Source organism: Leclercia sp. LSNIH3 (assembly GCF_002935105.1).
GTDB classification, from domain to species: Bacteria; Pseudomonadota; Gammaproteobacteria; order Enterobacterales; family Enterobacteriaceae; genus Enterobacter; species Enterobacter adecarboxylatus.
The window spans coordinates 2234926-2465611 of record NZ_CP026387.1 but is presented as its reverse complement, the minus strand read 5'-3'; the positions used below and the strand labels follow the sequence as shown (position 1 = coordinate 2465611).

205 protein-coding genes, 2 tRNA genes, 3 rRNA genes and 2 pseudogenes (2 of these 212 running past the window's edge) are annotated in these 230686 nt (G+C 54.9%); 112 read left to right on the top strand and 100 right to left on the bottom strand.

The window, feature by feature from the left end:
• Positions 1 to 2774 carry the 5' portion of a DNA polymerase I gene (gene polA / locus C3F35_RS11925; RefSeq protein WP_059306925.1) on the bottom strand. Its footprint begins 19 nt before the window's first position, so 2774 of the gene's 2793 nt are visible here — the first part of the coding sequence; it begins with the start codon at positions 2772 to 2774; its stop codon lies beyond the left edge, outside the window.
• Positions 2775 to 3209: 435 nt separating this feature from the next.
• On the opposite strand from polA, the gene C3F35_RS11920 reads away from it, so the two are divergent.
• Positions 3210 to 4118: an acyltransferase gene (locus C3F35_RS11920; protein ID WP_103793391.1), complete on the top strand. Its 909-nt coding sequence runs from the start codon at positions 3210 to 3212 to the stop codon at positions 4116 to 4118.
• A 15-nt stretch (positions 4119 to 4133) separates the two neighbouring features.
• On the opposite strand, the gene dsbA is transcribed toward C3F35_RS11920, so the two are convergent.
• The 3 genes from dsbA to C3F35_RS11905 all read right to left on the bottom strand — a co-directional run bounded on the left by dsbA (position 4134) and on the right by C3F35_RS11905 (position 6116).
• On the bottom strand, positions 4134 to 4757 hold the full coding sequence (gene dsbA, locus C3F35_RS11915) for a thiol:disulfide interchange protein DsbA (protein ID WP_032615438.1): 624 nt from the start codon (positions 4755 to 4757) through the stop codon (positions 4134 to 4136).
• A 27-nt stretch (positions 4758 to 4784) separates the two neighbouring features.
• Complete coding sequence (locus C3F35_RS11910) at positions 4785 to 5771, bottom strand: serine/threonine protein kinase (RefSeq protein ID WP_103793390.1); 987 nt, start codon at positions 5769 to 5771, stop codon at positions 4785 to 4787.
• 75 nt (positions 5772 to 5846) lie between these two features.
• Positions 5847 to 6116: a YihD family protein gene (locus C3F35_RS11905; protein ID WP_032615442.1), complete on the bottom strand. Its 270-nt coding sequence runs from the start codon at positions 6114 to 6116 to the stop codon at positions 5847 to 5849.
• A 68-nt stretch (positions 6117 to 6184) separates the two neighbouring features.
• Between C3F35_RS11905 and mobA the strand changes: the two genes are divergently transcribed.
• Positions 6185 to 6769, top strand: coding sequence for a molybdenum cofactor guanylyltransferase MobA (gene mobA / locus C3F35_RS11900; protein ID WP_103793389.1), 585 nt, complete (start codon positions 6185 to 6187; stop codon positions 6767 to 6769).
• A complete protein-coding gene (gene mobB / locus C3F35_RS11895) occupies positions 6766 to 7269 on the top strand; it encodes a molybdopterin-guanine dinucleotide biosynthesis protein MobB (protein ID WP_103793388.1) in 504 nt (167 codons plus the stop codon). Before mobA ends, mobB begins: the two co-directional genes overlap by 4 nt.
• Positions 7270 to 7402: 133 nt before the next feature.
• On the opposite strand, the gene rrf is transcribed toward mobB, so the two are convergent.
• From rrf to C3F35_RS11875, 4 genes are all read right to left on the bottom strand, one after another.
• A 5S ribosomal RNA gene (rrf, locus tag C3F35_RS11890) occupies positions 7403 to 7518 on the bottom strand.
• 93 nt (positions 7519 to 7611) lie between these two features.
• A 23S ribosomal RNA gene (locus tag C3F35_RS11885) occupies positions 7612 to 10517 on the bottom strand.
• Between the two features lie 218 nt (positions 10518 to 10735).
• Positions 10736 to 10810, bottom strand: a tRNA-Glu gene (locus C3F35_RS11880).
• Positions 10811 to 10897: 87 nt separating this feature from the next.
• Positions 10898 to 12437, bottom strand: a 16S ribosomal RNA gene (locus C3F35_RS11875).
• The 16S, 23S and 5S rRNA genes sit together here with 1 tRNA gene alongside, the layout of an rRNA operon.
• Positions 12438 to 12916: 479 nt before the next feature.
• On the opposite strand from C3F35_RS11875, the gene C3F35_RS11865 reads away from it, so the two are divergent.
• Both C3F35_RS11865 and mdtD read left to right on the top strand, forming a co-directional pair.
• A complete protein-coding gene (locus tag C3F35_RS11865) occupies positions 12917 to 13609 on the top strand; it encodes a FadR/GntR family transcriptional regulator (protein ID WP_059306920.1) in 693 nt (230 codons plus the stop codon).
• Between the two features lie 21 nt (positions 13610 to 13630).
• Entirely contained in the window at positions 13631 to 15058 is a 1428-nt protein-coding gene (gene mdtD / locus C3F35_RS11860; protein WP_103793416.1) for a multidrug transporter subunit MdtD, read from the top strand.
• On the opposite strand, the gene rbsR is transcribed toward mdtD, so the two are convergent.
• From rbsR to kup, 7 genes are all read right to left on the bottom strand, one after another.
• Positions 15024 to 16016, bottom strand: a complete 993-nt coding sequence (rbsR, locus tag C3F35_RS11855) for a ribose operon transcriptional repressor RbsR (protein WP_072250849.1) — start codon at positions 16014 to 16016, stop codon at positions 15024 to 15026. The genes mdtD and rbsR overlap by 35 nt on opposite strands.
• A 3-nt stretch (positions 16017 to 16019) precedes the next feature.
• A complete protein-coding gene (rbsK, locus tag C3F35_RS11850) occupies positions 16020 to 16949 on the bottom strand; it encodes a ribokinase (RefSeq protein ID WP_103793441.1) in 930 nt (309 codons plus the stop codon).
• A 107-nt stretch (positions 16950 to 17056) separates the two neighbouring features.
• Positions 17057 to 17947, bottom strand: coding sequence for a ribose ABC transporter substrate-binding protein RbsB (gene rbsB / locus C3F35_RS11845; RefSeq protein WP_032615470.1), 891 nt, complete (start codon positions 17945 to 17947; stop codon positions 17057 to 17059).
• A gap of 27 nt (positions 17948 to 17974) precedes the next feature.
• A complete protein-coding gene (gene rbsC / locus C3F35_RS11840) occupies positions 17975 to 18940 on the bottom strand; it encodes a ribose ABC transporter permease (protein WP_032615473.1) in 966 nt (321 codons plus the stop codon).
• A 4-nt stretch (positions 18941 to 18944) separates the two neighbouring features.
• Positions 18945 to 20450, bottom strand: a complete 1506-nt coding sequence (gene rbsA, locus C3F35_RS11835) for a ribose ABC transporter ATP-binding protein RbsA (protein ID WP_032615476.1) — start codon at positions 20448 to 20450, stop codon at positions 18945 to 18947.
• A 7-nt stretch (positions 20451 to 20457) separates the two neighbouring features.
• The gene (rbsD, locus tag C3F35_RS11830) at positions 20458 to 20877 is read right to left on the bottom strand and encodes a D-ribose pyranase (RefSeq protein WP_032615478.1); all 420 of its coding nucleotides are present in this window, start codon (positions 20875 to 20877) and stop codon (positions 20458 to 20460) included.
• A 226-nt stretch (positions 20878 to 21103) separates the two neighbouring features.
• Complete coding sequence (kup, locus tag C3F35_RS11825; protein ID WP_032615480.1) at positions 21104 to 22972, bottom strand: low affinity potassium transporter Kup; 1869 nt, start codon at positions 22970 to 22972, stop codon at positions 21104 to 21106.
• Between the two features lie 221 nt (positions 22973 to 23193).
• Between kup and ravA the strand changes: the two genes are divergently transcribed.
• Positions 23194 to 24690, top strand: coding sequence for an ATPase RavA (gene ravA / locus C3F35_RS11820; RefSeq protein WP_032615482.1), 1497 nt, complete (start codon positions 23194 to 23196; stop codon positions 24688 to 24690).
• Positions 24684 to 26135, top strand: a complete 1452-nt coding sequence (gene viaA, locus C3F35_RS11815) for an ATPase RavA stimulator ViaA (protein WP_032615484.1) — start codon at positions 24684 to 24686, stop codon at positions 26133 to 26135. The genes ravA and viaA overlap by 7 nt, the downstream gene beginning before the upstream one ends.
• Here the strand turns inward: viaA and asnA are convergent, their stop codons facing one another.
• A complete protein-coding gene (asnA, locus tag C3F35_RS11810; RefSeq protein WP_032615486.1) occupies positions 26136 to 27128 on the bottom strand; it encodes an aspartate--ammonia ligase in 993 nt (330 codons plus the stop codon).
• A gap of 150 nt (positions 27129 to 27278) precedes the next feature.
• On the opposite strand from asnA, the gene asnC reads away from it, so the two are divergent.
• The 13 genes from asnC (at position 27279) to C3F35_RS11745 (ending at position 38734) form a co-directional block, all read left to right on the top strand.
• Complete coding sequence (asnC, locus tag C3F35_RS11805) at positions 27279 to 27737, top strand: transcriptional regulator AsnC (protein WP_032615488.1); 459 nt, start codon at positions 27279 to 27281, stop codon at positions 27735 to 27737.
• Between the two features lie 89 nt (positions 27738 to 27826).
• The gene (gene mioC, locus C3F35_RS11800; protein ID WP_103793417.1) at positions 27827 to 28276 is read left to right on the top strand and encodes an FMN-binding protein MioC; all 450 of its coding nucleotides are present in this window, start codon (positions 27827 to 27829) and stop codon (positions 28274 to 28276) included.
• 373 nt (positions 28277 to 28649) lie between these two features.
• Complete coding sequence (gene mnmG / locus C3F35_RS11795; RefSeq protein ID WP_032615490.1) at positions 28650 to 30539, top strand: tRNA uridine-5-carboxymethylaminomethyl(34) synthesis enzyme MnmG; 1890 nt, start codon at positions 28650 to 28652, stop codon at positions 30537 to 30539.
• Between the two features lie 73 nt (positions 30540 to 30612).
• Positions 30613 to 31236, top strand: coding sequence for a 16S rRNA (guanine(527)-N(7))-methyltransferase RsmG (gene rsmG / locus C3F35_RS11790; protein WP_032615492.1), 624 nt, complete (start codon positions 30613 to 30615; stop codon positions 31234 to 31236).
• 615 nt (positions 31237 to 31851) lie between these two features.
• Positions 31852 to 32232 (top strand): F0F1 ATP synthase subunit I, encoded by a 381-nt coding sequence (gene atpI, locus C3F35_RS11785; protein WP_059306914.1) that lies wholly within the window; start codon positions 31852 to 31854, stop codon positions 32230 to 32232.
• 8 nt (positions 32233 to 32240) lie between these two features.
• Positions 32241 to 33056, top strand: coding sequence for a F0F1 ATP synthase subunit A (gene atpB, locus C3F35_RS11780; protein WP_032615496.1), 816 nt, complete (start codon positions 32241 to 32243; stop codon positions 33054 to 33056).
• A gap of 49 nt (positions 33057 to 33105) precedes the next feature.
• Entirely contained in the window at positions 33106 to 33345 is a 240-nt protein-coding gene (atpE, locus tag C3F35_RS11775; RefSeq protein WP_000429386.1) for a F0F1 ATP synthase subunit C, read from the top strand.
• Between the two features lie 53 nt (positions 33346 to 33398).
• Positions 33399 to 33869, top strand: a complete 471-nt coding sequence (gene atpF, locus C3F35_RS11770) for a F0F1 ATP synthase subunit B (RefSeq protein ID WP_032615498.1) — start codon at positions 33399 to 33401, stop codon at positions 33867 to 33869.
• Between the two features lie 14 nt (positions 33870 to 33883).
• Positions 33884 to 34417 carry a F0F1 ATP synthase subunit delta gene (gene atpH, locus C3F35_RS11765; RefSeq protein ID WP_032615500.1) on the top strand — a complete coding sequence of 178 codons (534 nt, stop codon included), beginning with the start codon at positions 33884 to 33886 and terminating at the stop codon, positions 34415 to 34417.
• A gap of 12 nt (positions 34418 to 34429) precedes the next feature.
• Positions 34430 to 35971 (top strand): F0F1 ATP synthase subunit alpha, encoded by a 1542-nt coding sequence (atpA, locus tag C3F35_RS11760; protein ID WP_032615502.1) that lies wholly within the window; start codon positions 34430 to 34432, stop codon positions 35969 to 35971.
• Between the two features lie 50 nt (positions 35972 to 36021).
• A complete protein-coding gene (atpG, locus tag C3F35_RS11755; RefSeq protein ID WP_032615504.1) occupies positions 36022 to 36885 on the top strand; it encodes a F0F1 ATP synthase subunit gamma in 864 nt (287 codons plus the stop codon).
• Positions 36886 to 36911: 26 nt separating this feature from the next.
• Positions 36912 to 38294 (top strand): F0F1 ATP synthase subunit beta, encoded by a 1383-nt coding sequence (gene atpD / locus C3F35_RS11750; protein WP_032615506.1) that lies wholly within the window; start codon positions 36912 to 36914, stop codon positions 38292 to 38294.
• A gap of 20 nt (positions 38295 to 38314) precedes the next feature.
• Positions 38315 to 38734, top strand: coding sequence for a F0F1 ATP synthase subunit epsilon (locus C3F35_RS11745; protein WP_032615508.1), 420 nt, complete (start codon positions 38315 to 38317; stop codon positions 38732 to 38734).
• Positions 38735 to 39071: 337 nt separating this feature from the next.
• On the opposite strand, the gene C3F35_RS11740 is transcribed toward C3F35_RS11745, so the two are convergent.
• Positions 39072 to 41165 carry a right-handed parallel beta-helix repeat-containing protein gene (locus C3F35_RS11740; RefSeq protein WP_103793418.1) on the bottom strand — a complete coding sequence of 698 codons (2094 nt, stop codon included), beginning with the start codon at positions 41163 to 41165 and terminating at the stop codon, positions 39072 to 39074.
• 343 nt (positions 41166 to 41508) lie between these two features.
• Here C3F35_RS11740 and glmU point away from each other — a divergent pair, with 343 nt between their 5' ends.
• The 9 genes from glmU to C3F35_RS11695 all read left to right on the top strand — a co-directional run bounded on the left by glmU (position 41509) and on the right by C3F35_RS11695 (position 52877).
• Positions 41509 to 42879 (top strand): bifunctional UDP-N-acetylglucosamine diphosphorylase/glucosamine-1-phosphate N-acetyltransferase GlmU, encoded by a 1371-nt coding sequence (gene glmU / locus C3F35_RS11735; protein ID WP_032615512.1) that lies wholly within the window; start codon positions 41509 to 41511, stop codon positions 42877 to 42879.
• Positions 42880 to 43083: 204 nt separating this feature from the next.
• Positions 43084 to 44913: a glutamine--fructose-6-phosphate transaminase (isomerizing) gene (glmS, locus tag C3F35_RS11730; RefSeq protein WP_032615513.1), complete on the top strand. Its 1830-nt coding sequence runs from the start codon at positions 43084 to 43086 to the stop codon at positions 44911 to 44913.
• A 323-nt stretch (positions 44914 to 45236) separates the two neighbouring features.
• Positions 45237 to 46277, top strand: a complete 1041-nt coding sequence (pstS, locus tag C3F35_RS11725; RefSeq protein WP_032615514.1) for a phosphate ABC transporter substrate-binding protein PstS — start codon at positions 45237 to 45239, stop codon at positions 46275 to 46277.
• A 128-nt stretch (positions 46278 to 46405) separates the two neighbouring features.
• A complete protein-coding gene (gene pstC / locus C3F35_RS11720; RefSeq protein WP_032615515.1) occupies positions 46406 to 47365 on the top strand; it encodes a phosphate ABC transporter permease PstC in 960 nt (319 codons plus the stop codon).
• Positions 47365 to 48255: a phosphate ABC transporter permease PstA gene (gene pstA, locus C3F35_RS11715; protein ID WP_032615516.1), complete on the top strand. Its 891-nt coding sequence runs from the start codon at positions 47365 to 47367 to the stop codon at positions 48253 to 48255. Before pstC ends, pstA begins: the two co-directional genes overlap by 1 nt.
• A gap of 47 nt (positions 48256 to 48302) precedes the next feature.
• The gene (gene pstB / locus C3F35_RS11710) at positions 48303 to 49076 is read left to right on the top strand and encodes a phosphate ABC transporter ATP-binding protein PstB (protein ID WP_103793419.1); all 774 of its coding nucleotides are present in this window, start codon (positions 48303 to 48305) and stop codon (positions 49074 to 49076) included.
• 14 nt (positions 49077 to 49090) lie between these two features.
• Positions 49091 to 49816: a phosphate signaling complex protein PhoU gene (phoU, locus tag C3F35_RS11705; RefSeq protein WP_032615518.1), complete on the top strand. Its 726-nt coding sequence runs from the start codon at positions 49091 to 49093 to the stop codon at positions 49814 to 49816.
• 327 nt (positions 49817 to 50143) lie between these two features.
• Positions 50144 to 51682, top strand: a complete 1539-nt coding sequence (locus C3F35_RS11700; RefSeq protein ID WP_103793420.1) for a carbohydrate porin — start codon at positions 50144 to 50146, stop codon at positions 51680 to 51682.
• A gap of 25 nt (positions 51683 to 51707) precedes the next feature.
• The gene (locus tag C3F35_RS11695; protein ID WP_371320505.1) at positions 51708 to 52877 is read left to right on the top strand and encodes an alpha/beta hydrolase-fold protein; all 1170 of its coding nucleotides are present in this window, start codon (positions 51708 to 51710) and stop codon (positions 52875 to 52877) included.
• Between the two features lie 40 nt (positions 52878 to 52917).
• Here the strand turns inward: C3F35_RS11695 and yieH are convergent, their stop codons facing one another.
• Complete coding sequence (yieH, locus tag C3F35_RS11690; RefSeq protein WP_103793421.1) at positions 52918 to 53583, bottom strand: 6-phosphogluconate phosphatase; 666 nt, start codon at positions 53581 to 53583, stop codon at positions 52918 to 52920.
• Between the two features lie 168 nt (positions 53584 to 53751).
• Between yieH and C3F35_RS11685 the strand changes: the two genes are divergently transcribed.
• The gene (locus C3F35_RS11685) at positions 53752 to 55086 is read left to right on the top strand and encodes an NCS2 family permease (RefSeq protein ID WP_141242333.1); all 1335 of its coding nucleotides are present in this window, start codon (positions 53752 to 53754) and stop codon (positions 55084 to 55086) included.
• Positions 55087 to 55196: 110 nt separating this feature from the next.
• On the opposite strand, the gene C3F35_RS11680 is transcribed toward C3F35_RS11685, so the two are convergent.
• The 12 genes from C3F35_RS11680 to rpmH all read right to left on the bottom strand — a co-directional run bounded on the left by C3F35_RS11680 (position 55197) and on the right by rpmH (position 66017).
• Positions 55197 to 55763: an NADPH-dependent FMN reductase gene (locus C3F35_RS11680; RefSeq protein WP_103793422.1), complete on the bottom strand. Its 567-nt coding sequence runs from the start codon at positions 55761 to 55763 to the stop codon at positions 55197 to 55199.
• A gap of 20 nt (positions 55764 to 55783) precedes the next feature.
• Positions 55784 to 56530 (bottom strand): 4'-phosphopantetheinyl transferase family protein, encoded by a 747-nt coding sequence (locus C3F35_RS11675; RefSeq protein WP_059309050.1) that lies wholly within the window; start codon positions 56528 to 56530, stop codon positions 55784 to 55786.
• 124 nt (positions 56531 to 56654) lie between these two features.
• On the bottom strand, positions 56655 to 57635 hold the full coding sequence (yidZ, locus tag C3F35_RS11670) for an HTH-type transcriptional regulator YidZ (protein WP_032615525.1): 981 nt from the start codon (positions 57633 to 57635) through the stop codon (positions 56655 to 56657).
• Positions 57604 to 58779 carry an MFS transporter gene (locus tag C3F35_RS11665; protein WP_032615526.1) on the bottom strand — a complete coding sequence of 392 codons (1176 nt, stop codon included), beginning with the start codon at positions 58777 to 58779 and terminating at the stop codon, positions 57604 to 57606. The genes yidZ and C3F35_RS11665 overlap by 32 nt, the downstream gene beginning before the upstream one ends.
• 129 nt (positions 58780 to 58908) lie before the next feature.
• Complete coding sequence (gene tnaB, locus C3F35_RS11660; protein WP_103793423.1) at positions 58909 to 60165, bottom strand: low affinity tryptophan permease TnaB; 1257 nt, start codon at positions 60163 to 60165, stop codon at positions 58909 to 58911.
• Positions 60166 to 60253: 88 nt separating this feature from the next.
• Positions 60254 to 61669, bottom strand: a complete 1416-nt coding sequence (gene tnaA / locus C3F35_RS11655) for a tryptophanase (RefSeq protein WP_032615529.1) — start codon at positions 61667 to 61669, stop codon at positions 60254 to 60256.
• A gap of 229 nt (positions 61670 to 61898) precedes the next feature.
• Positions 61899 to 61973 (bottom strand): tryptophanase leader peptide, encoded by a 75-nt coding sequence (tnaC, locus tag C3F35_RS27360; protein WP_103181005.1) that lies wholly within the window; start codon positions 61971 to 61973, stop codon positions 61899 to 61901.
• A 195-nt stretch (positions 61974 to 62168) separates the two neighbouring features.
• Positions 62169 to 63533, bottom strand: a complete 1365-nt coding sequence (gene mnmE / locus C3F35_RS11645) for a tRNA uridine-5-carboxymethylaminomethyl(34) synthesis GTPase MnmE (RefSeq protein ID WP_103793424.1) — start codon at positions 63531 to 63533, stop codon at positions 62169 to 62171.
• 103 nt (positions 63534 to 63636) lie between these two features.
• Positions 63637 to 65277 carry a membrane protein insertase YidC gene (yidC, locus tag C3F35_RS11640; RefSeq protein ID WP_032615531.1) on the bottom strand — a complete coding sequence of 547 codons (1641 nt, stop codon included), beginning with the start codon at positions 65275 to 65277 and terminating at the stop codon, positions 63637 to 63639.
• Positions 65278 to 65279: 2 nt separating this feature from the next.
• A complete protein-coding gene (gene yidD, locus C3F35_RS11635; protein WP_015585463.1) occupies positions 65280 to 65537 on the bottom strand; it encodes a membrane protein insertion efficiency factor YidD in 258 nt (85 codons plus the stop codon).
• On the bottom strand, positions 65501 to 65860 hold the full coding sequence (rnpA, locus tag C3F35_RS11630) for a ribonuclease P protein component (RefSeq protein ID WP_014072458.1): 360 nt from the start codon (positions 65858 to 65860) through the stop codon (positions 65501 to 65503). The genes yidD and rnpA overlap by 37 nt, the downstream gene beginning before the upstream one ends.
• A gap of 16 nt (positions 65861 to 65876) precedes the next feature.
• A complete protein-coding gene (gene rpmH / locus C3F35_RS11625; protein ID WP_003849659.1) occupies positions 65877 to 66017 on the bottom strand; it encodes a 50S ribosomal protein L34 in 141 nt (46 codons plus the stop codon).
• 600 nt (positions 66018 to 66617) lie between these two features.
• Between rpmH and dnaA the strand changes: the two genes are divergently transcribed.
• The 5 genes from dnaA (at position 66618) to C3F35_RS11595 (ending at position 73632) form a co-directional block, all read left to right on the top strand.
• Positions 66618 to 68018: a chromosomal replication initiator protein DnaA gene (gene dnaA, locus C3F35_RS11615; protein ID WP_032615537.1), complete on the top strand. Its 1401-nt coding sequence runs from the start codon at positions 66618 to 66620 to the stop codon at positions 68016 to 68018.
• A 4-nt stretch (positions 68019 to 68022) separates the two neighbouring features.
• Positions 68023 to 69126, top strand: coding sequence for a DNA polymerase III subunit beta (gene dnaN, locus C3F35_RS11610; protein WP_032615539.1), 1104 nt, complete (start codon positions 68023 to 68025; stop codon positions 69124 to 69126).
• 147 nt (positions 69127 to 69273) lie between these two features.
• Complete coding sequence (gene recF / locus C3F35_RS11605; RefSeq protein WP_032615541.1) at positions 69274 to 70347, top strand: DNA replication/repair protein RecF; 1074 nt, start codon at positions 69274 to 69276, stop codon at positions 70345 to 70347.
• Positions 70348 to 70375: 28 nt separating this feature from the next.
• Complete coding sequence (gene gyrB / locus C3F35_RS11600) at positions 70376 to 72790, top strand: DNA topoisomerase (ATP-hydrolyzing) subunit B (protein ID WP_032615543.1); 2415 nt, start codon at positions 70376 to 70378, stop codon at positions 72788 to 72790.
• Positions 72791 to 72882: 92 nt separating this feature from the next.
• Positions 72883 to 73632, top strand: a complete 750-nt coding sequence (locus C3F35_RS11595) for a FadR/GntR family transcriptional regulator (protein ID WP_032615545.1) — start codon at positions 72883 to 72885, stop codon at positions 73630 to 73632.
• A 39-nt stretch (positions 73633 to 73671) separates the two neighbouring features.
• On the opposite strand, the gene C3F35_RS11590 is transcribed toward C3F35_RS11595, so the two are convergent.
• Positions 73672 to 74760 carry a mandelate racemase/muconate lactonizing enzyme family protein gene (locus C3F35_RS11590; RefSeq protein ID WP_103793425.1) on the bottom strand — a complete coding sequence of 363 codons (1089 nt, stop codon included), beginning with the start codon at positions 74758 to 74760 and terminating at the stop codon, positions 73672 to 73674.
• Between the two features lie 394 nt (positions 74761 to 75154).
• Between C3F35_RS11590 and C3F35_RS11585 the strand changes: the two genes are divergently transcribed.
• The 11 genes from C3F35_RS11585 (at position 75155) to C3F35_RS11530 (ending at position 87420) form a co-directional block, all read left to right on the top strand.
• Positions 75155 to 76594: a mannitol dehydrogenase family protein gene (locus tag C3F35_RS11585; RefSeq protein WP_077226432.1), complete on the top strand. Its 1440-nt coding sequence runs from the start codon at positions 75155 to 75157 to the stop codon at positions 76592 to 76594.
• Positions 76591 to 77607 (top strand): zinc-binding alcohol dehydrogenase family protein, encoded by a 1017-nt coding sequence (locus C3F35_RS11580; RefSeq protein ID WP_032615551.1) that lies wholly within the window; start codon positions 76591 to 76593, stop codon positions 77605 to 77607. The genes C3F35_RS11585 and C3F35_RS11580 overlap by 4 nt, the downstream gene beginning before the upstream one ends.
• A gap of 11 nt (positions 77608 to 77618) precedes the next feature.
• Positions 77619 to 78632, top strand: a complete 1014-nt coding sequence (locus C3F35_RS11575) for an Ldh family oxidoreductase (protein ID WP_103793426.1) — start codon at positions 77619 to 77621, stop codon at positions 78630 to 78632.
• A 100-nt stretch (positions 78633 to 78732) separates the two neighbouring features.
• Positions 78733 to 79968 (top strand): MFS transporter, encoded by a 1236-nt coding sequence (locus tag C3F35_RS11570; protein ID WP_103793427.1) that lies wholly within the window; start codon positions 78733 to 78735, stop codon positions 79966 to 79968.
• A gap of 160 nt (positions 79969 to 80128) precedes the next feature.
• Positions 80129 to 80941 carry a sugar-phosphatase gene (gene yidA / locus C3F35_RS11565; RefSeq protein ID WP_032615557.1) on the top strand — a complete coding sequence of 271 codons (813 nt, stop codon included), beginning with the start codon at positions 80129 to 80131 and terminating at the stop codon, positions 80939 to 80941.
• 250 nt (positions 80942 to 81191) lie between these two features.
• Positions 81192 to 81881 carry a D-galactonate utilization transcriptional regulator DgoR gene (gene dgoR, locus C3F35_RS11560; protein WP_064324218.1) on the top strand — a complete coding sequence of 230 codons (690 nt, stop codon included), beginning with the start codon at positions 81192 to 81194 and terminating at the stop codon, positions 81879 to 81881.
• On the top strand, positions 81878 to 82792 hold the full coding sequence (locus C3F35_RS11555; RefSeq protein WP_103793428.1) for a 2-dehydro-3-deoxygalactonokinase: 915 nt from the start codon (positions 81878 to 81880) through the stop codon (positions 82790 to 82792). Before dgoR ends, C3F35_RS11555 begins: the two co-directional genes overlap by 4 nt.
• 72 nt (positions 82793 to 82864) lie before the next feature.
• Positions 82865 to 83482: a 2-dehydro-3-deoxy-6-phosphogalactonate aldolase gene (locus C3F35_RS11545; protein WP_103793430.1), complete on the top strand. Its 618-nt coding sequence runs from the start codon at positions 82865 to 82867 to the stop codon at positions 83480 to 83482.
• Complete coding sequence (gene dgoD, locus C3F35_RS11540) at positions 83479 to 84627, top strand: galactonate dehydratase (protein WP_103793431.1); 1149 nt, start codon at positions 83479 to 83481, stop codon at positions 84625 to 84627. The genes C3F35_RS11545 and dgoD overlap by 4 nt, the downstream gene beginning before the upstream one ends.
• Positions 84628 to 84804: 177 nt before the next feature.
• Positions 84805 to 86142, top strand: coding sequence for an MFS transporter (locus C3F35_RS11535; protein WP_164529549.1), 1338 nt, complete (start codon positions 84805 to 84807; stop codon positions 86140 to 86142).
• A gap of 51 nt (positions 86143 to 86193) precedes the next feature.
• Entirely contained in the window at positions 86194 to 87420 is a 1227-nt protein-coding gene (locus tag C3F35_RS11530) for a DUF3748 domain-containing protein (protein WP_196221591.1), read from the top strand.
• Here C3F35_RS11530 and C3F35_RS11525 read toward each other — a convergent pair whose 3' ends face one another.
• A complete protein-coding gene (locus C3F35_RS11525; protein ID WP_032615561.1) occupies positions 87421 to 87753 on the bottom strand; it encodes a YceK/YidQ family lipoprotein in 333 nt (110 codons plus the stop codon). It abuts the gene before it with no gap.
• A gap of 311 nt (positions 87754 to 88064) precedes the next feature.
• Between C3F35_RS11525 and ibpA the strand changes: the two genes are divergently transcribed.
• From ibpA to C3F35_RS11495, 6 genes are all read left to right on the top strand, one after another.
• Positions 88065 to 88475: a small heat shock chaperone IbpA gene (ibpA, locus tag C3F35_RS11520; protein ID WP_032615564.1), complete on the top strand. Its 411-nt coding sequence runs from the start codon at positions 88065 to 88067 to the stop codon at positions 88473 to 88475.
• A gap of 137 nt (positions 88476 to 88612) precedes the next feature.
• Complete coding sequence (ibpB, locus tag C3F35_RS11515; RefSeq protein ID WP_059309044.1) at positions 88613 to 89041, top strand: small heat shock chaperone IbpB; 429 nt, start codon at positions 88613 to 88615, stop codon at positions 89039 to 89041.
• Between the two features lie 197 nt (positions 89042 to 89238).
• On the top strand, positions 89239 to 90900 hold the full coding sequence (locus C3F35_RS11510) for a putative transporter (RefSeq protein WP_103793433.1): 1662 nt from the start codon (positions 89239 to 89241) through the stop codon (positions 90898 to 90900).
• 73 nt (positions 90901 to 90973) lie between these two features.
• Positions 90974 to 91321 (top strand): YidH family protein, encoded by a 348-nt coding sequence (locus tag C3F35_RS11505; protein ID WP_032615571.1) that lies wholly within the window; start codon positions 90974 to 90976, stop codon positions 91319 to 91321.
• On the top strand, positions 91311 to 91673 hold the full coding sequence (locus C3F35_RS11500) for a DUF202 domain-containing protein (RefSeq protein ID WP_103793434.1): 363 nt from the start codon (positions 91311 to 91313) through the stop codon (positions 91671 to 91673). Before C3F35_RS11505 ends, C3F35_RS11500 begins: the two co-directional genes overlap by 11 nt.
• Complete coding sequence (locus C3F35_RS11495) at positions 91670 to 92176, top strand: radical SAM protein (protein WP_032615575.1); 507 nt, start codon at positions 91670 to 91672, stop codon at positions 92174 to 92176. The genes C3F35_RS11500 and C3F35_RS11495 overlap by 4 nt, the downstream gene beginning before the upstream one ends.
• Here the strand turns inward: C3F35_RS11495 and dsdA are convergent.
• From dsdA to tisB, 4 genes are all read right to left on the bottom strand, one after another.
• Positions 92173 to 93471 (bottom strand): D-serine ammonia-lyase, encoded by a 1299-nt coding sequence (gene dsdA / locus C3F35_RS11490; protein WP_103793435.1) that lies wholly within the window; start codon positions 93469 to 93471, stop codon positions 92173 to 92175. The genes C3F35_RS11495 and dsdA overlap by 4 nt on opposite strands.
• Before the next feature lie 61 nt (positions 93472 to 93532).
• Positions 93533 to 94717, bottom strand: coding sequence for a multidrug efflux MFS transporter EmrD (emrD, locus tag C3F35_RS11485; protein WP_103793436.1), 1185 nt, complete (start codon positions 94715 to 94717; stop codon positions 93533 to 93535).
• 228 nt (positions 94718 to 94945) lie between these two features.
• Positions 94946 to 95392, bottom strand: coding sequence for a GNAT family N-acetyltransferase (locus C3F35_RS11480; protein ID WP_059309040.1), 447 nt, complete (start codon positions 95390 to 95392; stop codon positions 94946 to 94948).
• Positions 95393 to 95456: 64 nt separating this feature from the next.
• Positions 95457 to 95546: a type I toxin-antitoxin system toxin TisB gene (gene tisB / locus C3F35_RS11475; protein ID WP_039032257.1), complete on the bottom strand. Its 90-nt coding sequence runs from the start codon at positions 95544 to 95546 to the stop codon at positions 95457 to 95459.
• Positions 95547 to 96130: 584 nt separating this feature from the next.
• On the opposite strand from tisB, the gene ltrA reads away from it, so the two are divergent.
• The 6 genes from ltrA to ilvN all read left to right on the top strand — a co-directional run bounded on the left by ltrA (position 96131) and on the right by ilvN (position 102486).
• Complete coding sequence (gene ltrA / locus C3F35_RS11465) at positions 96131 to 97618, top strand: group II intron reverse transcriptase/maturase (RefSeq protein WP_004178082.1); 1488 nt, start codon at positions 96131 to 96133, stop codon at positions 97616 to 97618.
• A gap of 659 nt (positions 97619 to 98277) precedes the next feature.
• A complete protein-coding gene (locus C3F35_RS11460; protein ID WP_032615588.1) occupies positions 98278 to 98991 on the top strand; it encodes a hypothetical protein in 714 nt (237 codons plus the stop codon).
• Positions 98992 to 99187: 196 nt separating this feature from the next.
• Positions 99188 to 99667 (top strand): Hcp family type VI secretion system effector, encoded by a 480-nt coding sequence (locus tag C3F35_RS11450; RefSeq protein ID WP_103793437.1) that lies wholly within the window; start codon positions 99188 to 99190, stop codon positions 99665 to 99667.
• Positions 99668 to 100305: 638 nt separating this feature from the next.
• On the top strand, positions 100306 to 100404 hold the full coding sequence (gene ivbL, locus C3F35_RS11445; protein WP_071886509.1) for an ilvB operon leader peptide IvbL: 99 nt from the start codon (positions 100306 to 100308) through the stop codon (positions 100402 to 100404).
• Positions 100405 to 100506: 102 nt separating this feature from the next.
• Positions 100507 to 102195 (top strand): acetolactate synthase large subunit, encoded by a 1689-nt coding sequence (ilvB, locus tag C3F35_RS11440; protein ID WP_103793438.1) that lies wholly within the window; start codon positions 100507 to 100509, stop codon positions 102193 to 102195.
• A 3-nt stretch (positions 102196 to 102198) separates the two neighbouring features.
• On the top strand, positions 102199 to 102486 hold the full coding sequence (gene ilvN, locus C3F35_RS11435; protein WP_032615597.1) for an acetolactate synthase small subunit: 288 nt from the start codon (positions 102199 to 102201) through the stop codon (positions 102484 to 102486).
• Position 102487: 1 nt separating this feature from the next.
• On the opposite strand, the gene C3F35_RS11430 is transcribed toward ilvN, so the two are convergent.
• Positions 102488 to 103279 carry a DeoR family transcriptional regulator gene (locus C3F35_RS11430; RefSeq protein WP_077226447.1) on the bottom strand — a complete coding sequence of 264 codons (792 nt, stop codon included), beginning with the start codon at positions 103277 to 103279 and terminating at the stop codon, positions 102488 to 102490.
• Positions 103280 to 103601: 322 nt separating this feature from the next.
• Here C3F35_RS11430 and rbsK (C3F35_RS11425) point away from each other — a divergent pair, with 322 nt between their 5' ends.
• The 6 genes from rbsK (C3F35_RS11425) to nepI all read left to right on the top strand — a co-directional run bounded on the left by rbsK (C3F35_RS11425) (position 103602) and on the right by nepI (position 110027).
• Positions 103602 to 104522: a ribokinase gene (rbsK, locus tag C3F35_RS11425; RefSeq protein ID WP_059309036.1), complete on the top strand. Its 921-nt coding sequence runs from the start codon at positions 103602 to 103604 to the stop codon at positions 104520 to 104522.
• A 29-nt stretch (positions 104523 to 104551) separates the two neighbouring features.
• Positions 104552 to 105868 carry an L-fucose:H+ symporter permease gene (fucP, locus tag C3F35_RS11420; RefSeq protein WP_059309035.1) on the top strand — a complete coding sequence of 439 codons (1317 nt, stop codon included), beginning with the start codon at positions 104552 to 104554 and terminating at the stop codon, positions 105866 to 105868.
• An 8-nt stretch (positions 105869 to 105876) separates the two neighbouring features.
• Positions 105877 to 106890, top strand: a complete 1014-nt coding sequence (locus C3F35_RS11415) for an aldose 1-epimerase family protein (RefSeq protein ID WP_103793439.1) — start codon at positions 105877 to 105879, stop codon at positions 106888 to 106890.
• 156 nt (positions 106891 to 107046) lie between these two features.
• Entirely contained in the window at positions 107047 to 108051 is a 1005-nt protein-coding gene (locus tag C3F35_RS11410) for an alpha/beta fold hydrolase (RefSeq protein ID WP_103793440.1), read from the top strand.
• 163 nt (positions 108052 to 108214) lie between these two features.
• Positions 108215 to 108667, top strand: coding sequence for a DUF1198 domain-containing protein (locus C3F35_RS11405; protein ID WP_059309032.1), 453 nt, complete (start codon positions 108215 to 108217; stop codon positions 108665 to 108667).
• A gap of 166 nt (positions 108668 to 108833) precedes the next feature.
• On the top strand, positions 108834 to 110027 hold the full coding sequence (nepI, locus tag C3F35_RS11400; protein ID WP_032615611.1) for a purine ribonucleoside efflux pump NepI: 1194 nt from the start codon (positions 108834 to 108836) through the stop codon (positions 110025 to 110027).
• Positions 110028 to 110220: 193 nt separating this feature from the next.
• Here the strand turns inward: nepI and C3F35_RS11395 are convergent, their stop codons facing one another.
• The 6 genes from C3F35_RS11395 to C3F35_RS11370 form a co-directional block, all read right to left on the bottom strand.
• On the bottom strand, positions 110221 to 111126 hold the full coding sequence (locus C3F35_RS11395) for a DMT family transporter (protein WP_032615626.1): 906 nt from the start codon (positions 111124 to 111126) through the stop codon (positions 110221 to 110223).
• Positions 111127 to 111274: 148 nt separating this feature from the next.
• Complete coding sequence (locus C3F35_RS11390; RefSeq protein WP_059308333.1) at positions 111275 to 112654, bottom strand: carbohydrate porin; 1380 nt, start codon at positions 112652 to 112654, stop codon at positions 111275 to 111277.
• A 159-nt stretch (positions 112655 to 112813) separates the two neighbouring features.
• Positions 112814 to 113116: a PTS lactose/cellobiose transporter subunit IIA gene (locus tag C3F35_RS11385; RefSeq protein WP_072250852.1), complete on the bottom strand. Its 303-nt coding sequence runs from the start codon at positions 113114 to 113116 to the stop codon at positions 112814 to 112816.
• Between the two features lie 11 nt (positions 113117 to 113127).
• Complete coding sequence (locus tag C3F35_RS11380) at positions 113128 to 114513, bottom strand: glycoside hydrolase family 1 protein (protein ID WP_103793384.1); 1386 nt, start codon at positions 114511 to 114513, stop codon at positions 113128 to 113130.
• A gap of 17 nt (positions 114514 to 114530) precedes the next feature.
• Positions 114531 to 115856 carry a PTS sugar transporter subunit IIC gene (locus C3F35_RS11375; RefSeq protein ID WP_032615636.1) on the bottom strand — a complete coding sequence of 442 codons (1326 nt, stop codon included), beginning with the start codon at positions 115854 to 115856 and terminating at the stop codon, positions 114531 to 114533.
• 12 nt (positions 115857 to 115868) lie between these two features.
• The gene (locus C3F35_RS11370) at positions 115869 to 116183 is read right to left on the bottom strand and encodes a PTS sugar transporter subunit IIB (protein ID WP_032615638.1); all 315 of its coding nucleotides are present in this window, start codon (positions 116181 to 116183) and stop codon (positions 115869 to 115871) included.
• Between the two features lie 294 nt (positions 116184 to 116477).
• Between C3F35_RS11370 and C3F35_RS11365 the strand changes: the two genes are divergently transcribed.
• Positions 116478 to 117425, top strand: a complete 948-nt coding sequence (locus C3F35_RS11365; protein WP_032615640.1) for a LacI family DNA-binding transcriptional regulator — start codon at positions 116478 to 116480, stop codon at positions 117423 to 117425.
• A 36-nt stretch (positions 117426 to 117461) separates the two neighbouring features.
• Here C3F35_RS11365 and C3F35_RS11360 read toward each other — a convergent pair whose 3' ends face one another.
• Positions 117462 to 117758, bottom strand: coding sequence for a YicS family protein (locus tag C3F35_RS11360; protein WP_032615642.1), 297 nt, complete (start codon positions 117756 to 117758; stop codon positions 117462 to 117464).
• A 321-nt stretch (positions 117759 to 118079) separates the two neighbouring features.
• On the opposite strand from C3F35_RS11360, the gene C3F35_RS11355 reads away from it, so the two are divergent.
• Positions 118080 to 118499 carry a GNAT family N-acetyltransferase gene (locus C3F35_RS11355; protein ID WP_032615644.1) on the top strand — a complete coding sequence of 140 codons (420 nt, stop codon included), beginning with the start codon at positions 118080 to 118082 and terminating at the stop codon, positions 118497 to 118499.
• On the opposite strand, the gene C3F35_RS11350 is transcribed toward C3F35_RS11355, so the two are convergent.
• A complete protein-coding gene (locus tag C3F35_RS11350; protein WP_032615646.1) occupies positions 118496 to 119155 on the bottom strand; it encodes a TetR/AcrR family transcriptional regulator in 660 nt (219 codons plus the stop codon). The two genes, C3F35_RS11355 and C3F35_RS11350, sit on opposite strands and share 4 nt — an antisense overlap.
• 78 nt (positions 119156 to 119233) lie before the next feature.
• Between C3F35_RS11350 and C3F35_RS11345 the strand changes: the two genes are divergently transcribed.
• Positions 119234 to 120733, top strand: coding sequence for an MDR family MFS transporter (locus C3F35_RS11345; protein WP_032615648.1), 1500 nt, complete (start codon positions 119234 to 119236; stop codon positions 120731 to 120733).
• A gap of 139 nt (positions 120734 to 120872) precedes the next feature.
• Positions 120873 to 121676 (top strand): lipoprotein NlpA, encoded by an 804-nt coding sequence (gene nlpA, locus C3F35_RS11340; protein ID WP_103793383.1) that lies wholly within the window; start codon positions 120873 to 120875, stop codon positions 121674 to 121676.
• Between the two features lie 34 nt (positions 121677 to 121710).
• On the opposite strand, the gene C3F35_RS11335 is transcribed toward nlpA, so the two are convergent.
• The 4 genes from C3F35_RS11335 to C3F35_RS11320 all read right to left on the bottom strand — a co-directional run bounded on the left by C3F35_RS11335 (position 121711) and on the right by C3F35_RS11320 (position 125240).
• The gene (locus tag C3F35_RS11335; protein WP_059309027.1) at positions 121711 to 122799 is read right to left on the bottom strand and encodes an AAA family ATPase; all 1089 of its coding nucleotides are present in this window, start codon (positions 122797 to 122799) and stop codon (positions 121711 to 121713) included.
• Positions 122800 to 122942: 143 nt separating this feature from the next.
• A complete protein-coding gene (locus C3F35_RS11330; RefSeq protein WP_103793382.1) occupies positions 122943 to 123902 on the bottom strand; it encodes a YbgA family protein in 960 nt (319 codons plus the stop codon).
• 102 nt (positions 123903 to 124004) lie between these two features.
• The gene (uraH, locus tag C3F35_RS11325; protein ID WP_032615656.1) at positions 124005 to 124415 is read right to left on the bottom strand and encodes a hydroxyisourate hydrolase; all 411 of its coding nucleotides are present in this window, start codon (positions 124413 to 124415) and stop codon (positions 124005 to 124007) included.
• A gap of 99 nt (positions 124416 to 124514) precedes the next feature.
• Entirely contained in the window at positions 124515 to 125240 is a 726-nt protein-coding gene (locus C3F35_RS11320) for a MerR family transcriptional regulator (protein ID WP_103793381.1), read from the bottom strand.
• Positions 125241 to 125355: 115 nt separating this feature from the next.
• On the opposite strand from C3F35_RS11320, the gene C3F35_RS11315 reads away from it, so the two are divergent.
• The 3 genes from C3F35_RS11315 to C3F35_RS11305 all read left to right on the top strand — a co-directional run bounded on the left by C3F35_RS11315 (position 125356) and on the right by C3F35_RS11305 (position 127679).
• Positions 125356 to 125880 (top strand): lipocalin family protein, encoded by a 525-nt coding sequence (locus C3F35_RS11315; RefSeq protein ID WP_077226454.1) that lies wholly within the window; start codon positions 125356 to 125358, stop codon positions 125878 to 125880.
• A gap of 75 nt (positions 125881 to 125955) precedes the next feature.
• The gene (locus tag C3F35_RS11310) at positions 125956 to 126954 is read left to right on the top strand and encodes an SAM-dependent methyltransferase (RefSeq protein WP_103793380.1); all 999 of its coding nucleotides are present in this window, start codon (positions 125956 to 125958) and stop codon (positions 126952 to 126954) included.
• Positions 126955 to 127241: 287 nt separating this feature from the next.
• The gene (locus C3F35_RS11305; RefSeq protein ID WP_103793379.1) at positions 127242 to 127679 is read left to right on the top strand and encodes an acetyltransferase; all 438 of its coding nucleotides are present in this window, start codon (positions 127242 to 127244) and stop codon (positions 127677 to 127679) included.
• 136 nt (positions 127680 to 127815) lie between these two features.
• On the opposite strand, the gene C3F35_RS11300 is transcribed toward C3F35_RS11305, so the two are convergent.
• The gene (locus tag C3F35_RS11300; RefSeq protein ID WP_103793378.1) at positions 127816 to 128106 is read right to left on the bottom strand and encodes a SymE family type I addiction module toxin; all 291 of its coding nucleotides are present in this window, start codon (positions 128104 to 128106) and stop codon (positions 127816 to 127818) included.
• A gap of 128 nt (positions 128107 to 128234) precedes the next feature.
• Here C3F35_RS11300 and C3F35_RS11295 point away from each other — a divergent pair, with 128 nt between their 5' ends.
• Genes C3F35_RS11295 through C3F35_RS11285 form a run of 3 tightly spaced genes read left to right on the top strand, consistent with a single transcriptional unit; the run spans position 128235 to position 131188 of the window.
• Positions 128235 to 128396 (top strand): YlcI/YnfO family protein, encoded by a 162-nt coding sequence (locus C3F35_RS11295; RefSeq protein WP_103793377.1) that lies wholly within the window; start codon positions 128235 to 128237, stop codon positions 128394 to 128396.
• A 50-nt stretch (positions 128397 to 128446) separates the two neighbouring features.
• A complete protein-coding gene (locus tag C3F35_RS11290) occupies positions 128447 to 129460 on the top strand; it encodes an SIR2 family protein (protein WP_103793376.1) in 1014 nt (337 codons plus the stop codon).
• A gap of 9 nt (positions 129461 to 129469) precedes the next feature.
• On the top strand, positions 129470 to 131188 hold the full coding sequence (locus C3F35_RS11285) for an ATP-binding protein (protein WP_103793375.1): 1719 nt from the start codon (positions 129470 to 129472) through the stop codon (positions 131186 to 131188).
• A 40-nt stretch (positions 131189 to 131228) separates the two neighbouring features.
• Here C3F35_RS11285 and C3F35_RS11280 read toward each other — a convergent pair.
• Positions 131229 to 131323 (bottom strand) — tRNA-Sec (locus C3F35_RS11280).
• A 280-nt stretch (positions 131324 to 131603) separates the two neighbouring features.
• On the opposite strand from C3F35_RS11280, the pseudogene C3F35_RS11275 reads away from it, so the two are divergent.
• Positions 131604 to 132998: pseudogene (locus tag C3F35_RS11275) on the top strand (glycoside-pentoside-hexuronide family transporter).
• A 12-nt stretch (positions 132999 to 133010) separates the two neighbouring features.
• Complete coding sequence (yicI, locus tag C3F35_RS11270; protein WP_103793374.1) at positions 133011 to 135329, top strand: alpha-xylosidase; 2319 nt, start codon at positions 133011 to 133013, stop codon at positions 135327 to 135329.
• Between the two features lie 91 nt (positions 135330 to 135420).
• On the opposite strand, the gene C3F35_RS11265 is transcribed toward yicI, so the two are convergent.
• Both C3F35_RS11265 and C3F35_RS11260 read right to left on the bottom strand, forming a co-directional pair.
• Positions 135421 to 137133 carry an AsmA family protein gene (locus C3F35_RS11265; protein ID WP_103793373.1) on the bottom strand — a complete coding sequence of 571 codons (1713 nt, stop codon included), beginning with the start codon at positions 137131 to 137133 and terminating at the stop codon, positions 135421 to 135423.
• 118 nt (positions 137134 to 137251) lie between these two features.
• Complete coding sequence (locus tag C3F35_RS11260; protein ID WP_103793372.1) at positions 137252 to 138643, bottom strand: nucleobase:cation symporter-2 family protein; 1392 nt, start codon at positions 138641 to 138643, stop codon at positions 137252 to 137254.
• 224 nt (positions 138644 to 138867) lie between these two features.
• On the opposite strand from C3F35_RS11260, the gene gltS reads away from it, so the two are divergent.
• A complete protein-coding gene (gltS, locus tag C3F35_RS11255) occupies positions 138868 to 140070 on the top strand; it encodes a sodium/glutamate symporter (RefSeq protein WP_032615679.1) in 1203 nt (400 codons plus the stop codon).
• Here the strand turns inward: gltS and recG are convergent, their stop codons facing one another.
• Genes recG through gmk form a run of 5 tightly spaced genes read right to left on the bottom strand, consistent with a single transcriptional unit; the run spans position 140071 to position 145930 of the window.
• Positions 140071 to 142149: an ATP-dependent DNA helicase RecG gene (recG, locus tag C3F35_RS11250; protein WP_103793371.1), complete on the bottom strand. Its 2079-nt coding sequence runs from the start codon at positions 142147 to 142149 to the stop codon at positions 140071 to 140073.
• A 2-nt stretch (positions 142150 to 142151) separates the two neighbouring features.
• A complete protein-coding gene (gene trmH / locus C3F35_RS11245; RefSeq protein ID WP_103793370.1) occupies positions 142152 to 142841 on the bottom strand; it encodes a tRNA (guanosine(18)-2'-O)-methyltransferase TrmH in 690 nt (229 codons plus the stop codon).
• Positions 142842 to 142845: 4 nt separating this feature from the next.
• Positions 142846 to 144957 (bottom strand): bifunctional GTP diphosphokinase/guanosine-3',5'-bis pyrophosphate 3'-pyrophosphohydrolase, encoded by a 2112-nt coding sequence (gene spoT, locus C3F35_RS11240; protein WP_032615686.1) that lies wholly within the window; start codon positions 144955 to 144957, stop codon positions 142846 to 142848.
• A 19-nt stretch (positions 144958 to 144976) separates the two neighbouring features.
• Positions 144977 to 145252, bottom strand: coding sequence for a DNA-directed RNA polymerase subunit omega (gene rpoZ / locus C3F35_RS11235; RefSeq protein ID WP_032615688.1), 276 nt, complete (start codon positions 145250 to 145252; stop codon positions 144977 to 144979).
• Between the two features lie 54 nt (positions 145253 to 145306).
• On the bottom strand, positions 145307 to 145930 hold the full coding sequence (gmk, locus tag C3F35_RS11230; RefSeq protein WP_032615690.1) for a guanylate kinase: 624 nt from the start codon (positions 145928 to 145930) through the stop codon (positions 145307 to 145309).
• 251 nt (positions 145931 to 146181) lie between these two features.
• Here gmk and ligB point away from each other — a divergent pair, with 251 nt between their 5' ends.
• Positions 146182 to 147852, top strand: a complete 1671-nt coding sequence (ligB, locus tag C3F35_RS11225; protein WP_103793369.1) for an NAD-dependent DNA ligase LigB — start codon at positions 146182 to 146184, stop codon at positions 147850 to 147852.
• Here ligB and C3F35_RS11220 read toward each other — a convergent pair.
• From C3F35_RS11220 to C3F35_RS11210, 3 genes are all read right to left on the bottom strand, one after another.
• Entirely contained in the window at positions 147849 to 149501 is a 1653-nt protein-coding gene (locus C3F35_RS11220; RefSeq protein WP_059309011.1) for a phosphoethanolamine transferase, read from the bottom strand. The two genes, ligB and C3F35_RS11220, sit on opposite strands and share 4 nt — an antisense overlap.
• Positions 149502 to 149623: 122 nt before the next feature.
• On the bottom strand, positions 149624 to 150241 hold the full coding sequence (locus tag C3F35_RS11215) for a trimeric intracellular cation channel family protein (RefSeq protein WP_032615696.1): 618 nt from the start codon (positions 150239 to 150241) through the stop codon (positions 149624 to 149626).
• Between the two features lie 203 nt (positions 150242 to 150444).
• Positions 150445 to 151308 carry a YicC/YloC family endoribonuclease gene (locus C3F35_RS11210; protein ID WP_032615698.1) on the bottom strand — a complete coding sequence of 288 codons (864 nt, stop codon included), beginning with the start codon at positions 151306 to 151308 and terminating at the stop codon, positions 150445 to 150447.
• A 125-nt stretch (positions 151309 to 151433) separates the two neighbouring features.
• Here C3F35_RS11210 and rph point away from each other — a divergent pair, with 125 nt between their 5' ends.
• Positions 151434 to 152150 carry a ribonuclease PH gene (gene rph, locus C3F35_RS11205; protein WP_032615700.1) on the top strand — a complete coding sequence of 239 codons (717 nt, stop codon included), beginning with the start codon at positions 151434 to 151436 and terminating at the stop codon, positions 152148 to 152150.
• Positions 152151 to 152210: 60 nt separating this feature from the next.
• Positions 152211 to 152852 carry an orotate phosphoribosyltransferase gene (gene pyrE / locus C3F35_RS11200; protein WP_032615701.1) on the top strand — a complete coding sequence of 214 codons (642 nt, stop codon included), beginning with the start codon at positions 152211 to 152213 and terminating at the stop codon, positions 152850 to 152852.
• A 50-nt stretch (positions 152853 to 152902) separates the two neighbouring features.
• Here pyrE and slmA read toward each other — a convergent pair whose 3' ends face one another.
• The 3 genes from slmA to coaBC all read right to left on the bottom strand — a co-directional run bounded on the left by slmA (position 152903) and on the right by coaBC (position 155264).
• Entirely contained in the window at positions 152903 to 153499 is a 597-nt protein-coding gene (gene slmA / locus C3F35_RS11195) for a nucleoid occlusion factor SlmA (RefSeq protein ID WP_032615703.1), read from the bottom strand.
• A 117-nt stretch (positions 153500 to 153616) separates the two neighbouring features.
• Positions 153617 to 154075 (bottom strand): dUTP diphosphatase, encoded by a 459-nt coding sequence (dut, locus tag C3F35_RS11190; protein WP_164529553.1) that lies wholly within the window; start codon positions 154073 to 154075, stop codon positions 153617 to 153619.
• The gene (gene coaBC / locus C3F35_RS11185; RefSeq protein WP_103793386.1) at positions 154053 to 155264 is read right to left on the bottom strand and encodes a bifunctional phosphopantothenoylcysteine decarboxylase/phosphopantothenate--cysteine ligase CoaBC; all 1212 of its coding nucleotides are present in this window, start codon (positions 155262 to 155264) and stop codon (positions 154053 to 154055) included. Before coaBC ends, dut begins: the two co-directional genes overlap by 23 nt.
• Before the next feature lie 174 nt (positions 155265 to 155438).
• Here coaBC and radC point away from each other — a divergent pair, with 174 nt between their 5' ends.
• The 4 genes from radC to mutM all read left to right on the top strand — a co-directional run bounded on the left by radC (position 155439) and on the right by mutM (position 157629).
• The gene (radC, locus tag C3F35_RS11180) at positions 155439 to 156104 is read left to right on the top strand and encodes a RadC family protein (RefSeq protein WP_103793368.1); all 666 of its coding nucleotides are present in this window, start codon (positions 155439 to 155441) and stop codon (positions 156102 to 156104) included.
• Between the two features lie 216 nt (positions 156105 to 156320).
• Entirely contained in the window at positions 156321 to 156557 is a 237-nt protein-coding gene (gene rpmB / locus C3F35_RS11175) for a 50S ribosomal protein L28 (protein ID WP_002436699.1), read from the top strand.
• 22 nt (positions 156558 to 156579) lie between these two features.
• Complete coding sequence (gene rpmG, locus C3F35_RS11170; protein WP_013094893.1) at positions 156580 to 156747, top strand: 50S ribosomal protein L33; 168 nt, start codon at positions 156580 to 156582, stop codon at positions 156745 to 156747.
• Positions 156748 to 156819: 72 nt separating this feature from the next.
• On the top strand, positions 156820 to 157629 hold the full coding sequence (gene mutM / locus C3F35_RS11165; RefSeq protein ID WP_032615712.1) for a bifunctional DNA-formamidopyrimidine glycosylase/DNA-(apurinic or apyrimidinic site) lyase: 810 nt from the start codon (positions 156820 to 156822) through the stop codon (positions 157627 to 157629).
• Between the two features lie 49 nt (positions 157630 to 157678).
• On the opposite strand, the gene coaD is transcribed toward mutM, so the two are convergent.
• The 7 genes from coaD to C3F35_RS11130 form a co-directional block, all read right to left on the bottom strand.
• Positions 157679 to 158158, bottom strand: a complete 480-nt coding sequence (gene coaD / locus C3F35_RS11160; protein ID WP_103793367.1) for a pantetheine-phosphate adenylyltransferase — start codon at positions 158156 to 158158, stop codon at positions 157679 to 157681.
• 3 nt (positions 158159 to 158161) lie between these two features.
• A complete protein-coding gene (locus C3F35_RS11155) occupies positions 158162 to 158932 on the bottom strand; it encodes a glycosyltransferase family 2 protein (protein WP_032615714.1) in 771 nt (256 codons plus the stop codon).
• The gene (gene waaA / locus C3F35_RS11150; RefSeq protein WP_032615836.1) at positions 158932 to 160206 is read right to left on the bottom strand and encodes a lipid IV(A) 3-deoxy-D-manno-octulosonic acid transferase; all 1275 of its coding nucleotides are present in this window, start codon (positions 160204 to 160206) and stop codon (positions 158932 to 158934) included. Before waaA ends, C3F35_RS11155 begins: the two co-directional genes overlap by 1 nt.
• A gap of 154 nt (positions 160207 to 160360) precedes the next feature.
• A complete protein-coding gene (locus C3F35_RS11145) occupies positions 160361 to 161995 on the bottom strand; it encodes a sulfatase-like hydrolase/transferase (RefSeq protein ID WP_059309008.1) in 1635 nt (544 codons plus the stop codon).
• 18 nt (positions 161996 to 162013) lie between these two features.
• Positions 162014 to 162985: a glycosyltransferase gene (locus C3F35_RS11140; RefSeq protein WP_032615716.1), complete on the bottom strand. Its 972-nt coding sequence runs from the start codon at positions 162983 to 162985 to the stop codon at positions 162014 to 162016.
• An 8-nt stretch (positions 162986 to 162993) separates the two neighbouring features.
• Positions 162994 to 163977 carry a glycosyltransferase gene (locus C3F35_RS11135; RefSeq protein WP_032615718.1) on the bottom strand — a complete coding sequence of 328 codons (984 nt, stop codon included), beginning with the start codon at positions 163975 to 163977 and terminating at the stop codon, positions 162994 to 162996.
• A gap of 124 nt (positions 163978 to 164101) precedes the next feature.
• On the bottom strand, positions 164102 to 165475 hold the full coding sequence (locus tag C3F35_RS11130) for an O-antigen ligase family protein (RefSeq protein ID WP_103793366.1): 1374 nt from the start codon (positions 165473 to 165475) through the stop codon (positions 164102 to 164104).
• A gap of 256 nt (positions 165476 to 165731) precedes the next feature.
• On the opposite strand from C3F35_RS11130, the gene C3F35_RS11125 reads away from it, so the two are divergent.
• A complete protein-coding gene (locus C3F35_RS11125; protein ID WP_103793365.1) occupies positions 165732 to 166835 on the top strand; it encodes a glycosyltransferase family 4 protein in 1104 nt (367 codons plus the stop codon).
• Here C3F35_RS11125 and C3F35_RS11120 read toward each other — a convergent pair.
• Genes C3F35_RS11120 through rfaD form a run of 5 tightly spaced genes read right to left on the bottom strand, consistent with a single transcriptional unit; the run spans position 166814 to position 171997 of the window.
• On the bottom strand, positions 166814 to 167923 hold the full coding sequence (locus tag C3F35_RS11120; RefSeq protein WP_103793364.1) for a glycosyltransferase family 4 protein: 1110 nt from the start codon (positions 167921 to 167923) through the stop codon (positions 166814 to 166816). The two genes, C3F35_RS11125 and C3F35_RS11120, sit on opposite strands and share 22 nt — an antisense overlap.
• Complete coding sequence (gene rfaQ, locus C3F35_RS11115; RefSeq protein WP_032615721.1) at positions 167920 to 169023, bottom strand: putative lipopolysaccharide heptosyltransferase III; 1104 nt, start codon at positions 169021 to 169023, stop codon at positions 167920 to 167922. Before rfaQ ends, C3F35_RS11120 begins: the two co-directional genes overlap by 4 nt.
• Positions 169016 to 170002, bottom strand: a complete 987-nt coding sequence (rfaC, locus tag C3F35_RS11110; RefSeq protein ID WP_059309004.1) for a lipopolysaccharide heptosyltransferase RfaC — start codon at positions 170000 to 170002, stop codon at positions 169016 to 169018. The genes rfaQ and rfaC overlap by 8 nt, the downstream gene beginning before the upstream one ends.
• A 3-nt stretch (positions 170003 to 170005) precedes the next feature.
• Positions 170006 to 171052 carry an ADP-heptose--LPS heptosyltransferase RfaF gene (rfaF, locus tag C3F35_RS11105; protein ID WP_103793363.1) on the bottom strand — a complete coding sequence of 349 codons (1047 nt, stop codon included), beginning with the start codon at positions 171050 to 171052 and terminating at the stop codon, positions 170006 to 170008.
• A 12-nt stretch (positions 171053 to 171064) separates the two neighbouring features.
• Positions 171065 to 171997 carry an ADP-glyceromanno-heptose 6-epimerase gene (gene rfaD, locus C3F35_RS11100; protein ID WP_103793362.1) on the bottom strand — a complete coding sequence of 311 codons (933 nt, stop codon included), beginning with the start codon at positions 171995 to 171997 and terminating at the stop codon, positions 171065 to 171067.
• A 340-nt stretch (positions 171998 to 172337) separates the two neighbouring features.
• Here rfaD and kbl point away from each other — a divergent pair, with 340 nt between their 5' ends.
• From kbl to C3F35_RS11085, 3 genes are all read left to right on the top strand, one after another.
• Complete coding sequence (kbl, locus tag C3F35_RS11095) at positions 172338 to 173534, top strand: glycine C-acetyltransferase (protein ID WP_032615729.1); 1197 nt, start codon at positions 172338 to 172340, stop codon at positions 173532 to 173534.
• 9 nt (positions 173535 to 173543) lie between these two features.
• Complete coding sequence (gene tdh / locus C3F35_RS11090; RefSeq protein ID WP_032615731.1) at positions 173544 to 174569, top strand: L-threonine 3-dehydrogenase; 1026 nt, start codon at positions 173544 to 173546, stop codon at positions 174567 to 174569.
• A gap of 138 nt (positions 174570 to 174707) precedes the next feature.
• A complete protein-coding gene (locus C3F35_RS11085) occupies positions 174708 to 175508 on the top strand; it encodes a glycosyltransferase family 2 protein (RefSeq protein ID WP_103793361.1) in 801 nt (266 codons plus the stop codon).
• A 22-nt stretch (positions 175509 to 175530) separates the two neighbouring features.
• Here C3F35_RS11085 and C3F35_RS11080 read toward each other — a convergent pair whose 3' ends face one another.
• The 3 genes from C3F35_RS11080 to gpmM are packed head-to-tail and all read right to left on the bottom strand — an operon-like array spanning position 175531 to position 179319.
• A complete protein-coding gene (locus C3F35_RS11080) occupies positions 175531 to 176475 on the bottom strand; it encodes a divergent polysaccharide deacetylase family protein (RefSeq protein WP_103793360.1) in 945 nt (314 codons plus the stop codon).
• Positions 176476 to 176478: 3 nt separating this feature from the next.
• Positions 176479 to 177738, bottom strand: coding sequence for a murein hydrolase activator EnvC (gene envC / locus C3F35_RS11075; protein WP_230431552.1), 1260 nt, complete (start codon positions 177736 to 177738; stop codon positions 176479 to 176481).
• A 33-nt stretch (positions 177739 to 177771) separates the two neighbouring features.
• On the bottom strand, positions 177772 to 179319 hold the full coding sequence (gpmM, locus tag C3F35_RS11070; protein WP_059309000.1) for a 2,3-bisphosphoglycerate-independent phosphoglycerate mutase: 1548 nt from the start codon (positions 179317 to 179319) through the stop codon (positions 177772 to 177774).
• 248 nt (positions 179320 to 179567) lie between these two features.
• Here gpmM and C3F35_RS11065 point away from each other — a divergent pair, with 248 nt between their 5' ends.
• From C3F35_RS11065 to cysE, 5 genes are all read left to right on the top strand, one after another.
• A complete protein-coding gene (locus tag C3F35_RS11065; protein WP_032615742.1) occupies positions 179568 to 179999 on the top strand; it encodes a rhodanese-like domain-containing protein in 432 nt (143 codons plus the stop codon).
• Positions 180000 to 180013: 14 nt separating this feature from the next.
• Complete coding sequence (grxC, locus tag C3F35_RS11060; protein WP_032615744.1) at positions 180014 to 180265, top strand: glutaredoxin 3; 252 nt, start codon at positions 180014 to 180016, stop codon at positions 180263 to 180265.
• A gap of 32 nt (positions 180266 to 180297) precedes the next feature.
• Complete coding sequence (gene secB, locus C3F35_RS11055) at positions 180298 to 180765, top strand: protein-export chaperone SecB (protein WP_032615746.1); 468 nt, start codon at positions 180298 to 180300, stop codon at positions 180763 to 180765.
• Positions 180765 to 181784, top strand: a complete 1020-nt coding sequence (gpsA, locus tag C3F35_RS11050; RefSeq protein WP_032615748.1) for an NAD(P)H-dependent glycerol-3-phosphate dehydrogenase — start codon at positions 180765 to 180767, stop codon at positions 181782 to 181784. Before secB ends, gpsA begins: the two co-directional genes overlap by 1 nt.
• Positions 181785 to 181863: 79 nt before the next feature.
• Positions 181864 to 182682, top strand: a complete 819-nt coding sequence (gene cysE, locus C3F35_RS11045) for a serine O-acetyltransferase (RefSeq protein WP_032615750.1) — start codon at positions 181864 to 181866, stop codon at positions 182680 to 182682.
• A gap of 32 nt (positions 182683 to 182714) precedes the next feature.
• Here the strand turns inward: cysE and trmL are convergent, their stop codons facing one another.
• The 8 genes from trmL to C3F35_RS11005 all read right to left on the bottom strand — a co-directional run bounded on the left by trmL (position 182715) and on the right by C3F35_RS11005 (position 191365).
• A complete protein-coding gene (gene trmL, locus C3F35_RS11040) occupies positions 182715 to 183185 on the bottom strand; it encodes a tRNA (uridine(34)/cytosine(34)/5-carboxymethylaminomethyluridine(34)-2'-O)-methyltransferase TrmL (protein WP_103793359.1) in 471 nt (156 codons plus the stop codon).
• Positions 183186 to 183304: 119 nt separating this feature from the next.
• The gene (gene lldD / locus C3F35_RS11035; protein ID WP_059308999.1) at positions 183305 to 184492 is read right to left on the bottom strand and encodes an FMN-dependent L-lactate dehydrogenase LldD; all 1188 of its coding nucleotides are present in this window, start codon (positions 184490 to 184492) and stop codon (positions 183305 to 183307) included.
• Entirely contained in the window at positions 184489 to 185262 is a 774-nt protein-coding gene (gene lldR, locus C3F35_RS11030) for a transcriptional regulator LldR (protein ID WP_032615755.1), read from the bottom strand. Before lldR ends, lldD begins: the two co-directional genes overlap by 4 nt.
• Complete coding sequence (gene lldP, locus C3F35_RS11025) at positions 185259 to 186914, bottom strand: L-lactate permease (RefSeq protein WP_032615757.1); 1656 nt, start codon at positions 186912 to 186914, stop codon at positions 185259 to 185261. The genes lldR and lldP overlap by 4 nt, the downstream gene beginning before the upstream one ends.
• A 271-nt stretch (positions 186915 to 187185) precedes the next feature.
• Positions 187186 to 187548, bottom strand: coding sequence for a YibL family ribosome-associated protein (locus tag C3F35_RS11020; protein WP_032615759.1), 363 nt, complete (start codon positions 187546 to 187548; stop codon positions 187186 to 187188).
• A gap of 59 nt (positions 187549 to 187607) precedes the next feature.
• Positions 187608 to 188198 (bottom strand): mannitol operon repressor MtlR, encoded by a 591-nt coding sequence (gene mtlR, locus C3F35_RS11015; protein WP_032615761.1) that lies wholly within the window; start codon positions 188196 to 188198, stop codon positions 187608 to 187610.
• On the bottom strand, positions 188195 to 189343 hold the full coding sequence (gene mtlD / locus C3F35_RS11010) for a mannitol-1-phosphate 5-dehydrogenase (RefSeq protein ID WP_032615763.1): 1149 nt from the start codon (positions 189341 to 189343) through the stop codon (positions 188195 to 188197). The genes mtlR and mtlD overlap by 4 nt, the downstream gene beginning before the upstream one ends.
• A 108-nt stretch (positions 189344 to 189451) precedes the next feature.
• Positions 189452 to 191365 (bottom strand): PTS mannitol transporter subunit IICBA, encoded by a 1914-nt coding sequence (locus C3F35_RS11005; RefSeq protein ID WP_077226478.1) that lies wholly within the window; start codon positions 191363 to 191365, stop codon positions 189452 to 189454.
• 658 nt (positions 191366 to 192023) lie between these two features.
• On the opposite strand from C3F35_RS11005, the gene C3F35_RS11000 reads away from it, so the two are divergent.
• The 5 genes from C3F35_RS11000 (at position 192024) to selB (ending at position 197561) form a co-directional block, all read left to right on the top strand.
• Positions 192024 to 192380 (top strand): DUF3302 domain-containing protein, encoded by a 357-nt coding sequence (locus C3F35_RS11000; protein WP_103793358.1) that lies wholly within the window; start codon positions 192024 to 192026, stop codon positions 192378 to 192380.
• 2 nt (positions 192381 to 192382) lie between these two features.
• Positions 192383 to 193519, top strand: a complete 1137-nt coding sequence (locus C3F35_RS10995) for an HlyD family secretion protein (RefSeq protein ID WP_103793357.1) — start codon at positions 192383 to 192385, stop codon at positions 193517 to 193519.
• A gap of 92 nt (positions 193520 to 193611) precedes the next feature.
• Positions 193612 to 194220: a glutathione S-transferase gene (locus tag C3F35_RS10990; RefSeq protein WP_059308997.1), complete on the top strand. Its 609-nt coding sequence runs from the start codon at positions 193612 to 193614 to the stop codon at positions 194218 to 194220.
• Between the two features lie 102 nt (positions 194221 to 194322).
• Positions 194323 to 195708, top strand: coding sequence for an L-seryl-tRNA(Sec) selenium transferase (selA, locus tag C3F35_RS10985; RefSeq protein ID WP_103793356.1), 1386 nt, complete (start codon positions 194323 to 194325; stop codon positions 195706 to 195708).
• On the top strand, positions 195705 to 197561 hold the full coding sequence (gene selB / locus C3F35_RS10980) for a selenocysteine-specific translation elongation factor (protein WP_103793355.1): 1857 nt from the start codon (positions 195705 to 195707) through the stop codon (positions 197559 to 197561). Before selA ends, selB begins: the two co-directional genes overlap by 4 nt.
• Here the strand turns inward: selB and C3F35_RS10975 are convergent.
• Entirely contained in the window at positions 197558 to 198445 is an 888-nt protein-coding gene (locus C3F35_RS10975) for an ROK family protein (protein ID WP_059308994.1), read from the bottom strand. The genes selB and C3F35_RS10975 overlap by 4 nt on opposite strands.
• Before the next feature lie 166 nt (positions 198446 to 198611).
• Here C3F35_RS10975 and aldB point away from each other — a divergent pair, with 166 nt between their 5' ends.
• A complete protein-coding gene (aldB, locus tag C3F35_RS10970; protein ID WP_032615779.1) occupies positions 198612 to 200150 on the top strand; it encodes an aldehyde dehydrogenase AldB in 1539 nt (512 codons plus the stop codon).
• Here the strand turns inward: aldB and C3F35_RS10965 are convergent.
• The gene (locus tag C3F35_RS10965) at positions 200147 to 201109 is read right to left on the bottom strand and encodes a LysR family transcriptional regulator (RefSeq protein ID WP_103793354.1); all 963 of its coding nucleotides are present in this window, start codon (positions 201107 to 201109) and stop codon (positions 200147 to 200149) included. The genes aldB and C3F35_RS10965 overlap by 4 nt on opposite strands.
• A 119-nt stretch (positions 201110 to 201228) precedes the next feature.
• Here C3F35_RS10965 and C3F35_RS10960 point away from each other — a divergent pair, with 119 nt between their 5' ends.
• Positions 201229 to 201969 (top strand): MipA/OmpV family protein, encoded by a 741-nt coding sequence (locus tag C3F35_RS10960; protein WP_103793353.1) that lies wholly within the window; start codon positions 201229 to 201231, stop codon positions 201967 to 201969.
• Positions 201970 to 202113: 144 nt separating this feature from the next.
• Here C3F35_RS10960 and C3F35_RS10955 read toward each other — a convergent pair whose 3' ends face one another.
• The 3 genes from C3F35_RS10955 to C3F35_RS10945 all read right to left on the bottom strand — a co-directional run bounded on the left by C3F35_RS10955 (position 202114) and on the right by C3F35_RS10945 (position 206777).
• The gene (locus C3F35_RS10955) at positions 202114 to 203196 is read right to left on the bottom strand and encodes a type I restriction endonuclease (protein WP_103793352.1); all 1083 of its coding nucleotides are present in this window, start codon (positions 203194 to 203196) and stop codon (positions 202114 to 202116) included.
• 214 nt (positions 203197 to 203410) lie between these two features.
• Complete coding sequence (locus C3F35_RS10950; protein WP_103793351.1) at positions 203411 to 205366, bottom strand: glycoside hydrolase family 127 protein; 1956 nt, start codon at positions 205364 to 205366, stop codon at positions 203411 to 203413.
• A 10-nt stretch (positions 205367 to 205376) separates the two neighbouring features.
• Positions 205377 to 206777 (bottom strand): MFS transporter, encoded by a 1401-nt coding sequence (locus tag C3F35_RS10945; protein ID WP_032615784.1) that lies wholly within the window; start codon positions 206775 to 206777, stop codon positions 205377 to 205379.
• Positions 206778 to 207002: 225 nt separating this feature from the next.
• Here C3F35_RS10945 and C3F35_RS10940 point away from each other — a divergent pair, with 225 nt between their 5' ends.
• Entirely contained in the window at positions 207003 to 207821 is an 819-nt protein-coding gene (locus C3F35_RS10940; RefSeq protein ID WP_103793350.1) for an AraC family transcriptional regulator, read from the top strand.
• Between the two features lie 125 nt (positions 207822 to 207946).
• Positions 207947 to 208417: a 4Fe-4S binding protein gene (locus C3F35_RS10935; protein ID WP_103793349.1), complete on the top strand. Its 471-nt coding sequence runs from the start codon at positions 207947 to 207949 to the stop codon at positions 208415 to 208417.
• Positions 208418 to 208421: 4 nt separating this feature from the next.
• Here C3F35_RS10935 and avtA read toward each other — a convergent pair whose 3' ends face one another.
• Positions 208422 to 209678 carry a valine--pyruvate transaminase gene (gene avtA / locus C3F35_RS10930; RefSeq protein ID WP_059308989.1) on the bottom strand — a complete coding sequence of 419 codons (1257 nt, stop codon included), beginning with the start codon at positions 209676 to 209678 and terminating at the stop codon, positions 208422 to 208424.
• Positions 209679 to 209903: 225 nt separating this feature from the next.
• Positions 209904 to 211934: an alpha-amylase gene (locus C3F35_RS10925; RefSeq protein ID WP_103793348.1), complete on the bottom strand. Its 2031-nt coding sequence runs from the start codon at positions 211932 to 211934 to the stop codon at positions 209904 to 209906.
• A gap of 313 nt (positions 211935 to 212247) precedes the next feature.
• Between C3F35_RS10925 and C3F35_RS10915 the strand changes: the two genes are divergently transcribed.
• Positions 212248 to 213072 carry a protein bax gene (locus C3F35_RS10915; protein WP_032615794.1) on the top strand — a complete coding sequence of 275 codons (825 nt, stop codon included), beginning with the start codon at positions 212248 to 212250 and terminating at the stop codon, positions 213070 to 213072.
• 39 nt (positions 213073 to 213111) lie between these two features.
• Here C3F35_RS10915 and xylR read toward each other — a convergent pair.
• The 4 genes and pseudogenes from xylR to xylF form a co-directional block, all read right to left on the bottom strand.
• Positions 213112 to 214290: pseudogene (gene xylR, locus C3F35_RS10910) on the bottom strand (D-xylose utilization transcriptional activator XylR).
• 42 nt (positions 214291 to 214332) lie between these two features.
• Entirely contained in the window at positions 214333 to 215514 is a 1182-nt protein-coding gene (xylH, locus tag C3F35_RS10905) for a xylose ABC transporter permease XylH (RefSeq protein ID WP_077226486.1), read from the bottom strand.
• On the bottom strand, positions 215492 to 217033 hold the full coding sequence (locus C3F35_RS10900) for a xylose ABC transporter ATP-binding protein (RefSeq protein ID WP_032615800.1): 1542 nt from the start codon (positions 217031 to 217033) through the stop codon (positions 215492 to 215494). Before C3F35_RS10900 ends, xylH begins: the two co-directional genes overlap by 23 nt.
• 71 nt (positions 217034 to 217104) lie before the next feature.
• Positions 217105 to 218097, bottom strand: a complete 993-nt coding sequence (xylF, locus tag C3F35_RS10895; protein WP_032615802.1) for a D-xylose ABC transporter substrate-binding protein — start codon at positions 218095 to 218097, stop codon at positions 217105 to 217107.
• A 370-nt stretch (positions 218098 to 218467) separates the two neighbouring features.
• On the opposite strand from xylF, the gene xylA reads away from it, so the two are divergent.
• Both xylA and xylB read left to right on the top strand, forming a co-directional pair.
• Complete coding sequence (xylA, locus tag C3F35_RS10885; protein ID WP_098946276.1) at positions 218468 to 219790, top strand: xylose isomerase; 1323 nt, start codon at positions 218468 to 218470, stop codon at positions 219788 to 219790.
• A gap of 59 nt (positions 219791 to 219849) precedes the next feature.
• Complete coding sequence (xylB, locus tag C3F35_RS10880; protein WP_103793347.1) at positions 219850 to 221304, top strand: xylulokinase; 1455 nt, start codon at positions 219850 to 219852, stop codon at positions 221302 to 221304.
• Positions 221305 to 221372: 68 nt separating this feature from the next.
• Here the strand turns inward: xylB and C3F35_RS10875 are convergent, their stop codons facing one another.
• Positions 221373 to 222368, bottom strand: a complete 996-nt coding sequence (locus C3F35_RS10875; RefSeq protein WP_103793346.1) for an acyltransferase — start codon at positions 222366 to 222368, stop codon at positions 221373 to 221375.
• A gap of 183 nt (positions 222369 to 222551) precedes the next feature.
• Between C3F35_RS10875 and C3F35_RS10870 the strand changes: the two genes are divergently transcribed.
• The 4 genes from C3F35_RS10870 (at position 222552) to C3F35_RS10855 (ending at position 227880) form a co-directional block, all read left to right on the top strand.
• Entirely contained in the window at positions 222552 to 222854 is a 303-nt protein-coding gene (locus tag C3F35_RS10870; protein WP_032615810.1) for a YsaB family lipoprotein, read from the top strand.
• Between the two features lie 159 nt (positions 222855 to 223013).
• Positions 223014 to 223925 (top strand): glycine--tRNA ligase subunit alpha, encoded by a 912-nt coding sequence (gene glyQ, locus C3F35_RS10865; RefSeq protein ID WP_003860141.1) that lies wholly within the window; start codon positions 223014 to 223016, stop codon positions 223923 to 223925.
• 9 nt (positions 223926 to 223934) lie between these two features.
• Positions 223935 to 226004, top strand: a complete 2070-nt coding sequence (gene glyS / locus C3F35_RS10860; protein WP_103793345.1) for a glycine--tRNA ligase subunit beta — start codon at positions 223935 to 223937, stop codon at positions 226002 to 226004.
• 256 nt (positions 226005 to 226260) lie between these two features.
• A complete protein-coding gene (locus C3F35_RS10855) occupies positions 226261 to 227880 on the top strand; it encodes an ATP-binding cassette domain-containing protein (protein WP_103793344.1) in 1620 nt (539 codons plus the stop codon).
• 41 nt (positions 227881 to 227921) lie between these two features.
• Here C3F35_RS10855 and C3F35_RS10850 read toward each other — a convergent pair whose 3' ends face one another.
• On the bottom strand, positions 227922 to 228212 hold the full coding sequence (locus tag C3F35_RS10850) for an HTH-type transcriptional regulator (RefSeq protein ID WP_032615816.1): 291 nt from the start codon (positions 228210 to 228212) through the stop codon (positions 227922 to 227924).
• A 101-nt stretch (positions 228213 to 228313) separates the two neighbouring features.
• Here C3F35_RS10850 and C3F35_RS10845 point away from each other — a divergent pair.
• From C3F35_RS10845 to cspE, 3 genes are all read left to right on the top strand, one after another.
• Positions 228314 to 229167, top strand: a protein-coding gene (locus tag C3F35_RS10845) for an IS5 family transposase (RefSeq protein ID WP_104456750.1) whose coding sequence is annotated in 2 segments (ribosomal slippage) — positions 228314 to 228667 and positions 228670 to 229167 — 852 coding nt in all. Because the reading frame shifts where the segments join, the coding sequence is not laid out codon by codon here.
• 289 nt (positions 229168 to 229456) lie between these two features.
• Positions 229457 to 230167, top strand: coding sequence for a DUF3053 domain-containing protein (locus tag C3F35_RS10840; protein WP_032615819.1), 711 nt, complete (start codon positions 229457 to 229459; stop codon positions 230165 to 230167).
• A gap of 337 nt (positions 230168 to 230504) precedes the next feature.
• A protein-coding gene (gene cspE / locus C3F35_RS10835; protein WP_032615822.1) for a transcription antiterminator/RNA stability regulator CspE crosses the window boundary here: on the top strand, positions 230505 to 230686 show its 5' portion. It continues 31 nt past the right edge of the window; the window shows 182 of its 213 coding nt (coding positions 1-182); its start codon is at positions 230505 to 230507; its stop codon lies off the right edge, out of view.

The following is a 230686-nucleotide window of genomic DNA, read 5'->3' as shown; positions in this document are numbered from 1 at the left end:
TTTTCTCCGCTACCCACTTCCACCAGCAACGGCACATCCAGTTTCATGCTGTTTTCCATCAGTTCATGGATCTTTTTCGAGACGGACTCCAGATCGTCTTTGTGCACTTCGAACACCAGTTCATCGTGTACCTGCATGATCATACGAACCCGCGGCTGGTCTTTCTCCAGCCAGGCATCAACGGCGATCATCGCACGTTTAATGATATCTGCCGCCGTTCCTTGCATCGGGGCGTTGATCGCGGCACGCTCGGCACCGGCACGGCGCGCTGCATTGCTTGAGTTGATATCAGGCAAATAGAGACGACGTCCGTCCAGCGTTTCGACATAACCTTTTTCTTTCGCCTTGGCACGGGTGCTCTCCATATATTGCAGCACGCCCGGATAGCGCTCGAAATAGAGATCCATGTACTTCTGCGACTCTTTACGTGGAATATTGAGCTGACGGGAGAGGCCAAATGCGCTCATACCGTAGATCAGACCAAAGTTGATCGCTTTTGCGCTGCGGCGCTGTTCCCCGGTTACACTCTCCAGTGACATCCCAAAGACTTCGGCCGCCGTCGCCCGGTGGATATCCTGCCCTTCAGCAAAGGCGGTCAACAGACCTTTATCCCGGGACAGGTGCGCCATAATACGCAGCTCAATCTGCGAATAGTCAGCGGAGACAATCACGTAGTCCTGCGGCGCAATAAACGCCTGACGGATGCGACGCCCCTCTTCATTACGCACCGGAATGTTTTGCAGGTTCGGATCGGTCGAGGACAGACGCCCGGTGGCTGCCACCGCCTGATGATAAGAGGTATGCACGCGACCCGTTTTCGGGTTGATCATCAACGGCAGCTTATCGGTATAGGTCGATTTCAGCTTTGCCAGCCCACGGTATTGTAGGATCACTTTCGGCAGCGGATAGTCCAGCGCCAGCTCTTCCAGCACCTCTTCAGAGGTTGAAGGTGCACCACCCGGTGTTTTCTTCAGCGGCTTAATGCCCTGCTTTTCAAACAGGATGGTCTGCAGCTGTTTGGTGGACGAGAGGTTAAACGGCTCGCCGGCGATCTCATGCGCTTTTTGCTCAAGCTCGTTCAGGCGCAAGGTGATCTCTTCTGAGTGCTTATGCAGTACTGCCGGATCGATCTTAACGCCGTTGCGCTCAATGCGGGACAGAACCGGCACCAGCGGCATCTCGATATTCTGGAACACGTTCAGCGGCCCGGCGTGTTTTTGCAGCTTTGGCCACATCTTTAAATGCAGTTGCAGCGTGACGTCAGCATCTTCTGCCGCATAGTGTCCCGCCTCTTCCAGAGCAATCTGGTTAAACGTCAGCTGATTTTTGCCCTTGCCCGCGATCTCTTCGAAGGTGACGGTTTTGTGCTTCAACCAGCGATCCGAGAGTGAATCCATATCGTGACGACCGGCAACGCTGTCGAGGATATAGGATTCCAGCATGGTATCGAACGCGATACCCCGCAGTTCAATGCCGTAGTTTTGCAGGATGCCGCGGTCAAACTTCAGGTTTTGCCCCACCTTGAGTGCTTTTTCGTCTTCAAGGATCGGCTTGAGCAGTTCGAGCACCCGCTCACGGCTGATCTGTTCAGGCGCATCCAGGTAGTCGTGGGCGACCGGCACATAGGCGGCAACGCCAGGCTCAGTGGCAAAGGAGAGGCCGACCATATTGGCCGAGACATTATCGAGGCTGTCGGTTTCGGTATCAAAAGCGAACACCGGCGCCTGCTTTAATTTTTCAATCCAGACCTGCAGCTGGGCTTCATCAAGAATAGTTTCGTAATGTTCAGAAGAGAGGACCGTGGCTTCTTCTTCCGGCTCTACTTCCGCATCAATCACCAGCGTCTGTTTTGGCTTAGCCGCCGGTTTTGCCCCTTTCGCCTGCAGCCATTTTCCTGCGTCGAGATCGGTTATCCAGCGTTTGAATTCATACTGTTTAAACAGGCTCAACAGCTCCTCTACGGCAGGTTGCTGCACTTCCAGTTGTTCGCAGGTCAGATCCAGTTCAACGTCGGTTTTAATGGTCGCCAGCTGATAGGAGAGGTACGCGACCTCTTTGTTTTGCTCAAGCTTAGCGGCCATGGTTTTGGCGCCGCGGAAGGTTAACCCAGCAATTTTATCCTGCTCGCTGTACAGCGTATCCAGCCCACCCAGACCTTGCAGCAGCGCCTGGGCCGTCTTCTCGCCCACACCCGGCACGCCCGGAATGTTATCGGAGGAGTCGCCCATCAGCGCGAGGAAGTCGATGATCAGCTCCGGCGGCACGCCATATTTGGTCACCACCTCTTCAGGGCCAAGGATGGTATTGGTCATGGTGTTAATCAGGGTGATCCCTGGCGTGACCAGCTGCGCCATGTCTTTATCGCCGGTACTGATCAATACCGGGCGGCCCATTTTCTCGGCTTCTCGTGCCAGCGTACCGATTACATCGTCTGCTTCCACGCCAGAGACGGCCATTAAAGGCAGACCCATCGCTTTTACCATCTTATGCAGAGGCTCAATCTGCGCGCGCAGATCGTCCGGCATTGGCGGGCGATGGGATTTATAGTGTTCAAACAGCTCATCCCGGAAAGTTTTGCCTTTCGCATCGAATACGACGGCGGCATGGCTCGGCTGATACTGCAAAATCAAACTACGCAGCATGTTCAGCACGCCATACATTGCGCCAGTAGGCTCTCCGGCGCTGTTAGTCAGCGGAGGAAACGCATGATACGCCCGATAAAGATAAGACGAACCGTCGACGAGAATAAGCGGATTTTCGGGGATCTGAACCATAATGTCCGTGCCTTTAAGTAATTTATGGTTAAAGGATGCCACAGAAGGATGAAAACATCAGTTTTTCGCGGTCAATACAGCCAAAGATTTTGCGATCCTGAGGATCGGTCGCAAATTAAATCTGTGGATAAGTTTGTGAATAGTTTCTGCGACCTGGACTAAATGTGCTATCTGTTGATCGCTATGCCAATAATTATTCTTAATAATCAATACATTATTGTTTGATCGCGATCTCATATCTCTGATTGATGACAATTTACTCCATGTGGATATAAGCCACGCCGGATCTGTGCCATAGAATTTTTCTCCGCTGACAGGTAAAACGCTGTTCATACCAGGTTAAAGCCCCATCCTTTTAGCGTTTTCTGGTAAAATCAGCGCCCGGTGTCTGTTTATCAGGCGCATATTATATCTAACCACCTGAAAACACTCATCATGTCTAGACTGCTGGCTGCGATCACGCTTTTGATAAGTATCGCATTAACTATTCTGGTCACCATCGCCTGTTCTGTGCCGATTATCATCGCCGGAATAATTAAACTGCTACTACCGATCCCCGTCGTCTGGCGTGCCGTATCAGGTTTTTGTAATTTCATGATGTACTGCTGGTGTGAAGGCCTGGCAGTACTTTTGTGTCTTAATCCGCATCTGAAATGGGATGTTCAGGGTCTGGAAGGGCTTAACAAGAAAAACTGGTATTTGCTCATCTGTAACCACCATAGCTGGGCCGATATAGTGGTGTTATGCGTGCTGTTCCGCAAACATATCCCCATGAACAAATACTTTCTTAAGCAGCAGCTCGCCTGGGTGCCTTTTATTGGCCTGGCCTGCTGGGCGCTGGATATGCCCTTTATGAAACGCTATTCGCGTAGCTATCTGATTCGTCATCCTGAGCGCCGCGGAAAAGATGTTGAAACCACTCGCCGATCCTGTGAGAAGTTTCGCTCACACCCCACCACAATCGTTAATTTCGTCGAAGGCTCTCGCTTTACCGAAGAGAAGCAGCAGCAAACGCGCTCGCCGTATGCCAACCTGCTGCCACCAAAAGCGGCCGGGATCGCCATGGCGCTTAACGTGCTAGGCAAACAGTTCGACAAATTACTGAACGTCACGCTCTGTTATCCAGAAAACGATAAGACGCCATTTCAGGATATGCTCAGCGGCAAGTTAACCCGGATCGTGGTGCGTATTAATCTGGTGCCTGTGGCGGAGGAATTACACGGGGACTACGTCAGCGATAAGAACTTTAAGCGACGTTTTCAGCTCTGGCTGAATATGTTGTGGAGTGAGAAAGACGCGCTCATAAGCACGATTAAAGGGGAATACAAAAACGCCGGTCATTGACCGGCGTTTTCTTTATTACTTCTTCTCAACCAGATACTTCACGGTATCAGCATATTGCTGGACGAAGATATCCATGCTGCTGGTGTCCATACCCTGCATATTCAGCTGATATTTGCCGTTAACATACATGGCTGGCACGCCGCGCAGCTGCAGGTCAGCAGCAGCTTTTTCCTGCTGAGCTACCAGAGATTTCACAACGAAGCTATTCCAGGCTGCATCGTATTCTTCTCCTTTAATACCGGCATCAACAAAGACTTTGCGGATATCAGCTGTGGTTTGTACGGCCTGTGTTTTCTGAACTGCTTCAAACATTGGCGCAGTAATTTTGTCTTCCACACCCAGCGCCATCGCAACGGCCCATGCCTGAGTCAGGTCTTTGCCCAACGGGCCAAGAAACTCAACATGATACTTGGTCATTTTGGTGCCTTCTGGCAGCTTCTTCTTCACGTTATCGGAAACGTGCAGAACCTGCTCGAACTCATAGCAGTGCGGGCAGTAGAAGGAGAAGAACTCAAGGACCTGAGGCTCTCCGGCTACCGGTTTGTCGAGGGTAATATACTGCTTGCCATCGCTGAACTGTGCAGCCGATGCGCTAAAAGCCAGAATCATACCTGCCAGCGCCAGCCATATTTTTTTCATGATCAAATTTCTCCTGGGTGTGTTCGATTAATACATTGGCGTTAATTGCAAAGGGGGTTCCTGCAGAACCTTTACCTGTTCAGTAAATGTCGATATCTGGTTACGCCAGTAATCTTCCCCGGTAAGCCACGGGAAGTTTCTGGGGAAAGCGGGGTCATCCCAACGCCTGATTAACCAGGAAAGATAATAGACAAAACGCATGGCACGTAAAGGTTCAATTAATGCAATTTCGTCTGAATCAAAGGACAAGAACTCTTCATAGGCTTCAATAATCGTCTCAAGCTGCATTCGCTGCTCGGCTTTATCGCCATTCAGTAGCATCCAGAGATCCTGAATAGCAGGTCCCATCCGCGCATCATCAAGATCGACAAATAACGGCCCATCACGCCAGAGGATATTTCCGGCATGGCAATCGCCGTGCAGACGCAGCGTGGTGACGTTGTTATCCCAGCGCGAAATGACGGCGTTAATTAAGCCATCCGTTGCGGCAAGGAATTGCGCTTTCAGCCCTGAAGGAATGAGCGTGGATGTTTCAAATACCTGACGCGGCTCAAGCAAGTATTCCTGAATGCCGATGGTCGGGCGCGCGGTAAACACGCTTTTCTGTCCTGTCTGATGAATGCGCCCTAAATAACGGGCAACCCACTCCATCTGATCAATGTTGTCGGCTTCAAATTGCCTGCCACCAAGACTTGGAAACACAGCAAAATAAAAGCCCTGGTGCGACAGCAGCGTCTGATTATTGAATTTAAGGGGGGCGGCGACAGGAACATCATCGGCCATCAGGTCGAGTGCAAACTGATGCTCTTCCTGAATTTGTTCAGCTGACCAGCGCTGCGGGCGATAAAATTTCACCACAAAGCGCTGGCGATCCTCATCCTGAAACTGGTAGACGCGGTTCTCATAGCTGTTTAAGGGTGTCAGGCCTGAGTCTACCCGGATGCCCTGTTCAAACAGCGCATCCATAATGGTATCCGGGTGTAAGGTCTGGAAAGTAAAAGCCTGGTCGTTCATCCGATCATCCGGAAATTATACGAATGATTGAGGATATCATTTAACAGCGTTTACGGTGGCGCCTCTTACAAGCTTTTACTCTTTAATTACGCCACGTGCGCGCAGCAAGGCGGTTTTAAAATCTTCTTCATAATCTTTCTGGATGCCCGGGATCACCGCATCTTTGCCGGAATCACGCATTTTCAGGTGATAGATCAGGATGTCATCAGAAAGGTCGGCCAGCTCACCGTCATAACCTGACTCCTGCGCCAGTTTCTGTAAGAATTGCATCAGGTTAAGTTCTGGCTCTTTCTGCCAGGCTGGCTGGAGGAGTTCGATAACTTCGTTCAGACGTTTACATTTCATGGGAATACTCCTTTCATTAAGAGAGACACGTTAGCAGGGTCAATCCCACAAGAAAAGAGGCGATATTAGTGAATCAGTGCCGGGAGATTATTGGGGTTGTTCTGGCGGGTGGCAGAGCGACGCGTATGGGTGGCAAAGATAAGGGGCTTCAATTACTGAACAACAAACCCCTTTGGCGGCATGTCGCTGACAGGCTTGCCGGCCAGGTATCTGCACTCGCCATCAGCGCGAATCGTCATATCGATATTTATCAGCAAAGCGGATATCCCGTTTATCAGGATAGCCTTGCTGATTATCCTGGCCCGTTGGCCGGTATGCTCTCCGTGATGCAGCAATCCCCGGCAGAGTGGTTTCTCTTTTGTTCGTGCGATACCCCTTTTATCCCCCCTTGCCTGGTCGAACGTTTGGTGCAGCAGCGCGGTGATGCCCCTGTAATCTGGGCGCATGACGGCGAGCGCGATCACCCTACTATCGCGTTAATTAACCGATCGTTAGTACCTGATTTACAGGACTACCTGGCCGCAGGAGAGCGGCGAGTAATGTTGTTTATGCGCCCGTCTGGCGGCCATCCGGTTGATTTTAGCGATCTGAAATCTTCTTTCGTGAACGTGAATACCACTGAAGATTTGCAGACCATGCAGGAGAAGAGATGATACCCGTTTTAGCGATTTCCGCCTGGAGCGGTACCGGGAAGACCACTCTGCTGAAGAGACTGATACCTGCGCTTTGCGCCAAAGGTATTCGTCCCGGATTGATTAAGCACACTCATCATAATATGGATGTCGATAAGCCGGGCAAAGACAGTTATGAGCTGCGTAAAGCGGGTGCGGCACAGACGATAGTGGCGAGCAATCAGCGTTGGGCGCTGATGACCGAAACCCCGGATGAAGCGCCATTGGATCTTGCTTATCTGGTCAGTCGAATGGATCACTCAACGCTGGACCTGGTACTGGTTGAGGGGTTTAAGCATGAGGCTGTTGCAAAGATCCTGCTGTTTCGAAGCGATGCAGGACATGATGTTTGCGAGTTAACGCTGGATGAGCATGTGATTGCGGTAGCCAGTGATGTTGCATTGCCGCTGCAGGTACCAGTGCTGGATTTGAATGATGTGGATGGGATTTCGGAGTTTATTATGAGGTGGAGCACGGCCTGATCTATTGGGATTTCGGCTTCGCCTTACCCGGCTTTAAGGTTTTACAGGCGGGGCAGACGCGGTGGCGTCCGGCTGTCCGGCGCCACAACGCAAAAAGCCCATCCGTGAGGATGGGCTTTTTACCTGATTTGATGCCTGGCAGTTCCCTACTCTCGCATGGGGAGACCCCACACTACCATCGGCGCTACGGCGTTTCACTTCTGAGTTCGGCATGGGGTCAGGTGGGACCACCGCGCTACAGCCGCCAGGCAAATTCTGTTTCCGGGCCGCCTCGCGGGCCACCCGGTTAATCCGGTATCAGCTGAAAATTGTCTCAGTCACCGAAAACAGCTTCGGCGTTGTAAGGTTAAGCCTCACGGTTCATTAGTATCGGTTAGCTCAACGCATCGCTGCGCTTACACACCCGACCTATCAACGTCGTCGTCTTCAACGTTCCTTCAGGAGCCTTAAAGGCTCAGGGAGAACTCATCTCGGGGCAAGTTTCGTGCTTAGATGCTTTCAGCACTTATCTTTTCCGCATTTAGCTACCGGGCAGTGCCATTGGCATGACAACCCGAACACCAGTGATGCGTCCACTCCGGTCCTCTCGTACTAGGAGCAGCCCCCCTCAATTCTCCAGCGCCCACGGCAGATAGGGACCGAACTGTCTCACGACGTTCTAAACCCAGCTCGCGTACCACTTTAAACGGCGAACAGCCGTACCCTTGGGACCTACTTCAGCCCCAGGATGTGATGAGCCGACATCGAGGTGCCAAACACCGCCGTCGATATGAACTCTTGGGCGGTATCAGCCTGTTATCCCCGGAGTACCTTTTATCCGTTGAGCGATGGCCCTTCCATACAGAACCACCGGATCACTATGACCTGCTTTCGCACCTGCTCGAGCCGTCACTCTCGCAGTCAAGCTAGCTTATGCCATTGCACTAACCTCCTGATGTCCGACCAGGATTAGCTAACCTTCGTGCTCCTCCGTTACTCTTTAGGAGGAGACCGCCCCAGTCAAACTACCCACCAGACACTGTCCGCAACCCGGGTAACGGGTCCACGTTAGAACACCAGCCATTAAAGGGTGGTATTTCAAGGATGGCTCCACGCAGACTGGCGTCCACGCTTCAAAGCCTCCCACCTATCCTACACATCAAGGACCAGTGTTCAGTGTCAAGCTATAGTAAAGGTTCACGGGGTCTTTCCGTCTTGCCGCGGGTACACTGCATCTTCACAGCGATTTCAATTTCACTGAGTCTCGGGTGGAGACAGCCTGGCCATCATTACGCCATTCGTGCAGGTCGGAACTTACCCGACAAGGAATTTCGCTACCTTAGGACCGTTATAGTTACGGCCGCCGTTTACCGGGGCTTCGATCAAGAGCTTCGCGTTGCCGCTAACCCCATCAATTAACCTTCCGGCACCGGGCAGGCGTCACACCGTATACGTCCACTTTCGTGTTTGCACAGTGCTGTGTTTTTAATAAACAGTTGCAGCCAGCTGGTATCTTCGACTGATTTCAGCTCCACCCGCAGGGGCTTCACCTACATATCAGCGTGCCTTCTCCCGAAGTTACGGCACCATTTTGCCTAGTTCCTTCACCCGAGTTCTCTCAAGCGCCTTGGTATTCTCTACCTGACCACCTGTGTCGGTTTGGGGTACGATTTGATGTTACCTGATGCTTAGAGGCTTTTCCTGGAAGCAGGGCATTTGTTGCTTCAGCACCGTAGTGCCTCGTCATCACACCTCAGCGTTAATAAGGTACCGGATTTACCTGGAACCTCCGCCTACATGCTTAAACCGGGACAACCGTCGCCCGGCCAACATAGCCTTCTCCGTCCCCCCTTCGCAGTAACACCGAGTACAGGAATATTAACCTGTTTCCCATCGACTACGCCTTTCGGCCTCGCCTTAGGGGTCGACTCACCCTGCCCCGATTAACGTTGGACAGGAACCCTTGGTCTTCCGGCGAGCGGGCTTTTCACCCGCTTTATCGTTACTTATGTCAGCATTCGCACTTCTGATACCTCCAGCAACCCTCACAGGTCACCTTCGACGGCTTACAGAACGCTCCCCTACCCAACAACACATAGTGTCGCTGCCGCAGCTTCGGTGCATGGTTTAGCCCCGTTACATCTTCCGCGCAGGCCGACTCGACCAGTGAGCTATTACGCTTTCTTTAAATGATGGCTGCTTCTAAGCCAACATCCTGGCTGTCTGTGCCTTCCCACATCGTTTCCCACTTAACCATGACTTTGGGACCTTAGCTGGCGGTCTGGGTTGTTTCCCTCTTCACGACGGACGTTAGCACCCGCCGTGTGTCTCCCGTGATAACATTCTCCGGTATTCGCAGTTTGCATCGGGTTGGTAAGCCGGGATGGCCCCCTAGCCGAAACAGTGCTCTACCCCCGGAGATGAATTCACGAGGCGCTACCTAAATAGCTTTCGGGGAGAACCAGCTATCTCCCGGTTTGATTGGCCTTTCACCCCCAGCCACAGGTCATCCGCTAATTTTTCAACATTAGTCGGTTCGGTCCTCCAGTTAGTGTTACCCAACCTTCAACCTGCCCATGGCTAGATCACCGGGTTTCGGGTCTATACCCTGCAACTTAACGCCCAGTTAAGACTCGGTTTCCCTTCGGCTCCCCTATACGGTTAACCTTGCTACAGAATATAAGTCGCTGACCCATTATACAAAAGGTACGCAGTCACACCACAAGGGTGCTCCCACTGCTTGTACGTACACGGTTTCAGGTTCTATTTCACTCCCCTCGCCGGGGTTCTTTTCGCCTTTCCCTCACGGTACTGGTTCACTATCGGTCAGTCAGGAGTATTTAGCCTTGGAGGATGGTCCCCCCATATTCAGACAGGATACCACGTGTCCCGCCCTACTCTTCGAGTTCACAGCACATGCATCTTCGTGTACGGGAGTATCACCCTGTACCCTGCGACTTTCCAGACGCTTCCACTGACACACATGCTGATTCAGACTCTGGGCTGCTCCCCGTTCGCTCGCCGCTACTGGGGGAATCTCGGTTGATTTCTTTTCCTCAGGGTACTTAGATGTTTCAGTTCCCCTGGTTCGCTTCGTTAAGCTATGTATTCACTTAACGATAGTGTGACGAGTCACACTGGGTTTCCCCATTCGGAAATCGCCGGTTATAACGGTTCATATCACCTTACCGGCGCTTATCGCAGATTAGCACGTCCTTCATCGCCTCTGACTGCCTAGGCATCCACCGTGTACGCTTGGTCGCTTAACCTCACAACCCGAAGCTGTTTCACTTCATGATTGCGAAATCTGAGACCCGACCACACCTTCATCTGTTCTTATTACGGAGAACAGACACGGTGCGTCGTTTCAATTTTCAGCTTGATCCAGATTTTTAAAGAGCAAATATCTCAAACATGACTCACTATTTTCATAGTTAATCAGCTTTGAGATACTGATTGGTTGTGCCTTTCACTCACACCCAGCAAGTGGCGTCCCCTAGGGGATTCGAACCCCTGTTGCCGCCGTGAAAGGGCGGAGTCCTAACCGCTAGACGAAGGGGACACGATGTGTCACGACTTCGCAGCCGTCTTGCTCGTTACTTTTCATCAGACAATCTGTGTGAGCACTACAAAGGCAGGTTCTTTAAGGTAAGGAGGTGATCCAACCGCAGGTTCCCCTACGGTTACCTTGTTACGACTTCACCCCAGTCATGAATCACAAAGTGGTAAGCGCCCTCCCGAAGGTTAAGCTACCTACTTCTTTTGCAACCCACTCCCATGGTGTGACGGGCGGTGTGTACAAGGCCCGGGAACGTATTCACCGTAGCATTCTGATCTACGATTACTAGCGATTCCGACTTCATGGAGTCGAGTTGCAGACTCCAATCCGGACTACGACGCACTTTATGAGGTCCGCTTGCTCTCGCGAGGTCGCTTCTCTTTGTATGCGCCATTGTAGCACGTGTGTAGCCCTACTCGTAAGGGCCATGATGACTTGACGTCATCCCCACCTTCCTCCAGTTTATCACTGGCAGTCTCCTTTGAGTTCCCGACCGAATCGCTGGCAACAAAGGATAAGGGTTGCGCTCGTTGCGGGACTTAACCCAACATTTCACAACACGAGCTGACGACAGCCATGCAGCACCTGTCTCAGAGTTCCCGAAGGCACCAAAGCATCTCTGCTAAGTTCTCTGGATGTCAAGAGTAGGTAAGGTTCTTCGCGTTGCATCGAATTAAACCACATGCTCCACCGCTTGTGCGGGCCCCCGTCAATTCATTTGAGTTTTAACCTTGCGGCCGTACTCCCCAGGCGGTCGACTTAACGCGTTAGCTCCGGAAGCCACTCCTCAAGGGAACAACCTCCAAGTCGACATCGTTTACGGCATGGACTACCAGGGTATCTAATCCTGTTTGCTCCCCACGCTTTCGCACCTGAGCGTCAGTCTTTGTCCAGGGGGCCGCCTTCGCCACCGGTATTCCTCCAGATCTCTACGCATTTCACCGCTACACCTGGAATTCTACCCCCCTCTACAAGACTCTAGCCTGCCAGTTTCGAATGCAGTTCCCAGGTTGAGCCCGGGGATTTCACATCCGACTTGACAGACCGCCTGCGTGCGCTTTACGCCCAGTAATTCCGATTAACGCTTGCACCCTCCGTATTACCGCGGCTGCTGGCACGGAGTTAGCCGGTGCTTCTTCTGCGGGTAACGTCAATTGCTGCGGTTATTAACCACAACACCTTCCTCCCCGCTGAAAGTACTTTACAACCCGAAGGCCTTCTTCATACACGCGGCATGGCTGCATCAGGCTTGCGCCCATTGTGCAATATTCCCCACTGCTGCCTCCCGTAGGAGTCTGGACCGTGTCTCAGTTCCAGTGTGGCTGGTCATCCTCTCAGACCAGCTAGGGATCGTCGCCTAGGTGAGCCATTACCCCACCTACTAGCTAATCCCATCTGGGCACATCTGATGGCAAGAGGCCCGAAGGTCCCCCTCTTTGGTCTTGCGACGTTATGCGGTATTAGCTACCGTTTCCAGTAGTTATCCCCCTCCATCAGGCAGTTTCCCAGACATTACTCACCCGTCCGCCACTCGTCACCCGAGAGCAAGCTCTCTGTGCTACCGTTCGACTTGCATGTGTTAGGCCTGCCGCCAGCGTTCAATCTGAGCCATGATCAAACTCTTCAATTTAAGTTTGATGCTCGTGAATTAAACTTCGTAATGAATTACGTATGTTCACTCAGAGACTTGGTATTCATTTATTGTCTTTCGACATTAAGAATCCATGTCACTTTGAGTGCCCACACAGATTGTCTGATAAATTGTTAAAGAGCAGTGCAACGCGGCTTTCGCTCACCGTTGCGAGGTCCCGTATATTACGTTTTCCTCATTCAGAGTCAAGCGATTATTTTTGCTTTTCTCTGCCGGCGTTCATCTCTGAAGCCTGCTGTCACGGCGGTTTGTAATCCGTTGTTCCGTGTCAGTGGAGGCGCATTATAGGGAGTTCTTCGGCAGTGACAAGAGTAAATTTAAAAAAAATAACCAACCGTGCTTTTTTTCACCAAAACACCCGTCTTTAAGCCAAAAATTGCGCTAATTGTCGTTTTACCAACCACAACCATCCTGCAGATGGCATACTTACTAGCATTAAGAATCAAGGAATATGCGTTATGCCTTTGAGCGCGCAACAGCTGGCGGCACAAAAGAACCTTTCATATGTGCTGGCAGAAAAACTGGCACAGCGGATCCTGGCTGGTGAATACATGCCAGGTAGCATCCTGCCGGGCGAACTGGAACTTGGTGAGCAGTTTGGCGTGAGCCGAACCGCTGTGCGTGAGGCCGTGAAAACCTTAACAGCGAAAGGGATGGTGCTTCCTCGTCCGCGTATCGGTACACGCGTGATGCCCCAGAGCAACTGGAACTTCCTCGATCAAGAATTGCTCTCCTGGTGGATGACGGAAGATAACTTCCATCAGGTTATCGAGCATTTCCTGGTCATGCGCAGCAGCCTGGAGCCTCAGGCCTGCCTGCTGGCCGCCACGATCGGAACGGCAGAGCAAAAAGCGCGGTTAAATACTTTAATGGATGAGATGGTGCATCTGAAAAAGCACTTTAACCGGGAGCGCTGGATAGAAGTGGATATGGCCTGGCACGAGCATATCTATGAGATGAGCGGTAATCCGTTCCTGACCTCTTTCGCCTCGCTCTTTCATTCTGTCTACCACACTTACTTTACGTCTATAACGCAGGACGAGGTGGTGAAGCTGGATTTACACCAGGCTATCGTTGATGCCATTCAGGACAGCGATGGGCTGCGTGCTATGGCGGCCAGCCAGGCACTGCTTGCCACACCGGCACGATAGCAATAAACAACAGGAATTCGAATGACAGTAAAAAAAGCACGCAGCATGGCGGGTTTGCCATGGATTGCGGCGATGGCTTTCTTTATGCAGGCGCTGGACGCCACCATCCTAAACACCGCCCTTCCGGCGATTGCCGAAAGCCTTAACCGTTCTCCGCTGGCCATGCAGTCAGCCATCATTAGTTATACCCTGACCGTTGCGATGCTGATCCCGGTGAGCGGCTGGCTGGCCGATCGCTTCGGCACACGGCGTGTCTTTATGCTGGCGGTAACGTTATTTACGCTGGGGTCGCTGGCTTGCGCCCTCTCCAGTTCGCTGGGTGAGCTGGTTATCTTCCGGGTGATTCAGGGCGTAGGCGGTGCAATGATGATGCCGGTCGCGCGCCTGGCACTGCTAAGGGCCTATCCGCGCAGCGAACTGTTGCCGGTGCTTAACTTCGTCACTATGCCGGGCCTGGTCGGGCCGATCCTCGGGCCGGTACTGGGGGGCGTTCTGGTTACCTGGGCCAGCTGGCACTGGATATTCCTCATTAATATTCCCATTGGGATCGCCGGTCTTTTCTATGCCCGCAAGTTTATGCCGAACTTCACGACTCCGCGGCGCAAATTCGATATGGGCGGATTCTTCCTGTTTGGCCTGAGCCTGGTGCTGTTTTCCAGCGGTATGGAGCTGTTCGGTGAGAAAGTGGTGGCAACCTGGCTGGCCATCTCCATCATCTTCAGCGGCATTCTTCTTTTTTTTCTTTATATACGTCATGCGCGTCGTCACCCTACGCCGCTGATTTCGCTCTCGCTGTTTAACACACGTACTTTTTCGGTAGGCATTGCCGGAAACATCGCTTCGCGGCTGGGCACAGGCTGTGTTCCTTTCCTTATGCCGCTAATGCTGCAGGTCGGGTTCGGTTATCCGGCGTTGATAGCAGGCTGCATGATGGCGCCTACGGCGGTGGGTTCGATTCTGGCTAAATCCGGGGTGACCCAATTGTTACGACGGCTGGGATACCGCAGAACCCTGGTCGGTGTGACGGTATTTATCGGCGTGATGATTGCGCAATTCTCACTGCAGTCGGCAGCGCTGCCGGTGTGGATGCTGATCCTGCCGCTGTTTGTGCTGGGGATGGCAATGTCCATCCAGTTCACCTCAATGAACACCATTACCCTTGCCGATCTCAGCGATGAGAATGCCAGCGGCGGTAACAGCATGCTGGCAGTCACGCAGCAGCTTTCAATCAGTCTGGGGGTTGCGGTCAGTGCGGCGGTATTGCGCTTTTACGAAGGGTTCGACAGCAACAACACTGTCGAACAATTTCACTCAACCTTTATCACCATGGGTGTGCTGACGGTTGTCTCTGCACTGGTCTTTATGCTGTTAAAACCGAAAGACGGTCAGAACCTCATAAAAGAACGGCACAAACCTAAACCGAGCCCCGTTCCATCAGAACAGGAGTAAGCTGCAGCCGCTGCTGTTGCAGTGCGGGCTGGGCGATACGATGGATCAATACATCAATCGCCAGCTCGCCCAGTTCATCCTTGGGCTGATGAATGGTAGTGAGCGGCGGCGTCATATACTTCGCCAGTTCGATATCGTCATATCCCACCACGGCGATATCGTCCGGGATACGAAGTCCCGCCTGATAAAGCGCCTGATAAGCCCCTACCGCCATTGCATCATTACCGATAAAGACTGCCTGCGGACGCTCTTTCTGCGCCAGTAACGACTGCATCGCCTCGAAACCACCGCTAAATTCAAAGTCACCGGTAATTTGATATCCGTCCGGGACAGGTAGACCGGCGCGCGCCATGGCCACCAGAAAACCTTCCAGACGCAGACGGGCCGGAGTTTTATCCAGCGGGCCGGTAATGCAGGCGATACGGGTATGGCCTTTATCAATCAGATGTTGCGTCGCCATGTCCCCGCCCAGCAGCGAGTTATCCTGAATCAGGTCGCTGGTACCGTCGAACGGTGCCCAGTCCATCATCACCGTAGGAACGGAGGGGTAGCGCTGCATAATCTCGGGTGAGGGTTGATGCGTTTCGGTACACAGCAGTAATAACCCGTCGACACGCTTTTGCATCAGCGTCTCCAGGTTGCGGTTCATGCGCTGTTCGTCGCCTTCGGTATTACAGAGCACCAGGCTGTAGCCGCGCTCAAAGCAGCTGCGCTCCACGCCGCGCACCAGCTCAGAGTAAAAGGGGTTGGTACTGGCGGTAATGAGCATGCCGATGGTGCGGGTCTGGTTAAGTTTCAGACTGCGCGCCAGGGCGGAAGGCGCATAATTGAGGGATTTCACTGCGGCTTCGACCTTCTCCCGGATCGCCTCGCTGACGAAGCGATCCTTATTAATGACATGGGAGACCGTCGAAGTAGAGACGCCCGCCACGCGAGCGACATCTTTCATTGTGGCCAAACGCTACCTCTGCTGACTTAAAAATTCATCGATCTCATTGCGCCATGGAACAGAAGGCTGCGCCCCTGGACGGGTCACGGCAATGGCTGCTGCCGCGTGGGCAAAACGGATCGCATTATCCAGCGGCTCACCTTCCAGCAGCGCCGTAACCAGCGCACCATTAAAGGTATCACCCGCGGCGATGGTATCGACAGCTTTCACCTTAAAGCCAGGAACGCGACGACCTTCTCCCTCGACGCTGGCCCATACGCCACGGCTGCCAAGGGTAATGATGACCTTACTGATGCCTTTCTGGTGCAAGGCTTTCGCCGCGCGCGCCGCATCGTCATCGTTTTCAACGCGAATACCCGTCAGCTTTTCGGCTTCGGTTTCGTTAGGGGTGATGATATCCACCAGCGCCAGCAGCTCGTCTGATAATACACGGGCAGGGGCGGGATTAAGTACGACAGTGGTGTGATTTTTATGAGCAATTTGCGCAGCCGCCAGCACGCTTTCTACCGGCGTCTCCAGTTGCATCAGCAGGGCGTCGGCCTGTGCAATACTCTCCTGCTGCGCCACCACGCGTTCAGAGGTCAGCGCCGCATTCGCACCCGCGTGAATACCGATGACATTCTCACCTTCCGCGTTGACGAAAATCAGCGCCACGCCGGTTGATTCGCCTTCTACCACGCTGACCGGCGCAATATCGATGTTGTCGCTTACCAGCTGTTTGCGCACGCGCTCACCGGTATCATCATCGCCGGTACAGGCGATAAAGGCGATGTTGGCACCGCTGCGTCCGGCGGCAACCGCCTGGTTTGCGCCCTTGCCGCCAAAGGCGACCTGATAGCGGTTACCCGTTACGGTCTCGCCCGGTGTCGGGAAAGCGTCAAGGTTAAGAATGTGATCGGCATTAATACTGCCAAGGACGACGAGCTTACCTGCGGTTTTCATCATTGAAGTGTCCATCAGAGAGTGCCACCGGGATAACCCGGTGGCGTATGCCACTCTTTTCTTTATATGTTGTCCTTCAGGCAGCCGTCAGCTGCCTGAATCGCATATTACTGCTTGATGACCAGTTTCAGGTCAACAGGGTATTTAGCCTGAACTTTCTCGCCCTTCAGCACTTTGTCAGCAGTCTGCACGCCAGTCGCGCCAATCTGCTCCGGCAGCTGAGCAATGGTCGCAGCCAGTTTGCCATCGTTTACCGCTTTTTCACCATCCGGCGTACCGTCAAATCCAACCACCATCACATCAGATTTACCTGCGGTCTGCAGTGCACGCAGCGCGCCCAGCGCCATTTCATCGTTCTGTGCGAATACCGCTTTAACGTCCGGGTGAGCAGTCAGCAGGTTCTGCATAACGTTCAGACCCTTAGTGCGGTCAAAGTCTGCTGGCTGGCTGGCCAGCACGTTGAATTTGTGGGCAGCCACAGCCTGCTGGAAGCCTTCGCCACGCTCACGCGCTGCGGAAGTCCCGGCGATGCCCTGCAGTTCGATAACTTTGGCACCTTCGCCTGCTTTCTTGGCGATGTAGTCACCGGCGATTTTGCCGCCCAGCACGTTATCAGAGGCAATGTGGCTAACCACTTCGCCTTTAGAGGCCTGACGGTCAAGGGTGATCACCGGGATGTTAGCCTGGTTTGCCATCTTCACGGCGTTACCTACCGCGTCGGAATCGGTTGGGTTGATCAGCAGAATTTTGGTGCCGCGAACGGTTAAGTCCTGCACGTTAGCCAGCTCTTTTGCCGGGTTGTTCTGGGAATCCAGGATCACCAGGTTGTAGCCCAGTTTGTCGGCTTCTTTCTGCGCACCATCCTTCAGGGAGACGAAGAACGGGTTGTTGAGGGTAGAAACCACCAGCGCGATGGTATCTTTCGCCATGGCGTTTGCACTCACAGTTGCGCTCAGCGCGACAGCAGAAACCAGGGTAGCCAGTTTTTTCATGTTCATATCAAAGATGTCCTGTAGTGTCGTCAGTTACTGTTTTTTGTTGTCTACCAGTACCGCCAGCAAAATCACTACCGCTTTGACGATCATCTGGTAATAGGAAGAAACACCTAACAAATTCAAACCATTGTTCAGGAAGCCGAGGATCAGCGCACCGATCAGCGTCCCCACGATACGACCTTTACCGCCTGCCAGGCTGGTGCCGCCCAGTACGACCGCAGCGATGGCATCCAGCTCATAACCCGTACCCGCCGTTGGCTGAGCAGAGGAGAGACGTGCCACCTCGATAATGCCCGCCAGCGAAGCCAGCAGGCCGCACAGGGAGTAGACGATAACTTTGACTTTATTGACGCTGATGCCGGACAGACGCGTTGCCGCTTCGTTACCGCCCAGAGCATAGATATAACGGCCCAGGCGGGTGTGATGCAACATGTACCACGCCGCAAGGAACACCAGACCCATGATCCAGACCGGCGTCGGAATACCCAGCGGGCGGCCGATACCGAACCAGCCAAACAGATCGGCGTTGTCGGTAAAGCCAGTGTTCACCGGACTACCGTTGGTGTAGACCATGGTCACACCGCGCAGCAGTAACATCATCACCAGGGTGGCGATAAAGGCCTGCACGCGGCCTTTCGCCACGATCATTCCGGTGACGGCCCCAATAGCGGCTCCCAGCGCCAGCGCCGCTGCTACGGCCACCAGCGCGTTGACTTCAATCCCTACAATTGAAGCAGCAACCGCGCCGGTGAGCGCCAGCAGGGAACCGACGGACAGGTCGATACCCGACGTCAAAATCACCAGCGTCATCCCCACCGCCATAATGGCGTTTACGGACGTTTGCTGAAGAATGTTGAACAGGTTATTAACGGTAAAAAAGTTCGGACTCATGGTGGAGACAATCGCGATCAGCACCAGCAGGGCAATCAGCGATTTTTGTTCCAACAGCCATGCCTTAGTGAAATAACGGCGTCCAGAAACAGCCTGGGTAGTCATCTTCTTACTCCTGATCCACGCGATTAAGCTTGCCCACAGCGGCAGCCATCAGAATTTCCTGGGTGGCCTGCTCGCGACTGAATTCACCGCCGAGATGCCCTTCATGCATGACGATAATGCGATCGCTCATGCCTAATACCTCTGGCATCTCGGAAGAAACCAGAATGATGCTCAGCCCGTCAGCCTTAAACTGGTTGATGAGCTGATAAATTTCTTTCTTCGCCCCGACATCCACGCCACGGGTTGGCTCATCGAGGATCAGCACTTTCGGACGGGTCATCAGGCCGCGGGCAATCGCCACTTTCTGCTGGTTGCCGCCGGACAGCAGACCGATAGCCTGTTCCATCGACGGCGTTTTGACGTTAAAGAGGCGGATAAAATCGCTAACGGCCTGCTGCTCGTCTTTATGTTTCAGGCCTCCGCCACTGCGGCTGAAGTAGCGCAGCGCGGTCAAGGACATGTTCTCTTTCACCGACATGCCCAGTACCAGGCCATCGCGCTTACGGTCTTCGGAGATGTAGACGATACCGTTCGCCAGGCCATCCTGCGGCGTACGGGTAACAACCTCATGGCCATCAAGCGTAACGTATCCGCTGGTGCGAGGGCTGGCACCATACAGCACCTTCATCAGCTCGGTACGCCCGGCGCCCATCAGCCCGGCCACGCCGAGGATTTCGCCCTGGCGCAGCGTAAAGGAGACATTATTTACGCCCGGGCCGCACAGGTTATCAACCTTGAGACGAATATCACCCGGCTGCTTATCAATGCGTGGGTACTGATCTTCCAGCTTACGTCCCACCATCATCTCAATCAGCGAGTCTTCGGTCAGCGTCACCACTTCACGCTCGGCAATAAACTGCCCGTCGCGGAATACCGTCACGTCGTCGCAGATCTCGAAGATCTCTTTCATACGGTGGGAGATATAGACAATGCCGCGCCCCTGGGCTTTCAGCTCGCGGATCACGCGGAACAGGGAGTCGGTTTCGGTATCAGTGAGGGCGTCAGTCGGCTCATCCATCACGATAACCCGGGATTCGAAGCTCAGGACTTTCGCGATCTCCACCATCTGCTGATCGCCAATGGAAAGTTCGCCCACCAGCCGATCGCTTTTGAAGCGCAGGTTCAGCTTCGCCAGCAGTTTGTCGGCTTCGGCATACATCTGTTTCCAGTCGATTTTGCCAAAGCGGTTGACGAACTCGCGGCCAAGGAAGATGTTCTCCGCAATGGACAACTGCGGGATCAGGTTTAACTCCTGGTGGATGATGCCGATCCCGGCTTCCTGAGAGGATTTCGGGCCGTTGAAGGTGGTCTCTTTCCCCAGCCATAACAGTGAACCGGCGTCGCGTTGATAGATGCCGGTCAGCACTTTCATCATCGTGGATTTGCCTGCGCCGTTTTCACCAACCAGCGCCATCACGCGGCCAGCATAAACGTTGAGTGCGGCACCGGAGAGGGCTTTGACGCCCGGGAACGATTTATCGATCCCTTTCAGTTGCAGTAGTGCGTCCATGGTGGCCTCAGAAAGTGACGCCAGCACAGAGAATGATATTCGCATACGGGGAACACTCCCCGCTGCGGATAACCGCCTGGCTTTCAGCGGTATTTTTCTTGAACTGTTCGTGCGTTATATAACTAATTTTTATGGTGTTTCCCTGGTGTTGTTGCAGTTGCTTGATATGGCCAAGCAACGTTTCGTGGAGCTGCGGATTATGTTGTTTGATTTCCGTTGCGAGAATGGCTTCCTCAACCTGCATCTCGGTTGTCACAACATCCAGCACCTGCATAAACGAGGGCACGCCCTGCGTTAAAGCCAGATCAATACGCGTTGTGCTATGAGGGATGGGTAAACCTGCATCACACACGACCAGCGTATCGGTATGCCCGAGACGGGAGATAACCGATGAGACTTCAGAGTTGAGTACCGTGCCTTTCTTCATATTCTTGCTCCACTAGCGAAACGTTTCGCTGAAGCCAGTTTAATCTTACCGATGCGCAGAAAACCATCATGGCGTTGCAGATTTGTGATCGCCGTCGAAACGTTTCGCTAAGTGAAATGCGGGGGAGTTAAATGCAAAACGGTAACCCTCTGGTTACCGTTTTTTATGTTTGCCCCCACACTCTGTTTTAGAGGGTTAAAGTGAGGGCATCAGGCCGTACCAGGACTTAAATCTCGACCTGGGTGCCTAACTCAATCACCCGGTTAGGCGGGATCTCGAACTGGTCGGGCGCACGCAGGGCATTACGCTGGAGGATAAGGTAGAGTTTGCCGCGCAGACGCAGATACCACGGACGTTTGCCAATGATCAGCGACTCGTGCGACATAAAGAACGAGGTCTCCATCATTCGGCAGCTTAAGCCTTCCAGGCCGCAGCGGTGGAACACTTCTTCCACGTTCGGCGTTTCACGCCAGCCATAGCTTGCCACCACCCGCCAGAAGGTGGGCGACAGTTGCTCTATCTGCACGCGGCGGACGTTGTGCACATAAGGTGCATCTTCGGTACGCAGCGTCAGCAGGATCACCCGCTCATGCAGCACTTTGTTGTGCTTGAGGTTGTGCATCAGGGCAAACGGAATGACGTTCAGCGCACGCGACATATACACGGCGGTGCCCGGTACGCGAACCGGCGGAGATTTCTCCAGCGAGACGATCATCGCATCCAGAGAATTACCGTGTTCGTGCATCCGGCGCAGCAGGCGGAAACGCTCGCTCTTCCAGGTCGTCATGATAATGAACATGACTAAGCCGAGCGTCAGCGGTAGCCAGCCGCCGGAGATAATCTTGTCGAGGTTAGCCGAGAACAGAGGAATATCGATACACAGGAAGCCCACCAGAATCATCGCCACCAGGAATTTATTCCAGTGCCAGTTCCGGTACGCCACCGTGGTGGAGAGGATTGAGGTCAGCACCATCGTCCCCGTAACGGCAATACCGTAGGCTGCCGCCAGGTTGCTGGAGTGCTCGAAGCTGACGATAACAATCACCACCGCGAAATAGAGCAGCCAGTTAATGAACGGGATGTAGATCTGGCCGGACTCCATCTCTGAGGTATGAATGATGCGCATCGGCGACAGATAGCCAAGACGCACTGCCTGGCGCGTCAGGGAGAAGACGCCAGAAATCACCGCCTGAGAAGCAATCACGGTTGCCAGCGTCGCGAGGATCAGCATCGGCACCAGCGCCCAGTCCGGCGCCAGCAGGAAGAACGGGTTTTTTATCGCTTCCGGGTGTTTGAGCAGCAGCGCCCCCTGGCCGAAGTAGTTCAGCACCAGCGACGGCAGCACCACAATAAACCATGCCACACGAATAGGCAGTTTACCGAAGTGCCCCATATCGGCATACAGCGCCTCCACCCCGGTGATAGACAGCACCACAGCACCCAGCGCGATAAACGACACGGTTTTGTATTCGAGGAAGAAGTGTACCGCCCACATCGGGTTTAGGGCATGCAGCACGTCCGGGTTAGCAATAATGCTGCGTAATCCCAGTACCGCCAGGATCAGGAACCAGGCCAGCATAATCGGCGCGAAGAGTTTCCCCACCAGCCCGGTACCGTGTTTCTGGATCACAAACAGCAAGGTCAGCACAATTATGGCCAGCGGAACGACCCACTCTTCAAGCTGCGGCGCAACAATCTCCAGCCCTTCGATTGCCGACAGCACCGAGATAGCCGGCGTGATAACCACTTCGCCATAGAAGAAGCTGCCCCCAATCAGGCCGATAATCACCAGGAAGGAGGTCATTTTGGGCGAGGTGTTGCGCCCGGCCAACGACATTAAGGTCAGGATCCCACCTTCACCGGCGTTATCTGCGCGCATAACGAAGGAGAGATATTTAACGGAGACAACTAAGATCAGGAGCCAAAAGATGAGAGACAAAAAACCAAACACAGCGTCGCGTTCGACGCCAAAACCAAACTGACCGGACAAACATTCACGAAGCGTATAAAGCGGGCTGGTGCCGATATCACCGTAGACAACCCCAATCGCCGCGAGTGTGATTGCGGGTAATGATTGCTTATTATCAGTGCTCATAGACTAGTCTTTTCGTTTATATAACAAATGTGTGCTTAGTCCCTTGGCCCACAAAAAGCGCACAGTATGCACGATTAATCGTAGAATCGTACCCCTAAATGTACCCGCATTAACATAGCGCAAAGAAAATAGCACCGTAGTTCAGGCTATTACCAGCCCAGAACGAAACGTCTATACTCGCTTCAATTAGCCGGGTTTACGGCGAAGGATGCAAAACAATTATGGCTCACACTCATTTATTAGCAGAAAGAATTTCCCGTCTCAGCGGCGCGCTGGAAAAAGGGCTATTTGAACGTAGCCATGCCATCCGCCTTTGTTTACTGGCAGCACTGAGCGGCGAAAGTGTCTTTCTGCTGGGGCCGCCCGGTATCGCAAAAAGCCTGATTGCCCGCAGGCTGAAATTCGCGTTTCAGCATGCCAGAGCTTTTGAGTATCTGATGACCCGCTTTTCCACCCCGGAAGAGGTGTTCGGTCCGCTCTCTATCCAGGCCTTAAAAGATGAAGGACGGTATGAGCGTTTGACGGCAGGTTATCTGCCGGAAGCGGAGATCGTTTTTCTCGATGAAATCTGGAAAGCCGGCCCGGCGATCCTGAACACCCTGCTCACAGCCATCAACGAACGCCGGTTCCGCAACGGCGCGTTTGAGGAGAAAATCCCGATGCGCCTGCTGGTGGCGGCCTCCAACGAACTGCCGGAAGCCGACAGCAGTCTCGAAGCCTTATATGACCGCATGCTGATCCGCCTGTGGCTCGACAAAGTGCAGGACAAAGCGAACTTCCGCTCGCTGCTGATTAGCCAGCAGGATGAAAACGATAACCCGGTGCCCGCCACACTGCAGGTGACGGACGAGGAGTACCAGCAGTGGCAGCAGGACATCGGCAAAATCAAACTGCCAGATGCGGTATTTGACCTTGTCTATATGCTGCGCCAACAGCTTGATGCCCTGCCGGGCGCGCCTTACGTCTCCGATCGTCGCTGGAAGAAAGCCATTCGCCTGCTGCAGGCCAGCGCCCTGTTTAGCGGTCGCGATGCGGTTGCGCCTATTGATTTGATCCTGCTGAAGGATTGCCTGTGGCATGACGCCAACGGTATGCATCTGATGCAGCAGCAGCTGGAAATATTGATGACCGGGCACGCCTGGGGACAGCAGGAGATGCTGAACCAGCTCGGGGCCATCACCCAGCGCCGCCTTCAGCTTCAGCAGCAGCAAAGCGATAAAACTGCCCTGCGCGTTAATCGTCAGAGCGGTATGTTCGCCCGTCGCCCGCATTACGAATTACCGGCCGAACTGAGCGATACCACGCTGACGCTGCTCCTCCAGCAGCCCCTCAAGCTCCATGATATGCAAGTCATTCACATCACGGTTGAGCGTGAAGCCCTGTCGCTGTGGTTGAGTAAAGGTGGCGAGATCCGCGGCAAACTCAACGGCATTGGCTTTGCCCAGCAGCTTAATATGGAAGTGGACGGCAGTCTGCATCTGGTGATCCGCGACATCAGCCTGCAGGGATCGCGCCTTGCGCTGCCCGGCACCGCCTCTGATAGCGTCCCGGAAGAGATCAAACAGCAGCTGGAAGCGCTGGATAATCAGTGGCACCTTCAGCACACCCGCTTTAGCGAGCAGCAAAAATGCCTGTTTATCCACAGCGACTGGCTGGGGAGAATTGAGTCCAGCCTGCAGGACGTAAGCGCGCAGATCAAACAGGCGCGTCAATGCTGACGCTGGACACACTCAACGTTATGCTTGCCGTCGGTGAGGAGGGCATGATCGAAGAGATCATCCTTACCCTGCTGGCTTCGCCGCAACTGGCGATCTTTTTTGAAAAGTTCCCGCGGCTTAAAACCGCCATTACAGACGATCTCCCGCGCTGGCGGGACAATTTACGCAAAAGACTGAAAGAGACCCGCGTACCGCCAGAACTCACCGAAGAGGTGATGTGTTATCAGCAGAGCCAGCTGCTCTCCACGCCTCAGTTGATCGTCCAGCTCCCGCAAATTTTAACCCTGCTGGACAGGCTTCACTCCCCCTACGCCAGCCAGGCGCGACAACTGGTCGTGGATAACGCCACCTTTACGCCCGCCCTGCATACCCTGTTTTTACAGCGCTGGCGGTTGAGCCTGGTGGTGCAGGCTACCTCCCTCAATCAGCAGTTGATGGAAGAAGAGCGCGAACAGCTGCTCAGCGAAGTGCAGGAGCGCATGACCTTAGCCGGTGCGCTGGAACCCGTGCTGGTGGAGAATGAAAACGCGGCCGGACGGCTGTGGGATATGAGCGCCGGTCAGTTAAAGCGTGGGGATTATCAGTTAATTGTCCGCTATGGCGACTTCCTCGCCCAGCAGCCGGAGCTGATGCAGCTCGCGGAACAGCTGGGACGTTCGCGGGAGGCAAAGTCGGTGCCAAAAAAGGATGCCCCGCTGGAAACCTTCCGCACCCTGGTGCGCGAACCGGCGACAGTGCCGGAGCAAGTGGACGGACTGCAGCAGAGCGACGATATTCTGCGCCTGCTGCCACCCGAACTGGCCACCCTGGGCATTACGGAACTGGAATATGAATTTTACCGTCGGCTGGTGGAGAAGCAGCTCCTGACCTACCGGCTGCATGGTGATGCCTGGCGGGAGAAGGTTAGCCAACGCCCGGCCGTACATCAGGATTTCGACGAACAGCCGCGTGGGCCGTTTATTGTCTGCGTGGATACCTCCGGTTCGATGGGCGGTTTTAATGAACAGTGCGCCAAAGCCTTTTGCCTGGCACTGATGCGGGTGGCGCTGGCTGACAGACGGCGCTGTTTCATTATGCTGTTTTCCAGCGAGGTGGTGGGCTACGAGCTGTCGGGCCAGCACGGCCTCGAACAGGCGATCCGCTTCTTAAGCCAGCGCTTTCGCGGCGGGACCGATCTCGCCAGCTGTTTTCGTGCCATCATCGAGCGGATGCAGGGCGGAGAGTGGTATGACGCCGATGCGGTAGTGATCTCGGATTTTATTGCCCAGCGGCTGCCGGATGAGGTGGTGAGTCAAGTGAAGGTGTTGCAGCGGGAACATCAACATCGTTTCCATGCGGTGGCAATGTCCGCACATGGAAAACCCGGCATCATGCGCATCTTCGATCATATCTGGCGCTTTGATACCGGGTTGCGTAGCCGCCTGTTGCGGCGCTGGAAACGTTAATTACAGCAGCGCATCCACGCTGTCACGAACCTGTTGCGGCCATACGCCACACTGGACCTGTCCGATATGGGACAGCTGCAGCAGTAACATGGTCAGGCGAGACTGGCCGATGCCGCCGCCGATAGTCTGCGGCATCTCGCCACGCAGCAGCGCCTGGTGCCACTCCAGCTTCAGACGATCTTCATCACCGGTGATAGCCAGCTGACGTTGCAGCGCTTCGGCGTCGACGCGGATCCCCATGGAAGACAGCTCGAACGCATCTTCCAGCACCGGGTTCCACACCAGAATATCCCCGTTCAGACCCGCCAGGCCGCTTTCGCCTTCGCTGCTCCAGTCATCATAATCCGGCGCACGGACGTCATGGCGCTGACCATGAGACAGCTTGCCGCCGATGCCAATCAGGAATACGGCGCCCAGCTCTTTAGCGATCGCACGCTCACGGCCTTTGGCATCCAGATCCGGGAAACGGGTCAGGAGATCCTGGCTATGAACAAACTGGATCGTCTCTGGCAGGAACGGCGTCAGACCAAACTCTTTACTGACTGCCGCTTCGGTTTCTTTAATCCCGGCATAAATTGCTTCTACCGTCGCTTTCAGCGTACGGGTATGACGCTCGCCATCACCCATTACGCGTTCCCAGTCCCACTGGTCAACGTAAACAGAGTGAATAGCAGTAAGACGGTCTTCATCGGGGCGAAGAGCTTTCATGTGCGTGTAAAGCCCTTCGCCCGCGCTGAAGTCGTGTTGTCCCAGGGTTTGACGCTTCCACTTCGCGAGGGAATGAACCACTTCGAACTGGGCATCTGGCAGTGTTTTCACTTTCACCTGTACCGCTTTTTCGCAACCAGACAGGTTGTCCTGCGTCCCGTCGCCCACGCGGCTTAAGATCGGAGCCTGGACTTCAATAAGACCAAGCTTCTCTTCCAGCTGGCGGGAAAAATGGGATTTAACGAAACTGATCTGGCGTTGTTGTGCGATGTAAGCGGTTTTCATTATTTATACTCCTGCGTCCTGTTGGTATTGATTAAGCAACAAAAAAGAACCGCTTTCAATAATCCAACAATAAAACTCTAACTTAACTTTTGATTCGATAAAATTAACCGCTAAAATAGAGTGATTCATTAATCTTCATAAGAAAAAGCTATGGAAAATTATCAGATCGACAATCTGGACCGCGGCATCCTTGAGGCCCTGATGGCTAATGCCCGTACTGCCTATGCCGAACTGGCCAAACAGTTTGGCGTCAGCCCGGGCACTATTCATGTGCGCGTAGAGAAGATGAAGCAGGCGGGGATCATCACCGGGGCGCATATCGACGTCAGCCCGAAACAGCTGGGTTACGACGTCTGCTGCTTTATCGGCATCATTCTGAAGAGCGCCAAAGACTATCCCTCGGCGCTGGCAAAACTGAATGCGCTGGATGAGGTGACCGAGGCCTACTACACCACCGGCCACTACAGCATCTTTATTAAGGTGATGTGCCGATCCATCGACGCCCTGCAGCAGGTACTTATCAACAAGATCCAAACAATTGATGAAATTCAGTCCACCGAGACGCTGATCTCCCTGCAGAACCCGATCATGCGTACCATCCGCCCCTGATCGGGCAAATTCATTCCCACATTTTCCACAGGTAGATCCCAGCTCGCTCACAGCGTACAATGATCCCTCTTTATATGAGCGAGCGATCTATGGCAGATATTACTCTTATCAGTGGCAGCACCCTTGGCGGGGCTGAATATGTAGCGGAACACCTGGCTGAAAAGCTGGAAGACGCGGGTTTTTCCACTGAAACGCTGCACGGGCCGTTATTAGAAGATCTGCCGCTCGACGGGATCTGGCTGTTGATCACCTCCACCCACGGTGCGGGCGATCTCCCGGACAACCTTCTTCCTTTATATGAAGAGCTAAAAGAACAGCAGCCCAACCTGGCGAACATCCGGTTTGGGGCGATTGGCATCGGCAGCCGGGAATATGACACCTTTTGCGGTGCCGTAGAGAAAGTCGAGACCGAACTGAAGTCCTGTGGGGCACAACAGATCGGCGAAACGCTGAAGATCAACATCCTTGATCACGATATTCCGGAAGATCCAGCGGAGCTTTGGCTGGGTGAATGGAAAAATTTACTCAAAAACGATTAAAGATCGTGCGATCAGATGTGGATAACTCTGGTTAAAAGCTTGGATCAACCGGTAGTTATCCCAAGAATAACCTTTGATGACTTTTTGTGCTGTGTATAACATCGCGATCTGATCCCAGCTTATACGTCACAGGATCACCGATCATTCACAGCAAACGATCCTTTCTAAACGCATGATCTTCTTCGGGAGATCCGGCTTATCCACAGAAACCCGCGATCCTAATAAGAGATCACAATAAAACAGATCTCTAAATAAAAAGATCTTCTTTTTAATAGCCAGGATCCCAGTGCTTTCTCGAACGACTAAAGTTGAGTAGAATCCACGGCCCGGGCTTCAATCCATTTTCTTACCGCTTTACGCGAGGCAGACCACCATGTTTTATCAGGATCCTTTTGACGTCATCATCATTGGCGGGGGTCATGCAGGCACCGAGGCCGCAATGGCCGCGGCGCGAATGGGTCAACAGACCCTGCTTTTGACACACAATATCGACACGCTAGGACAGATGTCCTGTAATCCGGCGATTGGCGGCATTGGGAAAGGACACCTGGTAAAAGAAGTGGATGCGCTTGGCGGCCTGATGGCAACCGCGATCGATCATGCCGGCATCCAGTTTAGGATACTAAACGCGAGCAAAGGCCCTGCCGTTCGTGCCACCCGTGCACAGGCAGACCGTGTGCTCTATCGTCAGGCGGTGCGTACTGCCCTGGAGAATCAGCCGAACCTGATGATCTTCCAGCAGGCGGTTGAGGATCTGATCGTCGAGAACGATCGTGTTGTTGGGGCTGTGACCCAGATGGGTCTGAAGTTCCGCGCTAAAGCCGTCGTGCTGACCGTCGGGACCTTCCTCGATGGCAAAATTCATATCGGACTGGATAACTACAGCGGTGGCCGTGCTGGCGATCCGCCGTCCATTCCGCTGTCGCGCCGTCTGCGCGAGCTGCCGCTGCGCGTCAGCCGCCTGAAAACCGGCACGCCACCACGTATCGACGCCCGTACCATTGATTTCAGCGTGCTGGCACAACAGCATGGCGACAATCCGATGCCGGTCTTCTCGTTCATGGGCAACGTGGCTCAACATCCGCGTCAGGTGCCGTGCTATGTCACGCACACCAACGAGAAAACCCATGATGTGATCCGCAGTAACCTCGATCGCAGCCCGATGTATGCCGGGGTGATCGAAGGGATCGGCCCACGCTATTGCCCGTCGATCGAAGACAAGGTGATGCGCTTTGCCGATCGTAACCAGCACCAGATCTTCCTCGAGCCGGAGGGGCTGACCTCCAACGAGATCTACCCGAACGGTATTTCCACCAGCCTGCCTTTCGACGTACAGATGCAGATCGTCCGTTCGATGCAGGGGATGGAAAATGCGAAGATCGTCCGTCCTGGCTATGCCATTGAGTACGACTTCTTCGATCCGCGTGACCTGAAGCCGACCCTGGAAAGCAAATTTATCCACGGGCTGTTCTTCGCAGGCCAGATCAACGGCACCACCGGTTACGAAGAAGCTGCCGCGCAAGGACTGCTGGCAGGTCTTAACGCTGCCCGCTTCTCTGCCGAGAAAGAGGGCTGGGCGCCGGGTCGTTCTCAGGCTTACCTGGGCGTGCTGGTGGACGACCTCTGCACCCTGGGCACCAAAGAGCCGTACCGTATGTTTACCTCTCGTGCGGAATATCGTCTGATGCTGCGTGAAGACAACGCCGATCTGCGCCTGACCGAAATTGGTCGTGAGCTGGGGCTGGTGGATGATGCGCGCTGGGCGCGTTTCAACGAGAAGCTGGAAAACATCGAGCGCGAACGTCAGCGCCTGAAGTCCACCTGGGTTAACCCAACCACCGAATCTGTAGACGAAGTGAATGCTCACCTGTCTGCACCGCTGTCCCGTGAAGCCAGCGGCGAAGATCTGCTCCGTCGCCCGGAGATGACCTACGACCAGCTGATCCAGATGACACCGTTCGCGCCGGGTCTGGACGACGTACAGGCTGCCGAGCAGGTCGAAATCCAGGTGAAATACGAAGGCTATATCGCCCGTCAGCAGGATGAGATCGAGAAACAGCAGCGCAACGAAAATACGCTGCTGCCGGAAATGCTGGACTATCGTCAGGTGTCGGGTCTTTCCAACGAAGTGATCGCGAAGCTGAACGATCACAAACCTGTGTCGATCGGCCAGGCTTCACGTATTTCTGGCGTTACGCCTGCGGCCATCTCCATTCTGCTGGTCTGGCTGAAAAAACAGGGTATGTTGCGCCGCAGTGCGTAATCCCCGCCAAACATTTCGTCGGCCCGGTAAGCGGTAGCGCTACCGGGCAATTCTTTTTAAACAGGTATTCACCGTGCTCAACAAACTCACTCGTCTGCTGGATCAAGCCGGTATTTCGCTCACCGATCACCAGAAAAATCAGCTGGTGGGGTATGTCGATATGCTGCACAAATGGAACAAGGCCTATAACCTCACCTCGGTTCGCGACCCGAATGAGATGCTGGTGCGTCATATTCTCGACAGCATCGTGGTAGCTCCTCACCTCCAGGGTGAGCGGTTTATCGATGTCGGCACCGGCCCTGGCCTGCCAGGTATCCCGCTCTCAATCGTGCGTCCTGAGTGCCAGTTCACGCTGCTGGACAGCCTGGGTAAGCGTGTGCGCTTCCTGCGCCAGGTTCAGCATGAACTGAAGCTGGAAAATATCCATCCGGTGCAGAGTAGGGTAGAGGAGTTTCCTGCCGAGCCGCCGTTCGACGGCGTGATCAGCCGGGCGTTTGCTTCACTCAATGACATGATCAGCTGGTGCAAGCATCTGCCTGCGCAGAACGGACGATTCTATGCCCTGAAAGGGATACTGCCGGAAGACGAAATCGCGCAATTGCCGGAAGGGTTCACCGTGGAGTCTGCCATCAAATTGCGTGTTCCACAGCTGGAAGGTGAGCGCCACCTGGTGATCGTTAAGCCAAACAATTTTTAAAATAATAATAAAAAATGTGGAATTTGTGCTGTTCATAGTATGTTAAAAAGCGGGCGGCCGATTAAGAAATAGACAGTCTTAATTTAACCGCTTTTTTACTATGGATTTTCTTTGGGTTAACGTGAGGGTGTAGTTAACCCACAATATAATAAACTTTGAAAATATCAGCTTGCTAAAAGTAGGATCGGGTAACCAGATTGCAATGTTAAATATTTATTATAAATGTCAATAAAAGGTTTCCGATGTATACAGGGCTGTTTTGAAAATAGTTACCGAAATTACTCTGTAATATCAAAAAGATGAAATATAACGATTTACTGAATTAATTTATTCAACCTTATCGTAAATGTGTATTTTGTGATCTCGTGCACGCTTTATCGCCAACGTTTCCGCGTGGTTTGCAGTTTTGACGAGTCATTCACAGTTTGACGAAAAGTTAAGAAATAGCGCCGGGGAAAAATATTTAAACATTTATTCACCTTTTCGCTACTTATTGTTTGAAATCACGAGGCCGCACCGTATAATTTGACCGCTTTTTGCTGCTTGACTCTGAGCCTTAAAGGAAGTTTTATACGACACGCGACATACCTCGAAGTGAGCAGGAGTAAAAACGTGATGTCTGTGTCGCTCTTGAGTCGAAACGTTGCTCGTAAGCTTCTGTTCATTCAGTTTCTGGCGGTGATAGCAAGCGGATTGCTGTTCTGCCTCAAAGACCCCTTCTGGGGCATCTCTGCGGTAAGCGGAGGTTTGGCAGTCGTTGTGCCGAATATGTTGTTTATGATTTTTGCCTGGCGTCATCAGGCGCATACACCTGCCAAAGGCCGCATGGCCTGGTCCTTCGCTCTGGGCGAAGTGTGTAAGGTGTTGCTGACCTTTGTCCTTCTGGTGATGGCGCTGGCTGTTTTTAAAGTGGTATTTCTGCCGCTGATAGTGACGTGGGTTTTGGTGCTGGTGGTACAAGTTCTGGCGCCAGCTGTAATCAATAACAAAGGGTAAAAGGCATCATGGCTTCAGAAAATATGACGCCGCAGGATTACATAGGTCACCATCTGAACAACCTTCAGTTGGACCTGCGTACATTCTCGCTGGTGGATCCGCATAACCCCCCAGCCACCTTCTGGACGATCAATATCGACTCCATGTTCTTCTCGGTGGCACTGGGTCTGTTGTTCCTGGCCATTTTCCGCGGCGTTGCCAAACGTGCAACCAGCGGCGTTCCAGGAAAATTCCAGACCTTCATCGAAATGATCATTGGCTTCGTCCATGGCAGCGTCAAAGACATGTACCACGGCAAGAGCAAGGTGATTGCACCGCTGGCGCTGACCGTCTTTGTATGGGTCTTCCTGATGAACCTGATGGACCTGCTGCCGATCGACCTGCTGCCGTTTATCGGCGAGCATATCTTCGGTCTGCCTGCCCTGCGTGTGGTGCCGTCTGCTGACGTGAACATCACCCTGTCTATGGCACTGGGCGTATTCATCCTGATTCTTTTCTACAGCATCAAAATGAAAGGTGTAGGCGGCTTCGTGAAAGAGCTTACCTTGCAGCCGTTCAACCACTGGGCGTTTATTCCGATCAACCTGATCCTGGAAGGCGTTAGCCTGCTGTCCAAACCGATTTCTCTCGGTCTGCGACTGTTCGGCAACATGTATGCGGGTGAGCTGATTTTCATTCTGATCGCGGGTCTTCTGCCGTGGTGGTCACAGTGGGTTCTGAATGTGCCATGGGCCATTTTCCACATCCTGATCATTACGCTGCAAGCCTTTATCTTCATGGTTCTGACGATTGTCTATCTGTCGATGGCGTCTGAAGAGCACTGATTCTTTACCAACACTACTACGTTTTAACTGAAACAAACTGGAGACTGTCATGGAAAACCTGAATATGGATCTGCTGTACATGGCTGCCGCTGTGATGATGGGTCTGGCGGCGATCGGTGCTGCGATCGGTATCGGCATCCTCGGGGGCAAATTCCTGGAAGGCGCAGCGCGTCAACCGGATCTGATTCCTCTGCTGCGTACTCAGTTCTTTATCGTTATGGGTCTGGTGGATGCTATCCCGATGATCGCTGTAGGTCTGGGTCTGTACGTGATGTTTGCTGTCGCGTAGTAAGTAGATTTAAACCCTAAGCCACAGTTGTAAATTTAAAGAGGTATTGTGCTGTGAACATGAACGCAACAATCCTCGGCCAGGCCATCGCGTTTGTTATCTTTGTCTGGTTCTGCATGAAGTACGTATGGCCGCCTTTAATGGCAGCCATCGAAAAACGTCAGAAAGAAATTTCTGACGGACTGGCTTCTGCAGAACGCGCTAAGAAAGATTTGGACCTTGCACAGGCCAACGCGACCGACCAGCTGAAAAAAGCGAAAGCGGAAGCTCAGGTAATCATCGAACAGGCGAACAAACGTCGTTCTCAGATCCTGGACGAAGCGAAAGCTGAAGCAGAACAGGAACGTACTAAAATCGTGACGCAAGCGCAGGCAGAAATTGATGCCGAGCGTAAACGTGCTCGCGAAGAGCTGCGTAAGCAGGTCGCGATTCTGGCTGTTGCTGGCGCCGAGAAGATCATCGAACGTTCCGTGGATGAAGCTGCTAACAGCGACATCGTGGACAAACTTGTCGCTGAACTGTAAGGAGGGAGGGGCTGATGTCTGAATTTGTTACGGTAGCTCGCCCCTACGCCAAAGCAGCTTTTGACTTTGCTATCGAACACCAAAATGTCGATCGCTGGCAGAACATGCTGGCGTTTGCCGCTGAGGTAACGAAAAACGAACATATGGCTGAGATGCTTTCGGGTGCACTGGCACCGGAAACCCTCGCCAGTTCGTTCATCGCCATTTGCGGTGAGCAGCTGGACACCAACGGTCAGAACCTGATTCGGGTTATGGCAGAAAATGGTCGTCTGAAAGCGCTCCCGGATGTTCTTGAGCAGTTCGAGCACTTGCGTGCCCTCAGTGAAGCCACCGTTGAAGTTCACGTAACTTCTGCGACTGAGCTGAGTAACGAACAGCTTGCGAAAATCACCGCCGCGATGGAAAAACGTCTGTCACGCAAAGTGAAGCTGAATTGCAATATCGATAAGTCTGTAATGGCGGGCGTAATCATCCGTGCGGGTGATATGGTCATTGATGGCAGCGTACGCGGCCGTCTTGAGCGCCTTGCAGACGTCTTGCAGTCTTAAGGGGACTGGAGCATGCAACTGAATTCCACCGAAATCAGCGAACTGATCAAGCAGCGCATTGCTCAGTTCAGTGTTGTGAGTGAAGCTCACAACGAAGGTACTATTGTTTCTGTAAGCGACGGTGTTATCCGCATCCACGGCCTGGCCGATTGTATGCAGGGTGAAATGATCTCCCTGCCGGGTAACCGTTACGCTATCGCACTGAACCTGGAGCGCGACTCCGTAGGTGCAGTTGTGATGGGTCCTTACGCTGACCTCGCCGAAGGCATGAAGGTTAAGTGTACTGGCCGTATTCTTGAAGTTCCAGTTGGCCGCGGCCTGCTGGGTCGCGTGGTGAACACCCTGGGTGCGCCAATCGACGGTAAAGGTCCGGTTGATAACGATGGCTTCTCGCCAATCGAAGTTATCGCACCGGGCGTAATCGACCGTCAGTCAGTCGACCAGCCTGTGCAGACCGGTTATAAATCCGTTGATGCCATGATCCCAATCGGCCGTGGCCAGCGTGAGCTGATCATCGGTGACCGTCAGACCGGTAAAACCGCGATGGCAATCGATGCGATCATCAACCAGCGTGATTCCGGCATCAAATGTGTGTACGTGGCTATCGGCCAGAAAGCGTCCACCATTTCTAACGTGGTTCGTAAACTGGAAGAGCACGGCGCGCTGGCTAACACCATCGTTGTTGTGGCAACCGCTTCTGAATCTGCTGCACTGCAATACCTGGCACCGTATGCCGGTTGCGCAATGGGCGAATACTTCCGTGACCGCGGTGAAGATGCACTGATCGTTTATGATGACCTGTCTAAACAGGCCGTTGCATACCGTCAGGTTTCCCTGCTGCTCCGTCGTCCACCAGGACGTGAAGCATTCCCGGGCGACGTATTCTATCTGCACTCCCGTCTGCTGGAGCGTGCATCCCGCGTTAACGCGGAATACGTTGAGAACTTCACTAAAGGTGAAGTGAAAGGCCAGACCGGTTCTCTGACCGCACTGCCAATCATCGAAACCCAGGCGGGTGACGTTTCTGCGTTCGTTCCGACCAACGTAATCTCCATTACCGATGGTCAGATCTTCCTGGAAACCAACCTGTTTAACTCCGGTATTCGTCCGGCAGTTAACCCGGGTATCTCTGTATCCCGTGTTGGTGGCGCAGCGCAGACCAAGATCATCAAGAAACTGTCCGGTGGTATCCGTACCGCGCTGGCACAGTATCGTGAACTGGCTGCGTTCTCCCAGTTTGCATCCGACCTTGACGATGCAACCCGTAAACAGCTGGACCACGGTCAGAAAGTGACTGAACTGCTGAAACAGAAACAGTATGCCCCTATGTCAGTAGCACAGCAGGGTCTGGTACTGTTCGCAGCAGAACGTGGTTATCTGGGAGATGTAGAACTGGCGAAAATCGGTAGCTTCGAAGCCGCTCTGCTGGCTTACGCTGACCGTGACCACGCTCCGTTAATGCAAGAGATCAACCAGTCCGGTGGCTATAACGATGAAATCGAAGGCAAGCTGAAGAGCCTGCTCGATTCCTTCAAAGCAACCCAGTCCTGGTAACGTCTGGCGGTCTGTCTTAGGGCAGACCGCAAGGCATTGAGGAGAAGCTCATGGCCGGCGCAAAAGAGATACGTAGTAAGATCGCAAGCGTCCAGAACACGCAAAAGATCACTAAAGCGATGGAGATGGTCGCCGCTTCCAAAATGCGTAAATCGCAGGAGCGTATGGCGGCCAGCCGTCCTTATGCAGATACCATGCGCAAAGTGATTGGTCACCTTGCGAGCGGTAATCTGGAATATAAGCACCCTTACCTGGAAGAACGCGACGTTAAACGCGTGGGCTACCTGGTGGTGTCTACCGACCGTGGTTTGTGCGGTGGCTTGAACATTAACCTGTTCAAAAAGCTGCTGGCGGATATGAAAGCATGGTCCGATAAAGGCGTTCAGAGCGATATCGCGATGATCGGCTCTAAGGGCGTCTCTTTCTTCAATTCCGTAGGTGGCAATATTGTCGCCCAGGTGACCGGTATGGGTGATAACCCGTCCCTGTCCGAGCTGATCGGCCCGGTAAAAGTGATGTTGCAGGCCTATGATGAAGGCCGTCTGGACAGGCTGTACGTTGTCAGCAACAAATTTATTAACACCATGTCTCAGGCTCCAACCATCACTCAGCTGCTGCCATTACCGGCATCAGACGAGCCAGAGTTGAAGCATAAAGCCTGGGATTACCTGTATGAACCGGATCCAAAACCGCTGCTGGATACCCTGCTGCGTCGTTATGTTGAATCCCAGGTTTATCAGGGCGTGGTAGAAAACCTGGCCAGCGAGCAGGCCGCACGTATGGTGGCGATGAAAGCCGCGACCGACAATGGCGGCAGCCTGATTAAAGAGCTGCAGTTGGTATACAACAAAGCTCGTCAGGCCAGCATTACTCAGGAACTCACCGAGATCGTCGGTGGTGCATCCGCGGTATAACCAGGTTAATTCGTAGAGGATTCAAGATGGCTACTGGAAAAATTGTCCAGGTAATCGGCGCCGTGGTTGACGTCGAATTCCCTCAGGATGCCGTACCGCGCGTGTACGATGCTCTTGAGGTTCAGAATGGTAATGAGAGCCTGGTGCTGGAAGTTCAGCAGCAGCTCGGCGGCGGTATTGTGCGTACCATCGCCATGGGTTCTTCCGACGGTCTGCGTCGTGGTCTGGAAGTTAAAGACCTCGAGCACCCAATCGAAGTACCAGTAGGTAAAGCAACCCTGGGCCGTATCATGAACGTCCTGGGTCAGCCGATCGACATGAAAGGCGACATCGGCGAAGAAGAACGTTGGGCTATCCACCGTTCAGCACCTTCCTATGAAGAGCTGTCCAGCTCTCAGGAACTGCTGGAAACCGGCATCAAAGTTATCGACCTGATGTGTCCGTTCGCGAAGGGCGGTAAAGTTGGTCTGTTCGGCGGTGCGGGTGTAGGTAAAACCGTAAACATGATGGAGCTGATCCGTAACATCGCGATCGAGCACTCCGGTTACTCCGTGTTTGCAGGCGTGGGTGAGCGTACTCGTGAGGGTAACGACTTCTACCACGAAATGACCGACTCTAACGTTCTGGACAAAGTATCCCTGGTTTACGGCCAGATGAACGAGCCACCAGGAAACCGTCTGCGCGTTGCGCTGACCGGCCTGACCATGGCTGAGAAGTTCCGTGACGAAGGTCGTGACGTACTGCTGTTCGTTGACAACATCTACCGTTACACCCTGGCCGGTACGGAAGTATCCGCACTGCTGGGTCGTATGCCATCAGCAGTAGGCTACCAGCCGACCCTGGCGGAAGAGATGGGTGTTCTGCAGGAACGTATCACCTCTACCAAAACCGGTTCTATCACCTCCGTTCAGGCGGTATACGTACCTGCGGATGACTTGACTGACCCATCACCAGCCACCACCTTTGCTCACTTAGATGCAACCGTGGTACTGAGCCGTCAGATCGCGTCTCTGGGTATCTACCCGGCCGTTGACCCGCTGGACTCCACCAGCCGTCAGCTGGATCCACTGGTAGTAGGTCAGGAACACTACGACACCGCGCGTGGCGTACAGTCCCTGCTGCAGCGTTATCAGGAACTGAAAGACATCATCGCCATCCTGGGTATGGATGAACTGTCTGAAGAAGACAAACTGGTGGTAGCACGCGCACGTAAGATCCAGCGCTTCCTGTCCCAGCCATTCTTCGTAGCAGAAGTATTTACCGGTTCCCCGGGCAAATACGTTGCGCTGAAAGACACCATCCGTGGCTTTAAAGGCATCATGGAAGGCGAATACGATCACCTGCCGGAGCAGGCGTTCTATATGGTGGGTTCCATCGACGAAGCCGTGGAAAAAGCCAAAAAACTTTAACGCCTTAATCGGAGGGTGATATGGCAATGACTTACCACCTGGACGTCGTCAGCGCAGAGCAACAAATGTTCTCTGGTCTGGTCGAGAAAATCCAGGTAACGGGTAGCGAAGGTGAACTGGGTATTTTCCCGGGACACGCTCCGCTGCTCACCGCCATTAAGCCTGGTATGATCCGCATCGTTAAACAGTTCGGTCATGAAGAGTTTATCTATCTGTCTGGTGGCATTATTGAAGTGCAACCTGGCAGCGTGACCGTACTGGCTGATACCGCAATTCGTGGCCAGGATCTCGACGAAGCGCGAGCTCTGGAAGCGAAGCGTAAAGCAGAAGAGCACATTAAGAGCTCTCATGGCGACGTGGATTACGCTCAGGCGTCTGCAGAGCTGGCCAAAGCGATCGCGAAACTGCGCGTTATCGAGTTGACCAAAAAAGCGATGTAACACCGGCTTGAAAGTACGAAAGCCAGTCTGGATCCCAGGCTGGCTTTTTTTATGGCTCTGTTTCACTAAAAATGAAACTAAAACGATGTTTTATTATTTTGTGATTTAGCTCACAAAAAGATTGATCGGCAAAATGTTGAGGAGTAGACTCGTTTTTGTGATGAATGTCACATAACTGAACTCCAAAAACATCAGGATGCCATCATGAAAACCATCAACAAAATCATCGCCCTCTTCAGCAACATGAACGTCTCTTTCGGCACGTTCAATCTGTAATTGCTGACCTGCCGGGTGGCGCCACGCTTACTGTAGTGCGATAAGCGAAGCGCCGCTCAGGTTACAGGGCCTTAACCTGGGTCTTGTCTAACACCTTCCCGTCTGTATTCACGCTTTTACCCTTCACGATAAAGTAATTCGTGTTATCAATGTTTCCCACGACCGCATCATCATACTCACCTGGCTGATTACGGATCGACAGGTTGCCGGTAAACGTCCCCTGTGTTGTTACGTCTCCGTAAGGACTCGGGCGGAAGATATAGTTGAAGCGCTGGTTATCCACCGCAAGGTTGTTCTCCACCACCAGCTTGCCCGGGTTAAAGTTATCGGTGAAGCCGTCCAGATGATTGCCCGTCGCTTTGCTGTTGCGGATCTGGTGTGCCACTGGCTGCCCTTCCCCGCCAAGCTTGAAGCCGTTACTGGTATTGTTGCTGGCGACCGAGTTCTCAATCACCACCACGCCGTTTGCCCCATCTTCAATCTTATTGAACAGATCAAAACCGTCGTCGACGTTGTCATGGGCATAGCAATTCTCCAGCCGGTTACCTTCCCCGACCCGCATCTTCACCGCAAAGCCATCGGCGTTAATCTTGCCGGGATCTTCATTGGCATATGATTCAGAATCCACCACCCGGTTATAGCTTGCCCACAACGGGCGACCGATCTTCTCAGGGGATGATATCTGGATGCCTGTGTCGTCATTGCGATACGCCGTGACGCGCGCGATCAGGTTATGGCTACCCTGGACCCGCAGGCTTTTGTCCGTGACATCGATTCCCTCGATGTGCCAGTAACTGGCGTCGAGCAGCAGACCATGGATCACCACTTTACCCTCAGCCTGCAGCGTTTTGATCTTATCGCGGCTGCCGCTGGCAGAGAGTGGGATCTCGCTGCGAGGGTAATCGCCGCTTTTCAGCACCAGCTTACCGCCAGGGGCCAGCAGCGCGATGGCAGTGGCGAGATCCAGCGGCGCATCGAGTGTGCCTTTCGCATCTGCTTTGCCGTCTGGTGCGGCATAGAGAAGCGCCGTATTCCTGTTCGCGACGCGTTCCACGGTAAGCTGCTGATTTACCGGCGTGCCCTGAGAGGGGGTAAAGGCCACCGTAAAGGTGCTGGTCTGCTCAAGACGAGTGGGCAGGGTGTACATCTCTCCCGCTTTTACCGCTTTCTCATTACCGATCACCACTTCGTTTTGCCGGACGCTGAATACCCCGTCTTCATTGGCGCGCGCCTGCAACAGGTAATCCCCGGAAGCGCTGACGTTACCGGAAGCCAGCTGCACCATGAGCGGCAGCGGCTCTGCCTGCCACGGCGTTGAAGTCACGGTATGGGCAGGGGTCGTCGTCAGCGAGGCCTGGGTGACCGTGATTTTGGCATTACGTGATGCGAAGAAGCCGACGTAATAGTGCTCCTGGTTTTGCACCGAAATCAGATCGGCGCGTGGCACGCTCTTGCTCACCCAGTTGTCGCTGCCCAGCGGTGCCCACGCGGTAATAAACCCGTCGTCCGTTCGCTGGAGTTTGAGGCGAAACTCGGGGGTCTGGCTCAGATCCACCTCTTCTTTATAACTCTGTTTTTTAATCGCAGCCCCGGCATCGCCCCACGGATGGCGAATCCCCTCGCGGGTGATGGCCTGCATTTTCACTCGCTGATGATCTTTTTTATCCTGGGTCATGATAGCGTTCATCACCAGGTTCGACGCCGCCGGGAACTCTTCATAACCGGTTTTCAGCGGCTGTTGACGCGGGTTGCCGAGAACATCGCGCACCAGCAGCCCGGCGCCTTCCTGTGCAGCAGGTTTTGCACCATTCTCAGGTCCAAACTGATCGACCCGGATGTTGGCCTGTAAAACGAAATTCTCGTCTGTCGGTAGCTCGGTATAGAAAAAGGTTAATCCGTCGTGGGAGTTAGCTATTTTTCCGCCACGACTCTCCAGCGTAATCGCTTTTGCCAGATCGGCACTCTCCTGCGGCAGAAGTTTTTTGCCGTCGATAGTGACATCATTGACGCCAATTTTTTCGGGCAGCACGTTGGAAGAAAAATTCACATCGGTTGATTGCCCAAATGCAATGGCTTTCCAGATATGAGGCTGGTCGTTAGCCGTTGCGGAAAAGGCGCTACACATCATCAGGGCCAGAGGTATTTTAGACTTCATCTTATTCTCCTGAGTAATAATTGAGCGCTATTATCATCAGAATAAAACGGTGTTTCTTTTTTACATGTCACATATTTCAATAATTAAAACAGCGTTTTGATTAGGATGGGCTTTATTCATGACGCGAAAGAATAGCTAACATGCTGTGTGGGCTGGAGACTTCTCTAAAGGACGCTATATTCCATAGGCAAAGTCCTTTACTCTGCTGTAAAAAGAACCGTTAAACTGCCCGCAACCGGTGAGGTTGCCTGTTTTACCGCCTCTCCATTTTATGGCGCAAAATATGTAGAATTTTCAACGCCAAAGGGTTTTACTTTTCACTCAAATTACAGTCAGGACGTGTATGTTGAACAATGCAATGAGCGTGGTCATTCTTGCCGCAGGCAAAGGCACCCGCATGTATTCCGATCTTCCAAAAGTGCTGCACACCCTGGCAGGGAAAGCGATGGTGCAGCATGTTATTGATGCAGCTAATGAAATGGGTGCCAGCCAGGTCCACCTGGTCTACGGCCACGGTGGCGATCTGCTGAAGCAGACGCTGCGTGACGACAATCTTAACTGGGTGCTACAGGCAGAACAGCTGGGTACCGGTCACGCTATGCAGCAGGCGGCACCGTTCTTCTCCGACGATGAAGATATCCTGATGCTTTACGGCGATGTGCCATTGATCTCCGTCGAGACGCTGGCCCGTCTGCGTGCTGCGAAGCCGCAGGGCGGTATTGGTCTGCTGACCGTTAAGCTGGACGATCCTTCCGGTTATGGCCGTATCACCCGTGAAAACGGCAAAGTGACGGGCATCGTTGAGCATAAAGATGCGACCGACGCACAGCGTGAAATCCAGGAAATTAATACCGGTATTCTGATCGCCAATGGCGCAGACATGAAACGCTGGCTGTCGCAGTTGAACAACAACAATGCGCAGGGCGAATACTACATCACCGACATCATCGCGATGGCGTATCAGGAAGGGCGTGAAATTGCTGCCGTTCACCCGGCGCGTATCAGCGAAACGGATGGCGTGAATAACCGTCTGCAGCTGTCCCGCCTGGAGCGTATTTATCAGGCCGAGCAGGCAGAAAAATTACTGCTGGCGGGCGTGATGCTGCGCGATCCGGCGCGTTTCGATCTGCGTGGGGTGCTCAATCATGGGCGCGACGTCGAGATCGATACTAACGTTATTCTGGAAGGCAACGTCACGCTGGGTAACCGCGTCAAAATTGGCACCGGTTGCGTGATCAAAAACAGCGTGATTGGCGACGATTGTGAAATCAGCCCTTACAGCGTAGTAGAAGATGCCCACCTTGAAGCCGCCTGCACGATCGGGCCATTCGCCCGTCTGCGCCCAGGGGCAGAGCTGCTGGAAGGCGCACACGTCGGCAACTTCGTCGAAATGAAAAAAGCGCGTCTGGGCAAAGGCTCTAAAGCCGGGCATCTGACCTATCTGGGCGACGCAGAGATTGGCGACAACGTAAATATCGGTGCCGGTACGATCACCTGTAACTACGATGGCGCGAACAAGTTTAAGACCATTATTGGTGACGACGTGTTTGTGGGATCCGATTCGCAGCTGGTGGCGCCGGTGACTATCGGCAACGGTGTAACCATTGCCGCAGGCACTACCGTTACGCGCGATGTCGCGGAAAACGAGCTGGTCATCAGCCGTGTGCCGCAGGTTCATAAGCAGGGCTGGAAACGCCCTGTGAAGAAGAAGTAAGAGATTTACCCCTCACCTTAACTCGCTCCCTAAAGGGGAGAGAGGATCGTGCGGTATTTGGGGCGAGGGGATAACATAATCCCCCGCCCAAAGGCAGTATCTAATAAATATAACCCCACTCTCTACAAGGCTCGGGGCGCCCAAAAAGGGCACATACAGGTCAGCGACAACGCAGGCGAAAGCCTCTATTCGGAATCTAAAACTATGTGTGGAATTGTTGGCGCAGTCGCGCAGCGTGATATTGCTGAAATCCTTCTCGAAGGGTTACGTCGTCTGGAATACCGTGGTTATGACTCTGCCGGTCTGGCAGTGGTCGATGCAGAAGGGCACATGACCCGTCTGCGTCGCCTCGGTAAAGTAAACATGCTGGCACAAGCCGCGGAAGAAACCCCGCTGCACGGCGGCACAGGCATTGCCCATACCCGTTGGGCGACCCACGGTGAACCTTCGGAAGGCAACGCGCACCCGCATGTCTCTGAACACATTGTGGTGGTGCATAACGGCATCATCGAAAACCACGAGCCGCTGCGCGAAGAACTCACTGCACGCGGGTACACCTTCGTTTCTGAAACTGACACCGAAGTGATCGCCCACCTGGTTCACTGGGAACTGGCGCAGGGCGGTACGCTGCGTGAAGCCGTATTGCGTGCTATCCCTCAGCTGCGCGGCGCCTACGGCACCGTGATCATGGACAGCCGCGACCCGTCCACCCTGCTGGCAGCCCGTTCGGGCAGCCCGATGGTTATCGGTCTGGGAATGGGTGAGAACTTTATCGCCTCCGATCAGCTGGCGCTGCTGCCGGTGACCCGTCGCTTTATCTTCATGGAAGAGGGCGACATTGCCGAAGTGACCCGTCGCGACGTGACGATCTTTGATAAAGCAGGCGAGCCGGTGAAGCGTCAGGACATCGAATCCAGCCTGCAGTACGACGCGGGTGACAAAGGTGCTTACCGTCACTACATGCAGAAAGAGATCTACGAACAGCCTAACGCCATCAAAAACACCCTGACCGGGCGCATCAGCCATGGTGAGGTGGATCTGAGCGAGCTGGGGGCAAACGCCAACGAGATGCTGGCTAACGTCGAGCATATTCAGATCGTGGCCTGCGGCACCTCTTACAACTCCGGTATGGTTTCTCGCTACTGGTTTGAAGCCCTGGCTGGCGTGCCGTGCGACGTGGAAATCGCCTCTGAATTCCGCTATCGCAAATCAGCTGTGCGCCGTAACAGCCTGATGATCACCCTGTCCCAGTCCGGCGAAACCGCTGACACCCTGGCGGCACTGCGTCTGTCCAAAGAGCTGGGTTACCTCGGTTCGCTGGCGATCTGTAACGTACCGGGTTCCTCACTGGTGCGTGAATCCGATCTGGCGCTGATGACCAAAGCGGGCACCGAAATCGGTGTGGCCTCAACTAAAGCGTTCACCACCCAACTGACGGTTCTGCTGATGCTGGTGGCGAAACTGGCTCGTCTGAAAGGCCAGGATGCGGCGATTGAGCACGACATCGTTCACGGTCTGCAGGCACTGCCGAGCCGTATTGAGCAGATGCTCTCTCAGGACAAACGCATTGAAGCGCTGGCGGAAGATTTCTCCGACAAGCATCATGCCCTGTTCCTCGGTCGTGGCGATCAGTACCCAATCGCACTGGAAGGCGCGCTGAAGCTCAAAGAGATCTCTTACATTCACGCGGAAGCCTACGCCGCAGGCGAGCTGAAACACGGCCCGCTGGCGCTGATCGACGCGGATATGCCGGTTATCGTGGTGGCACCTAACAACGAACTGCTGGAAAAACTGAAATCCAACATCGAAGAGGTGCGCGCCCGTGGCGGTGTGCTGTATGTCTTCGCCGATCGGGATGCCGGCTTTACCAGCAGCGACAACATGCACATCATCGAGATGCCGCATGTAGAAGAGGTGATTGCGCCAATCTTCTATACCGTACCGCTGCAACTGCTGGCGTACCACGTGGCGCTGATTAAAGGCACCGACGTTGACCAGCCGCGTAACCTGGCGAAGTCCGTTACCGTAGAGTAATTCCCTCAGGCTCCACCTTCGGGTGGAGCTTTTTTAACCTGCCCCCGCTCGCTTTTTCACCCGTTTTTTCCCGCTTCCGTATATGACAATCTGTCATCTTCAGCTACTTTTTGCTTTGTCACAGAAAGAAAATTTTTCTGAAAAAAATCTGTCATGTTGTTATGTAAATTACTGATATTAAAGTATTATTTTGCTAAATTCCTGGCGCAAATTTCACTGTCATAAAACTGTCATATTTCGTACATTTGTCTGTCACCTGTTTGTCCTATTTTGCTCATCGTAGCCACTAAACAATGATTTACGAAAATCTTGCAGGAGACATTATGAAAGTTATGCGTACCACTGTCGCAACTGTTGTCGCCGCGACCTTATCGATGAGCGCGTTCTCTGTGTTTGCAGAGGCAAGCCTGACTGGTGCTGGTGCAACCTTCCCTGCGCCGGTGTATGCCAAATGGGCTGATACCTACCAGAAAGAGACTGGTAACAAGGTGAACTACCAGGGTATCGGCTCCTCCGGTGGCGTTAAACAAATTACCGCAAATACCGTTGATTTCGGTGCATCTGACGCTCCGCTGTCTGATGAAAAACTGACGCAGGAAGGCCTGTTCCAGTTCCCGACCGTTATCGGTGGTGTTGTGCTGGCCGTGAATATCCCTGGCCTGAAGTCCGGCGAGCTGGTGCTGGATGGCAAAACTCTGGGTGATATCTACCTCGGAAAAATCAAGAAATGGGATGACGAAGCCATCACTAAACTGAACCCGGGCGTGAAATTGCCTTCGCAGAACATCGCTGTGGTTCGTCGTGCTGACGGTTCCGGTACCTCCTTCGTCTTCACCAGCTACCTGGCGAAAGTGAACGAAGAGTGGAAATCCAAAGTCGGTTCCGGCTCTACCGTTAACTGGCCAACCGGTCTGGGTGGTAAAGGTAACGACGGTATCGCCGCCTTCGTACAGCGTCTGCCTGGCTCAATCGGCTACGTAGAATACGCTTACGCTAAGCAGAACAACCTGGCGTACACCAAGCTGGTCTCTGCTGATGGCAAACCGGTAAGCCCGACGGAAGAGAACTTTGCCAACGCCGCTAAAGGCGCTGACTGGAGCAAATCTTTCGCTCAGGACCTGACGAACCAGAAAGGTGACGACGCGTGGCCAATCACCTCCACCACCTTCATCCTGGTTCATAAAGATCAGAAGAAACCAGAGCAAGGCACTGAAGTGCTGAAGTTCTTCGACTGGGCATACAAAAATGGCGGCAAACAGGCTAACGACCTGGATTACGCCAGCCTGCCGGACAGCGTGGTTGAGCAGATTCGTGCTGCATGGAAAACCAACGTGAAAGACAGCAGCGGTAAAGCGCTGTACTAACAGGATATTTTTGACGAAGATGGCGGGTGGCGCTGGCGCTAACCCGCCCTACGGCTCCACCTGTAGGCCCGGTAAGCGTTAGCGCCACCGGGCATATTCGTAAGACGTCTCAAACAGAAGAGTAATTTATGGCTGCAACCAAGCCTGCATTTAACCCTCCGGGTAAAAAAGGTGACATGATTTTCAGCGCGCTGGTAAAACTGGCTGCGCTGATTGTGCTATTGCTGCTGGGCGGCATTATCGTGTCTCTGATTTTCTCCTCCTGGCCAAGCATCCAGAAATTCGGTTTCTCCTTCCTGTGGACCAAAGAGTGGGATGCGCCGAACGATATCTACGGTGCACTGGTGCCGATCTACGGCACGCTGGTGACCTCATTTATCGCCCTGCTGATTGCCGTACCGGTGAGCTTTGGTATCGCCCTGTTCCTGACTGAACTGGCACCAAACTGGCTGAAGCGTCCGCTGGGTATCGCCATCGAACTGCTGGCTGCGATCCCGAGTATCGTTTACGGCATGTGGGGCCTGTTTATCTTTGCGCCGCTGTTCGCGACTTACTTCCAGGAGCCGGTAGGCAACGTCCTTTCCGCCATCCCGTTTGTGGGCGCCCTCTTCTCCGGTCCGGCATTCGGTATCGGGATTCTGGCCGCAGGCGTGATCCTCGCCATCATGATTATTCCGTACATCGCGGCGGTAATGCGCGATGTCTTCGAACAAACCCCGGTGATGATGAAAGAGTCGGCCTACGGCATCGGCTGCACCACCTGGGAAGTTATCTGGCGCATCGTTCTGCCGTTCACCAAAAATGGGGTGATTGGCGGCATTATGCTGGGCCTGGGTCGTGCGCTGGGTGAAACCATGGCCGTGACCTTTATCATCGGTAACACCTACCAGCTCGACAGCGCCTCGCTCTATATGCCGGGTAACAGCATTACTTCGGCGCTGGCTAACGAATTCGCTGAAGCGGAATCGGGCCTGCACGTTGCCGCGCTGATGGAACTGGGCTTAATTCTGTTTGTTATCACCTTCATCGTGCTGGCGATCTCCAAAGTGATGATCATGCGCCTCGCGAAAAATGAGGGGGCACGCTAATGGCAACGCTTGAAATGCAAAACACCGTGGAGCTGGCAGAATCTCGTCGCAAAATGCAGGCCAGACGGCGCATGAAAAACCGCATCGCCCTGACGCTGTCGATGGCAACCATGGCATTTGGTCTGTTCTGGCTGATCTGGATCCTGTTCTCCACAGTGACGCGCGGTATCGACGGCATGTCGCTGGCGCTGTTCACGGAGATGACCCCACCACCGAACACGGCGGGCGGCGGTCTGGCAAACGCCCTGGCGGGCAGCGGCCTGCTGATCCTGTGGGCGACCGTTTTCGGTACGCCGCTGGGCATCATGGCGGGGATCTATCTGGCGGAGTACGGCCGTAAGTCCTGGATTGCAGAAGTGATTCGCTTCATTAACGACATTCTGCTCTCTGCCCCCTCGATTGTGGTCGGTCTGTTCGTTTACACCATCGTGGTGGCGCAGATGGAACACTTCTCCGGCTGGGCTGGGGTGATTGCGCTGGCGCTGCTGCAGGTGCCTATCGTCATCCGTACTACCGAGAACATGCTGAAACTGGTGCCGGACAGCCTGCGTGAAGCGGCCTACGCATTGGGTACGCCAAAGTGGAAGATGATTTCTGCCATCACCCTGAAAGCGTCCGTTTCCGGGATCCTGACCGGCGTACTGCTGGCCGTGGCCCGTATTGCCGGTGAAACCGCACCGCTGCTCTTTACCGCGCTTTCCAACCAGTTCTGGAGCACGGACATGATGCAGCCGATCGCCAACCTGCCGGTGACGATCTTTAAATTTGCGATGAGCCCGTTTGCCGAATGGCAGTCACTGGCCTGGGCCGGGGTACTGATTATTACCCTGTGCGTACTGTTACTGAACATTCTGGCGCGCGTTATTTTCGCGAAGAAGAAACACGGTTAATTATTGACGGCGTGGCACTCAGCGGCGCCGGATGAGGAAATGAGTCAATGAGTATGGTCGATACTGCCCCAGGTATTCTTTCGGTTCGTGATCTGAACTTCTACTACGGCAAGTTCCATGCCCTGAAAAACATCAACCTGGATATCGCCAGGAACCAGGTCACGGCATTCATCGGTCCGTCGGGCTGCGGGAAATCCACGCTGCTGCGTACCTTTAACAAGATGTATTCGCTCTACCCAGAGCAGCGCGCCGAAGGCGAAATCCTGCTCGATGGCGACAACATTCTGACTAATACCCAGGATATCGCCCTGCTGCGTGCGAAAGTGGGTATGGTGTTCCAGAAACCGACACCGTTCCCGATGTCCATCTATGACAACATCGCCTTTGGCGTGCGCCTGTTTGAAAAGCTCTCCCGTGCCGACATGGACGAGCGTATACAGTGGGCTTTGACCAAGGCCGCATTATGGAACGAAACCAAAGATAAACTTCACCAGAGCGGATACTCTCTCTCCGGTGGTCAGCAGCAGCGTCTGTGCATTGCGCGTGGTATCGCCATTCGCCCGGAAGTGTTATTGCTGGATGAGCCGTGCTCAGCGCTGGATCCGATCTCTACCGGTTGTATCGAAGAGCTGATCACCGAGTTAAAACAGGATTACACCGTGGTGATCGTTACCCACAACATGCAGCAGGCTGCACGTTGTTCAGACCATACGGCGTTTATGTACCTGGGCGAGTTGATTGAGTTCAGTAACACGGACGATCTGTTCACCAAGCCCGCGAAGAAACAAACAGAAGACTACATCACCGGACGCTACGGCTGATTCAGGAGTGCGCAATGGATAATCTCAATCTTAATAAACACATTTCCGGCCAGTTCAACGCAGAGCTGGAAAGTATCCGCACCCAGGTGATGACCATGGGCGGAATGGTAGAGCAGCAGCTTTCTGATGCCATCACCGCGATGCACAACCAGGACAGCGAGCTGGCGAAGCGCGTGGTGGAAGGCGACAAACACGTCAACATGATGGAAGTGGCGATTGACGAAGCCTGCGTGCGCATCATCGCCAAGCGTCAGCCGACGGCGAGCGACCTGCGTCTGGTCATGGCGATCATCAAGACCATCGCCGAGCTGGAACGTATTGGCGACGTGGCGGACAAAATCTGCCGCACCGCGCTGGAGAAGTTCTCCCAGCAGCACCAGCCGCTGCTGGTGAGTCTGGAGTCGCTGGGCCGTCACACCGTGCAGATGCTGCACGACGTGCTGGATGCCTTTGCGCGAATGGATCTGGATGAAGCCATACGTATCTACCGTGAAGACAAGAAGGTCGATCAGGAGTACGAAGGCATTGTGCGTCAGCTGATGACCTACATGATGGAAGACACGCGCACCATTCCAAGCGTCCTGACTGCTCTGTTCTGCGCCCGCTCTATCGAGCGTATCGGTGACCGTTGCCAGAACATTTGCGAATACATCTTCTACTTCGTGAAGGGCCAGGATTTCCGTCACGTTGGCGGGGATGAACTGGACAAAATGCTCGCCGGAAAAGATCCGAAAGAGTAATGCCTCCCGTAACGCCAGCTAAGCTGGCGTTATATTTAAATATCTAAATATTCCCCATGCAAATAACTCTTTTCTCTCTCGTGCAATAATATTGCCGACAGTCACATTTCAATATTTTTCCGGTTGTTTTCTTTTCTCTTCTCCCTTAAAACATTCCGACGTTAACGCAAGCCCCAGAAATACGTTAATGCGCTAATTACGTTATTAAGCAAAACTGGATTGTTACCGCTATTAAGCGGGCAAAACCTGAAAGTGATTATCTCCATGCGGAGGTAAATCGCTTTCAGGTTTTTTTATTTTTAAAATAAATAAACAGGAACGCGTATTATGTTCAGGAGAACCCTTATTACCTCGGCCATTTTAATGATGACCCCTCTCGCTCAGGCTGGCGCGGCGTCGTTAACGGTGGAGCAGCGCCTTGAATTGCTGGAAAAGGCGTTAAAAGAGACCCAGGCAGAGCTTCAGCAATATAAGGATAAGGAGATCGTCAAAACACAGGCCACCAGCCCGGCGAAAAAGCCCGATGCCGTACTGGTTAAAACGGAGGACACCCATACCGGGGATAGTTATTCCTCTGTCACCCTGAAAGACTTCAGTAAATTCGTGAAGGATGAAATTGGCTTCAGCTATAACGGCTACTTCCGCTCCGGCTGGGGCACCGCATCCCATGGCGCCCCAAAATCCTGGGCTATTGGCTCGCTGGGGCGATTGGGCAACGAATATTCCGGCTGGTTCGACTTACAGCTTAAGCAGCGGGTCTATCACGAAGGCAATAAACGCGTCGATGCTATTGTGATGCTGGATGGCAACGTGAGTCAGCAGTACTCCACCGGCTGGTTTGGCGATAACGCGGGCGGAGAGAACTATTTGCAGTTCTCCGATATGTACGTCACCACCCAGGGCTTCCTGCCGTTTGCCCCGGAGGCGGATTTCTGGGTCGGGAAGCATGGCGCGCCGAAGATCGAAATCCAGATGCTGGACTGGAAAACCCAACGAACGGATGCCGCTGCGGGCGTCGGGCTGGAAAACTGGAAAGTGGGTCCAGGCAAGGTGGATATTGCGCTGGTGCGTGAAGACGTGGATGACTATGACCGCCAGCTTAAAAACAAGCAGCAGCTGAATACGAATACCATCGACCTGCGTTATAAGGAGCTGCCGCTGTGGGACAAAGCCTCGCTGATGGTTAGCGGGCGCTACGTCGCGGCCAATCAAAGCTCCAGCGAGAAGTATAATCAGGACAATAACGGCTATTATCCGTGGAAAGATACCTGGATGGTCGGCACCACCTTAATGCAAAAACTGGATACGGGCGGTTTCAACGAGTTTTCCGTCCTGCTGGCGAATAACTCCATTGCCAGCAGCTTCTCGCGTTATGCCGGTTCCAGCCCCTTTACCACTTTCAACGGCAGATATTACGGCGATCATACCAACGGGACGGCGGTACGGGTAGCCTCGCAGGGGGAGATGTATCTGCGGGATGACATCATCATGGCCAATGCGCTGGTCTACTCCTTCGGCAATGACATTTACAGCTATGAAACCGGTGCTCATTCCGATTTCGAGTCCATTCGCGCCGTTGTTCGCCCGGCCTATATCTGGGATCAATATAATCAAACCGGCGTTGAGCTGGGTTATTTCAGACAGCAAAATACCGATCTGACCGGCAATAAATATTATGAGTCAGGCTATAAAGCCACGCTGTTCCATACCTTCAAAGTAAATACCAGTATGTTGACCTCCCGCCCGGAACTGCGTTTTTATGGAACGTATATTAAAGCGGACGAGACAGATTTAGATAATTTCACCTTTGAAGACCAAAAAAAGGATCAGTTTGCCATTGGCGCGCAGGCTGAAATCTGGTGGTAACCGGATCGCATTAAGGAATTTATTAATGAAACGCATGAAAACAGCTTTATCCGTTATTACGCTCTGTTTATCTCTTGGGCCATCGGCGTTTGCGGCAGCTCTCCCCGCCGCCCCGGATCCTGCTCATCCACTGAGCCAGTATGTCACTCAGGTTAATGCCGACAATACGGTGACGTTTCGCTACTTCGCTCCGATGGCAAAAAGCGTATCGGTGGTGGTGGGTGTCCCGACCCCGGAAAATATCCATCCGATGACCAAAGACGCCTCAGGGCTCTGGAGCTGGCAAGGACCGGTAATGCAGCCCAATCTGTATGAATACTTCTTCAACGTCGACGGTGTGCGCAGCATTGATACCGGCACGGCGATGACCAAACCGCAGCGGCAGGTGAACACCAGCATGGTACTGGTACCGGGCGGTATTCTGGATGTTAACCCGGTGCCGCATGGCGATCTGATTACCCTGACCTATCATTCGTCGGCGCTCAAGTCGGAGCGTCAGCTGTTCGTCTGGACGCCGCCGGGCTACAGCGGAAAAGAAAAGCCGCTGCCGGTGCTCTACTTCTATCATGGCTTCGGTGATACGGGACGTTCGGCTATCGATCAAGGTCGTATCGCGCAGATCATGGATAACCTGCTCGCGGCCGGAAAGATTAAACCAATGCTGGTGGTGGTACCTGACACGGAAACCGATGCTGAAGGGATTGTTCCTGAAACCTTCGTACCGAATGAGCGTCGCAAAGCGTTCTACCCGCTAAATGCTCAGGCTGCCGATCGGGAGCTAATGAACGACATCATTCCGCTGATAAGCCAGCGGTTTAACGTGCGCGATGATGCCGAAGGGCGCGCGCTGGCAGGACTGTCGCAGGGTGGCTATCAGGCGCTGGTTTCCGGGATGAATCATCTTGAACACTTTGGCTGGCTGGCCACGTTTAGCGGCGTGACCACCACTACGGTGCCGGATGCGGGGGTCAGCGCACGACTTAACGATCCTCAGGCCATCAATAAGCAGCTACGCAATTTCACCGTCGTGGTGGGCGAGAAAGATGTGGTGACGGGTAAGGATATCGCCGGGCTGAAGCAGGAGCTGGAGAAACGCCAGATTGCATTCGATTATTACGAGTATCCGGGTCTGAACCATGAGATGGATGTCTGGCGACCTGCCTACGCGGAATTCGTCCAGAAGCTGTTTAAATAGCAAAAAGCCGTAAAGCGACTCGCCTTACGGCTTATTCGTTTTAGTGGGTAAGGTGCCAGCCGCGTGCTTTCCACAGCTCTGGCAACTGGGCCAGATCGGTAAAGGTGGTCACTTTCGGATGGTCGAGCGGCGGGTTGTGCGGATCGGCGCAGAAGTAAAACACCTCCATGCCCGCCGCGATCCCCGCCTGCGCCCCTGCGCTGGAGTCATCCACCAGGATGCAATTCTCCACGTTGACGTTCATGGCTTTCGCCGCGTGGAACATCATGGCCGGATCGGGTTTCCAGCGCTGGATATCGTAGCCGCTGAACAGTTTTTCCGGGAAGTGGTGCAGCATTTGTAACTTGCCAAGGGAGTGCTGCATTTTGCTCACCGGGCCGTTAGAGACCACGCACATCGGCACAGCCATAGCATCCAGTAAGGCGCTGGCCCCGGCGATTGCTTCCAGTTCTGAGTCGAAGAGGCGTGCGACCTCGGCGCGGTAAACAGGCTCCAGATCCGCTTTCGCGAGGCTGACGCCGTGTTCGGCGTTAATAATGTCGATGATTTCGTAGAGCTTCACGCCTTTAAAACGTTTGAACGTCTCTTCGAGATCGAGCGTGATACCAAATTCCTGGAACATGGTGACATACGCCCGGGAACAGATGACCTCACTGTCGACCAACGTACCGTCGCAGTCGAAAAATACCGCATCAATCTGAGACATGCATTTCCCTTTCTTAACAAGTTTAACGTTTACGTACCGCATTACGTTGAGACGCAATCGTTGCCGTATAAGCAAATTCAATGAAAAAAAGTGCTTCTCAACCACCCCTATTGTCGCATTTTGGTATAGGATAGCGACGGATTTTCCCTCCTTGTTCGGAAATAGATAATGAGTCAACAACACACTACCCAGTCTTCTGGCGCGGGTTTGCTTGAGCGCGTGTTTAAACTGCGCGAACACGGCACAACGGCACGCACCGAAGTGATCGCGGGTTTCACTACCTTCCTGACGATGGTCTATATCGTTTTCGTGAACCCACAAATTCTGGGCGTTGCTGGCATGGATACCAGCGCCGTCTTCGTGACTACCTGTCTGATCGCCGCCTTCGGCAGCATCCTGATGGGGCTGTTCGCTAACCTGCCGGTTGCTCTGGCACCTGCGATGGGTCTGAATGCTTTCTTCGCCTTCGTGGTGGTGCAGGCTATGGGCCTGCCGTGGCAGGTGGGTATGGGCGCGATCTTCTGGGGCGCGGTTGGCCTGCTGATCCTGACCATTTTCCGCGTGCGTTACTGGATGATTGCCAATATCCCGGTCAGCCTGCGTGTGGGCATCACCAGCGGTATCGGTCTTTTCATTGGCATGATGGGGCTGAAAAATGCCGGTGTGATCGTGGCAAACCCGGAAACGCTGGTCAGCATCGGTAAACTGACCTCTCACAGCGTGCTGCTGGGCGTGCTGGGCTTCTTTATCATTGCGATTCTGGCCTCACGCAATATCCATGCGGCGGTTTTAGTCTCCATTATCGTTACCACCCTTCTGGGCTGGATGTTGGGCGATGTGCACTACAACGGCATTGTTTCTGCGCCGCCAAGCGTGACCACCGTGATTGGCCATGTCGATCTGGCAGGTTCGCTGAACCTGGGTCTGGCCGGGGTGATCTTCTCCTTCATGCTGGTAAACCTGTTTGACTCCTCCGGGACGCTGATTGGTGTGACCGACAAAGCCGGTCTGGCGGATGAGAAGGGCAAATTCCCGCGCATGAAGCAGGCGCTGTTCGTGGACAGTATCTCTTCCGTAACCGGCTCCTTTATCGGCACCTCGTCCGTGACCGCCTATATCGAGTCCTCTTCCGGGGTTTCTGTTGGTGGCCGTACCGGCCTGACCGCGGTGGTCGTGGGTCTGTTGTTCCTGCTGGTGATCTTCCTTTCACCGCTGGCGGGCATGGTGCCGCCGTACGCGGCCGCTGGCGCGCTGATCTACGTGGGCGTGCTGATGACCTCCAGTCTGTCGCGCGTGAAGTGGGACGACCTGACCGAAGCGGTTCCGGCATTTATTACCGCCGTAATGATGCCGTTTAGCTTCTCCATCACCGAAGGGATTGCGCTGGGCTTTATCTCTTACTGCGTGATGAAGGCGGGCACCGGACGCTGGCGTGAAATCAGCCCGTGCGTGATGGTTGTTGCGCTGCTGTTCGTGCTGAAAATTGCGTTTATTGATGCATAATAAAAAAATAAAAACAGCAACTTAGGTTGCTGTTTTTAGTGTTTGCATCCTCTCCCTATGGGAGAGGACCGGGGTGAGGGCGTCAGCCGCACTCACCCTGAACTCTTCCCCTACGCTTTAACCCGCTGGATATACTTCCCAAACGCGCTCAGCTGACCGGTCAGATGGTCCAGCGTGCTCTGATCGATCACTTCACCCGTCTGTGGGTCCACCTTGTTCTGAATCACGCCGCCCATAAATTCCGGCTTGTTCATCACCATCGCATCCAGGAACACCAGGATCTGGCGCAGATGATACTGACAACGCGCGCCGCCAATCGCCCCCATGGAGCTGGTCTGGATCAGCACCGGTTTACCGGCCAGCGGCTGCTCTGGCAGGCGAGAAAGCCAGTCAATGGCGTTCTTCAGGCCACCCGGCACCGAATAGTTATATTCCGGGGTGACAATCACCACGCCGTCCGCTTCGCGGATCTGCGCTGCCAGCGCTTCTACGGCAGCCGGGAAACCCTCTTCCTGCTGCACATCCGCGTCATACAGTGGAATATCGCCAATCGACGGTAGGGCGGTAATCTCCATTCCCTCAGGCGCCAGTTTCGGCAGCGTGCGGGCAACCATCCCGTTAAATGAACCCTTGCGCAGGCTTCCCAGTAACGTAACAACCTTCAACGTATCAGACATCACGACTCCTTTATGAAAGGTCAGGTGAGAATAATGGCTTTTTCTGCCGGAAGACTGGTCAGACGCATCAGGCGTGCGGCCGGTTCGTTCGCCCGGGCGGGAACGTCCGGCAGGCTGTGCCATCCGAGGCGGCTGTCAAACTCCCAAATTTTTAACCGTTCAATGCCCGGAGTAACGGCGATAGACCAGATCAGGAAGTCTTCGGCGTCGCTTAAAGCTTCTACCTGTCCGGCTCTGGAGGCCCGCAGACGGCCGGAGCCAGGTAACAGTTGCAGCAGGCTGGCGCAATCACTGGCCTCGCCTGAAAGCTTAAGGATGCTCTGACGCAGGGTGATCAGCTGCGCTCTGGCTTCGTAGGGATCGTTCTGGTTACGCACCCATAAGTTCTCGTTGCTGGAGAGCGGGTAGACGTCATGGGCATGGGATCCATCCGGGGCGCGAAACGCGCGTTGTAGTTCCATATCCAGACCACAATCGCCCTCTGTCGTCAGCGCCAGGCCCACGATATTGCCGGCATAGGCAATGGAAAAACGGGGAAGCTCGGGATCGGCAAAAACAGGGCGACCCTCGGGTTCGGTTATTACCTTCGGCAGCTCGCTGGTGCCATAAAGCATAAACAAGAGTTCAGCGAGCAACGCCCGGGAAGCCAAAAATCGTGTTCGACGATGTTCAGGAAGCTTCCGCGCTTCGTTATGACAGGATGAAGAGAGTCTGGATGAAACCTGCAGCCCCTCGGTCAGTGTCCCTCGTGCAAAATGCGTAGCCATTTTTCGCTCCATGATAATGGTCAGTAGTTAGGTTAAACGGTTACATCATTATCGCTTAACTCACTTATTGTTTTAATGGCTAAATGGAAGTAAGGAAAGTTTTGCGGCGGAACTTTACATTTTCTCAGGCGAAAACAGGTGCCTGGCGTAGCGGCGGGCTATACAGCGTCTTGATCGTCTCTCTCAGCCAGAGCGTTTTCGGGTTATGGCTATTCCGCTTATGCCAGATCAGCGTGAAAGGCACGGTAAGTTTCTGAGCCTGCGCTTCATCAATGGGGATCGGCAGGGTGACCAGCTTTCGCTGGTGGAGCTGATTGTAGTGATGGCAGTAGTGCGGGGCAGTGGCAATGTAGTTATGACCCGGCTGCGCCGCCATAAACATGGACTGCTCGAATCCGGGCAGGCTCATGGCGATATTACGGGTTCGCCCCATCTCTCTTAGCACTTCATCCAGTGCCCAGGTGTCGCTGCGCTCCCAGAAGATGCTGATATGCGGGTAACGAAGAAAAGTTTCGAGGTTCCACTCCTCCTGAAGCGCGGGATGGTCTTCACGCAGATAGACGCAGGGGCGGTCGCTGAACAGAATTTCGTAGTCGATAAACCATGGCATGAGCTTTAACAGCTCCCGGGAGCGGGGGTGCGTTTCGCGCCCGGTAAAACCGAGATCGACTTCTCCGCGAGTGATGGCGTCCAGCGAATCGTAATCCCAGTGGCGCATCTTTACCGTGGCCTGCGGATAACGCTGGTTCACCTGCGCCAGCAGGGCATTAAAACGGATCAGCATTAACGGCGTTTCTGCCGCCAGCTCAAAGGTGAGGCCGCCGGGAGAGTCATGGTGGAATTTATCGAGGATCTGGTTGCCAATCTGCATCCAGTCGGCCAGGTCCTGCTCCAGGCTTACCGTCAGCGGTGTTGGCAGCAGCCCCAGCGGGGTCTTCACAAACAGCGGATCGTCAAACCAGTCGCGCAGCTTCGCCAGCGATTTACTCACCGCGGACGGGGTGACGTTCATCCGTTTCGCGGCTTTCGTTACGCTGCGTTCCTGCAGCAACAGCTGCAGGCACAACAGGAGATTAAGATCGAGACTGCTGAGGGGCTTCTTCATGATGCGCTGCCGGTCGGATAAGCAAAAGGAGGAGAATGCAGAGCATGCTACAACCAATCAGCACCCCGATCAGCATATTCAGCGCATTGAGCCCCATTATGGCCGCCAGCCAAATCCACAGCGAAGAGCCGCAGACCTGGGCGATACCCAACACCGAGCTTGCCACCCCGGCGCGCAGGGCGAACGGGCCAAGCGCCTGGCTCATCGCCACACCAAAACCTACCGAGAACCCGGCACAGATGAGCGTAATACCCGCCAGCATCAGGGCGTGGGTACTGGCCGTCGCCAGAATCACCCCGGCCACCAGGAACAGCACCTGTGAAGTGAGCATCAATGTACGCTGTTTAAAGAGATTCAGGGCAAAGGGGGTCGAGAACGACACGGCCATACTGACCAGCGCGGTTAAGGCCATCACCATGGAATACTCCCCGCGATCGAAGCCCATGGTCTCCATCAGCAAAACCGGGGAAACGTTTACATAGGTGAGGATCACCGCCACGCTCAGGGTGGTGATCAACAACCGGCTGATAAAGAAGCGGTTGAGCAGCTTTTCGTCCGGGGGAATCGACGCGGTATGACCCCTGTTTTGTGCCCCGGGATGGGTTTCTCTCAGTACCGTGATCGACAGGATAAAGACCAGCATTCCCATCGCCGCCATCGTCCAGAAGAGGCTCTGCCACGGGAATTTCAGCATGATCAGGTAGCCCACCACTGGCGCCAGAACCGGGATAATACAGGTGATGCCATTCATCATAGAGAGCACTTTGGCGCGGCGCTGGGCGCTTAAGGTATCGCGCAGGATCGCAAAGGCCACCACGTAGCACCCGCCCGCGCCGACACCCTGGATAAAGCGCCCGGTGAGGAACAGCGAACTCTCTTCTGCCAGCGAGCACAGCACGGAGGAGAGCGCAAAAATTACTGCCCCGGTAATGGCGACCGGCTGCCGCCCGGCTTTGTCAGCAACCTTCCCGGCAAACACCATCGACGACGCCATCCCCGCGAGGTAGGCCGAAAACGCGATATGTAGCTGCGCCTCGCTGGCGCCCAGATCGCGGGCGATGTGCGGCAACCCCACCAGATACATATCAATGCCTGATGGATAAAGCAGCACCAGCGCAAAACTACAAAACAGAAAACGAGCCATAACACCCCCATAAAGACAGGCATGAAGCATAGGGGGAGAAAGGAAATGTGGCGAGTTGCCATTTGGACAAAGGTGATTTCCTTACAGGAAATCACCTCAGAATAGACCGCGTGTAAACGTCAGGCTGGCTCAACCAAAGCGCGGCAGGAAATTAAAGATATTCCCGAACCAGCAAATAATGACCGCGACACCAAACAGGATCACCAGCGAGGGGATCATCATGCCGCCCCAGACGGTGAACATCTGATTCGGGAATTTCTTCCGCGCTTTCAACGCCAGAACCGCAGGAATAATCACCGCCCAGATGGTCGCACACAGTCCTGCACCGCCAATGCCGTAGATAAACCCGTTCGGGAAGATCAGATAGAGGATCATGGGGGGCAGGAAGGTCAGCATGATCGTTTTCAGACGACCGGACGGTGAATTGTCGAGCTTAAAGAGGTCGGCAAGATAGTCGAACAACCCCAGTGTGACGCCAAAGAAAGAGCTGGCCACGGCTAGATTAGAGAAAACCAGTAAGCAAAATTCGATAACGCCGTGCTGCCGGGTGCCGAGGAAGGATTTTACCAGTGAATCGACGTTCCCCCCGGACGAGATGATCTCGTTGAAGCTGTCGCGGGTAATGTTCCCCATTGTGCAATACAGCCAGAACAGATAGATAAACAGCGCCAGCAGGGAGCCAAACACCAGGCTTTTAATCAGCTTATCTTTCCGCTTCCCATAGCAGATGATGAGGCTGGGAATGTTGCCGTGAAAACCAAACGATGCCAGGCAGACGGGCAGGGCCATGAAGATATAGGGGAAGTAGGTGGTATGGCTGGCTGATGTGACGTTGATATCTCTTAATATGCCGTAATCAACCTGAAAGAAGAATGATCCAAATACAACGATAAAGGCGATGATCTTAATGCCTAAAAACAGCGAGGTAATTCTGCTGGCGGCTAATGAGCTAAACCACAATACGGCCGCGACAAACAGCGCCGTACACACACCCACGATGCGGGGATTGACGTGCGTCCCCTGATTCATGGCGATAGTTTCACTTATTATTGCGCCGTTGGCGGAGATATAGGCATACGTCAGGATATAAAGAACAAATGCAACTGTCAGACCGCTTACGATATTCCATCTGTTACCAATCAGATCTTTTGTAACCGTATTAAAACTGGAACCGACAGGATAGTTTAAATTAGCTTCCAGTAATAACAGCCCGGAGTGAAGCATCGAAAACCAGGCAATAATTAAAATAAACGCACCCCAAAAAAACCATGCCCCTGCCAAATCTACGGGTAAAGCAAACATCCCCCCGCCAATAACTGTACCTGCTATAACCATGACACCCCATACCGAGGAGTGTTTAGTTTCTAACTCTAAACTTTGTTCCATGGTGCCCCCATCAATGTGGCAAGCTTGATGTTGTTGATATAGTTTTTTTTCGGGTGGCTAAAATTATTTAGCCACCCAGGGAGTGAAGTTAAACTTCTTTGAGTTTGGCAGTGAAGTGGCGTAATACTTTCGGTTCGTAGGTAAAGGTTAATCCTTTAATATTCATCGCATTTTCTTTGACGTGCTTAAAGGCTTCGACGATGAAATCCATATGGGATTGCGTATAGGTTGCACGTGGAATGGTTAAACGCAGTAATTCTGCGGGGCAAGGTAACTGCTTGCCCGTTTTCGGATCGCGGCCTAACAGGAATGAACCAATTTCCACTGCGCGAATGCCTGCGACTTTATAAAGCTCACAGGCCAGCGCCTGCGCCGGGAACTGCTCCGCTGGAATATGCGGTAAAAGCTTGCCCGCATCCACAAAGGCAGCATGGCCGCCCGCCTGCTGGCAAACCACGCCGATTGCTTCCAGGCCGTCTACCAGGTATTGCACCTGATTAATCCGGTATGCCAGCCAGTCCTGGCCCATGCCGTCATGCAGGCCGACAGCCAGGCGTTCCATGGCACCCCCTTCCAGGCCGCCGTAAGTCGGGAAACCTTCCTGGACGACGCACAAGGTTCTGCACTCGGTATAAACATCGAAATAATCGTCATTCTTGATGCACAGCAGCCCACCCATCGGCACCATGGCATCTTTTTTCGCCGACATGGCCAGCATATCTGCGTACTTGTAGGTTTCGCGGGTGATTTCTGCAATGCTCCAGTCTTTATATTCCGCCTCACGTTTTTGAATAAAGTAGGCGTTCTCTGCAAAGCGCGCGGAATCCATGACGACCGGGATATCGTATTTTCTGGCAATCGCATACATCGCCTTCAGGTTCGCCAGTGACACCGGCTGCCCACCGGCAGAGTTGCTGGTGATGGTCGCGACAATATAAGGCACATTGCTCGCACCCACTTCCTCGATGCCGTTTTCCAGTCCCTGCAGGTCAAAATTGCCTTTAAAATCGTAACGGACGCCGGTATCAAACGCTTCCTTAATATAGACGTTGCGCACGGTGCAGCCATTTATCTGGCTATGACCCTGGGTGGTATCAAAGAAGTAGTTTGAGAAGGCGACCATTTTCGTGCGATCTAAGCCTTTTTCCTGTTCGCGTTTTTTGATTAAGACAGGAATATAGATCTGCTCAGCGCCGCGTCCCTGGTGTGTTGGGATGGTATATTGATAGCCGAAAATCTCCTTCACGGCGTTGGACAGTGCATAGTAGCTACGGCTTCCACTGTAGGCTTCGTCACCGCGCAGCATAGCGGCCTGCATATTTTGAGTGACTGCGCCGGTGCCGCTGTCGGTCAGTAAATCAATAAACACGTCCTCGCTATCCAGCAGGAAGGGGTTCATGCCTGATTGAATAATCGCGTTTTCGCGATGCTCCCTTGTAGTGCGCTTAACCGGCTCAATAACTCTGATGCGAAAGGGTTCTGGTAAATGTTTGAAGTTTTCCATTATATCATTCCTGTTTTTATCGCAGCGATGCTGGTGGTTATTTTTAATAACCATAAAAAGCGGCAAACCTGAGCCATTTATAACGCCACGCAGTCGCGAGATTAATTCTCAACAATACAGGCGTGCAGAGGCACTATTGCGGTTTTATAAGCGCAATGATTTCAGGCATACCGGATAAACAGACTATGAGTCTGTTCAGGTTGCATAGAGAAAAAGAGGCGAAGGGAGATTACGGATGGTGATTGACAATTTTATTGTCAATATTGAACCACTTAGACGTGATGTATGTATTTAAGATAATCATCATTGATTTATCCTCATTAGACACGTTACTACACTATTCTAATGAGAATATTTGTCTATGTGCAGAGATATTAATTGTGATTGTAATCACAGAGAATATAACCGATATATTTACTATTTATTCAGAGAATATAAAAAAGAAAAAGCCACAATAACAGGAGTGTTATGCGGCTTTTTAACAGCTGGCAAAACGGGCTTATTTCCCGATACAGAAGCTCGAGAAAATGCGGCCCAGCAGATCATCCGAAGTGAACTCCCCGGTGATCTCGCTTAACGCCTGCTGCGCCAGACGCAGCTCTTCCGCCAGCAGTTCTCCGGCCCAGGCGCCGAGCAGTTGTGCTTTGCCCTGATCCAGATGTTGTGCCGCCTCTTCCAGCGCCTGAAGATGGCGACGGCGGGCAAGGAAACCGCCCTCCATGCTGGTATCAAAGCCCATGCTCTGCTTCAGGTGGTCGCGCAACTCATCTACGCCCTCGCCGGTACGCGCCGACAGGCGAATAAGTGAGTGACCATTCACATCGCTGAGGCCCAGCGTTTCACCGGTGACGTCGGCTTTGTTACGTACCACGGTGATCGGCAGATTGGCTGGCAGACGGGCAATAAAGTCCGGCCAGATCGCCGCCGGGTCGACCGCCGCCGTAGTGGTGCCATCTACCATAAACAGCACGCGGTCAGCCTGCTCGATCTCCTGCCAGGCGCGCTCGATACCGATGCGCTCCACTTCGTCGCTGGCATCACGTAAACCCGCGGTGTCGATGATATGCAGCGGCATACCGTCGATATGAATATGTTCCCGCAGTACGTCGCGAGTGGTGCCGGCAATGTCGGTCACAATTGCGGCTTCGCGACCCGCCAGAGCATTCAGCAGGCTCGATTTCCCGGCATTTGGACGCCCGGCAATGACCACTTTCATCCCTTCGCGCAGCAGGCTGCCCTGACGCGCTTCGGCGCGTACCGCGTCGAGATCGCTCATCACGGCGTTAAGCTGGGCTTCGATTTTGCCATCGGAGAGAAAGTCGATCTCCTCATCCGGGAAATCAATCGCCGCTTCTACGTAGATGCGCAGGTGAGTAAGTGCTTCCACAAGATGATTCACGCGGGCGGAAAAAGCACCCTGCAGTGAGTTCAGGGCGGAGCGTGCGGCCTGCTCGGAGCTGGCATCGATCAGGTCGGCAATCGCCTCAGCTTGCGCAAGGTCGAGCTTATCGTTCAGGAAGGCGCGCTCGGAGAACTCGCCCGGCCTGGCAATACGCAGCCCTGGCAAAGTCAGAATGCGTTTCAGCAGCAGGTCGAGGATCACCGGCCCGCCGTGGCCCTGCAGTTCGAGCACGTCTTCGCCGGTGAAGGAGTTCGGGCCGGGGAACCACAGCGCGATGCCCTGATCCAGCGCAGTTCCGTCAATATCTTTAAACGGCAGATAGTCGGCGTAGCGCGGCTTTGGCAATTTACCCAGCACCGCTTCTGCCACCTCGCGCGCCTTCTGGCCGGAGATACGCAGAATGCCCACACCACCGCGTCCCGGTGGGGTTGCCTGGGCGACGATAGTGTCGTTATGGCTCATGGTTTATCTCTTCTTAATGCAATAAAAAAGGCGGTCAATAGACCGCCCTGTCATCACTGCTCTTTTTGCCGGGTGGCGCTTCGCTTACCCGGCCTACTCAGAATCAGGAGCTTTTCTTTTCGCGGCTATGCAGACCACGTTTTTCCAGACCACGGTAGATCAGCTGCTGCTGAAGGATGGTGACCAGGTTGCTGACGATATAGTACAGCACCAGACCTGACGGGAACCACAGGAAGAACACGGTGAAGATGACCGGCATAAAGGTCATGATCTTCTGCTGCATCGGGTCGGTCACGGTGGTTGGTGACATCTTCTGGATGAAGAACATCGTCACGCCCATCAGGATCGGCAGGATGTAGTACGGGTCCTGTGCAGACAGGTCATGGATCCACAGGGCGAACGGCGCATGGCGCAGCTCAACGGAACCCATCAGCATGTAGTACAGCGCAAGGAAGATTGGCATCTGGATCAGCAGCGGGAAGCAGCCACCCAGTGGATTCACTTTCTCGGCTTTATACAGGGCCATCATCTCCTGGCTCTGACGCTGTTTGTCATCGCCCAGACGCTCACGCATAGCCTGAATCTTCGGCTGCAGCATACGCATCTTCGCCATGGAGGTGTACTGCGCTTTGGTCAGCGGGTACATGATGCCACGAACGATAAAGGTGATAACAATGATGGAGAAGCCCCAGTTACCCAGGAAGCTGTGGATCCACTTCAGCAGCTTAAACAGCGGCTGGGAGATGAACCACAACCAACCGTAATCTACGGTCAGATCCAGGTGCGGTGCTACAGCGGCCATCTTGTCCTGGATTTCCGGGCCGACCCACAGGGTGCTGCCCAGCGTACCGGTTTGACCCGGCTGAACCAGAACCGGCTCAGACTTATAGCCGATAGCGGCAACGCCGTTCAGGTTTGCGGTATAGAAGTTGTTGGAACCGGCGTTATTTGGCACCCATGCAGTCGCGAAATACTGTTGCAGCATTGCCACCCAACCGCCTTTTGAGCTGACGTTCAGGTTTTCGTTATCGGCAATGGTGTCGAATTTGTATTTCTCGTACTTAGTATCTGGCGTGGAGTACGCTGCGCCACGGAAGGTATGCAACGCGAAGTTGTTGCTTCCGGTGTCACGGTGCGACGGCAGATCGATGGTTTGCTTAAGCTGGCCAAAGGTGGAGATTTCCAGCGGTTTCGCGCTGGCGTTCTGCACGTTATAGCCCACGTTCACCGCATACTCACCGCGTTTCAGGGTGAAGGTTTTGGTGAAGGTGTTGCCCGCAGCATCGGTGTAAGTCATCGGGATCGCGAGTTCGTTCTGGCCATCAGCCAGCACAAACGCATCTTTATCGACGTTATACAGCGGACGTGCGCCGTTAGCCGGGTTATCCGGGCCATCACGACCGGTCAGGCCGCTCTGTGCCTGGTAGATAAACTGCGGCGTGGTTTCCAGTAACTGGAACGGCTCGTTAGAACCGAGCTCTTTCGGGTAAGTTACCAGTTGTGCCTGCTCAACATCACCACCACGGGTGTTGATAGTCAGCTCAAGCACATCGGTCTTAACCGTAATCAGTTTACCCTGGCCACTGGCCGGTACGCCCTGGTCGGCGGCGCTACCCGCTGCGGTGGTCGTTGTCTGCGTGACCTGCTGCTGAGGTTGAGGATTTTTATCCTGCTCCCAAGCCTGGAAGATCATGAAAGACACGAACAACAAAGCGATGATAAGAAGATTGCGTTGCGAATCCATCGTTAGTGTTCTCTGGTATCAAAAGGTCCTGGAGGGACGGGATCGTCTCCACCTGGGTGTAAAGGGTGGCATTTTAATACGCGTTTCACCGTCAACCAACTGCCTTTTATCACTCCAAACCTGCGCAATGCCTCAATTCCGTAGCTTGAGCATGTTGGCGTGAAACGGCAGTGTGGCCCGAGTAGCGGACTAATCAGGCGTTGATAGACCCGGATAAGGCCGATCAGGACCCGTGAGCCAGGCGACAGTGGCGGCGCCATAATTTTTCCAACGCTTCCGAGAGAGCACGGTTATCGAGGTCGGCAACCCCTTTTTTTGCCACCACCACGAAATCCATTGAAGGCAGTTCATGTTGACGTAAACGGAAGCTTTCACGCGTCAGACGTTTAATCCGATTGCGTTCATGCGCACGCTTAACATTTTTTTTGGCGACAGTGAGACCGATACGGGGATGCCCCAGCGAATTTTGGCGGCCGAGGATGGTGATTTGCGGCGTGCCAGCCCGTTGTGGCTGCTGGAAGACGAAAGTGAAATGAGTGGGAGTTAACAAACGTAACTCCCTGGGAAATGCTAGCTTAACCACGCAGGGGTTAGCTTAATTACTTGGAAACGGTCAGACGTGAACGGCCTTTAGCACGACGACGTGCCAGAACCTGACGACCATTTTTAGTAGCCATACGAGCACGGAAGCCGTGAGAACGGTTGCGCTTCAGTACAGACGGTTGAAAAGTGCGTTTCATGGCGATTTCTACCTAAACTTGAATAAATTCAATGACTTTTTGTGGAGTCCGAACGAATAACGAACAATGGACGCCGAAGCCATGGGTGATTAAAGAGGCCGGATTGTAATAATTGTACACTCCAGAGTCAATTCTCTTTCCTTATTTCCCGCGTCTTTCCGCACGTTTTTAGCGTGCAAATTGAACAGCGTCAGACGCAGGTCTTAGAGTCCCACGCGCCGGGTGGGGAATTATACGGCCTCCAGGGCAAATCGCAAGGATCGTCCAGGATCTTCGTTAGATCATTTCAGCAAAAAATCGTCTTTACTCATTAATTTTTCCAATATGCGGCCTAAATCGTGGGGGCGTATCCTCAGGATCGTTTACACTTACCCCGTTTCGATCCTCCTGTGGATAAATCGGGAAGAAACTGTGAGAAACAGAAGATCTCTGGCTCAGTTTAAGCTATGATCCGCGGTCCTGATCGGATCCCAGGATCCTGGTCGGGCAAAAACCGCAAATAGCGGTTCGCACGTCCCCCTTAACGCCGGGTCTTTTCGACGTGTGTCTACAATCATGACTATTCAATAGCTTTCTTTTTATGTTCGAGTGGAGTCCGCCGTGTCACTTTCGCTTTGGCAGCAGTGTCTTGCCCGATTGCAGGATGAGTTACCAGCCACAGAATTCAGTATGTGGATCCGCCCGTTGCAGGCGGAGCTGAGCGATAACACGCTGGCTTTGTATGCGCCAAACCGTTTTGTGCTCGATTGGGTAAGGGACAAATACCTTAATAACATCAATGGACTGCTGAACGAATTTTGCGGTACCGATGCCCCACAGCTGCGTTTTGAAGTGGGCACAAAGCCGGTCACCCAAACCCTTAAAGAGACCGTTAACGTCGCCGCGGCACCCGCGCAAACCGCGCAGGTTCACATGCCGCGCGTCGCTCCTGCACCGCGTTCAGGCTGGGACAACGTGCCGGCCCCGGCGGAGCCGACATACCGCTCCAACGTTAACGTCAAACACACCTTCGATAACTTCGTCGAGGGTAAATCGAACCAGCTGGCGCGCGCGGCGGCCCGTCAGGTGGCGGATAACCCGGGCGGCGCCTATAACCCGCTGTTCCTTTATGGCGGCACCGGTCTGGGTAAAACGCACCTGTTGCACGCGGTTGGCAATGGCATCGTGGCGCGTAAGCCGAATGCCAAAGTCGTGTATATGCACTCCGAGCGCTTCGTTCAGGACATGGTTAAAGCCCTGCAAAACAACGCGATCGAAGAGTTTAAACGCTACTACCGCTCCGTTGATGCGCTGCTGATCGATGACATTCAATTCTTTGCTAATAAAGAACGATCTCAGGAAGAGTTTTTCCACACCTTCAATGCCCTGCTGGAAGGCAATCAGCAGATCATTTTGACCTCGGATCGTTATCCGAAAGAGATCAACGGGGTTGAGGATCGTCTGAAATCCCGCTTCGGCTGGGGCCTGACCGTGGCGATCGAGCCGCCGGAACTGGAAACCCGCGTGGCGATCCTGATGAAAAAGGCCGACGAGAACGACATTCGTCTGCCGGGTGAGGTGGCGTTCTTTATTGCCAAGCGTCTGCGTTCCAATGTTCGTGAGCTGGAAGGCGCACTGAACCGCGTCATCGCCAATGCCAACTTCACCGGACGGGCGATCACCATCGATTTCGTGCGTGAAGCGCTGCGCGATCTGCTGGCATTGCAGGAAAAACTGGTCACCATCGACAATATTCAGAAGACGGTGGCGGAGTACTACAAAATTAAAGTGGCGGATTTGCTGTCCAAACGTCGATCCCGCTCGGTGGCGAGACCGCGTCAGATGGCGATGGCGCTGGCAAAGGAACTCACCAACCACAGCCTGCCGGAAATCGGTGATGCCTTTGGTGGCCGTGACCATACCACCGTGCTGCACGCCTGTCGTAAGATCGAGCAGCTGCGTGAAGAAAGCCACGACATAAAAGAAGACTTCTCCAATTTAATCAGAACATTATCTTCGTGACGCTATGAAATTTACCGTTGAACGTGAACACTTATTAAAACCGCTGCAACAGGTGAGTGGCCCCTTAGGCGGCCGCCCGACGCTGCCTATTCTCGGTAACCTGCTGCTACAGGTCGCAGACGGCACGCTGTCGCTGACCGGCACCGATCTCGAGATGGAAATGGTCGCACGCGTGACGCTTTCTCAGCCTCACGAAGCGGGCGCTACCACTGTTCCAGCGCGTAAGTTCTTTGATATCTGCCGTGGCCTGCCTGAAGGGGCAGAGATTGCCGTGCAGCTGGAAGGCGATCGCATGTTGGTGCGCTCCGGCCGCAGCCGCTTCTCGCTCTCCACGCTCCCGGCTATCGACTTCCCGAACCTCGATGACTGGCAGAGCGAAGTCGAATTCACCCTGCCGCAGGCAACCATGAAGCGCCTGATTGAAGCCACCCAGTTCTCGATGGCGCATCAGGACGTTCGCTACTACTTAAACGGCATGCTGTTCGAAACCGAAGGTGAAGAGCTGCGTACCGTCGCCACCGACGGCCACCGTCTGGCGGTCTGCTCTATGCCGATTGGCGTGAGCTTGCCGAACCATTCGGTGATCGTGCCGCGTAAAGGCGTGATTGAGCTGATGCGTATGCTCGACGGCGGCGAAACCCCGCTGCGCGTGCAGATTGGCAGCAACAACATTCGCGCGCATGTCGGTGACTTTATCTTCACCTCTAAGTTGGTGGATGGTCGCTTCCCGGACTATCGCCGCGTATTGCCGAAGAACCCGGACAAAACGCTGGAAGCGGGCTGCGATATCCTCAAGCAGGCCTTTGCCCGTGCGGCGATCCTCTCTAACGAGAAGTTCCGCGGCGTGCGCCTGTATGTCAGCGAAAACCAACTGAAGATTACGGCTAACAACCCGGAGCAGGAAGAAGCCGAAGAGATCCTCGATGTCACCTATGCGGCGGGCACCGAAATGGAAATCGGCTTTAACGTCAGTTACGTGCTGGATGTGCTGAATGCACTGAAGTGCGAAAACGTGCGTATTCTGCTGACGGATTCCGTGTCGAGTGTACAGATTGAAGATGCTGCATCACAGTCGGCTGCTTATGTTGTCATGCCAATGAGACTGTAGTGATAACTATCGGGCTATCTTACTTGCCACTTTCAACCTGGGCTGTGCTCGCCCCTGTCACGTACTCCGTGTACGCTTCAGGGTCTGTGCGCAGTCCGCGTTGAAACTGGCTGCGCCGATTACGCCCTGGCCCGAAGAAACCCAGATATGTCACTGACGCGCCTTTTAATTAAAGATTTCCGCAATATCGAAAGCGCGGATCTTGCTTTATCTCCCGGCTTTAATTTCCTGGTTGGCGCCAACGGCAGCGGCAAAACCAGCGTCCTGGAAGCCATCTATACGCTCGGCCATGGTCGGGCGTTTCGCAGTTTGCAGATTGGCCGCGTCATTCGCCACGAGCAGGAAGCGTTCATTTTACATGGGCGTTTGCAGGGCCAGGATCACGAAACGGCTATCGGCCTGACCAAAGACAAGCATGGCGACAGCAAGGTGCGCATCGACGGCACCGACGGGCACAAAGTGGCCGAGCTGGCACTGATGATGCCGATGCAGCTGATCACCCCCGAGGGGTTTACTTTACTCAACGGCGGCCCCAAATACAGAAGAGCCTTCCTCGACTGGGGATGCTTCCATAACGAAGCGGGCTTCTTTACCGCCTGGAGCAACCTTAAACGGCTGCTCAAGCAGCGCAATGCCGCGCTACGCCAGGTAACCCGCTATGCCCAACTGCGGGCGTGGGACAAAGAGCTGATCCCACTGGCGGAGCAGATCAGCCGCTGGCGCGCCGAGTACAGCGCCGGGATCGCGCAGGACATGGCAGATACCTGCCAACAGTTTTTACCCGAGTTCTCTTTAAGCTTCTCCTTCCAGCGCGGCTGGGAGAAGGAGACCGACTATGCCGAGGTGCTGGAGCGAAGCTTCGAGCGCGATCGCATGTTGACCTACACGGCACACGGCCCGCACAAGGCGGATTTCCGCATTCGTGCCGACGGTGCGCCGGTAGAAGACACCTTATCACGCGGGCAGCTCAAACTGCTGATGTGCGCGCTGCGCCTGGCGCAGGGCGAGTTTTTAACCCGTGAGAGTGGGCGACGCTGCCTGTACCTGATTGATGATTTTGCCTCGGAACTTGACGACGCGCGGCGCGGACTGCTTGCCAGCCGCTTAAAAGCCACGCAGTCACAAGTTTTCGTCAGTGCGATTAGCGCTGAACACGTAATGGACATGTCGGACAAAAATTCGAAGATGTTCACCGTGGAAAAGGGTAAAATAACGGATTAACCCAAGAATAAATGAGCGAGAAACGTTGATGTCGAATTCTTATGACTCCTCCAGTATCAAAGTCCTGAAAGGGCTGGATGCGGTGCGTAAGCGCCCGGGTATGTATATCGGCGACACGGATGACGGCACCGGTCTGCACCACATGGTATTTGAGGTTGTGGATAACGCTATCGACGAAGCGCTCGCGGGTCACTGTAAAGACATCGTGGTGACGATCCACGCCGACAACTCCGTCTCCGTAACCGATGATGGCCGTGGCATCCCGACCGGTATCCACCCGGAAGAGGGCGTATCTGCAGCGGAAGTTATCATGACCGTCCTGCACGCAGGCGGTAAGTTCGATGATAACTCCTATAAAGTATCCGGCGGTCTGCACGGTGTGGGTGTCTCTGTGGTTAACGCCCTGTCGCAGAAGCTGGAACTGCTGATCCGTCGCGAAGGCAAAGTGCATCAGCAAACCTACGTGCACGGCGTACCGCAGGCTCCGCTGGCGGTTACCGGTGAAACTGACGTAACCGGGACTCAGGTCCGTTTCTGGCCAAGCCATGAAACCTTCACCAACGTCACCGAGTTTGAATACGATATCCTCGCCAAACGTCTGCGCGAGCTGTCATTCCTGAACTCCGGCGTCTCTATCCGCCTGCGCGACAAGCGCGACGGCAAAGAAGACCACTTCCACTACGAAGGCGGCATCAAGGCGTTCGTTGAGTATCTCAACAAGAACAAAACGCCAATTCACCCAAATATCTTCTATTTCTCTACCGAAAAAGACGGTATCGGCGTGGAAGTTGCGCTGCAGTGGAACGACGGGTTCCAGGAAAACATCTACTGCTTTACCAACAACATCCCGCAGCGCGATGGCGGTACACACCTGGTTGGCTTCCGTACGGCGATGACCCGTACCCTGAACGCCTACATGGATAAAGAAGGCTACAGCAAAAAAGCAAAAGTCAGCGCCACCGGCGACGATGCCCGTGAAGGCCTGATTGCTGTTGTCTCCGTGAAGGTGCCGGATCCGAAATTCTCCTCTCAGACCAAAGACAAGCTGGTCTCCTCCGAGGTGAAATCGGCGGTTGAACAGCAGATGAACGAACTGCTGAGCGAATACCTGCTGGAAAACCCATCCGACGCCAAAATCGTGGTCGGCAAAATTATCGACGCGGCGCGCGCCCGTGAAGCGGCACGTAAAGCCCGTGAAATGACCCGTCGTAAAGGCGCGCTGGACTTAGCAGGCCTGCCGGGCAAGCTGGCAGACTGTCAGGAACGCGACCCGGCGCTGTCCGAACTGTACCTCGTGGAAGGGGACTCCGCGGGCGGTTCTGCGAAGCAGGGCCGTAACCGTAAGAACCAGGCGATCCTGCCGCTGAAGGGTAAAATCCTTAACGTTGAGAAGGCGCGCTTCGACAAGATGCTCTCTTCTCAGGAAGTGGCGACGCTGATCACCGCCCTGGGCTGCGGCATTGGCCGTGACGAGTACAACCCGGACAAACTGCGCTATCACAGCATCATCATCATGACCGATGCGGACGTCGACGGCTCGCACATCCGTACGCTGCTGTTGACCTTCTTCTACCGTCAGATGCCGGAAATCGTTGAGCGTGGCCATGTCTACATTGCCCAGCCGCCGCTGTACAAAGTGAAGAAAGGCAAGCAGGAACAGTACATCAAAGACGACGAAGCGATGGATCAGTACCAGATCGCTATCGCCCTTGATGGCGCGACCCTGCACGCTAACTCAAGCGCCCCGGCGCTGGCGGGTGAACCGCTGGAACGTCTGGTCTCTGAGTACAACGCTACCCAGAAGATGATTGGCCGCATGGAGCGTCGCTTCCCGCGCACACTGCTGAAAGCGCTGGTCTATCAGCCGACGCTGTCCGAAGCCGACCTCAGCAGCGAGCAGGCCGTGACCCGTTGGGTGAACACCCTGGTGACCGATCTGAACGAGAACGAGCAGCACGGTAGCCAGTGGAAGTTCGACGTGAACGAGAACAGCGAACTGAATCAGTTCGAGCCGGTGATCCGTGTGCGTACCCACGGTGTGGATACCGACTACCCACTGGATCATGAGTTTGTGACCGGTGCGGAATACCGTCGTATCTGTACTCTGGGCGAGAAGCTGCGCGGTCTGATTGAAGACGATGCCTTTATCGAGCGTGGCGAACGCCGTCAGCCGGTTGCCAGCTTCGAGCAGGCGCTGGATTGGCTGGTGAAAGAGTCCCGTCGTGGCCTCTCCATTCAGCGTTATAAAGGTCTGGGTGAAATGAACCCGGATCAGCTGTGGGAAACCACCATGGATCCAGAGAGTCGCCGCATGCTGCGCGTTACCGTAAAAGACGCGATTGCAGCGGACCAGCTGTTCACTACCCTGATGGGCGATGCGGTTGAACCACGTCGTGCCTTCATCGAAGAGAACGCGCTGAAAGCGGCGAACATCGATATCTAAGTCTGCCTCCGCGCTTTCCTTACGGGAAGGCGCGGATTAGCTTGCTTCACACTATCATCGGGTTGAATTGTCGGTTTTTTATAGGCGTAAGCATGGAACAGGCGATCACTAAAAGGCGCTATTATGATGTTGGTCTCCAGATAGAGGAGCTGCTCTATTCTGGGGTGTTTAAAGCAGGAGAGCGGCTTCCTTCGGAAAGAGAGCTCGGAGAACGTTTTAACACCAGTCGAACCACAATCCGTGAAGCTATTATCATGCTTGAGCTGAAGGGCGTGGTGGAAGTTCGTCAGGGCGCTGGCATTTATTTCATTGATAGCCCTGAAAAGTTAAATCAAAAAGCTCTTTTGCCCTATTCTGATATCGGCCCTTTTGAACTGCTTCAGGCCCGGCAAGTTATCGAGAGCAATATTACCGGTTTTGCCGCAACGCAGATCAGGCTGAATGAGCTACGCGAGCTTAAGCGAATCATTGCCCAGCAGGTTAAGCTGATTGACGGTGATAGCGACAAATTCGAAGAGCTGGATCGGGAGTTCCACAATATTATTGCCGAGGCGACGCAAAACCGCGTGCTGATGAAGCAATCCGCAGAGCTCTGGCGAGCCGTCAGAACGGAAAACCCCCGCTGGAAACGCCTGAATTACCACTACCTGCATAAAAAAGAGTTACGCATGATGTGGGTTGAGGATCACCGCTCTATCTTCCTCGCTCTACAGAAGCGTAATGCTGAACAAGCCCGTCAGGCATCCTGGAACCACCTTGAAAACAGCAAAAACGAACTGGTGAAAATCTTCCATCAGGACGAGTCGCTGGATGATTTTGACGACTTTTTCTTTGCCACCTGATTCTGCGCCGGGCCTGCATGGTGGCAGGCCCGGCAACCATCAGACTTCATATGGGTTGAGTTTATCCCAGTCAAATTCAACACCAATGCCGCATTCATCTGGGGCGACGGCCCGGTAGTTCTCTACCACTAACGGACGTTTCGTATAGCGATCGATAGGGAAACTATGTACTTCCAGCCAGCCGGTATCAAAAGCGGATACCAGGCTAACGTGTAATTCCTGCATGCCGTGCGAGCAAATCGGCAGACCATAATTGGTCGACAATCTGGCAGCCTTCAGCCAACCGGTGATCCCACCACAGTTCGAGGCATCTGGCTGAATGAACCCTAACCTGGCGCGATCCAGCGCGTACCCAAACTCATGAATGGTATGCAGATTTTCCCCCATCGCCAGTGGGATAGTGGTGTTTTCAGCAATGCGGGCGTAGCCGTCGTAATCATCAGGAATGGTTGGCTCTTCAAACCAGCTAATATCGCATGACTCAACCGCCTTCGAGAGCGCAATAGCCTGTTCAACAGAGAGCGAGTAGTTAGCATCAATCATAAAGGTTACGTCAGGGCCAATAAGCTGGCGAACCGCCTTGATACGGTCGATATCATCCTGTGGATTTTTCTGTCCCACCTTTATTTTCACGGCGTTAAAGCCGCTGTCCAGATAACCCTGGATGCTACGCAGCAGCTTATCGAGTGGAAACGCCAGATCAATGCCACCGCAGTAGGCTTTACAGCTGTTATTGGCACCGCCCGCCATTTTCCAGAGCGGTAATTGCTCACGTTTGCCCTTCAAATCCCATAACGCAATATCGACCGTTGAGGTTGCAAACGAGGCAATTCCTCCCCGGCCAACATAGTGAATATGCCACTCCATAAAGTCGTAAATGGCATCGATCTCCGCCGCGTCTTTACCTACAAGGACCGGAGCCAAATCGTGATCAATCATCGCCTTAATGGCATAACCCCCTTTACCGCCGGTATAGGTATAGCCGGTGCCGGTCGCGCCGTTTTCCAGGGTAATCGTGGTCGTGATGAGTTCAAAATGGCTGTGATCGCCATGTTTCGCATCCACCAGTATTTCCGCCAGCGGCACTTTGAACAGTCGGGTTTGAACGTATTTGATAAGCGTATTCATTTCTTGGTCCTCTTAATTCCCATTATTCAATTCATTTGCTCAATGCTTTGGTATGCCTGTTTTGCTAATTGTGTAAACCAGATTGACGCGTTTTGATGAGTGTCTTTGGTTTAAATCATTTAAATTCAACGGATTGCCCGTGGTGGGCTTGTGACTTATTTAATGGTACACCAATTTTTCTGGTGGCTCATTCGATGCTTATCACACTTTTCAATAAGCATGCACTTTTCTTGTCTCTTATTTTAACTATCTTATTGATATTGATGGTGTTTTGTTTGAGGTCTGAATTTAATTAGGATTTTATTCATGTTCTTTGTTTACCATTTGAGATCATTATCACTGTTTTGGTAAACCTGTTTGGCATTATTGGTCGACGATTTGTGGAGGGTTTCTAATGGAAAAGACAACGTACGACAGACAAGCGCTGAAAGCCGATATCGTACATATCGGACTCGGGGCGTTTCATCGCGGGCACCAGGCGGTTTATACCGATCTCTGCAATGAAAGCATGGAACAACGCTGGGGAATTTTTGGCATTAATATGTTTGGCAGCGCGGAGCTGGTGGATGAGTTGAATGCCCGGGAATGCCTGTTCAGCGTGGTGGAAAAATCCGCTACCTCAACCACCTGCCGCCAGGTGCGGTCGATGGCTGGCGCACTTCATACGCCTGCGAGCGGTATTCAGGCCGCGATCGATAAACTGGCTGAACCGCAGGTAAAAATCGTCTCGCTGACCATCACTGAAAAAGGGTACTGCACCGATCCGCAATCACGCAGACTGGACCTCGGCAATCCGCTTATTCACCATGATGTCACATCACCCCGCACGCCTCAGTCGGCCATCGGTTTGCTGGTGGAAGCGTTGCGTATACGGCGCGAACGAAAACTCTCACCCTTTAGCGTTCTTTCCTGTGACAACATTCCGGAAAACGGCTTGCTGACCAGACACGCGGTGCTCGACTTCGCGCGGCAGATTGATAGCGATCTGGCTGAGTGGATCGAAAGCAATGTGACCTTTCCCGGTACCATGGTTGACCGCATCGTTCCAGCCATGACGGCAGAACAGTTTGCCGTTATTGAAGAAGAAATGGGTTATGCCGATCCCTGCGGCGTGGTCTGCGAAGATTTTCGGCAGTGGGTGATCGAAGACAACTTTGTTGCCGGAAGACCAGAATGGGACAAGGCCGGAGCAATGTTCGTCAGCGACGTATTGCCCTACGAAGAGATGAAGCTGCGGATGTTAAACGGCAGCCATTCGTTTCTGGCCTATAACGGCAGCCTGGCAGGCTATGAATTTATCTATCAATGCATGGCCGATCCCGTTCTTAATGCCGCGGTATTCCACCTGATGGTGGAAGAGCAAGCCAAATCCCTTAACCCGGCATTAAACCTGGATGTGGAACAGTACGCCCGGCTGCTGGTTGCCCGCTTCAGCAACCCGCATATCAAACACAGAACCAGCCAGATCGCCATGGATGGTTCGCAGAAGCTTCCGCAACGCGCCATAGATCCATGGCGTACGCTACAGGCGCGCAAGGTAAAAGGGACGGCACTGGCGGTGCTGATCGCCGGTTGGCTTCATTACATTATTGGTGCTGTTTCTCGCGGCCAGACCATCGCCGATCCCCTGAATGCAGAGTTTCATGCGCGGGTGAGCCAGTTTGACTCCTCATGGAAACAGGCCCACGCCTTGCTACAGATCGAAAGCATCTTCGGCACGCTTGCCTGTGACAACACCTCATTTTTGCACGAAATCCGTCTCGCTTTTCTTACCATCGAAACTGAGGGCGTTCGTGACGCCATCAAAAATCTATTGCTGCAGGAAAATCCATGAAAACGCTTATTTGCCAACAACCGCACCAGATTGAGTACATCGAAAGAGACATTCCTTCATTAAAAGAGGGTGAGGCGCTTCTTAAAACCCGCGCGGTGGGGATTTGCGGCACCGATATCCATGCTTTTGCGGGCCGGCAGCCCTTCTTTTCCTACCCACGGGTACTGGGCCATGAAATTTGCGGCGTAGTAGAAGAGACAGGCAGCGCATGCACTCGCGTCAAAAAAGGGCTGCGCTATAGCGTTATTCCGTGCATTCCCTGCGGTAGCTGTGCCGCCTGCCAGGAGGGCAAGACTAACTGCTGCGAAAACGTCTCTTTGTATGGCGTGCATCAGGACGGCGGTTTTAGCGAATATCTCGCTGTCCGCGAAGAGAACCTGGTCGAGTTGCCGTCCAGCCTGAGTGATAACGCCGGGGCGCTGGTAGAGTGTTTTGCCATTGGCGCCCATGCGGTTCGTCGGGCCGATATCAGGCCGCAGCAAAATGTGCTGATTGTGGGTGCCGGGCCGATTGGACTGGCGGCTGCTGCGATAGCCAAAGCGAAGGGCGGGCGCGTTGTGGTTGCCGATATTGATGCGGGCCGCCGTCAGCAAATCAGTGAAAAACTGGCGGTAGCCACCCTGGATCCGACCCTGCAAAGCTATCCAGAAGATCTGAAAGCCTGCTTTGACGGCCAGTTAGCCTGTGTCCTGATGGACGCTACAGGAAATAAAGCGTCAATGTCACGTTCGGTCGACCTTATTCGACACGGTGGGAAAATTGTCTTTATTGGACTCTATATTGGCGAACTGCAGCTTGATGACCCGACATTCCATAAAAAAGAGACCACGCTTTTAGCCAGCCGTAATGCCACGCGCGAAGACTTCGAGTGCGTTATCGCATTAATGGCGGACGGGGTATTACACGAAGGTTTAATGGTTAATAAAGAATATGACTTTTACAGCTTCGGTGACGGTTATAAAGAAGACGTTGTCGAAAATAAAAAATTAGTTAAAGGCGTCATTAAATTTTAAGGAAGATTTCGATGTCCAGCGTATTAATTAAAGAAGATGAATTAAAAGCGTTAGTCTTAACAAAATTAACTCGTGCCGGTCTGGATGACAACACGGCAAGAGAGGTCACCGATGTGCTGGTGCATGCCGACATGACGGGTGTCCATTCGCACGGCGTTATGCGAGTTGAACACTACTGCACGCGCCTGCAGGCGGGGGGGTTAAATCCGGCTGCCGTGATGGCATTCCAGTCGATTTCACCTTCCGTCGCCGTGTTGGATTCAGATGATGGTATGGGGCATTCAGCGCTGCTCGCCGCCACGGATCGTGCGGTACAGCTGGCAAAAGAGACTGGGGTAGGTTTTGTTGGCATCAAAAACACCTCTCACTGCGGCGCGCTCTCCTATTTTGCCGAACGTGCGACCCGCCAGGGGGCTATCGCCATCGTGATGACGCAGACAGACACCTGCGTAGCGCCTTATGGCGGTGCGGAACGTTTTCTGGGGACCAACCCTCTGGCCTTTGGTTTTCCGGTAAAAGATGAAGCACCGATGATTGTCGACATGGCCACCAGCGCCGTTGCCTTTGGCAAAATTTTACATGCCAAGGAGACCGGACAGCCTGTTGGTGAAGGGCTGGCGCTGGATAAAGAGGGCAACGTGACAACTGACCCGCACAAAATAGAAAACCTCCTGCCTTTTGGTAAGCATAAAGGCTCCGGGATTGCGCTGGCGATAGATGCCCTGACCGGCATCTTAATGGGGGCTAACTTCGGCAACCATATTGTACGTATGTACGGTGACTACGACAAAATGCGTAAGCTGGCGAGCCTGGTCATTGCCATCGATCCAGACAAACTGGGTAATGCCTTTTTTGCCGCGACGATGAAGACCATGAGGGATGAATTGCGGGCGGTAAGACCGGTTCCTGGCGTGGAAAAAGTCCTTGCGCCGAACGATCCGCAGATGGCTTATAAAGCCAAATGTCAGCGCGAGGGCATTCCGGTAGCTGAAGGTATTTACCAGTATTTAACCGGTGAGAATTAAAAACGATACAATCGACAACATGGAGAGGATGATATCTATCTTATTTATTATTAATCCTGAATAAATATAACTGGACGTACCCTACATCATGGAGAGAAATATGTATACCAATAGAAGGTATTTTATACTCGTTCTGCTTTTTATTGCATCGATGATAAATTATATCGATAGGGCGGCTTTATCTATTCTCGCCCCTTATATAACCGCCGATCTCAATGTCAATAAAGCTGAGCTGGGCCTTATTTTCAGTAGCTTTGCTATTGGTTATGCTGTTTTTTGTTTTATTGGCGGCTGGCTGGCTGATAAATATGGCCCACGGCGCATTTTTGCTGGAGCAATGGGGCTATGGTCGCTTTTTGCAGGCTTAACCTGCATGGCTTTCAACTTTGTTTCGCTGTTTATCATCCGCGTGATATTTGGTGCCGCTGAAGGCCCGATGGGGTCAGTCACCAATAAAACGATCGTTAAATGGTTCCCTGCGAAGGAGCGCGCCCGCGCCGTGGGCGTCTCTTTTTCCGGCAACCCAATGGGTGGGGCAGTATCAGCGCCTATTGTTGCTGCCGCTGCGCTGGCATTTGGATGGCGGATGACCTTTATCGGCATGATGCTGATCGGTTTTGTCTGGGTGGTGATCTGGCTGGCTGCGACAAGAAACCGTACCGGCGATCAGAGCGATACGCAGCAACAGGCTTCCCCCGTTGATAGCGAAGAGAGCTGTCTGCCGGATGAAAAGCTCTCTTATTATCTGAAGCAGCCGATTATCCTCTTCACTGCGCTGGCCTTTTTCGCTTACAGCTACATACTCTTTTTCTTTATGACCTGGTTCCCCAGCTATCTGCTGGATGCGCGCGGGCTGAATATGCACGATATGAGTATCGCTAACGTCCTGCCGTGGTTGTTGGGGTTCGTTGGGCTGATCTCGGGTGGTTTTATCTCTGATTACATTTATAAAATCACCAATAATCTGCTGTTTTCCCGAAAGGTTATTATTGTCGTTGGGCTGATTATCGCTGCTGTCTGTATTACCGCCTCGGCGCTGGTGGCCAGCCTGTATAGCGCAATTGGTCTGATGTCCGTCGGTATGTTTGCCATGTATGTCACCACCTCCTGCTACTGGGCCATTGTGCAGGATACGGTAAAAGGCAACAACGTTGGTGCAGTCAGTGGATTTATCCATTTTCTGGCGAACCTGGCCGGGGTGTTTGCGCCTATGTTGACTGGTTTCATTGTCCAGGGCACCGGGCAATATTATTCAGCTTTCTATCTGGTTGGAGCGCTGGCCATTATTTCAGCCGTGCTGTTAATGTTTGGCGGTCGAAAGAAAGCGGCAATCTAAAGAAAGACGTAGCAATCCGGTAGCCAAAGCTGCCGGATTGCTGCCGCCTAAACGGGGAATATTTCCTGTGCTTTCAGCCCCGTTTTCCTTCTCCGGTGTTGCTGTTTTTTGAGCGGAATCGCGTTAGCATGAAGTCAGACTCATTCCAACCGGGGATCCCATGGCTATCAAACTCATTGCAATCGATATGGACGGCACGCTGCTGCTGCCAGACCACACTATCTCTGCTGGCGTTAAAGACGCAATTGCCGCAGCCCGTGCGAAAGGCGTGAACGTGGTGCTGACCACCGGTCGTCCATACGCAGGTGTTCACAGCTACCTGAAAGAGCTGCACATGAATGAACCGGGTGATTACTGCATTACCTACAACGGCGCACTGGTGCAGAAAGCAGCCGATGGCAGCACGGTGGCGCAAACGGCGCTGAGTTATGACGATTACCGTTATCTGGAACAACTCTCCCGTGAGGTCGGCTCGCACTTCCACGCTCTCGACCGTAATACGCTCTACACCGCCAACCGCGACATCAGCTACTACACGGTTCATGAATCCTTTGTCGCCACTATTCCGCTGGTGTTCTGCGAAGCGGAGAAGATGGACCCCGCCACTCAGTTCCTGAAAGTAATGATGATTGATGAGCCAGAGATCCTGGACAAAGCCATTGCCCGTATCCCGGCAGAGGTGAAAGAGAAATACACCGTGTTGAAAAGTGCGCCGTACTTCCTCGAAATCCTCGATAAACGCGTCAATAAAGGCACTGGCGTGAAGTCGCTGGCCGACGCGCTGGGGATCAAGCCGGAAGAGATCATGACCCTGGGCGATCAGGAAAACGACATTGCGATGCTGGAATATGCCGGCTTAGGCGTGGCGATGGAAAACGCGATCCCGTCGGTGAAAGAGGTGGCTAACTTCGTCACCAAATCCAACCTCGAAGATGGCGTGGCTTACGCTATTGAGAAGTTTGTTCTGAATTAAGACCCGGTAAAACCCGCACTCCCTGACCCGCACCCGTTGCGGGTTTTTTTATCCCCTCAGGAACCTTTCTTTAACATTCCTTTCACTGATTGTTCTTTTTGTGATCCAGATTGTAGTACAACATTATGTGATTGTACTACATTACGACCACGGCAATGACGAACAGCATCACGTTTGTACTGCAAAATTGAGGCGAAATTCAGCGGTCGCGGTAAAGTAGTGATGGACATACAGAGCACAAGGACTCTCCATGACTCTCAATAAAACCGATCGCATCGTCATTACGCTGGGCACTCAGATCGTGGGTGGCAAGTACGTTCCCGGTTCACCACTGCCCGCCGAAGCAGAGCTGTGTGAGGAGTTTGAAACCTCGCGCAACATCATCCGGGAAGTCTTTCGCTCGCTGATGGCGAAGCGGCTGATCGAAATGAAGCGTTATCGCGGCGCCTTTGTCGCCCCGCGTAACCAGTGGAACTACCTCGATACGGATGTTCTGCAGTGGGTGCTGGAAAACGACTACGACCCACGACTGATCGGCGCGATGAGCGAAGTACGAAACCTGGTAGAGCCAGCCATCGCCCGCTGGGCGGCGGAACGCGCAACCTCTGGCGACCTGGCGCAGATTGAGTCGGCCCTGAACGACATGATCGCCAATAACCAGGACCGGGATGCTTTTAACGAGGCGGATATTCGCTACCACGAGGCGGTGCTGCAGTCGGTGCATAACCCGGTGTTACAGCAGCTTAGCGTGGCGATCAGCTCGCTACAGCGAGCAGTATTTGAACGAACCTGGATGGGTGATGAGGCCAACATGCCGAAGACACTCCAGGAACATAAAGCGCTGTTTGATGCGATACGGCATCAGGACAGCGATGCGGCAGAGCAGGCGGCGTTGACCATGATCGCCAGCTCCACACGAAGGTTGAAGGAAATCACATGACATCTCGCTACATCGCTATTGACTGGGGATCGACCAATCTGCGCGCCTGGCTGTACCAGGGTGAGCAGTGCCTGGAGAGCAGGCAATCCGAATCAGGCGTCACGCGTCTGAACGGCAAATCCCCCGAAGCGGTGTTAGCAGAGGTCACACAAAACTGGCGCGACGGCGCCACACCTGTGGTGATGGCGGGAATGGTTGGCAGCAACGTGGGCTGGAAGGTCGCTCCCTATCTGCCGGTTCCTGCCTATCTCTCTGCCATTGGCGAACAGTTAACGTCCGTTGGCGACAATGTCTGGATTATTCCCGGGCTGTGTGTCTCGCGTGACGATAACCACAATGTGATGCGCGGTGAAGAGACCCAGCTGCTTGGTGCGCGCGCGCTCTCTCCTTCTTCTGTCTATGTGATGCCCGGTACCCACTGCAAATGGGTGCAGGCCGATGCTCAACAGATCCACGATTTTCGTACCGTGATGACCGGCGAATTGCACCATCTGCTGCTTAAGCATTCGCTGGTGGGTGCCGGTTTGCCAGAGCAGGATGCCGCCCCTGAGGCGTTCGTCGCCGGGCTTGAGCGCGGGATCGCATCCCCTGCCGTTTTGCCGCAGCTTTTTGAGGTTCGCGCCTCGCACGTGCTGGGATCCCTTCCCCGCGAGCAGGTGAGCGAATTTTTATCGGGCCTGCTAATTGGCGCAGAAGTCGCCACCCTGAGCGAACAGTTCGCCGGGCAGCAGTCCATCACCCTCGTCGCAGGCTCATCGTTGACCTCTCGCTATCGGCAGGCGTTTCACGCCATCGGGCGTGATGTGGCGACGGTGGAAGGCGACACGGCATTTCAGGCAGGAATACGCTTCATCATTCAGTCTGCCTCTTTGTTGGCTGCGCCAGCTCACCCCAGTCACTTACTTCAGTAAGTGACTGGGGATTCACCATCTTGCCGCCTCGACGCAGGCTAAATGATTTCGCGTAACAAAGGAGCATCGCTCATGCAGTGGCAAACTAATCTTCCCCTTATCGCGATTCTACGCGGCATTACCCCCAACGAGGCCTTAGCGCACGTTGGCGCGGTGATCGACGCCGGGTTCGACGCGGTCGAAATTCCGCTCAATTCTCCTGAATGGGAGAGAAGCATCCCGGCGGTCGTGGATGCGTTTGGCGACAGAGCGCTCATCGGCGCGGGAACTGTATTACAGCCGGAGCAGGTGGATCGGCTGGCGAAGATGGGCTGCAAACTCATTGTGACGCCCAATATCAATCCTGAAGTGATTCGCCGCGCCGTGGGTTACGGCATGACCGTCTGCCCGGGATGCGCCACGGCGACAGAAGCCTTTACCGCTCTCGATGCGGGCGCACAGTCGCTCAAAATTTTCCCGTCGTCGGCCTTTGGCCCGGATTACATCAAAGCGCTGAAAGCAGTCTTGCCCGCCAGCGTGCCGGTCTTTGCCGTGGGCGGGGTAACGCCTGAAAACCTGGCCCAGTGGATGAAAGCCGGCTGTGTCGGTGCGGGTCTTGGCAGCGATCTCTATCGCGCCGGGCAGTCCGTAGAACGTACCGCCCAGCAGGCGGCAGCATTTGTGAAAGCGTATCGAGAGGCAGTGAAATGAAAATAACCAAACTCACCACGTACCGTTTACCTCCGCGTTGGATGTTCCTGAAAATCGAAACCGACGAAGGGGTCGTTGGCTGGGGCGAACCGGTGATTGAAGGCCGCGCGCGCACCGTCGAAGCGGCGGTGCATGAGCTGGGTGAATACCTGATTGGTCAGGATCCTGCGCGCATTAACGACCTGTGGCAGGTGATGTACCGTGCAGGCTTCTACCGTGGCGGCCCGATCATGATGAGCGCTATCGCTGGTATCGACCAGGCGCTGTGGGATATCAAAGGCAAGGTGCTGAATGCTCCGGTGTGGCAGCTGATGGGCGGCCTGGTGCGCGACAAAATCAAAGCGTACAGCTGGGTAGGCGGCGACCGTCCGGCAGAAGTCATCGACGGCATCAACAAGTTGCGCGGCATCGGTTTCGACACCTTTAAGCTCAACGGCTGCGAAGAGATGGGCATTATCGATAACTCACGTGCGGTCGATCGGGCGGTGAATACCGTGGCGCAGATCCGCGAGGCCTTCGGCAATGAGATTGAGTTTGGTCTGGACTTCCACGGCCGCGTCAGCGCGCCGATGGCCAAAGTGCTGATTAAAGAGCTGGAGCAATATCGTCCGCTGTTTATCGAAGAGCCGGTGCTGGCCGAGCAGGCCGAGTACTACCCGAAACTGGCGGAGCAGACCCATATTCCGATCGCGGCGGGTGAACGTATGTTCTCGCGCTTCGAGTTCAAACGCGTGCTGGAGGCGGGCGGTATTGCCATTCTGCAGCCGGATCTCTCCCACGCTGGCGGTATCACCGAATGCTACAAAATTGCCGGGATGGCAGAAGCCTACGACGTGGCGCTGGCACCGCACTGTCCGTTGGGGCCGATTGCGCTGGCCGCCTGTCTGCACGTGGACTTTGTCTCCCGCAACGCTGTGTTCCAGGAACAAAGCATGGGTATCCACTACAACAAGGGCGCGGAGCTGCTCGACTTTGTGAAGAACAAAGAAGACTTCAACATGGAAGGCGGTTTCTTCAAACCATTAACGAAGCCGGGCCTTGGCGTGGAGATCGACGAAGCCAAAGTCATTGAGCTAAGTAAAAATGCGCCGGACTGGCGTAACCCGCTCTGGCGGCATGAAGACGGTTCCGTCGCCGAGTGGTAAATGCGCGTCATACTTCGCGCTGATGATGCGTTGGCTGCGCTTTCTTAACCCGGTCACATACTTTTGTATGCTCCCGGGGATGCGAAAACTTGCCGCCTTCCCCCAGCACGAATTATTTAGCGCATTCTGACTACGTTTTTAAATAAAAAATAATTACACCCTCTGAAACTACAGGGCATGGTGAGCGGCTTCGCTATGCCCAAAATCTGGAGACAGATTGCGATGGATATTCCAGTTACTGCTGCAAAAACCGGGCGTCGCCGCTACCTGACGCTGATGATGATCTTTATTACCGTGGTCATTTGCTACGTTGACCGCGCCAACCTTGCCGTGGCCTCAGCCCATATTCAGGAAGAGTTTGGCATTACCAAAGCAGAAATGGGTTACGTCTTCTCGGCCTTTGCCTGGCTCTATACGTTGTGCCAGATACCGGGCGGCTGGTTCCTCGACCGTGTCGGCTCGCGCCTGACCTATTTTATTGCGATTTTCGGCTGGTCCGTGGCGACGCTGTTCCAGGGCTTCACAACCGGTCTGATGTCGCTGATTGGTCTGCGCGCCATTACCGGGATTTTCGAAGCCCCGGCGTTCCCGACCAACAACCGTATGGTTACCAGTTGGTTCCCGGAACATGAGCGCGCTTCTGCCGTTGGGTTCTATACCTCCGGTCAGTTTGTCGGCCTCGCGTTCCTGACTCCGCTGCTGATCTGGATCCAGGAGCTGCTGAGCTGGCATTGGGTGTTTATTGTCACCGGCGGGATCGGCATTATCTGGTCGTTTATCTGGATTAAGGTTTATCAGCCACCGCGTCTGACCAAAAGCATCAGCAAAGCCGAGCTGGACTATATCCGCGACGGCGGCGGTCTGGTGGATGGCGATGCACCGGTAAAAAAAGAGGCGCGTCAGCCGCTGACCAAAGCCGACTGGAAGCTGGTCTTCCACCGTAAGCTGGTGGGCGTTTACCTGGGCCAGTTTGCCGTTACCTCGACGCTGTGGTTCTTCCTGACATGGTTCCCGAACTACCTGACCCAGGAAAAAGGCATCACCGCGCTGAAGGCGGGCTTTATGACCACCGTGCCGTTCCTGGCGGCCTTCTTTGGCGTGCTGCTGTCCGGCTGGCTGGCAGATAAACTGGTGAAGAAAGGCTACTCCCTTGGCATCGCGCGTAAAACGCCGATCATCTGTGGGCTGCTGATCTCTACCTGCATCATGGGTGCGAACTACACCAACGATCCGGTGTGGATTATGACCTTGATGGCGATTGCATTCTTCGGGAATGGCTTTGCCTCTATCACCTGGTCGCTGGTGTCATCACTGGCACCAATGCGTCTGATCGGCCTCACCGGCGGGGTGTTTAACTTCGTTGGCGGCCTGGGTGGGATCACCGTACCGCTGGTGATTGGTTATCTGGCGCAGGACTACGGTTTCGGCCCGGCGCTGGTCTATATCTCAGCGGTAGCGCTGATCGGCGCGCTCTCCTACATCCTGCTGGTGGGCGACGTGAAACGGGTAGGCTAATTTCCGGCAATGCTATACCCTGATGCGACATCCGCGCATCAGGGTATCCTCATGAAACAAATCACCTTCGCTCCCCGCAACCATCAGCTCACCAACACCCGCACCTGGACTGCAGACAGCCAGTGGCTGGTCTTTGACGTCCGCCCGTCCGGGGCATCGTTTACCGGCGACACCATTGAGCGGGTTAACGTCGAAACGGGTGAGGTAGAGGTGATTTATCGCGCCACAAACGGCGCGCATGTTGGGGTCGTGACCGTACATCCTGCGGAAGATAAGTACGTCTTTATCCACGGCCCAAACCATCCTGATGCCCACTGGCAGTACGACTTTCATCACCGTCAGGGGGTGATTGCTGCACAGGGGCAGACAAGCAATCTCGATGCAATGGATATCACCGCGCCCTTCACCCCCGGCGCGCTGCGCGGCGGCAGCCACGTGCACGTCTTCAGCCCGAACGGGCGGTTCGTCAGCTTTACCTATAACGACCATGTTCTGCATACGCTCGACCCGAAGCGCGATCTGCGCAACGTGGGCGTGGCCGCGCCCTATGGTCCGGTGACACCTGCAGGCAACCACCCGCGTGAATATGGTGGAACGCACTGGAGCGTACTGGTCAGCCGTACGACCCCCACGCCGCAGCCGGGCAGCGATGAGATCAACCGCGCCTATGAAGAGGGCTGGGTGGGTAACGACAGGCTGGCCTTTATCGGCGATACCCTTTCCGCTCAGGGTGAAAAAGTACCGGAACTGTTTATCGTGGACCTGCCGAAAAAGGAGCAGGGCTGGAAACAGGCCGGAGATTTACCGCTGCAGGGCACGGCGGAGTGCATGCCCGCCCCGCCAGCCGGGGTGGTGCAGCGCCGTTTAACCTTCACCCACAGCCATCGCTTCCCGGGCCTGGTGAACGTGCCGCGACACTGGGTGCGCAGCAACCCGCAGGCGACGCAAATCGCGTTCCTGATGCGTGATGATAAAGGTGTGGTGCAGCTGTGGCTCATCGCGCCGGAAGGGGGAGAGCCTCGTCAGCTCACCCATAATCAACGCGATATTCAGTCGGCATTTAACTGGCATCCGGCGGGCCATTCGCTGGGGTTTGTGCTGGAGAATCGCCTTGCCAGTTGTGATGCCGCCACGGGCGAAGTAACCTTTTTGACATCCGATCACGGCAACCCGCCGTCGGGTGATGCTGTGGTTTACTCGCCTGACGGGCGCTATCTTGCCTGGATGGAAGAGATCGACGGCTTCCGTCAGCTCTGGGTGACAGAAACCGGGCGCTAATTAGCGAGAAGGCATCGCAGCGGGCGGGATGACGGCGTTGGTGGCCAGCGTCTTCTCCTCGCTTTGCTCCACGCGGGAGCGAACAGAACTGTCCTTACGAAAGAGATCCCACGGCAGCAGCAGGGTATCAACAACAGCAGTAAACGGCATATCCAGCACCACCAGGGATTTAGTCCCCCAGTTGGTGTCGTCATCCGCGATCATTTTCGCGCTGGCGCGCGTCCCGGGCCATGTCCCTTCTTTACCGCCGGTGTGAGACATCACGCTCGAACACCCGCAAAGCAAAACCACCGTGCTAAACATCGTCAGCTTTATCAGAACATTTTTCATTATCAGTCAGTCATCATCAATGGCCCAATACAGACCCGCAACCGGGTTTATAACGGGCCATGATCAAAATGAATAGTTGAAAAGTACCGCTCTGTGGTACCTATCGCATTTTAACCTTACGTGCTGTAGTCCCAGTCTATTCCAGTACCCGCAAAGTGCAAAAAATTCTCGCTACGTTGCTCTTGAAAAGGACGGAAGCAGACCCATTTTAAGAGTGTATCAATGAACAAACGTGCCTGAGGGGCGTTTGGGATACCTCAGCCTGTCCACGGTGGAAGGCGACAATTCTTGCTGATTTCAGGAGTTTTAACTGTATGCGTAACTTTGATCTTTCTCCGCTTTATCGTTCAGCCATTGGCTTCGATCGTCTGTTCAATCATTTAGAAAACAACCAAAGCCAGAGCAATGGCTACCCTCCATACAATGTTGAATTGGTTGACGAAAACCACTACCGCATCGCAATTGCTGTTGCCGGCTTTGCTGAAAGCGAACTGGAGATCACCGCGCAGGACAACCTGCTGGTGGTAAAAGGCGCTCATGCGGGCGAGCAGAAAGAACGTACCTACCTCTATCAGGGCATCGCAGAACGTAACTTTGAACGTAAGTTCCAGTTAGCTGAGAACATTCACGTTCACGGCGCGAACCTGGTAAACGGCCTGCTGTATATCGATCTGGAACGTGTGATCCCGGAAGCGAAAAAACCGCGCCGTATCGAAATTAATTAATTGTCCGGGTCGCATCTGCGGCCCATACCTGAATGCTTGCCGATATCGGGAGCATATGTGAATCCATCAGGATTTGCAGGAACAACTGCGCACAAAATTAAACTGTGCCGAACTCGCTTCTCAGAAGGAGATTTAGTATGCGTAACTACGATTTATCCCCCCTGCTGCGTCAGTGGATAGGTTTTGACAAACTGGCTAGCGCGCTGCAAAGCACCACCGAAAGCCAGACCTTCCCGCCGTATAACATTGAAAAGAGCGACGATAACCACTATCGCATTACGCTCGCGGTGGCAGGGTTCAGCCAGCAGAACCTTGATATCCAGCTGGAAGGCACGCGCCTGACGGTTAAAGGTACCCCGGAAAAACCGGAGACCGAAACCAAATGGCTGCATCAGGGGCTGGTCACTCAGCCGTTCAGCCTGAGCTTTACCCTCGCTGAACATATGGAAGTGACGGGCGCCACCTTTAATAACGGGCTGCTGCATATCGACATTACCCGCAACGTGCCGGAAGAAATTGCTCCGCAGCGGATCGCCATTAGCGAACGCCCGGCGTTGAACAGCTAATACCCGTGTATCGGGTGATGCGGCCTGATGTCCTCACCCCAACCCTTTCTCACGGGAGAGGGTAAAAACTCAAACGGTCACCTTCGGGTGGCCGTTTTGCTTTTAGCGCGGGCTTTTTGTGCGCCATCGCCCATACAACCCGCCTGCGCTCTGCGAAAATCCCTTCTGATAATAATGTTATTCACAGGGATGCCGTCATGAGTGATATAGCGTTAACGGTCAGTATTCTGGCATTGGTTGCGGTGGTCGGGTTGTGGATAGGCAATATCAAAATCCGCGGCGTCGGGTTCGGCATTGGCGGCGTGCTGTTTGGCGGAATTTTTGTCGGTCATTTTGCTGACCAGTTGGGCATCGTGCTCAGCGCGCAGATGCTGCATTTCATTCAAGAATTTGGCCTGATCCTCTTCGTTTACACCATCGGCATTCAGGTTGGGCCGGGGTTTTTCGCCTCGCTGCGTGTCTCGGGCCTGCGCCTCAACCTTTTTGCGATGGGGATTGTGGTGATGGGCGGGCTGGTTACCGCCTTGCTGCATAAACTCTTCGCCATCCCGCTGCCAGTGGTGCTGGGGATTTTCTCCGGTGCGGTCACCAACACCCCCGCGCTGGGAGCCGGGCAGCAAATCCTGCGCGATCTGGGTATCGAGCCAGGCATCGTGGATCATATGGGCATGAGCTACGCCATGGCTTATCCGTTCGGCATCTGCGGCATTCTGCTCACCATGTGGCTGATGCGCGTTTTGTTTCACATTAACGTAGAGCAAGAAGCTAAGCAGCATGAATCCACCCTTACTCAGGGTCAGGCGCTGATAAAAACCATCAACATCCGCGTCGATAATCCCAATCTCAACAACCTGGCGATCCAGGATGTGCCGATCCTCAATAGCGCCAACATTATTTGTTCCCGCCTGAAGCGCGAGCAGACCCTGATGGTGCCTTTGCCCGGCACCCTGATCCAGACCGGCGATCTGCTGCACCTCGTCGGTCAACCGGTCGATCTGCACAACGCCCAACTGGTGATCGGCCAGGAGGTCGATACCTCGCTCTCGACGCGCGGCACCGACATGCGCGTCGAACGGGTAGTCGTGACTAATGAGCAGGTATTGGGCAAAAAAATCCGCGATTTGCAGGCAAAAGAGCGTTATGACGTCGTGATTTCGCGCCTGAACCGCGCCGGGGTGGAGCTGGTGGCCAGCCCGGACGCCAGCCTGCAGTTTGGTGATATCCTCAACCTTGTCGGGCGCCCGACCTCCATTGACGCTGTTGCCAATATGGTAGGCAACGCGCAGCAAAAACTGCAGCAAGTGCAGATGCTGCCGGTCTTTATCGGCATCGGTCTCGGTGTCCTGCTCGGCTCCATTCCGCTGTACGTGCCGGGGTTCCCGGTGGCGCTCAAGCTGGGGCTGGCAGGCGGGCCGCTGATTATGGCGCTGATCCTCGGGCGCATCGGCTGCGTGGGCAAGCTCTACTGGTTTATGCCCCCGAGCGCCAACCTCGCCCTGCGCGAGCTGGGGATTGTTCTGTTCCTGGCGGTGGTGGGGCTAAAGTCGGGTGGGGAGTTCATCGAGACCCTGGCCCGCGGCGACGGGGTCAGCTGGATTGGCTATGGCATCCTCATTACTGCCATCCCGCTGATCACCATGGGCATTCTGGCGCGGCTGCTGGCAAAGATGAACTATTTAACCCTGTGCGGCATGCTGGCCGGTTCGATGACCGATCCGCCGGCACTGGCCTTTGCCAACAACCTGCACGCCACCAGCGGTGCGGCGGCGCTCTCCTACGCCACGGTCTATCCGCTGGTGATGTTTATGCGCATTATCACACCGCAGCTGCTGGCGGTGCTGTTCTGGGGGATGGGTTAAGGCGAGAAATACTGCCCTGGATACGTTAACATTGCCGCAGTTTTGTACAACGGGCAGTCAGACAGGAGTGGTCATGAAAATTTCCCGCCTCGGCGAAGCGCCGGATTATCGCTTCTCGCTGGCAAACGAGCGTACCTTTCTGGCGTGGATCCGCACCGCGCTCGGTTTTCTGGCGGCGGGTGTCGGCCTTGACCAGCTGGCCCCCGATTTTGCCACACCAGTGATCCGCCAGCTGCTGGCGCTGCTGCTGTGCCTCTTTTCCGGGGGGCTGGCGATCTACGGTTACCTGCGCTGGCTGCGTAATGAAAAAGCCATGCGCCTGAAAGATGATTTGCCCTACACCCATAGCCTGCTGGTTATCAGCCTGATCCTGTTGTTCGTCGCGGTGATTGTGATGGGGTTGGTGCTGTATGGCGGATAGCCGTAAGGCGCGTCGGGTGGCCGATCCGGGGTTGCAGCCGGAGCGCACCTCGCTGGCCTGGCTGCGCACGCTGTTTGGCTACGGCGCGTTGATGGTGCTGGCGGTCAGGCACAACTGGCAACAGGCTGGCCCGCTGTTCTGGTTAGCGCTGGGCGTGCTGGCACTGGTAGCGCTGATCCTCTGGCATTACACCCGCAACCGCGCACGGATGGACGTTTCGCTGTACGACTTTTCAGCATCCCGACCTGTACGTATTAAATTTTTGATCTCCCTCGCAGTGTTATCCCTCGCATTATTGTTTGCTGCTAGTCATGTTCACCATCTCATTATTTTTATCAGGGATTTTGCATGACAGGATGTCAGGCCAAAGTGCTCGTAACGCTCATCAACCGCCAGAACTGTTGCCAGCCGGAGCGGTTGTACCGCGATCTGCGCAGCCAGGGTTCGCGGCAGTTACAGTTTATTCCCTTGCAGGCACGCGATAACCCGGCGTCCATCACCGACCAGCAGTGGGCCGCGTTCCTGACGGCGGTGTTTGATGTCTGGGTACGGGAAGATATCGGTCGTATCTCTGTACAACTCTTTGACTCGGCGCTGGAGATCTGGCGCGGCAATCCACCGCCGATCTGTGCTTTCCCCCTTCCCGACGAATGCCAGGCGTGCCCGGTTCGTTATCTGTGCAACAGTGACACCCCGCAGCCGTGGGTTGAGGGCAAAAACGCCCTCTGCGCAGGGTATCAGGCGTTCTTCCGCCACTCCGCCCCGCACATGCGGGTGATGCGCGATTTAATGCGTTATCGCCGTTCACCTGTCGAGCTGATGGCTCTGATGCGCCAGAGCCAGCGGGTGAATTAACGTCCTTTCGTCAGGTACTTCGCCATCTCCTCTTCCGGCACCATGCCGCCGCCGGTTGCCCACACCAGGTGGGTGGCGTTATTCAGCGGATAGTGGCCGGAAGCGGCGATGCGCACCGGCCCGGCCATGCCCGCCAGCGCGGATGGCTCAAGACGAATATTTTCTTCCTGCGCCAGCCAGCCCAGCATGTCGTACATGCTCTGATCGGAGAGGGTATAGAACCCGTCGAGCAGACGCTCCATGGCACGGCCAACAAAGCCAGAGGCACGACCCACCGCCAGGCCATCCGCCGCGGTAAGGTTATCGATCCCCAGATCCTGCACCGCAATCTCATCGTGCAGACCGGTATACACCCCCAGCAGCATGCACGGGGAGTGGGTCGGTTCGGCAAAGAAGCAATGTACGTGGTCGCCAAAGGCCAGCTTCAGCCCAAACGCCACCCCGCCAGGGCCACCGCCCACGCCGCACGGCAGATAGACAAAGAGCGGGTGATCCGTATCCACCACACGACCCTGTTCGGCAAACTGCGCCTTCAGGCGCTCGCCTGCCACGGCATAACCTAAAAACAAAGTGCGGGAGTTTTCATCGTCAATAAAGAAGCAGTTCGGATCGTTTTCCGCCGCTTTGCGCCCTTGCTCCACCGCCACGCCGTAATCCTGTTCATACTCCACTACCGTCACGCCGTGGCTGCGCAGTCTGGATTTTTTCCACTCGCGGGCGTCGGCAGACATGTGCACCGTTACCTTAAAGCCGATGCGGGCGCTCATAATGCCGATAGACATCCCGAGGTTGCCGGTAGACCCCACGGCGATGCTGTACTGGCTGAAGAACGCTTTGAAGCGCGGCTCAAGCAGGATGCTGTAATCGTCGTTGAGGTTGAGCAGTCCGGCGTCCAGGGCCAGTTTTTCGGCGTGGGTCAGCACTTCATAGATCCCACCGCGGGCTTTAATCGAGCCGGAGATCGGCAGATGGCTGTCTTTTTTCAGCAGCAGGGTGCCGGGAAGGGGGGCGCCAGATTCCTTCTCCAGCCGTCTGTGCATCGCCGGAATGGCAACCAGCTCAGATTCGATAATGCCGTTGGTGGCTGCCGTCTCCGGGAAGGCTTTCGCGAGATAGGGCGCAAAGCGGTTCAGGCGTGCCCGGGCATCCTCCACATCGGCTTCGGTCAGCCCGACATGGGGAAGCCCTGCGGCCAGAGTGGTGGCTTTTGGGTTAAGCCAGGTGGTCTCTTGCAGGGCGATCAGCGCATTGAGCAGAGGGTATTGTGCGATTAACTTCAGGGTTTGTGGCGTCATAGGATCCTCACAGGCGTATTCCCTTAAGAAAACAGGAAACTGGCCTGGGGGCAAGATCCGCTTACACCGCCTGCTCGTGATGTGACGCGCGGGAGGCCAGCGGCAGCCAGCAGAGCAAAATCAGCAGACCCATTAGCGTCATCAGCAGCCCGAGGCTCGCCTGTCCGTTTTGCGGCAGCATTGCCGAAAGCCAGGCCAGCGCGCCGGAACCGATATTTTGCAGCCCCCCCACCAGTGCCCCGGCGGTGCCCGCGAGGAACGGGAACGGCTCCATCGCACCGCTGGTTGCCAGCGGGAACAGCATCCCCGCGCCAAAGAAGAACAGCGCGGCCGGGACGAGCAGGGTCCAGACGTTCATCACCCCGAACAAGCCCGGGATCCACATCATCAGCCCCGCCAGCAGGCAGCTCACCACCGACTGCCACATCAGGGTGGTGAAGCGTTTATTGGCGCGCCCGGCGAACCAGGCGCCGAAAAACGCCGCCGGGATCGGCAGAATAAACAGAATACTCACCACCATACTGCTGAGGCCCAGCCCGGCGCCCAACAGTACGCCCGAACTGGCTTCGAATACCGCGATCCCCGCCAGGCCACCCACCAGCATCAGCACGTAGGAGTTAAAGGCTCCGTTGCCGAAGAGGATTTTGTAGCTGGTGAGCAGTTTGGTGCGCGGCGCTTCCGTGGGCCGGGTTTCCGGCATCCAGCGCGCCATGCTGAAGGTGACGATAACGCACAGCACCAGCAAAAAGCCGTAACAGGCGCGCCAGGACCACATGGTATCCAGCAGGCCGCCAATCAGCGGGGCCAGCAGCGGGCTGACCAGAATGCCCATATTGAGCAGGCTGTTGGCATGGCGCAGCTGGCTGCCTTCATACAGATCGCGCGGCAACGTACGCGCCATCACTCCGCCGACCCCAGTGCCGACGCCCTGTAACGCGCTGGCGGCAATCAGCACGCTCAGGCTGTGGGTGGTCATCGCGATCACCGTGGCGATCATAAAAATCGTCATCCCGGCCAAAATTACCGGACGGCGACCAATGCGATCCGAGAGCGGGCCGTAGAATAATTGCGACACACCATAGGTCAGCAGGTAGGCTGCCATTACGCTCTGGACGGCACCCTCACGCACCTGGAGCGCGTTTGCCATGTCGGCAATGGCCGGAATATAGATGGTTTGCGCCATCTGACCGACGGCGACCAGCAATACCAACATCAAGAGTAAATTAACGTTCCGTTGTCTTTTCATGTTGCTGAAAACTTCTGCCAAAGTGATAAATAAAGAATAAGTGACTACGCATTCCCATAAATGCGCGTGGAATCTACCACAGTGAGATGACAAGTTAAGTATTGCGGTGATGAATGAATCGCGGCAGAAAGGCAGGATTAATAAACAACAACGGCAACTAAAGTTGCCACGGGATCGGGCCTGGCGCAGCCGCGATCCGTCGTGCCGCAAACCGATATGGCCCGCCCGTTACACTGCGCAGAATAACCGGTGCGTGACGCGCGGTTCATCCACAACCAGCGTGAAGCCAGCACGCTGGTAGAAGGGCCAGGCAGCCTCAGGCGCGTGGGTATTGAGAAAATCAAACCAGACGCTGGCATCGGCCATCACGACGGCGAGCAGTTGCTTGCCGATACCCAGCCCACGACAGCTTTCGCTGATATAGAGATGGCGGATACGACCGGCCCGCGGCTGCTGGCTGAACGGATCGCGGTTTAACCCGCAAATCCCTACCAGTTTGCCGTTCAGAAACGCACCCAACAGTTTTTCACCGGGAGCGTTAAAGCGATTTTCACCCCGTTCCCAGCTCTCTTCCAGCCTGCGCAACATATTGAAATTGAGCGCGGTGCTCTCGGTTTTAAGCGCGATATACCCCGGTTCGTCCGGCGTGACAGGCTCAATTAACAAACGCAACATAGCATTCCCTCGTTATTAAAGAGGGGCGGTTTCCCGCCCCTCTTTGGTGCGGCTTGAACCTGAGTTACTTAACGTATTTCAGGACAGCATCAAGCAGTTGCAGTGCTGCAACAATGAGTTTGAGGATAAGTACAACCATATCCACTACGCTCATACGCGTCTCCTCTGGTTAAGGAGCACGATGCTGGCGTACCTTTCCGCTGCCTGTGACCAGCACCTTTGTTGACGTAACACAGTGTGCTCAGGTGGGGAGTGGAGGCGCTGACGGCACCACCCGTTTCAGCCAGGACTTCGTTGCGCCGGTGTACTACGAGCGGCTCCCCTCACACCCTGTGAACACACCCAGTATAGATAAATACTGTATATATGAACAGTGTGCGCCGGGAGACCGGTAGAGATCAAGGGGTGAAAGTCCCCGACCATTGAAGGACCAGCAATCCACAAGGTCCCCGAGTCATGCGTTGCATACCGCGAGGTATGGGGCGAAGCGTTGACAGGGGTGTTGACAGGCCAGCCATTGAGCCACGAAATGTATATTAAATTACCGGGTGCCGACGTTGTACTGTTAACGGAAGGCAAAATCATAGGGTGCGATACTGCGAGTGCCACATGGACCCGGCGGGGTCTGAGACCCTGGCATGTCAATACGATCTCTACGCGGGAACCGGGAGATCTCCCCTCTGACCATCTGCCAGTGTCGGAGATGGCCCGCACCGGGAAGACGAGGAGTCATAGCCGGTGATGTACGGAGAGGAGAAGTCGGACTCGCTCATAGTAGCGGCGAAGCAGGCGAACAACCCGAAAGGAGCGGAGTCAGTGGAGCGAAGGAGCGGGGCCAAGGGGAACGCGGAACAGCCACACATGCGCCGGACACAGAGCCGGGAAAGCATGTCACAGAGGCTGTCACGCGTGCGGGAAGCTGCGAAGCAGCGGAAGAAAGAACGGTTTACAGCATTGTTCCACCTGCTGACAGTCGAAGCACTGGAAGCCGCATTCCTCTCCCTGAGCAGGAAAGCGGCCGCCGGAGTGGATGGCATCAGGTGGATGGACTACGCCGGAAACATGAAGAACAACATAACAGATCTGCACCGGAGGCTACATCAGGGCAGCTACAGGGCGCAGCCCGGCAGGCGTCACTACATCCCAAAAGCGGATGGAAAACAACGCCCGCTCGGCATCGCCTCGCTGGAGGACAAGATCGTCCAGTATGCGCTGGTGAAAATCCTGAACGCAGTCTATGAAAACGACTTTATGGGGTTCTCATACGGGTTCAGACCCGGGCGAAGCCAGCACGATGCACTGGACGCACTGGCCACAGGGCTGGTACGCACTAACGTAAACTGGGTACTGGATGCCGACATCAGTCAGTTCTTCGACAGGGTGAGCCACGAATGGCTGATCAGGTTCACAGAGCATCGGATCGGCGACCGGAGGGTAATCAGGCTCATACGTAAGTGGCTCACAGCCGGGACGTCGGAGGAGGGTCAATGGCGAGCAACGGAGGAAGGCACCCCACAGGGTGCGGTCATCTCACCGCTGCTGGCAAACATATACCTCCACTACGTCTTCGATCTGTGGGCGCATCAGTGGCGACGTCGCTATGCCACAGGCAATGTGGTAATGGTCAGATACGCCGATGACATCGTCATCGGGTTCGACAAACGATACGATGCCCGGCGCTTCCGTATAGCCATGCAGCGCAGACTGAGGGAGTTCGGACTCACGGTTCACCCGGAGAAAACCCGTCTGATGGAGTTCGGCCGCTTCGCTGCCGAAAACCGTGCCATCAGGGGAAAAGGCAAACCAGAAACGTTCAACTTCCTCGGGTTCACGCACATCAGCGGGAAAGATCGCAACGGCAGGTTCATGCTGATACGAAAGACCCGCCGGGATCGGATGACGGCAACTCTGAAAGCCATCAAAGACGGTCTGCGAAGGCGCTGGCATTACTCAATCCCCGAACAGGGAAAATGGCTCAGGAGAGTGGTTCAGGGATACCTGAACTATCACTCGGTACCGGGCAACTTCCCCACCATGCAGAAGTTCAGGACACACGTAACAAACCTCTGGCGCCGGGCGCTCAGGCGCAGGAGCCAGAAGGATGATACGACCTGGACGAAAGCAAACAAACTGGCAGCCGCATGGCTACCAAGGGTTCGGGTTCTTCATCCATGGCCTGTGGAGCGGTTCACCGCCAGACACCCGAGGCAGGAGCCCGGTGCGTAAATCGCGCACGCCGGGATCTGTGCGGGGGGTATCCGGTAACGGGTATCCCTACCGCGACAATTTATGGACAAAACGTAAAGCGGGAGCCATACTCAAATGCGTCAAAATCCGTGCCGTAAATTGCGCGTTCCTGTGCGATCGCGTATACTTCGTGCGTTGACGTAACACAGTGTGCTCTGCGGTCACCAGCCGCAAACACTGAAAAAAACCTCGCTCCGGCGGGGTTTTTTGTTTTGTGGTCTCAAAAACATCTGTCTACTTATTAGCCACGCACACGGCTGGTATGCAGCATGTTTAAACCATCCATTTGATAATTGTTATATATAAATTTGATATAATTATAATATTCAACCAACCGCTGGAAAGTAGTGGTTCCGCTGTTTAGCCCCGCTGCGGATTGGTTAGGATCGCTTAAGGAACACTATTTTTATGAAGAAGTAGGTGTCTAATTTTGCATGTCAACGCCACTAAGTTCGTAAATTAATATAAGTCATCCATACCCCATGAAAAATTAAAAGTGCATCACGTATTATCATAATAAATAGTAATGAACCAAATTATGTTTTATGAGAATATCTCTGTGAATCAATATCACTAATTTGAATTGCTCGGCTTTTCAATGTATACCTATATAACCGCAGTAATCGTATGGATACATTATGCAAGCATCTGATTATTTAAAGATGAAGTTCCAGAGCGACAGGCAGTTGGGTATTTATGGACAGCAAGGCGTTGCAGGGACATGGCAAGTATTAAAGGGGATCGGCTCTGATATTTACTCAGGAATGGAGCGTGTAAGTTGGTACTCATCATGCTTAATTCCCATCTATCATGATGCATGTGATGAGCTTCTCTCAGAAGAAAAGAGGATGTATCTCTCTATTATGTCTATTTATCGTTATCGCGATGTAATAGCCTATATGCTCTATCTTTATTTCGAAAGTGTTATAGCTGATTCTGAAAATGGAAATGAACAAAATCGTGTTCGTAAGATGGATTCAAAAGTAACCGGCCTTGTTAAAAATATACCTACAAGTAAGGCTGCACGTTTAACAATAGCTTGGGGACTGGCAAAATCCCTTTCCGAATCTGGCTTACTCTCAGAAATCGTCATCGAACGGCTTGCACGTCGCGTACCTAACGTCGTCATGGCACTGCAATTGATTGGCACAGAACAGAAGTGCGCTCTTGCTGCCCGTCGCTTGAAAACTCTGGATCCTGAGTATTACGCAACTCTCTATGCCGCACAATTAGAAATGCTTTACTACTTTTTTGAGCCTTTTCTGTCTGAACTTATTAAGAAGGTGCGAATGGGATTCTACAGAGATTTCGAGTCAATTTCTAATGACTTAAAGGATAAGGGGTATGTTTAAGAGTCTGCTATCAATTTTATTTTCGGATATTTTATTTCCAATTTATATTTTTGCATGCGCCTCTTTGTTCCTGTGGTTGGTACCCGACTACTGGGTATTGTTAACATTCATTGCTATCGTCGTATTTATTATTGTTCATCCAATCATTTTCGGTCGCTTTGATAAGTACGATTGAATTTTATAAAAAGGAGTTTTTATGTCAAATCCGGCTTATTTATTTTTAACTGATGAAAATGGTTCTCCCATGGTTGGCCCTTGCCTTGTATCAGGGCGTGAAGGTGCAATTGAACTTAAATCTTTCACGCATAATGTAAACATCCCTGTTGACGGGAACACCGGGAGATTGACGGGTACGCGCATACATATGCCCGTCATGTTTCAAAAGGAATTTGATCGTGTCACCCCGCTTTTATTTCGGGCGCTGAGTATGGGGAAAACGCTCCAGTCTGCCACTATTAAGATGTATCAGATTAATCAGGCTGGTTTAGAACAGGAGTATTTTAATATCTTCCTTGAGAATGTAAAAATAACCTCAATCACACCAGGCCTGTATCCAGGCGCAAACACCGGAACACACCTTGAAACGGTTCTCATACGTTATGAGAAAATTACCTGGAAGCATTGCGAGGGCAATATTATTTATAGTGACTCCTGGAATGAGCGAGCAACATACTGAAACGGGATTTACAACAAAGCTATCTGGCAAATTTTAAAGTTCCACCTGATAGGTTTATGTCATACACATGCAGTAAGTCTTTGGAATGCATATAAACCACCAAAATAAGCGGTGGTTTTTGCTTTTGTTAACATTGCGAAGTAGTCAGATGTCGCTTATCAGAGTAATAAAACGCGACTAATTTCTAAGAAAGCTGGTTTATATGCGGTACCCAACCTTCCGCAGCACACGCAAGAACGCCATTTTTAGGCGAACCATAGCAAAAGGTCATTTTCCGTACCCTGCAGCATTGAAAATTTTTTCCGACACTGGATACCTTACGTGCAAGAATTAGTCGCTATGAAGCATATAGCCCCGACATGGTTGCGTTACGCCTGTAAATGGAATCCGTTCTTGTAAGTATTGCGGCTGTAAAACCTTGATGGATTCTCAACCATATCAAAACGTTGGTAACCAGATTCGGCGTAACACCCGCGCTGTTGATTGAGTGAGTTACAAGCCACTTTTTGAGTGTCATCACCCGACAAGCGAAACGTGATCCTTGACGCATTTTCAGCCAGATGAAAATAATTCCGTTGTCACGCCTCAAAACCTGTGCTTGTATAAATCCACTTAATGATTCCAGAAACAGGTTCCTAATGAACGCTTCCATGCTGACCTCGACCCTACTAAAAACTGCGCACCCAGCCGCAGTGGTCGTCGTGCGTGTGGTGGTGGTCGTCGGCAATGCGCCGTAGGGACTGAATCAACACACGATTCCAAACCCCGCCGGCGCAAACCGGCGGGGTTTTTGTTTAAAGGCCCCCCGGAAACCTGGCTCAGAATAAAAGGACTGGAGCATGGCAAGTTCGGGCACAACATCACACAAGACGCGTTTTACTGGCGCGCAGTTAATCGTTCATTTGCTGGAACGTCAGGGCATTACCACGGTAGCGGGTATTCCTGGCGGGACGGTACTTCCGCTGTATGACGCTTTAAGCCAAAGCACGCAGATCCGCCACGTGCTGGCGCGTCACGAGCAGGGCGCAGGCTTTATCGCTCAGGGCATGGCGCGTACCCAGGGCAAACCGGCGGTCTGTATGGCCTGTAGCGGGCCGGGGGCCACCAACCTGGTGACCGCCATCGCCGATGCCCGTCTCGACTCTATCCCGTTGGTCTGCATTACCGGCCAGGTGCCTGCCTCGATGATCGGCACCGATGCGTTTCAGGAAGTGGACACCTACGGCATCTCTATCCCCATCACCAAGCACAACTATTTAGTGCGCGATATCAGCGAATTACCGCAGGTTATCAGCGATGCGTTCCGTATCGCCCAGTCCGGCCGCCCTGGCCCGGTGTGGATAGACATTCCTAAGGATGTGCAGACCGCTGAAATTGAGATCGACGTGCTGCCAGAACCCGGCACGCGTGCACCATCGCCTGAATTCAGCGTTGAGAGCGTGCGCGAGGCGGCGGCGATGATAAACGCTGCACAACGTCCGGTGCTCTATCTGGGCGGTGGGGTCATCGATGCGCCTGACGCGGTGCGTGCCCTGGCCGAAAAAGCCAGCCTGCCGACCACCATGACCCTGATGGCACTGGGCATGCTGCCAAAAGCGCACCCCCTGTCGCTGGGGATGCTTGGCATGCACGGCGCCCGCAGCACCAACTTTATCCTGCAGGAAGCGGATCTGCTGATTGTTCTCGGGGCGCGTTTTGATGACCGGGCGATTGGCAAAACCGAGCAATTCTGCCCGAACGCCAAAATTATCCATGTGGATATCGACCGCGCAGAGCTGGGCAAAATCAAACAGCCGCACGTAGCGATCCAGGGGGATGTTAACGAGGTGCTGGCGCAGCTGCTGCCGCACATTGATGCTACCCCACGCACCGCGTGGCAGCAGCAGGTGACCGGCCTGCAACAGGAGTTCCCGGGGGCTATTCCGACCGGGGGCGATCCGCTCAGCCATTACGGGCTGATTAACGCCGTGGCCGCCTGCGTGGACGACAGCGCCATCATCACCACCGACGTGGGCCAGCATCAGATGTGGACCGCCCAGGCCTATCCGTTGAACCGTCCACGTCAGTGGCTGACCTCCGGCGGATTGGGAACGATGGGCTTTGGTCTGCCTGCGGCAGTAGGCGCGGCGCTGGCGAACCCGGACCGGAAGGTGATCTGCTTCTCCGGCGACGGCAGCCTGATGATGAATATTCAGGAGATGGCCACCGCGGCGGAAAACCAGCTGGATGTGAAAATTATCCTGATGAACAACGAAGCGCTGGGGCTGGTGCATCAGCAGCAGAGTCTGTTCTACAAGCAGGGCGTCTTTGCTGCCACCTATCCGGGGATGATTAACTTTATGCAGATTGCTGCCGGTTTTGGCCTGCACACCTGCGATCTGAATGCCGAGGAAGACGCGCACGCGGCGCTGCAGGCGGCGATCTCACGCCCTGGCCCGGCGCTGATCCACGTGCGTATCGATCCACAACAAAAAGTCTATCCGATGGTCCCACCCGGTGCGGCCAATACTGAAATGGTGGGGGAATAAGCCATGCAAAAACAAAACGATAATGTCATTCTGGAGCTTACTGTCCGCAACCACCCCGGCGTCATGACCCACGTCTGCGGGCTGTTTGCCCGCCGCGCCTTTAACGTGGAGGGCATCCTCTGTCTGCCGATTCAGGGAAGCGAACACAGCCGCATCTGGCTGCTGGTGAATGACGATCAGCGACTGGAGCAGATGATGGCCCAGATCGACAAGCTGGAAGATGTGGTGAAAGTGGTGCGTAACCAGTCCGATCCGACCATGTTTAACAAAATTACGGTGTTCTTCGAGTAAATCAGTCCCCGGCAGCGTCCGGGGTTATGATCTTCACAAAGCCGTTCCGGCAGTGGGCCGGATAGTCTGCCGGTAGCGGACGGTCGCTGATCAGCACATCAAAGGCCGACAGCGGCCCGATGCTGGCGGGGGCCACTTCATCAAACAGGGCGTAGCGGGCCAGCAGGATTTTGCGGATGCCGTGCTGCATGGCTTTGCGCTTGGTGGCCAGGTCGTCCAGGTTAAACCAGGTCACGCCGTAGTGCTCATGCACGCCGCTGGCGGAGATAAACACCTTACGCGGGTTCAGGGAGTCCAGCACCGAGGGATTGCTGGTGTCATAAAACGCATCGCTTTTTGCCCGATAGGTGCCGCCACACAGAATGGCGGTGGCGTTGGGCTTTTCATTGAGCGCCATAAATACGCGATGTGAATAACAGATACCGGTAAAGGTGATGTCGTCCGGGATCATGCTAATCACCAGCGGCATTTCCGGGCCGTTATCGAAAAAGACCAGATCGTTTTCTGCCACCATGCCGGCCGCCAGAATGGCGATGGGCAAGTCGTCGGGATGGTGTGTCTGGCTGCGAACGACGGGGGTCGCAGGCGCGGAGGCCGGTTTGTTGACCATCACGATATAGCCGCCCAGCAGGGTCAGGGGGAGCACGGTTTCATGGTTATCCGGGCTGAGATCGCGACGGATGGTCATGACGGAGACTTCAAGCATCCTGGCGGCATCTTTCAGGTGAATGCGGTCGGTTTTCTTTAATAGCTCCACCAGACGCCGGATTCGTTCTTTTTGCTTCGTCTCCATTCACCCTCTCCGCACTTTATGATGTTCCGATAAACACATTTATGATGCGTCAGGAACATTCTTGTTGCGCCATACTATACTGCCGCCCGGCAGGAAAGAAAAGTCACTTCTCAAACTGTTTGTCTACCTCAACTCATTGTTATAAATGATTTAATTAACAAACCTCAATCCTGGATCACATTTCTATCGCCGCATAACGCTTAAACAATAAACAGCGGGAGGGATCCTGTAATCGCGATCACAGTCACAAATGATACGAAAATAACATGATAATGTTACGATAATATCATTGTTGTGTGATTGTTTCAGAGAGGTAGTAAAGATGGATATCGCGGTTATCGGCTCCAACATGGTGGATCTCATCACCTACATTAATCAGATGCCGAAGGAGGGCGAAACCCTCGAAGCCCCGGCATTTAAAATTGGCTGTGGCGGCAAAGGCGCGAATCAGGCGGTGGCGGCGGCCAAGCTCAATTCGAAGGTGATGATGCTGACCAAGGTCGGTGACGATATTTTTGCTGATAACACCATCCGCAATCTGGAGTCCTGGGGTATCAATACCACCTATGTGGAAAAAGTGCCCTGTACCAGCAGCGGCGTGGCGCCGATCTTTGTTAACGCCAACTCCAGCAACAGTATTCTGATTGTGAAGGGCGCCAATAAATTCCTCTCACCAGAAGATATCGACCGCGCGGCAGACGATCTGAAAAAGTGCCAGTTAATTGTTCTGCAACTTGAAGTGCAGCTGGAGACGGTTTATCACGCCATCGAGTTTGGTAAAAAGCACGGTATTCAGGTGCTATTAAATCCAGCCCCTGCATTACGTGAATTAGATATGTCCTATGCCTGTAAATGTGATTTCTTTGTGCCGAACGAAACCGAGCTGGAAATTCTGACCGGCATGCCGGTGAATACCTACGAAAATATCTGTCTCGCGGCGCGATCGCTGGTAGAGAAAGGGCTGAATAATATTATCGTCACCATGGGTGAAAAAGGCGCGCTGTGGATGACGCGCGACCGGGAAGTCAAGGTTCCGGCATGTAAAGTCAATGCAGTAGATACCAGCGGGGCCGGTGATGCCTTTATCGGCTGCTTCGCCCATTACTACGTCCAGAGCGGCGACGTTGAAGCCGCCATGAAAAAAGCCTCCCTCTTTGCCGCTTTCAGCGTCACCGGGAAAGGCACCCAGTCGTCTTACCCCAGCATTGAACAATTCAATGAGTATCTGGCATTGAACGAATAATAAAACCCTGCGAAATAAAAGGTAGCACTATGAACGATAAAAACATCATTCAGATGCCTGACGGCTATCTGAATAAAACCCCTCTGTTCCAGTTTATTTTGTTATCCTGCTTATTCCCGTTATGGGGATGCGCTGCTGCTTTAAATGATATTTTAATTACGCAGTTTAAAAGCGTCTTTGCACTCAGTAATTTTGCCTCAGCACTGGTGCAAAGCGCGTTTTATGGCGGCTATTTCCTTATTGCTATTCCGGCCTCGCTGGTCATTAAAAAGACCAGCTATAAAGTGGCGATCTTAATCGGATTAACGCTCTATATCGTGGGCTGTACGCTCTTTTTCCCCGCTTCGCACATGGCAACTTACACCATGTTCCTGGCGGCAATTTTTGCCATTGCCATTGGTTTGAGCTTCCTTGAAACGGCGGCCAACACCTACAGCTCAATGATTGGCCCCAAAGCCTATGCCACGCTGCGCCTCAACGTCAGCCAGACCTTCTATCCGATAGGTGCTGCGGCGGGCATCCTGCTGGGTAAATATCTGGTCTTCTCCGAAGGCGACAGCCTGGAAAAACAGATGGCGGGCATGAACGCTGAACAGATCCATAACTTTAAGATCCTGATGCTGGAAAACACGCTTGAGCCATATAAGTACATGATTATGGTGCTGGTTGTGGTGATGGTTCTGTTCCTGTTGACCCGCTTCCCAACCTGCAAAGTGGCGCAAACCGCAGAACGTAAGCGCCCGTCGGCAATGGATACGCTGCGTTACCTCTCTACCAATGCCCGCTTCCGTCGCGGTATCGTGGCGCAGTTCCTCTATGTGGGCATGCAGGTCGCGGTGTGGTCGTTCACCATCCGTCTGGCGCTGGAGCTAGGGGATATCAACGAACGCGACGCCTCTAACTTTATGGTGTACAGCTTTGCCTGCTTCTTCATCGGCAAGTTTGTCGCCAACATTCTGATGACCCGCTTCAACCCGGCGAAGGTGCTTATTCTGTACTCGGTTATCGGCGCGCTGTTCCTGGCATACGTGGCGCTGGCACCGAGCTTTAGCGCGGTCTACGTGGCGGTGCTGGTGAGCATTCTGTTCGGGCCGTGCTGGGCAACCATCTATGCAGGCACGCTGGATACCGTGGACAACGAGCATACCGAAATGGCAGGCGCGGTCATTGTGATGGCGATTGTCGGTGCGGCGGTCGTCCCTGCGGTGCAGGGCTATGTCGCGGACCTGTTCCATTCGTTACAGGCCTCGTTCCTGGTCTCCATGCTGTGCTTTGTCTACGTCGGGGTTTACTTCTGGCGTGAGAGCAAAGTGCGCCGTGAATTGACCGAAGCCACCGCTTCCTGAGGAGAATCATGATGACGCAACTTCCCCTGTGGCGCGCGCTCTTTACTGAACAGCCGCGCACTCTGCTGCAAAATGATGACTTCACGGTGACGGCGTTTCGCTACGCCAGCGGCGTGGAAGGGCTGCGGGTGCAAAACAGCCGCGGCCACCTGGTGATCCTGCCCTGGCTGGGGCAGATGATCTGGGATGCGGAGTTCGATGGCCGCGACCTGACGATGCGCAATATGTTCAGCCAGCCAAAAGCGGCAAAAGAGGTTATCGAAACCTATGGCTGCTTCGCCTTTCACTCTGGCCTGCTGGCAAACGGCTGTCCGTCGCCGGAGGACGCCCATCCTCTGCACGGCGAAATGCCCTGCGCGCCAATGGATGACGCCTGGCTGGAGCTGGACGGCGATAGCCTGACGGTGACCGGTCGCTATGAGTATGTGATGGGATTCGGTCATCATTATCAGGCGCAGCCAGCGGTGACGTTACGTAAAGAGAGCGCCCTGTTTGATATCGCCATGTCGGTGACCAATCTGGCGACGGTTCCCATGCCGCTGCAGTACATGTGCCATATGAACTATGCGTATGTTGAAGGGGCGACCTTCAGCCAGAACGTCCTGGATGAGGCTATTCAGCTGCGCGAGTCGATTCCGGCGCACGTGAAGCCGACCGAACAGTGGCTGGCGTTCAACCAACGGCTCCAGCAGGGCGAAGCCACTTTGAAGACGCTCTCTGAACCGCACTTTTACGATCCCGAGATTGTCTTTTTCGCCGACCGGCTCGATCGCTACACGGATAGCCCGGAATTCCGCATGATCGCACCCGATGGCACCACCTTTGTTACGCGCTTTAGCAGTGCTGAGCTGAAGTACGCCACCCGCTGGATCCTCTATAACGGCGATCAGCAGGTTGCGGCCTTCGTGCTTCCGGCCACCTGCCGCCCGGAAGGATTCCTGGCGGCGCAAAACAGCGGCAGCCTGATCCAGCTTGCGTCCCGGGAAACCCGTCATTTCCGGGTAACAACCGGTATTCTGTAAGAGTCGAACCCCGCCCGGCCTCGCGCCGGGTTTTTCACCAGGGAAAACCCGCAAACCTTTACCCCGCTTTACACCCTCGATCTGCCCCATGCTCTACAGTTTTTTTGCTGCCGCCTTTCGTGCAGCCTTAGCCCCTTTTGCTAATGGAGAGCTTGCATGTTGACCCGACGATTGTCCTGTCTTGCGCTGCTGGTGGCACTGACCTCACCCGCCATGGCTGCCGATACCCCCACCTATGGCGAAAAGCTGGAAGGTTTTGACTACGCCTGGCCGGTGAAACATTTCACCTTTACCTCGCAAAACCAGTCGCTTGATATGGCGTATCTGGATGTTAAGCCGGAAAAAGCCAACGGCCGTACCGTGGTGCTGATGCACGGTAAAAACTTCTGCGCCGGAACCTGGGAAGATACTATTCGCGCGCTCACCGCCAGCGGCTATCGCGTGGTGGCCCCCGATCAGATCGGTTTTTGCAAATCCACTAAGCCGGAACGCTATCAGTACACCTTCCAGCAGCTGACAGACAATACCCATGCGTTGCTGAAAGCGCTGGACATCGATCGCGTCACCGTTATTGGGCACTCCACCGGCGGCATGCTGGCAACCCGCTATGCGCTGATGTGGCCGCAGCAGGTAGAACAGCTGGTGATGGTGAATCCGATTGGCCTGGAAGACTGGAAAGCACGCGGCGTGCCGCATATCACCGTGGATAAGTGGTATCAGCGGGAGCTGAAAACCAGCGCCGACGGCATTCGCGAGTACGAAAAAAACACCTACTACGCCGGGGAGTGGAAGCCGGAATACGAGCGCTGGGTCACCATGCTCGCCGGGCTGAATAACGGGCCGGGCAAAGAGCGTGTCGCCTGGAACTCGGCGCTGCTCTACGACATGATTTATACCCAGCCGGTGATCTATGAATTCAGCGAGCTGAAGATGCCGGTATTATTGATGATCGGCACGAAGGACAACACCGCCATCGGCAAAGATCTCGCCCCGCCGGAGGTGCGCAAGACGCTGGGCAACTACGCGGTGCTGGGCAAAGAGACGGCAAAACGCATTCCTCAGGCGACGCTGGTCGAGTTTAACGACATGGGCCACGCCCCGCAGATGCAGGATCCGCAGCGTTTCCACGAGGCGCTGCTGAAGGGCTTGCAGACACGCTGATCTGACTTTCATTGCACGCTGATATTCGCCTGGATGCTTTGCCGGGCGGATATCTGTTTTCATGGCCCCGATCCACTGTTTCTCCGTTTATTAATCCGATGTTGTCTGCTGTCGATACACCGCATTTCCCGATATCATGCACGGCTAACCGTAAGGAGAGTTCATGGTCTGGATAATGCTGGCTACGCTTGCCGTGGTGTTTGTGGTGGGCTTTCGCGTCATGACGTCGGGACCCCGACGCGCCATTCGTCGTCTCAGTGAACGTCTGGGGATCACCCCTGTGCCGCTGGAGTCGATGATCGATCAGTTTGGCAAAACCGCCGGCAATGAGTTTATCCGCTACCTGGAGCGCCCGGACGAGGCGCATCTGCAAAATGCCGCTCAGGTGCTGCTGATCTGGCAGGTGTGCATTGTCGACAGCAGTGAAAACAACCTGCTGAACTGGTATCGCCTGCTGCGCAAGGCGCGTCTCGCTGCGCCGATCACCGATGCCCAGATTCGTCTGGCGCTCGGCTTTATGCGCGATATGGAACCCGATCCGTACGAACTTAACGCCTTCCAGCTGCGCTATAACCAACTCTTCCTGCCGGAAGAGGGGGTCTTCTTTCTGCATTGATTCCACCTTGCCCGGTGGCGCGACGCTTACCGGGCCTGCCTGACCTGTAGCCCGGTGCATGCGCCGCCCGGCAAAAAGTGCCAAAAGTTGTCTAAACGTTAAATAGATCACACTTTAACTGTTAAACTGCACGGCTTTCTCGCTCGTTTTCTCCTCAGGTGATGCCATGACAGAACAGATCCAATCCGCCCCTTCGCCCCATGTTGAAGCGGTCTCCCGCCCGAACTGGTCGGCGGTTTTTTCCGTGGCGTTTTGCGTCGCCTGCCTGATTACCGTGGAGTTTTTGCCGGTCAGCCTGCTGACGCCGATGGCGCAGGATCTGGGCATTTCTGAAGGGCTGGCGGGTCAGTCGGTTACCGTCACCGCCTTTGTTGCCATGTTTGCCAGCCTGTTTATTACCCAGGCGATTGGCACCACCGATCGCCGCAAGGTGGTGATCCTCTTTTCTGTCCTGCTGACGCTCTCGTGCCTGCTGGTCTCCTTTGCCGATAACTTTATGTTGCTGCTGCTGGGGCGCGCCTGCCTTGGGCTGGGTCTGGGCGGATTCTGGGCAATGTCGGCCTCGCTCACCATGCGGCTGGTACCGGCGCGTACCGTGCCGAAAGCGCTCTCGGTTATCTTTGGTGCGGTCTCCATCGCGCTGGTGATCGCTGCGCCGCTGGGCAGCTTCCTCGGCGGGATCATCGGCTGGCGCAACGTCTTTAACGGTGCCGCGGTGATGGGGTTGCTGTGCATTCTGTGGGTGTGGAAAGCGCTGCCGTCGCTGCCGGGCGAAGCCGCGCACCATAAGCAGAACATGTTCAGCCTACTGAAGCGCCCCGGCGTGCTGGCGGGGATGACGGCTATCTTTATGTCCTTCGCCGGGCAGTTTGCGTTCTTTACCTACATCCGCCCGGTATTTATGACCATGGCCGGGTTCGACGTCGATGGCCTGACGCTGGTGCTGCTGAGCTTTGGTATCGCCAGTTTTGTCGGCACCTCGCTGTCGGCGCAGTTCCTGAAACGCTCGCTGAAATTTGCGCTCGCAGGTGCGCCGCTGGTGCTGGCAATCAGCGCTGCCGTGCTTATTCTGTGGGGCAGCGATAAGTGGGTGGCTTCGGCGATTGCGATTATCTGGGGCTTTGCCTTTGCGCTGGTACCGGTGGGCTGGTCGACGTGGATCACCCGCTCGCTGGCCGATCAGGCCGAAAAAGCCGGGTCGATTCAGGTAGCGGTGATCCAGCTGGCAAACACCTGCGGTGCAGCGGTGGGCGGCGTGGCGCTCGACCATCTGGGGCTGACGTCACCGCTGGTGATTTCCGGCACGCTGATGCTGCTGACGGCGCTGCTGGTGGCAGCGAAGGTGAGGGCGAAGTCCTAAATTCGCCCCTCTCCCCGGCCCTCTCCCCAAAGGGGCGAGGGTGAAAAGCCTGCACCGGGCAATTCCCTGGCCCCCTGGGGAGAGCGTGAAAAGACCGCCCCGGGCAATCCCCTTGCCCCCTGGCGAGAGCGTGAAAAGACCGCACCGGACAGTCCCCTCGCCCCTTTGGGGAGAGGGTTAGGGTGAGGGGAAATCAGGCTGATGTCTGAACCCGTCTTCTCGAATCCATCGAAATCAACACCACCGACGAGACAATCAATAGCGTGCCCAGCCAGTCAGGCAGGGTAAACGCCACGCCCAGTAAAATAACCGACAGCAGGGCGCTGCTCAGTGGCTCGGCGCAGCTCAGAATGCTCGCCTTCGGCCCGCCAATCATCTGCGCGCCTTTCAGATACAGGCTGAAGGTTACCGCTGTGCCAATCACCACCAGATAGAAGAATGCCAGCAGCAGGCTACCGTCGATCACGAAGGTGGTCCCGCGCCCGGCATAGAACGGCGTTAACATCAGTCCGGCCAGCAGCATACTCCAGCCGACGATTGGCAGGGTGCCGTAGCGGGCAATCAGCGTGGAAGGGTAGGTGGTATAAAACGCCGCGGCGAAGGCGGAGGCGATGCCCCAGCAGAGCGCTGCCGGAGAGATGGTCAGCGAGGTGGGATCGCCGTGCGTGACCAGTAAAAAGGTGCCGATCAGCGACGTCATGATCGCCGCCAGCACGAAAATGCCCGGGCGCTTTTTGCGCGCCAGCGCGAACCACGCCACGATAATGGTCGGCGACAGGAACTGTAGTACGGTGGCGGTGGCGGCGTTGGATTTCTCAATGGTGACCAGGAAAGTAAGTTGGACGATCAGCGCCCCGAACAGGGAGAAAATCAGCAGGCTGATAGCATCCTTACGATTTTTGATGACCGAGAAAATCTTGTCGCCGTGGACGAATGAGAGCGTCAGCAGGATCACGCCGGTAAACAGCAGGCGGATCATGGTGAGATAAGGTGAAGAGATCTGACTTTTCTCCATGATGTACTGCGCGCAAACGCCTGAGCTGCCCCATAAAATGGCGGCGATCAGGACGTTCAGCATCCCTTTACGTGTGGAACCCATGTTCTCCCCTGCGATGTTGGTTTTTATTCGGCCAACAGCATAGCATGGTTGCGTACAGCCTGATGCCCCCACGCCGGGCCTCTCCCATGGGGAGAGGGGGCAAACATGAAAAACGGCAACGCATGTTGCCGTTTTGCTTTTACCTTGCCTAGAACCAGGCTTCCCACATCGCGCCGACGTTGAAGTCGTCCAGCGTTTCATCCCGGGTGTTGTTCACGCGGGCGGTGCGCTCGTTATCCACCTTGCCGCCGGTGACGTAGAAGCGCAGCATCGGACGGAACTCCGGCCCCATGGCGATGGACATGTTCTGCGACAGGGTCAGCTTCCAGCCCTTGTTATCCCCGCCGTTGTCGTAATCCACATGCTGCCAGCCCGCCTCCAGCCAGGTGGAGTGAACGTCGTTCCACCAGTGCATCGGACGCACGATGGCGTTGTAGTTCTTACGGTTGTCGGTATTGTCCCGGCTGTTGTCATAGTCGTGGAAGGCCAGCAGGTACTCCACCTGGGTCGCCTGGGTGAACTTGTACAGCCCTTCGAAGCTGGCGTAGACCGTGGTCAGGTCCTCGGTTTTGTTGTACACGCTGTTGTCAGCGTTATCAGAGTAACGGGCAATCACCTTGTTCACGCCGCTGTCACTGGTGTGGCTCAGGACCACGCCACCCTGCCAGGCGTTGGTCCGCTCTTCGGTGTCGATGGCTTTCGAGTCAAAGCCGTAGTTGGCATACAGCTCCAGGTCGATCGGGCCGAGCTTCATGCCGTGAATTTTGGAGGTGGCCGCGTAGTTGCCTTTGTCCCCGGTGCCGGAGCCGCCGGTACAGGTGATGCGCGACGGGTTAGCCTCGTCGTCCATCACTTCCGGGCTGCAGGATTCGACTGCCGCCACGGTGGCCACGTCAAACTGCACCCCGCCGATGTCGAAGTTCTTCACCCCGGCACCCTGGCCGTCGTGGTTCATCCAGAAGTAGTCGTTGATGCCCTGCTGCGGACGCTGGTGGAAATCACGCCCGGCCCAGATATAGGCGTTCGGGTTGGATGCCAGAATGTTGGTCACCCCGGCGTAGGCTTTTTTCAGGTTCACCTCGTCGCCCCAGTGGTCGATCATCACGTTGACGTCCCAGATGGCGCCGTTTTCGCCCTTAAAGGCTTTCGAAAGCTGGAACTCGCCGCCGTTGCCTTCGTTGCCCAGACGACCAATGGCCGAGGCGCCGTTGTAGGAGCCGTCCACCGCGACGTATTTCTGGTCGGCGGCCTGGAAGTGCGCGCCGTAGCGGGCATAGCCGGTAAATTTAATGCCGAACGGGATGGCCATATCCGGGGACTGGGCGGCGCTCTGCGGCTCGGTCACCACGTCGGCCTTTTTCGCCACCGCAGCATCCATTTTTGCCTGGCGCTCGGCCAGGGCTTTGTCCACCGCTTTGGCCACAATGGCGTCGATTTGCTCCTGCGTGAATTCCTGGGCGAGGACAGAAATTGGGCAAAGCGCGGCGATAACCGCCATTGTTAATGGAAGTTTTTTAATCATATTCATGGTTATCTCAATATATTTAAATTTTATTCAGACAATAACCACCCCGTTCCGCATTGACAGAATATGTCGCTGTCATCAGAACAAGTTGATTTTTATTTTTTAGGGTACAGAGGCTTTACACTATTATCGTAACATTCACTCCATGGCTAATATTTACTATTAACGCTGATACAGGTGAATAATTTCTTCGGATAATTCACGGGCCAGCAGCGAGTTCATTAAATGATCCTGGGCGTGTACCATAATTAACGTCATCGGCTGGCGGGCTTCACCCGCGTCCTGCTCGATCAGTTTGGTCTGCATATGGTGCGCCTGGCGCGCGTAGCCATCGGCTTCGCGCAGCAGGCTTTTCGCTTCGTCAAAGTTGCCCTGCCGCGCAGCATGCAGTGCTTCAAAGCACAGGCTGCGCGACTGACCAGCATTGACGATGATTTCCATTACGGCTTCTTCTAAGGCAATCATCATCTATTACTCTATTTATCGAAACTATTATTCAGAGAGGTTTCGGCAAACCATTCTCCGCTCTTTTTAATGGTGCGCTGCTGCGTGGTTAAATCCAGCTGGATAAAACCGTAGCGGTTTTTATAGGCATTACACCATGACCAGTTATCAATAAATGTCCACATATGATAGCCAAGACAATTACAGCCTTCGCTAATTCCTTTATGTAGCCATTTAAGGTGTTCAGAAATAAAATCGATACGGTATTGATCATTAATCTGGCCGTTCTCAATAAAACGCTGCTCGTTTTCGACGCCCATGCCATTTTCAGAAATAAAACAGCGAGGGTTGCCGTAATTATCGCGCAGGTTAATGAGAATATCGTAAATACCCGGCTCGTAAATTTCCCAGCCACGGTACGGGTTCATTTTACGGCCTGGCATTTCGTAGCTGTCGAAGAACCACTCCGGCATAAAGGGTGCCTGTGGATTGATGGCCGTATCACGACACTTCACCCGACGCGGCTGGTAGTAGTTAACCCCCAGCAGGTCGATTTTGCCGTCGGCAATCAGCGCGCTGTCTTCCGGCAGACAGGCAGGCAGCTGATCGTGTGCCTTCAGCATCGCCACCAGATCCGCCGGGTATTCCCCGCACAGCACCGGGTCGAGGAAGCTGCGGTTAAACAGCAGGTCGCAATGGTGCGCGGCCTTCACATCCGCCGGATTCTGCGAACGCGGATAGGACGGTGTCAGGTTCAGCACAATGCCAATCTCACCGGCGAAATGCCCGGCGCGAAAGGCACGAACCGCCTGCGCATGGGCCAGCACGGTGTGATAGGCCACGGTTGCCGCGCGGCGGAAATCAACCACGTTCGGGTAGTGGAAGTCATACAAATACCCGCCCTCTACCGGCACAATCGGCTCGTTAAAGGTAAACCAGTGCATTACCCGATCACCAAAAAGCTCAAAGCAGGTTTCTGCGTAGCGGGCATAGGCCGCGACCACATCACGGTTTTCCCACCCGCCGATCTCCTGCATCGCCATCGGCATGTCGAAGTGGAACAGGGTGATAAACGGCGTCACGCCCTGGGCAAGCAGCTCGTCGATCACCTGATTGTAGAACGCGACCGCCTCCTGGTTTACTTCACCCACGCCGTCCGGGATCAGGCGCGCCCAGCTTATCGAGGTGCGAAAGCTATTGTGGTTCAGCTGCTTTAACAGCTGAATGTCGGCTTTCCAGTGCTGATAAAACGTGGAGGTATTTTGCGGTCCTACCCCATTGTGAAAGCGATTCGGCTCAGTAGCGAACCAGTGATCCCAGGTGGTTAATCCCTTACCACTGCCCTGGCTTTCCCCTTCGGTTTGCAGTGCAGAACAGGCGCTACCCCACCAGAAGTTTTCGGGAAATGCATATTTCATAAAACGTCCTCTTTGACTTAATTGCCGACGGTCTCTGCTGCACCTACGGTTGCCTGCGCTTTTTGTTCTTCGGTTTTCAGCAAAGAACGCTCATAAGCACGCAGGAACGGTAAATACATCAGCGCCGACATCACCATACATATGACGCACATCACCACCGGACTGAGTGCCCAGTTTGCCGCCCAGGAGGCACCAATGGGAGCCGGAGTGGTCCACGGCGTCAGCGAGACGACCTGTGCCAGCCAGCCGAGTTTGGTGGCGGTATACGCCAGACAAGCGTTGATCATCGGAACGAACACGAACGGAATAAACAGCATCGGGTTCATGATGATCGGCGCACCGAACAAAATAGGTTCGTTGATATTAAAGAAGCTTGGTACCACGCCCATTTTGCCGATGGTACGCAGGTGGGTTACGCGGCTGCGCAGCAGCAGGAAGGCCAGCGGCAGGGTAGAACCCACGCCACCAATCAGCAGGTAGTGATCCCAGAAGCCCTGCAGATAGACGTGCGGCAGCGCAGCGCCGGCAGCCAGTGCGGCCTGGTTGGCAGAGAGGTTAGCCATCCAGAACGGGTTCATGATGCCGGTGACAATCAGCGCACCATGGATACCGGCGAACCAGAAGATCTGGCACAGCAGCACAGAGAGCAGAATGGCAGGCAGGGAGTCAGAGGCGGAAACCAGCGGCTCCAGCAGGTGCATAATGGCCTGCGGAATGATCATCCCGGTTTGCGCTTCGATAAACAGGTTCAGCGGGTGCAGCGTACCGATGATCACCACGACCGGGATCAGGATTTCAAACGAGCGCGCCACGCCGGTGGGCACTTCTTTCGGCAGACGGATGGTGACTTTATGATCCTTCAGCCAGGCGTAAACGCGGGTGGCATAGATAGAGGTGATCAGCGCGGTGAAGATCCCCTGGCCCGACAGATACTGGGTAGAGATTTTACCGTCGGCATACGGCGCGGCCACCAGCAGGAACGCCATAAAGGCCAGCAGGCCGGACATCACCGGGTCGAGATTAAACTGACGGCCCAGACTGGCACCAATCCCTACCGAGATGAAGAACGTCATCACGCCCATGCTGAGGTTAAACGGCAGCATCAGCTGTTCGCGGTACGTCTCAGAGAAATCGAGCCAGCCGCGGGCAAAGCTGTTAGTGGTATCTGCGGAGAACGGCGGGAAGATAAATACCAACATAAACGAGCCGATGATCATAAACGGCAGCGCGGCGGTAAAGCCGTCACGGATGGCAATCACGTACTTCTGCTGGCCCAGCTTGCCTGCCAGCGGCGCGATGGACTGCTCAATGACGGCAACCATAGATTGATATAACGAACTCATGAGAACACCTTCTTAGTGTGCCGCTTCGATGAGCGACAGAGCATAGTCCAGCACTTTATCGCCACGTTGCATACCGTAATCCATTGTATCGATGGACTGTACGGGTATGCCCTGGGTGGCAGCCTTGTCTGAGAGCGTTTTTAACATGTATTTGACCTGGGGTCCGAGAAGCACCACCTGGTATTGCGGAAACTGTGTATCAAATTCTGAAACACCGTACGCATCGATTTTGACCGGTAAACCGCGTTCGTTCGCGGCTTCGACCATTTTCCGAACCAGCAGGCTGGTGGACATCCCGGCAGAACAGCACAGCATTATCTTGAACATCGACAACCATCCTCAAAATGTAAATAGTTATTGCGGGGATGATTGGATAACATATGGAAACCGGTTTCCATTGGTATAAGACAGAAGTGTGACAGCCATCAAGATCCCTTACTTATCGCGCCTTATTATCGGATTCAGGTCACGTATTTTGACTGATTTTGCAGCATATGGAGTGGAAACGGAAAATCGGTTTCCATGGAAAACGGAAACAGATATACTCCTCAGTGGCTATAATATGAGCCGAAGTGGATTCAGGAATTACAGGTGCCTGGAGCGACCTGTCAGGGGATAAAGATGTCTACAATCAACGATGTATCACGTCTGGCCGGGGTGTCCAAAGCCACGGTATCACGGGTGTTGAGCGGATCGCGCGGCGTAAAGGAAGCCAGCCGCCAGGCCGTACTAAAAGCGGTGGAAGAGCTGAACTATCGGCCAAATGTCATTGCCCAGTCGCTGCTGAGCCAGTCTACCGGCTGTATCGGCGTCATTTGCGCGCAGGACAACATTAATCAAACCACGGGTTACCTGTACGCGCTGGAAAAACACCTCAGCCAGCACCAGAAGCACCTGCTGCTTCGCTTCGCCAACACCAAAGCCGAAGTCATGGGCGCGCTGGATGAACTCTCCTGCGGATTATGCGATGACATTCTGATTATCGGCGCCCGTTTCCCGCTGCACATCGATCAGGAGAATGTCATCCTGGTGGACTGCATGGAAACCAACAACGTCAACAGCATCCAGTACGACCATGCTTTTGCCGCGGAAACCGCCTGTAACTTCCTCGCCAGCCAGGGCCGACGCCAGATTGCCCTGATCCACCCGCACGGTAGCGGCTTTGCCGATCAGGTACTGCTGGGCTACAAGCATGGGCTGGAGAAGAACTTCCTGCCGTTTAATCGCAACCTGGTGTTTATGGAAGCCACGTCATCCTCCGTGGCCCTGCAGGAGCTGCTCAACAACGCCAGCACACTGAATTTCAATGCCTTACTGGTCGCCGACGAACAGGAAGCACAGCGGGTGATCCCGCAGCTGCAGGCGTTCAACAGGTCAGTACCGGGCGACATCATGGTGTTCAGTCTGGCGGGATCGCTGCATCTGCCGGGTATTCCGACCATCCCGGCGATTGAATACTCGATGGATGCCATGGCGGCACGTATCGTCACCTGGCTGAATGAGAAGACCCAGATGCTGGGTTCGTATGTGCTGCGTGGGGATTTAATTATTCCAGACGTGCGGCGGTAAAAAATTAAGGGGGCTGCATGGCCCCTTAATGCGTAATCAGTAATCCTCCATGCAGTCCACCTGACTCACGGCATCCCAGTAACCTTCCTGGTTGTTCCGTTCCATCGCCACGACCGCATTTTTGACCAGCATCTGATTGGCTTCCGAGGCCATGATCATCGCCTGCCACTCTTTATCACTTTGCTTGCGTTGCGGGGCACAGGCTTTCTTTACATCCTTCAAAACCGACTGTTTCATTTGTTCTAATTTTACCGGGTCGTTCAGTTCCTGAGCATGAACGAAGGCGGCAAAAAGCAAGCAGACTACCAGGCAAAACAGGTGCGCTGACTTCATGGAAACCTCCGGGAAAACCACACACGTTTATGAAATATATCGTTACATCCCTGTTTTCGACCCCAGCCGAAAGTATTAATTTTGCGAATAGTTGCTCCAGGGTATGAATAAGCGTAGCCACAGAACTGACCAGGCAGATAAGCGCAAATGAAAAATTTGTGACGGCGGGTGACAGTCACGCAACAAAAGGTGATGATGTTCGCAAAGGGAATTTGGCATTGATTGCACTTACATTTTTTAGCGCGCGTTACGCCAGATTTTGGTGTTTTTATCGTCGGCAGAATGTGGGATAGTCGAGAAGCAACGTAACGGGAGAATGATATGCAACTGAGTATTACCGACACCATTACCGAACAAGAACAAGAAGAGTTACTGCAGCAGTTGCGGATCTACAACAGCCAGTTTATTGATTTTTCCCGCGTGGGGAATGATATCGCCGTGTATGCCCGCGATGAGGGCGGCAAAATGCGCGGCGGTCTTATCGGCAATCGCCAGGGCGAGTGGCTGAACATTAAATATCTGTGGGTCAGCGACGAGAAGCGCGGCAGCGGGCTGGGACGACAACTGATGGATGCCGCCGAAGGCGAAGCGCGACGTCAGGGTTGTCGCCATGCGCTGGTGGATACCTTCAGTTTCCAGGCGCGTCCGTTTTATGAAAAGCAGGGCTATAAGCTTGAAATGACGCTGAACGATTTTCCTTACCCGGGCATACAGCGCCATTACCTGTCGAAGGCGCTTTAAGCGCCAATACCGCTACCGATCACCGCCAGCGCATGGCGCACGATGCTGTCAGGCGAGAGGGTATGTAACCTCTCGTCATTCCGCATCCGTGAAAAGGGCACCAGCACCAGGCTTAACAGGGTGGTGAACAGCAGCTCGGGTGCCAGGTCGCGGTTCAGTTTTCCCTCCTGTTGCCAGCGGGCAATGGTTTCCAGCGTCGCCTGATATTTCTCATCACCAAACCGGGCCTGCAGATGCGTCCGCAGCACCGGCATTTCTCCGATCACTTCCTGCATCCATAGCGGTGCGAACCAGCGGTGTTCGACGGCCAGATCGGCCAGCTTTTTCACCATTAACGTCAGGGCGGTCACCGGATCGTCCGGGTGGGCGCTGAACAGCGCGCCAATGGCGCTGCGCAGCGGCAAAAAACGCTCCTCGATCATGGCATCGAGCAGTTGCTCGCGGGAGTTGAAGTAGTAGTGCAGCATCGCCGGCGTCACGCCCGCCTCTTTGGCAATGGCGTTGAGGGAGGTGCGGGCAATCCCCTGACGCGAAAAGAGATCCAGCGCGATATCCAGCAATTGTTCCCGGCTGGTGGCGGTGGGTTTGCTTCCGCGCGGACGCCCCGGGCGGCGGGCCTGTGGCCTGGGTTCAGAATTATCTTTATGTGCTGACATGCGCGGAGGATCCCTTGACCTGATTCATAACTTCATTAAATATTAATTACCCAATTAATTAATTTCAAGCGGTGTTTTATGGCATCCGAATCGACAACGCAAACCAAAAACGCGCCTTCTGTCCGGCTGTTGTTCAGCGCGCTCTTGCTGGTAATGCTGCTGTCGGCCCTCGATCAGACCATCGTCTCCACGGCGTTGCCCACCATTGTGGGCGAGCTTGGCGGGCTGGATAAGCTCTCCTGGGTGGTGACGGCGTATATCCTGAGTTCCACTATCGTGGTGCCGCTGTACGGCAAGTTTGGCGATCTCTTTGGCCGCAAAATCGTACTGCAAATCGCGATAGTCTTGTTTCTGCTTGGCTCCGCCCTGTGCGGGCTGGCGCAGAACATGACCCAACTGGTGCTGATGCGCGCTTTACAGGGGTTAGGCGGCGGCGGGCTGATGGTGATCAGCATGGCGGCGGTGGCCGATGTCATCCCGCCTGCCGATCGTGGCCGCTATCAGGGGCTGTTCGGTGGGGTTTTTGGTCTGGCGACGGTGATCGGCCCGCTGGTCGGTGGTTTTCTGGTGCAGCACGCCTCCTGGCGCTGGATCTTTTACATCAACCTGCCGCTGGGGCTGTTTGCCCTGCTGGTGATCGGCGCGGTATTCCACGGCAGTGCGAAGCGTAATAAACATGAGATCGACTATCTGGGGGCGATTTACCTCAGCATGGCGCTGCTGTGCATTATCCTGTTTACCAGCGAAGGGGGTACGGTACGCGAGTGGAGCGATCCGCAGCTGTGGTGCATTCTGGCCTTTGGCCTGACGGGCATCGCCGGGTTTATCTATGAGGAGCGTCTGGCGTGGGAGCCGATTATTCCGCTGTCGCTCTTCCGGGATCGCAGCTTTCTGCTGTGCAGTCTGATTGGCTTTATCATCGGCATGTCGCTGTTTGGCTCGGTGACGTTCCTGCCGCTCTATCTGCAGATTGTCAAAGACGCCACCCCGACCGAGGCCGGGTTACAGCTGATCCCGTTGATGGGCGGACTGCTGCTGACCTCGATTATCAGCGGTCGCATTATCAGCCGCACCGGGAAATACCGCCTGTTCCCGATCCTGGGCACCCTGTTAGGTGTGATCGGCATGGCGTTGCTGACGCGGATCACCATTGATTCACCGGTCTGGCAGTTGTACCTCTTTACCGGCGTGCTGGGGGCGGGGCTGGGTCTGGTGATGCAGGTGCTGGTGCTGGCGGTGCAGAACAGCGTCTCTGCGGATCAGTATGGTGTGGCGACCTCCGGCGTGACGCTGTTCCGCTCTATTGGTGGGGCGATTGGCGTGGCGCTGTTTGGCGCGGTCTTCACTCACGTGTTGCAGTCGGGCCTGATGGCACGGATACCCGAGGGCACCGAACTGCCGCGGGAGATGAACCCCGCCGCCATTCACCATCTGCCTGACGCCCTGCGCCTGAACTATCTGGATGCCTTCGGCTCCGCCATTCATGCGGTGTTCCTGATGGCGGCAGGGATTATGGTGCTGGCGTTTGCGCTGTCGTGGTTTTTGCGCGAAACGCCGTTACGGAAGAAACAGGCCTGATACCCATGCCCGGTGGCGCGACGCTTACCGGGCACTACCCGCATATAACTTATCCTTCTTACTGATGCCATTTCGTTTTTTAGCCTGCCGCTGCGTTGCCGATATAGTCGGGAAAACAGTTATCAAAAGGATATGACGGGTGAAACTTCGATTGGGTGCGCTTCTTCTCGCTGGCCTGCTGCTGGCGGGCTGTGATCAAAACGGCAGCGATGCTAAACACATTAAAGTCGGCGTGATTAACGGTGCCGAGCAGGACGTGGCGGAAGTCGCCAAAAAAGTGGCGAAAGAGAAATTCGGTCTTGATGTCGAGCTGGTGGGCTTTAGCGGCTCGCTGCTGCCGAACGATGCCACCAGTCACGGGGAGCTGGATGCTAACGTCTTCCAGCATCGCCCGTTCCTCGCGGAAGATAACAAAGCGCACGGCTACAAGCTGGTGGCCGTCGGCAACACCTTTGTCTTCCCGATGGCGGGCTATTCCCGCAAGATCAAATCCGTGACTGAGCTGAAAGACGGCGCAACTGTCGCCATCCCCAATGACCCGACCAACCTGGGCCGTGCGCTGCTGCTGCTGCAAAACGAAAAGCTGATCACCCTGAAACCGGACGTGGGCTTGCTGCCGACATCGCTGGATATCACCGCTAACCCGAAAAAGCTGAACATCATGGAGCTGGAAGGGGCGCAGCTGCCGCGCGTACTGGACGATCCGAAAGTGGATGTGGCGATTATCAGTACCACCTATCTCCAGCAAACCGGGCTGTCACCGGTGCATGACAGCGTCTTTATCGAAGATAAACACTCGCCGTACGTGAACATCGTGGTGGCGCGGGAAGACAATAAAGATGCCGAAAACGTGAAGGAATTTGTTCAGGCGTATCAGTCGCCAGAAGTGGCGAAGGCGGCAGAGACGATCTTCAACGGCGGGGCAGTGCCGGGTTGGGAATAGCAGACATGCGGGGCGCGCCCCGCATTTACCCCAGCTATCCCAGCTTCTCCATCTTCGTCTCTCCCTCCACCATCGACAGCTGATACAGCGAAAACGCGCGGTGCTTTTCAATCAACCTTGCCAGCTCTGGCGAGTGACTGGTGAGCCAGATCTGCGAGTAACGGCTGGCCTCCGCAATCAGGCTCGCCAGCGCGGGCAGCATCTGCGGATGCAGGCTGTTTTCCGGTTCGTTGAGCGCGATAAACGCGGGCGGACGCGGGCTTAACAGTGCCACCGCCAGACACAAAAAACGCAGCGTGCCGTCGGAGAACTCCGCAGGCTCCAGCGGTCTGCTTAAGCCTTCGCGCTGCATCATCATGCGAAAACGCCCGCCAGTATTGTCGCTGTAAAACACGCAGCCCGGAAAAGCCTGGTCGAGAATACGCATCAGCAGCATCTCGTCGCCAATCTCGACAATGGTCTGAAAGGCCGCGGCCAGGTTTGCGCCGTCGCTGGCCAGCACCGGGGAGCGGAACCCCACCTGCGGCGCACGCATCGCCGAGCCGGTTGCGACCGAAAACTCATGATAAAAGCGCCAGTTACGCAGGGACTCACGCATCTGCGACACCTCCGGGTAGAGGTGCGGTTCACCCAGCTGTCCGAATACCGATTCGTTCTCGTACAGCGTGCCGCTGTGGGTCACTTTTTCGTGGTGCACGTTATTGAGAAACACGGCCTGATTCTTGCGCTTCATCAGCTGTGACGACGGGCGACGGTGCTGACCGCTCAGCCAGATGGACTCCTCTTTGATCACCGGATCGAGCTGGAACTGCGAGGGATAAGGCAGTTTTTCGACAAAGCCCACCTGAAGCTCATATTCGTAAGTCTCGGTTTCTACCGCGAGGTTCATGCGTCGCAGCTGATCGCTGCGGGTTTTGCCCGCCCAGAAGACCTTTAAAATCCCGCCCTCATTGGCCAGCGCCTGGGAGAATTGCCCCTGTGCCGCGCTGTGCATCAGGTGGATCGCCTTGTAAATATTGGATTTTCCGGTGCCATTTGGGCCGAAAACGATATTGAGCTGCTCCAGCTCAAGGGAGAGATCGCGAATCGAGCGGTAGTTTTGGATATGCAGGGTAGTGATCATAAGCGAACCCAATTTTGCGGACTTAACCTGTACAAAGTTACAGTGTTTCCGGCAAAGTGCAAAAAAAAAGACGACAGTGAGGTGTCGTCTAAACGGGGTAGTGCTTCGGGCCTTTCAGGGTCAATGGGGCCTCGCGTTTGAATTCAGATCACGGCCAGACGTAAACCCAGGTCATCTGGATAGGGATCAAAGTAATTTTGCGTCATCAGATACCGGTCAGGGTATTCGGCCAGATAGTGTTTCAGGAGTGTCAGCGGGGCGAGAATAGGCAGCAATCCGTCACGGTAATGCAGGATCACATCACGCAGTTCGCCGCGCTGGCGGCTGTTCAGCTGGTTACGGAAATAGCCCTGAATATGCATCAGCACGTTGGTGTGATTTTTCCGTGAGGCGGGTTTCCTGAGGATCGCCATCAGTTTTTCGCGGTACGCCTCGAAGAAGGCTTCCAGATCGTCCCATTCGTGCAGCGAGGCGACGAAGGGGCTAATTTCGCGGTAGCCCGCCTGATGGTGTGCCAGCAGCTGGAGTTTGTAACGGCTGTGGAAGTCGAGCAGCGCGTGGCGCGTCAGGCCGTTTGCCCGCAGCGTATTCAACTCATGCAGAGCAAAAACCCGCTCCACAAAGTTTTCCCGCAGTACCGGGTCGTGCAGGCGTCCATCTTCTTCCACCGGCAGCCAGGGCCATTTTTCAAGCAGGGCAGCGGTGAACAGCCCGACACCCTCCTTTTGGCCCGCATTGCCTTTTTCGTCATACAGACGCACACGCTCCATGCCGCAGCTAGGGGATTTCGCGCAGACGATAAAACCGCAGAGATCGCCCATTTTCGGCACATAACCTGCCGCAAAATCGGCCATTTTTTGGGTGACATCTTCATGAGGTGCTTTGCTGAACCGCATCTGTATCTCACTGCTGGCAGTCTTCGTCAGACGCAGAGCGGGACGGGGCGTCGGCAGGCCGATCGCCATTTCCGGGCAAACAGGGCGGAAGTTAACCCACTCAGCCAGTTCATCCATGACAAAGCCCATACGCTTATGCCCGCCGTCGAAGCGAACGGCGGAGCCGGTCAAACATCCGCTAATACCCAGTACAGGTTTCGTTGTCATGATGTGCACCTCCAGAGTCTCTCTATAAAAGTTACACAAAATGATTATTTTGTCCAAGTATTGGCGGAGTTATTTTTTATTGTTTAACAATATCAATAACTTTTAGCTGCCTTTGTAGGTCGAATAACCGTACTGGCTGAGCAGCAGTGGAATGTGCAGCTTTTCGTTGGTGCGGGTGACGGTAAACAGCACCGGGATCTCCGGGAAGAATGACTCCAGCTTGTTGCCGTGGAAGTATTCGGCCGTTTTGAAGGTCACTTTATAGACGCCTGGCTGCATATCCTGATCCGCCGGATAGAGCGACTTGATGCGGCCATCCTGGTCGGTTTTGCCGCTGGCCAGCGGGGTCCATTTATCCTGCTGCTGCTTTTCCAGCGTGACGGTAACGCCCGGTGGCGGTGTGCCGGTTTGCTGATCAAGGATATGCACGCTCAGGGTGCCAACAGGGGCGCTAAAGGCGACAGGGGCAAAGGCCATAGAGGCCAGCAACAGCAGAGGGGCAGTTTTTTTCATCATCTTTTCCTGTGGAGTGATAAGTCACAGGAAAACGTTAGCATTTGCCGCGCGGGAAAATATTCAACTTTTCGTGAACATTACCGCAGGACAAAATAATCAGAGGATAATCACCTCAAGGGCAACCTGCTGTTGCCACTGTTCCACCTGTTTTCGGCGCACGGCGGTGAGTTTAGCGCTGGTGACCAGCAGCCATTGGCGATCGGGGAATATCTCCGGTGCCAGTGCGGCAGGGGGAATGGGCAGGAGGTTGATACGGTGGCCCTGGCCGGTGCGCGCTAAGGCTTCGAGCCAAATCTCGCACGGGTCGTTCAGGTGCCAGCCGCTAATCAGGAGGTTATCGCCCGGCGCTTTTTTATCGGCTTCAAGGCAAAACGAGGTGTAAGAGATGATAATGCCATCAAGGATTTCGCGCAGGGTCATGGCGGCGGGAACGTTGGCCGACACCAGGCTGCGCAGCGGGCGTAACACGTTCACGACCAGCGCCGGGCGCGGGTACTCACGACCGGCATCGTAGATCATCTGGCGCAGGGATTCGATTCTGCCCGCCTGTAAACGTTCCAGCATGTTCTGTTGCAGCGTTTGCCAGTTGTTGGTACGGCTGGGAACAGGGCGTTCCAGCAGCGGCTTGACCTGGCCGATGGGCACGCCTTTTTTCACCCAGTCGAGGATTTTTAACGCCTGCTGGACATCCTCGTCGCTGTACTGGCGATGGCCGCCCTCGGTGCGCAGCGGCTTGAGTAAACCGTAGCGACGCTGCCACGCCCGCAGCGTGGTAGGAGTGATGCCACTGAGTCTGGCGAATTCGCCAATGGAGTAAGCCATGTCTGCGTCCGAAGAGGATTAATCTCAATATTCTACGAATATTTTCCCATGGGATGAAGCGCCAGAGCGCTGCACTACACTTTAATTCCAACCGTGCAAAATGACAGGAGTTATCATGAAACTATGGCCCGTTGTGACCGGTGTCGCCATTGCGTTGACCCTGGTAGCCTGCAAATCCCCTACGCCACCGAAAGGTGTACAGCCGATTACGGGCTTTGATGCCAGCCGCTATCTGGGTAAATGGTACGAAGTCGCCCGTCTGGAAAACCGCTTCGAACGCGGTCTGGAGAAGGTGACCGCCACCTACGGCAAGCGCAGCGACGGCGGGATCAGCGTGCTTAACCGCGGATACGACCCCCTGAAACGCAAGTGGAATGAGAGCGAGGGTAAAGCCTATTACACCGGCGCGCCAACCACTGCGGCGCTGAAGGTGTCGTTCTTCGGTCCGTTCTACGGCGGTTATAACGTGATCAAGCTGGATGATGACTATCAGTACGCGCTGGTCAGCGGCCCGGACCGTGACTATCTGTGGATCCTGTCGCGCACGCCAACCATCCCGGACGCGGTGAAACAGGATTACCTCAATACCGCGCGTAGCCTCGGCTTCCGGGTTGATGAGCTGGTATGGGTCAGGCAATAAAGATCGTGCTTTCTTCCTGGGGTAATGCGCGGGCAAGAGAATAGACTTGCGTCATGGGCACACGGGAGATGACATATGCACTGGCAACCCTTTCGCGGCACCGCGCCGACCTCCATGACCATCTACAGCGCGTCGTTTCCCGATGTCAGCGACAACTGGCCGATGAAAGACGAGGTGACGCGTGAGCTGAACGCCGTTGATCGGGCCTTAAAAGCAGACCCGCAGCTGATGCCGCCGCTCATCGAAAAGGATGCCAGCGGCGGGAAGACGATTAAATGCCAGCATCACTGGTCTGAAAAGGCGTTTGCAACACGCCCGGCGGTTGTCGCCTGGCGTACCCGGCTGGTGCCCACCGCGCTGGCCCTGTATGCCATCCAGAACCCGCTGGATGATCATCTCCCCGACGGCACGCGGATGGACAGCCGCAGCCGCCAGTGGTTTATCCACGCCAACGATGCGATCGGCATCCGTTCCCGCGCGAAGGTGCTCTCCGTGCTGGCGGCACAGTATCTGGGTAACGATATCGACAACGTCTGGGTCAGCCTGGCCAGCGGTGCCGCCGTCCCGGTGCTGGAGGCGCTGCGCGGTGCCCAACTGGACGGGCAAAAAGTGCATTTAACCCTGGTGGATTACGATCCCGTCTCCCTGCGCTGGGCAGAGAAAATGGCCGCCGCCGAAGGGCTGAAGGCCGGTGAGCAGGTGACGATACTGCCGCGCGATCTGATCGAGGGTCTTATCCGCAGCGATAAACTGATCCAGGAGCTGGGCGAAGGTAACGTCGAGCTGGTGGATGCGCTGGGGATCTTCGAATATTTCAACGACACCGACGCGGTGACCTTCCTGAAACATGTCCTGCGCCTGCTTAAACCCGGCGGGGCGCTGATTATTTCGAACATGCTGACCAGCAGCCCGCAGATTGATTTCGCCCTGCGCTGTATTGGCTGGACCCCTATCTTCCCGCGCACGTTGCAGCAGTTGCAGGATATTCATCTCGCAGCAGGTATCCCGACGGAAAACGTCACGGTGATTGTGCCGAAAGACGGGGTGTATGCGGTGATGGAGGTGCGGGTTTAGGTTCCCTCTCCCGTTGGGAGAGGGGAAAAAGCGCTACGACCTTTTCAACGCGTCGCGCAGAATTTGCTGGCGCGTTTCCTGGATTATCTTATCGGCGGCTATTTTGATGCGCTGTTGGCTTTGTGGTGAACAGGACGCTATCAATTCAGTCAGCGTACGCAAATTAGTGTTTTCGGGCAGGGAAAATGAGCCGTTAATAGAATGGTCTGTCATTACGTGTATCGTCCTTGTTTATCAGTGCAATGGCTACGCTTGATATCGCTTCGGTATTTAACGATGATCGCTTTATGAAAATCGAACCCGCAGTCCCTTCATACTTTGAACGTCTTGTCGCGATCTGGGAATCATCCGTTCGTGCTACCCACCACTTTTTGCAGGAGAGTGATATTGCGGCCTTACGCCCACTCCTGCTCAATGCATATTTGCCGAATTTAAACGTTGTGATTGCCCGGGATGAAACGGGCGCTATACATGGCTTTTTGGGTGTGGATGAAAATCGCATTGAAATGCTGTTTGTTGACGATGCCAGCCGGGGAAAAGGCGTTGGCTCGTTATTGCTGAGGTACGCCATTGACCATTTCGGTGCCAACGAGGTGGACGTTAACGAGCAAAACCCGCAGGGGGTGGGGTTTTATCAGCACAGGGGGTTTGTGCAGATCGGGCGGTCGGAACTGGACGGGCAGGGCAATCCGTTTCCGTTATTGCATATGCGGTATGGGGGGTGATAGCCGCACATTCTGGCCCCTCTCACTGAGAACTGAGGGAGCACCACAAAAAAACACTGGCACGAACAACTCCCTCTCCTCTTTGGGGAGAGGGGTGGGGTGCGGGGAAACATGCCGCACCTGGTTTAACCCGGGGTCATGATGCCAGAGCCAGCGCCCCTTCAATGCCTTTCAGCTTCTGCTGCGCCTGCTTTAAGTCAGCGAGCAGCGCCTTCTCATACGGGTTGTGCGCCATCACCACGATACAACCGTCCATGACTTTCACCGTAACTTTATCCCCGGTATCAAACCCCGCCGCGCGCAGCCATTTGCCGGAAAGGATCAGGTTTGGCGTACTGCGATCGCGACCTTGCGGGCGATATCCCACAATTAAAGTACGCTCAGTTCCGGTTGCGGTGGTGTCTGGGGTAGAATGCGAATCAGCCATAATCAACTCCTTGATAGTTGGTGAGGTTAGACGCCCTTTAGTGCTCGAACACTACCGGGCGTTGCTTGATATCTGAATCCATGTGGTAGGTACCACATGGTGATAAGCTAACCGAACTGGTACCTACCATGCAAGATAAAAAGAAGCCAAATTTTGACCGCACCAAAAGTACGATGAAGAATATCCGATTTGAGGATGAACTTTTGGCACAGATTGAAAAAGCTGCGGGGAAAGGAAATTTTAGTAAGTGGGTGAAGGAGGCTTGCAAATTAAGGCTAACTCTTAAATAGGTCTCATGAGCCGCCCTTATAATAAATTTATTAATCAGGAAATAAATATTATGAGTGATGTGGATTACTTTAAGCAAGCTCAGCATTATTACTCTCAGGTTCCAACAATTATTCTTGGAAGCGGAGCATCTGCTGCATTTGGATTGGCAGGCATGGGAGCGCTTGCTAAACATCTTATTGAAAAAATTGAACTAAGTGATTGCGATAATGAATGTATTGATAAGTGGGAAGAATTTGTCCATGTATTGAACAGTGGTAAAGATCTTGAATCAGCATTATTAGAAGTTCGGCTGCCAGCATTTCTTACCACAAAAATAGTCAATATGACATGGGAGCTCTTAAATCCTCAAGATTTAGATGTTTTTTCAAAATCTATTCATGCTGCTAATTTCTTTGCGTTATCTGAATTAATTTCATCTTTATTTAGAAGCGCACTTAAAGAAATAAATTTGATAACAACAAATTATGATAGACTAGCAGAATATGCAGTAGAACACTCTGGCCATCATCATTACACTGGCTTTTCCCATGGTTTTTATAGGCAACAAAAAAACAATACTTATTTAAGTTGCCAACGTATTGTTAATATTATGAAGGTTCATGGAAGCTTAGACTGGTTTAGTAGCCCTTACGGAGATGTCATTGGGTACACACAATTAAATAACATACCGCCAAAGCATACTCCCAAAATAGTTACTCCAGGAATAGAAAAATATTCAACGACCTACCATGAACCATTTAGGAGCATAATACAAATGGCTGATAAAGCCATCAATAATGCTAAGTCATATTTATGTATTGGATTTGGCTTCAATGATGAGCATATTCAAGAAAAATTAGTAGAGAAATGCGTGAGAGAAAATGCGTGTATCACTTTAATTACTTGGGAGTTAAGTAATTCAGCGCGGAAGTTTTTACTTAATGGAAGCGTATCAAACTACCTGGCCATAGAGCGTGGAGAAAATGATGGGCAGTCAATTATTTATAGCTCACAAAGTAAAGATCCAATTTTAGTAAATGAGAACTATTGGAGTCTAAACGGTTATTTAAAACTTATTTTATAAGGAATAGATATGGCTATTTTTAACTACACAGATGAGCAGGCATTGGGAAAAGTTATTTCGGTAGATACATCCACCGTTATCATAACTATAGATTCTCCAGATAATTTGAAACGATTGCAAGTAAATAGATTAGTTGTTCTACAGAGTTCAAAACCCGGCCAGCATTTAATTGGATTAATTACTCAAGTTACAAGAAAGAAAATATTAAATAATGATTTGGATGATGAACAAGTTGAAGAATTAAATTTATGCAAAGTAACACTTATTGGAACTTTGCTAGATAAATGTGGTGTTTTAAATAATGTGTTTAGACGTACACTTGAAAGTGTGCCGGAGATTGATGCTAATTGCTTTACCCTTGAAGGGGAATATCTGACATTATTTATGCGCGTATTATCAAATGCGTCTGCGGAAGGTAACGCTTTAACTCTTGGTAAGTACACTTTAGACGATAATGCCATAGCATATCTTAATGGTAATAAATTTTTTCAAAAACATGCATTTATTGGTGGGAGTACTGGTTCAGGTAAATCATGGACAACAGCTAAAATTGTAGAACAAATGGCAAGTCTTAAGTTCTCGAATTCTATTGTGTTCGATCTACATGGTGAGTATTCACCATTGCAACATGAAAATATAACTCATTTTAAAGTTGCTGGACCATCCGAAGTAGAAAATGGTAGTATGATCAGCGACGGAGTGATTTATTTACCATATTGGCTTTTATCTTATGAAGGTCTTGTTTCAATTATGGTTGATAGGTCAGATCAAAATGCACCTAATCAAGCCATGATTATTTCTAGAGAGGTTAATAAAGCAAAAAGAGATTATCTGATTAATAGAGGTGAGAAAGATGTGCTTGAAAGTTTCACAATTGATAGCCCCGTCCCATTTGATATAAAAGCTCTTCTAAAAACCCTCGGTGAAATTAACTCTGAAATGGTTGAAGGAACTCGTGGGCATAAAATGGGAGAATTCAATGGTAAGTTATCAAGGTTAATCGCTAGACTGGAAAATAAAATCACAGATAGACGTCTTGGGTTTCTTTTTAATGCAGGCAATGATAGCCTTCGTTTTGAATGGCTAAGTGAGTTAACAAATTATTTATTTGGTAGTAAACATGAAAATAATTTGGGTGGGGTTAAAATAATAAACTTCTCAGAAGTCCCATCTGACATTTTACCTTTGATGGTTTCTTTAGTAGCTAGGTTAGCATTTTCTCTTCAACAGTGGACACCACCAACAGAAAGGCATCCTATAGCATTATTATGTGATGAGGCTCATTTATATATACCACAAAAAACAAATTTGGATACGGCAGATCAAATATCAATTGGTGTATTTGAAAGAATAGCAAAAGAAGGGCGAAAATATGGGTTAAGTTTGGTGGTCATTAGTCAGCGTCCTTCTGAGGTGAATAAAACAATTTTAAGTCAGTGCAGTAATTTTGTTTCAATGAGATTAACTAATGCTGATGATCAAGCGGTGATTAAAAAGCTACTGCCAGAAAATTTAGGTGGATTTAGCGAGTTATTACCTATGCTGGATACAGGGGAAGCTTTAGTTGTCGGAGATGCAAGCCTCTTACCTACAAGAGTTAGAATTGATGAGCCTACTAATAAACCGAATAGTGGAACGGTTGATTTCTGGGATGAGTGGCAAAAAGAAACAGTCGAAGGAAGGATAAAAAAAGCCGTTATAAATTGGAGAAGACAGAATTTATCATAGTGAGAATATATAACAACTCTTCCGCCATTTCGAACTGAACTGGCGGAAGATCACAGGAGTCGAACCTGCCCAGGAACGCTGGCGTCCCCAACTGGATTTGAAGTCCAGCCACCTCACCGGAGATGACGATCTTCCGCGCCTCGATTGCTACATGGAGGCGGGGCGCATTATAGCTACTTTCAAACATTTACCCCATCTTTTCGCACACTTATTTCACCCCTTTTTTGACCTGTGTTACCTCTTCAACTTAAATCTTAAGAAAATCCTCATGTTACGATCTCCTTCGCACTTTTACCGCGATCACAAAAAACAAGAATCGTAAAAACGTAACCAGAAAACGCAATACCTGACGAGTAGGGGATGGTTTACAAAACATGTAATCGGTCTCAGCGCCCCTACGCGTGAAGGAATAACAATGAAAAGCGAAGTTTTGTCTGTCAAAGAGAAAATTGGTTACGGCATGGGTGACGCCGCAAGTCACATCATCTTCGATAACGTTATGTTGTACATGATGTTTTTCTATACCGATATCTTCGGCATCCCCGCCGGGTTTGTCGGCACCATGTTCCTGCTGGCCCGTGCGCTGGATGCCATCTCCGACCCCTGCATGGGGCTGATTGCCGACCGTACCCGCAGCCGCTGGGGTAAGTTCCGTCCGTGGATCCTGTTCGGGGCCATCCCGTTTGGCCTGGTCTGCGTGCTGGCCTACACCACGCCAGACCTCAGCCTGAACGGCAAAATGATCTACGCTGCCGTCACCTACACCCTGCTGACCCTGCTCTATACCGTGGTTAATATCCCGTACTGCGCGTTGGGCGGGGTGATCACTAACGACCCGACTCAGCGCATCTCCCTGCAATCCTGACGCTTTGTTCTGGCGACGGCGGGCGGCATGCTCTCCACGGTGCTGATGATGCCGCTGGTGAATTTGATTGGCGGCGAGGATAAAGCGCTCGGCTTCCAGGGCGGCATCGCCGTGCTGTCGGTGGTGGCGTTCATGATGCTGGCGTTCTGCTTCTTCACCACCAAAGAGCGCATCCAGGTGCCGCCTGCCACCACCTCCATGCGCGAAGATCTGCGCGACATCTGGCAGAACGACCAGTGGCGCATCGTCGGCCTGCTCACCATCCTCAATATTCTGGCGGTCTGCGTGCGCGGCGGCGCGATGATGTATTACGTCACCTGGATCATGGGGTCGCCGGCGCTGTTCGTCGCCTTCCTCACCACCTACTGCGTCGGCAACCTGATTGGCTCCGCGCTGGCAAAACCGCTCACCGACTGGAAGTGCAAAGTCAGCGTCTTCTGGTGGACTAACGCCCTGCTGGCGGTGGCGAGCGTGGCGATGTTCTTCGTGCCGATGCAGGCCAACATCACCATGTTTGCCTTTATCTTCGTGATTGGCGTGCTGCACCAGCTGGTGACCCCGATCCAGTGGGTAATGATGTCCGACACCGTCGATTACGGCGAGTGGACCAACGGCAAACGCCTCACCGGCATCAGCTTTGCGGGCACGCTGTTCGTGCTCAAGCTGGGCCTGGCGCTGGGTGGCGCATTGATTGGCTGGATGCTGGCAGGCGGCGGCTACGATGCCGCAGCTAAAACCCAGAACAGCGCCACCATCAGCATCATTATTGCCCTGTTTACCCTGGTTCCGGCAGCGTGCTACCTGCTGAGCGCGGTGATCGCCAAACGCTTCTACAGCCTGAAAACGCCATTCCTGATGAAAATCATGGACGACCTGGCACAGGGTGCGCGTCGTAATCAGCAGGAATTTAACACCCTGCCGGTCAGCAAAGAATTACAGAACTAAGAGGACGAACGTATGAAAATCAGTGATGGAAACTGGCTCATTCAACCGGGTCTGAACGTGACCTATCCGGTTCAGGTATTCGATGTGGAGCAGCAGGGCAACGACCTGGTGGTGTATGTCGCCCCGCGAGACGTGCGCGAGCGCACCTGGCAGCTCGACACTCTGATGTTCACGGTGCGCCTGTTTTCGCCGCAGGAGGGGATTGTCGGGGTGCGCATCGAGCACTTCCAGGGCGCGCTGGATAACGGCCCGTACTATCCGCTCAACGTCCTGAAGGACGTTAACGTGCAGATTGAAAACAACGCCGGGTTTGCCGAGCTGAAAAGCGGCAACGTCAGCGTGCGCGTCACCAAAGGCGAGTTCTGGGCGCTCGATTTCCTCAGGAACGGGCAGCGCATCACCGGCAGTCAGCTGAAAAACAACGGCTACGTGCAGGATGGCAACAGCGATCGCAACTACATGTTCGAGCGGCTGGATCTGGGCGTGGGCGAAACCGTCTACGGCCTGGGCGAGCGTTTTACCGCCCTGGTGCGCAACGGCCAGACGGTCGAAACCTGGAACCGCGACGGCGGCACCAGCACTGAACAGTCGTACAAAAATATCCCGTTCTACCTCACCAACCGTGGCTATGGCGTGCTGGTGAACCACCCGGAAAACGTCTCGTTCGAAATCGGCTCCGAGAAGGTGTCCAAGGTGCAGTTCAGCGTCGAGGGCGAGTATCTGGAGTATTTCGTCATCGACGGCCCGACGCCAAAAGAGGTGCTCAACCGCTATACGCAGTTCACCGGACGTCCGGCGCTGCCGCCAGCGTGGTCGTTTGGCCTGTGGCTCACCACCTCGTTTACCACTAACTATGACGAAGCGACGGTAAACAGCTTTATCGACGGCATGGCCGAGCGCGACCTGCCGCTGCACGTCTTCCACTTCGACTGCTTCTGGATGAAGGCCTTCCAGTGGTGCGACTTCGAGTGGGACCCGGTGACCTTCCCGGACCCGGAAGGGATGATCCGCCGTCTGAAGGAGAAAGGGCTGAAGGTCTGCGTATGGATCAACCCGTACATCGGCCAGAAATCGCCAGTCTTCAGGGAACTGAAAGAGAAGGGCTATCTGTTGAAACGCCCGGACGGCTCGCTATGGCAGTGGGATAAATGGCAGCCGGGGCTGGCGATCTACGACTTTACCAACCCGGAAGCCTGCCAGTGGTATGCCGACAAGCTGAAAGGCCTGGTGGATATCGGCGTTGACTGCTTCAAGACCGACTTTGGCGAGCGCATCCCGACCGACGTGCAGTGGTTCGACGGCTCCGATCCGCAAAAAATGCACAACCACTACGCCTATATCTATAACGAGCTGGTGTGGAACGTGCTGAAAGAGTCGGTAGGCGAAGAGGAGGCGGTGCTGTTTGCCCGTTCGGCCTCGGTGGGTGCGCAACAGTTCCCGGTGCACTGGGGCGGCGACTGCTACGCCAACTACGAGTCGATGGCCGAAAGCCTGCGCGGCGGGCTATCGATTGGCCTGTCCGGGTTCGGATTCTGGAGCCACGATATCGGCGGGTTCGAAAACACCGCTCCGGCGCACGTTTACAAACGCTGGTGCGCGTTTGGGCTGCTCTCCAGCCATAGCCGCCTGCATGGCAGCAAATCCTACCGCGTGCCATGGGCTTACGATGATGAATCCTGCGACGTGGTGCGTCACTTTACCCAGCTGAAATGCCGGATGATGCCGTACCTCTATCGCCAGGCGGCACTGGCGCGTGAGTCTGGCACGCCGATGCTGCGGGCGATGATGCTCGAGTTCCCGGACGATCCGGCCTGCGACTATCTCGACCGCCAGTACATGCTGGGGGATTCGGTGCTGGTGGCACCGGTGTTCAGCGAGGCGGGGGATGTGCAGTTCTACCTGCCGGAAGGGCGCTGGACGCACCTGTGGCACAACGACGAAATCCAGGGCAGCCGCTGGCATAAACAGCAGCACGACTTCCGAAGCCTGCCGGTCTACGTGCGCAACAACACCCTGCTGGCGCTGGGCAATAACGACCAGAAGCCGGACTATGCCTGGAATGAGGGAACGGCCTTCCAGCTGTTTAACCTGGACGATGGCGCCACGGCGGTGAGCGAAGTCTCCGCGGCGAACGGTGCTGTCGCCTTCACCCTGACCGCAACGCGCAGCGGCGACACCCTGACCCTGAAAGGAAACGGCGAGGCGCGGGACTGGTCGGTCTGTTTGCGCAATGTGCAACGTGTTGGCGGTGTGAAAGGTGCGTCACATGCTGGCAGCGAGTGGGGCGTGGTAGTGAAAGCAGAGGGGGACGAGGTGGTGATTCACCTCTGAGACCCTTCACCCTAACCCTCTCCCATAGGGGAGAGGGAAGAGTGAGAGCCCATCTTTAAGCAGGTGATAACGGGGTTGCTCCCTCTCCCTTTCAGGGAGAGGGCTGGGGTGAGGGTTGTTGCTCAACCGTATTCACCGCCCCACCCGTCATCGTCTGCGTGACCTGCTGTTTATTCATATTCACCGCATTCAGCCTGCCGTTGACTGTCGGCTTCAACGGCGTGTCTTTTTGCACATTACCGCTGGCGTTGAGCTGAATATTGCCGTCGCCCGTGACCGGCAGCGCGGGCCAACCCCACTGCTGGAGCACGTTCAACGGCACGCCGCGACCGGTCAGGTTGATGGTCGTCTGGCGTACCGGCGTCTGCGAGACGCTGGCCTTCGCTTCCAGAATGCCTTTCTCGGTAAAGGCGCTCAGTTCATTGATGGCAATCGTCGAGGCGTTAGCCGTCAGGGAGAGCGACGGACGGCGCACGTCCACCCGGTTAAAGGTGGCAGCCGCCCCGTTCAGGGTGGCGGTGCCCGCCCATACGCCCCACTGCCGATCTTTCGCCAGTTGCAGGTTGGTGCCGTAACCGTCGAGGGCGGTGATCTGCCACGGGAAGGCGGGATCAACGTCGATCACCAGGTTACGGCTCAGGCCGAATTTGCGCAGCGTGACGTTGTGCAGCCATTCCGGCAGTGTCTCCATCCATTGTGTTTTCCAGTTTTGCGGCAGGGTGTACTCCAGCCCGGCGACGGCGACATCGTCCAGCACCAGCGCTTTTCCGCTGCGCAACCAGTTGCCGGAGGTGCGCACCATCCCGCCTTCCCAGCGCGAGGTGAACTGGCGCAGGGCAATCCCCTGCGGGGCAAATTCCGCATTCAGGATCGGGTCGAACAGGTGCAGCGAACCGTAGATAAACTCACTGGCATTCATCGACAGGCGACCGTCCTCGCTCTGCCAGTCGCCCTGGCTCAGGGTCAGGTTGCGCAGGCTCAAATCGAGATCCGTTACCGCCCAGTCCGGCCCTTGCAGGCGGGCGTCCGTCACGTCGAGGCGGCCAATCTGTAACGACGGCAGCGTGGTGATGGGAGCAAAAAAGTCGGACAGCGATTTATCGCTCTGCAGACGGATATCGTTCAGGCGCATATTGTCCACCTTCCAGCCGCCGTTGGCGTCGCGGCGTGCGGTGCCGGTGAGGGAACCTCGTGCCATATCCGCACCGATGGTGGTCAGCACCACCTCTTTGTCGGTCAACTCCCCCTCGATCAGCACGTTGCTGGCCGGTACGCCGTTCAGCGTCAGCGACCCGGCGCTGATCTGGATATTTGCTTTTTTACCCAGCACGTTACCTGCTTCAGGGTCCCAAGGGCGTACGCCGCCGGTCACCTTCTGGGCGCTGAGATCCCACGCGGTATTGGGGCTGTTAAAGGCCATGTTATTCAGCAGCAGGCGATCGGCCTGGAAGGGAAGCGGCGCCGTCTGGGGCGAAAGGTTCAGCGTGCCGTCAAACAGGGTGATGGTATCCATGTGCAGCGGATCGGTGAGCTGGCGGCTGCTCACGCCGATATCCACCATTTTTGCCACCAGGGTCGCCGGTTGGCCATCGCGCCCGAAGGTGACGTTTTTCAGCACCAAGTGGGTGGGGGACGAGAAGCGGTGATCCATCAGGTCAAAATTGAGTTCGTAGTCGGTGTTTACCGTGATCCAGCTACTGACCTGCGCCGCTCCCCAGCGGGTTTGAACAAGGATATAGAGCGCGAGGATCGCGATAAGCAGAACGGCCAGAATACCGACGAGAAGCTTTCCAATAAATTTCATGGTCTTCCATCACGTAAAACACACATAAAGGAGTTATGCACGATTTATGCGCATTGCTCAAGGCGCGAATGGTGGAATTCCGGGTTACGGCAGCAGTTGCCTGCTGCCGTTAAAAGGATTAGTTCTTTTCTGGCGGGAAGATCAGGTTCAGGACGATAGCGGTGATCCCACCGGCGGCGATGCCGGAAGAGAGCAGGTTTTTCACCCAGTCAGGGGCAAACTGCAGGATCAGCGGCTGCTGAGACACACCCAGACCCACCGCCAGCGACAGCGCGATAATCATGATGGCGCGGCGGTTCAGCGGTTCACGGGAAACAATACGCACGCCCGATGCCGCAATAGTGCCGAACATCACCAGCGTTGCACCGCCCAGCACCGGCTCAGGAATGTGCTGCACAAAGCCACTCACCGCCGGGAACAGACCGAGCACAATCAGCATCAGCGCCACGACAAAGCCCACGTAGCGGCTGGCAACGCCGGTCAGCTGGATCACGCCGTTGTTCTGGCCGAAGCAGGAGTTCGGGAAGGTATTGAACACGCCGGAAACAAAGGAGTTCAGGCCGTTGGCCAGCACGCCGCCCTTCAGGCGTTTCATGTACAGCGGGCCAGAAACCGGCTGCTCAGAGACGTCGGAAGTGGCCGTGATATCGCCGATCGTTTCCAGGGAGGTGATCATAAACACCAGCATCAGCGGCAGGAGCAGGTTCCAGTCGATGCCGAGACCGTAGTAGAGCGGCGTCGGAACCACGATCAGCGGGTTGTCGGTCGGGGTGCTGTTTTGCGGCAACATGTCCATCGCCCAGGCTGCCAGGTAGCCTGCCGCCATGGCGATCACCAGTGAAGCGACGCGCAGGTACGGGTTACGCTGACGGTTGAGCAGAATAATGATTGCCAGCACCACACCCGCCAGCAGCAGGTTTTTTGGGGCACCGAAGGTGTGGTCGGCCATCGCAGCGTAACCGCCGCCGATGGAGGTGAGACCGACCTGAATCAGCGACAGGCCGATAATCATCACCACCACGCCGGAGACCAGCGGAGTAATAATGCGGCGCGCCAGGTGCAGTACGCGGGAGATCACCATCTCGGTGCAGCTTGCCAGCATCAGGGTGCCGAACAGGGCTGCCATCATCGTAGGGACATCCGCGCCGCCGGTTTTCAGCGCCGTGCCGCCCATGATCAGCGGAGCCACAAAGTTAAAGCTGGTGCCCTGAATCGACAGCAGACCGGAACCCACCGGACCCCAGGCTTTAATCTGAATAATGGATGCCACGCCCGAAGCAAACAGCGACATGCTGATGATGTGCTGGGTGTCCTGCGCCGGTAAGCCGAGCGCCTGGCAGATCAGCAGGGCAGGGGTGATCACCGCCACAAACATTGCCAGCAGATGCTGACAGGCGGCGAACAAGGTCTGCGCCAGCGGCGGGCGATCTTCAAGACGGTAAATCAGTTCACTGTTATGCGGCTGCGCAATCGGTTGCGCATCTTGCTGTTCTACGGCGTTAACGGACATCTGCTGCGATCCCCTGGAAGAAAAGCGGGCATTTTAGCCGAGTGGATGAGAAAAGCAAACGATTGCTCACAAATATCGTTGATAAAAGCCTCAACTTAATGCGGCTTTTCTGTCACGCCATGGCAAAGTTCATTACACTCCTGCTCCCGATTGTGCTTAAGTCGCGCAATCGGTTCAGGAAAACGCGCGTGTTGATGGAGTACGTGCCATATAAGGAGCCTACTATGATTCATCTTGATACGTTGTCGACCCTCGTTGCGGCAACGCTGGTTTTACTGCTTGGCCGTAAGCTGGTTCACAGTGTCCCCCTTCTCAGAAAATACACCATCCCGGAACCCGTCGCGGGCGGGCTGTTAGCCGCCGTTGCGCTGCTGGTGCTGAAAAAAAGCATGGGCTGGGAAATCGACTTTGATATGTCGCTAAAAGACCCGCTGATGCTGGCTTTCTTCGCCACCATCGGCCTGAACGCCAACCTCGCCAGCCTGCGGGCTGGTGGCAAAATGCTGGGCGTATTTTTAATTGTGGTGGTCGGGCTGCTGGTGATGCAGAACGCCATCGGTATCGGCATGGCCTCCCTGCTGGGGCTGGATCCGCTGATGGGCCTGCTGGCCGGCTCCATTACCCTGTCCGGCGGACACGGCACCGGGGCGGCATGGAGCAAACTGTTTATCGAGCGCTATGGGTTCCAGAATGCGACCGAAGTGGCGATGGCCTGCGCCACCTTCGGCCTGGTGCTGGGTGGTCTCATCGGCGGGCCGGTGGCGCGCTATCTGGTGAAGCACTCCACTACCCCGAACGGTCGACCGGAAGATGAAGCGGTGCCAACGGCGTTTGAAAAGCCGGACGTTGGCCGCATGATCACCTCCCTGGTGCTGATCGAAACCATTGCGCTGATCGCCATCTGCCTGACGGTGGGTAAAGTGATTGCGCAACTGCTGGCGGGTTCCGCGCTGGAGCTACCGACCTTTGTCTGCGTGCTGTTTGTGGGGGTGATCCTCAGCAACAGCCTGGCGCTGATGGGCTTTTATCGCGTCTTTGAGCGGGCGGTATCGGTGCTGGGCAACGTCTGCCTGTCACTGTTCCTGGCGATGGCGCTGATGAGCCTCAGGCTGTGGGAGCTGGCCTCGCTGGCGCTGCCGATGCTGGCTATTCTGGCGGTTCAAGCCCTGTTTATGGCCCTGTATGCGATGTTCGTTACCTGGCGGTTGATGGGCAAAAACTACGACGCGGCGGTGCTGGCGGCGGGGCATTGCGGTTTTGGTCTGGGGGCAACGCCAACGGCCATTGCCAACATGCAGGCTATTACCGAGCGCTTCGGTCCTTCACATATGGCGTTTCTGGTGGTGCCGATGGTGGGGGCGTTCTTTATTGATATCGTCAACGCGATCGTGATTAAGATGTACCTGATGTTGCCGATGTTTGGCTGATCAGGCGTTGGAGTAACGTTCGGTCTCTGGCATCCAGCGCTCGATTAACGCTGCCGCCTGGTCGGGGTAGCGTTCATGGATATGGCGCGCCAGACGCTGAACTTCGGGGATCATGCCCTGATCGCGCAACAAGTCGGCCACTTTAAACTCGGCGTTACCGGTCTGGCGGGTACCGAGCAGTTCGCCGGGGCCACGGATCTCCAGATCCTGTTGCGCAATCACAAAGCCGTCGTTGCTGTCACGCAGTACCTGCAGGCGCTTCTGGGCGGTTTTCGACAGCGGGGCTTTGTACAGCAGTACGCAGTGTGAGGCCACTGCGCCACGTCCGACGCGGCCACGCAGCTGGTGAAGCTGCGCCAGACCCAGACGTTCCGGGTTTTCGATGATCATCAGGCTGGCGTTAGGTACATCCACCCCCACTTCAATCACCGTAGTGGCGATCAGCAGATGCAGATCGCCTTGTTTGAAGGCCTGCATCACCGCCTGCTTTTCGGCAGGCTTCATGCGGCCATGCACCAGCCCGACGTTCAGTTCGGGCAGAGCCAGCTTTAACTCTTCCCAGGTGGCTTCTGCCGCCTGCGCTTCCAGCAGATCCGACTCTTCAATCAGGGTGCAGACCCAGTAAGCCTGACGGCCTTCCTGGCAGGCGTTACGCAGCCGATCGATGATGTCGCTGCGGCGCGTATCGGGGATAGCGACGGTAGTCACCGGCGTACGCCCCGGCGGCAGTTCGTCGATGGTAGAGGTGTCGAGATCGGCATAGGCGGTCATCGCCAGGGTGCGCGGGATCGGCGTCGCGGTCATGATCAGCTGGTGCGGATGGTATCCCTGCTGGAGTCCTTTCTCCCACAGCGCCAGACGCTGATGCACACCAAAACGGTGCTGCTCATCAATGATCACCAGCGCCAGGCCGTGAAACTGCACCTGCTCCTGGAAGATGGCGTGTGTGCCGACAATCATCTGCACCTGACCACTGGCAATGGCGTCCTGCTGCGCCTGTCGCGCCTTGCCTTTTTGCTTCCCGGCCAGCCAGCCCACTTCAACCCCCAGCGGGGCAAACCAGCTGCGGAAGTTATTCGCATGCTGCTCGGCCAGCAGTTCGGTCGGGGCCATTAACGCCACCTGTCTGCCGTGCGCAATGGCGCGCAGGGCGGCCAGGGCAGCCACCAGCGTTTTACCGGAGCCGACATCGCCCTGCACCAGACGCATCATCGGCACATCCAGCGCTAAATCGTGCTCGATCTCCGCGGTTACGCGGGCCTGTGCCCCGGTGGGTTTAAAGGGCAGCGAAGCCAGAAGTTTATCTTTTAATTCGTTACGGGCCGGGAGTGGCAGGGCGTGAAAACGCTGGGCACCGGCGCGTAACGCCAGCATGCTCAGGTTATGCGCCAGCAGCTCTTCCAGAATCAGACGACGCTGGGCCGGGTGCTGCCCGCTCTCTAAATCGCTGAGTTGCAGCGTCGGCGGCGGGCGATGCAGGGTGCGCAACGCTTCCGGCAGGCTCATCATGCCCTGCGCCAGCTCGGGTGGCAGCAGTTCGGCAATGGCGCAGGTGTCGAGTAGCTCCAGCGCCTGATCGGTCAGCTTGCGAAGCGTTGCCTGCTTGATGCCTTCGGTGGTCGGGTAGACCGGGGTCAGGGTCTCCTGCATCTCCGGGGTGCTGAGATCGCCCTGTACGCGGTACTCCGGGTGGATCATCTCCGCGCCGTATTTCCCACGTTTGGCTTCGCCATAGGCCAGCACCCGACGCCCGGCGGCCAGGCTATTTTTCATCGCCGCGCTGAAGTTAAAGAAGCGCATCGTCAGGATGCCGGAGCCGTCGCTAATCTGGCAGGTCATCATCCGGCGGCCGCCAAAGGTGATGTTGCTGTTCAGCACTTCGCCTTCAACGGTGGCGTAAATGCCGGGCAGCAGCTCGCCAATCTGATAGAGCTGAGTGCGGTCTTCGTAACGCAGGGGGAGGTGCAGGAGGAGATCCTGCACGGTATGCAGGCCAATTTTTGCCAGTTTGCTGCTCTGGGCCGCGCCAACGCCCGTCAGGGAATTGAGCGGCACAGCATCAAGCAGACGGCCTTGCATGATTACTTCGTCGCTTGCATGGTGGCCCACCACGTTGCATCGGCTTCAATCTCGCCCTGCATATTCACGTGGGGGTAGGGTAATTTTTTCTGCTTCGCCACGTTGGCCAGCACCGGATAACCACCTTCAAACAACAGGCGCTGCTGCTCTTCTTCCGGCAGCATGCTGTTCTCGCGTTTGTACATCCCGGCATTTTGTCGCTGGCGCTGGGCTTCATACAGAATGAGCGCGGAAGCCACGGAGACGTTCAGCGACTGCACCATGCCAATCATCGGAATGATGATGTCCTGATCCGCCAGATCTAGCGCTTCCTGGGTGATCCCCGTTTTCTCCTGACCCATCAGAATGCAGGTCGGGCGGGTGTAATCAATTTCGCGGAAATCGACGGCTTTGTCAGAGAGGTGGGTCGCCAGAATCTGCATGCCGCGCCCTTTCAGATGTGAAATGGCTTCGGCAATATTGTCGTGAGCTTTGACCTGCACCCAGCTGTTGCTACCTGCAGCAGCCGAGGCCATGGGACGCATCCGCGTACCTTTCCAGACGGCGTGCACTTCATGCACACCGACGGCGTCTGCGGTACGGACGATAGCAGCAACGTTATGAGGTTTATGGACCTGCTCCATGCAGACCGTCAGATCGGGCTGACGCCTGGCAAGCATTTCGCAGATCCGGGCATAACGTGTTGAGTTCATAAACCTAGTTTCGGTTACGGGTGACTTTAATTACGTCGGCCATCACGCGGATTTTGCGCATGATATTCGCCAGATGCACACGGTCACGCGCGGTCAAACGAATAAAGGCGCTGTACACACGGCCATCTTTCTCTTCCGTATTCAGGCTATGAATGTTGGAAGAGGCGGTATTGATTGCCGCCGTCAGGTTGGCCAGTGCACCCTGGTGGTTGAACATATCCACCTTAATTTCGGTGATAAACTCCTGCTCGGTCTCTTTATCCCACTCTACCGCCATAAACTTCTCAGGCTCTTTCTGGTAGCCACGGATGTTACGACAGGATTCGTGATGGATAACCAGGCCTTTACCAGGGCTGACGTGGGCAATAATCGGGTCACCCGGGATCGGTCGGCAGCACTTGGCAAAGGTGATCAACACGCCGTCGGCGCCTTTGATCGGCAGATGGCCGTGGCTGGTTGATGACGGCTGCGGCACAGAAGTTTCGCCCTGCTGCAGGTTCTTCGCCACCACCACGCTCATGGCGTTACCCAGACCGATTTCCGCCAGCAGATCGTCAAGCGTGGCGAGCTTCATACGCTCGATTTCACGCTGCACGTTCTCTTTCGGGATCTCTGCCAGCTTGCGGCTGCCACCCAACGCATGGTTGAGCAGACGACGGCCCAGGCTTACAGAGTCGTCGCGTTTGAGGTTCTTCAGCAGCTGGCGGATCTTCGCACGGGCTTTCGAGCTTACGACAAAGTTGAGCCATGCCGCGTTCGGACGGGCACCCGGTGCGGTAATGATTTCTACCGTCTGGCCGCTGGTCAACGGCTGTGACAGTGGGTACGGCTGGCGGTCGACGCGCGCACCTACGCAGGCATGACCGATATCGGTGTGCACGGCATAAGCGAAGTCAACCGGAGTTGCGCCAGCAGGCAGTTCGACAATGCGCCCTTCTGGCGTGAAAACGTAAATCTCATCCGGGAAGAGATCGGATTTAACGCTCTCGATAAATTCAAACGAGCTACCGGCGCTCTGTTGCAGCTCCAGCAGGCTCTGCATCCAGCGCTGAGCGCGGATTTGTGCGGTGGTGCTGGTTTCGCCCTGTTCTTTGTAAGCCCAGTGCGCGGCAACACCCATCTCTGCCATTTGATCCATGTCTTCGGTACGGATCTGCACCTCAACCGGCACGCCGTGCGGGCCAATCATTGATGTGTGCAGAGACTGATATCCGTTGGCCTTTGGAATGGCGATATAGTCTTTCATGCGACCTGGACGCGGCTTGTACAGGCTGTGCATCTGGCCGAGTACGCGATAGCAGGTATCGGCGTCGTGGACGATCACGCGGAACGCGTAGATATCCATGATCGAGTGAAAACGCTGCTCTTTAAGCACCATTTTCTGATAGATAGAGTACAAATGCTTTTCGCGACCGCTGACGCGGCAGGGAATACCTGCTTCCTGCAAACGCCCTTCGATTTCAGAGAGGATTTTCTGAATCATCTCTTTACGGTTACCACGTGCGGCTTTCACCACCTCTTTAATCACGCGGAAGCGGTTCGGGTATAAAGCTTCAAAACCCAGCTCTTCCAGCTCGGTTTTAATGTGATGAATACCTAAACGGTGCGCCAGCGGGCTATAGATTTCGAGGGTTTCACGGGCAATGCGACGACGTTTGTCCGGGCGTAATGAACCCAGAGTGCGCATATTGTGGGTACGGTCAGCGAGTTTGATCAGAATGACGCGGATATCCTGCACCATCGCCATGATCATTTTGCGGAAGTTTTCGGCTTGCGCCTCTTTCTTGTCGCGGAAATTCAGCTTATCAAGCTTAGAGACCCCTTCCACCAGCTCGGCAACGCTTTTGCCAAACAGCTGTTCCATGTCCTGGTAGGTGGCAGGGGTATCTTCGATCACGTCATGCAGCAGGGCGGCCATAAGCGTTTCGTAGTCGAGTTTCATCTCGGCCAGAATACAGGCCACCGCTACCGGGTGCGTGATATAAGGTTCACCGCTTGAACGTGTCTGGCCCTCGTGAGCGTCACGTGCAACGAGATACGCCTGCTGGAGACGCTTAATCTGGTCTACCGGCAGGTAGGTTTGAATCAGTTGATTCAGGCTTTCAAACAGATACAAGGGCGACCCGCAGGTTTAATTAACGACGACCTTCAGCAATGGCGGTAACGGCCTGCAGTTCTGCGGCTTCCTGCTCTTGCTGCTCCTGGCGTTCACGAACATCAAGGATCTGGTTGTTGATCAGACCTTCTTCGATTTCACGCAATGCGATAACAGTAGTTTTATCGTTTTCTTCTGGTACCAGCGGATCTTTACCGCCTGACTGCATCTGACGAGCGCGACGCGCGGCGACCAGCACCAGGTCAAAACGGTTACCAATTTTCTCTACAGCGTCCTGAACAGTTACGCGTGCCATACTTAAAATGCTCCACAGATGAAGAAATGACTGGGCATGATACTGAATGTGGGTTCAGTCTGCCAACAGTTTGCTGATTAATGCGTCATGTCGCTGCTTCTGGCGGCTCATGCGCAGACGTTCGGCGCGAAGGATAGTTTTGAGATCGCCCAGGGCGGTATCGAAATCATCATTCACAATAAGATAATCATATTCGGCGTAATGGCTCATTTCCGCAACTGCCTGGGCCATACGTTTTGCGATAACTTCTTCGCTGTCCTGGCCGCGGCCACGGAGACGGCGATCCAGCTCATCTTTCGACGGCGGTAAAATAAAGATGCTGCGCGCCTGCGGCATCTTCGCGCGAATTTGCTGCGCGCCCTGCCAGTCGATATCAAGGAACACGTTCACACCGGTCGACAGTACCTGCTCAATGGTCTCACGTGAGGTGCCGTAGTAATTACCGAAGACTTCGGCGTGTTCAAGAAACGCCTCTCTGCCAATCATCGCTCTGAATTCATCGTGATCGACAAAGAAATAATGTTCACCGTGTACTTCACCCGGACGCGGCGCGCGCGTGGTGTGAGAAACCGATACCTGGGTATCGTACAACGGTTGGGTTTTTAACAGCGCCTGAATCAGGCTGGATTTACCCGCGCCACTAGGGGCAGAAACAATATAAAGCGTGCCTTGAGCCATGAGAGTCTTATGTATGTGTTAACGAAGAAAGTCCTACATACGGGCTTATTATACACGTCGCCGCTTCGTGACGTAGCCTTTGTCACACTTTTTCCGCTTCTTCGTTGATTTTTGCTCGCCCTTTTCCGCTTTTTTGCGCCGTTTGCTGCAACAGAATCAAAGTCCTGATGCTGGCTCGTAAAGTCTGTTTTTCCCTGTCGCCTGCAATTTCATACCGCGTTATACCTTCCATAAAACAGGGAGGGACGACGATGTGGCGAGGATTAGGCGTAGTGATGTTGTTGTGGAGCAGTTACGGGCTGGCGATATGCCCGGCCTGGTCACCCGCGCAGGCAGAGCAGGAGATCGCCCGGCTTAGTGAGCAAATAGCCCGCTGGGATAAGGCTTATTGGCAGCAGGGGGTCAGCGACGTGAACGACGACGTCTATGACCAGCTGGCCGCGCGGCTGAAGCAGTGGCGGCACTGCTTTGGTGATGAACAGGCGACAGAGGCGCAAATGCCTGCGGGCGGTTCGATCAGGCACCCGGTCAGCCATACCGGTGTATCGAAGGTCGCGAATAAAGCGGCGCTCCGGCAGTGGATGCGTTCACATCAAGACCTGTGGATCCAGCCAAAGGTAGATGGCGTGGCGGTGACGCTGGTCTACCGGCAGGGGCAGCTGGTGCAGGCCACCAGCCGGGGAGATGGGCTGAAAGGCGAAGACTGGACGGCGAAAGTGAAGCGCATCGCTGCGATCCCCGCCCGGGTGACGGGGCCGCTCGCCAACAGCGTATTGCAGGGTGAGCTGTTCTTACGTCGTGATAATCATGTTCAGCATCAGATGGGCGGGATGAATGCGCGGGCAAAAGTTGCCGGAGCGATGATGCGGCAGGATGACAGCGCCCTCCTGGATCATATTGGCATCTTTATCTGGGCCTGGCCTGACGGTCCCGCCACGATGGATGAGCGTCTGCAAGCGTTAACCCGGGCGGGCTTTGGCCTGACCGAATCCTGGACGCACAAGGTCAGTTCAGTGGAGGAGGTTGAAAAACTGCGCCATCGCTGGCTGACGTCGCCGCTGCCCTTTGTCACCGATGGCGTTGTTGTCCGCTCGGCACAGGAGCCGGCAGGCAACCGCTGGCTGCCCGGGGACGGTAGCTGGGTGATTGCGTGGAAATATGCTCCGGTTGCACGGATCGCTGAGGTCCGATCTATCACCTTTGCCGTGGGTCGCACCGGCAGGATCGCAGTGGTCGCCACCCTTGAGCCCGTGCAGCTTGATGATAAACGGGTGCACCGCGTCAACCTGGGGTCAGTAGGGCGCTGGCAGGCGCTGGATATTGCACCGGGCGATCAGGTTCAGGTCAGCCTGGCCGGGCAGGGGATCCCGCGGTTGGATAGTGTCGTCTGGCGAGGGAGCAACCGGCAAAAACCGGTTCCGCCAGCGTCGCGCTTCACGCCGCTGACCTGTTTTTATGCCTCGCCGGAATGCCATGAGCAGTTTATGGCCCGCCTGGCCTGGTTGAGTTCGAAAGATGTGCTCGATATTAAAGGCGTGGGTGAGTCGGGCTGGAGGCTATTACATCAAGCACATCATTTTGAGAACATCTTTTCGTGGCTGGCGTGGACCAAAGAGCAGCTCCAAAACACGCCAGGAATGAATGCCACGCGAGGCTTAATGTTATGGCATCGTTTTGAGTTCGCTCGCAAGCAGCCCTTTAGACGGTGGATTGCTGCACTGGGCGTTCCTTTACCGCGAGCCGCAGCAAAAGCGCTTAACGTGCATTCGTGGCAGCAGTTACGCGAAAAAGATGCAGAAAGCTGGCAACAGCTTCCTGGCGTCGGCAAGGAAAATGCGCAAAAGTTGATCGCGTTTATTCATGATCCCACCATCGCGACCCTGGCTGCATGGCTCGGAGAACAGGGTATCCAGGGATTTTAAAGTGAGCCAGGTTTTGCTTTCCGCCAGGGCGTATTTAAATCTTGTGAGCTAAACGTATTGCGTAGCTGGTTGTAATCGAAGATATGGCGTCCGCCGTCCATAACCGGAAGGGACGTAGGCTCTTGATAGCAGGTTTCGAGCACCGAAAGGCAGTTTTTAACCCCTGTAGAGATGCCGAGCCAGTTGAGCATAAGCCAATAGTTATTTGCGGTGGGCCAGAAGCCATTAACCCACCCTAACCGCCGTTTTTGGCTGAAAAGTGCGGGCTGGCTGTACCAGATGAACTGCGGGACTTCGTAAGCCTCTTTACTTGGATTACGGGAACCATGCATATAAATAGATTCCAGTTGCGGATTTTTTTCCAGCCCGTGATCGGAAAAATAAAGAATTGAAGAGGCGGTGTTTTGCAAGCGTTTAGCCACTTCGCCGATAAAGTAATCTGTATAACGAATCGCATTGTTATAGCAATCTTCGTACTTATTTCCGGTATCCAGAACACCTGCTGATGCAGGGTAGCGGTCACATGCCATTTCATGACTACCGTTAATGTGCAGGACAATGAATTTTTTACCGGGTTTGTTTAGTGCCTCTTCGAGGGCGGGTAAAAGCTCCGTATCATATTGGGTATTAATCCAGTGCAAATTTTGGCTGGTTGAAGCAATGGCAGCAATATAATTATTACTCTTTCCTGAGTTCCCTTGCGCACTGATCCATTCCGTGTAATAGCCTGCTTTTCCTGCAATGCTGACAACGTTGTCGGCAAGTTTGTCGACAGTGAAATTATCCGGGTCGGCCTGGCTGAGGATCATAGGGACCGCCAGTACCGTGGCCGATGCCGGGGCAATAGCATTCCTGAAGATCAGAGCGTTCTTTTTAAAAGATGACTCAACAGGTGTAGTGTTCTGGTTGAAACCATAAAGCTGCATATTGCTGCGTCGTGCAGATTCCCCGACGATAACCACGTAGTTTTCGATACCGGTGCGTTGGTATTGCAGGGCAGGATAATGCACATTTTGCTTACTGATTTTCTCAGCTAACGCGTTGTCCCGGTGAGCAATAATAAATTCAGAACCGATGTAAAACGGCGTATAAGTCAGGATCCTTGAACTGAGCGGATAGTAGACTTCCAGGTCTTTGCGCTTTTTAAGCCAGCTTGCGGCAGAGTACCAGCCCATATAGCCCACCAGTAACACCATACTGATGGTTTTTGCCCGATCCGACAGGTTTTCGCTAAGAGACTTAATGGCGTACCAGGTAATAACAAAATAGGCCATGACAATGGGAAGGCTATTGATATAGAGCCCCGACATGCTTTTAGCTTCAGCAATATGGGTTGCCAGGATACTCATGGCAAAAACGGTGTTGAATTCGCTCTGGTAAACATTCCACGTACTGAACGCAAACGCAAAATTGAGCGTTAACAGAACAGTCAGAGCGAAGGCAATAATTTTACCGGGGAGGTAGCGATAGATAGCTGCGGTAGCAAGCAACAAAAGGCTATTACAAATCGCAATGCGCACCATAAAACGTGCAGGTTGTGTGAAATACACCGGCCATAATTGAATCAATACAGAGCACAGCAGCAGGATTAAAAAATGCCTGCAGATCTTTTTATCTATGATGAGGACAGAGGCTTTAGCAAATGACATCAGTTCTTAATGCAAATTTTGAAGATAATGACAGAGAGGTATTGTATGCGCTTTCCAATATATTATAAGCGCACAAAAGTGCTTTTTTCTGTCCATTTTCCTCTTATCCTTTTGTTAAAAACTCAGTGCGAATCATGTGTGTAATGAAAAACGGGTAGCCCAAGTTTCAAGCGCAGCGCCATCATACGCAGGGTAAAACCAAAAAGTAGTGTCGTAATAACGATGACATCATTGTTCGATACATAATGCTGCAATGCGATGTATAGCAAGGCTGCAGCGAACGAGATGCCGGCGTAAAGCTCTTTCTGGAAAACCAACGGAATACGCTTACAGAACATGTCGCGCAACACGCCGCCAAATACTCCGGTTACCACGGCAGCAATAGTCGCAATGATCGGGCCTTCCCCCATATCCAGCGCAATCTGAGCACCAATAATAGAGAACACAATCAAGCCTATTGCGTCCAGAACCAGAAACAGACGTCGAAGATAAGGCATCACAGGGGCGAAAATGGTTGTGAGCACAGCAGAAACAGCAACAATCACAACATACTCTGGATGTTTGACCCAGCCGAGAGGATAGTGCCCAAGCAAGATATCGCGAACAGACCCTCCGCCGAGTGCCGTTGCGGTGGCAATAATGATGACACCAAAAGTGTCCATACGACGACGCCCGGCAGCCAGCGCCCCGGTCATCGCTTCGGCCGTAATACCGACCAGATAAAGAATGTGTAAAAGCATTGTCGCCCCCCAAAAACGTTCAGCAGAGTAGCCTTTTGTAGGGCGGAGCACGATTGAGATTTTCTAAGGCGAAGATTTTTAGCTTAGTTTAACTAATCCATACACACCATTTTTCTCAGTAAAGAGAAAAGAATTATTCTTTAACGATCTTTTATGGCATGAGAAAAACTAATGGGTAACTCACGCTGAGTTACCCATTCTGATTATTCGATGTTCTGAATCTGTTCGCGCATTTGTTCAATCAGCACTTTCAGTTCAATCGCAGAATTAGTCACTTCAGCGTTGATCGATTTCGACGCCAGGGTGTTCGATTCGCGGTTGAACTCCTGCATCATAAAATCGAGGCGGCGACCTACGGCCTCTTTCTTCTTCAGAATGTTATACGTCTCTTTGACATGCGCTTCCAGACGGTCCAGCTCTTCGGAAACGTCGATACGCTGGGCCATCAGCACCAGTTCCTGCTCGAGACGGTTATTCTCCAGCTGCACTTCGGCATCTTCCAGTTTGGCGACCAGACGCTCGCGCTGCCACTGCAGGATTTCTGGCATATGGGAACGGACCTTCACCACTTCGCCGCTCACGCCTTCCAGGCGCTGCTCGATCAGCGCTTTCAGCGCCTGGCCTTCGGTTTCACGGGCCACGATGAAATCGTCCAGCGTACCGTCCAGCGCAGCCAGGATCTCAGCGGTAATCGCGTCCAGATCCTGCTCGCCAGCCGCCATCACGCCAGGCCAGCGCAGAATATCAACCGGGTTGATTTCGCCTTCGTCGCTCTGCATCTTGACCCAGTTAGCGGCGTTCACCAGCTGTTTAGCCAGTTTTTCGTTGAGGATCAGCTCCCCTTGCGCACTCGCATCAGGCTCAAAACGCAGGTTGCATTCAATCTTTCCGCGCGTCAGACGAGCGCGGATACGCTCGCGAACCACTGGCTCAAGACTGCGGAACTGCTCCGGCATACGGAAATAGGTTTCAAGATAGCGTTGGTTTACCGAGCGCATTTCCCAGGTAGCGCTGCCCCAGCTACCCTTGATTTCACGGCGGGCGTAGGCGGTCATACTGCGGATCATAGACATTTCCGTTTTCAAAGGAGAGATGGGGGGATTATAGCTTTCGGGGCTTTCTCAGGATAGGAATAAGCGCGTTTAATCCGTATAATGCGCAGCCACATTCGTTTCAAGCCGGAGATATCATCATGCGTCCATCAGGTCGTAGCGCCAACCAGGTGCGCCCCGTCACCCTGACCCGTAACTATACAAAACACGCTGAAGGCTCTGTGCTTGTTGAATTCGGTGACACCAAAGTGCTGTGCACCGCCTCCATCGAAGAAGGTGTGCCACGCTTCCTGAAAGGTCAGGGGCAGGGCTGGATCACTGCCGAGTATGGCATGCTGCCACGCTCCACCCACACCCGTAACGCCCGCGAAGCGGCGAAAGGTAAACAGGGTGGCCGTACTATGGAGATTCAGCGTCTGATCGCCCGTGCGCTGCGCGCTGCGGTTGATCTGAAAACGCTGGGCGAGTTTACCATCACCCTGGACTGCGACGTGATCCAGGCCGACGGCGGTACGCGCACTGCCTCTATCACCGGTGCCTGCGTGGCGCTGGCCGATGCCCTCAACAAACTGGTTGCGGCTGGCAAGCTGAAAGCAAATCCACTTAAAGGCATGGTTGCTGCGGTGTCTGTGGGTATCGTCAATGGCGAAGCGCTGTGCGATCTGGAGTACGTTGAAGACTCTGCAGCAGAGACCGACATGAACGTGGTGATGACCGAAGATGGTCGCATCATCGAAGTGCAGGGCACGGCAGAAGGTGAGCCGTTTACCCATGAAGAGCTTCTCGCCCTGTTGGCGTTAGCCCGAGAGGGAATCGAATCTATCGTAACGACGCAGAAGGCGGCGTTAGAAAATTGATTTTAAAGGCGACTGATGAGTCGCCTTTTTTTTGTCCGTAGAAAAGTAAGGAGCGAATCCATGAAACCGTATCAGCGCCAGTTTATTGAGTTTGCGCTTAGCAAGCAGGTACTTAAGTTTGGCGAATTTACGCTGAAATCCGGGCGCAAAAGCCCCTATTTCTTTAACGCCGGGCTGTTTAATACCGGGCGCGATCTGGCACTGTTAGGCCGCTTCTATGCCGAAGCGCTGGTGGATTCCGGGATTGAATTCGATCTGCTGTTTGGCCCGGCCTATAAAGGCATCCCGATTGCCACCACCACCGCCGTGGCACTGGCGGAGCATCACGATCGCGACGTGCCGTACTGCTTTAACCGTAAAGAGGCTAAGACCCACGGCGAAGGCGGTAATCTGGTCGGCAGCGCCCTGCAGGGCCGCGTCATGCTGGTGGATGATGTGATCACCGCGGGCACCGCCATTCGTGAATCAATGGAGATTATCCAGGCGAACAACGCGACGCTGGCGGGCGTGCTGATCTCGCTGGACCGCCAGGAGCGCGGCCGGGGGGAAATTTCTGCTATTCAGGAAGTGGAACGTGACTACAGTTGTAAAGTGACATCGATCATCACCCTGAAAGACCTGATCGCGTATCTGGAAGAGAAGCCGGAGATGGCAGAGAGCCTGGCGGCGGTGCGGGCGTATCGCGAAGAGTTTGGCGTGTAAATAAAGTGCCCGGTGGCGCTGTGCTTACCGGGCCTGGAATACTGTTTCCGCTACTGCAACTGCGCAGCCACTAACGGCCAGCGGGCGTCAAAATCGTCCGTTGGGCGATATTTGAATTCACTGCGCACAAAGCGGGAGAGCATCCCTTCACAGAAGGCCAGCACCTGCCCCGCAAGCAGCGATTCATCCATGCTGTAACCCTCGCCTTCACGCATCTTCTTTTCGCGCAATACCTGGCGCAGCTGCGCTTCGATACGTTCGAAAAGCTGGTTAATCCGCCCCTGTAGCCTGTCCTGCTCAAACATCAGTGCATGGCCGGTCAGGATACGGGTTAAACCCGGATTGCGTTCACCGAAACCGAGGATCAGCTGAACAATCAGACGCAGCCGTGCGGTGGTGTCTTTTTCATCCTTCAGAATCAGGTTGATACGCGTGATCAGGCTATCTTCGATAAACTCGATCAGGCTGTCGAACATCCGCGTTTTACTGGGGAAATGACGGTACAGCGCCGCTTCCGACACGCCCACAGAGGCGGCCAGTTTTGCGGTGGTGATGCGTTGACTGCCATCGCTGGATTCAAGCATCAGAGCCAGAGATTGAAGTATTTCTTCGCGACGGTTCCTTTTCGCTGTTTGTTTTTCTGCCATGTTGCAAAATACCCCTGAAAATAAGCACTTGTCAGGCTGACATCCACACAACGACCGCAAACAGGTGTTTGCGGTTTGTTAATACGTTATTAGATTGTGAGATGCGTTTAGCCGGGTTTATTTACGCCCGGAATGGCCGAAGCCGCCTTCGCCGCGATCGGTGGCGTCGAAGTCTTCTACCAGATTAAATTCAGCCTGTACCACCGGGACGAATACTATCTGGGCGACACGCTCGCCGGGTTGGATGGTGAAGCTGTCCTGGCCACGGTTCCAGACGGAGACCATCAGCTGACCCTGGTAGTCGGAATCGATAAGCCCCACCAGGTTGCCCAGCACGATACCATGCTTATGGCCCAGGCCAGAGCGCGGCAGGATCACCGCAGCCAGAGAGGCATCGGCAATGTGAATTGCAAGACCAGTCGGCAGCAGGGTGGTAGCACCCGGCGCCAGTTCTACAGCGGCGTCGAGGCAGGCGCGCAGATCAAGACCGGCAGAACCGGATGTAGCATAGGTCGGCAGGGGAAATTCCTGACCAACGCGCGGGTCCAGAATCTTAACGTCGATTTTTTTCATCATAACGGGTAACGATCTCGTCCAGTAATAGTTGGCCCAGGAGTTCCTTGCGCTCAAGCGGTAAGACTTTATCTCCCTCCTGCCAGAATAGGTGCAGTGCATTGCTGTCGCTGTTAAACCCTTGGGTGGCCAGCGATACGTCATTCGCGCAAATCAAATCGAGGTTTTTGCGGGTACGTTTTTGCCGGGCATATTCTTCCACATTATTTGTTTCAGCAGCAAACCCAACAACGTAAGGCCGACGATCTTTTAGCGCGGCGACACCGGCAACGATATCCGGGTTTTTCACCATTTTTATTGTGATTTCATCGCCTTGCTTTTTAATTTTCTCATCTGCTATGGCCGCTGCGCGGTAGTCCGCCACGGCGGCACAGCCAATAAAAATTTGCTGCTGTTGTGCCTGTGCCTGGACAGCCGCTTCCATCTCCAGCGCGGTTGTCACGTCGATGCGCTGCACCCGCGGTGGGGTTGGCAACGATACCGGGCCGCTGACCAGCGTAACCCTGGCTCCGCGCTGCGCGGCGGCGGCGGCAATCGCAAAGCCCATCTTGCCGGAGCTTTGGTTAGTGATATAGCGCACCGGATCCAACGGCTCACGCGTCGGACCCGCGGTAATCATGATGCTGAGATGTTGCAGATCGTTGACAGGTGAAAAATGGCTGGCAGCCAGATCCACAATCGCCAGCGGATCCAGCATACGGCCCGGGCCGATATCGCCACAGGCCTGGCTGCCGCTGTCTGGCCCCCAGATCAGCAGGCCACGGGAAGCCAGCGTGGCAAGGTTATGCTGCGTTGCTGCGTTGCGGTACATCTGCTGGTTCATGGCGGGTACCACGGCGACCGGGGCCGGAGTAGCCAGGGAGATGGTGGACACCAGGTCGTTGGCCATGCCGGCTGCGACACGGGCGATGAGATCGGCGGTGGCTGGCGCGAGGATGACTAAATCGGCCCACTTACCCAGTTCGATATGGCCCATCGCGGCTTCGGCCGCCGGATCAAGCAGGCTGTCCGACACAGGGTAGCCCGAAACGGCTTGCAGGCTCAGTGGCGTAATAAACGCTTTGCCCCCTTCGGTTATTGCCACCCGCACGTCTGCGCCACGCTCACGCAAACGGCGCACCAGTTCCGGCGTTTTATAGGCCGCAATGCCGCCGCTGACACCGAGAACGATTTTTTTACCGGCCAGGCTCATCATGATTCTTTCCTGTTGGGTTCACCTGAGAGACGGGCATTTTATCACAATCCGAAAAGCATCGTGATGTTGTCCATCCGCCACTTTGCGAGGCGTTACGCAAGACAAGCAATCCGCCATCGTGAGGGGGCACGGTCTATGGCAGCATAGCCTGACGATGGAGGAGGGCTGAGTATGGATACACCATTCCCGCAGTTGCCGCGGGAAAAAATTCTCGCTGATGGCGCGACAACGCTGACGGACGAAGAGCTGCTGGCGCTGTTCCTGCGAACCGGTACGCGAAGTAAAAATGTTTTCACGCTTTCTAAAGACCTGTTGCAGCATTTCGGCTCCCTGCACGGCTTGCTGACTGCCGAACTGACGGCGTTCAGGGGCGTGGACGGGATCGGCATTGCGAAATTCGCCCAGCTCAGAGGTATTGCGGAGCTTGCCCGCCGGTACTATTGCTCGGGGATACGGCAAGAAAACCCGCTTAAAAACCCGGAGATGACCCGGGAGTTTGTGCGCAGCCAGCTGGCGGAAGAGGAGAGGGAGATTTTTATGGTGATTTTCCTCGATAATCAAAACCGCGTGCTGAAACACTCCCGGCTATTTTCGGGTACCCTGAGCCATGTGGAGGTGCATCCACGTGAAATTGTGCGCGAAGCGATAAAAGTGAATGCCGCTGGCGTGATCCTCGCGCATAATCATCCCTCAGGACGCGCCGAACCGAGTAAAGCCGACAGAGACGTGACCGCACGCATTATGAAATGCTGTCAATTCATGGACATTCGTGTTCTTGATCATCTGGTGATAGGCCGTGGAGAGTACGTTTCGTTTGCAGAACGTGGATGGATTTAAGCCATTTCTCGCGATCCATCGGGATCTTTGTCTGTTCGGGACTTGAGCACATCCTCGAGTCAGCGTATACTACGCCACCTTTGAGAATCTCGGGTTTGGCAATTGGGCCTGGCAATCGATGGTTCACTTAGAACTGCGATGACTGGGCTGTAAAGCCTGACGAGGCGCCGATACCCCATACGAAGCTCGAGCTAATTTGATTTTTGGAGAATAGACATGTCCCGAGTCTGCCAAGTTACTGGCAAGCGTCCGGTGACCGGTAACAACCGTTCCCACGCACTGAACGCGACTAAACGCCGTTTCCTGCCGAACCTGCACTCTCACCGTTTCTGGGTTGAGAGCGAGAAGCGTTTTGTCACCCTGCGTGTATCTGCTAAAGGTATGCGTGTTATTGATAAGAAAGGCATCGATACAGTTCTGTCCGAACTGCGTGCCCGTGGCGAAAAGTACTAAGTACTTAAAGAGGAAATAAATCATGGCTAAAGGTATTCGCGAGAAAATCAAGCTGGTTTCTTCTGCTGGTACAGGTCACTTCTACACCACCACGAAGAACAAACGTACTAAGCCGGAAAAACTGGAACTGAAAAAGTTCGATCCAGTTGTACGCCAGCACGTAATGTACAAAGAAGCTAAAATTAAATAATTTTAGGCTCCTTGTACTGAAAAACCCCGCACCTGCGGGGTTTTTTGCATTCTGCATCTCAACGGAGGAACCATGCCTGAATTACCTGAGGTAGAGACCAGCCGCCGTGGCATTGAGCCTCACCTGGTCGGTGCGACCATTCTTCACGCTGTTGTCCGTAACGGCCGCCTGCGCTGGCCGGTTTCTGATGAGATCCACACGCTGAGTGACAAACCTGTTCTCAGCGTACAGCGCCGCGCGAAGTACCTGCTGCTGGAACTGCCGGATGGCTGGATCATCATCCATCTGGGGATGTCCGGGAGCTTACGCATCCTTAGCGAAGAGCTGCCCGCAGAAAAGCACGACCACGTTGACCTGGTGATGAGCAACGGCAAAGTGCTGCGCTATACCGATCCCCGTCGCTTTGGTGCCTGGCTGTGGACTAAAGAGCTGGAAGGGCATAACGTGCTGGCGCACCTGGGGCCGGAGCCGCTCTCGGACGCCTTTGACGCGGAATACCTGAAAGCGAAGTGCGCGAAGAAAAAATCCCCGATTAAACCCTGGCTGATGGATAACAAGCTGGTGGTCGGCGTCGGTAATATATATGCCAGTGAATCGCTCTTTGCCGCCGGGATCCATCCCGATCGCTTAGCCTCATCGCTTTCTGCTCAGGAGTGTGAGCTGTTGGTCAGGGTGATCAAAGCGGTGCTGCTGCGTTCGATTGAGCAGGGCGGAACCACCCTGAAGGATTTCCTGCAAAGCGACGGTAAGCCGGGCTACTTTGCCCAGGAGCTGCAGGTTTATGGCCGTAAAGATGAACCATGCCGGGTCTGCGGTGCGCCGATTGTGGCAACGAAGCACGCGCAGCGCGCCACCTTCTACTGCCGTCAGTGTCAGAAATAATGCGATGCAGGCCGGGCAAGCGCAGCGTCGCCCGGCAAAAAGGCAGGAACTACTTCAGTTTGTCCATTAACGCCTGATGGACAACGGCAGGCAGGAAATGGGTGACATCACCCGCGTGGCGCGCGACCTCTTTCACCAGCGAAGAGGAGATAAACGACCACTCTTTGGATGGCATCAGGAAGACGCTCTCCAGCTCGGGCATCAGATGGCGATTCATGTGGGCGAGCTGCATCTCATATTCAAAATCAGCCACCGCACGCAGCCCGCGAATCAGGATATTCGCCTGCTGAGCGCGGGCAAAGTTCGCCATCAGATCGCTAAAGCCCACCACATCCACGTTCGGCAGATGCGCAGTAGCGGCTTTCGCCAGGGCCACCCGCTCGTCAAGGTCGAACAGCGGCTTTTTGCTGGGGCTGGCGGCAATCGCCAGAATCACCTTATCAAACATGCTTGCCGCACGTGTGACGATATCGATGTGACCGTTGGTGATGGGATCGAAGGTACCCGGATAAATCGCTTTTGTGCTCATGGCTCACGCTTTCTCTGAGTAGCCGCGGTTCAGCGCCCACAGCTCGGTATATTTATTAAAAGTATACTGGGCGTTAACCACCGCCAGTAACCAGCCCTGTTTACCGTCCAGCACGCCACCGCGCAGCACCAGCGTCTTCAGGAACGCCCCTGCGGTGTGGCTGAAAATACCCGCCAGCGAGGTTGTCTTACCGCGCTGATGACGCTCCTGCGCCCATGCCGTGGCGTAATTCAGCTGTTTACGCTGGAAGCTGGCGAAATCACGACAGGTGAGATGCAACAGATCGCCATCGAGGGCAACCACGCGTGCGCCGTCGCAGGCCAGCGATTCGTGCACCAGGTTATCGTTGTACTGATAGCGCGTGCGCGAGTACAGGCGCATCACGCGATCGGGATACCAGCCACTGTGCCGCATAAAGCGACCCAGGAAGTAGTTTCGCCGGGCGATGCTGTAGACGGCATCAGGCTGCGGTGCAGCCAGCACATGCTGGATGGCCTGTTGCAGTTCCGGGGTAACACGCTCGTCGGTGTCGATCATCAGGACATAGTCGCCAGTGGCGAACGCCTGCGCGCGCTGGCGCTGGATGCCGTAGCCCTGCCAGTCGGTATTGATATAGACCTGCACACCGGCCGCGCGGGCGACCTCCACCGTGGCGTCGGTGCTGCCGGAATCAAGCAGAACGATCTCATCGGCCCACGCCACGGAGGCGAGGCAATCTGGCAGCAGGTCAGCGGCGTTTTTGGCGATCATGACGACCGACAGGCGCGCAGACATTAATGGCTCCGCAGGGGCAGGTAAGGTTGCAGAAGTTGCAGCAGGCGGGTCAATGCCCCCTGATTCTGATGCAGCACTTCGACAGCATGGCGGCCATACCATAGGCGATAATCTTCGTCGGTCAGAAGGGTGGAAACTTCCTTCACGATCGAATGTGCATCGGTGACCGTAATCAGCCCGTCAGCCTGCTGCAGTTTGGCGCAGATGTCTTTGAAGTTGAAAGTGTGTGGCCCCATCAGCACTGGAATGGCGTGCGCTGCCGGCTCCAGCGGGTTATGCCCGCCGCGCTCCACGAGGCTGCCGCCGACAAAGGCCAGATCGGCAATGCCGTACAGCAACATCAGCTCGCCCATGGTGTCGCCAATCACGACCTGGGTACCGGAGGACGGGATTTCACCGCTGCTGCGCATAGTGAAGCTGAACCCGCCTTTCTGCACCATGTCGCGGGCATCTTTAAAACGCTCAGGATGACGTGGCACCAGAATTAACAACAGGTCCGGGAAGCTTTCCAGAAGCTGGCGATGCGCCTGGAGGATAATCTCTTCTTCGCCGTCGTGGGTGCTGGTAGCGATCCACACTTTACGGCGCGGCGCCCACTGGCGACGCAGGGTAATGGCGCGGGCAGCCAGTTCCGGGGTAACCGAAATATCAAACTTCAGGCTGCCGGTGACCGCCAGCTGATTGCGCTTCAGGCCCAGCGACAGGAAGCGCGCGCCGTCTTCTTCATTCTGGGCCGCGATCAGGGTGATTTTACTCAGCAGGCGACGCATAAATTTGCCCAGCTTGCCGTATCCCTTCGCAGAGCGCTCCGACAGGCGGGCGTTAGCCACCACCAGCGGAATTTTACGGCTGTGCAGGGCAGAAATCATGTTCGGCCACAGTTCGGTTTCCATCACAATCACCAGCTTAGGGCGCACGGTATTGAGGAAACGGTTCATGGCGCAGGGTAAATCGTAAGGCAGATAGACGTGATGCACATCTTTGCCAAAGGCCGACATGGCGCGTTCGGAGCCGGTTGGCGTCATGGTAGTGACGGTGATCGGCAACGAAGGATAACGGTGGCGCAGGGCACGAACCAGCGGAATGGCCGCCAGCGTTTCACCCACGGACACGGAGTGGAGCAGGATACCGTCCGGCGCAACTTTGTTGCGGCAGAAACCATAGCGTTCAGCCCAGCGTTTACGGTAGGCAGGCGCTTTACGGCTACGCAGCAGCAGTCGTAGCCACACCAGTGGCTGAATAATATAGAGCAGAGCGGTATACAACAATTCCAAGCGATTATCCGTTTTTTCAGTTTCGGCGGGCAAATTCTAAGCATTTAGGCCGTTTAAAGCTATCCCTTTGGCGCTTTTGCTCAGCCATTTGCCTGCGTTACATGCGTTCGCAGATAAAAAAACGGGCATCTGATGCCCGTTTTATGATTTCTGCTTAACGTTCCGCTTCCGGCAGTTCGTTCAGATGGTAGGTGACGCGCTCCGACAGGCCGCGAATATCACCCCCGGTGATGTAGTAGCTGTCGTCCTTCTGGTTCGGGTTGCTGACTGCGTAACCCAACATCTTGTTGATCAGCGTCGCCATCTGGTAATGGTTGAGCGGCACCTGTGGGCTGATAGCGCTCATCGTATACGCCGGATCGTTACTGAAGTAGAGGAACGGCACCTGGGCAATCGGCATTTCGACAATCGAGTGGCCGAACAGCCCGCCATCACCCACGCGTTCGCCGTGATCTGAGGTAATAAACACCAGAACCGGCAGTCTGGATTTCGCCATCGCGGTACGGATTGCCGAGGCTAGCTCTTTGTCGTACAGGCGCACGGCATCATCGTACTCATTTTTCTTCTGCGCCACGTCGTCACTCAGGCGTGGGGTAGAGAATTTCGCGAAGCCCTGCGGAATGTTGCGCTCATACGGAATATGCGGCGCACGGCTGTTCAGCACCATCAGGAAAGGCTTATTCCAGTCCAGCTTCGCCTGCTCAACGGAAGGGGTTAGCACCACATCGGCACCGACGTCCGGCGCCGGGCGGATCTGCGTATCTTCCCACAGGTCGATATCGTGGATACCAATCCAGTTGCTCAGCCCTTCCAGACCCTGGGCAGAGATAAACGCCGTCTGGTAGCCCTGCTTTTTAGCATTGGTAAAGATGTTGGTCGACTTCGACTTATAAGCATCGTAGTTGTCCGGCTCGCGCAGGTTATTGACCAGCATCGGGATCGCCACGCGGGTCGAAACCGCGTTCGAGACGATCAGCCGACCCGTACCCTGATACTGCTGCATCAGGGCTTTCAGTTCCGGCGTGGTGTCGCGATCGTAGCCCAGGGCGCTGACGTGATGCGGGTTGAGGCTTTCACCAATCGCCAGGATGATGGAGTATTTCCCGGCGTGACTGCCTTCCACCGGTGTGACCTTATACGGCTCGTAGTGCGTTATGCTCTGGTTTTCGCCGGAAAGGGCTTCCGGGATCAGGCGAATAGCGCTGTAACTCATGGCCGACAGACCGTTACGCAGTAAGGAGTGGCGCAGATCCGGGTTGAATTTATACATCTGCCCGTCGATGGCTTTATAGAACTGACCGGCAAACATCACCACGATAGCCAGCAGGCACGGCATCGCCACCCACTTATGCCACTGCGGTGCCAGACGACGAGTAAAGACCAGCGCAAAGATTACTGCGACGGCCATGATGGCAAAGTAGATCCCAAGCGAACCCAGACTGTCCGTAATGCCGCTGGCGATATCTTTGGTTTCGACAAAGGCCAGCCACACTTCACTCGGGCCATAAAACTGGCCGTAGAACTGGTAATAGACCGCTTCCGATATCTGCACGATAAAGGTAACCGCCAGCAGCAGACGGGTGAGGAAATAGCGGGCGCTGATAGCCGCCAGCAGGGAAATGATCAGATACAGCGACATGTCGCTGGATTTCGGCTGATAAACATGGTCTTTCAGCAGGATGATGATTTCACACAGTGAAAACAGCACCAGCAAAACCAGCGTGAGTATCACGGTACGCAGAATAGTGCGGCGCGGCGTGTGTGACGATTGTGAGGATGTTTTAAACATGAACGGACTCAAGGTTACTTAAAACTTTTTAGTCAGCGGGCGAATGGCTTTACCGAAACCAAAGCGCAGTGCACGAACCAGGGTAGGGCGTTTATGCAGTCCTTTACGCCAGATATCCTCAAACAGGCTGAACCAGCGCGCGGCGACCGCTTCGCGGGAATAAACCTGCAGACGTTTATCACCCTGCTCGCGCATCTGACGATACAGGTCTGGATTGTTTTTAAGCCGCATGATGGCCTCAAAAGCCTCATCCGGCGTTTTGGCGATCAGGTAGTCGAATTCGCTTTCGCGGATCGCGCGGTACGATGGCTCGTCGTCGCAGATCATCACCGTTTTGCCCAGCCAGTTGTTAATCAGCTTGCTGGCCGGTTTGCGCGCCAGCTTGTGGTCGTGCGATTTACGGAAACTGATACAGACGTCCACGTCCTGATAGTCAGTCCAGTTATCAAAGGAGATACGCAGGTCAATGCCTTGCTCGGCAAGACGCTGTTTAAAGGCCTCGCTGCGGAACGCCTCCGGGAAGCTGTCGACGCGGCCAAAAAAGGCCACGGTTTTGACGGTTTCATCAGTACGCTCACGCGGTTTCACCCCTGGCTGTGGCCAGTACGGAACAAAGATGCGGTTGCTGCGGTTATCGACTTCCGGGTTCTGATCCACAACCACGTCCGCGCCAATTACCGGTGGGCGGTCGGCACGTGCGACGACGGTCACCCCACGCCAGGGTTTGACGCGCGATCCAAAATCATCGTTATGCATCAGGTTGATGGCATCCGGGCGGCACTCCGATCCAAAGGAGCACTCAATGTCGTCACCGTAGTAGTGTTTCAGCGCCAGAGTTGTCTGGAACGTCCAGCCGCCGCGACCGCCGCAGTAGAAACGCTCCGGGATGGTATCCGGGTTGACGCGGTTATCCAGCAGCGTCTGGAAGTCTGCATAGTTTTTGGCGATGAAATCAGCGCGGGAGACCGCATGTAATTTAAGTTTGCTCATAATGTTCGTTAGCCGATGATTTTTTTAAGGCGGAAGTAACGACGCCCCAGGCGCCAGCGCTGGCGTAAACCGCGCGCGTTTTGCCAGATCATCGACCAGATGCCGCGATCGAACAGTTCCTGGGTGATTTCGCGTTTTTTCGCGCTGTCTTCGATATTGTTAATGCTGTGCAGAATACCCAGCCCTTCTTTGGCAATTTGCCACTGACAGGCCGGGGCGCGCTTCACCTGTTCTGGATAGCGTTTATTAATGGCATCCAGCATTTCGAGGATTTTCATATAGTGGCGTGAAGAGCGCATCCGCGTATCGTCAGTGCCGGGCGTGTGGGAAACCGATGCAGAGTGAATCAGATAGTCATAATAGACTTCATCCACATATTGCACGCGTTTGGCCGTCAGCAGCACTTCTGTGGTCCAGGGAATATCCTGATGGCGCAGCCCGTGTTCGAAGGTAAAACCCTGGGCTTTGATAAAGGCGTGGCGATAGATATTCAGCCAGGTGACATGCAGGAATTTACGTGAGGCCAGTGCCATCTGCAGCCACTCCGGGCCGTCGAGCACGCCTGTAGACGCGAGCTTGTCGGACGGAAAAATCTTTTTCGACGGGCGGCCGTCGTCATAAATATAGGTGCCGTTGCAGGTGGCGACATCCAGCTGGCCTGCAAAGGCAATATCCAACAGACGCTGGTACATGCCTGGATAAATAACGTCATCGATATCGGGGAAGGCAACGTATTCGCCTGTTGCGAGGGCAAGGCCAGTATTACGTGCGGCCGATACGCCGCCATTAGGCTGATCGATTATCTGGAAATGGCTAAATTCACTGGCATAGCGGGCAATAATTTCAGCTGAGCGATCCGTTGAGCCGTCATTAACAATAATGAGTTCGAGGCTCGATAAATTCTGCTGTTTAATGCTGTCAAAAAAAGCGCTCAGGAATTTTTCGCCATTAAAAACGGCAACGATGAGGCTTAATTGAGGCGTTTCAGACATGCTTTCTCCGTAAAAATACGCAGCAATAAAAAGGGTATAACGAGGCCATTTGCTGGCAATTCGACAGCCGACAGGCTAAAGCGTTCCGCGCCAGGGTGATTATTCCCTTGGCGCGTCAGAGTGATCAGGACGTTTGCTTTTCGGTGTTTGAAGGGCGCAGCGCGCACATGCCAACCAGCAGGCCGGTCAGTAACATATACTGCTCCAGATAGTGATCTTTGAGGTTGTGATCGACCATGGTTCTGGAGAAGAAACTGATGGTAAAGAGCAGCAGGAACATCCCCACCATCATGTTGCCACGACGGAATTCTCGCCAGCCGATATACCAGCAGCCTACCAGCAGAATCAGCCAGCCTGCGATGCCAATAACACCGTTCTGAATGCCAAATTCAATCAGGCCGTAATGGCTATGGGGAATAGTGATGCGGTTATCTTGTGTATCCCGGCGCAATACAAAACGGAAGGCCTCTTTTTTGGCCCCCACACCCGCCGGATGCTCAGCAATCAGTTTCCAGCCCTGATGGAAGAAGCTTGCGCGACAACCATTGGAATGACTCATTGGTGCGCCAGTGAACTCATTAATAATTACCGGACCGTCGGTTGTATTGTAACAAAAGCTGTTAAACGGAGCATTCCAGCCCGTAATAGCATCGCTTTCCAGCGTTTGCCAGCGTGGGTCAGTTTTCCAGGAAGCGTAGCCCAGTAACGCCGAAGCAATAATAATACCAACAAAGATACTGCCCACGGCCACCACCCGGCTACGACGCATACTGTGGAGACTCAGCAAGAAAAAGGTCGAAAAAAGGCTACCGACCAAACCTATAGTACCCCATCGGTTATCTACCAGCGCTGTACATGCCAGATTGCTTAACAGCATTAGTGCGAGTATCGGTGTTTTCAGGCGCAGGAAGCGTTGATGCAGCAGACCACGCGCTAAGAGTTCGGCCATCAAAAAGCCGGTGATCATGTTGACCTGGAAGCTCATACGGGTGCGGTTATAGACGATCCGCGTTTCGCCCCAATGAACATGACCGTCGCGCCAGTAGAGCCAGAGTGAATCCAGTAAATGTATGCAAACCACGCCCCAGAAGAAGAGGACCACCAGCGTGAAGAAGCGGGCGGCAGTCATGGAAGGGAAGGTTCTCTGGATCGCCGGTAATAATACCAGGCCAGCGCAGAACAATAATACCGGGCGCAGCCACTGGCCACTCCAGGCAGAAACCATTTCTTTTATGTCGGGGGCGACAAAAAAACCATTAATCACAATAAAGAAAGTTAACGCCCATATCGCAATAAGAACGAACTTAATTTTACTTAAATCCAGCCGTTGTCTGGTTTTTACTCCATTAAAAAACAGGCCAAGCGCCACGGCAACGATGGGATAAATCAACCCATTGCGGTGAAACGGCAGCTGATCGTTGGGAATAGGCCAGATAAAACATAAAGCCAGTACAGCAAGGACTAACAGACCTGTCAGAATGTTACGAGTATTTGTCATATATTTTGGGCTGGTTAAGGATTTTTCGGTTCTTGACCGGCTGGTTAACAACGCTGTGAACGATCTCCACGGCTTTTCCGTGGGAAATAAAAAGCCAGAGAAAACTATCACAAATACCTGACCTACAGAAGGACAATGTTTGTAAGCAAGAATAATCCGTTAGGCGCTTTCCGACACCAGGCTTTATGTATTACCCGGGCCGTAAAGGTTATAATTTGCTGCTATGGCAAGTTCTTGCACAATAAACAGGAAAAGTATGCATATTGTTCACACTGAAGCAGACGGTGGTAAGGGCGGACAGCCATTACGCATCATTAATGAGTCCTTAGGGATGATTCAGCGCGGCCATCAGGTGACCATACTTTGCCCGGAGAGTGCACCGCTACACGGCCTGGCACGTGATGCTGGGTTAACGGTGGTGACGATGCCACTTCGGCGTAAGAACCTGCAAAATCTCCAGCTGCTGCGCCACTGGCTGAAAGAAAACCGTCGATCTATTGATGTCATCAATAGTCACAATTCCGCCGATACCTGGCTGGTGGCGCTGGCTAATCTCACCCTGCCAGATCCGGTTCCGCTGGTGCGTACCCGCCATGCCTCCGGTGTGCCGCGCAATAACTGGACCACCCGCTGGCTGTTTCGCAAAGCCTGTGCCCATATCGTGACCACCGGGGAAGCACTGCGCCAACAGATGGCAGATATTGGCGTGCCGATGGCCCAGAGCACGTCTGTGCCGAGCGGCGTGGATACACAGCGTTTTCACCCGGCGGATAAACAGGCTGCCCGTGAACACTGCGGCCTGACGCAGGAGGATTTCTGGTTGGGCGTGGTGTCGCATCTGCGGCCTAACAAAGGCCATAGCGTGCTGCTGCGCGCGCTGGCCGCCATTGATCATCCGCACATCAGGCTGGCGATTGTCGGTGAAGGGCCGCATAAAGCGACGCTGGAGCAGGAAATTATTGACCTGGGATTGCAGCAGCGGGTGGTCATGGCAGGCCATCGCAGCGATCCAGAACGCTGGTTCCCGGCCTTTGATGTCGCACTTAGCCCCTCGCATGATATGGAAGGCGTTCCGCAGGGGGTGTTGCAGTCACTGGCTTCGCGGATCGCCACCATTGCCACCGACGCGGGCGGCACGGCAGATGCGGTGATTAACGGCCAGACCGGGATCCTGATTGCGCAGCGCGATGAAACGGCGCTGCGCGAAGCCATTGTGCAGTTATATGAAAATGCCGCGCTGCGGGAAAAGCTGGCGCAGCAGGGGTACGATTACCTGTGCAGCCATTTCACCCGCGAATGCATGCTGGAGGCGATGGAAAAAGTCTTTGCCACTGCGGCTCAGCGCAGCAGGTCGCGATAGAGCGCCTGCAGCTCTTTTGCCATCCGCTCCAGGGTGTAAGGCTCAGCAGTAGCGCGTGCCGCTGCTGAATAATCGACACCCTGCTCACGGCCCTGAAGCCAGTGGCCTATCACCTGCTGATACCCGTCGCTGTCGAGCGCGTCGCGCACCCAGCCGTTAACACCCTCTTTAATCCACTCCGCCGCGCCGCAGCCATGGCTGGTAAGCAGCGGCAGGCCACAGGCCAGCGCTTCGACACAGACATTCGGGAAGGGATCGTAAAGTGTCGGCAGGATCAGCGCATCAGCGGTGCCGTACACCTGGCGCACATCAGCAACCGGCCCCAGAAAACGCACCCGTGATGCCACCCCGAGAGTCTCGGCCAGCTTTTCGAATTTACGCGCATGCTTATCACGCCCGGCAATCAGCAGCCAGACATCAGGGTGAGGGACCAGCGCGCGCAGCGCCGTTGCCACCCCTTTACGGCTGAACCCGGAACCGACATAGGCCAGCACCGGTGCCGTCGGCGGGATCCCCAACGCATCACGTTGGGAAAGTGTGCGCACCTCAGGACTGAAATGAGCGGTATCCACACCGTTATAGATCACCGTTAGCTTGTCATCCGGCAGGCCAAAACGGCGGGCGATATCATCCCGCACCATTTTCGAATTGCAGATCACCTTGCGCAGCGCAGGATGGGTAAACATCTGCGCTTCCGCCTGCAAAATATAACGGTGGTAGCGGCTCAGGGACTGCGCCCAGCGCGCCAGCGGCGACTGGATGCGGTTGTACTGCTCAAGCCAGGTGGCGTGTACGCCGTCTCCGGCGCGGAAAATGGTTGCCCCGGGAATACGCTCATGACTCTGCACGATATCGAACTGCGCAAACTGCGCTGCTGCGGCCCCGGCAAAACCCGATTCGCGATCGAGGCGGTTGCGGAAAGCGGGATTAACCGTCAGGGTTTTCCAGCCAGCGGCGTCTTCCCACTGACGGGCGATCAGCGTCACGTCCAGGTCTGTATCCTGGGCCAGCACGTTTAGCGCGCGGGAGACAAAACGCTCCGCGCCGCCGTTGGGGTTATAGGTCTGTCGAACGATAGCCAGCTTCATGCCGGGTTTTCCAACAGCAGGGTGTCGATGGCGCTCAGCACCATTTGCGGGGTGATCGCCGTAATGCAGTCGGAGACGCCGCTGTCGCCGCAGCCCGCTTTACCGCAAGGCTGGCAGGTAAATCCGGCGGTGATGACGCGGTAGTTCACCCCCCACGGCGCCCACTTGATCGCCCCGGTCGGGCCGAAGATGGCAACGGTCGGCGTTCCCACCGCGCTGGCGAGGTGCATCGGCATCGAATCGACGCCAAAGTAGACCCGCGCGTGCTTCATCAGCGCGCCCAGTTCTTTCAGGTTTAACTGGCCGCTTAAATCGAACACCGGCTGGGTGAGCGCGGCACGCAGCGCATCCATATAGGCGGTCTCTTCTTTTGACGGCGCGGCGGAGAGGATAATCGGCAGGCCGCGGGCCGCCAGGTTATCAATGGTTGCCGCCAGCTTATTAATATCCCAGGCCTTAAACATCCAGCGCGACGTCGGGTGCACCAGAATGTAGGAGTGGCTCGCCAGCCCAAAGCCAGCCAGTTTCTCTGCAATCGATGCTTCCGCCGCGTCGCCAGGCACAAACAGGGTATGTTTATCGGCGTCGGTCTGCGGATGAATGCCGATCCGCCGCAGCGCATCGAGATTCACTTCCACCATATGGCGGCTGTTATCCTGGATCGCCGGATAGAGGGTGGTGAAGGATTTCACCCAGCGGCGGCGCGCCAGTCCACTGCGTTTATCAGGCTTAAAGCCGACGGAAACGCGCGGTTTCAGGCGTCGCGCCAGACGCGCGCCATGCCAGTGTTCGGTGAGGTTGATCAGCACGTCATACTGACGCGCCTTCAGAGTATTCAGTAGCGCACGGTACAGGCGGAACTGTGCGAACCAGCCTTTTTTACGCCAGTTGCGGCCAATGGTGTGCACCTGATCGATAAACGGATGGCTGGTGAGCATCGCCTGGGTGTCGTCATACACCAGGGCATCCACTTCGACATTAGGGTAGTTTTTTTTCAACACCGTAAAGACCGGCGAGGTCAGCAGAACGTCACCGTGATGACGCAGCTTAACGATCAGCACGCGCTTCGGTGGGCGTTCCGCTGAGAAAAAATCAGACATAGGCTCTCTCTGCTGCCAGCAAAGGCTCTAATTGCGCAAAGACCGCAGCGGCGGAAAGGTCGCTCAGCTGCGATGAATGTTCCGGGCGGCAGATATATTGATTTTTGCCATAGCCGCCAATCAGGCCCGGATCCGTTGGGCCGTAAAGCGTAATATTAGGACGATCAAGCGCCGCCGTCAGGTGGCTGAGGCCGGTATCCACCGACACCACCGCCGTGGCGCCAGCCAGCTCTTGTGCCACGCCGTCCAGCTTCATGCGCGGCAGAACGTCTACGTAATCAAAACCTTCAGCCAGACGCTTCGCCCGCGCTTCTTCATGCGGGGCACCCCACGGCAACCTGATGCGCAGGCCAGTACCGCTCAGCAGGCCGATAAGATCGCGCCAGTGGGCTTCCGGCCAGTGTTTGTCATCACGGGTGGTAGCGTGCAGGAAGATGAGATAAGGCGTGCCCGCCTGCTCCGCACCGTGCAGGAAATGCCGGGAAATGGCGTAATCGCCCTGCATTTGCGGTTTCGCATAGCCCAGGCTTTTGGCGAACAGTTCCCGGGTGCGTTCCACCGCGTGCTGCTGCTTCGCAATCGAGTGGCGGCAATTGTAGAACAGGCTCGCCAGCGGCTCGCGGGCGCTGTGCCAGTCCATACCGTGCTTCACGCCATGCGCCAGCCGGGTGACGAGTGCCGCGCTTTTGACCAGCCCCTGAGCATCGATAATCGCATCGTAATGCCGGGCCTGAACCGCGTCGCGAAAGGCCTGACGTTCGGCCTTAATTGGCGCGGAGAACCAGGCTTTACGCCAGCGTCGGATCGCCACCGGGATCACCCGGTCTACGGCTTCATGCCAGCCTGGGATCTGCGCGAAGCCTTCTTCCACTACCCAGTCAAAACGAATGCCCGGGATAGCCTGCATAGCATCGGTGAGCGAGGGTAACGTATGCAGCACGTCGCCCATAGAGGAGGTTTTAACGATCAATACCCGCATCCGTTATCCTTCTTCGCTCAACAGCAGCTCGTTAAGCTCGTCCAGGACACGCTGCGGGGTAATGTCGATCAGGCTCTGGTGATAGCCTTCGGCGGCGTCGCCCTTACGCACTTTGTGGTAGCCGGTGATGAGGCGGATCACGCGCGCTTTATGCGACAGCGGCGGGGTAAAGTCCGGGCTGCTTGGGCCGTACAGCGCCACCAGCGGGCGGTTCAGTGCTGCGGCAACGTGCATCAGGCCAGAGTCATTGGTGACCACGGCTTTACAGGCGGCAAGCAGGATGACGGCCTGCTCCAGCTGGGTTTCCCCTGCCAGATTACGGCACCAGGCCTGCTGTTCAATGCTCAGCGCGGCGAGGATTTCATTACCCGCCTCATGATCTTTCGCCGAGCCGAACAAGACAATCTGATAGCCTTCGTCGATTAACTGCTTCGCCAGCTCGGCATAGTGATAGTGCGGCCAGCGCTTCGCCGGGCCAAATTCCGCGCCAGGGCAGAAGCCAATCAGAGGACGATCGGCCAGCAGGCCAAAGCCGTTGCAGGTGTGGGATTTTTCACCCTCGTTGACCTGGAGCTGCGGCCACAGCAGCGGCTGGGGCAGGTCTTTCGCACTGCGCATCACGCCTTTGTCATAGGCCAGCGCCACATAGCGCTCCACCATCAGCGGCCAGGCCTCTTTGTCCAGTATCCGCGCGTCGTTCAGCAGGCCGTAGCGCATCTCGCCACGCCAGCCGGTGCGGTGCGGCACGCCAGCAAAGAAGGGCACTAACGCCGATTTAAAGGAATTCGGCAGGACATACGCGCGGTCATAGCGTTTTTCGCGCAGGTTATGGCCGAGCTTGCGGCGCTCTGCGAGTTCCAGCGCCCCATGGCCGAGCGGCATTGGGATCGCCTCGTTCACTTCCGGCATCCGCGATAACAGCGGACGGCACCACGCGGGTGCCATCACGTCGATTATCGCCTGGGGATAGCGCGCCTTGAGCGTGCGATAGAGACTTTGCGACATCATCATGTCGCCCACCCAGGACGGGCCAATCACCAGTATTCTCATCGGTTACTTGCCTTACGCGTCGCGGTTCAGCCAGGCCATATATTCCGTTACGCCTTCGGCAACGGTTTTAAATGGCTTGTCATAGCCAGCGGCGCGCAGGTTGGTCAGATCCGCCTGAGTGAACGCCTGGTAACGGCCTTTCAGCTTATCCGGGAACGGGATGTACTCAAGGCTGCCTTTCTTATGGTATGCCAGCGCCGCATCCGCCACCGCCTGGAAGGATTCCGCGCGGCCCGTGCCCAGGTTGAAAATACCGGAAACACCGTTTTCCCAGAACCACAGGTTCACCGCCGCCACATCGCCCACGTAAACGAAGTCACGCTTGAAGCCATCGCTGCCTTCGAACAGTTTCGGACTTTCGCCATTATTGAGCTGAGTGTTGAGGTGGAATGCCACGCTCGCCATGCTGCCTTTATGGCTTTCGCGCGGTCCGTAGACGTTGAAGTAGCGGAAGCCGACGATCTGCGAGTTCGCTTCTGGCAGCATCTGGCGCACGTATTCGTCGAACAGGAACTTAGAATAGCCGTAGACGTTCAGCGGCTGCTCATATTCGCGGGATTCAATAAAGTCAGAGGTACGGCCGCCGTAAGTTGCCGCAGAAGAGGCATACAGGAACGGAATTTCACGCTCCAGGCAATAGTGCAGGATCTCTTTGGAGTACTGATAGTTGTTATCCATCATGTACTTGCCATCCCACTCGGTGGTGGAAGAGCATGCGCCTTCATGGAAGATGGCCTCGATCTCACCGAACTCTTCACCCGCCATAATCTGGATAAGGAAATCTTCTTTATCCATGTAGTCGGCAATGTTCAGATCCACCAGGTTAACGAACTTGGTGCCGTCTTTCAGGTTGTCCACCACCAGGATGTCGGTGATGCCTTTGTCATTGAGGGCCTTAATAATATTGCTGCCGATAAAGCCCGCGCCGCCGGTAACGATGATCATAGCTGTAACCTTTGAAGTGTGGAGTCCGGGGACAATCCCGGACACTAATAGTCATATCATATCATTAGTATGACGCCCCATCAGCCATTCACAGACATACACTTCATCCTTCAGGCTGCCAGGCGTTGCCTGAGCTTAGAAGGCCCGGTCGCCTGGTTCGCTATGCTCCCGGGCATTTCTTCCCTTGCCGCCCTGATGCATCTTGAATGATTTTGTGTACATGTAACAAATGCGTCACGTGATTTATGCTGCAAAAACGATAACTCTTAATGCGTCATCTCGTATCGGGGTATAGCTTTGGGTAATATGTGCCGAAATTTGCCGAGTCTGGAGAATTGCAATGCGTGGTGATTTTTACAAACAGTTAAACAGTGACCTGGAAACCGCGCGTGCGGAAGGGTTGTTCAAAGAAGAGCGAATCATTACTTCCGCTCAGCAGGCCGATATCACCGTTGCCGACGGCAGCCATGTGATTAACTTCTGCGCCAACAACTATTTAGGTCTTGCGAATCACCCTGAGCTGATCGCTGCCGCGAAGGCGGGCATGGACACCCACGGTTTTGGCATGGCCTCCGTGCGCTTCATCTGCGGCACCCAGGACAGCCATAAGGCGCTGGAGAGCAAGCTGGCTGCGTTCCTCGGCATGGAAGATGCGATTCTGTACTCTTCCTGCTTCGACGCCAACGGCGGTCTGTTTGAGACCCTGCTCGGCGCGGAAGATGCCATTATTTCCGATGCCCTGAACCATGCGTCGATCATCGACGGCGTGCGTCTGTGTAAAGCGAAGCGTTTCCGCTACGCCAACAACGATATGGTTGAGCTGGAAGCGCGCCTGAAAGAGGCTCGCGAGGCGGGTGCGCGTCATGTGCTGATCGCCACTGACGGCGTGTTCTCCATGGACGGCGTGATCGCCAACCTGAAAGGCGTCTGCGACCTGGCGGATAAATACGATGCGCTGGTGATGGTCGATGACTCGCACGCGGTCGGGTTTGTTGGCGAAAACGGCCGTGGCTCCCACGAATACTGCGACGTAATGGGCCGCGTGGACATCATCACCGGCACGCTGGGTAAAGCGCTCGGCGGCGCGTCCGGCGGCTACACCGCTGCTCGTAAAGAGGTGGTGGAGTGGCTGCGTCAGCGTTCCCGCCCGTATCTGTTCTCCAACTCGCTGGCTCCGGCCATCGTTTCCGCCTCCATCAAAGTGCTGGAGATGGTGGAGTCCGGTGCCGAACTGCGTGACCGTCTGTGGGCCAACGCCCGTCTGTTCCGCGAAAAAATGACCGCTGCGGGCTTTACTCTGGCTGGTGCCGATCACGCCATTATCCCGGTCATGCTGGGTGATGCGGTGGTGGCGCAGAACTTTGCCCGCGAGCTGCAAAAAGAAGGGATTTACGTCACCGGTTTCTTCTTCCCGGTGGTGCCAAAAGGTCAGGCGCGTATTCGCACCCAGATGTCGGCGGCGCATTCCCCTGAACAAATTGAGCGTGCGGTGGAAGCCTTTACCCGCATCGGCAAACAACTAGGCGTGATTGCCTGAGGACGAGTGATGAAAGCGTTATCCAAACTGAAAGCGGAAGAAGGCATCTGGATGACCGACGTACCGGAGCCGGAAGTCGGTCATAACGATCTGCTGATCAAAATTCGTAAGACCGCTATCTGCGGTACTGACGTGCATATCTACAACTGGGACCAGTGGTCGCAGAAGACCATTCCGGTACCCATGGTCGTCGGTCACGAATATGTCGGCGAAGTGGTGGGCATCGGCCAGGAAGTGAAAGGCTTTAAGATTGGCGATCGCGTTTCTGGCGAAGGCCATATCACCTGCGGCCACTGCCGTAACTGCCGCGGTGGTCGTACCCACCTGTGCCGCAACACCGTTGGCGTAGGCGTCAACCGCCCGGGCAGCTTTGCGGAATACCTGGTGATCCCGGCGTTTAACGCCTTCAAAATCCCGGACAATATCTCCGACGATCTGGCTTCCATCTTTGACCCGTTCGGCAACGCGGTGCACACGGCGCTGTCGTTCGATCTGGTGGGTGAGGACGTGCTGGTCTCTGGCGCAGGCCCAATCGGCATCATGGCGGCAGCGGTAGCGAAGCACGTGGGTGCCCGCAATGTGGTGATCACTGACGTAAACGAATACCGTCTGTCGCTGGCGCGCAAGATGGGCGTCACCCGTGCGGTGGATGTGTCGAAAGAGAACCTCCAGGACGTGATGGAAGAGCTGGGCATGACCGAAGGCTTTGACGTGGGTCTGGAGATGTCCGGCGCGCCGCCAGCGTTCCGCACCATGCTCGATACCATGAACCACGGTGGCCGTATCGCGATGCTGGGTATTCCGCCGTCAGATATGTCCATCGACTGGAACAAAGTCATCTTCAAGGGTCTGTTCATCAAAGGTATTTATGGCCGCGAGATGTTCGAAACCTGGTACAAGATGGCAGCCCTGATCCAGTCTGGTCTGGATCTTTCTCCGCTCATTACCCATCGCTTCTCCATCGATGAGTTCCAGCAGGGCTTTGACGCGATGCGTTCAGGCCAGTCCGGGAAAGTTATCCTGAGCTGGGATTAAACGAAAAGCGCCTGCGGGCGCTTTTTTTCGTTGGCCTCACGTTTTTCGGTCCACAACCGGATAATTCACAGCTTTTCATCGCTTTTTTTAGCCTGCGCTTATACAGTCTGAGGAAGTTTACTCAACTTTACAGCGCCTATGTTCAAGCTCACCGTTTGTTTATTGACCTGTAACTCAGCACGGCTACTGCGCGAAGTCCTGCCTCCGTTGATAGTGGTTGCCGATGAAATCATCGTCCTCGACTCGGGCAGCCACGACGCCACCCTGGCGATTTGCCAGGAATATGGCATCACTCCTCATCATCAGCCCTATACCATGCATGGCGTGCAGATGAACCACGCCATCGATCTGGCGAGCAATGACTGGGTGCTCTGCATGGACAGCGATGAGATCCTCGATGCTGAAACCGTTGATTTTATCCTGCGCCTGAAGGCGGGTGACGAACCAGCTCCGGATCAGGCATGGCGGATCGCCCGCTACTGGCATGTGTTGGGGGAAGAGATTCGGACGATTTATCCTGTCTCCTCACCCGATTTCCCGGTACGGCTCTTTAACCGTTCCCAGGCGCGGTTTAACCAGCGTCCGGTGGATGACAAAGTGGAAGGAGCGATCCAGTCGGTTAAAATCCCGGGTCGGGTGCGTCATGACACCTTTTATTCACTGCACGAGGTCTTCAACAAGCTGAACAGCTACACCAGCCGTCTGGTGAAGTACCAGCCTGTACGCCCGTCACTTTCGCGCGGCGTGATTAGCGCCATCGGCGCATTCTTCAAGTGGTATCTGTTCAGCGGCGCGTGGCGCCAGGGGCGAGTGGGAGTGGTAACCGGCCTCTATGCCACCTCTTACAGCTTTCTGAAGTACTTCAAAGCCTGGTATCAGCACCACGATCAAAAAGAGTCTGCGGGCAAAAAACACGCAGACTCTCACGTTATTGAGTAAATGACCCGCCTCACGGCGGGTATCAGCTCTTCTTACCCCAACCCTGCCACTGCAACTGGACGTATTTCACCAGCGTACTCTGGCTGATGCTCTCCCCAAGCACCGAGAAGTAGCGGCTCATATAGACCGGCTCTGGCGGCTGCTTAGGCGCACACAGCGTTACGCCCCGGAAAGGATTACGTGGTTTTGTGCCAGGCGCAGTACCCGCTGGTGGCGAGCTGACCGGGCGGGACGTATCCACCTGCGGTTCATTGAGCAGGCTGCTCGCCGGCACCAGGGTGATATCCGCAGGCAGCTTGGGCAGCATCTGCTGTAGCACACGAACGGTGGATGGATGCGGGTGACCAATGGCAATGGCCGAGCCTGAACGGCGGGCCACCTGCACGGCGCGGTTGAACTGGACGCGGATATCGGCCTCGTTTTGCGTGTCATCGAGGAAGACTTTGCGCTTAATCACCTTCACGCCAGTGCCCTGCGCGGCGCGCATCGCCTGGCTGTTGCCGATGGTCATGCTGTCGAGGAAGTAGAGGTTGTAGCGCGCCAGGGACTGCATCACCTTCTGCATACCAAACAGGCTGGAGGTCATGGCGCTGCCCATATGGTTATTCAGCCCTACAGCGTAAGGGACTTTGGCGTAAGCCTCGCGGATGATGCGCTCGATCTCGTCGCTGTTCATCTCCGGGCGGAGGGTGTCTTTTTCCAGCGGCTGTTTACTGAGCGGTGCCATCGGCAGGTGGATCAGCACTTCATGCCCGCTGTTGTGGGCTTTGGTGGCCATCTCATGGGCGTGCGGCGCGTTCGGCAGTACGGCGACGGAGATGGCGGATGGCATTGCCAGCACCTGGTTTTCTGTGTGTGGACGATAACCGAAGTCATCAATGACGATAGCGAGTTTACCTGCGTAAACCGGCATCGCCAGCGCCAGTGCGCTGACGAAGGGGAGAACCATACGACGAAATTGAAGCAAAACTTATCTTCCCAACCACGGCTGTGGATTGACCGCCTGACCCTGGCGACGAATTTCGAAATAGAGTGACGGGCGGCCCTGACCGCCACTGCTGCCCACAAGGGCGATAGCCTGACCGGCGCGTACCTGGGTGCCCACGCTGACTAAAGCGCTCTGGTTATAGCCGTAAAGACTCATGTCGCCTTTACCATGCTCAACCACCACCACCAGACCGTAGCCCTGCAGCCAGTCAGCGAGGATCACCCGGCCATCGGCAATAGCTTTGACTTCGCTACCTTCCGATGCACCGATAACAATCCCTTTCCAACGTAGCTCACCCTGCAGTTGTTCGCCATAGCGATGCAGAATTGAGCCGCGTACCGGCCAGTAAGCCTGACCGCGCGGCGAACCAAGACCGCCGGTGCGCGACATCAGCGAGCGTTCGTTTTCTGTTGGCTTGTAGGTGGTGCCTTTGCGGGAAGCTTCCTGCTGCTTGTCGCGAACGGCCTGCGCTTCACGGGCCTCTTTCTCGGCGCGAGCTTTGGCGGCGGCTGCCGCACGGGCGATGCTGTTACGCAGTTTCGATTCGTTGGCGCGCATTTCCCCCAGCTGCGCCTGGCCCTCCTGAATGGAGGATTCCAGCCCGGCGAGGGTTTTCTTACGCTCGTTGCGCGCTTGCTCAAGCTTAGCCTGCTGCGCCTGCTGATCGTAAAGCAAGGTCTGCTGCTGGCTCTGCTTCTCTTCCAGCTCCGCTTTTTGCGTGGTGACCTCTTCCCGCGTCTGCTTCAGCTGGGCGATGGTCTCCTGGCGGGACTGGTTAAGGTAGCCGAAATAGGCCTGCAGACGTTGACCGCGCTGGCTCTCTTCGCCGCTGAGGATCAGCTGTATGCCGGTGTGTTCACCCTGGCGAAAGGCGGCATCCAGTTGTGCGGCAAGGTTGCGCTCCTGAGCCGCGCGCTGGCGCTCAAGTTTGGCGATAGACGCATTCATTTCGTCTATTTGCTTATTCAACTGGGCGAGGGTGTTCTGGGTTTCGCGCAGCTGACGTGCCGCTGCGGAGATCGCCTCTTCCTGCTTTTTGAGTTGCGCGAGCAGGGAGGAGCGTTGTTGCTGTTGCTGACGTACCGCCCGCTCTTTAGCGGCGATATCGGCCTGAATGGTTTTAAGCTGGTCGCGCTCGTCCGCCTGGGCGGATGCCGCGCACAACAATACGCCAGCGCTGAGCACGCTGGCGTAAAGTAAAGGCCTGACTGATAACCGTAACGGCTTCACGACCCATGTGATTGAAACAATCGCCTTTCCCCTCATGGGGAAGGATTATTCCACGATGAACAGCGGCTTGCCAGTCATCTCTTGCGGGATTTCCATGCCCATCAGGGTCAGCATGGTCGGGGCGATGTCCGAAAGCTTACCGCCATCAACGGATTTCACCGCTTTATCACCAACATAAATCAGTGGTACCGGCAGGTTGGTATGCGCAGTGTGCGCCTGGCCGGTGGCGGGATCGCGCATCTGTTCGGCGTTACCGTGGTCTGCGGTGATCAGCATCTGGCCGCCTGCGGCGACTACGGCGTTGGTCACCTGCTCAATGCATGCATCCAGCGCTTCAATCGCTTTGATCGCGGCTTCCATCACCCCGGTATGGCCAACCATGTCGCCGTTCGGGTAGTTACAGATGATGGTGTCGTACTTGCCGCTTTCGATGGCTGCAATCAGCTTCTCGGTCAGCTCGGCAGAACTCATCTCTGGCTGCAGGTCGTAGGTGGCGACTTTCGGGGAGTTGATCAGAATGCGGTCTTCGCCTTTGAACGACTCTTCCACGCCCCCGTTAAAGAAGAAGGTCACATGAGCGTATTTTTCGGTTTCAGAGATGCGCAGCTGAGTCTTGTCATGCTTCGCCATCCACTCGCCGAAGGTATTCGCCAGAGAAGATGGTGGATAGGCGCATGGCGCTTTGATGTCGGCGGCATATTCGGTCAGCATCACGAAATCGCCCAGCTTAACCTCTTTTTTACGGGCGAAGCCGTCGAAGTCAGCGTTGACGAAGGCGCGGGTGATTTCGCGAGCGCGGTCGGCACGGAAGTTCATGAAGATCAGCGCGTCGCCATCTTCCATTGCGGCATCGGCCTGGCCTTCGGCGCGGATCACCGTTGCTTTGACGAATTCGTCGTTTTCATCGCGGGCGTAAGCGGCTTCCAGCGCAGCAACCGCGGTGTTGGCCTGGAACTCGCCTTTGGCTTCTACCAGCAGATTGTAGGCCTGCTCTACGCGATCCCAACGGTTGTCGCGGTCCATGGCGTAGTAGCGGCCAATGATAGAGGCCACGCGGCCTTTGCCAAGGGCGGCAAACTTGTCTTCAAAGGCTTTAAGGGAGGATTCAGCGCTGCGCGGCGGGGTGTCACGACCATCAAGGAAGGCGTGCAGGTAGATTTTGTCCGCCCCTTTTTCTGCGGCCAGCTCGACCATCGCCATAATGTGGTCTTCGTGACTGTGGACACCACCGGCAGAGAGCAGACCCATAATGTGTACCGCTTTGCCTGCGGCGGCGGCTTTCTCAACCGCGCCGGTCAGCACCGGATTTGCAAAGAAGGTGCGTTCTTTAATTTCAACATCCAGACGGGTCAGATCCTGGTAGACAATGCGTCCGGCACCCAGGTTGACGTGTCCAACTTCGGAGTTGCCCATCTGACGATCGGGCAGACCCACTTCCAGGCCGGACGCATCAATCAATGTATGAGGACGTTGTGCCCACAGTGCATCCATGACCGGGGTTTTAGCGTTGAAAATGGCGTTATCCTGCTGATCTTCGCGATAGCCATAGCCATCCAGAATCACCAGTACCATAGGTTTTTTAGAAACCGACATTGCGACAACCTCTTTGCTCAAAAGACAAAAAATTTGCGTAATTTTACTACAGCTGAATCGATCAAATAGCCGCAGAAGATCAAAGAAATCACTGGGGGAAGCGTAAGGAGAGGGCAATTTTGGTCTTTTTTTTCGTGGCAGCACGCAGAAAATGGATTAGCTTATTGTCGCTGGCTGTATTTGCCACAACGCACAGGTATACTCCTGTCCTGGTTTTTTATTCACTCAGTCGGGAGTCGTTACCCCCCATGCAAGAAATTATGCAATTTGTCAGCCGCCACCCCATACTTTGTATCGCGTGGATTGGTCTACTGGCAGCCGTACTTTTCACCACGTTCAAAGGCCTCACCTCAAAAGTGAAGGTGATTACCCGCGGCGAAGCCACTCGTCTTATCAATAAAGAAGATGCTGTGGTTGTCGATCTGCGTCAGCGTGATGATTTCCGCAAAGGCCATATTGCAAGCGCAATTAACCTGCTGCCAGCCGACATCAAAGCCAATAACCTTGGCGAACTGGAAAAGCATAAAGACAAACCCATTATTGTCGTTGACGGTACCGGGATGCAGGCAAACGAGCCAGCAAATACCCTCGTCAAAGCAGGCTTTGCAAACGTCACTGTCCTGAAAGACGGCATCTCTGGCTGGAGCGGTGAAAACCTGCCTCTGGTTCGTGGTAAGTAAACAGGAGTCTGAACATGGCCAATATCGAGATCTATACCAAAGCGACCTGCCCGTTCTGCCATCGCGCGAAAGCGCTGCTGGACAGCAAAGGCGTTGCCTTCCAGGAACTGCCTATTGATGGCGACGCTGCGAAACGCGAAGAGATGATTAAACGTAGTGGCCGGACGACAGTTCCGCAGATTTTTATCGATGCGCAGCACATTGGCGGCTGTGATGACTTGTATGCGCTTGACGCGCGTGGTGGACTTGATCCCCTGCTGCGCTAAGGCGTTTTAGGACAATTAAAAAGGGTATTTCCATGTCAGAACAAAACAACACCGAGATGACTTTCCAGATCCAGCGCATTTACACCAAAGATGTCTCCTACGAAGCACCAAATGCGCCACATGTTTTCCAGAAAGACTGGCAGCCAGAGGTTAAACTTGATCTGGATACTGCTTCCACCCAACTGGCGGAAGATGTGTATGAAGTCGTACTGCGTGTTACCGTAACCGCTTCTCTGGGCGAAGAGACTGCATTCCTGTGCGAAGTACAGCAGGGCGGCATCTTCTCCATCGGCGGCATCGAAGGTAATCAGATGGCGCATTGCCTGGGTGCATACTGCCCGAACATCCTGTTCCCGTATGCCCGCGAATGCATCACCAGCCTGGTTTCCCGTGGTACGTTCCCGCAACTGAACCTTGCGCCGGTGAACTTCGATGCGCTGTTCATGAACTATCTGCAGCAGCAAGCTGGCGAAGGTACTGAACAACATCAGGATGCCTGATGAGTACTGTCAATGCGTCAATGACTGTGATCGGTGCCGGCTCTTACGGCACCGCTCTTGCTATTACCCTGGCAAGAAATGGTCACGAAGTGGTTCTCTGGGGCCACAATCCTGAACATATCGCGACGTTAGAAGCCGATCGCTGCAACGTTGCGTTCCTCCCCGATGTGCCTTTCCCTGACTCACTGCATCTTGAAAGCGACCTGGCGACAGCGCTGGCTGCGAGCCGCAATATTCTGATCGTTGTACCGAGCCACGTGTTTGGTCAGGTGCTGCGACAGATTAAACCGCTGATGCGTGATGATGCCCGCGTGGTCTGGGCGACCAAAGGGCTGGAAGCCGAGACCGGCCGACTGCTGCAGGATGTCGCCCGCGAAGCGCTGGGTGATGCTATCCCACTGGCGGTGATCTCCGGCCCGACCTTTGCGAAGGAACTGGCGGCAGGACTGCCGACGGCGATCTCGCTGGCCTCAACCGATGAGACGTTTGCTGAGGATCTGCAGCAGCTCCTGCACTGCGGTAAAAGCTTCCGCGTCTACAGCAACCCCGATTTTATCGGCGTTCAGCTGGGTGGTGCAGTGAAGAACGTTATCGCGATCGGCGCGGGCATGTCCGACGGTATCGGCTTCGGCGCGAACGCGCGTACGGCGCTGATCACCCGCGGTCTGACCGAAATGTCCCGTCTGGGCGCAGCGCTGGGTGCCGATCCCGCCACCTTTATGGGGATGGCAGGGTTAGGCGATCTGGTGCTGACCTGTACCGACAACCAGTCTCGTAACCGTCGCTTTGGCATGATGCTCGGACAGGGCATGGATGTCATCGGCGCGCAGGAGAAGATCGGTCAGGTGGTGGAAGGCTATCGCAATACCAAAGAAGTCCGCGAGTTGGCACACCGCTTTGGTGTCGAAATGCCAATAACCGAGGAAATTTATCAGGTATTGTATTGCGGAAAAAATGCGCGCGAGGCAGCATTGACCTTATTAGGTCGTGCACGCAAGGACGAGCGTAGCAGCAGTTAACCGCAGGAAAGCATTATCACCTGAATGACCCGGCTGGCGAAGAACTGGCCGGTCATTATCATTACGTCTGGAGCAAGCAATGCCGTGTGAAGAACTGGATATCGTCTGGAACAATATTAAAGCCGAAGCCCGTGCTTTGGCCGACTGTGAGCCGATGCTCGCCAGTTTTTACCATGCAACGCTACTCAAGCACGAAAACCTCGGCAGCGCGCTGAGCTATATGCTTGCCAACAAACTGGCATCACCGATCATGCCCGCTATCGCCATCCGCGAAGTGGTGGAAGAGGCCTATGCGGCCGACCCGGAGATGATCGCCTCAGCTGCCTGTGATATCCAGGCAGTACGCAATCGCGACCCGGCGGTGGATAAATACTCCACGCCGCTGCTCTATCTGAAAGGTTTTCACGCTCTGCAGTCCTACCGTATCGGCCACTGGCTGTGGAACGAAGGCCGTCGCGCGCTGGCGATTTTCCTGCAAAATCAGGTCTCGGTGAGCTTCCAGGTGGATATCCACCCGGCAGCGAAGATTGGCCGCGGGATCATGCTCGACCATGCCACCGGCATTGTGGTGGGTGAAACGGCGGTTATTGAAAACGACGTCTCGATCCTGCAATCCGTGACGCTGGGCGGGACCGGCAAAACCAGCGGCGATCGCCACCCGAAAATCCGTGAAGGGGTGATGATTGGCGCGGGGGCGAAGATCCTCGGCAATATCGAAGTCGGACGCGGCGCGAAAATTGGCGCCGGTTCAGTGGTGTTGCAACCTGTACCACCGCATACCACCGCCGCAGGCGTTCCGGCGCGTATCGTCGGCAGGCCGGACAGCGATAAACCAGCGATGGATATGGATCAGTTCTTCAACGGTCACCATACCTTTGAGTATGGCGACGGGATCTGAGTAAATGCCCGGGGGCGCTACGCTTACCGGGCCTACCTGAGTATTGCTCCGGCGTACCCTAGCTGGCGCCAGGCTTCATAGACCACTACCGACACCGCATTTGACAGGTTCATGCTGCGGCTGTCCGGCATCATCGGAATACGGATTTTTTGTTCAGCAGGCAGGGCATCAAGAATGGTGGCCGGCAGGCCGCGCGTTTCCGGGCCAAACAGCAGATAGTCCCCCTCCTGATAGCTCACCGCGCTGTGCGCAGGCGTACCTTTGGTGGTGAGGGCAAAGATCCGTTCCGGGTTTTCCGTTTGCATGAATGCGGCCAGATCCTGATGGCGAACCACGGCGGTGAATTCGTGATAATCCAGACCGGCACGGCGCAGGCGCTTGTCGTCCCACGTAAAGCCCATCGGCTCGATGATATGCAGACGGAATCCGGTATTGGCGCACAGGCGAATGATGTTGCCAGTATTAGGTGGAATTTCTGGTTCGAATAGAACGATATTAAGCATGCTGCCCCCTTGAATAGCGGGGGCAGAATAGCAGAATTTTTCCCTCACCCTAACCCTCTGCCAAAGAGAAAGTACCCTCTCCTTTGAGAGAGGGCCGGGATGAGGGGATCAGACCGTACCTACGCCGCGTTCCCCTGCGCCAGCGGTGCCAGCCCGGCAGGGATCTGACTCAACTCCTGCACCAGCATCTCCTTGCTGATGTCGCGGATAGATTTCGCTCCGGTCAGGGTCATGGCCACCTTCATCTCCTTCTCGATCAGGTTAAGCAGATTCGCCACACCTGCCTGGCCGTGCGTCGCCAGCGCGTAGAGATAGGCTCGTCCCAGCAGGACGGTGTCGGCGCCGAGGGCAATCATGCGCACCACGTCCAGACCGTTGCGGATCCCGGAGTCCGCCAGAATCGCGATATCGCCTTTAACCGCATCGGCAATGGCGGGCAGGGCGCGGGCAGAGGAGAGCACGCCGTCCAGCTGGCGGCCGCCGTGGTTCGACACCACGATACCGTCGGCACCAAAGCGCACCGCATCGCGGGCATCTTCTGGATCGAGGATCCCTTTGATCACCATCGGGCCATCCCAGAACTCCCGGATCCACTCCAGGTCTTTCCACGAGATGGACGGATCAAAGTTATTCGCCAGCCAGCCAATGTAATCTTCCAGCCCTGTCGGTTTGCCCAGATAGGTGGAGATATTGCCCAGATCGTGCGGACGCCCGTTCACACCCACATCCCACGCCCACTGCGGATGGGTCACGGCCTGCCAGTAACGACGCAGCGCTGCGTTCGCACCGCTCATCCCGGAGTGCGCATCGCGATAGCGCGCGCCGGGGGTGGGCATATCAACGGTAAACACCAGGGTGGAACAGCCCGCCGCTTTCGCCCGCTCCAGGGCATTACGCATAAAGCCGCGATCGCGCAGAACGTAGAGCTGGAACCACATTGGACGCTTAATGGTCGGGGCCACCTCTTCAATCGGGCAGACCGAGACGGTGGAGAGGGTAAAAGGAATGCCTTTGGCGTCGGCGGCCGCTGCGGCCTGCACTTCACCCCGGCGGGCGTACATGCCGCACAGGCCGACGGGGGCAAGGGCTACCGGCATAGAGAGCGTTTCGTTGAACAGCGTCGTCTCAAGGCTCAGGTCAGACATATTCTTCAGGACGCGCTGGCGTAGGGCCACCTGCGACAGGTCTTCCACGTTGCGGCGCAGGGTATATTCAGAGTAGGCCCCGCCATCAATATAGTGGAACAGGAATGGAGGCAGGATGCGCTGCGCGGCGGCGCGATAGTCACTGGCTGCAGAAATGATCATGCTTTGTTCTCCCTGGAAATATCGTTGTCGCCAGGCAGACGGGTAATACGCGCCTGTCGGGCCTGATCTTCATCGAATCGTTTAATGGTGGTATGCACGAAGCCCAGATGCGCCATCATCGCCTGACGGGCAGCTTCGGCATCGCCAGCAAGAATGGCGTCGAGAACAGCCTGATGCTGCTCAGTCAGTCGGGCAAATACCGGCGGCACCTGGTACATCCGCTGGCGGCTCTGCTTAACAGAGGTTTGCAGCAGATCGAAAAACCCGCGCATGGTCTGGAGCAGCACCACGTTGTGCGAGGCTTCAGCAATTGCCAGATGAAAACGCACATCGGCCTGCGAGGCGATATCGGGATCGCTGCTGTGGGTCGCCTCGAAGCAGGCTTTTAACTTCTCTTTATCCGCTGGTGTGGCGCGCATGGCGGCATGCCAGGCGGTACTGGTCTCAATGGCATGACGCGCTTCGAGAATATCGAAGCTGTAGTCAGGGTCGTTTTCCATCAGCGTTTTCAACGGCTGGACAATCGCCTGTTCTGACCACTCCTCATGCTGCCAGCGCACAAAGGTCCCGCCGCCGCGACGGCTCAGCAGTACCCCTTCACTGACCAGCGTCGCCAGGGCTTCGCGCAGCGAGTTGCGCGACACACCAAGCTGGGCGGCAAGCTGGCGCTCGGCGGGCAACTTCATGCCCGCCTCCAGCTGTTGTTCTTCAATCAGCGCCCGCACGCGAGAAGCAATCTCGTCGGACAGGCGTCTGGGCATCACTATCATGGGATCATCCAGGTTAAGACGTAAGCCTGCAACGTGGTGATCACCCCCACCATGCAGGTAAATATCAGGCTGTGTTTAACGGTAAAGCGGAACAGATCCGACTCTTTGCCCACCAGGCCTACCGCCGCACAGGCGATAGCAATGGACTGCGGCGAGATCATCTTGCCGGTCACGCCACCGGTGGTGTTAGCGGCGACCAGCAGCACGTCCGAGACGCCAATCTGCTGCGCGGCTGTCGCCTGCAGGGCCGCAAACAGGGCGTTAGACGAGGTATCTGACCCGGTCAGGAACACCCCCAGCCAGCCGAGGAACGGCGAGAAGAAGGTGAACGCGGAGCCAGTATGCGCCAGGGCCAGGGCCAGCGTTGACGACAGGCCGGAGTAGTTGGAGATAAACGCAAAGGCCAGCACCATACCGATGGAGTAAATCGGCAGCGCCAGCTCTTTCAGCGTACTGGCAAACGTCTGCACCGCGGCGGCAGGCTTCATGCGCAGCCACACAATGGAAAGGATAGCGGCAAACAGGATGGCCGTACCGGTTGCGGAGAACCAGTCGAATTTAAACACTGCTGCATACGGCGTGGCGTCATGCACCACGGGTGGCATACGGGCGACCATTTTATCGAGGAACGGCACCGAAATATTAACCACCATGTCGTACAGCGCACCGTTCGGGGCAAACAGGGCTTTAAAGGGCGGCACGCTCCACAGGGTTACCGTGGCGGTCAGGAACAGGAACGGTGACCAGGCACGTATAATCTGTCCTGGGGTGTAGCGGGTGCGGGCCAGCGTCATATCGACCTGCGAGGCACCCATATCGGCAAAGCGGAAGATCCGCACCGGCTGCCACCGTTTGAGGAACAGCGTCAGGCAGACCAAAGAGACCAGCGAAGAGATAATGTCCGGCAGTTCCGGGCCGAGGAAGTTGGAACTCAGATACTGGGCGATAGCGAAAGAGCCGCCCGCCACCATCACTGCAGGCCAGGTTTCCTTCACGCCGCGCCAGCCGTCCATTATCGCCATGATCCAGAACAGCACGATAATGGTCAGGAACGGCAACTGACGGCCCACCATCTGGCCAATCTCAAAGCTGTCCAGGCCGGTCACCTGTCCGGCAACCAGAATCGGAATGCCCATCGCGCCAAAGGCCACCGGCGCGGTGTTGACGATCAGACACAGACCGGCGGCATACAGGGGGTTAAAGCCCAGCCCGACCAGCAGCGCGGCGGTGATTGCCACCGGGGCGCCAAATCCGGCCGCCCCTTCCAGGAAGGCCCCGAAAGAGAAGCCGACGATGAGCATCTGCAGGCGCTGGTCAGGGGTAATCGACAGTATCGATGAGCGAATGATGTCGAACTGCCCGGTTTTCACCGAGATTTTATAGACGAAGACCGCGGCGATGATGATCCACGCAATCGGCCACAGGCCGTAGAAGAAGCCATAGATGACAGACGCCAGCGCGCGATCCACCGGCATTTTGTAGAAGAACAGCGCCACCATCAGGGCGATGGCAACGGTGTACGTCGCGGCAAGGTATCCCTTCAGCTTGAGCTTAATCAGCGCAAAGAAGAAGAACAGGATAGGTAGCGAGGCGATCAGGCTTGATAGCCAGATATTTCCTGCCGGATCGTAGTTTTGTTGCCAGAGGCTCATTGCAGGTCTCCCGAGGACCACACCTATTGCGATGCGGTGAGTCTGTGCTCATCTCGGCGTCACAATATGTGTAAAAGTGGTCCTGCCAATAGTGTGATGTAGGGTTAATGACAACAAATGGTTAACCAAATGTTATTGGTCGGCAATGTGTTTGTGAGCAAAGATTATGGAAATGTGAACCAAGGGAGGGTTGGTTGCGGAATTGGTTGGGCCAATTTTGAAGGGAAGGAGAGCGGTAAGCCGGGTCAGCGTAGCGCCACCCGGCTAAAAATCAGAACTCAGTCTTGCTGAAGCCCGTCATCTCTTTCAGGCCCATTTCACGGCCCAGCTCGGTCATTGGGTGGACGACGATCAGGCCGCGCACGCTTTTCTTCAGCTTGCCCATGTCGGCCTGCTCTTTCTTGGTAATAGCGCGGCGGAAAGGCAGTTTAGAGAGCTTCTGGGCTTCTTTACTCAGCTTCTGCTCTTTTACGCCACGCAGGCGTTCGATTTCCGTTTCCAGCGTCGCTTTCTCTTTTTCCAGCTCGGCGTATTTCTCGGCGGCATCAACCAGGGAGAGGCTGGCCTGCTGGTGGCGGATCAGATCCAGGCGGTCGCTCAGGCGCTTAATTTCATTCTTTTCGACTTCTTTCATCACAAATAGCTCTAAAAACAGGGGAGATTACAGGGAAGGATACACCAATGTGCGCAGGCTTACTTCTGAAACGCTTTTTTTAAGCTGATTCGGGAAATCAGCTCAGTCAGGGAAAGGACCATCGTGGAGCGAACGATCTGCTGGTAACGCTGCTTCTGCATCGCGTACAGCTCCGGGTCGCTGGTATCAAAATGCGGCGTCGGGGGCAGAGCGGTCACGCAATGTAACTCGCCGAGCGGGCCGAGGATCTCGTCGTCGGTGAACGCATACTCGTTGCCGTCGTGGTTCAGCTCTTCACGCAGCGCCATCAGCAGTTCGGCGTCTTCATATTCATGACGGCTGATAACGCCCAGGCCATAGATCAGTTTCAGACGCACGGATAAATCGCCCAAGGGGCCGTCACCGTCAAGCAACGGTTCAACTGCGTATTTCACCGCGTAGTCGTCTTTGCGAAAAACCTGAAGCACCAGTATATTCACCGCCTCGGTTAGCAACTCGACGGCGGATATCAGGAAACTTCGAACGGTTTTGCCAGTATTCAGACGCTCCAGCACACGGTTTTCAAAGGCCTGGGTTTGTTCCATTATTGCCTGCATATCTGACAATCTATATTCCGGGCGCAGGATGACCTGCGCCAGTTCCTGCATCATTTGGTTGCGTTATATACGTTAACCGCCTCCACAACCACATCGCTGTTGGCATCCAGACCGGATACCTGCGCCAGCGCGGCCTGTGGACCTTGCTCGTCAATCAGTTGCGCCAGCTCCTGCGCCTGCGGATCTTCTTCGCTGCGGTAGTGCATCGCGGCGGCAATGCCTTTGACCAGACTGGTGTGTGGCAGGTCATATTCCAGGGTGCCGAGCAGCGGCTTGATCAGACGATCGCCCGCACTCAGCTTGCGCAGCGGCTGACGGCCTACACGCTCAACGTCATCTTTCAGATACGGGTTTTCAAAACGACCGAGGATTTTCTGAATATATGCCGCGTGCTTATCGGCATCAAAACCGTAGCGTTTAATCAATACCGCGCCGCTCTCGTCCATTGCACCTTTTACCACGGCGCGAACGTTCTCATCGAGAATAGCGTCACGAATGGTCTGATGACCGGCTAACTTACCGAGGTAGGCGGTTATAGCATGCCCGGTGTTCAGCGTGAAGAGCTTACGTTCGACAAATGCCATCAGGTTATCAGTTAATTCCATGCCCGCGATCTCAGGCAGCGCGCCTTTGAACTGGGTTTTATCGACGATCCACTCGCTGAAGGTTTCCACGGTCACTTCCAGTGGGTCATGGGTGGCCGACGCTGACGGCGGAACGATGCGGTCAACGGCAGAATCCACAAAGCCGACGTGCTCTTCAACCCAGGCTTTATCTTCATCAGCCACAGCCGCCATCACATGACCTTTCAGCTGGGTAGTGCCGCGCACCATGTTCTCACAGGCGATGATGTTCAGCGGGGCATCGTTACCCTGGGCCTTACGCTTTGCCAGCCCTTTGGCGACGGACGGGGCGATACGCTCCAGCACCACCGGACCGACCGCGGTGGTCACCAGGTCAACGCTGGCAATCAGGTCGATAACATCGTCGCCAATGCTGCTGACCGCATTCACGCCGGTCACGGTTTCGACCTGTTCGTTTTCACCCACGACATGCACCTGATAGCTATGACGCGCATTCAGGGCGTCCAGTACCGTCTGATTCACATCCGCAAATGTCAGCGTAATGCCGGCGTCTGCCAGCAGTTTGCCGATAAAACCACGACCGATATTACCTGCGCCGAAATGTAATGCTTTCATCGTATTAACCTTCATCAATGTTGTTACCCGAGAGGGCTGGGGTGAGGAACCACGCGAATTTCCCCTCACCCTAGCCCTCTCCCCAACGGGGAGAGGGAAGGGAAAGACTTACTTGTTCAGCAGCGCCAGGACCTCTTCGACGCTGGTGGTGTTTGCCAGACGTTCGATCACGGTCTCATCGTCCAGCGCATTGGTCAGGCTGGTAATCACCTGGATGTGCTCGTTGTTGCGAGCCGCGATACCAATCACCAGACGGGCAATGTCATCTTCTTCTTCACCGAAGCGCACGCCTGCCGGGTACTGACAGAACACCACGCCAGTTTTCAGGACGCGATCTTTCGCTTCAACCGTACCGTGCGGCACCGCAATGGATTCGCCCAGGTAGGTTGGCGTCAGTTTTTCACGATCCAGCATCGCCTGAACATATTCTGGCTGTACGTAGCCGCCTTTTACCAACTGCTCACCAGCAAAGCGAATCGCTTCTTCTTTATGGCTCGCGGTACGGCCAAGGAAGATGTTCTCCGCACCCAGACGGAACAGGTGACTGTTGCTCTCGTCGAAGCTGTCCTGCAGGCTGGTACGCACTTTGACTTCATTATCTTCGTGACGCTGTGCCGCAACCAGACGTTCGGTCAGATTGGTGTACAGACCGCTGTCGAGGAAGTTGGTCAGCGAAATATGCTGCGCCTGCGGAACCTGACGCATCGCACGCTCGGTCAGGTCGCGGTGGGTGATGACCAGGTCAACATCCGCCGGCAGGCTGTTAATAGCGCTGTTGGTAACGGAGATCTGCGACAGACCGGCATCCGCTACTTTCTTACGCAGTACGCCTGCACCCATGGCGCTGGAACCCATACCGGCATCACAGGCGACGATGATCTTACGCACGTGGCTCAGGTCGTTAGACACATCACCCGCAGCCAGCGGCGTTGCAGCAACACCTTTAGACTGAGATTTCATGTCCTGCATACGACGGGTAGCCGCTTCGATATCGTCTTCTTCTTTCACTTTGCTGGTTTTCAGCAGGATAGCCGACACCACGAAAGAGACCGCCATGGCCGCACAGATCGCTGCGATGTTAGCGAAGTAGGCACCTTTCGGGGTCATCGCCAGTACCGCCAGGATAGAACCTGGGGAAGCAGGGGAGACCAGACCACCGCCCAACACGCTCAGAGTGAACACGCCAGTCATACCGCCGAGGATAACGGCCAGGATCAGACGTGGGTTCATCAGCACGTACGGGAAGTAAATTTCGTGGATACCGCCGAGGAAGTGGATGATAGCCGCACCGCCAGCAGACTGCTTAGCGCTACCGCGACCAAAGAACATGTACGCCAGCAGAACACCCATACCCGGACCCGGGTTCGCTTCGATCAGGAAGAAGATGGATTTGCCGAGGTCGTGAGACTGCTGAATACCCAGCGGTGAGAAGATACCGTGGTTGATGGCGTTGTTGAGGAACAGGATTTTCGCCGGTTCAACAAAAATGGACGCCAGTGGCAGCATGTCGTGGGCAACCATGAAGTTAACGCCCGCTGCCAGCAGTTTGGAGAGCACTTCAACTGCCGGGCCAATGCCGAGGAACGCCAGAATAGCCAGGATCATCCCGATGATGCCGGCAGAGAAGTTGTTCACCAGCATTTCGAAGCCGGATTTGATTTTGCCATCAACCCAGACGTCGAACTTCTTAATGGCCCAGCCGCCCAGAGGACCGGCAATCATTGCGCCGAGGAACATTGGCATATCCGCACCGACGATAACGCCCATAGTGGTGATCGCACCGACCACACCGCCACGGTCACCGCCCACCAGACGACCACCGGTAAAACCGATGAGCAGCGGCAGCAGATAGGTGATCATTGGGCCAACAAGTTTCGCCAGCGTTTCGTTAGGCAACCACCCTGTCGGAATAAATAACGCAGTGATGATACCCCACGCGATAAACGCGCCGATATTTGGCATCACCATGTTGCTAAGGAATCGACCAAAGCTTTGTACTTTGATCTTGAAATCGGATGACATAAAACACCCCTTCTTCTGTTGATGCAGGCCTTAAGCCCGAGGTTTGTTGTTAATGTGGTGGCAGAGGTTGCCCAACCTGTTCTGTTGACGTGAAATTTGGCACTTAATGGTTTAACTGTCCAGACAGGCAAAATTTATGTGATCTGAATCACGTAAATGCAGGGGGTGCAGCCACGATTGAAGTGATGTGCGTCACAAAATTGAAGTGTAAAAAAAATACAACGACCGTTAAAACGGCAGTTTGACCCATAAAATGTGAATCAAATCACATTTTGTTGTCGTGAGTTTGTTTCTGTAGTGTGATCAAAACCACAAAATATTTTTATGCAGAATTCTCTGGATGTGATCAACTGCAACATCTGTTTCACCCATCAACGCCAGGATGTAAGTCAGCAACACGTATTGTCCAAAAAAGAGCATCAATATGTGTTATGGCAAAAAATGCCAGGCTAGTTTAAGCTCATTTTGTAAACAGAACGCTATTATTCTTCAGGCTATATTTTGACACGCTTATAAACTTGCATGGAGATATAAGGAAAAATCATATTCCCCGGCTCTGAAATAGTTAGTACATCTTCGTGTGCTTAATCATAAATTAATTTGGCTGCTTACCATTTAATTATTTTTATGCGTTTGCGATTTACTGAGTGAGGCAAATATGTTTCTCAACTATTTTGCGCTGGGTGTGTTGATTTTTGTCTTCCTGGTTCTTTTTTATGGAATCATCGCCATCCATGATATTCCTTATAATATTGCCAAAAAGCGCAACCATCCGCATGCCGATGCGATCCATACGGCGGGATGGATAAGCCTGTTTACGCTCCATGCTATCTGGCCGTTTCTGTGGATTTGGGCCACCCTCTACCAGCCAGAGCATGGCTGGGGAATGCAGAATCACATTCAGCCGCCAGAACGCCATCCCGACGTTGATGCGCTTGCAAAGCGCGTCGCCGAGCTGGAACAAAAACTGGCTGCAGTGCCCCCCACTGCTGATAAGAACACGCTGGAGCACTAATCATGGATCTGTTGATCATTTTGACCTATGTCGCCTTTGCATGGTCCATTTTTAAAATATTTCGTATTCCGGTAAACCAATGGACCTTAGCGACCGCGACGCTAGGCGGTGTGTTTATTGTGGCCGGGCTTATTTTATTAATGAACTATAACCACCCGTATACCTTTACGGCGCAGAAAGCGGTTATTTCTATTCCCATTACCCCGCAGGTCACAGGGGTGGTGAGTGAAGTGACGAATAAAAATAACCAGCTCATTAAAAAGGGCGAAGTATTATTTAAAATCGATCCGACCCGATATCAGGCACGAGTCGATCGTCTGAAGGCTGACCTGGTCACCGCGACGCACAATATTAAGGTGCTGAAAGCGCAACTTTCGGAAGCACAATCGAATACCACCCGCGTCTCTGCTGAGCGCGATCGTCTGTACAAAGACTATCAGCGTTATTTGAAAGGCAGCCAGGCGAAGGTGAATCCCTTCTCTGAGAGCGATATCGATAATGCGCGACAAAACTACCTGGCGCAGGACGCCATGGTGAAAGGCTCTGTCGCGGAACAAACCCAGATTCAGAGCCAGTTAGACAGCATGTCTAACGGTGAGCAGTCGCAGATTGCCTCGCTGCGCGCCCAGTTGACCGAAGCCACCTATAACCTGGATCAAACCGTTATCCGTGCACCCAGCAACGGCTATGTTACCCAGGTGCTGATTCGCCCGGGAACCTACGCGGCCTCTCTGCCGCTGCGCCCGGTGATGGTGTTTATCCCTGAGCAGAAACGCCAGATCGTGGCGCAGTTCCGCCAGAACTCATTACTGCGTCTGAAGCCTGGTGACGAGGCCGAAGTGGTGTTCAATGCCCTGCCAGGGCAGGTCTTCTCCGGTAAGCTCACCAGCATTCTGCCGGTCGTGCCGGGCGGCTCCTACCAGGCGCAAGGCGTACTGCAATCTCTGACGGTGATCCCGGGCACCGATGGCGTGCTGGGCACCATCGAGCTGGATCCAAACGCCGACGTGGACGCGTTGCCTGACGGCATTTACGCCCAGGTTGCGGTTTATTCCGACCACTTCTCGCACGTGTCGGTAATGCGTAAAGTCCTGCTGCGGATGACCAGCTGGATGCACTACCTCTATCTCGACCATTAATCCCTTAAAGGCAGGTCTGGAATACGCAGAGCCTGCCTTTTTTCTTTGCCTGGGCCATACTTATCCTTTTGTTGGCGAACAAGGAGCAGGCAATGAAACTCATCGGCAGTTATACCAGTCCTTTCGTGCGTAAAATCTCCATTCTCCTGCTGGAGAAAGGCATCACTTTTGAATTTGTGAATGAACAACCCTATCAGGCTGAAAACGGTGTCGCGCACTACAATCCGCTGGGCAAAGTCCCGGCGCTGGTGACCGATGACGGGGAGCACTGGTTCGACTCGCCCATCATTGCCAGCTATATCGAGCTGCTGGATATCGCCCCGGCGATGATCCCCCATGAGCCAAAAGCCGCGCTGGTTATCCGGCAAATCGAGGCGCTGGCGGACGGGATCATGGATGCCGCGCTGGCTTCGGTGCGCGAGCAGGCGCGCCCGGCGGCACAGCAGTCTGAGACCGAGCTGCTGCGTCAGCGCGAGAAAATTGCGCGCAGTCTGGATCACTGTGAGGCGCTGATCCGTGAAGGAAAAATTGCCACCGACAGCGTTAACCTGGCGACCATCGCCATTGCCTGCGCTATCGGCTATCTCAATTTCCGTCGCGTCTCGCCGGGCTGGTGCGTTGATCGCCCGCTGCTGGTCAAACTGGCGGAAACCCTGTTCCAGCGTGAAAGCTTCGCCCGCACCGAACCGCCAAAGGCTTGATGTCGTCGATAACACTTCCTTGACGGACGCGGTACAATCGCCCTGACATTGACTCCCTCTCCCGTCGGGAGGGGGGAAGATACCCAACCGTCAGGCGCTTTCATGACTACTCAGCACGCTCTTTATAGCCAACTTCCCGCGACCGATCGTCTGCTTCGCGACGCCCGTCTTACCGCTGTTATTGCCCGGTTTGGCCACAGCCGAACGGTGGATACCTTACGCCTGTTGCAGGATGAAGCCCGTGCCGGGATCCGCGCAGACAACCGTCTGCCGGCCTGGTGTGATGACTGGGCGCAGGAGACCGAAAAACGGCTGGCAATGGCTTATGCCCCGGGTCTGCGGCCGGTCATAAACCTGACGGGCACGGTACTGCATACCAATCTGGGCCGCGCGCTGCTGGCTCAGGAGGCGGTAGAGGCGGTAACCCAGGCGATGCAGACGCCGGTTACCCTGGAGTACGATCTTGACGGCGCCGGGCGCGGCCATCGCGATCGGCCGCTGGCGGCGCTGCTGTGCCAGCTCACCGGTGCGGAAGATGCCTGCATTGTGAATAACAATGCCGCAGCGGTACTGCTGATGCTGGCCGCGACCGCCAGCGGTAAAGAAGTGGTGGTCTCCCGCGGCGAACTGGTGGAGATCGGCGGGGCGTTTCGCATTCCCGACGTGATGGCGCAGGCCGGGTGCCAGCTGCGGGAAGTGGGCACCACCAACCGCACCCACGACCGGGATTACGCGGCGGCGATCAATGACAATACCGCCCTGCTGATGAAGGTCCACACCAGTAATTACCAGATCGAAGGCTTTACCCATGCCGTTGACGAGGCCGGACTGGTACGCATCGGGCAGGAGAGGGGCGTGCCGGTCGTCGTCGATCTGGGCAGCGGTTCGCTGGTGGATCTCAGCCGCTATGGCCTGCCGAAAGAGCCGATGCCGCAGGCGTTAATTGCCGCCGGTGTCAGTCTGGTAAGCTTCTCGGGCGACAAACTGTTGGGTGGCCCGCAGGCCGGGATCATCGTCGGTAAACGCGACCTGATTGCCAGATTGCAACGGCACCCACTGAAACGCGCCCTGCGCGCGGATAAAATGACCCTCGCCGCGCTGGAGGCCACTTTACGCCTCTATCTCCACCCGGAGACGCTGGGCGAACGCTTACCGACGTTGCGCCTGTTGAGCCGCGACGCTGCCGCGATCCATCGTCAGGGGGAGCGCCTGCTGGCGCAGGTCGCGCCGCACTACCCTGATTTTGAGGTTCGCGTGGAAGAGTGCCTGTCACAGCCTGGCAGCGGTTCGCTGCCGGTGGACCGCCTTCCGGGAGCCGCCCTGACCTTCGCCCCACGCGACGGGCGCGGCGCGCAGCTGGAGGCGCTGGCGTTACGCTGGCGAGCCCTGCCCGTGCCGGTACTGGGTCGGATAAAGGACGGGCGTTTATGGCTGGATCTACGCTGTCTGGAAAATGAAGCACAGTTTCTGGAGATGTTGCTGAAATGATTATTGCCACCGCCGGTCATGTTGACCACGGCAAAACCACCCTGCTGCAGGCGATCACCGGCGTCAATGCCGACCGTCTGCCGGAAGAGAAAAAGCGCGGCATGACCATCGATCTGGGTTATGCCTACTGGCCGCAGCCGGATGGCCGGGTACTAGGGTTTATCGACGTCCCCGGGCACGAAAAGTTTTTGTCCAACATGCTGGCGGGTGTCGGCGGGATCGACCATGCCCTGCTGGTGGTGGCCTGTGATGACGGGGTGATGGCGCAGACGCGCGAGCACCTGCAAATCCTCCAGCTGACCGGCAACCCGCAGCTGACGGTAGCCCTGACCAAAGCCGATCGCGTTGACGACGCCCGGGTAGAGGCGGTGCGCGAAGAGGTGCTTACCACCCTGCGGGAGTATGGCTTTGCCGATGCGACGCTGTTTGTCACCGTTGCCACCGAGGGGCGGGGAGTAGATGCTCTGCGCGCCCATCTGCAACAGCTCCCGGCCCGCGCCCACGCGGAACACCATCGCTTCCGTCTGGCCATCGACCGCGCCTTTACCGTAAAAGGGGCCGGTCTGGTGGTCACCGGTACGGCGCTCTCGGGCGAAGTGCGGGTGGGCGATAACCTGTGGCTGACCGGGGTTAACAAACCGGTGCGTATTCGTGGGCTGCATGCGCAAAACCAGCCTGTTGAGCAGGCCCATGCCGGGCAACGCATCGCCCTCAACCTGGTGGGCGACACGGAAAAAGCGGCGCTGAACCGCGGGGACTGGCTGCTGGCCGACGCGCCGCCGGAGCCGACCACGCGGGTGATCGTCACCCTGCAAGCCGATGTGCCGCTGGCGCAGTGGCAGCCGCTGCATATTCACCATGCCGCCAGCCATGTCACCGGCCGCGTCTCGCTGCTGGAAGGAACGCTGGCGGAGCTGGTCTTCGATTCTCCGCTGTGGCTGGCCGATAACGATCGGCTGGTGCTGCGCGATATTTCTGCCCGCATGACCCTGGCCGGGGCGCGGGTGGTGACCCTCAATCCGCCGCGTCGCGGGAAGCGTAAACCAGAATACCTGCACTGGCTGGCGATGCTGGCCCCGGCAGAAGATGACCACACCGCACTGCGGGTGCATCTGGAGCGCGGGGCGGTCAATCTGGATGCGTTCGGCTGGGCACGCCAGCTCAGCGGTGAGGGGCTGCGTCAGTTGACCCAACAGCCGGAGTTTATCCAGGCCGGTTCCAGCCTGTTAAACACCGCTGTCGCGGCGCGCTGGCAGCGTAAAATTCTGGAGGTGCTGACGACCTACCATCAGCAGCATCAGGATGAACCCGGCCCTGGACGGGAACGCCTGCGTCGTATGGCGCTGCCGATGGAGGACGAGGCCCTGGTTCTGCTGCTGATCGAGCAGATGCGCGAGAGCGGCGAGCTGCACAGCTACCACGGCTGGCTGCACCTGCCGGATCATAAAGCGGGCTTTACCCCGGCGCAGCAGGCCGTGTGGGAAAAAGCAGACGCCCTGTTTGGCGATGAACCCTGGTGGGTGCGCGACCTCGCTCGCGAAACCGCCACCGACGAGCAAACCATGCGTCAGGTGCTAAAGCATGCGGCGCAGCAGGGGCTGATCACCGCCATCGTCAAAGACCGTTATTACCGTCACCATCGGATCGTCACCTTTGCCAACCTGATCCGCGAACTGGATCGCGAGCGCGGCTCCACCTGCGCGGCAGATTTCCGCGACCGGCTGAACGTCGGGCGTAAGCTGGCGATCCAGATCCTCGAGTACTTCAACCGCATTGGCTTTACCCGCCGCCGCGGTAACGATCACCTTCTGCGGGATGCGCTACTCTTTGCCGACGAGACGCAGCAGCGTTAATCCTTTTTGCTGGCGAGCTTCTGTTTCGCCAGCCATACGGCGCCCAGCCTGCCCGCCTGGTTCCCTAACTGGCAGGGCAGGATGGGCACCTGCAACGCTTCCCACTCTTCAAAGGTTTGCAGGTGTTTATCGAGTAGCCGATAAATTTTCTCCTGCTCGCTGATACCGCCGCCGATCAGGACCACCTGCGGATCGAACATCGAGATGACGCTGTAGACCCCGCGGGCGAGGAACAACGCCCACTCTTCCACCGCCTCGCGCAGGTGCAGATCGTTCTCCATCAGCTCGAACAGTTCTTCGCCTTTCGGCATATCATCCCCGGAGACCCCCAGCGCCCGGCGGCAGGTCTCCATCAGCCCTTTGGCCGAGGCGACCTCATGCATTCCTTCGCCATGTTTACCGACCGGCATCACCCCGAACTCCCCGGCGCGATAGTGTGAGCCGCGATAGAGATCGCCCCCGAGTACGATCCCGCCGCCAATGCCGGTGCCGAGCGTCATGCAGACAAAATTCTCATACTCTCGTCCTGCGCCGCACCAGCGTTCGCCGAGAGCGGCGCAGCTGGCGTCATTATCGGCCACCAGCGGCAGGTCGGTCAGCTCTGCGAAGAGGTCGTACAGGTTGACGTTATCCAGATACTCCAGCGCGCCAGCCTTCGCCGCTTCGCCGGTATGGGTATTGATGTGGCCGGGGATGCTCACCCCGATCGCGGCAATCTCGTGTTCGTTCTGGTAGGCCTCGACCACCTCGCGCCATTGCTGCTTAAAGCTCTCTTCATCCTCCGGCGTATCAAACTGATCGGTGGTGAGTTCGTTTCCGTCCTCGTCGATCACGCCGTGTTTAATGTGGGTTCCGCCCACGTCGAAGCCGATAAAAAGCCGCATTTAACCTTCCCTCTGCCAGTGTTGTGCGCTTTAAGTATGGCTCAGGGCGGAAAACCAAACGTAAAGTAAGGTAATGCGTGAAGAGGCTCGCAAAGCAAGCGATGGCTGGCGAAAAAAACACCGCCGCGGTCTACCTTTGAAGGACACTTCACGCAAGGAGACAGTCATGACGAATAACCCTCCCTCAGCACGTATCCTGCCCGGCGAATATGGTTTCCCCCTTAAACTGAAAGCCCGTTATGACAACTTTATCGGCGGCGACTGGGTTCCTCCGGTCGACGGCGATTATTACCAGAACCTCACCCCGGTCACCGGCCAGCCGCTGTGCGAAATCGCCAGCTCCGGCAAGCGCGATATCGATCTGGCGCTGGATGCTGCCCACAAGATAAAAGAGAAATGGGCGCACACCTCGGTGCAGGATCGCGCCGCGATCCTGTTCAAGATTGCCGATCGCATGGAGCAGAACCTGGAGCTGCTGGCCACGGCTGAGACCTGGGACAACGGCAAACCGATCCGCGAAACCATGGCCGCCGACGTGCCGCTGGCGATTGACCACTTCCGCTATTTCGCCTCCTGTATTCGTGCCCAGGAGGGCGGGATTAGCGAGGTGGATAAAGACACTGTCGCCTATCACTTCCATGAGCCGCTGGGCGTGGTCGGGCAGATCATTCCGTGGAACTTCCCCCTGCTGATGGCGGCCTGGAAAATGGCCCCCGCGCTCGCCGCCGGGAACTGCGTGGTACTGAAACCGGCGCGCTTAACACCACTGTCGATACTGCTGCTGATGGAAGTGGTGGGCGACCTGCTCCCGCCGGGGGTAGTGAACGTGGTCAACGGCGCCGGGGGCGAAATTGGTGAGTATCTGGCGACCTCCAAAAAGATCGCCAAAGTGGCCTTTACCGGCTCCACCGAAGTGGGCCAGCAGATCATGCAGTACGCCACCCAGAACATCATTCCGGTAACGCTGGAGCTGGGCGGGAAATCCCCGAACATCTTCTTCGCCGACGTAATGGATGAAGAGGATGCCTTTTTTGATAAGGCGCTGGAAGGGTTTGCGCTTTTCGCCTTCAACCAGGGCGAAGTCTGCACCTGCCCAAGCCGGGCGCTGGTGCAGGAGTCGATCTACGAGCGCTTTATGGAGCGCGCCATCCGCCGCGTGGAGGCGATCCGCAGCGGCAACCCGCTGGACAGCGTCACCCAGATGGGTGCCCAGGTATCACACGGGCAGCTTGAGACCATCCTCAACTACATTGATATCGGTAAGAATGAAGGCGCTGAGATCTTAACTGGCGGGCGGCGTAAGCAGCTGGATGGCGAATTGAAAGAGGGTTACTACCTTGAGCCAACCATTCTGTCCGGCAAAAACAACATGCGCGTCTTCCAGGAGGAGATCTTCGGCCCGGTGCTGGCGGTGACCACCTTCAAAACCATGGAGGAGGCGCTGGAGCTGGCCAACGACTCGCAGTATGGCCTGGGGGCGGGGGTCTGGAGCCGTAACGGCAATCTGGCGTATCAGATGGGACGCGGGATCCAGGCCGGACGCGTGTGGACCAACTGTTATCACGCTTACCCGGCCCATGCCGCGTTTGGTGGATATAAGCAGTCGGGCATTGGCCGTGAAACCCACAAGATGATGCTGGAACATTACCAGCAGACCAAATGCCTGCTGGTCAGCTACTCCGATAAGCCATTGGGCCTGTTCTAACCTTTGAGAGCAGACCGCCCCCGGGGGGTCTGCTCAATCTGTTTACGCAGCGTATTCAATACCCCATCCAGTACAAACTGCACCCGCCACGGCTGATAGTCACGTTTGCGGAAGATAGCCACCAGATCCAGCCACCACTCCTCCTGCTGAATGAAACAGGGCACCATTGACCCCTCTGCTATCTCCCGTGCCAGGCTCTCTTTTGGCGCAAAGACGATCCCCAGATGGTTGCGGGCCAACTCCAGCGCCGTCTGGGTGTTGTCGCAAATATAATTGCCCGAAACTTTATAATCGAGAACCTGCTCGCTATTATTCACGCGAAAACGCCAGATATTAGCGTCATCAATTATCATTGAGTCGATAAGAATGCAGGAGTGATTAATAAGGTCGTCGGGTTTGCTAATGGGGTGTTTTTTTATATATTCCGGGGTGGCGAAAGCGGTAAGAGAATATTTGGTTAAGGTGGTGGCGACCAGGTTTTCATCTTTGGGTTGGGCATAGGTAATTAAAATGTCGCAATCGTCGGGAAAGGTCACCCCTTCGAAAAATTCATTCCTGTCGAGGTTATAAGTTTTCAGGCTAATACGGATATCGCCAATATCCTTGATCTCATGAATCACCTGGCGGGCAAGGTAAGACATGATCCCCGATGGCCCATAGATAGTGACCTTGCCGCGTTTTTCATGCTTATAATCAGCAATGAAATTAATCAGTTGCTCATTCTTTTTCAGCGATGCCTCGATGAAAGGCAGTAATGATTCACCGAACTGGGTCAGCGCCAGGTGGCGGGTGGTACGCTCAAAAACCTTCAGCCCGACGCGGGTTTCGAAATCAGCGAGATATTTACTGACGTTGGCCTGGGCCATCCTTAATAACGCGGCAGCATCACCAATACTGTGGGTCGCGGCAATAACGGAAATGATTTTTAATTCTCGTGGCTTGATTTGCATTTTGTTCATTGCCTGACGCCCATCTATATGAATTTATATATAATATTATACAAATAACGGCATTGCATCGCCATTTTTGTAACCATTATTATGCGCCGCGTCGTATGACATTTAATGGATTGCAAACAATGAAGTTTAAAAAGAATTTCCTCATCGCGGCCGCTTTATTTACGGCAACGTCCGCAATGGCCGATGACTTTTCAATTGGCGCTGGCGCATTTTTTAATGAATCACCCTATAAAGGCTATAACGAGAACGTCTCCGCAGTCCCGTTCATGAGCTACGAAGGCCAGTACGTCTACGTGCGCCAGACCACCGGCGGCTGGATCGTCTGGAAAGATGCCAAAAACGAACTGAGCCTGACTGCCTCCTGGATGCCGCTGCACTTCGACCCGGACGATAACGACGACCATGGGATGAAGCAGCTGGATGAGCGTAAAGCCTCTGTGATGCTGGGCGGAGCCTACTACCGCCACGAAAGCTGGGGGAGCCTGAAGTTTGCCCTGGCCGCCGATGCGATGGACGAAAGCGGTGGGGCGATGGGCGAGATGACTTACTTCCGTCCGATCCGCATGGAGCGCCTGACCCTGACGCCGTCGGTGGGCGTCTTCTTCCACGACGAAAGCTTCAATGATTACTACTACGGCGTCTCAGAAAAAGAGTCCCGCCGCAGCGCTCTGCAGTCTTATACCGCGGGCGACACGGTCACCCCGTATATCGGCCTGGCGGCGAAATACCGGCTGACGCAGAACCTCTATTTGAACGCCAGCGCAGTCTATACCGTACTGCCTGACGACGTGAAAAACAGCCCGATGATCGACCGTGACGACAGCTTTATGCTGATGACCGGTCTCTCCTGGAAATTTTAACTCGCCAAAAATCTGCCCTCAGGGACGAGGGCAGCCTCAATTCTGCCGGGTGGCGCTGCCCATACCTGACCCGTTTCCCGGGCTGGGTATGTGCAGCGTCGTCCGGCTATTGATTCAAAGTAAATAATTCAGAGCATATCAGCATTAATTATAAAGAGCTGCTGTTGCTTTTAATATATCGGCGAAGGAGTAAATATCATCGACAGTTTCGATAGGGTGGCGTGTTTCATTTTTTTCGATATCAAAAAGACCTATATATTTTTGCGAACGGTTAAAGTGTAAGCGACAGAGTGGCTTACGATTGTTATCATCTACCAGAATCCCGAAGTAGCTTTTGGTATCCCTATGCGTTATTCGTGGAGCATCAAGTACAGCCCTGGTTATAGCTTTTACAATATGGAATCCTTCCAACTCTTCCAGAGTTGTCACAACATCATTTTCATCCTTTTCCAAAGCATTTGGTGAGTCTTCAATATTTGAATCTGGCGTAGATTGCACACTTAATGGAGTTGTACCAGTAATAGCCGATTTAAGCCTATCATTGATCTGATCATTGATATATTGGCTGGCAGCTTTCTTTGTTAGGGTCAGGAATAGCTCTCTAACTTTTTGGGTTAAAATGCCATCGTATACTCTTGATGCAAAAAACTTAACAAATTCATCTTCAGGTGTATTAAGTTGTGTATGGAGTATTTTTTTTATTTGGCTAACGTATTTAAGTTCGCCTGCTGCGTTTATTATCGATTCCAGATCAAAGGATGATTTTGTTAACTTATTTAACTCCGGTATGATATTTTCATCAATCTCTAATAAGTCAACTTCTAGAAATGGTTTTTCATCCATTTTATTTGGTGCGTCAAGGTCGGTGAAGAATTTATAAATTTGACCATTTGTCAGAATCGAAATTCTGGCATTAGTGACATGAAAGTATCGGAAGAGTTGAGATGCATGGTTAATATTAAGCGGTTCCCCTATTTTTTTACATTCAATAAGAATTTGCACCTCATTATTCTTCATTATGGCATAATCTATTTTCTCCCCCTTTTTAGTGCCTATGTCACAAACGAACTCCGGGGTGACTTCCCTGGGGTCAAAAACATCATAACCTAATACATTGTGAATAAAGGGCATTACAAAGGCGTTTTTGGTAGCCTCCTCAGTTACGATAGAGTTGGTTTGCTCTTTTATTTTATTAGATAAGGCATTTAGCCTTTCATTGAAATCCATGATAAGACCTTATTTTCGCTGTGTGTGTTAATGAAATAACACTAAAAAGCGTGACATTCAATATGATAATTTAAGCCTTTTCTTGAAATTAAATTTTCCGAGAAATAGGTCACAGATATTGAATATTCCATTTAAGAATAAATTAAACCCGGTAACAAGGCTGGGTTTAATTTATCTTAAATAGTGCAATAAGTTATCTTAAATGTAGAGGTCATTACACCTCATCTATCCAGATGCGCATTTCCCCTTCGCCGCGGTTCGCCCAGCTAAACCACGGAATAAAGGTCAGCGTCTGCGCCTGCTGCGTGGTCGGGGCGCGATCGTATTGCCACAGCGGCTGGTGCTCCGCGTTCGCGGTGTGGCGGGTGTAACCCTGGGTCTGGAGCAGCACCTTGTGGGCAAAAATCCCTTTTCCTTCCAGAAGCTTAAATTCGCTGTCGGCAGGCAGGATCAGGTTATGCAGCCCGGCACCGTTATCGGCCTCTTCGAGACAGTAGACCAGCGGCCCGCGCTGAATCGCCACTTTCCCGGCCTGCTGGCGCACCTGCGGATTGCCGTATACCCGGCGTACCGGCATCGGCAGGGTTAACTGCAGCCTGTCGCCCTCCTGCCAGCGGCGGGTCAGGTAGAGATACCCCGCGCGCACCTCCCCGGTGACGGCCTCGCCATTCAGCGTCAGCTGCGGATTATCGCACCAGTCCGGCAGACGCAGGGCCAGGGTGTGGTCGATCGCCACCGGCGATGTGATGTCGATAGTGACCTGCTCCTGCCACGGGTAGTTGCCGCTGATCCGCACCTGCAATTCTTTGTCGCCTACCGGGAAGGCCATGCTGTTGCCGATGTAGAGGTTAATAAACAGCGCATCTTCACGGACGGTATAGAGGTAGTGACCGATGGAAGTCAGCACGCGGGCGATATTCGGCGGGCAGCAGGCGCAGCCGAACCAGCGCTGGCGAACCGGCTTCACGTGATCGTAGATATGGTTAAACGGAAGCGATTTCGGATGCACCTCCAGCGGGTTAACGTAGAAGAAGTGCTTCCCGTCCAGCGCCATGCCGCCCAGAACGGTGTTGTACAGCGCCCGCTCCATCACGTCGGCGTACTGGCTGTTGGCCTCCATCTCCAGCATCCGCCGGGCAAACATCATCAGGCCGATGGAGGCACAGCTTTCGGCATAGACGGTGTCGTTGGGCAGATCGTAATCGCTGCTGAAGGCTTCGCCGCTGCTCTGGGAGCCGATCCCGCCGGTAATGTACAGCTGGCGCTGCGCCATATTGTTCCACAGGCGCAGGCAGTCCTGACGTTTGCCTTCGTCCTGGCTCAGGCGCGCCAGATGCGCCACGCCGGTCATCAGATAGACGAAGCGCACCGCATGACCGATCGCCGTGGGCTGCTCGGTCAGCGGCTGATGCGCCTGGCTGTAGGCTTTGTCCTGCACCATCCACGCCGGGCCGTAGGTGTTCCAGTACGAGGTTTTCCCGCGCTTTTCATATTCGATGTCGTAGAAGTGCGGCTGGGTGCCGCGCTCCTCGACAAAATATTTCACCAGCGCCAGATAGCGCGGCTCCTGGGTGACATCGAACAGGCGCATCAGGGCCAGCTCGATCTCGGGATGGCCGGGATAGCCATGTAACTGCTGCTCGCCAGGGCCAAACACGCTGTCGATATGGTCGGCCAGCTTGCAGACCACCTCCAGCAGACGGCGTTTGCCGGTGCCCTGGAAATACGCCACGCCCGCTTCAATCATGTGCCCGGCGCAGTACAGCTCATGGCATTCGGCCAGGTTCGTCCAGCGTTCGTCGGGGGCTTTTACCGTGAAATAGGTGTTCAGGTAGCCATCGTCGCACTGCGCGGCGGCCACCAGTTCGATCACCTCGTCGACGGTTTTTTCCAGTTCGGCGTCGGGTTTCTGGCACAGCGACCAGGCCACGGCCTCCAGCCATTTGGCTACGTCGCTATCCTGAAAGACCATTCCGTAAAACTCTCCGCTCTGCTGGCCTGCCGCAATGCGGAAGTTGGCGATCGCATGGCTCGGTTCGGCCTCGGTGATGCGATCGTTAAGGGCATCCCACTGGTAGGGAATAACCACATCGCGCACCAGCTGTTGATACTGGCCCAAAAACGGGTCGCTGATTTTCAGTTTGTGCAGGTCGGGTTCCATTATGGACATCATGTTCTCCTCAGGCGTGAGCGTGACGCTGGCGCAGGTCGGTGGCAATGCGCGCCATCATCGGGTTATTGAGTCGGCACTTGCGGATCGCCAGTGCCAGCAGCAGGTGGAAAAGGGCAGGTAGCAGGGTTTCCATGGTGGTGATGCCCTGCAGCGAGGCGGCTGTCTGGTTGCCCGCCCCCGGCTGATAGGCGACAAAAATGAACACCAGGCTGATGATCCCGGCGCTTGAGGCCCAGGCCAGTTTGATGAAAAACAGGTTAAAGGCGAAGTTCATCCCGGAAGAGCGCACGCCGGTTTTCCACTCGCCGTAGTCGTCGGCAAAGGCCATTAACGCGAAGTGCAGCGGCAGGGTAAAGCCGAGGATCACCCCGTTCGCCAGGATAACGATCAGCCACAGGGTCTGGTGCGCCGGGCCGCCGGGCAGGAACCACATACCCGCCGCCAGTACCGCCAGCACCAGGTTGGTGTAGTAATAGAGTTTGACGGTATCGCTGCGGCGCGACAGCAGGTTGACGATCACTGCCCCGAGAATGGCGGCAAAGGTCACCATGGTGAAGAACAGCGAGGTATAGGCGGTGCTGCCTTCCAGCACGTAGGTGATGAAATACATGTAGCCGCCGCCACGGATGTTAAAGACGTTAATCAGCAGGAAGGACATCACCAGCATCAGCAGCAGTTGGTCGTTTTTGCGCAGACCGGCAAGGTGCTCCTTGAGGGTGAACTTGCCCATCAGCGCCAGCGGCACACGCTCGCGCACCCAGAAGAAGCAGCACAGGAACATCACTACCGCAATGGCGCACAGCACTCCCACACCGAGCTGATACCCCTGCGCCACATTGCCCTGGCCGAGTGCCGAAACCAGCCATGGCAGGCCGACCGAGACCAGAAAACCGGCCACACCGCACAGTACAAAGCGCCAGGACTGACAGGAGAGCACCTCGCTGTGGCGGGTGGTCATGGTGTTGATGAGCGCGCAGTAAGGCACGTTGATGGCGGTATACCCCACCGAGAGCAGCAGGTAGGTGCCGAATGCCCAGGCGATTTTGACCCCCATCCCGGCATCCGGCACGGTGAAGGTCAGGACGCCGATAATACCAATGGGGACGGCGACCCACAGCTGCCACGGGCGAAAGCGACCCCAGCGGCTTTGGGTACGGTCGGCAATAATCCCCATCACCGGATCGGAGATGGCGTCAAAAATGCGCAGGGCGATAAAGAGCGTGCCGACCAGCGCCGGGGTTAAGCCAAACACATCGGTATAGAAAAAGGTAAGAAAATTCATGATCAGACAGGTGATTACCGTCCCGCCCGCATCACCCAGGCCGTAGCCGATTTTTTCTCGCACCGAGAGGCGATCGTTGATGGCCTGTTGGGCAATCTCTGTCTGTGTAATCGGAGTGGAAGTCATGAGGTAACTCCTCGGGTTATCGGATTTTTTATGTTGTTTTGTCAGGTACCCGATTAATTTTGCACTGTTCCCTGGTGCCAACAAGGGAAGGGAAAAGTATAAAAAGGTGAGGATTCCGACCTTGTTCTCAAAATGTGATTTAGATCGGGCGATTAACAATTAACCGTTAATAATCAAGAGTAAATCGGCAATAAATGTCCATAAATAGCGGGAAAATGAATAGCGATGCTCGAATTATCCATAACACTTCCGATTAAAGTGCAGAACGGGGGATTCTTTATCTCCCGGGGCGTGGGGCGGCACCCGGCGCGTAAGCTCGACTCCTGGGAAATCATCTTTGTCGAAAAGGGGACATTAACGATCCAGGAGGAGGGGACCGTTTTCGAGGTCAATGCCGGGGAGAGTTTACTGCTCTGGCCGCATCGTCGGCATAAAGGGGTGGAGGATTTCCCCGCCGATTTACGCTTTTACTGGCTGCATTTTGAGGTCGAGGAGCAGAGTTCCCCTTCCGCCTGGAGCACGCTGTTGTCAGTACAGCAGCACGGCAAAACCGGCGATCCGCAGGCGATGATTGCGCTGTTCCGGCAATTTATGTCCGAGCAGGAGAAGCTTCAGCGCAGCCTGGCGCTGGAATTTATTCTGCTGCTGATCCTGCAACAGCTTTCCCTGGCCGCCGGGCAAGAACTGCCGCCGGATGAGGCGGGGGTAAACCTGGCGTGGAAGGCCCGGCAGCTGATCCGCACCCAGTTTCATCTGCCGCTCTCCACCTCATCGTTGGCCAGAGAGCTGCACTGCAACGCGGATTACCTGGGGCGGGTATTTCGCCGTGTGTTCCATTTGACCCTGACCGAGGCCATTCACCGCCAGCGCGTCAGGGCCGCCGAAAAGCTCTTACTCAACGATGCCGTATCGTTGAAAGAAGTGGCGACACGCTGCGGTTTTAACGACGTGGGTTACTTCCGGCAGATCTTTCGTAAGCACACCGGGTTAACGCCCGCCGTCTGGAAACGGCGCTATTGTAAGGAGCATATTAATTCCGGCTGAGTTCTGGGGCAGATGGCCAGTTTTTACGGCAGAGCGCACAAATCAGGTCTTTTACCCTGTCTGATCAAAGCGCTGGTCCCGGGCACTCTGGCAACCTGACTTTTTGAGTCAGGATGGAGCAGGCGATGAATCCCTTTATTATGGCGGACCCGGCGAAATGTATTGGCTGTCGCACCTGCGAAGTGGCCTGTGTGGTGTCGCATCAGGAAGATCAGAATTGTGCGGCCGTTACGCCTGGCACCTTTACTTCGCGTATCCGGGTGGTAAAGGGCGGTATGTTTACCACGGCGGTCACCTGTCACCAGTGTGAGGATGCGCCCTGCGCCAACGTCTGCCCGACCCAGGCTATTCAGCGACTGGCGGGTGTCTGGCAGGTAGATCAGGCGCGCTGTATCGGCTGTAAAAGCTGCATGCTGGCCTGTCCGTTCGGGGCGATGCAGGTGACCGGGCATGCTGAACAGGTTCAGGCGCTGAAATGCGACCGTTGCGCGCACCGCCAGGAGGGGCCGGCCTGTGTCGCGGCCTGCCCAACTTACGCGTTACGCTGCGTCGATCCCGCCAGATTACGCGCCGAACGGCTGCGCTTTCTGACGTAAACCGTCAGAGACCGTTTTCCTGCCAGGCAAGCTCGACCTCTTCCGCCAGAATTTTCACCCCGGCTTCGATTTTTTCCGGGTCCGGGACATAGTTCATGCGCATGCACTGGTGAGTGTGCGGCCAGGGTTTATCCAGCCCCGGGAAGAAGTAATCTCCCGGCACCATCAACACCCCACGTTTTTTCAGGCGCTGATACAGCAGTTCAGTGGTGATCGGCAGATCCTTAAACCACAGCCAGAGGAAAATCGCCCCTTCGGGTTTATGGATCAGGCAGCGATCTTCCGGTAAATAGCGGCGGATGGTAGCGATCGTCTCTTGTACGCGCTGATAGTAAAACGGCTTAATCACTTCATTGGACAGGCGCAGCAGATCGTTGCGCTTAATCATCTCGCACATCATTGCCGGGCCAATCCCACCCGGAGACAGGCTGATAATGCCGTTCATATTGGTGATGGCGGTGATGATTTTCTCATTGGCGATGATGATCCCGCAGCGGCTGCCCGGCAGCCCCAGTTTGGACAGACTCATGCACAGAACAATGTTCGGATTCCACAGCGGGCGTGCTTCGCTGAAGATGATGCCCGGGAAGGGCACGCCATAGGCGTTATCAATCACCAGCGGAATGCCGTGCTGGTTAGCCAGCACATCCAGCTTCATCAGCTCTTCGTCAGTGATCACGTTCCCGGTTGGGTTGGTCGGACGCGAGACGCAGATCATCCCCGTCTCTTCACCAATATGCAGATGCTCAAAATCGACGTGATATTTGAACTGGCCTTCCGGTAGCAGCTCAATGTTAGGGCGCGCGGAGACGAAAAGGTCGTCCTCAAGGCCGGAGTCGGCATAACCGATGTACTCCGGCGTTAGCGGGAAGAGCACTTTTTTAGTGGTGCCGTCGGCACGTCGGCCCGCGAAGAGGTTAAATAAGTAGAAAAACGCGCTCTGGCTGCCGTTTGTCAGTGCAATATTCTGTGGTTCAATCTCCCAGCCGAGGGTGTCGCGCAGCATCTCCGCCAGCGCGGCGAGCAGCTCGGTTTTCCCTTGTGGGCCGTCATAATTGCACAGCGCATCAGTGGCTTTGCCATTTTCCAGCATGTCAGCGAGGAGCGTCTGAAAATAGGCGTTCATCTCTGGAATTTGTGCCGGGTTACCGCCGCCGAGCATGATGGCGCCCGGTGTGCGCAGCCCGTCGTTGAGATCCTCCATCAGGCGGGTAATGCCTGAATGGCGGGTGAATTTGTCGCCGAAAAGTGAAAAAGTCATAGCAGGTGTTCTGTCGAGCCTATTCTAAGTGTGGCTCACCATAACCCTACAACTGCGTGGGTGCAAATCAGCGTGGAAACGGGGAAGTGCGGTTTTGTGTTATTAGTTTGCCATCAGGCAGCGAATAATTCTGTGCTTCACTGCCCGCCGGGCTGCGTCATCCCGACAAAACGCTTTGCACGATCGGCCCCCTCTCCCGTGAGGAAGAGGGGGCACAGGTAGACGCTAGCGATTACCCGCCCAGACCACCATCACTTTGTCCCCCTGATGTTCACGCACAAAGCCGTAGCCCTGAGGCATCGTCAGCGTGGTTTGCGTGCCTTCCCCTACCGCCGGATGGCGGGCGCGGAACTGTCCGAGCCGCTGCCAGTGGGCAACGGTCGCCGCCTGTGAACCGCTGATATCCTGCCAGTTCATGTCGGAGCGCGTCCCCTGTAGCGGATCGGAGCCGGTTGGGCCAAAGGGCCGCGCGGATTCATCGCCATAAAATATCTGTACGCTGCCCGGAGCCAGTAACAGCAGCTCTGCCGCACGTTGATCGCCCTCGCGGAACAGGCGGGTATCGTGGGAGGAGAGATAGCTCAGGACGTTAAAGCCCTGCAGCTTTTCCGCCATCTGCTGCCAGGTGAGGTCGATGTCGGCCAGGCACTCCACCGCTTTCGCCGCCTGCTCCTGGTAATCAAAATTGATCATCGCATCGAAGCCATGACGATAGTAATCGCTCTGCATTACCCCGTGCCCCCAGGATTCGCCGGTCATCCAGAAAGGCGCATCGTCGAGTTTTTTCTCCGGGTTAGCCTGCTTCCAGGCTGTTAACGCGGCGCTGGCCTGGTCTTTCAGTTGTTTCCAGCCGGCCAGCTCAACGTGCTTGGCGGTATCAACGCGGAAACCGTCGATCCCGTAATCCCGTACCCACTGGCTCAGCCAGTGGGTGAGATAATCCCGGGGCGTATAGCCATCGACGAGTTGTGCCCCTGTGTCGGGTTTATGGCGATAGAAATTCGGCAGGCCCGACGGGGTGGTGGATTCGGTTTTCAGATCCGGCAGGAAGGCCAGCGACATGGTCAGATCGTCGAAACCGGGGTTGTCGTAATCGCCAATATCGGTGCGTATCCACTTTTTGCCCCACCAGTTTTCCCATGCGGCTTTATCGCTGAAATTAATGTAGTCGTTAAAGCTGTGCCAGCTCTGCCCGGCGGCAGGCTTCCAGTCGGTCCAGCGATCACCCAGGGTTTTCTTCAGCTCATCACCCTGTAGATAGAGGGCGCCGAACTGGTACTCCTGCATGTCTGCCAGGGTCGCGTAACCGGTGTGATTCATCACCACGTCAAACAGGATGCGGATCCCCCGGCGATGGGCTTCATCCACCAGATGGCGTAAATCGTCTTCTGTACCCATGTTGGCATCAAGCCGGGTCCAGTCCTGGGTGTAGTAGCCGTGATAGGCATAATGGGGGAAGTCACCCTTGGTGCCGCCGCCGACCCAACCGTGGATCTGCTCCAGCGGCGAGCTGATCCACAGGGCGTTGACGCCGAGCTGTTGCAGGTAATCCAGTTTGCTGGTGAGACCTTTGAGGTCGCCGCCGTGAAAGGTGCCGATCTCCTGCATACCATCTTTATGGCGTCCGTAGCTGTTGTCGTTGCCCGGATCGCCATTCACAAACCGGTCGGTCAGGACAAAATAGACGGTGGCGTTTTGCCAGCTGAACGGGGCGGGTTTATCCGTCTCTGCACGCTCCAGTAACAGCAGGCCATTGCTGCCCGGCGCGGGTTGCAGGGTAATTTTGCCCTGTTGCACCGTGGCGGTCTGTTTGCTGTAAAAATCACGGACCACGCTTCCTTCCGGGAAGGTGCTGCTGACGTCGAGCGTTAAGGGATTGCCGTCCCATTTCGGACACTGGCGCACCACGCGGGTCGCCGCCTTTTCGCTCTCGCTGGCGACGGTCAGCATCAGTGTGGGTGTGCCGGAACGGGTATCAATCCGCGCCTGATAATCGCCATCGCGAAACAGGCGCCACTGCACCGGATCGCCTTCGCAAGGCTTGAGTGACATCATCTCATTGAGTTTTATCGCCTTTGTGGGCTGCCAGCACGCCTTGTCAAAACTCAATGTCAGCGGGCGGGTACCCTTCGTCAGCTTTGCCTGTGCCGTGAATACCCCCGAACCTTCGGCGGTAAAGGCTGGAAAACCCGGCGCTGACCAGTCGGCGCTGGCCATGGCAGGCAAGAGAAGAAGAGCGAGAGCGGAACGTTTCATACCGGTTTCCTGTCACAGCATTTTGTTCAGTTTGCCATCTATTGTAGAGGGCTAACTCATCCCCTGGCGCTATCGCGCAGGGAGGAGCGATGAGGGTGAGTGATCTCACGCTTATCTGGCTGTTTAACTGCGATATTGAGCACGTTTTGGTGAAAATGATGCTTAAGCGAGCGATTTCCAGGTGACAGGGTTTCGGATTTAGACTATTTCTTTGAATGCTCTTCTCGTCTATTTTTGCTAGGATCTGAGATTCGCCTCTCATTTTACGAAAAAAATAAGGTGTTGGAATGTTTCTATCCGACCAGGAGACCTAATGATATCGACTCCCATTCGACGATATGGGGCCGCGATACTCATGTTACTCACCATGGCTATTTCTGGTGAGGTGCTTGCGAAGACGCACACAGATACAACGAGTAAGAAGGCCCACGTCATAAAGACGACAAGTAGTAAGGTTAGCAGTAAACAAGAGTATTCTCGCAATAGTGCAAAGAGTAGTTCACTTCCTGATTTGCGAAAATACCCTTCCGGGACACCAAGGAAAAAAGCGTTTCTCCGGACGGTAATGCCTTACATTACAAGTCAAAATGCCGCGATTACTGCGGATCGTAACTGGTTGATCTCCAAACAGTACGATAGCCGCTGGTCGCCATCTGAACGCACGCGTCTGAAAGAAATTTCAAAACGCTATAAAGTGAGCTGGAACGGAAACACGCGCCGTGTGCCGTGGAACGCTCTGTTAGAGCGCGTAGATATTATTCCAGGCAGCATGGTCGCAACTATGGCAGCCGCCGAAAGTGGCTGGGGTACCTCGAAACTGGCCCGCAGTAATAACAACCTCTTCGGCATGAAATGTGCGAAAGGGCGTTGTAATAATGCACCGGGCAAAGTGAAAGGCTACTCACAATTTGAATCGGTAAAAGATTCCGTGAATGCGTATGTTGTTAACCTGAACACGCATCCGGCTTATAAATCTTTCCGTAAGTCGCGCGCACAATTGCGTAAAGCAGACCAGGAAGTGACGGCAAGCACCATGATCCATAAGCTGAAAGGTTACTCAACTCAGGGACAACGCTATAACAATTATCTGTTTGCGATGTACCAGGATAACCAGCGCTTAATCGCCGCCCATATGTAATAGTAAAAAAAGGCCTTCCTTACGGAAGGCCTTTTTTATTTAAACCAATACTTCACTGTAGCGATCGCGATACTCTTTCGGCGTGGTGTCATACTCTTTTTTAAATACCGAATAGAAATACTGCAGCGACGGATAACCGCACATCTGTGAAATCTCGTGAATGGAAAGCGAGGTTGAAATCAGCAGGCTGCGGGCTTTCTCCAGCTTTTCAGCGTGAATAACCGCATGGATCGTCTCGCCCACCTCTTCCTTAAAACGCTTCTCCAGATTTGAACGCGAAATCCCTACTGCATCCAACACCTGATCCACTTTAATGCCTTTGCAGGCGTGGTTACGAATGTAGTGCATCGCCTGAATCACTGCCGGATCGTTCAGGGAGCGGTAGTCGGTTGAGCGCCGCTCCACAACGCGTACCGGCGGCACCAGCAGGCGCTGCAGGGGCAAGTTTTCGTTGTCTAACAGACGGTGCAGCAGCTTGGCGGCCTGATAACCCATCTGACGGGTTCCCTGTGCCACCGACGACAGCGCCACCCGTGACAGGTAGCGCGTCAGCTCTTCATTATCGATACCAATAACGCACAGCTTTTCCGGCACCGGAATGTGCAGATGTTCGCAAACCTGGAGCACATGCCGGGCGCGGGCATCGGTCACGGCGATAATGCCGGTTTGTGGCGGCAGAGTTTGCAGCCAGTCGGCGAGACGGTTCTGGGCGTGCTGCCAGTTTTCCGGTGCGGTTTCCAGGCCCTGGTAAACCACGCCGCGATATTTCTCCTTTGCCACCAGCTGGCAGAAGGCATATTCACGTTCCGCCGCCCAGCCTTTGCCGCTGGAAACGGGCAGGCCATAAAAGGCGAAGCGGTGCACGCCTTTCTCTTTCAGATGGAGAAACGCGCTCTGCACCAGAGCGTGATTGTCGGTCGCGATATAGTGAACGGGAGGGTAATTTTCCGGCTTGTGGTAGGAGCCGCCGACGCCGACGATGGGAACGTCGACATCGACCAGCAACTGCTGGATAACGGCATCATCAAAATCTGCGATAACGCCATCGCCCAGCCAGTCTTTGATGTTGTCAGTCCGCGTGCGGAAATCTTCTTCAATGAAGATATCCCATTCGGACTGCGACGCCTGCAAGTATTCACCCACACCTTCTACGACCTAGCGGTCATAGGCTTTATTGGCATTGAATAACAACGTAATGCGGTGACGCTTCTCAAACATGGCGCTCTTCTTCCAGAATCAATAACAAATGATAAAGCATCCTCAGGCGCGCCTTTTAGTGGCGGAGTCCATCCATACCGCCAGCAACAAAATGGCACCCTTAACGATATACTGCCAGAATGTCGGGACGTCCATCATACTCATTCCGTTATCCAGCGACGCCATAATAAAGGCACCCATCACCGCCCCGGCCACGCTGCCGATCCCCCCTGCCAGACTGGTGCCGCCAATGACGCAGGCGGCGATGGCATCGAGTTCGGCAATGTTCCCCGCCGACGGCGAACCGGCCCCCAGGCGCGAGCTTAAGATCAGACCCGCCACAGCGACCATCAACCCATTAATGGCAAAAACGGCAAGCTTGGTGCGCTCAACGTTGATCCCGGACAGGCGTGCGGCTTCGAGGTTGCCGCCAATGGCATAAATGCGGCGGCCAAAAGCTGTGCGGGTAGCCATAAACATGCCAGCCAGCATCAACAGAACCAGCAGCAGCACCGGTGTCGGCACACCGCGATAGTCGTTCAGCAACCAGATGGCCCCAAGAACAATCACCGCCGTCAGCGCCTGGCGTCCAACAACCGCAGTGGACGGCGCCGTGGCTAACCCTAAGGTCTGACGACGCATTCTGCTACGCCACTGCCAGGCAACAAAGGCCATCAGGCCAATCGCGCCAAGGCTAAAACCGACCCCGCCGGAGAGATAGCTTTGGCCGATCTGCGACATGGAGGCGCTGGTAGGGGAGACGGTGGTGCCGTTGGTCACGCCAATCAGGATGCCGCGGAAGGCCAGCATTCCCGCCAGGGTGACAATAAACGACGGCACTTTGCGGTAGGCCACCCACCAACCGTTCCAGGTGCCGAGCAGTAAACCGAGGATCAAGGTCACGACGATTGTAAGCGGCAGCGGCCAGCCAAGCCAGACGTCGAAAATGGCCGCCAGCCCGCCGAGTAGACCCATCATTGAGCCTACAGAGAGATCGATCTCCGCCGAGATAATGACGAACACCATCCCCACCGCCAGAATGCCGGTAATGGCGGTCTGACGCAGCAGATTGGAGACGTTACGGGCGCTGAGATACGAGCCATCGGTTGTCCAGGTGAAGAACATCATGATGACCACAATGGCGGCAATCATCACAAACACTTGCAAATTAAGCGCTTTTAACCCAGAAAACAGACCCGGTGCAGGCGCCGTGGCTTTTAATTCAGATGGATTGCTTTTCGACATGGCGTTCGCTCCTCAATGCGGCTTCCATTACCTGTTCCTGCGTCAGGTTCTGGTTGTTCAGGTTGGCTTTCAGTTTTCCTTCGTGCATCACCAGCACCCGGTCACTCAGGCCCAGCACTTCAGGCAGTTCCGAAGAGATCACGATCACCGCGATACCCTGCTGGACCAGCTGGTTGATCAGCTTGTAGATTTCGTATTTCGCACCGATATCGATCCCGCGAGTGGGTTCATCGAGGATCAGGATGCGCGGGTTGAGTAACAGGCAGCGGGCGAGAATCGCCTTCTGCTGATTGCCGCCGCTCAGACGGCCAATGGCGAGATCCGGGGAGGATGTTTTGACCTTCAGGCGTTGCAGGGACTGTAAAATACAGTGCTGTTCGGCGGCGTCGTCCAGACTGCTCAGCTTACCGCTGAACTGATCCAATGCGGCGAGAGTGATGTTTTTACCCACCGCCATCACCGGCACGATGCCGTCTTTTTTACGATCTTCCGGCACCATCGCGATACCCTGGGCAATGGCCTGCTGACAGTTTTTGATCTCGACCGGCTTCCCGTCAATAAAGATGCTGCCTTCCCAGCGCCCGGGCCAGACCCCGAACAGGCACTGTACCGCCTCAGTGCGTCCTGCGCCGACCAACCCGGCGACGCCCAGGATTTCACCCCGATGCAGGGAAAAAGAGACGTCATTCACCCGCTTGATATGGCGATTAACCGGATGCCAGGCGGTAAGGTGTTCCACCCGCAGGATCTCTTCCCCAAGGGTATGCTGTTCGCCAGGGTAGAGCGCGGTCAGCTCGCGGCCTACCATCATGGTAATGATGTCGTCCTCGCTCATCCCCTGCGCTTCGCGGGTGCCGATATGCTGCCCGTCGCGAATGACGCAGACCGTGTCCGAGATGGCTTTCACTTCGTTGAGCTTATGGGAGATGTAAATGCAGGCAATACCGTGGTGTTGCAGGTCACGAATGATGTCCAGCAATACCGCGGTTTCCTGTTCCGTCAGTGACGCGGTCGGCTCATCGAGGATCAGCAGCCGCACCTGTTTGTTGAGCGCTTTGGCAATCTCCACCAGTTGCTGCTGCCCCAAACCAAGATCGCCCACCCGGGTGTCAGGGGAGATCGCCAGGCTCACCTGCGCCAGCAGCTTTTCGCAGCGCAGGGTCATGGTGTCGTAATCCAGCACCCCGTGACGGGTAATCTCGGCACCGAGAAAAATGTTCTCCAGCACGGTCAGGTGCTTCACCAGCGCCAGCTCCTGGTGAATGATGGCGATGCCTTTGCGTTCGGTGTCGCGGATGTGCGTGGCCTGCAGGGTTTCGCCAGCAAACACAATTTCGCCGTCATAACTGCCGTGAGGGTAAATACCGCACAGCACCTTCATTAACGTCGATTTGCCGGAGCCATTTTCACCGCACAGCGAGACGATCTCGCCGGGATTTAAGCGCAGGCTGACGTTATCCACGGCCTTCACCGCGCCAAACGCCTTAGTGATACTTTTCATTTCAAGGAGATAAGCCATAACTGCCCCACATGACCCGAAGGAAAACAGAACAAGTCGATACGCCCCCGCCAGGCAGGGGCGATGATGGATTACAGTTCGCTCTTTTTGTGGAAACCGTCTTTAACTACGGTGGCGTCAATGTTCTCTTTATTGACTTCGATAGGGGTCAGCAGTCGGGACGGCACATCTTTCAGGCCGTTGTTTAAGCTGGCGTCGGCTTTAGGCTGTTGGCCATTGCCCAGCTCAACGGCGATTTCCGCGGCGTTGGTGGCCAGCTCAGTGATCGGTTTATAGACCGTCATGGTCTGGGTGCCTGCCACAATCCGTTTCACCCCGGCAAGGTCTGCATCCTGCCCGGAGATCGCGACTTTCCCGGCCAGGCCCTGGGCGCTGAGTGCCTGGATAGCGCCGCCTGCGGTGGCATCGTTGGACGCGACAACGGCGTCAATTTTGTTATTGTTGGCAGTTAAGGCGTTTTCCATGATTTTCAGCGCATTTTCTGGCAACCAGCCATCCGCCCACTGGTCGCCCACGACCTTGATTTTGCCCTCATCAATATAAGGCTTCAGCACTTTCATCTGTCCGGCGCGGAATAATTTGGCGTTGTTGTCCACCGGTGAGCCGCCCATCAGGAAATAATTGCCCTGCGGCACTTTCGCCACCAGGCTTTGCGCCTGTAATTCACCGACTTTTTCATTGTCGAAAGAAATATAATAATCGATGTCGGCGTTATTAATCATACGGTCATAGGCCAGTACTTTAATGCCTTCGCGTTTGGCTTCTTTCACCACGTTACTTAAAACCTGACCGTTATACGGAATAATAACCAGCACATCGACGCCGCGGTTTATCATATTTTCGATTTGCGACATTTGGGTCTCTTCATTGCCATTGGCAGATTGCACAAAAACTTTTGCACCTAATGCTTCTGCCTTATTGACAAAAATATCGCGGTCTTTTTGCCAGCGCTCCAGACGGAGGTCATCAATCGCCATGCCGATTTTGACTTCTTTTGCATGACTCGCCGTACTCGCCAGTAGCAGCGATGCACAAAGAGTGAGGCACAGGTTCTTTATCTTCATAATTGTATTGCCTTTTGTAGGGTTAGGTTGCTGAGATAAAAGAAACAATCATTGCAAGAGACGTAGCAAATTCTTAACGGGGAATGGCAGACTGGCAATTACAGATTTTTATCTTCTCGTTATGATATTTGGTTTATTTGCGAATTTATGACCGCGATCTGATTTTAAATTACATAACTTATTAATTACACATGATTCTGGAATTTACGCTGTAGATTTCGTTTGACTGCAAATTAATTTTGCGAGCCAGCGCACGTTTGTGCATTCTCTCAATAGCAGAGTGAAATAACGTAATTGAGCAACTTGCGATCACTATTCAGTATTACTCCAGTATCTTCTTTTTGCCGCATCCCTGATTATGGAGCTCACTATGCAAGCTTATTTCGATCAACTCGATCGCGTTCGTTATGAAGGCCCGAAATCCTCTAATCCTTTAGCGTTTCGTCATTACAACCCGGACGAGCTGGTGTTGGGTAAGCGCATGGAAGATCACCTGCGTTTCGCCGCCTGCTACTGGCATACCTTCTGCTGGAGCGGGGCCGATATGTTTGGCGTAGGTTCGTTCGACCGCCCATGGCAGCAGCCGGGCGATGCACTGGAGCTGGCGAAGCGCAAAGCGGACGTCGCCTTTGAGTTCTTCCATAAGCTGAATGTGCCGTATTACTGCTTCCACGATGTGGACGTCTCCCCGGAAGGCGCTTCGCTGAAAGAGTACCTGAATAACTTCGCGCAGATGGTCGATGTGCTGGCGGAAAAACAGCAGCAGAGCGGCGTGAAGCTGCTGTGGGGCACCGCCAACTGCTTTACCCATCCGCGTTATGGCGCAGGGGCTGCCACTAACCCGGATCCTGAAGTGTTCAGCTGGGCGGCTACCCAGGTGGTGACGGCGATGAACGCGACCCATCAGCTGGGCGGTGAAAACTACGTTCTGTGGGGCGGGCGCGAGGGCTACGAAACGCTGCTCAACACCGATTTACGTCAGGAACGCGAGCAGATTGGCCGCTTCATGCAGATGGTGGTGGAACATAAACACAAAATTGGTTTCCAGGGCACATTGCTGATTGAGCCGAAACCGCAGGAGCCAACCAAGCATCAGTACGATTACGACGTGGCCACTGTATACGGTTTCCTGAAACAGTTCGGGCTGGAAAAAGAGATCAAAGTGAATATCGAAGCCAACCACGCGACCCTGGCTGGCCACTCGTTCCACCACGAGATCGCTTCCGCCATTGCGCTGGGCATTTTCGGCTCTGTGGATGCCAACCGCGGCGATCCGCAGCTGGGCTGGGACACCGATCAGTTCCCGGTCAGCGTGGAAGAAAACGCGCTCATCATGTACGAAATCATCAAAGCGGGTGGGTTCACCACTGGCGGCCTAAACTTTGACGCCAAAGTGCGTCGTCAAAGTACCGATAAATACGACCTGTTCTATGGTCATATTGGCGCGATGGACACGATGGCGCTGTCGCTGAAAGTGGCAGCCCGCATGATTGAAGATGGCGAGCTGGATAAGCGCGTGGCGAAACGCTATGGCGGCTGGAACAGTGAGCTGGGCCAGCAAATTTTGAAAGGCCAGTTATCGTTGACGGAGCTGGCGAAGTACGCTGAACAGCATAATCTGGCGCCGCAGCACCAGAGTGGCCATCAGGAGCTGCTGGAAAACCTGGTGAATCATTACCTGTTCGATAAGTAATGGGTATCGCCGGGCGGCGCTATGCTTGCCCGGCCTACACTTTTTAAGGAACCCACGATATGTATATCGGGATCGATCTTGGCACATCGGGTGTGAAAGCCATTCTGTTAAATGAACAGGGCGAGGTGCTGGCAACGCAAACAGAAAAGCTGCACGTTTCACGGCCACACCCGCTCTGGTCTGAACAGGATCCTGAAGCCTGGTGGTTAGCAACGGATCGCGCCCTGAAAGCGCTGGGCGAGCAGCACTCTCTGGGAGAGGTCAAAGCCCTGGGGATTGCCGGGCAGATGCACGGCGCCACGCTGCTGGACAAGGACAATCGCGTGTTGCGCCCGGCGATTTTATGGAACGATGGCCGCTGCGGTGAAGAGTGCGCTCTGCTGGAAGAGCGCGTGCCAACCTCGCGAGATATCACCGGCAACCTGATGATGCCGGGCTTTACCGCACCAAAATTATTGTGGGTTCAGCGTCATGAACCCGAGATTTTTAGCCAGGTGGCGAAGGTGCTGCTGCCAAAAGATTATCTGCGTCTGCGGATGACAGGTGAGTTCGCCAGCGATATGTCCGATGCGGCAGGCACCATGTGGCTCGACGTGGCAAAACGCGACTGGAGCGAGACGATGCTCGACGCCTGCCATCTCACCCGCAACCATATGCCCGCGCTGTTCGAAGGCTGTGAGCTAACAGGCACACTGCTGCCATCAGTCGCACAGCAGTGGAACATGCCAGCCGTTCCGGTCGTGGCAGGGGGCGGAGATAACGCCGCGGGAGCGGTTGGCGTGGGGATGGCGGATGCCGGGCAGGCGATGCTGTCGCTGGGCACCTCCGGGGTCTACTTTGCCGTGAGTGACGGTTATCGCAGTAACCCTGACAGCGCAGTGCACAGCTTCTGCCATGCATTACCCGGCAAATGGCACCTGATGTCCGTGATGCTCAGTGCGGCGTCCTGCCTGGACTGGGCGGCAAAACTGACCGGATTAGGCAGCGTTCCGGCCCTGCTCGATGCCGCGCAGCAGGCCGATGAAAACGCAGGCACCCTCTGGTTCTTACCCTATCTTTCCGGTGAGCGCACGCCGCATAACAATCCGCAGGCAAAAGGGGGGTTCTTTGGCTTAACCCATCAGCATGGCCCGGCCGAACTGGCGCGTGCGGTGCTGGAAGGGGTGGGTTATGCCCTGGCCGATGGGATGGATGTTGTGCATGAGTGCGGCCTTAAACCCACCAGCATTACGCTGATCGGCGGCGGGGCGCGCAGCCCTTACTGGCGTCAGATGCTGGCGGATATCAGTGGGCAGCAGCTGGATTACCGTACCGGCGGCGACGTCGGGCCTGCACTGGGCGCGGCGCGGCTGGCGCAGATCGCGGTGAACCCGGATAAACCCTTATCCGCGCTGCTGCCACAGCTGACGCTGGAACAACAGCACACCCCGGATGCCGGGCGTCATGCCCGCTATGTCGAGCAACGTGACGTGTTCCGTAAGATCTATCAGCAGCTTCTGCCGCTGATGTCATGAAACAGCGCCGGGTGGCGGCTTCGCCTTACCCGGCCTGAACATTTTGCTGGCCGGGCACGCAGCCGCACCTAACTGACAAACCTGCGTGTATCAATCCGCTGCAACAGCATTGAGAGCAGCAGACTGACCACCAGTGTGGCCGAGAAGATCCAGACGATATCCAGCAACGGCCAGTTCTTTAACTCCACGCCTCGCGTTCGCAGCGCGTGGATCACCAGCGCATGAAAGCCGTAGATCCCCAGCGAGTTACGTGAAATTAACCCCAGCAGCGGCAGGGGGCGCGTATTGAGCGTGTTTTTCACCAGGGTAAAGAGTGAAATTGCGCAGATAAAGACCATCGGGCCGCAGTAGAGATACCAGGTATCGGCGAAGGTGCCGCGCCACTGCAGCTCATGCAGCGTCCCGCGGGAGATAATGGCGACCGCAGCAATAAACAGCGCGGCGCAAATACTATTCAGCCAGCGTTTGCGGGTGTCCATCATTCCAAGGGCGCGGCCCAGCATGCCGTATAGCACGTAATAGAAAGTGTCGCCGTTGATATACAGGTTGATCGGCAGCCATTCAAAACCGTCAATCTTTTGCGAGACGGTGTTCGGGTTGGCCACGATGCCAATCACGATCATCAGCGCCAGCAGCATTTTGCCGTTCGCGCTTTTTACCTGCAGCAGCGGGGAGAGCAGATAAATGACAATAATGGCGAAGAAAAACCACAGGTGATAGAACACTGGCTTTTGCAGCAGGTATTTCAGGGACAGCTCACTGTTAATCGAGGTAAACAGCACGATATAGAGGAACGCCACGGTGCTGTAAAAGAGCAAACACAGACCGATGCGTAAAAAGTGGCGCGGCTGCGCGCTGCGCTCGCCAAAAAAGAGATAGCCGGAGATCATGAAAAACAGCGGCACGCTCACGCGCGAGGCGGAGTTGAGAACGTTAGCAATATCCCAGTTAACGAGGCTGACGCTTGCGGCATTGGTGATATACCAGGTTGTGGTATGGATCATTACCACCATTAAACAGGCAATTCCCCGCAGATTATCAATCCAGTTAATTTTTTCCTGCATCTATTCCTCTGTTTACGCATTAAAAAGAGTCTGACTGTGGTATTGCTAAAGACGCTCACTGGAAAATTCTGAGTTTGCATCACCCTGCTTGTGCCGGGGCGGTGAGATTCGCAGAATGCCGGGCGATAATCTATAAAGTTTAGAGTTTAAAAATAACAGCCACAGTGCAGGGCGGTAATAAAAATGATGATGCGTGCAATGTGGGTTTTGCTGCCTGCGTTACTGGCTGGCTGCGTGGCTCAGGAGACGGCGCCGACGCAACAAGCACAAACGAAGAAAGTCAGTCCGGTACGTTCGCTGGACATGGAGCAGCTGTGTAAGGATCGGGCGGCTCAGCGCTATAATACCGGTGCGCAAAAAATCGACGTCACTGCATTCGAACAGTTCCAGGGAAGCTATGAACTGCAGGGTTTCACTGCCCGCAATGAGAGTTTCATCTGTTCTTTTGACGCAGAGGGCCGTTTTTTACACCTTTCGATGCGTTAAGACCGCCGCGTGATGAGCTGGCTGCGCCTTGAGTGCGTTGTCAGCTATGCTTATTTCCCAATTTTCCCTAAACAACCCCGTTTCGTACTGTATATCTTGCATCCGACGGGTATACTGATCCCCTCCATTCAAAACCACACGTATCCAGCACGAAATACTATGCAAAAGTTTGATACTAAGACCTTCCAGGGCCTGATCCTGACCTTACAGGATTACTGGGCTCGCCAGGGCTGCACCATTGTTCAACCACTGGACATGGAAGTTGGCGCCGGCACCTCACACCCAATGACCAGCCTGCGCGCGCTGGGGCCAGAGCCAATGGCGACTGCCTATGTGCAGCCATCCCGCCGTCCGACCGATGGTCGCTACGGTGAAAACCCGAACCGCTTACAGCACTACTATCAGTTCCAGGTGGTGATTAAGCCTTCCCCGGACAATATCCAGGAGCTGTATCTCGGGTCGCTGAAAGAGCTGGGTATGGATCCGACCATTCACGACATTCGTTTCGTGGAAGATAACTGGGAAAACCCAACGCTGGGTGCCTGGGGTCTGGGTTGGGAAGTGTGGCTGAACGGCATGGAAGTGACGCAGTTCACCTACTTCCAGCAGGTTGGCGGTCTGGAATGTAAACCGATCACCGGTGAGATCACCTACGGTCTGGAACGTCTGGCAATGTACATTCAGGGCGTAGACAGCGTTTACGACCTGGTCTGGAGCGACGGCCCGCTGGGTAAAACAACCTACGGCGACGTGTTCCATCAGAACGAAGTGGAGCAATCCACCTATAACTTCGAATACGCGGATGTGGACTTCCTGTTCACCTGCTTCGAGCAGTACGAGAAAGAAGCCCAGCAGCTGCTGGCGCTGGAGACTCCGCTGCCGCTGCCAGCCTACGAGCGTATTCTGAAGGCCGCCCACAGCTTCAACCTGCTGGACGCCCGCAAAGCCATCTCCGTGACTGAACGTCAGCGCTACATTCTGCGTATTCGTACCCTGACCAAAGCCGTTGCAGAAGCTTACTATGCGTCCCGTGAAGCCCTTGGCTTCCCGATGTGCAACCGAAACAAATAAGAGGCGGCCATGTCTGAGAAAACTTTCCTGGTGGAAATTGGCACCGAAGAGCTGCCACCAAAAGCCCTGCGCAGCCTGGCGGAGTCCTTTGCTGCGAACGTGACTGCCGAGCTGGATAACGCTGGCCTCGCACACGGTAAAATCGAGTGGTTTGCTGCTCCGCGCCGTCTGGCGCTGAAAGTGGCAAGCCTGGCGGCATCCCAGCCCGATCGCGAAGTTGAAAAGCGCGGCCCGGCCATTGCGCAGGCATTCGATGCCGAAGGCAAGCCGAGCAAAGCGGCAGAAGGCTGGGCGCGTGGTTGCGGGATCACCGTTGACCAGGCCGAACGCCTGACCACCGACAAAGGCGAGTGGCTGCTCTATCGCGCCCATGTGAAAGGCGAAAGCGCCGAAGCGCTGCTGCCAAACATGATCGCCACCTCGCTGGCTAAACTGCCTATTCCAAAGCTGATGCGCTGGGGCGCAAGCGACGTGCACTTTGTGCGTCCGGTTCACACCGTGACCCTGCTGCTGGGCGATACCGTTATTCCTGCCACCATTCTGGGTGTTGCGTCCGATCGCGTGATCCGTGGCCACCGCTTTATGGGCGAGCCGGAGTTCACCATCGACAATGCCGACCAGTATCCGCAGATCCTGCTGGAGCGCGGTAAAGTCATTGCTGACTACGAACAGCGTAAAGCCCGTATTAAAGCGGATGCGGAAGAAGCGGCACGTAAGATCGGCGGTAACGCTGATCTGAGCGACAGCCTGCTGGAAGAAGTCACCTCGCTGGTGGAATGGCCGGTCGTGCTGACCGCGAAGTTCGAAGAGAAATTCCTGGCCGTTCCGGCAGAAGCTCTGGTTCACACCATGAAGGGCGACCAGAAGTACTTCCCGGTCTATGCCAACGACGGCAAACTGCTGCCAAACTTCATCTTCGTAGCGAACATCGAATCGAAAGATCCGATCCAGATTATCTCGGGTAACGAGAAAGTGGTGCGTCCACGTCTGGCAGATGCCGAGTTCTTCTTTAATACCGACCGTAAAAAGCGTCTGGAAGATCACCTGCCGCGCCTGCAGACCGTGCTGTTCCAGCAACAGCTGGGTACGCTGCGCGACAAGACCGACCGTATCGCGGAGCTGTCCGGCTGGATCGCCCGTGAAATTGGTGCCGACGTGAATCACGCCACCCGTGCAGGCCTGCTCTCTAAATGCGACCTGATGACCAACATGGTGTTCGAATTTACCGACACCCAGGGTGTGATGGGCATGCACTACGCGCGCCACGATGGCGAAGCGGAAGATGTAGCCGTGGCCCTGAACGAGCAGTATCAGCCGCGCTTTGCCGGTGACGATCTGCCGTCTAACCCGGTCGCCTGCGCCGTCGCGATCGCCGATAAGATGGACACCCTGGCGGGTATCTTCGGTATCGGTCAGCATCCGAAAGGCGACAAAGACCCGTTTGCGCTGCGTCGTGCTGCGCTGGGCGTGCTGCGCATCATCGTTGAGAAGAACCTGAACCTTGACCTGCAAACGCTCACCGAAGAAGCGGTGCGTCTGTATGGCGACAAGCTGACCAACGCGAAAGTGGTGGATGAAGTGATCGACTTCATGCTCGGTCGTTTCCGCGCCTGGTATCAGGACGAAGGCTTCGCTGTTGACACCATTCAGGCGGTGCTGGCGCGTCGTCCAACCCGTCCGGCCGATTTCGATGCCCGTATGAAGGCGGTGTCCCACTTCCGTACTCTGGAAGCGGCATCTGCGCTGGCTGCGGCTAACAAGCGCGTCTCCAACATTCTGGCGAAGTCCGACGAAAAGCTGAACGAGCGTGTAAATGCCGCGACGCTGAAAGAGCCGGAAGAGATCGCCCTGGCGATGCTGGTTGTGGTGCTGCGTGACAAGCTGGAGCCGGTCTTCGCAGAAGGTCGCTATCAGGAAGCGCTGGTAGAACTGGCTGAACTGCGCGAAGTGATCGACGCCTTCTTCGAGAAAGTGATGGTGAACGTAGAAGATAAAGATCTGCGTATCAACCGTCTCTCTATGCTCGAAAAACTGCGCGAGCTGTTCCTGCGTGTGGCGGACATTTCTCTGCTGCAGTAATGCGCACTTTGCCCGGCGGCGCTCTGCTTGCACGGGCACTGTGAGTGCTAAAAACCCGCTTCGGCGGGTTTTTTTATGCTGCATAGTCGAAAATTTAACCTTGAAACGCTCAGTAAATTACCGCTATCCTTAATCCCGTTAATTTTCTCCCTCTGGAGCGCCCCCCAAAAATGAACAACCACGACTGATGAATTTCGAGCCTTGCTAAACGCCACCGCGTCGGCAGGGGATCTATTGATTTCATTCAGGAGTGCTTATGGCTCATTTTGCGCAATCCCCTTCTTTTATTTTGCATCAGGTCACCTGTCAGTTTGCGACGGGCGATACCCTTTTTGGTCCGCTGAATCTTTCGCTGGAGTCTTCACTTTGCGCGTTGGTTGGCCGCAACGGTAGCGGTAAGACCCGGCTCCTGCGGTTGCTGGCCGATCTGGACAAGCCAGCCAGCGGCCATATCGAACGTTTCGGCACGCACAGTTACGTTGCGCAACAGCACGATATTTCCCCGCAGACCACACTGGCAAAGCTGCTTGGTTATGAAGCTATCTTCGCGGCCCGGGCGCGGATCGACGGCGGTGATTACCAGCCTGACGATCTGGAGCGCCTGGACGGTTTCTGGGATATCGCCGAACGGCTGGGTGAGGCGTTCAGGGAGGCGCAGCTTCCGGCGTTTGCCCCTGACAGGCTGGCCTGCGAACTGAGCGGCGGCGAGCGGGTTCGCGCCCTGCTGTGCGGTGCGTTTGTGGCTAATGCGGATTATCTGCTACTGGATGAACCCACCAACCACCTCGATCGTCAGGGGCGGGAGTGGTTCTATGCCCAGCTGGCCCGGTATTCCGGCGGTGTGCTGGTGGCTTCGCACGATCGTGAGTTGCTGGAGCGGGTGCCGCGCATACTGGAACTCAGCGCTTCCGGTTTGCACAGTTACGGCGGAAATTATGCCGATTATCAGCGTCAGCGGGACGCGGAACAGCAGGCCGCCCGTGCGGCGCTGGAGCACGCCACAACCGAGCGCAAACGCACCCGCAGCCGCATGCAGAAAGAGCATGACGATAGCCTGCGCCGCTCAGCGAAAACCCTGCGCACGGTGGATAACCTTAATATCGCCTCGTTTGAGCGGGTGAAATACAAAGGCGCAGCAAAGGAGCGTCCGGGGACGTGGCGCAAACAGCATCATGAGCAGCAGGATGCATTGAACGCGGCGGTCAACCAGGCGCGGGAACGGGTCGAAGAGGATAACCCGGTGATGTTTACCCTGCCGGGCAGCCAGATTGCGGAGGGCAAACAGGTGCTGGTGTTAGAAGAGCTGGTGCTGCCGTATGTCTCAATGCCGCCGCTTAACTGGCGCATGGATGGGCCGATGCGGGTAGCCCTGCGCGGGCCGAACGGTTGCGGGAAATCCACGCTGCTGAAAGCGATTCTGGGTGAGTGCCTGCCTGCCGCTGGCTCCTGTCGTGTCTCTGCCAACACGGCGTATCTCGACCAGCATTTGTCGCAACTGGATCTGACGCAGTCCGTTATCAGCCATCTCAATCTGCATAACACGCCGCTGGAGGAGGGCGCGCTGCGCAGTCGTCTGGCACAGCTACAGCTGGGTGCTGATAAAGTCATGCTGCCGCTGGCAGAGCTGAGCGGCGGCGAGCGGTTAAAAGCGGCGCTGGCCTGCGTTCTGTGGCGGGAAGAGGCGACGCAGCTGTTGCTGCTCGATGAACCAACCAATCACCTGGATCTGGCCTCAACGCAGGGCATCGAGGCGGCGCTGGCAGGCTTTGCAGGTGCACTGCTGGTGGTGTCGCATGATGAGCATTTTCTGGATGGGCTTAATCTGACGCATGAACTGGTATGGCGTGGCGGGGAGTGGCGGGCTGAACGACGGTGACAGAAATATAAGCCCCCGCAAATGCGGGGGCGGAAACAAGACTACTCAGTCAACTGCTTGCGGAGTGCCGGGTTAGCCTGAATCAGACTCATCAGCTTCAGCTCGGTCATGGAGGGCTTCACTCTTTTAGATTCCCACTCCTGAACCATTGCTACGCTGACACCCATTGCTCGGGCGAAATCATCGGTTTTCATCCCTGTCCCTTTGCGTAAGCGCTCAAATTCCGTAAAGGGATTAGACTTTTGCGAACGGGTTACCGTTTGCGGTTTATCTTTAAAAACAATCTGTTCCAGACTGCTTAGCAGATCGAACATAGGATCTTTTAATTCCATTGAGGACTCCTCATAAATCACACTGCGGGATCGTGAACATTAGGTTTTGTACGAAAAGTCGTTGTGGCTAAAATTGCCGCCATGACCGGTTGGAGGCCCGTATGGCAAGGCGTTACGAACTTTCTGATGCGTCATGGGAGCTGATCAAGGATTTGGTTTCTCCAGAACAGAAAATGGGCCGTCCTCGCAACAATGATCGTCAGGTTCTCCACGGAATTCTGTGGATCCTGTGCTCGGGCGCTCCCTGGCGCGACCTGCCTGAACGCTTTGGGCCTTGGTCAACGGTGTATCAGCGTTTTCGTGACTGGCGCGACGACGGCACATTCGAGCGAGTACTGGAGCGTCTGCATATTCGGCTGAACCGGGAAGGACTGATCGACTTGGACACCTGGATGATCGACTCCACCGCAGTACGAGCAACCCGAGCCTCTTCAGGCGCCGGGAAAAAGGGGGGCCTGAAGAACCGTTAGACCATGCCTTGGGGCGCAGTCGAGGCGGTCTGACCACCAAGATTCACATGGTGTGCGATGCCAATGGCGTGCCATTGCATTTCAGGCTTTCACCAGGACAAGCCAGTGATGTCTCCCACGCTCAGCCGCTGCTGGATGCTGTAAGAATTGCTGGCAAGCCAGGACGACCGCGTAAACGTAGCCGGTGGTTGCTGGCTGACAAGGGATACGATGCCGAGCACCTGCGCCAGTACTGCGACCGTTACCGAATGCAGCCGGTAATCCCATTGCGCGCTATGCCGCGCAAACCTCGACCTGGCTTGCCCCGACTGTTTGACCGGCCCAAATACCGGCAACGGAACATCATTGAGCGGATGTTTGGCTGGCTGAAAGAAAATCGCAGGATCGGCACTCGCTATGACAAGCTGGCCAAGAGCTTTGCAGCCATGGTCACCTTGGCCTGCAGCCTACGTTGCATGCGGCAATACTTTTCGTACAAAGCCTAGAGAGCAATTTAAGAATAGTCGCTAAAACTGAGAGGAGATCGTAACGTGCGTGATTAATTTTGCGAGATACGTTTCGCTCGCGGAATTTGAGGCCGCATGCTTATGCTAATGACTTGATTATTCAGTAGCGCCTTAGCATCAGGTATATTTTTGTAAATCGTAAGAATTTATATGGCAATAGCCGTTTTACATGAAAAGAGTATCTTGCAGGCCTGACCTGGACTATTCTTGGCAGCGTTGGGCACGCGTGTGCCGGTGTGCGCTTTTTTGGGTGAAAGGAGTAATAACAATGGCGACAGGAAAGCTCTGCTCTCGCTGGTTTGCGCCGCTTGCGGCGTTATTAATGGTAGTTAGCCTGAGTGGGTGTTTCGATAAGGAAGGCGATCAGCGCAAAGCGTTTATCGATTTCCTGCAAAATACAGCGATGCGCAGTGGTGAGCGTTTGCCAACGCTGACTGCGGATCAGAAAAAGCAGTTTGGTCCCTTCGTTTCTGACTATGCCATTTTGTATGGTTATTCACAGCAAGTGAATCAGGCGATGGACGCTGGTCTGCGTCCGGTGGTAGACAGCGTAAATGCGATTCGCGTCCCCCAGGACTATGTAACCCAGCGTGAGCCGCTGAGCCAGGCAAATGGCGCACTGGGTGTGCTGGGCCAGCAGCTACAGAACGCTAAGATGCAGGCCGATGGCGCGCGTTCTGCGTTGAAACAGGGCGAAGACCTCAAACCTGTGTTCGACAAAGTGTATGAAAAAGTGGTGACCAAACCTGCCGATGCGCTGCAGCCGCTCATTCCGGCCGCGCAGATCTTCACTCAGCAACTGGTACAAGTGGCGGATTATATTTCGCAGCAGGGCACCCAGGTGAGCTTTGTCTCTAACGGCATTCAGTTCCCGACTTCGCAGCAGGCCAGCCAGTACAATACGCTGATTGGGCCGCTGGCAGCGCAGCACCAGGCGTTTAGCCAGGCCTGGGGCGCAGCGATGGCCGCAACGGAATAACGCCAGACGTTGTGCTCGTCTTTGCCGGGTAACGCCGTGCTTACCCGGCCTGCAAATCCGTAGGCCCATGCAAGCGAAGCGCAGGTTGGCAGATTAAAAACCCCGCTGCAAAGCGGGTTTTTTATAATGGTAGAAAATAAAGCTTGTCTTTGATCTCGTAACTATGTTTAATAGTCCTCGTCGGTTTGTTACACAGACCTAAAGCAGTTTAGTTAAGCAGTCCAGATGCGTTATCTTAGATACCCTTCGTAGTGACCCTTCCTTCATCGCTTAAAAATCTGTAACACATTCCATCATCGCGCCGGAAGGCAAAACAAATTTTTAAAAGGTAATCTCTATGTCTGGTAAAATGACTGGTCTGGTAAAATGGTTCAACGCTGATAAAGGTTTCGGCTTCATCACTCCTGACGATGGCTCAAAAGACGTGTTCGTACACTTCTCTGCTATCCAGAACGATGGCTACAAATCTCTGGACGAAGGTCAGAAAGTTTCCTTCACCATCGAAAGCGGCGCTAAAGG

Excerpts from the sequence above, each read along its gene's own strand:
- C3F35_RS11920 (WP_103793391.1), top strand. The coding sequence starts at position 3,210 with ATGTCTAGACTGCTGGCTGCGATCACGCTTTTGATAAGTATCGCATTA.
- dsbA (WP_032615438.1), bottom strand. The coding sequence starts at position 4,757 with ATGAAAAAAATATGGCTGGCGCTGGCAGGTATGATTCTGGCTTTTAGC.
- C3F35_RS11910 (WP_103793390.1), bottom strand. The coding sequence starts at position 5,771 with ATGAACGACCAGGCTTTTACTTTCCAGACCTTACACCCGGATACCATT.
- C3F35_RS11905 (WP_032615442.1), bottom strand. The coding sequence starts at position 6,116 with ATGAAATGTAAACGTCTGAACGAAGTTATCGAACTCCTCCAGCCAGCC.
- mobB (WP_103793388.1), top strand. The coding sequence starts at position 6,766 with ATGATACCCGTTTTAGCGATTTCCGCCTGGAGCGGTACCGGGAAGACC.
- C3F35_RS11865 (WP_059306920.1), top strand. The coding sequence starts at position 12,917 with ATGCCTTTGAGCGCGCAACAGCTGGCGGCACAAAAGAACCTTTCATAT.
- mdtD (WP_103793416.1), top strand. The coding sequence starts at position 13,631 with ATGACAGTAAAAAAAGCACGCAGCATGGCGGGTTTGCCATGGATTGCG.
- rbsK (WP_103793441.1), bottom strand. The coding sequence starts at position 16,949 with ATGAAAACCGCAGGTAAGCTCGTCGTCCTTGGCAGTATTAATGCCGAT.
- rbsB (WP_032615470.1), bottom strand. The coding sequence starts at position 17,947 with ATGAACATGAAAAAACTGGCTACCCTGGTTTCTGCTGTCGCGCTGAGC.
- rbsC (WP_032615473.1), bottom strand. The coding sequence starts at position 18,940 with ATGACTACCCAGGCTGTTTCTGGACGCCGTTATTTCACTAAGGCATGG.
- rbsA (WP_032615476.1), bottom strand. The coding sequence starts at position 20,450 with ATGGACGCACTACTGCAACTGAAAGGGATCGATAAATCGTTCCCGGGC.
- rbsD (WP_032615478.1), bottom strand. The coding sequence starts at position 20,877 with ATGAAGAAAGGCACGGTACTCAACTCTGAAGTCTCATCGGTTATCTCC.
- kup (WP_032615480.1), bottom strand. The coding sequence starts at position 22,972 with ATGAGCACTGATAATAAGCAATCATTACCCGCAATCACACTCGCGGCG.
- ravA (WP_032615482.1), top strand. The coding sequence starts at position 23,194 with ATGGCTCACACTCATTTATTAGCAGAAAGAATTTCCCGTCTCAGCGGC.
- viaA (WP_032615484.1), top strand. The coding sequence starts at position 24,684 with ATGCTGACGCTGGACACACTCAACGTTATGCTTGCCGTCGGTGAGGAG.
- asnA (WP_032615486.1), bottom strand. The coding sequence starts at position 27,128 with ATGAAAACCGCTTACATCGCACAACAACGCCAGATCAGTTTCGTTAAA.
- asnC (WP_032615488.1), top strand. The coding sequence starts at position 27,279 with ATGGAAAATTATCAGATCGACAATCTGGACCGCGGCATCCTTGAGGCC.
- mioC (WP_103793417.1), top strand. The coding sequence starts at position 27,827 with ATGGCAGATATTACTCTTATCAGTGGCAGCACCCTTGGCGGGGCTGAA.
- mnmG (WP_032615490.1), top strand. The coding sequence starts at position 28,650 with ATGTTTTATCAGGATCCTTTTGACGTCATCATCATTGGCGGGGGTCAT.
- atpI (WP_059306914.1), top strand. The coding sequence starts at position 31,852 with ATGTCTGTGTCGCTCTTGAGTCGAAACGTTGCTCGTAAGCTTCTGTTC.
- atpB (WP_032615496.1), top strand. The coding sequence starts at position 32,241 with ATGGCTTCAGAAAATATGACGCCGCAGGATTACATAGGTCACCATCTG.
- atpE (WP_000429386.1), top strand. The coding sequence starts at position 33,106 with ATGGAAAACCTGAATATGGATCTGCTGTACATGGCTGCCGCTGTGATG.
- atpH (WP_032615500.1), top strand. The coding sequence starts at position 33,884 with ATGTCTGAATTTGTTACGGTAGCTCGCCCCTACGCCAAAGCAGCTTTT.
- atpA (WP_032615502.1), top strand. The coding sequence starts at position 34,430 with ATGCAACTGAATTCCACCGAAATCAGCGAACTGATCAAGCAGCGCATT.
- atpG (WP_032615504.1), top strand. The coding sequence starts at position 36,022 with ATGGCCGGCGCAAAAGAGATACGTAGTAAGATCGCAAGCGTCCAGAAC.
- atpD (WP_032615506.1), top strand. The coding sequence starts at position 36,912 with ATGGCTACTGGAAAAATTGTCCAGGTAATCGGCGCCGTGGTTGACGTC.
- C3F35_RS11745 (WP_032615508.1), top strand. The coding sequence starts at position 38,315 with ATGGCAATGACTTACCACCTGGACGTCGTCAGCGCAGAGCAACAAATG.
- C3F35_RS11740 (WP_103793418.1), bottom strand. The coding sequence starts at position 41,165 with ATGAAGTCTAAAATACCTCTGGCCCTGATGATGTGTAGCGCCTTTTCC.
- glmU (WP_032615512.1), top strand. The coding sequence starts at position 41,509 with ATGTTGAACAATGCAATGAGCGTGGTCATTCTTGCCGCAGGCAAAGGC.
- glmS (WP_032615513.1), top strand. The coding sequence starts at position 43,084 with ATGTGTGGAATTGTTGGCGCAGTCGCGCAGCGTGATATTGCTGAAATC.
- pstS (WP_032615514.1), top strand. The coding sequence starts at position 45,237 with ATGAAAGTTATGCGTACCACTGTCGCAACTGTTGTCGCCGCGACCTTA.
- pstC (WP_032615515.1), top strand. The coding sequence starts at position 46,406 with ATGGCTGCAACCAAGCCTGCATTTAACCCTCCGGGTAAAAAAGGTGAC.
- pstA (WP_032615516.1), top strand. The coding sequence starts at position 47,365 with ATGGCAACGCTTGAAATGCAAAACACCGTGGAGCTGGCAGAATCTCGT.
- pstB (WP_103793419.1), top strand. The coding sequence starts at position 48,303 with ATGAGTATGGTCGATACTGCCCCAGGTATTCTTTCGGTTCGTGATCTG.
- phoU (WP_032615518.1), top strand. The coding sequence starts at position 49,091 with ATGGATAATCTCAATCTTAATAAACACATTTCCGGCCAGTTCAACGCA.
- C3F35_RS11700 (WP_103793420.1), top strand. The coding sequence starts at position 50,144 with ATGTTCAGGAGAACCCTTATTACCTCGGCCATTTTAATGATGACCCCT.
- C3F35_RS11695 (WP_371320505.1), top strand. The coding sequence starts at position 51,708 with ATGAAACGCATGAAAACAGCTTTATCCGTTATTACGCTCTGTTTATCT.
- yieH (WP_103793421.1), bottom strand. The coding sequence starts at position 53,583 with ATGTCTCAGATTGATGCGGTATTTTTCGACTGCGACGGTACGTTGGTC.
- C3F35_RS11685 (WP_141242333.1), top strand. The coding sequence starts at position 53,752 with ATGAGTCAACAACACACTACCCAGTCTTCTGGCGCGGGTTTGCTTGAG.
- C3F35_RS11680 (WP_103793422.1), bottom strand. The coding sequence starts at position 55,763 with ATGTCTGATACGTTGAAGGTTGTTACGTTACTGGGAAGCCTGCGCAAG.
- C3F35_RS11675 (WP_059309050.1), bottom strand. The coding sequence starts at position 56,530 with ATGGCTACGCATTTTGCACGAGGGACACTGACCGAGGGGCTGCAGGTT.
- yidZ (WP_032615525.1), bottom strand. The coding sequence starts at position 57,635 with ATGAAGAAGCCCCTCAGCAGTCTCGATCTTAATCTCCTGTTGTGCCTG.
- C3F35_RS11665 (WP_032615526.1), bottom strand. The coding sequence starts at position 58,779 with ATGGCTCGTTTTCTGTTTTGTAGTTTTGCGCTGGTGCTGCTTTATCCA.
- tnaB (WP_103793423.1), bottom strand. The coding sequence starts at position 60,165 with ATGGAACAAAGTTTAGAGTTAGAAACTAAACACTCCTCGGTATGGGGT.
- tnaA (WP_032615529.1), bottom strand. The coding sequence starts at position 61,669 with ATGGAAAACTTCAAACATTTACCAGAACCCTTTCGCATCAGAGTTATT.
- mnmE (WP_103793424.1), bottom strand. The coding sequence starts at position 63,533 with ATGAGCCATAACGACACTATCGTCGCCCAGGCAACCCCACCGGGACGC.
- yidC (WP_032615531.1), bottom strand. The coding sequence starts at position 65,277 with ATGGATTCGCAACGCAATCTTCTTATCATCGCTTTGTTGTTCGTGTCT.
- yidD (WP_015585463.1), bottom strand. The coding sequence starts at position 65,537 with ATGGCGCCGCCACTGTCGCCTGGCTCACGGGTCCTGATCGGCCTTATC.
- rpmH (WP_003849659.1), bottom strand. The coding sequence starts at position 66,017 with ATGAAACGCACTTTTCAACCGTCTGTACTGAAGCGCAACCGTTCTCAC.
- dnaN (WP_032615539.1), top strand. The coding sequence starts at position 68,023 with ATGAAATTTACCGTTGAACGTGAACACTTATTAAAACCGCTGCAACAG.
- recF (WP_032615541.1), top strand. The coding sequence starts at position 69,274 with ATGTCACTGACGCGCCTTTTAATTAAAGATTTCCGCAATATCGAAAGC.
- gyrB (WP_032615543.1), top strand. The coding sequence starts at position 70,376 with ATGTCGAATTCTTATGACTCCTCCAGTATCAAAGTCCTGAAAGGGCTG.
- C3F35_RS11595 (WP_032615545.1), top strand. The coding sequence starts at position 72,883 with ATGGAACAGGCGATCACTAAAAGGCGCTATTATGATGTTGGTCTCCAG.
- C3F35_RS11590 (WP_103793425.1), bottom strand. The coding sequence starts at position 74,760 with ATGAATACGCTTATCAAATACGTTCAAACCCGACTGTTCAAAGTGCCG.
- C3F35_RS11585 (WP_077226432.1), top strand. The coding sequence starts at position 75,155 with ATGGAAAAGACAACGTACGACAGACAAGCGCTGAAAGCCGATATCGTA.
- C3F35_RS11580 (WP_032615551.1), top strand. The coding sequence starts at position 76,591 with ATGAAAACGCTTATTTGCCAACAACCGCACCAGATTGAGTACATCGAA.
- C3F35_RS11575 (WP_103793426.1), top strand. The coding sequence starts at position 77,619 with ATGTCCAGCGTATTAATTAAAGAAGATGAATTAAAAGCGTTAGTCTTA.
- C3F35_RS11570 (WP_103793427.1), top strand. The coding sequence starts at position 78,733 with ATGTATACCAATAGAAGGTATTTTATACTCGTTCTGCTTTTTATTGCA.
- yidA (WP_032615557.1), top strand. The coding sequence starts at position 80,129 with ATGGCTATCAAACTCATTGCAATCGATATGGACGGCACGCTGCTGCTG.
- dgoR (WP_064324218.1), top strand. The coding sequence starts at position 81,192 with ATGACTCTCAATAAAACCGATCGCATCGTCATTACGCTGGGCACTCAG.
- C3F35_RS11555 (WP_103793428.1), top strand. The coding sequence starts at position 81,878 with ATGACATCTCGCTACATCGCTATTGACTGGGGATCGACCAATCTGCGC.
- C3F35_RS11545 (WP_103793430.1), top strand. The coding sequence starts at position 82,865 with ATGCAGTGGCAAACTAATCTTCCCCTTATCGCGATTCTACGCGGCATT.
- dgoD (WP_103793431.1), top strand. The coding sequence starts at position 83,479 with ATGAAAATAACCAAACTCACCACGTACCGTTTACCTCCGCGTTGGATG.
- C3F35_RS11535 (WP_164529549.1), top strand. The coding sequence starts at position 84,805 with ATGGTGAGCGGCTTCGCTATGCCCAAAATCTGGAGACAGATTGCGATG.
- C3F35_RS11530 (WP_196221591.1), top strand. The coding sequence starts at position 86,194 with ATGAAACAAATCACCTTCGCTCCCCGCAACCATCAGCTCACCAACACC.
- ibpA (WP_032615564.1), top strand. The coding sequence starts at position 88,065 with ATGCGTAACTTTGATCTTTCTCCGCTTTATCGTTCAGCCATTGGCTTC.
- ibpB (WP_059309044.1), top strand. The coding sequence starts at position 88,613 with ATGCGTAACTACGATTTATCCCCCCTGCTGCGTCAGTGGATAGGTTTT.
- C3F35_RS11510 (WP_103793433.1), top strand. The coding sequence starts at position 89,239 with ATGAGTGATATAGCGTTAACGGTCAGTATTCTGGCATTGGTTGCGGTG.
- C3F35_RS11505 (WP_032615571.1), top strand. The coding sequence starts at position 90,974 with ATGAAAATTTCCCGCCTCGGCGAAGCGCCGGATTATCGCTTCTCGCTG.
- C3F35_RS11500 (WP_103793434.1), top strand. The coding sequence starts at position 91,311 with ATGGCGGATAGCCGTAAGGCGCGTCGGGTGGCCGATCCGGGGTTGCAG.
- C3F35_RS11495 (WP_032615575.1), top strand. The coding sequence starts at position 91,670 with ATGACAGGATGTCAGGCCAAAGTGCTCGTAACGCTCATCAACCGCCAG.
- dsdA (WP_103793435.1), bottom strand. The coding sequence starts at position 93,471 with ATGACGCCACAAACCCTGAAGTTAATCGCACAATACCCTCTGCTCAAT.
- emrD (WP_103793436.1), bottom strand. The coding sequence starts at position 94,717 with ATGAAAAGACAACGGAACGTTAATTTACTCTTGATGTTGGTATTGCTG.
- C3F35_RS11480 (WP_059309040.1), bottom strand. The coding sequence starts at position 95,392 with ATGTTGCGTTTGTTAATTGAGCCTGTCACGCCGGACGAACCGGGGTAT.
- tisB (WP_039032257.1), bottom strand. The coding sequence starts at position 95,546 with ATGAGCGTAGTGGATATGGTTGTACTTATCCTCAAACTCATTGTTGCA.
- C3F35_RS11460 (WP_032615588.1), top strand. The coding sequence starts at position 98,278 with ATGCAAGCATCTGATTATTTAAAGATGAAGTTCCAGAGCGACAGGCAG.
- C3F35_RS11450 (WP_103793437.1), top strand. The coding sequence starts at position 99,188 with ATGTCAAATCCGGCTTATTTATTTTTAACTGATGAAAATGGTTCTCCC.
- ivbL (WP_071886509.1), top strand. The coding sequence starts at position 100,306 with ATGAACGCTTCCATGCTGACCTCGACCCTACTAAAAACTGCGCACCCA.
- ilvB (WP_103793438.1), top strand. The coding sequence starts at position 100,507 with ATGGCAAGTTCGGGCACAACATCACACAAGACGCGTTTTACTGGCGCG.
- ilvN (WP_032615597.1), top strand. The coding sequence starts at position 102,199 with ATGCAAAAACAAAACGATAATGTCATTCTGGAGCTTACTGTCCGCAAC.
- C3F35_RS11430 (WP_077226447.1), bottom strand. The coding sequence starts at position 103,279 with ATGGAGACGAAGCAAAAAGAACGAATCCGGCGTCTGGTGGAGCTATTA.
- rbsK (WP_059309036.1), top strand. The coding sequence starts at position 103,602 with ATGGATATCGCGGTTATCGGCTCCAACATGGTGGATCTCATCACCTAC.
- fucP (WP_059309035.1), top strand. The coding sequence starts at position 104,552 with ATGAACGATAAAAACATCATTCAGATGCCTGACGGCTATCTGAATAAA.
- C3F35_RS11415 (WP_103793439.1), top strand. The coding sequence starts at position 105,877 with ATGATGACGCAACTTCCCCTGTGGCGCGCGCTCTTTACTGAACAGCCG.
- C3F35_RS11410 (WP_103793440.1), top strand. The coding sequence starts at position 107,047 with ATGTTGACCCGACGATTGTCCTGTCTTGCGCTGCTGGTGGCACTGACC.
- C3F35_RS11405 (WP_059309032.1), top strand. The coding sequence starts at position 108,215 with ATGGTCTGGATAATGCTGGCTACGCTTGCCGTGGTGTTTGTGGTGGGC.
- nepI (WP_032615611.1), top strand. The coding sequence starts at position 108,834 with ATGACAGAACAGATCCAATCCGCCCCTTCGCCCCATGTTGAAGCGGTC.
- C3F35_RS11395 (WP_032615626.1), bottom strand. The coding sequence starts at position 111,126 with ATGGGTTCCACACGTAAAGGGATGCTGAACGTCCTGATCGCCGCCATT.
- C3F35_RS11390 (WP_059308333.1), bottom strand. The coding sequence starts at position 112,654 with ATGAATATGATTAAAAAACTTCCATTAACAATGGCGGTTATCGCCGCG.
- C3F35_RS11385 (WP_072250852.1), bottom strand. The coding sequence starts at position 113,116 with ATGATTGCCTTAGAAGAAGCCGTAATGGAAATCATCGTCAATGCTGGT.
- C3F35_RS11380 (WP_103793384.1), bottom strand. The coding sequence starts at position 114,513 with ATGAAATATGCATTTCCCGAAAACTTCTGGTGGGGTAGCGCCTGTTCT.
- C3F35_RS11375 (WP_032615636.1), bottom strand. The coding sequence starts at position 115,856 with ATGAGTTCGTTATATCAATCTATGGTTGCCGTCATTGAGCAGTCCATC.
- C3F35_RS11370 (WP_032615638.1), bottom strand. The coding sequence starts at position 116,183 with ATGTTCAAGATAATGCTGTGCTGTTCTGCCGGGATGTCCACCAGCCTG.
- C3F35_RS11365 (WP_032615640.1), top strand. The coding sequence starts at position 116,478 with ATGTCTACAATCAACGATGTATCACGTCTGGCCGGGGTGTCCAAAGCC.
- C3F35_RS11360 (WP_032615642.1), bottom strand. The coding sequence starts at position 117,758 with ATGAAGTCAGCGCACCTGTTTTGCCTGGTAGTCTGCTTGCTTTTTGCC.
- C3F35_RS11355 (WP_032615644.1), top strand. The coding sequence starts at position 118,080 with ATGCAACTGAGTATTACCGACACCATTACCGAACAAGAACAAGAAGAG.
- C3F35_RS11350 (WP_032615646.1), bottom strand. The coding sequence starts at position 119,155 with ATGTCAGCACATAAAGATAATTCTGAACCCAGGCCACAGGCCCGCCGC.
- C3F35_RS11345 (WP_032615648.1), top strand. The coding sequence starts at position 119,234 with ATGGCATCCGAATCGACAACGCAAACCAAAAACGCGCCTTCTGTCCGG.
- C3F35_RS11335 (WP_059309027.1), bottom strand. The coding sequence starts at position 122,799 with ATGATCACTACCCTGCATATCCAAAACTACCGCTCGATTCGCGATCTC.
- C3F35_RS11330 (WP_103793382.1), bottom strand. The coding sequence starts at position 123,902 with ATGACAACGAAACCTGTACTGGGTATTAGCGGATGTTTGACCGGCTCC.
- uraH (WP_032615656.1), bottom strand. The coding sequence starts at position 124,415 with ATGAAAAAAACTGCCCCTCTGCTGTTGCTGGCCTCTATGGCCTTTGCC.
- C3F35_RS11320 (WP_103793381.1), bottom strand. The coding sequence starts at position 125,240 with ATGGCTTACTCCATTGGCGAATTCGCCAGACTCAGTGGCATCACTCCT.
- C3F35_RS11315 (WP_077226454.1), top strand. The coding sequence starts at position 125,356 with ATGAAACTATGGCCCGTTGTGACCGGTGTCGCCATTGCGTTGACCCTG.
- C3F35_RS11310 (WP_103793380.1), top strand. The coding sequence starts at position 125,956 with ATGCACTGGCAACCCTTTCGCGGCACCGCGCCGACCTCCATGACCATC.
- C3F35_RS11305 (WP_103793379.1), top strand. The coding sequence starts at position 127,242 with ATGAAAATCGAACCCGCAGTCCCTTCATACTTTGAACGTCTTGTCGCG.
- C3F35_RS11300 (WP_103793378.1), bottom strand. The coding sequence starts at position 128,106 with ATGGCTGATTCGCATTCTACCCCAGACACCACCGCAACCGGAACTGAG.
- C3F35_RS11295 (WP_103793377.1), top strand. The coding sequence starts at position 128,235 with ATGCAAGATAAAAAGAAGCCAAATTTTGACCGCACCAAAAGTACGATG.
- C3F35_RS11290 (WP_103793376.1), top strand. The coding sequence starts at position 128,447 with ATGAGTGATGTGGATTACTTTAAGCAAGCTCAGCATTATTACTCTCAG.
- C3F35_RS11285 (WP_103793375.1), top strand. The coding sequence starts at position 129,470 with ATGGCTATTTTTAACTACACAGATGAGCAGGCATTGGGAAAAGTTATT.
- yicI (WP_103793374.1), top strand. The coding sequence starts at position 133,011 with ATGAAAATCAGTGATGGAAACTGGCTCATTCAACCGGGTCTGAACGTG.
- C3F35_RS11265 (WP_103793373.1), bottom strand. The coding sequence starts at position 137,133 with ATGAAATTTATTGGAAAGCTTCTCGTCGGTATTCTGGCCGTTCTGCTT.
- C3F35_RS11260 (WP_103793372.1), bottom strand. The coding sequence starts at position 138,643 with ATGTCCGTTAACGCCGTAGAACAGCAAGATGCGCAACCGATTGCGCAG.
- gltS (WP_032615679.1), top strand. The coding sequence starts at position 138,868 with ATGATTCATCTTGATACGTTGTCGACCCTCGTTGCGGCAACGCTGGTT.
- recG (WP_103793371.1), bottom strand. The coding sequence starts at position 142,149 with ATGCAAGGCCGTCTGCTTGATGCTGTGCCGCTCAATTCCCTGACGGGC.
- trmH (WP_103793370.1), bottom strand. The coding sequence starts at position 142,841 with ATGAACTCAACACGTTATGCCCGGATCTGCGAAATGCTTGCCAGGCGT.
- rpoZ (WP_032615688.1), bottom strand. The coding sequence starts at position 145,252 with ATGGCACGCGTAACTGTTCAGGACGCTGTAGAGAAAATTGGTAACCGT.
- gmk (WP_032615690.1), bottom strand. The coding sequence starts at position 145,930 with ATGGCTCAAGGCACGCTTTATATTGTTTCTGCCCCTAGTGGCGCGGGT.
- ligB (WP_103793369.1), top strand. The coding sequence starts at position 146,182 with ATGTGGCGAGGATTAGGCGTAGTGATGTTGTTGTGGAGCAGTTACGGG.
- C3F35_RS11220 (WP_059309011.1), bottom strand. The coding sequence starts at position 149,501 with ATGTCATTTGCTAAAGCCTCTGTCCTCATCATAGATAAAAAGATCTGC.
- C3F35_RS11215 (WP_032615696.1), bottom strand. The coding sequence starts at position 150,241 with ATGCTTTTACACATTCTTTATCTGGTCGGTATTACGGCCGAAGCGATG.
- C3F35_RS11210 (WP_032615698.1), bottom strand. The coding sequence starts at position 151,308 with ATGATCCGCAGTATGACCGCCTACGCCCGCCGTGAAATCAAGGGTAGC.
- rph (WP_032615700.1), top strand. The coding sequence starts at position 151,434 with ATGCGTCCATCAGGTCGTAGCGCCAACCAGGTGCGCCCCGTCACCCTG.
- pyrE (WP_032615701.1), top strand. The coding sequence starts at position 152,211 with ATGAAACCGTATCAGCGCCAGTTTATTGAGTTTGCGCTTAGCAAGCAG.
- slmA (WP_032615703.1), bottom strand. The coding sequence starts at position 153,499 with ATGGCAGAAAAACAAACAGCGAAAAGGAACCGTCGCGAAGAAATACTT.
- dut (WP_164529553.1), bottom strand. The coding sequence starts at position 154,075 with ATGATGAAAAAAATCGACGTTAAGATTCTGGACCCGCGCGTTGGTCAG.
- coaBC (WP_103793386.1), bottom strand. The coding sequence starts at position 155,264 with ATGAGCCTGGCCGGTAAAAAAATCGTTCTCGGTGTCAGCGGCGGCATT.
- radC (WP_103793368.1), top strand. The coding sequence starts at position 155,439 with ATGGATACACCATTCCCGCAGTTGCCGCGGGAAAAAATTCTCGCTGAT.
- rpmB (WP_002436699.1), top strand. The coding sequence starts at position 156,321 with ATGTCCCGAGTCTGCCAAGTTACTGGCAAGCGTCCGGTGACCGGTAAC.
- rpmG (WP_013094893.1), top strand. The coding sequence starts at position 156,580 with ATGGCTAAAGGTATTCGCGAGAAAATCAAGCTGGTTTCTTCTGCTGGT.
- mutM (WP_032615712.1), top strand. The coding sequence starts at position 156,820 with ATGCCTGAATTACCTGAGGTAGAGACCAGCCGCCGTGGCATTGAGCCT.
- coaD (WP_103793367.1), bottom strand. The coding sequence starts at position 158,158 with ATGAGCACAAAAGCGATTTATCCGGGTACCTTCGATCCCATCACCAAC.
- C3F35_RS11155 (WP_032615714.1), bottom strand. The coding sequence starts at position 158,932 with ATGTCTGCGCGCCTGTCGGTCGTCATGATCGCCAAAAACGCCGCTGAC.
- C3F35_RS11145 (WP_059309008.1), bottom strand. The coding sequence starts at position 161,995 with ATGTTTAAAACATCCTCACAATCGTCACACACGCCGCGCCGCACTATT.
- C3F35_RS11140 (WP_032615716.1), bottom strand. The coding sequence starts at position 162,985 with ATGAGCAAACTTAAATTACATGCGGTCTCCCGCGCTGATTTCATCGCC.
- C3F35_RS11135 (WP_032615718.1), bottom strand. The coding sequence starts at position 163,977 with ATGTCTGAAACGCCTCAATTAAGCCTCATCGTTGCCGTTTTTAATGGC.
- C3F35_RS11130 (WP_103793366.1), bottom strand. The coding sequence starts at position 165,475 with ATGACAAATACTCGTAACATTCTGACAGGTCTGTTAGTCCTTGCTGTA.
- C3F35_RS11125 (WP_103793365.1), top strand. The coding sequence starts at position 165,732 with ATGCATATTGTTCACACTGAAGCAGACGGTGGTAAGGGCGGACAGCCA.
- C3F35_RS11120 (WP_103793364.1), bottom strand. The coding sequence starts at position 167,923 with ATGAAGCTGGCTATCGTTCGACAGACCTATAACCCCAACGGCGGCGCG.
- rfaQ (WP_032615721.1), bottom strand. The coding sequence starts at position 169,023 with ATGTCTGATTTTTTCTCAGCGGAACGCCCACCGAAGCGCGTGCTGATC.
- rfaC (WP_059309004.1), bottom strand. The coding sequence starts at position 170,002 with ATGCGGGTATTGATCGTTAAAACCTCCTCTATGGGCGACGTGCTGCAT.
- rfaF (WP_103793363.1), bottom strand. The coding sequence starts at position 171,052 with ATGAGAATACTGGTGATTGGCCCGTCCTGGGTGGGCGACATGATGATG.
- rfaD (WP_103793362.1), bottom strand. The coding sequence starts at position 171,997 with ATGATCATCGTTACCGGCGGCGCGGGCTTTATCGGCAGCAATATTATT.
- kbl (WP_032615729.1), top strand. The coding sequence starts at position 172,338 with ATGCGTGGTGATTTTTACAAACAGTTAAACAGTGACCTGGAAACCGCG.
- tdh (WP_032615731.1), top strand. The coding sequence starts at position 173,544 with ATGAAAGCGTTATCCAAACTGAAAGCGGAAGAAGGCATCTGGATGACC.
- C3F35_RS11085 (WP_103793361.1), top strand. The coding sequence starts at position 174,708 with ATGTTCAAGCTCACCGTTTGTTTATTGACCTGTAACTCAGCACGGCTA.
- gpmM (WP_059309000.1), bottom strand. The coding sequence starts at position 179,319 with ATGTCGGTTTCTAAAAAACCTATGGTACTGGTGATTCTGGATGGCTAT.
- C3F35_RS11065 (WP_032615742.1), top strand. The coding sequence starts at position 179,568 with ATGCAAGAAATTATGCAATTTGTCAGCCGCCACCCCATACTTTGTATC.
- grxC (WP_032615744.1), top strand. The coding sequence starts at position 180,014 with ATGGCCAATATCGAGATCTATACCAAAGCGACCTGCCCGTTCTGCCAT.
- secB (WP_032615746.1), top strand. The coding sequence starts at position 180,298 with ATGTCAGAACAAAACAACACCGAGATGACTTTCCAGATCCAGCGCATT.
- gpsA (WP_032615748.1), top strand. The coding sequence starts at position 180,765 with ATGAGTACTGTCAATGCGTCAATGACTGTGATCGGTGCCGGCTCTTAC.
- cysE (WP_032615750.1), top strand. The coding sequence starts at position 181,864 with ATGCCGTGTGAAGAACTGGATATCGTCTGGAACAATATTAAAGCCGAA.
- trmL (WP_103793359.1), bottom strand. The coding sequence starts at position 183,185 with ATGCTTAATATCGTTCTATTCGAACCAGAAATTCCACCTAATACTGGC.
- lldD (WP_059308999.1), bottom strand. The coding sequence starts at position 184,492 with ATGATCATTTCTGCAGCCAGTGACTATCGCGCCGCCGCGCAGCGCATC.
- lldR (WP_032615755.1), bottom strand. The coding sequence starts at position 185,262 with ATGATAGTGATGCCCAGACGCCTGTCCGACGAGATTGCTTCTCGCGTG.
- lldP (WP_032615757.1), bottom strand. The coding sequence starts at position 186,914 with ATGAGCCTCTGGCAACAAAACTACGATCCGGCAGGAAATATCTGGCTA.
- C3F35_RS11020 (WP_032615759.1), bottom strand. The coding sequence starts at position 187,548 with ATGAAAGAAGTCGAAAAGAATGAAATTAAGCGCCTGAGCGACCGCCTG.
- mtlR (WP_032615761.1), bottom strand. The coding sequence starts at position 188,198 with ATGATGCAGGAACTGGCGCAGGTCATCCTGCGCCCGGAATATAGATTG.
- mtlD (WP_032615763.1), bottom strand. The coding sequence starts at position 189,343 with ATGAAAGCATTACATTTCGGCGCAGGTAATATCGGTCGTGGTTTTATC.
- C3F35_RS11005 (WP_077226478.1), bottom strand. The coding sequence starts at position 191,365 with ATGTCATCCGATTTCAAGATCAAAGTACAAAGCTTTGGTCGATTCCTT.
- C3F35_RS11000 (WP_103793358.1), top strand. The coding sequence starts at position 192,024 with ATGTTTCTCAACTATTTTGCGCTGGGTGTGTTGATTTTTGTCTTCCTG.
- C3F35_RS10995 (WP_103793357.1), top strand. The coding sequence starts at position 192,383 with ATGGATCTGTTGATCATTTTGACCTATGTCGCCTTTGCATGGTCCATT.
- C3F35_RS10990 (WP_059308997.1), top strand. The coding sequence starts at position 193,612 with ATGAAACTCATCGGCAGTTATACCAGTCCTTTCGTGCGTAAAATCTCC.
- selA (WP_103793356.1), top strand. The coding sequence starts at position 194,323 with ATGACTACTCAGCACGCTCTTTATAGCCAACTTCCCGCGACCGATCGT.
- selB (WP_103793355.1), top strand. The coding sequence starts at position 195,705 with ATGATTATTGCCACCGCCGGTCATGTTGACCACGGCAAAACCACCCTG.
- C3F35_RS10975 (WP_059308994.1), bottom strand. The coding sequence starts at position 198,445 with ATGCGGCTTTTTATCGGCTTCGACGTGGGCGGAACCCACATTAAACAC.
- aldB (WP_032615779.1), top strand. The coding sequence starts at position 198,612 with ATGACGAATAACCCTCCCTCAGCACGTATCCTGCCCGGCGAATATGGT.
- C3F35_RS10965 (WP_103793354.1), bottom strand. The coding sequence starts at position 201,109 with ATGAACAAAATGCAAATCAAGCCACGAGAATTAAAAATCATTTCCGTT.
- C3F35_RS10960 (WP_103793353.1), top strand. The coding sequence starts at position 201,229 with ATGAAGTTTAAAAAGAATTTCCTCATCGCGGCCGCTTTATTTACGGCA.
- C3F35_RS10955 (WP_103793352.1), bottom strand. The coding sequence starts at position 203,196 with ATGGATTTCAATGAAAGGCTAAATGCCTTATCTAATAAAATAAAAGAG.
- C3F35_RS10950 (WP_103793351.1), bottom strand. The coding sequence starts at position 205,366 with ATGTCCATAATGGAACCCGACCTGCACAAACTGAAAATCAGCGACCCG.
- C3F35_RS10945 (WP_032615784.1), bottom strand. The coding sequence starts at position 206,777 with ATGACTTCCACTCCGATTACACAGACAGAGATTGCCCAACAGGCCATC.
- C3F35_RS10940 (WP_103793350.1), top strand. The coding sequence starts at position 207,003 with ATGCTCGAATTATCCATAACACTTCCGATTAAAGTGCAGAACGGGGGA.
- C3F35_RS10935 (WP_103793349.1), top strand. The coding sequence starts at position 207,947 with ATGAATCCCTTTATTATGGCGGACCCGGCGAAATGTATTGGCTGTCGC.
- avtA (WP_059308989.1), bottom strand. The coding sequence starts at position 209,678 with ATGACTTTTTCACTTTTCGGCGACAAATTCACCCGCCATTCAGGCATT.
- C3F35_RS10925 (WP_103793348.1), bottom strand. The coding sequence starts at position 211,934 with ATGAAACGTTCCGCTCTCGCTCTTCTTCTCTTGCCTGCCATGGCCAGC.
- C3F35_RS10915 (WP_032615794.1), top strand. The coding sequence starts at position 212,248 with ATGATATCGACTCCCATTCGACGATATGGGGCCGCGATACTCATGTTA.
- xylH (WP_077226486.1), bottom strand. The coding sequence starts at position 215,514 with ATGTCGAAAAGCAATCCATCTGAATTAAAAGCCACGGCGCCTGCACCG.
- C3F35_RS10900 (WP_032615800.1), bottom strand. The coding sequence starts at position 217,033 with ATGGCTTATCTCCTTGAAATGAAAAGTATCACTAAGGCGTTTGGCGCG.
- xylF (WP_032615802.1), bottom strand. The coding sequence starts at position 218,097 with ATGAAGATAAAGAACCTGTGCCTCACTCTTTGTGCATCGCTGCTACTG.
- xylA (WP_098946276.1), top strand. The coding sequence starts at position 218,468 with ATGCAAGCTTATTTCGATCAACTCGATCGCGTTCGTTATGAAGGCCCG.
- xylB (WP_103793347.1), top strand. The coding sequence starts at position 219,850 with ATGTATATCGGGATCGATCTTGGCACATCGGGTGTGAAAGCCATTCTG.
- C3F35_RS10875 (WP_103793346.1), bottom strand. The coding sequence starts at position 222,368 with ATGCAGGAAAAAATTAACTGGATTGATAATCTGCGGGGAATTGCCTGT.
- C3F35_RS10870 (WP_032615810.1), top strand. The coding sequence starts at position 222,552 with ATGATGATGCGTGCAATGTGGGTTTTGCTGCCTGCGTTACTGGCTGGC.
- glyQ (WP_003860141.1), top strand. The coding sequence starts at position 223,014 with ATGCAAAAGTTTGATACTAAGACCTTCCAGGGCCTGATCCTGACCTTA.
- glyS (WP_103793345.1), top strand. The coding sequence starts at position 223,935 with ATGTCTGAGAAAACTTTCCTGGTGGAAATTGGCACCGAAGAGCTGCCA.
- C3F35_RS10855 (WP_103793344.1), top strand. The coding sequence starts at position 226,261 with ATGGCTCATTTTGCGCAATCCCCTTCTTTTATTTTGCATCAGGTCACC.
- C3F35_RS10850 (WP_032615816.1), bottom strand. The coding sequence starts at position 228,212 with ATGGAATTAAAAGATCCTATGTTCGATCTGCTAAGCAGTCTGGAACAG.
- C3F35_RS10840 (WP_032615819.1), top strand. The coding sequence starts at position 229,457 with ATGGCGACAGGAAAGCTCTGCTCTCGCTGGTTTGCGCCGCTTGCGGCG.